Here is a 230,686-nt window from a genome sequence, read left to right on the forward strand (position 1 = left end):
TGGTGCAGCATGGCCCAGTGCGGAAACCGCATGAAGGTGGCGGCGTTCCGCTCGCGCAGGCAGCCGGACTGAACGCGATACCGGGCCCGCGATGGCTCAGAGCAGCAGCAATGCCCCGATCAGCGCCGGCGGCATCACCAGTACGCCGATGCGCAGGAAGTCGAGCCCGCTGACATGTTCGCCTTCGCGACGCAGGGCCACCAACCACAGCAGGGTCGCCAGCGAACCGGTCACCGACAGGTTCGGGCCGAGGTCCACACCGATCAGCAGTGCGGCGCGCGTCTGCGCCGGCAGGTCGGCCATCTGCCCCAGTGAGCCTGCGGCCAGACCCACCGGCAGATTGTTGGCGAGGTTGCTGAGCAGAGCTGCGGCCGAACCGGCCAGCCACCCGGCCTGCTGCGGTGAGGTGCGGGCAAGGGACTCCAGCGCACTGGCCGCCAGCTGTATCACGCCGGTCTGTGCCACGCCTTCGACCAGCACGAACAGACCTGCCACCAACGGCAGCACGCCCCAGGACACGTTGCGCAGCAGCGGCAGCGGACTCTGGCGCTGGCGAAGGGCGACGGCGACGACGCTCGCGCTGCCTGCGCAGAAGGTCACCAGACCCAGCGGGCCGTTCAACGCCGACGTCACCAGCAGCGCTGTGCCGGTGAACAGCACGCCGTAAGCCCCCAGGCGACCGCCGGCAGACAGCGGGCGATGTTCCGGCGCCGGGGCCAGTGGCTGCGCGATCTCGCGGCGGTGCACCCAGCGCAGGACCAGGTAGGTCGCACCGATCGCCGCCAGCGACGGCAAGGCGAACTGCGCCAGCCACTGCTGCAGCGGTGGCATGTGCCTGCCATACACCACCAGGTTGGCCGGATTGGAGATGGGCAGCACGAAGCTTGCCGCATTGGCGATGAACGCACAGACGAACAGGTAGGGCAGGGGATTGGCACGGGCCGCCCTGCAGGCGGCATAGACCGCAGGGGTCAGCACGACCGCGGTCGCGTCGTTGGAGAGGAATACCGTCACCAGCGTGCCGACCAGGAATACCAGGTCGAACAGCCGCCGCCCGGAGCCACCCGCATGCCGAACTGCGTACAGCGCCAGCCAGTCGAACAGGCCTTCCCGCCGCCCGAGTTCTGCCAGGACCATCATCCCCACCAGGAACAGATAGACATCACCGCCTTCGGCGACCGCGCCCAGTACCGTGCCGAGCTGCATCACACCGGTCAGCGGCAGCAGTGCCGCCGCCGCGACGGCCCAGACGTATTCGGGCAGGCGGAAAGGACGGAACAGCAGACCCACGGTGGCGAGCGCCACCGCCGTCCAGATGATGGCGGAAGAGTAGGAAGCGAGCATGGGGAGGGGGAGCAGGAAACGCGGCATCATACCGTGTGGCTGGCACCGCGGCCGCGTGTGCCATGCGCACAAGAGGACTGTCGCAGGAATGCTTTGCTGCGCTGCACGGTGACAAGCGGGAACCGGGGTGATTAGTCTGCGCGTCAACGCGATGGTAGCGCTACCAACAGATTCGGGGTTTTGGGTCCAGGGGCTGCCTTCTTTACCGCGTGTTCGTCCTGGCAGGCTTGAAAGCGAGTTTGAGTCGCGGTGCGTCCGGCGCCCGCGATGTTCGGTTTGGAATACGGGCCTCGCCCGTGCGTGCCCCTGGGAGGGGGCGGTACATCCATTCGATCGTATGTCATAGGGGACTTTCATGAGCGCTCGCAGTTTCCGTGCTACTCCAGACCCGAGGACCCGTCCATGAGCCGGACCTTGGCGAAGTTCCGCTCCAGGGCCATGTTCACGTTCGTCGGCGGCGTCCTGGTGATCAATCCCGCCTTCGCACAGGAGGCCTCCACGACCACCGCACAACCGCCGGCGGCGCAGACGCAGTCCACGCAGCCCACTCAGCTGGACGCGGTGCAGGTGACCGGCATCCGCAACAGCCTCAGCCAGGCCATGGACATCAAGCGTGATTCGGCCGGCGTGGTGGACGCGATCAGTGCCGAGGACATCGGCAAGTTCCCCGATACCAATCTGGCGGAGTCGCTGCAGCGCATCACCGGCATCTCCATCGAACGCCGTGACGGCGAAGGTGCACAGGTCACTGCACGCGGCTTCGGTCCGCAGTTCAACATGGTCACCCTCAACGGCCGACAAATGCCCGGTGCCGATGCATTCGGTGCGTCCGGGCAGGTTGCCATCGGTGGCGTCGACGGCGGTACCCGCGCCTTCAACTTCGCGCAGCTGGCGGCCGAGGCCATCAATGGCATCGAGGTCTACAAGACCAGCCAGGCGCAGGTACCCAGCGGCGGCATCGGCGCGACGATCAACATCCTGACGGCGCGGCCGCTGGATCACGAGGGCATCATCGCCAATGCCGGCGCGAAGCTCGTCTCGGACCGCAGCCAGCCGTTCGACAATGATCTGACGCCGGAGCTGTCGGGCATCTTCAGTTACAGCAACCCGGAAAAGACCTTCGGTGTCAGCCTCAGCGCGAGCCAGCAGAAGCGCAAGGGCGGCTCGGTGCAGGCCACGGAGAACTACTGGAACGTACAGCCGTGGACGGGTTCGATGCCTGGCAACCCGACGGTGGTCAACGCGCCGGAGATCGGCCAGCTCTATGCACGCCCGAACGACCTGCGCTATGCATTCTCCGAGTTCGAGCGGGAACGCGTGAATGGCCAGGCCGTGCTGCAGTTCGCGCCCACGGACAGCCTGACCTTGACCGTGGACTACACCTACTCGACCAACGAGATCACCGAGAATCGTGGCGAGCAGGGCATGTGGCTGCAGAACAGCAACTACACCAACGTCCAGTTCGATACCAGCGGTGCAGTAGCCACTCCCGTCTACATCCGTGAGATCGCCGGCACCAAGGATTTCGGGTTGGAGCAGCAGCGCAGCATGCAGGAGTACAAGCTGGGATCGCTTGGCTTCAATGCCGTGTGGAATGTCACCGACCGCTTCAAGCTGAGCTTCGATGCACACAATTCGAAGAACGAGAGCCGTCCGAATGATCCGCTCACCGGCGGCGGCTCGATCTTCATGAGCATTGCCGGCACCAACAACTGTACCCGTGGCCCCCATTGCGGTGGCTCCTGGGTGCAGGAACTGGAGTTCAACAATGGTCTGCCGGTCGGCACCCAGACCTGGTATCCCAGCACGGCAGATGCGATCGCCGGCACCAACGGCGTGGTCAACCCGGGCTTCCAGGAGGGCGAGATCGGCACCCAGGTGCTGCGTGTCAACGCACAGTCGCAGGTGAGCGAGATCAAGCAGGCCCGCGTGGACGGCGAATGGAACTTCGACCAGGGGCGGTTCCAGTTCGGTGTGGACACCAACAAGTCGACCACGCACCGCATCCAGGCAGCCGAGGCCTACTCGACCCTGGGCGACTGGGGCGTGGCCAACGTGAACCGCGATACCGATGCCGGGCTCATGGATCTGCTGCGTCCGGTCAACATCGTCGGCCTGTTCGACGACTACAGCGCCAGCAGCTGGCCCGCATGGCGCGGCAACGCCGGCCAGCTCGCACAGTGGGCGGCGGACGAATATGGCGTGGGACTGGGAGTCAGCCCGCAACGCGCGGCCGACAACTTCGTGGAAGAGAAGACCAAGGCGGCCTACTTCCAGGTGGAACTGGATGGCCAGCTGGGCAGCATGCGCACCAATACCCGGCTGGGCGTGCGCTACGAAACCACCGACGTGGTCTCGACCTCGGTCATCGCCGTTCCCGAGTCCATCGAGTGGCAGGCCAACAACGATTTCCGCATCGTGCTGTCCGACGAGCAGCAGCCCTTCACCGAGAAGGCAAGGTACAGCTACATCCTGCCCAATCTCGATTTCAGCATCGATTTCACCGATGAGCTGAAAGGCCGTGCCTCGTTCGGCAAGAGCATCGCCCGCGCGCCCTACGGCAATCTCTATGCGGGCCCGGGCGCACAGCAGCCGTTCGGATCGGTGCTCATCGATCCGTCGTCGCGCGCCAGCGGCAACGCGCAGAATCCCAGCCTGAAGCCGCTGGAATCGGACAACCTCGACCTCGGGCTGGAGTGGTATTTCGCCGACGCCAGCTATGTGTCGTTGACCTACTGGAACAAGTCGGTCGACAACTTCATCGGCAATACCGTTGTCCAGGAGAGCCTGTACGGGCTGACCGATCCCACGTCCGGCCCGGATGCGCGTGCGGCTCTGGACTTCCTCACCAGTGCAGCCTGCGTCTCCCAGGTCGGTGCCGCCAATGCGGCCGCCTGCTCGGCCAACGACACCTCGCTGTTCACCGCGCTGGCGTTGCTGCGCAACAACCCCGCCGGACTGGCGGCCTACAACGGAACCGACGCGCAGGTGCTGGCCACCGAAGCGGCCTACGATCTGTATGGCCAGGCGGACGATCCGCTGTACCAGTTCAATGTCAACCGCCCGATCAACCAGAACAAGTCCAAGCTGCACGGCTGGGAGCTCGGCGGGCAGTACTTCTTCGGCGACACCGGTTTCGGCGTGCTGGCCAACTACACGATCGTCAGCGGCGACGTCGGCTACAACAATGGCGGCGATCCGGGCATCGACCAGTTCTCGCTCACCGGTCTGAGTGATACCGCCAACGCCATGCTCATGTACGAGAAGTACGGCTGGTCGGTCCGCCTGGCGTGGAACTGGCGCGACCAGTACCTGATCCTGGCCAACCAGGGCGCCAGCCGCAATCCCTACTATGTGGAGGCTTACGAGCAGTGGGATCTGAGCGTGAACTACACGCTGGACGACCACTGGTCGTTCGGACTGGAAGCGATCAACCTGACTGGCGAGGACGTACGCTGGCGCTCGCGCACGTCGCAGATGATCGTGAAGCTGGCTGACCAGAGCCCACGCTACATGCTGGGTGTCCGCTACAAGTTCTGAGTCTGGCGACGGACCCGCCCGGCACGGTACCGTTGTCCCGGCAACGGTACCGCGCGGGCCTGTCCTGACGCAGCACCTGTCGCACGTGCCGGCGGTACCCTGCCGGCCACTGGCCCCGCACCGGACTGGACACCCTGATGGCCCGCTATGAAATGCTCAACAACATCGCCCATCGGGACCTGAGGGTCGCCACCGGCTTCGGCCCCGAGTTCGGCGACGCCGTGGGCATGGTGCCGGCCTATCCCAGCGAGTTCGCCGAACTGCAGCGGGAATATCCCATCTTTCTGCGCAAACAGGCCGGATCGGGCGAATGGCAGGCCGTCGCCCTGCTCGGGTTTGAACAGCACGAGAACCTGTTCCTGCAGGACGGCCGCTGGAACGCCTCCTATCTTCCTGGAGCCGCAGCGAAGGGGCCGTTCCTGATCGGATTCCAGGAGCATTACGTCGACGGTGTGCTCACCCGTGAGGCGGTGATGCATGTCGATCTGGACCATCCCCGGGTCAGCACCGAGGCCGGCGAGCCGTTGTTCCTGCCGCAGGGTGGCAACACCCCCTACCTGGACCACATCGCCGGCGTGCTGCGTGGCATCCATGATGGCAGCGCGTTCGGCGCCGCGATGTTTGCAATGCTCGAGGAAAGCGGATTGATCCAGCCGATCACGCTCGACGTGCAGATCACGCAGCATCACCGGGTGAGCGTGAACGGATTGCACGGCATCGACCGTGAGCGCCTGGCCCTGCTGGACGACGCGACGCTGGCCGCGCTGAATCGCGCTGGCTGCCTTGAGGGCGCCTACCTGATGCTGGCGTCGCTGCACAACATGCGCCGCCTGATCGCCGAGAAGCAGCGGCGCCTGCGCGCGCAAGAAGCAGCAGCGTCCACGGCCAGGAACTGAGGGCGGGCGATGGGGGCTGCGATGCGGATACTGGAGGGCATCGATCCTGCTGCGCTGCCTCTGGCCTCGCTGGTCGAGGCCGGAGAGCCGGTAGTGCTGCGAGGCATTGCGTCAAACTGGCCGCTGGTCGAGGCTGGACAGCGCTCCACGCTGGACGCGCTGGCCTACCTGGGCGGCGTCGACGCGGGCGTGCCCATCCAGTACTCGTTCGGCGGGCCGGACATCGACGGGCGCCCGTTCTACACCGCCGACTTCAGCCGGCTGAACTTCGAGGTCCGTCGGGCATCGCTCAGCGAGGTGCTGGACGGGATCGCCTCGACGCTGCATGAGCCAAGACCGCCCACCTACTACGTGGCGTCGCTGCCGGTGGAGCGGGCATTGCTGCCGGCATTCGCACAGGCCAACCAGGCAGGGTTGGCAGGGCAGGGCATCGACGCGTTGGCCAGCATCTGGATCGGCAACCGCGTCACCGCATCGTGCCATTTCGATACCCCCGACAACCTTGCGTGCTGCGCGGTGGGCCGACGCGAGTTCACGCTGTTCCCGCCCGAACAGATCGACAATCTCTACCCAGGCCCGCTGGATCCCACGCCAGGCGGCCAGGTGGTGAGCGTGGTGGACTTCGAACGTCCCGACTTCGACCGGTATCCCCGCTTCAGGGAGGCCCTGGCGAGTGCACGCAGCGCAGTGCTGGAGCCAGGGGATGCCATCTTCATTCCCAGCATGTGGTGGCACCATGTGCGCAGCCTGGCGCCGTTCAATGTGCTGGTGAACTACTGGTGGCGTAGCTCGCCGGCCTTCCTCGGCTCGCCCCTGCCGGCGCTGCACCATGCGATGTGGGCCCTGCGCGATCTGCCCGCGCGTGAAAAGAAGGCGTGGGAAGCGCTCTTCCAGTATTACGTATTCGGCCCCGGCGCGCGCGCGGGGCAGCACCTGCCCGACGATGCGCGGGGGGATCTTGCACCGTTCGACGAGCAGCGCGCGCGCCGCATGCGCGCGATGCTGCTGGGCAGACTCAACCGCTGAGGGGCACCGTGATCGATACCGCGAGCACAGCAGAAGGGCGCATCCGCAAGGTGGTCATTGCCGGCGGTGGCACCGCCGGTTGGCTGGCCGGATGTGCGCTGTCCCATCAATTCCGCGACCAGCTGGACATCACCCTGGTCGAGTCCGAGCAGATCGGTACGGTCGGTGTCGGCGAGTCCACCGTACCGCCCATCCGCACTTTCCATCACTTTCTGCAGATCGACGAGCAGGAGTTCCTGCGCGCGGTGGCCGGCACGTTCAAGCTGTCGATCTCGTTCGAGAACTGGCGCCTGCCGGGCGAGCGCTTCTTCCATCCGTTCGGCACCATCGGACATGGCACCTGGGCCACGCCGTTCCACCATTTCTGGCTGGACAGCCTCCGCCGCGGGATGCCATCGGATCTGGGCGATTTCTGCCTGGAGAGCGTCGCCTCGCGCGACGACCGCTTCTCGCTGCAGACCCAGCCGCAGCCCAGCTACGCCTATCACTTCGATGCCGGTCTCTACGCCCGGTTCCTGCGCCGCAGAGCCGAGGCGCACGGCCTGCGACGGGTGGAGGGCAGGATCGCCGAGGTCAGACAGCATGCGCATGATGGTTCGGTGCAGTCGCTGGTGCTGGACGACGGGCAGGTCATCGAGGGCGATCTGTTCATCGACTGCACCGGCTTCCGTGGCCTTCTGATCGAGCAGACATTGAAGACCGGCTATGAGGACTGGCACGAATGGCTGCCGTGCGATCGTGCCGTCGCGGTACAGACCGAATCAATCGCGCCGCCGGTGCCGTACACCCGGGCCATCGCCCATGAAGCCGGATGGCGTTGGCATATCGCGCTGCAGCACCGCGTCGGATGCGGGCTGGTCTATTCCAGCCGGCACATGTCCGATGATGAGGCGAGGGCGAAGCTGCTGCGCGACGTGGGCGCACCGCCGCTGCGCGAACCCTGGCAGGTGCCCTTCCGCAGTGGACGCCGTCTGCAGGCCTGGAACAGGAATGTGGTGGCGCTGGGGCTGGCCAGTGGCTTCATCGAACCGTTGGAATCCACCAGCATCCATCTGACGATCAGCGCCGTGGTGCGGCTGATCCAGTTGTTTCCGTTCGATGGGATCGCGGCCTCACTGGTGCAGCTCTACAACGAGGTCAGTCGCCAGGAGATGGAACACGTGCGCGATTTCATCATCCTGCATTACCACGCCACCCAGCGCGAAGAGCCTTTGTGGAAGGCGTGCCGCGAGATGGCGGTGCCCGAGTCGTTGCAGCAGCGGCTGCGCGCCTGGCGTGAGCGCGCGCACGCGTGGCAGGACCCCGGCGAGCTGTTCCGGGTCGAGTCGTGGACCAGTGTGCTGCTTGGCCAGGGCATCCAACCGGGCCGCCCGCACCCGCTTGCGCGGGCACTGAGTGACGCCGACCTGCGCACGCTGCTGAAACGCATCCAGCAGCCGGTGCGGCAGGCGGCCACGCAGATGCCATCGCAGGCGGAATTCATCGACCGCTATTGCCGGTCGGGCCCCGAGGTATGGCACGCGAACAGGGCGGCGTCGTAACAGGTCTGCCTGCAGATGCCGCGACGGCGAGCAGGGTTTTGCGTTGCAGCACGCTTTTTCCGCCGCGGCTGGTTACAGTGCGGCATCACGGCGGGCGGCACGCACGCCGTGCAAACGAGGAGGCAGTGCAACAAGGCCTCCTTTTTTGAATGTCAGACATGGTAGCGCTAACTTTTCGGTGTTCGGAGGCGGTTTCGATGGGTCTGGTTGCCGGTGTCGACGCAGGAACGCAGAGTTTGAAGGTGCTGGTCTACGACCCGGAGGCGCGTGCCGTTGTCGCCCGCACCAGCGCGGCGCTGGAGATGAGCAGCGCCGCCGATGGCAGCCGGGAACAGGTGCCGGCCGACTGGGTGGCAGCGCTGCGCACCTGCTTCGACGGGATTGATCCATCGCTCCGGTCACGCATTGCAGGTTTGGCCGTATCGGGCCAGCAGCACGGCTTCGTGCCGCTGGATGCGGCGGGCGACGTGCTGGCGCCGGCCAAGCTCTGGTGCGATACCAGCACGTCGGCCGAATGCACCCGGATCATGGATGCCGCCGGCGGAATCGACCGGACCATCGCGCTGGCCGGCAATCCGATCCTTGCCGGCTATACGGCCTCCAAGCTGCCGTGGACGAAGACGCATCGCCCGGCAGCCTATGCGCGGCTGGCGACCATCCTGCTGCCGCACGACTATCTCAATTTCGTGTTGACCGGGCAGCGGTTCTGCGAGCACGGAGATGCCTCCGGCACGGGCTGGCTCGATGTGCGCACGCGCACGTGGTCGCAGGCGCTGCTGCGCGCCACGGATCCGGACCGCGATCTTGCCGCCTGCCTTCCCCCCATCGCCCCACCTGATGCGTTGTTCGATATCGACCGCGCGGCTGCCAGCATGCTCGGACTGCCGGTGACGGTGAAGGTGGCGGTCGGCGGTGGCGACAACATGATGGCGGCCATCGGCACCGGCTGCGTCACGGAAGGCCGCCTGGCGATGAGCCTGGGAACGTCGGGCACGTTGTTTGCCTACTCCGATTCACCGGTGATCGATCCGGACGGGGCCTGGGCCGCCTTCTGCTCTTCCACCGGCGGCTGGCTGCCGCTGATCTGCACGATGAACTGCACCGTCGTGACCGAGCAGGTGGCGAGTACCTTCGGTTTCAGTACGCGTGACGGCGATGCCCACCTCGACGCGACGTCGCCCGGCGCTGGCGGATTGGTCATGCTGCCGTTCCTCAATGGCGAGCGCACCCCCGACCTGCCGCTGGGCAAGGGCGTGCTGGCCGGCCTGGACACCCACAACTTCACGCCGGCGCACATCTACCGCGCTGCCATGGAAGGGGCGACCTACAGCCTGAAGTTCGGCTACGACGCGTTCAGGCGCGCCGGCATGCAGTTCGACCGCATCGTGCTTACCGGGGGTGGCAGCAACAGTGCCGCGTGGCGGCAGCTGGTGGCCGATGTGTTCGGACTGCCGGTCGACGTGCCGGTGCAGGCCGAAGGCGCGGCATTCGGTGCGGCGCTGCAGGCCCTGTGGGCCATCGGGCGGTCGCAGGGTGATGCCGCGCCGATCAGCGAGGTCACCGCGCAGCATGTCAGCGTGGACCCGGCACTGTCCGCGCGTCCGGATTCCGGCCGCAGTGCGGCCTATGCCTCCGCCTATTCGCGTTTTCTCCGCCATCTCGAGGCCGTCACGCCGCTGCAGCGCGGCTGAGGTCCGCCTCCCTCCAACATCCCGCACAACGACAGGAGCACGTACCATGACCACGCAGCCCTTCATCGGCGCCAAAGAGTACTTCCCGGGCGTCGGCCGCATTCCGTTCGAGGGCAGGGACTCGGACAATCCGCTCGCCTTCAAGGTCTACGACGCGAACCGGGTCATCGGCGGCAAGACCATGCAGGAGCACCTGCGCTTCGCCGTGTGCTACTGGCACACCTTCTGCAACGCCGGCCACGATCCGTTCGGACCGGGAACCCGGCAGTTTCCGTGGGAGGCCGGCTCGCCGCTGGCCACTGCAGAGGCGAAGGTCGATGCAGCCTTCGAGTTCTTCACCAAGCTGGGCGTGCCGTACTGGTGCTTCCATGACATCGACCTGGCGCCGGATGCAGACGACATTGGCCAGTACCAGAAGAATCTCACGCACATGGTGCGCCTGGCCAAGGCCCGCCAGGACGCCACCGGGGTCAAGCTGCTGTGGGGTACGGCCAATCTGTTCTCGCACCCGCGCTACATGAACGGCGCATCGACCAATCCTGATTTCGCCGTGGTTGCCCGTGCCGCGGTGCAGGTGAAGGCCGCGCTGGATGCCACCGTCGAGCTGGGGGGCGAGCACTACGTGTTCTGGGGTGGGCGCGAAGGCTACGCGTCGCTGGCCAATACGCAGATGAAGCGCGAGATCGAGCATTTCGCGCGGTTCCTGACGATGGCCCGCGACTACGGCCGCAGCATCGGCCTGAAAGGCAACTTCCTCATCGAGCCCAAGCCGATGGAGCCGATGAAGCACCAGTACGATTTCGACAGCGCGACCGTGGTGGGCTTCCTGAAGGAGCACGGGCTGGACAAGGACTTCAAGCTCAACATCGAAGCGAACCACGCCACGCTCTCGGGGCACACCTTCGAGCATGACCTGCAGGTGGCCTCCGACCATGGCCTGCTTGGCAGCATCGATGCCAACCGTGGCAATGCGCAGAACGGGTGGGACACCGATCAGTTCCCGAGCGATCTGTACGACACCGTAGGCGCGATGCTGGTCGTGCTGCGGCAGGGTGGCCTGGAGGGCGGGCTGAATTTCGACGCCAAGGTGCGCCGGGAGTCGACTGACCTGGAAGACCTGTTCATTGCCCACATCGGCGGCATGGACGCGTTCGCACGAGGTCTGGAAGTGGCACACGCACTGCTCACCGAGTCGCCGTGGGAGCAGTGGCGCAGGGAGCGCTACGCCAGCTTCGACACGGGGGCCGGCAAGGATTTCGAGCGCGGCACGCTGAGCCTTGCCGACCTGGCCACGCTGGCCGCCGATATCGGCGAGCCGCGCCAGACCAGCGGCAAGCAGGAACGCTACGAGAACCTGCTCAACCAGTATCTGCTGCGCTGAGCACGGCAGCGTCAAGGCGGCAATGGAGCGATCGAGGGGATGTCGATGAACCAGGCAGCAGATGGCGGAGAGAACACACGGCTGATCGTTCTGATCAGCGTGGTGGCAACGATTGGCGGGTTCCTGTTCGGGTTTGACAGTGGCGTCATCAACGGCACCCAGGACGGCCTGCACCAGGCGTTCCGCTCCGGGGAATGGATGCAGGGCTTCGAGATCGCCTCGATGTTGCTGGGCTGCGCCGTGGGCGCCTTCAGCGCCGGCAGGTTGGCCGACCGGCTGGGGCGGCGCAACGTGCTGATCCTGTCGGCGGTGATGTTCCTGCTGTCGGCGCTGGGGGCCGGCGCTGCGGGTTCTTCCGCGTGGTTCATCGTCGCGCGGGTGATAGGGGGATTTGCAGTCGGCGCGGCGAGCGTGATTTCACCGGCCTACATCGCCGAGGTGGCACCCGCCCGTTACCGTGGCCGACTGGCTACGGTGCAGCAGATCGCGATCATCAGCGGGCTGACCGCAGCGTTCCTGTCCAACTACCTGCTGGCCGCCGCCGCCGGGGCATCGACGGAGCCTCTGTGGGCAGGGCAGGCCGCCTGGCGCTGGATGTTCTGGATGCAGGCGGTGCCCTCGCTGGTGTTCCTGCTGCTGTTGCTGACCATCCCCGAGAGCCCCCGCTACCTGGTGGTGAAGCGGCGCAAGGAGGACGCACTGCGGGTTCTCACCCGGCTGCTGGGCCGCGACAAGGCACAGCTCACGCTCGACGAGATCGAGGCCTCCCTGTCCACCGACCATCATCGTCCGCGGCTGTCCGACCTGAGGAGCAGGGCGACCGGGCGGATCCGTCCCATCGTCTGGGTGGGTGTCGGCCTGGCCTGTTTCCAGCAGCTGGTCGGCATCAACGTGGTCTTCTACTACGGCGCCGTGCTGTGGCAGGCGGTCGGGTTCTCGGAGAACGACGCGCTGCTGATCAATGTGCTGTCCGGCGCACTGAGCATCGGCGCATGCCTCGTCACCGTGCTGCTGATCGACCGTATCGGTCGCAAGCCGCTGCTGTGGATCGGCTCGGTGGGCATGTCCGTCTCCCTGGCGCTGGTGGTGGTGGCCTTCGCCAGCGGCTCGCTGGCCGACGGGCACCTGCAGCTGCCGGGCCGCATGGGCACCCTGGCGCTGGTCGCCGCCAATGCCTACGTCGTGTTCTTCAATCTGTCCTGGGGACCGGTGATGTGGGTGATGCTGGGCGAGATGTTCCCCAACCAGATCCGGGGCTCGGCACTGGCCGTCGCCGGTGCAGCGCAGTGGACGTCGAACTTCGCGGTCACGGTGACGTTTCCGATGCTGCTGGCCGCGGCCGGGCTGGCGGCAACCTACAGCATCTACCTGGTGGCCGCGGTGGTCTCGGTCGTGTTCGTGCTGCGCCATGTGCACGAGACCAAGGGCAAGGAACTGGAGCAGATGGAAGGATGAGCGCCATGACATCGCAGGATTCCATGCGCCGTGCCGGCGCGCTGATCGCCGGACTGATGCTGGCGCTGGTCGGTTGCAAGGGGGGAGACCGGCCAGCGCAGGCCACCGCTACCGAGGCTGATCCATGGCCACAGGTGGCCTGGCCCCTGGCCGAGGATGCCGCACTGGAGAAACGCATCACCGACCTGATGGCCGGCATGACCGTGGAGGAAAAGGTCGGCCAGCTGGTGCAGGGAGACATCGCCAGCATCACCCCCGACGACGTGCGCAGATACCGGCTCGGCTCGATCCTGGCCGGAGGCAACTCCGATCCTGGCGGTCGCTACGATGCATCGCCCGCCGAGTGGCTGGCGCTGGCGGACGCGTTCTACGACGCCTCCATGGACACCTCGCAGGGTGGAAAGGCAATTCCGCTGCTGTTCGGCATCGACGCGGTGCACGGGCAGAGCAACATCATCGGCGCCACGCTGTTCCCACACAACATCGGGCTCGGCGCTGCTCGCAATCCCGAGCTGCTGCGCAGGATCGGCGAGATCACCGCGCTGGAGACACGCGTCACCGGCATGGAATGGACGTTCGCGCCAACGGTCGCGGTTCCGCAGGATGACCGCTGGGGGCGCACCTACGAGGGCTATTCGGAGTCTCCCACCGTAGTGGCCAGTTATGCGGGTGCCATGGTGGAGGGCCTGCAGGGCAGGATAGGGTCGCCTGACTTTCTTGATGGCCGCCATGTGATCGCGTCGGTGAAGCACTTCCTGGGCGATGGTGGCACGACCGGCGGGAAGGACCAGGGCGACACCCGCATCAGCGAGGCCGAGCTCGTGCGCATCCATGCGGCCGGCTATCCGCCGGCGATCGCTGCCGGAGCACAGACCGCCATGGCGTCGTTCAACAGCGTCAACGGCGAGAAGATGCACGGCCACCGGCACTACCTCACCGACGTGCTGAAAGGGCGGATGAACTTCGGCGGCTTCGTGGTCGGCGACTGGAATGGCCATGGACAGATCAAGGGCTGCACGACCACCGACTGTCCCGCCACCATCAATGCGGGCCTGGACATGGCCATGGCGTCGGACAGCTGGAAGGGCTTCTACGAAACCACCCTGGCAGCCGTGAAGGACGGCAGGATCACTGCTGAGCGGCTGGATGATGCGGTGCGCAGGATCCTGCGGGTGAAGTTCCGCCTGGGCCTGTTCGAGGCGGGCAGGCCTTCCACCCGGGCGGTCGGCGGCCAGTTCGCGCTGATCGGCGCCCCTGAGCATCGCGCGGTGGCGCGGCAGGCGGTGCGCGAGTCGCTGGTGCTGCTGAAGAACCAGAACGGCATCCTGCCGCTGTCGCCAAGGCAGCGGATCCTCGTGGCCGGCGACGGTGCCGATGATGTCGGCAAGCAGGCCGGCGGCTGGACGCTGAACTGGCAGGGCACCGGCACCACCCGCAAGGACTTCCCCAATGCGGATACGATCTTCGAGGGCATTGCGCAGCAGGCCAGGGCCGCGGATGGCGAGGCCACGCTTGCCATCGATGGCAGATACACAGTGAAGCCGGATGTGGCGGTGGTGGTGTTCGGTGAAGATCCGTATGCCGAGTTCCAGGGCGACCTGCCCACGCTGGCCTACAAGCCCGGCGATGAAACGGACCTGGGATTGATTCGCCGGCTCAAGGAAGACGGCATTCCAGTGGTGGCGGTCTTCCTGAGCGGGCGACCTCTCTGGGTGAACCGGGAAATCAATGCCGCGGACGCCTTCGTGGCGGCGTGGCTGCCGGGATCGGAAGGCGGTGGCGTTGCCGACGTACTGCTGCGTGGTCCGGATGGCCGCATGCAGCACGACTTCAAGGGCAGACTCAGCTTCAGCTGGCCACGTACGGCCACGCAGTACGCCAACAACGTCGGCCAGAAGGACTACGCCCCGCTGTTCCCGTTCGGCTTCGGTCTGAGCTATGCCGACAAGGGCGATCTGGCGGCACTGCCGGAAGTTTCGGGCGTCACCGGCAACGAGGGGGCAACCGGTGTCTTCTTTGCCCGCGGCGATGCAGGTGCCGGCATGGCGCTGCGGCTGGAGGATGGTGCCGGGCAGGGCATGACCGTGATCAGCGTGCCGGATGCACTGGCAGATGACCGTCTGAAGATCACCGGTGTGGACCATCTGGCCCAGGAGGACGGCCGGCGTCTTGCCTGGTCGGGTCAGGGGGAAGCTGTGGCCGCACTGCAGTCGCACACGCCGCTGGACCTGCAGCGGGAAGCCAACGGTGATCTGATGCTGTTGACCACGCTGCGTGTCGACGTGGCACCACGTGGCGAGGCGTGGCTGGCGGTGGGCTGTGGTGCCGGGTGCTCGGCCCGCATCGCCATCGGGCCCACGCTGGCGGCGCTTCCGGTCGGCCAGTGGACGCGCGTGGGCATTCCCCTGAAATGCCTGGCTGCGGCCGGAGCGAAGGTGGGTGCGCTGGATCGGCCGTGGTCGGTGGGGACGGCTGATGCAATGACGATCTCCGTGTCCCGCGTGGCGCTGGGCGCGCTGAACGAAGCCGAGACCACCCTCGGATGCGGTGCGTGATGGCATCCTGCCTGAAGGCCAGCGCGCTGGACACAGGCACCGTGCGGGTGCCGGCATGACACGGGCCTGTGCGCTACCGGTGCGTGGGCGGGGCCGCCACCGAATCGCGTGCGATCAGGCGATGCGGCACGACATGATCCCGCAGTACGGGGGCGTTTCCGGCCGGGCGACGGATGGTGCGCAGCAGGATATCGATGGCAGCATTGGCCATCGAGGCGATCGGCTGATGGATCGTCGTCAGTTCCGGCCACACGGTGGTCGCGGCCGATGTGTCATCGAAGCCCACCACCGACAGGTCGCGGGGGACCTCCAGGCCGCGTCGGTGCGCCACGGAGATGGCGGCTGCCGCCATGTCATCGTTGCTGGCGAAGATGGCCGTCGGTGGCCGACGCTGGGACAGCAGCTTCTCGGCGGCGGCCAGTCCGGACCGGTAGGTGTAGTCGCCGTGCTGGACCAGGCCGGGTTCCACCGACAGTCCGGCTTCCTGCAACGCGGTGACGAAACCATCGTAGCGACGCGCACTCGCGCTCAGATCCCGGCGCCCGCGGATGAAGCCGATGCGGCTGTGGCCCTGCCGGATCAGGTGCTCGGTCATTTCCTTGCCTGCGTTGAAGTCGTCGATGCGGACGCAGGACAGGGCCTCGCTCAGGCGCCCCGATGCGATGGCCACCACCGGGATGCCGGCCTTCACCAGTTCACTCACGGCCGCCTGCGATTCGCACAGCGGCGGCGGCAGGATCACCCCGTCGACGCGGCTGGCCAGGGCACGCGCTGCCGTGCGCTCGGACTCATCGTCAAGGTTGTCCCAGTAGTCGATGACCAGTTGGATGGCAGAGCTGGACGCGACGCGCAGCAGCCCGACCAGCAGTTCGCGCAGGTAGGCACCGCTGGGATTGGTATAGATCAACGCAATGCGCGTGTGCTGCGCAGCGGCCAGCGAACTGGCCGCCAGATTGGGCGTATAGCCCAGCTCACGCACGGCACGCATCACCCGCTCGCGGGTGACGTCCCGCACCTTGCCCTGGTTGATCACCCGCGACACGGTCATCGGCGAAACGCCGGCAAGGGCCGCAACCTCGTCGATCGTCACGCCCGCGGTTCTGCGGCGAACCGATTTCTTCGGCTTGTCCAATGCACGATCCCTTTGTTCTTGGTGGCGTTGCCGCGCAGGTGCGAGGGCAGATGATGAACCGTTCCGGCGCCGGTCGTAGTCTACAAAGTCGAATGTTAACGCCGTTGTTCCGTGCTGTCGGCGGACGGCTGTGCGCCGCCCTTGCCTTGCTGGCATGCGCCGGTGGCGCACATGCGGAGGATGGCTACGCATTGTGGATGCGCTACGTGCCGGCGGCCGTGGAGGTCGCTGCCGGCTATCGGCTGCAGCTGGGCGAGGTGGTCGCCCCTGACCAGACGCCCACCCAGCGCGCCGCGCGTGATGAACTGGCGCGCGGCCTTCCCGGGGTACTGGGAACGGCACCGCCCATCCGCACGGACCTCGCCGGTGATCACGCCCTGGTGCTGGGCACGCCGCAGTCCTCGATGCTGGTCGCGCCGTTCCGCGAAGACATTGCCACCTTGGGCGAGGATGGCTACCTGATCAGGAAGGTCCGCAGCGGAGGACGCGATCTTCTGCTGGTGGCGGCACGGCAGGACATCGGTGTGCTGTACGGCGTGTTCCACCTGCTGCGGCTGCTGCAGCGTGGCGGATCGCTGGAGTCGCTGGACGTGCGGGAATCGCCCCGGGTTGCGCTGCGGGTGCTCGATCACTGGGACAACCTGGATCGCTACGTCGAACGCGGCTACGCGGGCAGCTCCCTGTGGGACTGGCAGACCCTGCCGCAGTGGCGTGACCCGCGCTATACCGACTACGCCCGCGCCAACGCGTCGCTGGGCATCAATGGCACCGTACTGAACAACGTCAATGCCAGCGCCCTGAGCCTGTCGCCGGCCTATCTCGCCAAGGCCGCCGCGCTGGCGGACCTGTTCCGCCCCTACGGCATCCGTGTGTACCTGAGCGCACGCTTCAGCGCGCCCATCGAGCTCGGCGGCCTGGCCACGGCCGATCCGCTGGATACGGAGGTGCAGCGCTGGTGGCGGAAAAAGGTCGAAGAGATCTACGCCCTCATCCCGGATTTCGGCGGCTTCCTGGTCAAGGCGAACTCGGAGGGCCAACCGGGCCCGCAGGATTACGGCCGCTCCCATGCCGACGGTGCCAACCTGCTGGGCGATGCCCTGGCGCCGCACAACGGCGTGGTGATGTGGCGTGCCTTCGTCTACTCGCACGAGGTGCCGGAAGATCGCGCCAAGCAGGCCTACGGTGAGTTCATCGGCCTGGACGGTGCCTTCCGCCGCAACGTGATCGTGCAGGTGAAGAACGGGCCGATCGATTTCCAGCCCCGCGAGCCGTTCCATCCGCTGTTCGGCGCGATGCCACGCACGCCGTTGATGATGGAGTTCCAGATCACCAAGGAGTATCTGGGATTTGCGACGCACCTGGTGTACCTGGGCACGCTTTACGAGGAAGTGCTGCGGGCCGACACCCGGGTACGCGGACCGGGCTCCACGGTCGCGCGCGTGGTCGACGGTTCGCTGCACGGCCACGGGCTGACCGGCATCGCCGGCGTCGCCAACATCGGCGTGGACCGGACCTGGAGCGGCTCGCACTTCGATCAGGCCAACTGGTATGCCTTCGGGCGGCTGGCCTGGAATCCGCAGCAGTCTGCCCGCGCCATCGCTGAAGACTGGGCCGCGCTGACGTTCTCGCCGGACCCGCAGGTGACCGGCCCGATCGTGCGGATGATGATGGCCTCGCGCGAAGCGGCGGTGGACTACATGACCCCGCTGGGCCTGCATCACCTCATGGCCCGTGGGCATCACTACGGCCCCGGTCCCTGGGTGGATGGAGGGCCACGCGCCGACTGGACGTCCGTGTACTACCACCGCGCGGACCGGCACGGCGTGGGCTTCGACCGCACATCGGCCGGAAGCAACGCGGTGTCCCAGTACGCCCCGGCGGTCGCCGCGGAGTACGGCGACCTAGCGCGGGTGCCGGAGTCGCTGCTGCTGTGGTTCCATCATGTGCCGTGGGATCACCCCATGCGTTCGGGGCAGGTGCTGTGGGACGAACTGGTGGGACGCTACTCGCGTGGCGTGCGCCAGGTGCAGTCCCTGCAGGCTGCCTGGGCAACCCTGCAGGGCCGGATCGATCCACAACGCTATCAGCACGTGGCCGCGTTCCTGCAGATCCAGCAGGAGGAGGCGCAATGGTGGCGCGATGCCAGCGTGGCGTACTTCCAGTCGCTCAGCGGCCGGCCGTTGCCGCCCGGCGAACCGCCACCGCCGCACCCGCTGTCGTATTACCAGGCATTGCAGTTTCCTTTCGCACCGGGGGATGGACGATGAGCATGATCGGACGGGCCGGGCGGGCGGCCTTGCTGCTGGCCCTGGCTGCAATGGCCGGGTCCGTCGCGGCACGGGAGCCGGCGGCGTTGCTGCATCCGCTGTTCCAGGATCATGCCGTCCTGCAGCGTGATCGGCCGATCGCGGTCTGGGGCCAGGCGCCTGCGGGACAGGAGGTTTCCGTGACCTTCGCCGGGCAGGCGGTGACCACGCAGGCGGATGCCACGGGCCGATGGCACGCCACGCTGCAGCCGACTCCGGCAGGCGGCCCCCACATGCTGCAGGCAACGTCCGGCAAGGACATCCAGATCGCCCGCGACATCCTGGTCGGCGATGTCTGGCTGTGCTCCGGACAGTCGAACATGGAGCTGCCCGTGTGGCGCGCGCTCAATGCAGGCAGCGAGATCGCCTCCGCCACGCTGCCGACGATCCGCCTGTTCACCGTGCCGCAGGCCGCGGCGGTGCAGGCGCAGACGACATTCCAGAGCGCGGTTGCCTGGACGCCGGCATCGCCCGCCACGGTGGGCGACTTCTCCGCGACCTGCCTCTACTTCGCACGCGAGCTGCAGCGCACGGTCGCCGTGCCGATGGGATTGATCCAGGCCGCCTGGGGCGGCTCGCGGATCGAGGCATGGACCAGCGTCGAGGCGCTGCGCGCGCAGCGGGGCATGGCAGAGCCCCTGGATATCCTCGCGCTGTATGCCGGTGACCCCCTGGCGGCACGCGCACGCTGGGGGCGGTACTGGCAGCAGTGGTGGGTGACGCGCGATGAGGCTGTGCCCGGCGCAGCGCCGTGGCGCGCGGAGGCCAGCGACAGCGGATGGCAACCGACGCCGGCAGCGCTGGGCGCATGGGAGCATTGGAACGTCCCGGCGCTTGCCGATTACAACGGCATGGTGTGGTATCGCACGCAGGTCACGCTGAGTGCGGAACAGGCGGCGCAGGGCGCGACGCTCGAACTGGCATCCGTTGACGAGACGGACATGACCTGGGTGAACGGTGTCGCCGTGGGCAGCCAGTATGGCGCCGGTGAGCGGCGCTATCCGCTGCCGAAGGGGCTGTTGAAGGCCGGGTCCAACAGTGTCGTGGTCAACGTGCTGGACACCTACGGTGAAGGTGGCCTGGCCGGCCCTGCCACCGCACATGCGGTGATCCTGGAGGACGGTCAGCGGGTGGTGCTGGATGCGTCCTGGCAGTACCGGATGGCACCTGGCGGACAAGCGCCCCCGTTCGCTCCCTGGCAGGCGGCGACGGGTCTGTCGACGTTGTACAACGGCATGATCGCGCCGCTGGGCGCGTTCGGACTGCGCGGCATGCTGTGGTACCAGGGGGAGTCGAACACCGGCGACGGCGCCGGATATGCGGCACTGCTGCGCTCGCTGCGGGACGACTGGCGACGCCAGTTCGGTACGGATACGCCGTTGCTGCTGGTGCAACTGGCTGGCTATGGCCAACCGCCCGTCGCCCCTGCGGACAGCGGATGGGCGCAGGTGCGCGACGCACAGCGCCGGGTCGCGGCCGAAGATCCCCGCAGTGGCCTCGCCGTGGCCATCGACATCGGCGATGCCTACGACATCCACCCACCGAACAAGCAGGAACTGGGTCGCCGTCTGGCCCGGGTCGCGCGCCACGTCATCTACGGCGAGCACGCAGTGGCCCCGTCAGGGCCGGATGCGGCCAGGGCCCTGCGCGTGCCGGCAGGCGTGGCCGTCGAATTCGAGGATGTCGACGGCGCCCTGGCAGCAACCGGTTCGAAGCACCCCATCGGCTTTGAACTGTGCGATGCCGTCGCCCCGCGCTGTGAGTACAGCGACGCCGACCTGGATGGACGCCGGGTGGTGTTGCGCAGCCTGCCTTCCCTGCGCCCGACGCATGTCCGCTACTGCTGGGCCGATGGCCCGGTGTGCACGCTGCGTGACAGCAGCGGGGCGCCGGCCGGTCCGTTCGAACTTCCCATTGCCGACGCCGAGGCCCGACGATGAAGATGTTGTCCCTGCAGCACCCTTCTGCCCGGCGCGCCCGGGTGTCACTGGCGCGCCGGATGCTGGCAGCGATGTTCGCGCTGTCGGCGGCGACCGCCCATGCCGCCTCGCCAGAGGCCGCGCCGCCGGTGTACTTCGACTGGTTCGAGTACCGCGGTCATGACACCGCGTTTGAGGCGCCGCTGCCGGCGGGCCACTACCGCAACCCGATCCTGGCCGGCTTCCACGCCGATCCGAGCATCGTGGGCGCGAACGGGAAGTTCTATCTGGTCAACTCCAGCTTCACCTACTACCCGGGCATTCCGGTGTTCGAGAGCGTCGACCTGGTCCACTGGAAGCAGATCGGCAACGTGATCGACCGTCCGACACAGCTGGATTTCGACGGTCTGAGCGTCTCCCGCGGCATCTTCGCGCCCACCATAGAGTTCCACGAGGGAACCTTCTACGTCGTCACCACCGCGACCGACAGTGGTGGCAATTTCATCGCCACCGCGCGGGATCCGGCGGGACCGTGGTCCGATCCGCACTGGTTGCCCAGCATCGATGGCATCGATCCGTCACTGTTCTTCGACGACGATGGCAAGGTCTATCTGATCAACAATGATGTGCCGCCTGGTCCGGCGCGCTACGACGGCCACCGCGCCATCTGGATGCAGCAGATCGATCTGTCGGCCTTCAAGCCGGTCGGCCCGCGCAGGGTGCTGGTCGATGGTGGCGTGGAGCCGTCGAAGAACCCCATCTGGATCGAAGGGCCGCACATCTACAAGCGTGAGGGCTGGTACTACCTGTCCGACGCCGAAGGCGGCACAGGGCCGCAGCATTCGCAGGTGGTGCTGCGCAGCCGTGATGTATGGGGGCCGTACATCCCCTATCCGGGCAATCCCATCCTGACCCAGCGCGAGCTGCCGGACGACCGGCCGCTGCCGATCACCAATGCAGGGCACGCCGATCTGATCGAGGGCCCGGACGGCTCGTGGTGGGCAGTGTTCCTTGCCAGCCGCAATTACCAGAAGCGGCACTACAACACCGGGCGCGAAACCTATCTGCTGCCGGTTCGCTGGCAGGATGGCTGGCCGCAGATCCTGCCGACCGACCAGGCCATTCCCTATATGGTCAAGGCACCGTCCTGGATGCAGGGGCAGGCGTCCCAGGCGCCGCTGACCGGCAACTTCGTCGACCGCGACACCTTTGATGGGCCGACGCTTGCCGCCCACTGGCTGCGCGTTCGGGTGCCCAAACAGGCCTGGGCCGACCTGGGTGACCGGCCGGGCATGCTGGCCGTGCACCCGCTTGCGGAGAATCTGGACACGCTGCGCAATCCGGCGTTCCTCGGTCGCCGCCAGCAGCATCTGCGCTTCGAGGCGAGTACCGAGATGTCCCGTCCGGCCATCGGCGTCGCGGCGGGCCTGGCTGCATTCCAGAGCGAGGCCTACTGGTACTTCCTTGGCGTCCGCAGCGTGCGCGGTGATCGTCTGTCGGTCTTCCTCGAGGGTCGCGACGGCAGCGGCAGCACGCGAACGCTGGCCAGCCGCGAGGTCCCCGCATCCGCGGTCCTGCGCCTGAAGATCGCCGGGGATGAGGCCGACTACGCGTTCTCGTTCGATACCGGTGACGGGCAGGGCTGGCAGACGCTGGCACGCGGTGTGGATGGCACGGTTCTGAGTACTGATCGCGCAGGCGGCTTCGTAGGCGCACTGCTGGGACCATTCGCGCGCGATGAGCGCGCCGGGAGGAGCAAATGATGATATCGACTTCGTCCAACGGCGCTGTCCACCGCGGCACGCGGCATGGCCGGCGGGTGCTTTACGCTGCGCTGCTGTGCGTGGCGACCGCCGCGTCGGCCGCTGCACCGCGGCCGTGGCTGGATGCTTCGGCCAGCTTCGAGCAGCGGGCCGCATCGCTGGTGGCCCAGATGACGCTGGAGGAGAAAGCCGCGCAGATGCAGAATGCCGCGCCGGCGATCGAGCGCCTCGGTGTGCCGGCCTACGACTGGTGGAACGAGGGGCTGCATGGCGTGGCGCGGGCAGGGCAGGCCACTGTCTTTCCACAGGCCATCGGCCTGGCGGCAACGTTCGACGTGCCGCTGATGGGCGAGGTGGCGACGACCATCAGCGACGAGGCCCGTGCCAAGCATCACCAGTTTCTCCGCGAGGGCTCACACGGGCGTTACCAGGGGCTCACGTTCTGGTCCCCGAACGTCAACATCTTCCGGGACCCGCGCTGGGGTCGTGGCCAGGAAACCTACGGCGAGGATCCCTACCTGACTGCCCGCATGGGCGTCGCCTTCGTACGTGGCCTGCAGGGCGATGACCCGGTGTACCGCAAGCTCGATGCCACGGCCAAGCATCTGGCCGTGCACAGCGGGCCGGAGGCCGACCGTCACCACTTCGACGCGCGGCCCAGCCGGCGCGACCTGTACGACACCTACCTGCCGGCGTTCGAGGCGCTGGTGAAGGAGGGCGATGTCGATGCGGTGATGGGCGCATACAACCGGGTGTACGGTGAGTCAGCCAGTGCCAGCCGGTTCCTGCTGCGCGACGTGCTGCGGCGTGACTGGGGCTTCAAGGGCTACGTCGTCTCGGACTGCTGGGCGATCGTCGATATCTGGAAACATCACCGGATCGTTGCCACCCGTGAAGCCGCCGCAGCGCTGGCGGTCAGGAATGGCACCGAGCTGGAGTGCGGACAGGAGTACGCCACGCTGCCCGCAGCCGTGCGCCAGGGCCTGATCACCGAAGCGGAGATCGACGACGCGGTGACACGCCTGTTCGCCGCACGGATGCGCCTGGGCATGTTCGATCCACCGGAGCGGGTGCGTTGGGCGCGGATTCCCGCCTCGGTCAACCAGGCGCCCGCGCACGACACCCTGGCGCTGAAGGCCGCCCAGGAATCGCTGGTCCTGCTGAAGAACGAGGGGGTACTGCCGTTGTCGCGTGACCTCAAGCGCATTGCCGTGGTCGGTCCCACGGCTGACGACACCATGGCGCTGCTCGGCAACTACTTCGGCACACCGGCCGCGCCGGTCACGATACTGCAAGGTATCCGCGATGCGGCGAAGGGTATCGACGTGCGCTACGCCCGTGGCGTGGACCTGGTCGAGGGGCGGGATGATCCCAGCGCGACGCCGCTGATCGAGCCGACCTTCCTGCGGCCGTCGGCGGCGTCGACCGAGCGTGGCCTGCGTGGCGAGTACTTCCGCACGGCCGACCTGTCGGGCACGCCGGCACTGGTCCGCACCGACGCGCAGATCGGCTTCCGCTGGGACCGCGGCTCGCCAACCGACAATCTGCTTGCCCGTGGCGAGGCGGCGCCGGGGCAGGGCATTCCGAGCGATGGTTTCAGCATCCGCTGGACCGGACAGCTGCTGCCGCCGGTATCCGGGCGCTATCGGCTGGAGGTGGCCGGCGACGACGGCTTCCGCCTGTATCTGGACGGCAAGCGCGTGCTGGACCACTGGGTGAACTCGGATCGTCTGCACGCCGAAGGTATCGACGTCGATCTGCAGGCGGGCCGCACCTACGAGCTGAAGCTGGAGTACTACGACGACGAGCGCGATGCGGGCGTGCGGCTGGGCTGGCGCATGCCGGGCGCCAAGGCACCCTTCGACGAAGCCCTTGATGCGGCCCGCGACGCCGATGTCGTGGTGTTTGTCGGCGGCCTGACCGGCGACGTCGAGGGCGAGGAGATGACCGTCAACTATCCGGGCTTCGCGGGCGGGGACCGGACCGATCTGCGGCTGCCGGCACCCCAGCGCACCCTGCTGGAGGCACTGCATGCCACCGGCAAGCCGGTGGTGATGGTGCTGACCGGCGGATCGGCAATGGCCGTTGACTGGGCCCAGGACCATCTGCCGGCGATCCTGATGAGCTGGTACCCGGGGCAGCGCGGCGGCACTGCCGTGGGCCAGGCGCTGTTCGGCGACGTCAACCCCGCAGGTCGTCTGCCGGTGACCTTCTACAAGGCCGGTGAAGCGCTGCCGGCGTTCGACGACTACAGCATGGAGGGCCGTACCTACCGCTACTTCCGCGGTACCCCCCTGTATCCGTTCGGCCACGGGCTCTCGTACACCCGCTTCGATTACGCAGCGCTGCGCGTTGATGCGGACAGGATCAATGCCGATGGCCGGCTGGGTGTGCACGTGGACGTGACCAACACCGGCACACGCAGCGGTGACGAGGTCGTGCAGCTCTATGTGCGACGCCAGCAGGCCGGCAGCGACGAGGCCGTGCAGGAACTGCGTGGCTTCCAGCGTGTCCATCTCGCCCCCGGCGAACGGCGCACCGTGACGTTCTCGCTTGAGGCACCGCGGGACCTGCGCCGTTATGACGAAGCGGGCGGTGCCTATGCGGTGCCACCCGGGGCCTACGAGGCGCGGGTCGGCGCCTCGAGTGCCGATATCCGCGCGCGGGCCGGGTTCTCGGTGGAGGCCGTGCATGGCAAGCACTGAACACACCCTCACGGTGCGCGAGAAGCTGGGCTACAGCCTGGGCGATCTCGCGGCGAACCTGATCTTCCAGACCCTGATCACCTATCTGGCGTTCTTCTACACCGATGTCTACCGGCTGCCGCCGGCAACGGCGGCTACGATCATCTTCGTGGTCGGCATGCTCGGCGCGTTCGTTTTCACCCCGCTGATCGGCATCGCCGCAGACCGCACCTCGACGCGGTGGGGGCGGTTCCGTCCGTGGATCCTGTGGACGGCGATCCCGTTCGGCGTGCTGTCGCTGCTGGCGTTCAGCACGCCAGAACTGGGCGAGCGCGGCAAGGTCATCTATGCGCTGGGCACCTACGCTCTGCTGGTCTTCGTCTATGCAGCGAACAATCTGCCGTACTCCGCACTGAGTGGTGTGCTGACCGGCAGCATGGCACAGCGCAACAGCCTGTCGGCCTATCGTTTCGTGGCCGTGATGATCGCGCAGTTCATCATCCAGGTCCTGCTGATGCCGCTGGTGCTGATCCTGGGTGACGGTGACCGCGTGCGTGGCTTCGAACAGGTGATGACCGTGTTCGCCATCGTCGGGACGGTGTTCTTCCTGATCACCTTCGCCACCACGCGCGAGCGCATCGTCCCCACCCGCGAGCAGACCGGAGGCGTGCTGCAGGACCTGTCGGACCTGCTGCACAACCGGCCGTGGCAGGTGATGCTGGCCCTGACCGTCCTGGTGTTCATCAACCTGGCGCTGAAGGGCGGCACGTACATCTACTACTTCCAGTACTACATGAGCGACGCTGCGCTGGTCGACTTTCTGGAAAACTCAGGATTCAACGGCCTGATCGGCGCGCTGAACGCAGGTCTGGGTAGTGCCGGATTCGCCGGCTTCAGCTGGCCCAAGGACGCGGCAACCTCGGCCTTCAGCCTGTTCAATGCCTGCGGAATCATCTGCATGATCCTGGGCATCGGCGTGTCGCGACGGCTGGCAGACCGCTTCGGCAAGCGTGACGTCTTCGGTGGCGCACTGTTCATCTCCACCCTGTTCCTGCTGGCCTTCTACCTGTTTCCGCCGACGGCGGTCGGCGTGGCCTTTGCTGCCTTCATGCTGCATGGATTCTGCTACGGCATCACCATCCCGCTGCTGTGGGCGATGATCGCCGACGTTGCCGACTACTCGGAATGGAAGAACCATCGCCGGGCCACCGCGATCATCTTCTCGGCGATGCTGTGCGGCCTGAAGATCGGCCTCAGCGTGGGAGGCGCCCTGGTCGCCGGCATTCTTGCCCACTACGGCTACCAGGCGGGTATGGCGACACAGCCCGAGGGCGTGGTCGAGGGCATCCGCCTGACCGTAAGCGTCTACTGCTCCCTTCCTTTCCTGCTCGCCGTGGCGCTGCTGTTCGCGTACGAAATCGACAAGCGCGCGGAAGCCCGCATCGAACAGGACCTCCAACTGCGTCGCCACTCGGCCGACGCATCCGCGTAACCCAACGATGACGACCATGATCGACCTCTCTCCAGGCGACGACGGCCGGGCCGACGACGCCCGCCTCGCGCAGCTCACCCGGCACGCCATCTCGCAGCCGCTGGTGACCCATATCTACACCGCCGATCCGTCGGCCCATGTCTTCGAGGGACGGCTCTACATCTATCCCTCGCACGACATCGACGGCGGCCAGCCGTTCGACGACGAGGGTGGGCACTTCGGCATGCAGGACTACCACGTACTGCGGATGGACACGCCCGACGGCGACGCCATCGATTGCGGCCAGGCGCTGCACCTTGACGACGTGCCGTGGGCGCACAAGCAGATGTGGGCGCCCGACGCCGCCTGCCGCGACGGGCGCTACTACTTCTATTTCCCGGCCAAGGATGCGCAGGGCCTGTTCCGCATCGGCGTGGCGGTCGGCGAACGGCCGGAGGGACCATTCATTCCCCGGCCCGAACCGATGCAGGGCGCGTACTCGATCGACCCGGCCGTATTCGAGGACGGGGACGGCAGCCACTATCTGTACTTCGGTGGGATCTGGGGCGGACAGCTGCAGCACTATCGTGACAATCGGTACGACACCGCGCACGAGGAGCCGACAGGCAGTGCGCCGGCGCTGGGGCCGAGGGTGGGCCGGCTCGATGCCGGCATGACCGAACTGGCCGAGCCCACGCGCGAGGTGCAGATCCTGGACGAGCACGGCCAGCCGCTGCGCGCGGACGATCATGCGCGCCGCTTCTTTGAAGGGCCGTGGGTGCACAAGTATCAGGGCCGGTACTACCTGTCCTATTCCACGGGCAACACGCATCTGCTGTGTTATGCGATCGGCGACAGCCCCTATGGCCCGTTCACCTATGCCGGCGTACTGCTGACGCCCGTGGTGGGCTGGACCACGCACCACTCCATCTGCAGCTTCAAGGGACAGTGGTATCTGTTCTACCACGATGCGCTGATGTCCGGCGGCGTCACACATCTGCGCTCGGCCAAGTGCACGCCGCTGCACATGGAGGCCGATGGCCGCATCCGGACCATCGACCCCTATGGTGCCTGAGCGCAGGCTGCCGGTGGACGACGCGCTCGCCCCGCTGCCGGCCGGTGAGCTGCACTGGCTGCGGGCGGGCGATCTCGAAGTGGCGCTGGCGGCCGGGGCAGGGGGGCGCCTGGCACAGATGCGCTACCAGGGCGTGGACTGGCTGGTGGATGCAGCGGAGGGTGGAGCGGCGACGATCGCCTGGGGCTGCTATCCGATGGTGCCGTGGGCTGGGCGCATCCGTCGTGGACAGTTCAGCTTCGATGGTGCACCCCATGCATTGCCGGTCAACTTCGGCGGGCACGCCATTCACGGGGTCGGCTTCTCCAGGCCCTGGCAGATCGACAGCCTCGATGCGACGAGTGCTACGCTGACGCTTGATCTGCCGCGTGACAGGTACTGGCCCTTCGGTGGTGTTGCCCGACAGGTCATACGCCTGCAGGCACGCTGCCTGCAACTGCAGCTCTCGGTACAGGCTGTGCAGCAGGCCATGCCGGCAGTGCTGGGCTGGCACCCGTGGTTCCGCAAACCGGACCGGCTGCTGTTCAACCCTCGCGCGATGTACCCGCGTGACGGGGAGGGTATTGCCGTTCTGCCGTGCGTGCCGCCCACGCCGGGTCCATGGGATGACTGTTTCATCACCGACCGTGATCGTGACATGGCGCTAGTGCGCGGCGCGCAGCGCCTGCGGCTGCGATCAGACGGCGACCACTGGGTTGTCTACGACGGTGCCCCGCACGCCACCTGCGTCGAACCGCAGAGCGGGCCACCTGATGGCTTCACGCTTGCGCCGCGCCGGCTGCAGCCCGGTCAGCAGCTGGCGCAGACGTTCGAGCTGGCCTGGGAGCAGGACGTCCCCTGAACTGCGGCGCGGTTCAGCGCAGGGCGGGAACTGCGACGGAACGGGCCATCACAGGCTCCAATCGATGCGCAGGCCTGCAATCAGCGCATCCGGCAGGTCACGCTGGCGCGCAGGTTCGTTGAACTGGTCAGGATGCACGATGTAGTGCAGGTTCGGCGCAATCCGCAGCTGTGGGGTGAGCTGGATGCCGTAGCCCACCTCCATCATCACCTGGCTCCCATGCGGGGTGCCGCTGCCACCGGCTGCGGCACGCGCCAGGCGCAGGTTCTCCAGGGCGATGCCGCTGTACTTCTGCTGGGTCACGACGAAGGCGATGCTGTCCTGTGGGCGGCTGGCGAAGGTGCCTTTCTGCACCAGGCCGGCCTGCAGAAAGTGATCCTCGATCAACTGGCCGGAGGTGCCCTTGAGCACGGCGCCGAAGACCGTCAGGCCGCGATCGCTGCCATCACCGGTCACCTGCTGCTCGAAACGGGCAAATGCACCGGAGCGACCGTGGCGGTTCGCGTAGTCCTGGCCACTGAGCACGGCGGGCATTCCGTTGATGTCGCGCAACGGATCACGATAGGTCGAGTTGTCCTGCCAGCCACCCAGTTCATACCGGGCCCGCAATCGCGCCGAAGCCGGGCTGCGCCAGCCGATCGTGTACGGCACGATCCAGCCGGTGGCCTGGTGCGTGCTCCATTTCAAGCCATGCTGGCCGTCTTCGGCCTGACTCGGATCGACCTGGTAGGCGCCAACGCGCAGATAGACATCCGGCGTCAACCAGGTGGTGGCATCGGCCATCCAGCTCGACACCGGCCACCAGGTGAAGTTGCTGGTGCGGAACACGTAGGTCGGGTTGCCGCAGGCCGAATTGCCCTGGAAGTACTGGCACAGTTCGGAGCCGAGGAAGTGGATGTTGGCGACGCTGCGTCCGGCTTCGAGCACCAGGCGGTCGTCGAGCAGTTTCTGTTCGAGGGTCAGATTGGCCAGACGCGTCCCCTGGCCGCCGTAGATTTCCTGCACCGAGGTGCTGTTGCCGGTGCTGCTGGCAGCCAGGTTGGTGCCATGGCGGTTGATGCCGTAGGCCTTGATCGTTGCCCCCTGCCACCCGAACGCGGCCTCCAGGTTCACGTCCGCGCCGAACATCAGCTGGCCGGCGTAGGCGGTGCCGCTGTTCTTGCCGCCGTCGAGCGTGGCCGCGGCTTCGCCGGTGTAGGAAAGCTTGGGTGAAACGACCTCGCCCCGGTCGGCGGCCGCGGCCAGCGAGGGCAGCGTCAGCAGGAGTGCGGCCAGCAGCAGGCGGCGGGAGGAGCGGGGCATGGGCGGAAGTCCTGTAGATGGGCAACGACGCCGCCCCGGAAAGCCGGGACAGCCGAGTGATCGAGGCAGGGAGAACGGTCAGGCCGCGGCGGTGACCGGCTTCTTGAGGAGACGCAGCGCGAGCGCCGTCACGGTGACGCCGGCCAGCAGCGCCAGCAGGTAGACGCCCAGATGGGTGACCGCGTTCGGGATCGGCAGCACGAACACGCCGCCATGGGGGACCTTCAGTTCGACGCCCGCGGCCATCGAGATCGCGCCGGCCACGGCCGAGCCTAGGATCAGCGCCGGAATGGTGCGCAGCGGATCGCGCGCGGCGTAGGGGATCGCACCTTCAGTGACGAAACTGAGACCGAGCACGCCGGCGGCTCCGGCAGTGCCGCGTTCCTCGGCCGTGAAGCGGTTGCTGAACAACCACGTCGCCAATGCGATGCCCAATGGCGGCGTCATGCCGCCGATCATCGTCGCTGCCATCGGCGTGTAGACCTGGCTGGAGATCAATGCAGTGGAGAACGCATAGGAAGCCTTGTTGACCGGGCCGCCCATGTCCACCGCCATCATTCCGCCCAGCAGCAGACCGAGCAGGATCGCGCTGCTGCCCTGCATGCCCCGCAGCCATTCGGTCAGCCAGGCCAGCAGCCCTGCGACCGGCGTGCCGATCACGTACATCATCAACAGGCCCACCAGCAGGGTGCCCAGCACTGGCAGGATCAATACCGGCTTGAGGCCCTCCAGGCTGCGCGGCAGGCGCAGCGCTCGGTTGATCCAGTGCACGCCATAGCCGGCAATGAAGCCGGCCAGGATGCCGCCGATAAAGCCCGCGTCCATGTTGACCGCGACCAGCCCGCCGATCATGCCGGGCGCGATGCCGGGGCGGTCGGCGATGGAATAGGCGATGTAGCCGGCAAGTGCCGGCACCATCAGAGTGAAGCCGGCCTTGGCGCCGATCTGGAACAGGGACCAGGCCAGCGTGCCCTTGTGTGCATCGTCGAAGGCGTAGATGCCGCCGAGGGCAAATGCCAGCGCGATCAGCAGGCCACCTGCGGTCACGAACGGCAGCATGAACGATACGCCGGTCATCAGGTGCTTGTAGGGGCCGGTGCCCTTGCTCTTCTCGGGTGCGCGGCCCGGGGCAGACGCGCCGGCGTGGACATTGGCCTCGGCCAGCGCCTTGCGGAGCAGGTTCTGGCCATCGTTGATCGCGGGCTTGGTGCCACTCTTGAACAGGCGCTTGCCGGCGAAGCGTGACAGATCCACTTCACGGTCTGCGGCGATCAGCACCAGGTCGGCGGCAGCGATTTCCTCGTCGCTCAACGCATCCTGCGCACCGACCGAGCCCTGCGTTTCGACCCGGATTGCGTGACCAAGCGCCTTGCCGGCCTGCTGCAGGCCTTCGGCCGCCATGAACGTGTGGGCGATGCCGGTCGGGCAGGAGGTGACAGCGACGATGCGCTTGCGAGCGGCCGCCGCATCGGCCTTGGGCACAGCAGTTTCCAGTGATGCCAATGCAGCGAGTGGATCGTCCAGCACTTCGCCGAGGCCGGCACGCACCACCGTCGCAGTGTCGAAGCGGGTCAGATCGGCCTCGCCGTCGCCCACCAGCAGGAGCGTCGTCGCGGTGGCGTGTGCGGCATCAAGTGCGCCGGTCACGCCCTGTTCGCTGCGGATCTCGATCACCAGTTCGAGGCCACGCTGGCGGGCGGCGCGGCGCAGCGCTTCGGCAGCGAGAACGGCCTCGATGCTGCGCGCGCCAGCGGCGATGATGACGGGGAAAGGGTGCATGGGAACTCCTGGAATTCTTCGGGTTCTGTTCTGCGTGAGGCGCTGGGGCGGGCCGTGGGGCCTGCAGCGCCGCCTGCAGGGTTTCAATCCAATCGTTCGATCAGTACATCGTCCGTCCACCCGCGGACCTGCGCCGGATCCAGCCGTCGCGCGTCGCCGCTGTGCAGGCGACTCATCGAAAAGGCCGTTGCCAGGCGCGCGCAGCTGGCCAGGTCGAAGGCCGGCTCAAGCAGTGCGGCGGCGATACCGGCCACCATGGCGTCGCCCGCACCGACCGTGCTGCCCTGCGACAGACGCGGGGGACGCGCGATCAGGGCGCCGTTGCGATCCATGAACAGCGCGCCGTCGACGCCCATCGAAATCACCACCAGTGCAACCCCGCGTTCAAGCAGGCGCAGGCCGGCAGCGCGCAGGGCGCTCCGATCCGGCAGCGGCGTTCCGGCCCACGACTCCAGTTCGTGGCGGTTGGGCTTGACCGCATAGGGCACTGACGCGTGCGCGCTGCTCAGGGCGGCGGCGAGCGCATCGCCGCTGGTGTCGAGCAGTACCCGCGCGCCCGCGCCGCCCGCCTGCGCCTGCAGCCGCGTCCATGAATCGGCCGGCAGGCCGGAGGGCAGGCTGCCGGACAACACCACCGGCAGCTGTGGCTGGAGCACGGCGGCGAGTCGTCGGCACACCGCATCCAGATCGGCGCCGTTCAAGGGCAGGCCGGGCAGGTTGATATCAGTGGTCTCGCCGTGGGTCTCATCCACAAGCTTGATGTTGGTGCGGGTCCGGCCCGGCGCGCGCAGGCAGCCGTCGGTGATGCCGCGCGCCGAGAACAGCGCACTGAACACGCCCGGGTTGTCCTCGCCGATCACACCCAGTGCGGCTGTCGGCACGCCCCAGTCGGCCAGGCAGGCGGCAACATTGATGCCCTTGCCCCCCGCGTCGTCGCGGCTGCTGAAGGCACCATGCACATGCCCCGGCTGCAGGCCCGCCAGGCGCACGGTCTGGTCGATCGCCGGGTTCAGGGTGACGGTGACGGCGCGGGGGTTCATGCGCGCGCTCCCTCAAGGGCACGCACCTGTTCGGTGGTTTCGCAGTCCAGTGCCTTGCCGGCCAGCGCCTGCAGATCGGCCAACCGGGTACTGCGCAGGCGGGCCTTCACCGCCGGAATATCGTTCGGGGTCATCGACAGCTCGTCCACGCCGAGACCGGCCAGCAGCATGGCGCCGAACGGGTCGCCAGCCAGGCCACCGCAGACGCCGACCCAGCGCCCATGCGTGCGTGCGCCGTCGACCGTGGCGCGGATCGCGCGCAGCACGGCGGGATGCAGGCTGTCGGCCTCGACGGCGAGTTCCGGATTCTGGCGATCGATCGCCAGCACGTACTGGGTCAGGTCATTGGTGCCGATCGAGAAGAAATCGGCATGGCGCGCCAGCACATCGCTCTGGGCTGCGGCTGCGGGCACTTCGATCATGATGCCGATCGGCACTTCGGGCGCCTCCAGCTCGATGCGCAACCGTTCGCAGATGGCACGCAGCGCGATCAGTTCCGGTACGGACGTGATCATCGGGAACATGATCGACAGGCGCGCACCGTCCCTCGCCGCGCGATACAGCGCCCGCAGCTGCGGCTCCAGAAGATCGGGACGGCGCAGCAGCAGGCGCGCGCCGCGCACGCCGAGGAACGGGTTGTCCTCATGCGGCAGCTCCAGGTGCGCAACCTGCTTGTCGCCGCCGATGTCAAGCGCGCGCACGATCAGCGGGCGGCCATCCAGGGCGCTGGCCATCGCCCGATACGTGGCGTACTGCTCATCCTCGCTGGGCGTGCTGCCGCGCTCGAGGAACAGGAACTCGGTCCGCATCAGGCCAACGCCTTCGGCGCCCTGTTCCAGTGCCAACGGCACCTGTTCGGGCAGGTTGACGTTGGCACCGATGTCGATGCGGTGGCCGTCGGTCGTCTGCGCTGGCTGCGCGCGTTGCGCGGCCTCGCGTTCGCGGATGTGCTGCTGCTCGGCGATCCAGGCGCGGGCCGAAGCGAGATCGGCATCGGACGGAGAAAGATAGAGCCGCCCGCTGCTGCCGTCGATGATGGCCTCCACACCCGCTTCAATCGTCAGCAGATCCGCGCCACCGGCAACCAGCGCCGGCAACCCGAGCGTGCGCGAGAGGATCGCGGTATGTGAGGTGGGCCCGCCCTGTGCGGTGGCCAGACCGAGCACGCGACGGGTGTCGAGGTTGGCGGTGTCTGACGGTGACAGGTCGGCCGCGAGCAGGATGCAGGGGTAGGCGGGCAGGTCGGCGAGACCACCGCCGGCCGCAGACGGATCAAGCTGTGCCAGCACACGCCGACCCACGTCACGCAGGTCGGCTGCGCGCCCGGCGAGCACCGGATTGCCCAGCGCCGCCAGCCCGGAGGCAATCTGTTCGATGGCCTGGTGCCATGACCACGCGACGCCATGACCTTCCACCATCAGCTGACAGGTACGGGTGATCAGGTCTGTGTCGTCGAGCAGCGCGGCCTGGGCCCCGAAGATCGCCGCGTCGGATGCGCCGAGCCGGCGCTGGGTGTCGTCCTGCAGCGCCGCCAGCTGCTGGCGGGTGCGGCCGAGCGCGTCCTGCAGGCGTGCACCGCCTTCCCCGAGCGGGGCGGGGTGGTCGGCGACGTTGGTCTGCCTGCTGGCGAGCACATGGATCCGGCCGATCGCCAACCCGGGGCTGGCACCAATGCCGACGATCGCTGCCTGTGCCTCCGGTGGATTCCAGCCCGCGACCGGCGCCGCCTTGCGCTGTGCTGCACGTTCGGCATCGGCCTTTTCCTGAGCCACCAACCCCTCCATGACCCTGCGCAGTGCGGCCAGTAGTGCGGGCGCATCCGCGCCTTCGGCAGACACACTCACCGGGTCGCCATGACGCAGACCCAGCTGCAGCAGCGCGACCAGGCTCTTGGCATCGGCCGCCTGGTCGCCTGCGCGCACCTGGGCACGGGCGCTGAAACTGCGGGCCGTCTCGGCCCAGCGCGTGGCAGGCCGCGCATGCAGGCCATTGGGGTAGGCGATGGTCCAGCCGAAATGCTCGGCCAGATCCTGCGCTGGAACATCGTTGGCCAAGGTGGTGACGTCGCCGGCCAGCGCCGTCACGATCTCGCTCGTCTCGGCGGTCGTGAACAGACGCTGCAGCGTGGCGTCATCCTGGATGAGCCGGGTGAGCCGGCGCAGCAGGGTGATGTGGGTATCGGACTGGGCGGCGATGCCGACCACCAGCCGCGTCACCTGGCCCGGATTCCATTCGACACCGTCCGGCAACTGCAGCACGGCAATGCCATCGCGGCGCACCAGATGGCGGTCCTTGCCGAGCCCATGCGGGATCGCCACACCGTGGCCGAGGAAGGTGTTCGCCAGCTGCTCACGGCGGCCCATGCTGGTTTCGTAGCCCGGCGCAACGCAGCCGGCGGCCAGCAGCATCTGTGCGGCCTGGGCGATGGCGTCTGCCTTGTCACGGGCCCGTGCGCCGAGGCGGATCAGTTCGTGGCTGACGGGAGCAGGGGCGGGGAGGGAAGACAAGGCGGGCTCCGGGAAGGGTGTGCTGGTGTATTGGGAACGTTCCCAGTCCGCATTTCAATGTGCACTGCACAAAAATCCAATAGTACTTTGGCGTTAGCATTGTCCTGAACGGCCGTCGAGCTGCGGCCAGCACAGTTGACCGGGAACGTTTCCAATCCAATGAGCATCAGCATCAACGACGTGGCGCGCGTGGCGGGCGTCTCCAAATCCACGGTGTCGCGCGTGCTGGGTGGCGGCCCGGTCAGTGGAGAGGTGCGCAGCCGGGTCGAGGCCGCCATCCGCCAGACCGGCTATCGTCCGAACCTGCAGGCCAGGCGCCTGCGCTCCCGGCATACCGGCATCATCGGGCTGGTCGTGGCGGATATCCGCAACCCCTTCTTTACCGCGCTGATCCGCGCGGTGGAGGAGGTCGCCTATCGCGAGGGCCTGCGCGTCACCCTGTGCAACACCGACGAGGACCCCGAGCGCGAGGCACTGTACCTGCAGTTGATGCACGAGGAGCGGATCAGCGGGCTGATCTTCGCGCCGACCCGGACCACGGTGGGGCGGCTGGAACGGCTCGCGCTGGACTATCCGACGGTACTGGTCGACCGCGCCGCGCCGGGCGGGGCGATCGACAGCGTGGTGCTGGACAATCCGGCGGCCATGGCCGGCCTGGTCGAGCATCTGGTTGAACGCGGCTACCGACGCATCGGCGGCCTGTTCGGCAGCACCAGCACCACTGCGGCCGAACGTCGTGATGGCTATCTCGCGGCCATGCGCAGGCATGGGCTGAAACCGGACTACCGGGAAGTCGAACCCACGGCCGAGGCCGCCATCAGCACCGCCGGACAGTGGCTGGCTGGGCCCTCGAGGCCCGAGGCGCTGGTTACCAGCAACAGCCTGCTGCTGATGGGAGCACTGAAAGCGGCACGCAGCGCAGGACTGGCGATTCCAGGCGCGCTGGCGCTGGCGGGGTTCGACAACGAGCGCTGGACCGAGCTGGTTGAACCGGGCATCACCGTCGTCGAGCAACCGGTGGAAGAGATGGGGCGGGCCGCGATGTCGCTGCTGCTGGAGCGCCTGCGTGCACCGGAGATGCCAGTGCGCAGGCTGGTGATGACCGGCCGCTGCGTGGTACGGGGATCAACCGCTTCGCGATAGTTTCCGGACGCCCGGGGCCTGCGGAACTGCCTTGCAGATCGTGGAGAGCAGATGATCTGGGCCGATTCGTACCGATTAACGTGACGCGTCACGGCCAGTGTGTAATGAGATGCCTTGCTGAGCGACCGGGAGCAGCTGCGCAACGCCAAGGGCGAATGGCTGCACTGCCGTGAGTAGCAGAACAGGCATCAGTCGCGAGGCTGCTGGTCACTCTAGCGAGCTGCGGGCCCGGCGACGGATTACGTCGGCCAGATCAATGATGCCGGCCCGACCAAACGGACGTTTCTGGCCACCTTGTGCGGTCTCCATCAAGCGGCGCCATTCATGGGCCTGGACGGCCAGAAGGGAAAGCCATGCCAAGTCCTCAGGCAGCAGTTCACGACCCTCAGGCGTGACCAGTCGGCCGCCCTTGAACGAGAAGCCGGCCCAAGCACCGGTAAATTTCCGATCACGCATCATTGTGGCTCGATGTCAGCCGGGACGCGGCAAGAGGCGTGCCGGGATGCCCTTGCTGGGCCAGGGCGAACATAATATGCATTATGCGAAAAAGTGGTAGTTATTGAGGTGTTGCGTTGAGAAGGCCTTCTAGGCCTACTTGACCGCAACAGTGACGTGATAAATGGTACAAATCATGTTGCTCTCTCCAAGAGTTCCTTGTGCTTAGACTGCTGAATGATCCTCAAGTCCCGAGCTCACTCCGAGGCGCATTGATTGTCGATGATCGCTACAGGCTGCCGCGCTACTGGGCCAGCGTCTGGACATCGATGTCGAGTTCTGAGCTTGCCGCATCCACTCAGGTCAAGCGGCTACGCTATGTGGAGAACCTCTACGCCCACGCAGACAGCCTATTTGGAACCAGTTCTCTAGACGATGCATTGGGCGACCTGGATGACGTACGGCTTGCCGAGATTCTTGAGTCTTGGTTCATATCCATCCGAAACCAAGCCTACGTAGGGTCCGCCGACGAGACACGTTGGAGAACCGGGTTGTCCTTCGTCACGGCCGTAGTCACTTGGCTGTCGAAGACAACCCTGCCAACGGATCGATTACGGCATATCGAGGGTCGGCTGCATCGCCTGTCCAATCTCTATGGGCAGCTACATGTGCGAAAGAGCAAGCACGCGAGCCAGATCCGTTCACTGCCGGCCAGCGTGGTTGAAGTGTTATACGAAATGTTGGACCCAGCATCTGCGACCAACCCATTCCCCAGAACGCATACCAGGTGGCTAACCTTCGTGGCCTTCTTGTTGATGCTTCACCAGGGCCTCCGGCGCGGTGAGCTGATGCTCCTCACGGCGGATGTTGTCAAAAGCGGATTCGATGATCGTCAACAACGACCCCGGCACTGGTTGAACGTGTCGGAAAGCAAGTATTCCGATGACGAGGTTGATCCACGGTATTCGCGACCCAGCATTAAATCTGCGGATTCCGTTCGTCAACTGCCAGTGAGCAACACGATTGCTGCGTTGGTGCAAACCTACGTCGAGAACTATCGAGGAAAGCCAAGTCACGCCTTCCTGTTGAACACGCAGCAGAACACGCCGTTGTCAACGGAGTCTTTGACGAAGATGTTCGCAAAGATCTCCGTGAGCCTCCCACGCGCTGCCCTTAAAGAGCTAACGGACAGAAATCAGAAGACGACCATAACACCCCACGATCTGCGTCATACATGCGCCGTGGTAAGACTGAATCAGCTGCTGCAGCAGGGTGATCCAATGGAAGAAGCGCTCCAGAAGCTCAGGGCGTTTTTTGGTTGGTCCAGAGAGTCACAGATGCCAGTTCGCTATGCCCGGGCAGTGTTTGAAGATCGTCTCTCGTCAGTCTGGAACGACGCGTTAGACGAGAGAGTTTCCGTTCTAAGAGCGATCCCCTCCTAGGCCTCGCTTGGAGCGCGACATGGCTAGAAATGAAAATATTCAATGGCAGCTGGAAGCTGGGGCTTGCGAAATAGTTGCTCAACTACCGTCGTTGCCTCCGGTGATTCGGTACTACGACGATTTCGACGGAAAGCAACGATCAATTCGAGATCCAGCCAATGCCAGATGTTTTGCGGTTCATATCGATGGCCGGGTTGTGAAAGTTGGCTTTGATCATCTGTCCGAGCAACTCGCCTTGTTGATAAAACACGTCTTCTTGTACCTCCTGGGTGAAGGCCTGGCTCCATCGTCGGCAAGCAAGTACGCCCGTGGCAGCAAGGCAATCGGCGAGGCAGAAATCGTCAGGTTGTTGGGGGTAGCACCAACAGGAATAGGATCATTCTGGGCGACATTTTTTGCACGCGACCTGCCGGCGGAAGCGTACGCGTGCGCGAAATCTATCCTGCGACTGCTATGCAAATATCGACTCAACCAATGGGCTGACTCCTATCACGGTGTGATATCCGCCCTGCCCCTTCCCTTCAACGACAAGTACGCCGTCGTCCGGTCTGGCGAAGCGTTTCTCTCGGTGGATGATGAAGCGGCGGTAGTTCGTTTTTTGGACGAAGCGGCAATCCAGGCCAAAGCGTCGTCGCTGACCCTCGAAGATGTGCAAGACGCAGCGATGCTGCTGTGTGCGTACCAGTTCGGGATGCGACCGGTTCAGATCGCAATGCTCACGTTTCGTGACGTCAAAGTTCGTCACGAATCCGTCGACATGTTCGCTTCCGTCCACATCACATTCCGCATGGCGAAACAGCGGAGTTCTAGTGCCGCCAAGCCGCTGCTTAGACGAGTAAAACGCGAGTGGACACCTCTTTTCGTCGAGATCGAACGGCGCTTTCAGGTTGATGGCGATGACGCGGGCGCTAGGGTGTTCGGCGCCACATCCGCAAATGAAGCAAGTCGTCGCATCAGCTCCCTACTCCGCGATCTGCTCGAGCTTGGCGCGACTGCCGTCAATCTACGACATACAGCCGCTCAACGCCTCGTTGACGCCGGCGCAAGCCAAGAGGAACTGGCCGAGTTCCTTGGGCACTCGGATATGACGACTGCGCTCGTGTACTACGAAACATCGGCCAACCAGGCTGAGCGGGTGAACAAAGCCCTGGGAATCTCCGAGATCTATCAGCGCGTGGCTCGCATTGCCCACAATCGTTTTATCGGTCCAGAAGAACTCGCGCAATTGAAAGAGTCCCAGCAGATTGGCGGAGCGCCACATGGTGTTCCGATCGCGGGGATCGGTGGGTGCACCTCCGGGCAGGCTGCGTGTCCCTACAACCCGATCTTGTCCTGCTACGGCTGCAGGAAGTTCATGCCGATTCACGACGTTCAGATGCACTCGAGAGTTCTAGCCGACTTTCGGGATGTGGCGCGGTTTTTCCACGACTCGTCTCGTGGCGACGCGGTTTCGCCGGCCTATCTACAGCTTGAACGGACGATCGCAGAGGTTCAGGCAGTGGTGGTTGAGCTCGAAGGTACGCCGTCTTGAATCCCCACTTCGCCGCTTTCATCAAGCTCGGAATGGAACTGGCCGCGACGCATGGGGTTCCTTGGGGAATTCCTCTGGACCAGAGCGGCACGGCGATCAAAGGGTACGACTGGGACCTCACTGCGCTTGCAGGAGGCGTTGCACCTAAGCATCGCTTGCGCCACTTCAGTTCGGAACCTTCGGCACTTGATGCGCTCAACGCAGCCCACTCTTCGAACGGGCTACCGGTTCTGCATGCGCGCACTTTTTCGCCCGCATGGCAAGACCTCATCAAAGCTGCCGTCATGGAACAGCTGTTTGTTCGCCGCAACTCGTTCGGTCACATCGCCAACAATGTGGCACGCCCCTTGCGCGTGATCGCTACATGCGCGGGGGACGCTGAGCCGTGGAGTGTCACCGTCGACGAGATGGCTCTCGCGGTTCGCACCGGCAACAGCATCCAGGCGTCGGGCAAGCTTGGCGACTTGATCGCGGGTCTGACCAAGGTGGTGTTTGATGCCAACCATTTGGCCGATGTGGGGCCGCTCTACCCTGCCCTCGCCGCCGCACGTCTCCAGCCTAGAGCCACTCGGCGGTCCAAATTTCTCAATTCTCAAGCGGAGATTCGGCACAACCTGGAAGATCGCAAGCGCGCTGAGCGCCTACCAGAACGTCGCGCGTTCTGGGAGTTGGTCCGGATCGTTATGACCGAGCAGCCCCTGACCTTCATGGACGAACTGCGCTTTGCGGCCATTCGCATCATGATCTTGACGGGCTTCCGAATTGGTGAGGCCACGCTCCTCCCCGCTGAGTGGCGGACGGACCGGCACTATTACGACTCGAAGCAGCGGCCTGCAGGGGAGCTAGGTGGCTACTCCAAATCGCTCATGATTCGGCACTTCGCCGAAAAGCAGCAGGCAAAGAATGCAGATAGCAAGGTGCTAGTCGCCAAGACTCACTACGTTCCCCAGATGTTCGAGGAGATCGTGAGCGAGACCCTGACCCGTGCTGAGGCAATCACAAATCCGCTACGAAGCACGCTGAGGAAGCAAACTGAAACAGGGCGCGTTCTGCCAGACTTTGCGCTCGGTGAGCTGGTGCCGACCACGCAAATCTACTCTCGCCTTTCCGGAAACGCCTTCTGGCTAGACCTGGCCGAGGACAAGAAACAGTATTGGATGCAGAAGTGCCGTCAAAACTATTCCGCTGATTGCTTCGACGAGCTCCAGAAAGTTCAAGAGAGCTTGAATGCCAGTCTTCAAGGTGAAATGAGTGCGACCGCTCGCATGTACTTTCGCCGGATGGCGGGATTCGAGGGCAAAGATGGTGGCGCATTGGTGCTGAGAGACGTCGAAGGCAGGGCGGTCTCACCCAACGGCAAGCGCGACATGAGCAAGGTCTTCGTAAGAATCGGAGATCTTGAAAGTTACCTTCGTGTCGCGGCCAGCTCAAAGTTGCCGGACACCGAGCTTTTCAGTCTGACCGATCGCAGCTTTGCTTCCTGGGAATTCCTTTTCCTGCATCCGAAACGGTCCCTAGCCGAGGAGCGAAACAATGGGGTCTGCGATGTCACCCGATACATTTCCGTTGGTCGGCCCGATACAAGCTTGGTCAATCTTTCCCTCGGCGAGCAGAAGTCCCGCGACACGCTTTTCAAACGGTATGGGCAATCTGACGACGACAAGGACCTGGTACTCACCTCCCATACCCTGCGTCACCTACAGAACACCGAGCTTTTCCGTCTCGGCGTAGCCGACACCGTCATCTCCAAACGCTTCAATCGCCGCAGCGTGGCCCAAAGCTACGAGTACGATCATCGCAGCTTGGCGGAAGAGTTGGATCAACTCGAACTGCCTCCAGACGTGGAAATGGCACTCGGCGAGAAAGCCAGCACTGTCGCGAAGATGATCCAATCCGGCAAAGCCAGTGGTCCAATCGTGGATGCGTTCAAGAAGATCCAGAGCGCGGAGGGTGACACCGCAGCGTTCGAGTTTCTGAAGGTCGAAGCCGATGGCTTTCACGCGACTCCATACGGACATTGCTTGAACAGCTTCACTGTCGATCCGTGTCCAAAGCATCTGGAGTGCTTCTCCGGCTGCCGTCATCTGTCGGCAACCAACTTGCCGGAGAACCGCCGTCACCTGCGGACGCTCGAACTCAAGTTGGCCGCGGCTGTCGAGATCGCAGAAGCCAGGCCATCAAAGAGCATCGGCCGCACGAACCAGATTCAACATGCCAAGGTCAGACTTGACGGCGTGCGCACGCTCCTGGCGACCAAGGAAGGCGATAAGCCATTCCCTGATGGTCCCGACCTCTCTCTTCCTCGCCGCAGCGGAGTCATGGATGGATAACGACAGCTTGCAACAAGCCACACGCGATTGCGATCCGGAAATGCGCCGAGTGCTGGACGACCTGCTATCGCGCGACGAGGACATCACCGCGCGGGCGGTTGCACGCTTGCATCCGCAAATCAAAGCCGCATCATCGATCACCCGCAGCAAAGAACGCAGCCGCATGCTTGCGCAGTATCAGGAGCGGCAAGCCGAATTCCGTCGTTGGCGAGGCAGGCCTGGAAAGCTCTCTGGTGATGCCGCGGCCAGCGCCCTGGCAGATCGCGATGTGCGCATCGCCGAGCTTGAATCGCAGGTCGCTCTGCTCACGGCATCCCACGTCGCGATGATCCGCGCAGTAGGCGAACTGGGCGGCTTCAGCAAGTGGGCACAGTTCTATGAATCGTACAGCGGCTCAAGGGACCAGCTGGCGCAGCTGGGCGCGCTGCCAGAAGCAACGGTGGAGTCACTTCCGCAGCGCAGGCCAAAGTAATCGGCGATGCTTCGACCGCGGTGCGGAAGCGTGTGATTCACGCGAATCTATTGAGGAGTAACCACTGAGCGGGCGCCAATTCCTCAAGCGCGTAGACCGCGCCGTTGGGCAGCGGCAGGCCAGTCTGGAAACGCCGGAAGCGGCGCATGTCATCACTGGTGTCTGCGCCGAACCCCAACAGCTTCCACGCCACCATGCCGATCCAGATGCCGTGACCGAAGCAGACCGTTCCGTCGGGTAGCAGCGGGAGCCGGTCGGTCATGAACGCGGATACTCGGCTCGCGAACTGCCCGAAGCTTTCGGCCTGCTCGCCCATCTGCTTTGTGGGATCACCCTCTTTCCAGAACGCATCGGCGATCGGGCGCCGTTGGTCTTGGTCCATGCCGGCGATCAACACCGGGTCGATCATGTCGAATTCCTGCAGCAACGGCTCCTGCTCGATCTTGACCTGCCTTCGCTTGGCGTAAGGCTCGGAGGTGTCCAGCGCCCTGATAAAGGGCGAGGCAAGAATCCTGGGGGGCTGAGCTGGCAACCGAGCCGATAGCGCCTCTGCCTGCTTGCGCCCCGCTTCTGTTAGTGGAATCAAGGCATGGGGCATGGTGATGCCACCCGCATTGGAGACACTTTCTCCGTGGCGTACCAGATAGATGGAGCGATGCATCAAATTCGCAGCCCTGCCATTGTTAGTCCGCCTCCAGCACCTGCGGCACGTAGATGCGGCGCAACGGCAGCAGGCCCTTGTGGCGTGAATCGAACTGCTCGTAGTGGGCGAAGATCAGGTCCACCAGTTCATCTCCGTCGATCAGGCGCAGGTTGCCCTTGCCCTGTTCGAAATTGCGGCAGGACGGGCTGTAGCTGCCCAGGGTCACGAACAGCCCGTATTCGCCGTGGGACAGCTTGCCGTACAGCGCCGACACGTCCTTGTCGGTCACGGTGTTGGGGCTGCTCTTGACCTGCACCTTGATGATGGGCGGCTCGATGCCCAGGTGGTCCTTGTGGGCGATCACGTCCACGCTGGGCTCGTTCACACGGGTCTTGCGCGCGTGGTAGCCCATGCACTGCAGCAGGTGCACCACGAAATCCTCCAGCGGCAGGCCCTTCAATTCCTGCGCCAGGCGCTTGAGCACGAAGTCGCGGGTGGTGTCTTCCATGTCATCGGTGACCAGGCTCACCGAATGGTCCTGGTCCACCGGCAACGGAGGTGCGGACTTGCCGCCCACCGCCGCGCGGAATTCGTCGGCATAGCTCTTGACCTGGAACAGGCTGAGCGCCGAGCCGATTTCGTACAGCGCGCCCTGGGTGAACTGCAGGCGCGGCACGTGGCTCAGCCATTGCACGCTGCGGCGGTGCGGGTACCCGTGGGTGGCATCGGCCACATGCTGGTACGGGCCAGTGACGCGGCCAATGTGTACCTGCTTGTCCTGCTTGGAGGGGTACACCACCAGGTCACCGGCCTTCATCTCGTGCAGGAACCGGTAGGGAATGCCGGACACCGTGGCAATGCCGCCCTTCTTCGCATCCGGGTAGGCCTGCACATAGCACTGCCGGAAGGCGTCGCGGTCGGCTGATCCTTCTGCCCACACAGCGGGTAACCATAGCGGAGCCCTCGTTCCTGGCGCTGAGCGAGCTCTACGGTCAGCTCCGCACCATGCCGGCGCCAGGTCGAAAGTTGAAGTCCCGAGAGTTCTCCGTCGTGCGCCACTGGGGCACGTGCCCGATCTGCTCGGCCGAGGTGGATCTGGATTACGGACGGGCCGCGTTTCCTGACCGATTGGTTGGTCGCTGCCATGATGCGCCGCTGGAGCACGTGTTCTCGTTTGACCCGGTGCGCCTTGTCGGGCGGTCATTGCTTAACGCGCAAGATGCAGGCTGAAGGAGTGGGCTCAGCCGCCCTACCCCGATAAACGTCCCCTAATCGCGTATGGCTGCATCATGTGGCAGATGGCCTAATCGGTACATCGGCCACATACGGTGTCGATACTTGACAGCCGCCCAGTGTCCATCCGGTTGGCATCTTTCCGTATACCACCCCGATCCAACGGCCACCGTCTACCGGATGCAGATGAAGCTCGTTGGACCATTGGACAGGGAATCATTTGGATCCTGGCTGCCCATCTTCCATCCTCCCATTTCGCGGCGCGGGGCCGGGCCAAAGCCCTCGCTCGAACGCAGGATTCAAGAACTGGGACAAAGCTTCGATCTGCTCGCCAGACAATGAAGCCCGCACTTCCTTGGCTATGCGTGCGCGCTGCTGCTCCGGCAGTTCTTGTGGCGCACTAGCGTCGTCCGGATCGGGCTGACCGGTTCCGGCACGTTGCAGCGGCATCGCTGCGCGAGCCAAGTCGTTTAGCAGGAAATGTAACACCTCGTCCTCTACTCGGCATTCCGCAAGGACACGCTCGCGGATGTAGTCAGCGAGTGATCGGCCTTCTATGCGGGCGGACTCGACAAGCTTGCGCTTCTCCTCGGAGGTAAAAGCGACCCTCACGGATTCGTTCCGAACGTCAGGCATTCACGTCTCCCGACTCATCGTCCGACTGGAAGGCGCGCACTGCCGGTTCGGCCGTCACTTGCTTGTGGCAGTTGACTGCTCGACCTGCTTCACCAGATCGCGCTTCTGCGTCTTGCTGAGATCATTCCAGCGTAGGAGCAGCTTGGCCAACATTTCGTCCTCGGTGTACAAGAACGCAGCAGGGACATTCAAGGCTTCCGCAAGCTTCTTCGCCATCTCGGCGCGAGGCTCATGCACGCCGCGTTCGTACTGGTTGACGCGAGGGCTCGCCACTTCAGGCTCCATACCGGCCAAAACGCCAAGCTGAGCCTGGGAAAAACCCGCGCGCTTGCGGGCTTCGGCCAGTCTCCGGGCAAAGATCGGACGCGAGGTGTCGGACACTGGGCCCCCTACGGTTGGAACCATAGGATGGCGCAAGCGTCCACGCTTTCACACTAAGATATACTTAGTATCCGGTCAAGTCTTCAAGGATCCAACTGCTTCATGGGCCTCTATCTGGTCGCACCTGAGCACGGCATAGCCCTCGAGGTCCCGATCTCGGAGTCGGACGAGCGCGCCCTCGTTCGTCAATGGGCCCGGTTGCGAGAGGCGACCGCGCGTGAGCGATTCAACATTAGGCTTGGCAAGCACTTGACCAGCGCACTGTCTGAAGCCTTGGACTGGGACATAAAAGCACCAACTGATGCCCAGATGGCTCTGGCATCGGTGCTTGCCCAAAAACTAGCTACGGATGTGCCGCCCGGGGCATTGTCCTCCCGGTTGGAGATGTCACTCTTCATCGACAAGGCGTCTGCTCGCCTCCGCGACGGCTGACCGTGCGCTCGGAGGCACTTCTAGAACGGTGCCGAGCCTAAGCGCATCAGATTCTCAGCAAGTTGCTGCTCTGCTTCCGCGGGCTGCACTGCCCACACAGCACTCAATCCGAGTACGGCGAACGACGCCTCCCACGGAAGAATAGAGCGGCCATCAAATTGCGCAAACGGACCATCGGATTCGGTGAGCACCCTCTCCCTTGGCATGCGATCCACCAGAGCGCGTCCCTTTGAACTGCCTAGCATCGCTGGGCCCACACTGAACCAGCATCCCTGCTCCACCGCCTTGTCGACCTCTTTCGCCGGCCAGCTCGATGGAAGAGCACGATCGTCTGGTCGCTCTGCTGCGTGGATTACCCCAGCCTGCCAGGATCGCCATGGAACCCACTGGAGACTGCCATCGAACGCTGGCTTTCCGGCTTCTCACGGAAGGCTTCGACGTTTGCCTTGTCTCATCAGTCGCTGGCGCCCGCTACCGCGAAGCAATGTTCAACTCATGGGACAAGAACGACCCGAAAGATGCCCGCGTGATTCTCGCACTGCTCAAGCAGGGCATGACGCTGCGCTACATTGATCCCTTGCTGGCCGGGCACCACGGATTGCAGGAGCTGTCCAAGACTCACTATCAGATCAGCCTGGCAAGGACGCGACTGCAGCACAGCTTGATGACGCACTATCTGCCGCTGTACTTTCCCGAAATCGAGCGCTACTTCGACAGCGCACATGCGGACTGGTTCGCCCGCTTCATGCTCCGCTTTCCTACTGCGGCATCAATCCAACAGCGTGACTACGAGACGTTCCGCAAGGAGGCGTGGGACCTGGTGGGGCGCAAGGTCAACAAGGCGGCATGGCTACGCGAACTATATGAAATCGCCCTGCGAAGCATTGGCTTGCCTGTCGCCGATGACTCGCTCGAGGTTCAGAGCTTCCGCCTGCAATTGCAGCGCTTCCAGGAGCTGGTCCAGCAGCGCGACCGGCTCGCGGAACAGGCGCACCAGACCCTTTCGGGGCGCCCAGACTATGAGTCGCTGCGTTCGATTCCGGGTATTGGACCTGTGCTTGCACTGACCATTCTGGCCGACGCTGGCGACCTGCGTCGCTTCGCCCACCATCGCCAGTTCCTGAAGTACTGCGGCCTCGATCTGGCCAAGTGCCAATCAGGCCAATACAAGGGCCAGGAGCGGCTGTCCAAGCGCGGCAATGCGCGCCTTCGCTTCGCCTTCTGGTTTGCCGCCACAGTGGCCATCCGGATGCGGGAGAACAGCTTCCGGGAGAAGTACGAGCGCTACATCCGGAACGATCCATCCAACGCCGACCGCAAAAGAAAAGCACTGACTGCCGTGGCCGCGAAGATGGCGCGTGTCGCCTATGGCCTGGTCAAGCAACAAACCCAATACCGCTGCTACTTCGAAAATGCTTTACCCCGTGGATCGACCCCTCTCCGTAGGGCCGTCGGGACCTCTTAGGATCCTGTAGATAATGCTCGGGCCTTCCACGGGACTCCATGCTGTTTTAGGCACGTTCGAGGCCGTTCTGGACCTCGTGTTCACTATGGTCAGACCAGGAGACCCTGAAGACGTGGAAGCCCACGGGACTTGGTGCAAATAGCGGTGCGACTTGCCTGACCGGACGTCAGCGACGTCCGCGGATCCGTTCGCTCCCAATTTGTTGTTGACTCCAGAGTTAGCACGTTGTCCGTGCGTACGGCCCGCGGGTAGCCCCGGAAGCAGGCGGCCTGGTCGAGGATCCGGACGACGTAGGCGCCACCCATGCCATGGTCAACCGTGATGTCCACGCACTCGTGGGTGAAGTCGTCGGCCACGGTCAGGCACTTGAGCCGCCGGGCGTTGGCCAGGGCGTCGCTGACGAAGTCCATGCTCCAGACCTGGTTGGGCGCCGTAGCGATCGCCAGAGGCTGTCGCTCAAGCGGGGGGCGCTTGGCCTTCTTGCGTCGGCGCACGGCGAGGCTGGCCTCGCTGTAGAGCCGATAGACCTTCTTGTGGTTCACGTCTGGGAACTCCGGGCGCAGCAGGTCGTGCAGGCGGCGATAGCCGAACCTGCGGCGGATCTGGGCCAGTTCGATGATCCGTGCCGACAGTGCCTGGGTGGCAGGCGTCGGCACGGGCGGGTGGCGGAAGGCATCGCGGGACAGCCCCGCAAGGCGGCAAGCCCGGCGCTCGCTCAACACCGTCTGGTCGAGCATGCGTCGGACTGCCTCGCGCTTGCGTTGCGGGGCTAGCGTTTTACCCCGAAGCCGATCTTCAGCACCTCGGTGTCCAAATGGGCGTCGGCCAGCAACCGCTTGAGCCGGTTGTTCTCGGCTTCCAGCTCCTTCAGGCGCTTGGCGTCCTCGGCCTCCATGCCGCCGTACTTGGCCCGCCAGGCGTAGAAGCTGGCGGGGCTGAAGCCGTGCTGGCGGCCCAGTTCCGCGACTGCCATGCCGGCCTCGGCCTGCTTGATGAATCCGATGATCTGTTCGGTGGTGAAGCGACTCTTGCGCATGTCCGTCCTCTCGGGTTGACGGACTTTACAGCTTCACGTGGTACGGCTCAGTGGGGGCAGGTCAAGAGGTCTCGGCGGCGCGGTCGCCGCGCTCGCGCGGCAGCCAGTAGGTCGCACCCAGAGCCAGCGTGGCGCCTGCCAGCGCGGCTATCTTTGCGGGGCTCGCCTCGGGGTCAAGGATCACGAACTTGCGCGCCAGCGCGATCAGACCGATGAGGATCACGGTCTTGACCTGGATGATGCTGTCCCGACGCAGCGCCACGCGCACAATGGAATGCTTGAACTCCATCGCGATCAAGAGCGTCATGATCATGCCGAACACACTCTGGAATACCTTGTGATCCAGGGGATTGAAGGCATCGAGGACCAGCAGCGTGAAGACGATGGCGATGAGCTGGAACAGCGACACCACGATGATGACGGCAATTACCGCCGACAGAACGAGGGCGACGACCTGCTCGAAGCGATCGTATAAACTCATGATGGCCCATTGGTCACGGAAGACCTGAAATGGATTGCGGCCTGTTGACTTCATGCAGATGGACTCCCTGCGACATTGCCGCTGTCGAGACGGCGGCGCATCGCACTGATGTTTCGTTCGACGAGCTCGGCCGACATGCCAAGCGACGACATCACCTGTTCCGCCAGCCCAAGGGCCGCGGCAAAGGATTGCTGGTGTACATGCACGTTGGGCATGGCGCGAAGTGCATCGGCCGCGGTCGTACTTCTGCATGACACCCACAAGGTCAGCGCCGGACGGCGCTCGGCAATCGCCTGGGCGATGCGCAGCACTTGCTGGGCATGGTCGAACGTGAGCACCACCAGACGCGCTTGCGCCAACCCGGCAGCCAGCAAGGTATCGGGGCGACTGGCATCGCCATGGAACACCGGCGCGCCGGCGGCACGTGCGGCCTCGACCTTCTGCTCGTCTGCTTCCAGCAGCAGATGCGCCACGCCCGCGTGTCGAAGAATTTCGCTGACTGTCAGGCCAAGCTCGCCTGCGCCGCAGATGATGACGTGGTCTCGAAATCGCGCTGTCTGCGCGGTGATCTCAACTTCTTCAGCCTGGGGTGGCTGAATGACGCCGCCGGTGCGGCTCAAGAACCGGGCAAGTACATCGTGATGGCGGATCAGCAGCGGTGCCAAGGCCATGCTGAGCACCAGCGCGACCAGCATGGGTTGTACGACGGTCGCGGGAATCAGATGCTGCTGCAAGACCATGCCCAACAACAGCAGGGCGAACTCGCCGCCATGCCCCAACGCTATGCCCGTGCGCCAGGCATCGAAGGCGGACAGGCGCGTCGCCCGCAAGGCCAGGGTGTTGAGCCCGATCTTGACCGGTACCAGCACTGCCAGCCACGCGAACACCGCCAGTGGTGCCGAAAGAATCTGCGCTCCGTCCAACTGCAGGCCGATGGTCACGAAGAACACCCCCGACAACACATCGCGAAACGGTTTGAGGTGGCTTTCCATGTGGTGACGGAAGTCGCTCTCGCCCAGCACCATGCCGGCCAAAAACGCACCCAGGGCGGCGGATACGCCGACCGCGTGTGCAGCAGCGGCGGCAGCCACCACCACGCACAAGGAAACCAGCACGAAGGATTCTTCGTGGCCCTGCCGCGCCACCCAGCCCAGCAGGCCATGCAACAGACGACGGGAGGCGAGGGCCGCTGCCGCGAACAACATCAGCACGCCCAACACTTCGAGCAGCACGCTCTCGATCTTCGGCGACTCGCCGCGCGCCCAGATCGCCAGCAGGGCCAGCAGGGGCACGCTGGCCAGGTCCTGAAAGACCAGCACGGCGATGGCGCTGCGGCCGTGGCGGGTGGTGAGCTCGCCTTGGTCGGCCAGCTGTCGGCTGACCAGCGCCGTGGACGACATGGCCGCCGCAGTGCTGAGCAACGCAGCGCACTGAACTGGCTGTCCCAGCCACATCAACATCAAGGTCAGTGGCGTGGCGACAGCGATCATCTGCAAGCTGCCGGCCGCCAATACGGTTTTACGGGAAAGCCAGAAGTGCCCGAGGGAGAACTCCAGCCCAACCATGAACAGCAGCAGGGCCACGCCCAGCTCGGACAGAAAATCAAGCGCTTCTCCCGGCGCGACTACACCGCTGACCGACGGGCCCAGCAAGGCGCCGACGGCGAGGTAACCCAGCAAGGCGGGTACTCTGAACGCCGCCGTCGCCACCGCCGCGAGACTGCATGCCGCCAGCAGGATCAGGGTGGCGCCGAGCAAGTCCTGCATCGGTCAGCGCCCCACCTGTGCAGATGCCCAGCGCACGATGTCCTGCGCGCCCATGGCGCCCGCCTGACGCCCGATCTCCCGCCCACCTTGGAACAGGGCGAGCGTCGGAATGCTGCGGATGCCGAACTGCGCGGCCAGGTGGGGTTCTGCCTCGGTATTGACCTTGGCCAGCATGACCCTGGGTTCGAGCTGACGCGCCGCTTGCTGGAACTGCGGGGCCATCATCTTGCACGGCCCGCACCAAGGTGCCCAGAAATCTACCAACAGTGGCAGGTCGCTGCGCTCCACGTGGCGCGAGAACGTCGCCGTGGTCAACTCGATGGGTTCGCCCGTGAACAAGGGCTGCTGGCAGCGGCCGCAGTTGGGATGTTCCGATAGCTTCGCAGTCGGTACGCGGTTGATGGACTGGCAATGCGGACAGACGAGGTGAAGATCATTCTTCATGGTTCGCCTCCTTGGACCACAGTGAGGCTGCCGCGCTTCGGGTCACAGACAATGCCGACCAATCAACGCCTTGGAGCCAATCGTTCCCGTCTTTGCTTACTCCGGCCTCTTCCAAATGAGCAGCGATGAACGCTTCGGCCTGCATGAGCCACCTTTGGACAGTATCTTCCTTACTAGGAATCAGCAGGATTTCAGAGACGCTGCTGGCATCCAGCCCGTCCACACGGATAAGCAGAAAAATGCGCCGCCACAAACGCGGCATGTCCTTCAGCAGGTCGAATGCAAAAGCGAACTCGCTCGACCGATCAACTAGCTCCTGCTGTTCCGCGATCGTTGCGGCATCGGGATGCTGACTGTCAGCGATGATATCGGCCAGCCTGAGTGTGTCATCGGGCTGATAAAATTCGAAGACTTCCTCTTCCACCATGGCCTCGGCGACGTCCTGGGCATCCGCTTCGACCGGCGCGTCCAGAGAAACGAATTCGCCAAATTGCCGGCTGTTTGCCACTTCGTGATCCAGCACGGCGAACAGATGCTTCAGAAGACCGAAGTAAGCCGCTTTTTCTTCCGGCACGGATTGCCATTCCACCTCAGCTTGGACAATCGCTTCACCCACCACGTCGCGCAGCGTCGGATAATCGCGCGGTAAATCGCCGACGGCACGCAGATAAGCCAGCTCACGCCTTGCGACAGCCTCAAGTTTCGACAGTAGAGGCATTCGGGTCACTTTGGCCTCATGGGCGGCTGACGCGGGTTTTGCGGCAATTCGCACCTTGAGCTCGCGCAAGCGCTCGCGTCGTGCTTTGCGCTTGATCTGGTCCTGAGCATGCAGCCGGTCAAAATGCTTCTTGGCCTGACGGCACAACGACTGTGCGAGCATCTGCGCGAGGGGCGTCAGCTCGTCATGTGATGCAGTAACGCTGACAATCTTTCTGCCGGGCAGGTGCATATAGCCACTGGCCAGAAATTGCCGCTTGGTCTTGTCGCGATCAAGGACGATTCGAAGTCGCACTGAATCTTTAGTGTGTTTGTCGAGCAATGGCTTGAGGGCGTGCTCGACCGCATTTCCCAAAGCTCTCTGCCATGGTTCATGAAACTCTTTGTCGACAGCTCGATAGCTATATTGCGTCTGCATGTATGACTCCTTTGATGTCATTTCTATGGAGGCACGAACCGAAAATGCTCATATCCATAGAATTTAGTTTGACCCGCTCTTATCCCTGGCGCGTTCTGCGAAGACGCCAACTCAAGAACAAAAGCGTGACACCATAGACTGCCGCATAGAAGCCCAGCAGCCAGCCTGCGGCCAGGAATGACTCGGCCGGACGGGAGAAAAATATCCACAAGACGATAGCGCCAAGGACTATCGAGAGCAGTCCACTGAAGGCAAGCCAGATTTCACCCTTGATTTCTTGACGCAGCCGAACCGCGGCGGATATCTCCAGCACACCGGTGAAAATCGCCCAGACCCCCACGCTAGCCCATAAAAAAGAAGCCATGACCATCGTGGCGACCAAAGGAGCAACCAGGACGACAACGCCGGTAAGCATGCCGACAATGCCGCTGAACAGCAGCCAGCCCCAGCGCTCTTTTTTCTGGATATGGCGCACCGCTGCAACCAAGTTGAAAGCGCCATTGACCAAGGAGAATGCGCCGAACACTAAGGTCGTGGCCAACAGAGCCGATTGTGGCATCCAGAACGCAAGGGCTGCGAACATCAATGCCAAGACACCGCGCAGCGCAAAAAGCCACCAATTTTGGCTCAGCGAACACAGTGCTTTGGTGGGGTCATCCGCATTGGAATTGGCGATGGTGTCTGTGTTCATGCAATATCTCCTAAAGACCTATACGAGATGAAAAATCAAACACTCATGGGACAAGAGAGGGGGCGCTATGCGCCCCCTCTCCAGCGGTTTCAGAACAACCTGGACAGTTTTGCCTTGACTTCATCGAGCCAGCCTTTTCCGCCGCCTCCCCCTCCCGTCTTCTGCTTGATTTTCTTGAGTTCATCGTACATGGACTCAAAGTCCTTCCTTTTTCCATAGCCCAGCAGTTCTGCCATTTCCAACTGCTGCCGGGCTTCGTTCAACAATGTCTCCAGGCGCTCATTGGATGCTTCGCTGCGCTGACCATCTTCTACCAGGGGCTCGGCGCGCTTCAGGAGCAGCCTGGCGCGCAGGGCGGGCAGCGGATGCACGCTGCGCGTCTCGACCAGCGTGCTGAGCGCTGCCTGCAGCGCGGCTTTGGCTTCTTCGATCTTGCCCTGATCGATCAGCGGCACGACTGACTTCACGGCTGCGGGATAGGACGCCAGAGGGATGTTGGTGACCGCGATCACGATCTCACTGGCCAGCAAAGCCAGCACGTGACGTGCCTGTTGCACCTCGCCATGTTTGAGGGCATCCAGCGCCTCGTCGGTCATCGCCTCAATGGTGTCCGTGTTGGCGAACAGGTCGTGCACGATGGTGCGCACATCAACGGGGGCCAGGGCGAGCGTGGGTTCGCGCGCAACGATCAGCTCCAGCTTTCCCGTCACTTCGGCCAGCGTTGCCAATGCGCGTGCAGCGTCCTTGCCGTCAAGTGCGGCCAGCGCTGATTTGGTCAGCGCCAAGGCCGAGACGGCCTCATCGAGGACTTGTTTACGTTTGTCTGCCGCCTGCGAGTCCGTTTCCTTCTGAACCTCAGGCTGTACCTCCGTGACGACTTCAGGCTTGGCCTCTGGACTGACAGGAAGGCTGCTTACCGCGGCCTGTTCGTTTATTTCTTTGTTCGTCGCATTGGGATTCGATGTTTGCTCATTCATGGTGATATGTCTCGTATGAGTTAGTGAAAATAGGCGAATCTATTGGGCTGACTGCGCCCATCGCGAGACTAGCCGATGGTGCAGTCAGCTCCTTCACCACATCAAGACAGCCTTTGGATGCGCATCTTCAACTCGTCGAACCACCCCTTGCCGCTTTTTCCTCCGGCGGATTTCTGCTCGATAGCCTTCACCTGATCGAAGATGGGCTTGAAGTCCGCCTTCTTGCCATAACCCAGGATCTGCGCCAGCTCGATTTCCGTGCGCACGTAGGCCAGCAGGGCGCTGAGCTCCTCGCTCTGTTTGGCATTGCGCTTGCCGGTCTCGGCCAGCTTTTCCGCTTTTGCCATCGCGGCTTCGGCCCGTAGCACGGGCAGAGGAAAGGCGACCGAGGTCATCACCATCGTGTTCAGCGCTCGGGCGAGCACCGCCTTGGCATCGTCAATCTTGCCGCTGTCGATGAGCCGTGCGGCCGACTTGATCGCTGCCGGGTACGTTGCCATCGGCAGGTTGTCGGTTTCGATCACGATTTCGCTGGCAAGATTGGCGACGATGGGCCGTGCCTTTTGCACCTCGCCATCATCCAACAACTCCCGAGACAACTTGACCGCTTTCTTGACCGATTCCACGTCGGCGTGGATGTCATGGGTGATGACGCGTACATCGACGGGCGCCAAAGCAAGTTTTGGGTCACGCGCCAATACCAGTTCCAGCTTTCCGCTGGCCAGTTCCAGCGCAGCGAGCGCCTCCTTGGTCTTCCTTGCATCAAGGAGGATCAATGCCTCATGGGTCTTGGCCAGCGCAGTGATTGCATCTTGGGCGAGTTTGGCGCGCTTTCCCGCGGCTTCCCGGGCGACCTTGTCATCTACCTGTGGCTGTGCCGCCTTGGATGCGGCAGAGGGTGCTGCAGCACCTGGGCTAGAACCTGCCGCCGATTGGGCCAGAGCCGGTCCGCTCAGTCCGACGACGACCGCCAGGGCAAGTGCGGAGAAGATGTATTGTGGCTGTTTGATATTCATGATCTTGGGCTCCTGATTGAAGTTAGTTGACTGAGATTTCAATCTGTTTCGGTTTGGCTTGCTCGGCCTTGACAAGCCGCACTTCCAGCACGCCGTCTTTCATCGAAGCCGTCACCTTGGTCGGATCAACGTTGTCAGGCAAGACAAAGCTGCGCACAAAGCGGCCATACGCACGTTCGATGCGGTGGAACTTCTTGCCCTGCTCCTCTTTTTCCAGTTTGCGCTCGCCGCTGATGGTGAGCACGCCGTTTTCCGCGCTGACGCGCACGGCATCCTTGGGGACCTCCGGCAGATCCAGCTTGAGGATGAATGCGTTCTCATCCTCGCTGACGTCCACCATTGGTGCCCAGTCCGCCGTGGTCATGGCTTCGTTGCCGGTACGGGCGCCCTGTCGCTGGGGTGTCCGTCCCAACATCGTCGCCAGGCGGTTTTGCAATTCATCCAGCTCCCGGAAGGGGTCCCACGGAGTCAATGCAGACATATCGGTTCTCCTTGAACAATGCCGGCGAATTGGATGACGCACTGAACAGAGCCGTCGGCTTACTCTGAATGGCACCTACTACTGTTTTCAGTTCCGAGCAAGTCCTTGAGTCAATTGACGGATATCGCTTTCGTCGAGCGTTTCCCGCGCCAGCAGCTCGCGCGCGCAGCGCTCCAGCACTTCTCGGTTGATTTCGAGAATTCGGTATGCACGATCAAACACACCCATCACGATGTCACGGATGGCTTGGTCGATGCGTGTCTGAGTCGATTCGGCTACCCGGCAGCCACCCTGAACCAGTTCAGGCGCATCAAGAAAACGCGGCCTCTGTGCCTCAAAAGCAACGTACCCCAAGCCCTCATCCATGCCGAAGCGTGTAATCATGTCGCGGGCGATGTCGGTGGCCCGCGCGAGATCGTCTGCGGCACCGGTCGACAGTTCGCCAAACACCAACTTCTCTGCGGCGCGCCCGCCCAACAGCACGGCGATCTTGTACTCCAGATCGGCGCGCGTCATCAGGAAGCGGTCTTCGGTGGGGCGTTGCAGGGTGTAGCCCAGCGCGCCGATGCCGCGCGGGATGATCGAGATCTTGTGCACGGGGTCGGTGCCGGGCAGCGCCAGCGCCACCGGCGCATGGCCCATCTCGTGATAGGCCACGGTTTCCCGCTCCTTGGGATTGAGCACGCGGTTCTTCTTCTCCAGGCCCGCCACGATGCGCTCGATGGCGGCGGTGAAGTTTTGCAGTTCCACAGCCTGCGCCTTGCGCCGCGTCGCGTTCAGCGCTGCTTCGTTCACGAGATTGGCCAGATCAGCGCCGGAAAAGCCGGTGGTCAGCGCCGCCACCTGTTCCAGATCTACACCGTGGGCCAGGGTGATCTTCTTGACATGGACCTTCAGGATATCCAGGCGACCTTTCTTGTCGGGCCGGTCCACCAGCACCTGACGGTCGAAGCGACCGGCGCGCAGCAGCGCCTGGTCGAGGATTTCGGGCCGGTTGGTGGCAGCCAGGATGATGAGCCCCACCGAACTGTCGAAGCCATCCATCTCGGTAAGCAACTGGTTCAAGGTCTGCTCGCGCTCGTCGTGGCCGCCGATGGGGCCGCCGACACCGCGCGCGCGGCCCAGTGCGTCGAGTTCGTCGATGAAGATGATGCCGGGCGCCTGCCCGCGCGCCTGCTCGAACAGGTCGCGCACGCGCGCCGCACCCACGCCGACGAACATCTCGACAAACTCTGATCCGGAGATGGAGAAGAAGGGCACCGCCGCCTCGCCGGCAACAGCCTTGGCCAGCAATGTCTTGCCGGTGCCCGGTGGGCCCACCAGCAACACGCCCTTGGGAATGCGCGCCCCGAGCCGTCCATACTCCTGCGGATTCTTGAGGAAATCGACGATCTCAACCAACTCCGCCTTGGCTTCATCGACGCCAGCGACATCGGCAAAGGTCACGCCAGTGTTCTTCTCCATGAATACCTTGGCGCGGCTCTTGCCGATGCTCAGGAAACCGCCCATGCCCTGCTTCTCGGCAAAGCGGCGGAACAGGAAGAACCAGACGCCGAAGAAGGCCACCGCCGGCAGAATCCAGGAGAGCACATCACGCAGCCAGGTGCTTTCCACCACCCGCGCGTAAGGCACGTCGTACTTGGACAGCCGCTCGGCCAGGTCGGGTTCGACACGGGTGGCCACGATGGTGGTCTTGCCCCGGCTGTCCGGTGATTTCAGGCGCCCGGTCACCGTGCGGTCCGACACCAGTACTTCGGCGACGCGCCCCTCGGCCAGCGCTTTCTCGAACTCACTATAGGGAACGGGTTCAACCGTCTTCGCCGCCTGCCAGTAGTTCTGCAGCGTCAGCAGCAACAGGCCGGCGACGATCCAGTAGCCGATGTTCCATTGATCTTTCTTTTCCATCGGCAATGTTCCTCGCAAGTCGTGTCGCTAGAGAATGGGGGTGAACAGACGGGCCACCCCGTCGCGCAAGCGGATGGCCAGCGGGCGGGCGCGCAACGCCATGGCCGATATCTCGTTCGATGCATCACGGGCGGCATCAAAAAGGGATTCCAGCCGCGTAGACAGCGCGGTGTCGTACACCTCCACATTGAACTCGAAGTTGAGGCGCAGGCTGCGCGCATCCCAGTTGGCCGAACCCAGGCAGCACCACTGGCCGTCTATCAGCATCAGCTTGCTGTGGTCGAACGGGCCAGGACGTTCGAAGATGCGCACACCGTGCTCCAGCACCTGCCAGTAGTGGGCGCGCGCGGCCCATTGCACCGTGGGATGGTCACCGTTTGCGGGCGTCAGCACGTCGATACGCACCCCGCGCAACGCAGCCGTGCTAAGCGCCGCGATCATCGGCTGATCGGGGACGAAATAAGGTGTCCAGATGCGCACCGAATGCTTCGCCGCGCTCAAAGCGCCCATGAAGGTCCAGCGCATCCTGTCCAGGGCCTCGTCGGGACCGGCCTCGATGCCGCGCGCCCAAGAGGTCCCTTGCTCATCAGCCATTGCGGGCGATTCGCGCCAGAAACCCTCGCCGAGCTGCTCGCCCGTGGCATCGCACCAATCATCGGTGAAGCACTGCATCAGATGCGCAACCACCGGCCCGCGCAGACGAAAGTGCAAATCGTGACAGGCCTGGCCCGGCGCATCGGGCCGCCAATACGGGCTGCAGATATTCATGCCACCGGTGAAACCTGCCTCGCCATCGATCACCAGCAGCTTGCGGTGATTGCGCAGATGCGCGGCATGCAGGCGCGCGGGAATCAACGTCGGGTTGAACGTCGCCGCCGGAACGCCGGCGCGTTGCAAGGCGCGGTAGGCGCTGCGGGGCGTCCAGCGGGCATACACGTCGTCGATCAGCACCCGCACTTGCACGCCGCGCTCATGAGCCCGGCGCAGCGCATCGACGAACTGCGCCCCGATGCCTTGGCTGTCGAAGATGTACGAGGCCAAGGCGACGCTGTTCCGCGCCGATTCGATGGCGGCGAGCATGGCCGGGTAGGCCCGCTCGCCATCGACAAGCGGCTCGATGCGGTTGCCGCCGGTCAGCGACTGGCCGGTGGCGCGTCCTACCAGGTGCGCCAGGCCGGCAAGCGGCGGCGATACGGGCTCGGGCACCGTGGGCGAGAGATCCTGTCGAACAGCAAGATCCGTCCCCGGAAACAGCCGCCGTGCCCGCCGCTGGTAACGGTTGATGCCGAACAGCCCATACAGCAGCGAACCGCCCAGCGGCAACAAGGCGATCAGCAGTATCCACAGCGTGGCCGATCGAGGGTCACGCTTGTAGATGACCGCGTGCCCCGCCGTGGGGACAGCGACCGCCAGCGACACGAGGGTGGCTGCCCATGTCAGCCCGTTGGGGTCGGACACGATAGCCTCCTCATGACTCAAGATTCGCCGCCCGCCGGCTTCTTCTTGCGCTTAGGCTTGCTCTCGCCGTTCGGCGGTGCCTCGGCCACGTTCGCGGCATCGGACTTATCAGGCTCGGCCGGCTGCGCGGGTGGCTCCTTGCGCTCGAAGACGACGCGTTCGGCCTTGTCGTCCCAGCGGGCGCTGGCGTGATCGCCCTTGCCGATACCGCCACCCAGCATCTCGCGCGCCAATGCGGTCTCCAGTTCGCTGCGGATCAGCCGCTTGAGCTCACGCGCGCCGAACTCGGGCTTGTAGCCTTCCTCCGCGAAGTGATCGATCAAGGTCTGATCGAAGGTCAGCGTCACGCCCTGGCTGGCGGCGTTGCGGGCCACACGATCGAGCTGCAGGCCGACGATATGGCGGATCTCCTCCTTGCCCAGCGCATGGAAGACGATGATCTCGTCGATGCGGTTGAGGAACTCGGGGCGGAAGTGTCCGCGCAGCACGTCCATCACCTCGGACTTGGTCCTCTCGTATTCCTCGCCGGCGGCACCACGGGCCTTCAGCCGACGCTGGATGATGTCCGAGCCCAGATTCGAGGTGGCGATGATGATGGTGTTGGTGAAATCCACCACCCGGCCCTTGCCGTCGGTGAGGCGACCGTCGTCGAACACCTGTAGCAGGATGTTGTAGACGTCGGGGTGCGCTTTTTCGATCTCGTCCAGCAGCAACACGCTGTAGGGCTTGCGACGCACCTTCTCGGTGAGCTGGCCGCCCTCGTCATAGCCCACATAACCCGGAGGCGCGCCCACCAGGCGTGCCACGGTATGGCGTTCCCCGTACTCGGACATGTCGATGCGCAGCAGCGCACCTTCATCGCCATAGATGGACTCGGCCAGCGCCTTGGCGAGCTCGGTCTTGCCCACGCCGGTCGGCCCGAGGAACAGAAAAGTCGCCACCGGCTTGCTGCCTTCGCGCAGGCCCGCGCGCGCCAGACGCACGGCATCGGCCACCGCGCGCACCGCTTCGTCCTGGCCCACCACGCGCTCGTGCAGCCGCTGCTCCAGATGCAGCAGCTTCTCGCGCTCTTCCACCGTCAGCTCGCTGACCGGGATGCCGGTCAGCCGCGAGACGATCTGCGCGACATGCTCGGCTTTGACCTCGGCGCTGCCCGAGGCGCGCTCGCGTTCCCATTCCTCGACGAGCTTCTTGAGTTCGGCCTCCTTGGCCTCGATGCGCTTGCCCAGCTCGGCGGCCTTGTCGTACTGCTTGCGCGAGGCCATGTAGTCCTGCTCACGCCGCAGCTGGTGCAGTTCGGCCTCCAGCTCCTGCACGGCAACCGGGCGGGCCGTGGCTGACAGCTTCACGCGTGCGGCTGCCTGGTCGAGCAGGTCGATGGCCTTGTCGGGCAGAAAGCGGGCGGTGATGTAACGGTCGGACAACTCGGCGGCGGCGATGATCGCGTCCTCTGTGATACTGACCTTGTGGTGCGCTTCGAACGTGTCGCGCAGGCCGCGCAGGATCATAATGGTCTGCGCTACCGTCGGCTCGGGCACCATCACCGGCTGGAAGCGACGCTCCAGCGCGGCATCCTTTTCGATGTACTTCTGATACTCGTTGAGCGTGGTGGCGCCGATCAGGTTCAGCTCGCCGCGCGCCATCATCGGCTTGAACACGTTGGCCACGTCCAGCCCGCCTTCGCCGCCACCCTGGCCGGCACCGACGATGGTGTGCACCTCGTCGATGAAGAGAATCAGCTCGCCCTGGTGCTCGGTCACTTCCTTGAGCACCTTCTGCACACGCTCCTCGAACTCGCCGCGGTACTTGGCGCCGGCCACCATGGCGTTGATGTTGAGTTCCACCAGGCGCTTGTCGCGCAGCGTCTCGGGCACCTCGCCTGCGACCATGCGCTGCGCCAGCCCTTCGACGATGGCGGTCTTGCCCACGCCAGGCTCGCCGATCAGCACCGGGTTGTTCTTCTTGCGCCGGGCCAGCACTTCGATGGTCGTCTCGATCTCCTGCGCGCGGCCGATGACCGGATCGAGCTTGCCCTCGCGCGCCATCTTGGTGAGGTCGCGCGAATACTTGTCGAGTTCCGGCGTATTGGTCGGCGTCTCGGCACGGCCGTCCTCGGCCCCCTTGCCGACCACCTTGCTCACCTGCTGGCGCAGCGCCTGCGGCGTGAGCCCGTAGCGGCGCAGCAGGTTGGCTGCCAAGCCTTCGCCTTCTTCGGCCAGGCCGATCAGAAAGTGCTCTGGCCCCACATAGGAATGACTCAACTCGTTGGAGGCCACGAAGGCACGGCTGAGCGCATCCTTGACACGTGGCGACACGCCGATCTCGCCTTCGAACGGCTTGTCGCCACGCTTGGCTTCGGATTCGATCTGCCGCTTGAGGTCATCGACCTTGATCTTGAACTGCCCCAGGATGGTCTTGACCACGTCGCTGTCGGTCAGCGCCAGCAGCAGGTGTTCGGTATCGACTTCGGGCCGGCCGAACTCGGCAGCATGTTTGGCGGCTTCCTGCAACAGGGCCTCAGACTGTTCGCTGATACGGCTGGCCAGCCCACTGCCGCGGCGGCGCGCCGTGCCCGCCGTTGCGGGAGCGGATTCGCCGAACGAGGCATCGACGACCTCGTCGGTATCGGCCGCCACGGACGGTGCATCGTCACCGATGCGGAAGAAGTCGCTGCCGAGGAAGTCTTCGAACAAACCGCTGCGCGAGCCAAACAGAGCCTCCAGCGGCGAGACGGTGCGCTTTTGCTGGCGCGCCAGTTGGCGATAGTGATCGTCACACAACAGCATGGTGCTGTGGCGACCATTGAGATTGGCTTCCACCCGCACCGTGGCGGGCTGGCCGCAGACTTGGCACTGCTTTCTGGCCATGCTGATGCTCCTTAAAGGGACTGATTTGACGAGGCACCGAAGGTCACGGCGCCTCGCCATTCACTTGGTTGTTTTTCGGAGGACGAGCCGATCGGCGTCAGCCGTTGATCGGGATCGAGCGCCCCTGCCTGGGGGCACTGGCCTCGCGCTTGTCCATCGTGATCGTGAGCACGCCGTTCTTGAAAGCGGCCTTGATCGTTTCCTGGTTGGCATCGGCCGGCAGATTCAGGGCGCGCTGAAAGCTGCCGTAGGAACGCTCCACGCGGTGGAAACCACCATCCTTCGTTTCCTGTTCCCGATGCTTCTCACCGCGCACCAGCAACACATCGTTATCGAGCGTGATCTGGATGTCCTTTTCCTCGACCCCGGGCACTTCCAGGGCGATCTTGTACTGCTTGTCGGTCTCCTGGATGTCCAGGGCCGGCTTCAGCAGGCCCGGCCACTCCGACGGCCAGCGTGGCATGGCCAGCGTCGGGAAACCGAAGCCTCGAAACGCGTCGTCGAACAGGCGATCGATCTCGCGATGCAATTGCAGGATGGGACTGACCGACCCACCCGCCACCGGCAGGTCATTGCGCTGCACCGGCAGCGAGGCAGTGCTCTGTTGTTCTTCCTGCTCCTTCTTGAACCAGTTCCAGGGAGCCAATTTCTTGAGATCAATGTCCATGTCACACCTCCAGAAGAAAAATTGAAGACTCTCGCTCACTCCGTTTGCCTGCGGCGACGGACAGCGCGCCCTGGCGACACGGGTTGTTCCGCTGACTTTGGCTGCTCATCCGTGCGTATCACCTCCTTCTTTCTGCCTGCTTGGGTCTGATCATTGATCCATCGATCGATTTCACTTTGACGAAACCGCCACGTCCCGCCGACCTTGAAGGCCGGAATGTCCCCGTGCGCGGCGAGCCGGTAAAGCGTCCGCTTGCCGACTTTCAAGTAGGCAGCCAACTCGTCGAGTGTGAAGATCGCCTGCTGGCGCGCTGTCATACCACCCCCACAAGTTCCGTCGTCACGCGGCCTCGCCTGAGGAAGTTCTTGCAAGACTTTGCAAGATATTGCGCTTACCATGCCGAAAGTCAAGCGTCAACATCCAGCGATCTGCTGGCTGAACCGCCCCGGAAATCCCGGAGGCTCGTTGGTGTGAGTCACGCCGCCATGGCGAGCTCACGGGTCTGCTGATAGTAGGCTGCTTCAGCTTCGGCTGGGGGGATGTTGCTGATCGGCTCCAGCAGGCGTCGAAGATTGAACCAGTTCACCCATTCCAGCGTGGCCAGCTCGACGGCCTCGAGGCTTTGCCAGGAGCGACGGTGGATCACCTCGGCCTTGTACAGTCCGTTGGCAATACCCTCAATCAGCAGATGTCCGCTTCGGGTCGCATCACGCCTTGATTCTTGACGTGGGAGAACCCTGACCACCCCCTTCATCAGGAGTAGGTCATGGCAATTCTTCACACATCTCAGCCCCACGAGCCTTGGAACAAGGGAAAGCTGATCGGACAGAAGGCTCCGCTCAAGCTGAAAGATATCTGGGCCATCCGGATCAGACTTCAGCTTTGACCTGCCCCCACTGGCCATACCAGTGATTACTGATAAAGCCCGGGGTTGAAGGTTACTGCGTTGTCGGCTTGTTGTGCTCGGTGGTTGGCAGCGAACTGGGCAGGCGGGATTCGACCGCAGCTGCTGTGTGGTCGCACCTGGTTGTAGTCGCGTCGCCAGTCGGCGATGACCTGGCGGGCTTGGGCGAGCTCATTCATCTCTCGCCGGCCACTTTGGATGTGTTTGCCCGCTACGTGCAAGACGGCGATCAAGCTCCCGAGTCAGGCGGGCTACTTCTTGGGACAGTTCATGGCGAGCATCTGATCATTGAACAGGCCACAGCCCCAACTATCTGGGACCTCAGGCTGCGCACCTTTTTTCACCGCTCCCCATTCGGTCATGCCAAGCTTGCCCTTGATCGCTGGCGCGCCTCACGTGGCACGGTACGATATCTGGGCGAATGGCACACCCACCCGGAGGACTACCCGACCCCGTCCGGATTGGACCGCTCGGAATGGCGCCGACTGGCTACGGGGAGAAAAGACAAGCGACCGCAGCTTTCGATCATTGTCGGGAGGCAAGGTCTCCACGTCGAGCTGGTTCATGGAGACGGTAATGGCGACCTCTTTCAGCCCCACCGATAAAAAAATGCGTTGACCCATGAAGCCGCAAGCTTTGAAGCTCAAAGAGGGGACAAGCGGCGAGGGGGACTGGCCACTAGTCAGAAGCCTTGCAGCGACTGTTCTGGGTGTTGCGGACCACGAGTTGGCCTGTTGCGCTTAGGAGCCTGAGTCGCGCAACACAAGGCTCGATGCAAAAGGCGCAACAGATTAATGTGCTATATCGGCAAAAACGCTTTTAAATTTAGTCCGTTACTGATGCAACACTAAACATACCTACCAAGATTGCGAAATGTCGTATCCGTCGAATCTGGGCCTTTGTTGGCTCCGCATGGCAATGGCTGGGCCTCTTGACTGCCACAACGGAAACGCCCCAGATCCCACAGCTGTCCGCCCGTATTTCCCCACAAGGACGCCCGCGATTTCCAGATCTCCCCCAAAGATGCCCTTGATTCCTGGATCCGCACCTAAGACGCCCTCGATTTCTGGCTCCACATCCAGCTCGCCCTTGAGTTCCCAACTGCGCACCTGATCGGTCAGAGCTTGTCGCCTGCACTTCCCAGTTCCGCCAGTCGCGACATTGGTCGCAAGAACAATTAGACGAGATCTCGGGCCTGAACGTGCGAACAGTTCAGCGGGTTGAGCAGGACTACAACACCGCGACTTCCCTGGGTGACGCGCCACGCCCCGCTCCACCTGCTCAAGCGCGTCGCTCGCCCCCCTGACCAAGCTTTGACCTTAACTGGGCGTCGGTGACTCCCTCCCGTTCTGGTCGGCATCTGGGCCTTGTAGCGGCTCAAGCGCTGAGCTATAACGCCTTAGCCAGTCGCTATAAAGCGCCGGTGTTGTGCCCGCATAGCCAATAGGCTCCGGGTGCCCGAGGTCCACCCAATGGGGGCACGGGAATCCTTCGATTCCGGAGCCATCCATGACCGCCAAACGCCGCAGATCCCTTCGCACTTCTGCCTTCTACGCCCAATCGGGCCGTTGCTTCTATTGCGGCCTGCCGATGTGGCTCACTGCACCCTCAGAGCTCGGGCTGAAGGCCAGTAAGGCCCGAGCCTTTCAATGCACCGCCGAGCACCTGGTGGCCCAACAGGACGGGGGCAGAGACGTGTCCGGGAACGTGGTGGCCGCGCATAGCCGGTGCAACCAGGGCAGGCACCAGCGGAAGGGACCAGCCCCTTCCGCTGAAGCGTTCCGGGCGCTGGTTCAGACGCGGCTGGCAATGGGGAGATGGTGGTCCCGACTGCCATCAGGGATTGCACGTGCTTCCGTATGGCCAATTGAATTGAATCTTTGCAAGGAATCGGCAGCTGCTTGCCTGATTCGCTAGTCCACACTAGTGGCGCCCGGTTGCGGTGCTAGAACGGCGAGTCTGCTGCGAAATGGTCGCGCATTGGGCCTAACAAGGTCTGCGACCCTGTCAACACGTCCGAGAATTCCACCTGTCGCCACCTTCTCGTTCCAATATCGTTCCATCCACTCGGCTTTATCCAGGATCTTACCCGGAGCGCCTAGCAGCCTCTTGGCGATGAAATGCCGGATGAGAGCGGCCTGGCTATCGAGAATCACGACGCCCGCCCTTGGATTAGAGTCATAAGCGCTGTACGAGATCAGATAGTGGACATAGTGGCGGTCTGGCTCTTCGTCATCCCACGTCAACAGGTTGCTTAACCCCGCAGCGCGAGCATCCGATCGCACCTCTTCGCTCACGAGCACCATGGGATTGCGTGCTTCCTTACATTCCATGCGATAGGCGTCCAGCATCGCCGGTCCGAAGATCATCTGAGAATCATGATGAATGCTTCCAACTGTGAGCCCTCCACGTATCAATATATCAACCACTAGCAGGTTCTCGGCCAACATTCTGATGCAGCTCAGGATGTCGGCAAGGCCAGCAGGAGAGCGGCTGCTTGATATGACGATGCAGTCGCTGAAGTAAGTGAACAAAAGTCCTGTTGCTGGGTTGCAGCACGCTGTGTTCTTTAGTCTGTCGATGGCCTCTGCTATTTCATCAAGCTTGCTCATGTCGGCTGCCGACTCTTGGACAAGTGCGGAGAACCCGAGCATGTCGATGAAGGCGACGTACTTATCTTGGTAGAGCATGAAGAACTCCTTAGATGGTCGTGCCCATGGTGCCGAGGGCGGTTCCATTTGACCAGCGGGTGCGGGGCACGTCATAGGCCATGGAGCAATGTCAGCGACCTGGCTCGCGCACTAGTCTCGCAGAGGCTTGTTACGGCGCATCTTCGCATCGGATAGAAGCGAGCGAACGAGAGAGTTGAAGTCCATCCTGGCCCTAAAAGTTTCCTTCACCCTTGGTTAAACGAATGTCCGCTTTCGGTCAGAAGCGGACCAAAGTAGCCGGTGCTCTTCGCAGCCCGTACGCGACTTGGAGTCATATCATCAATCTGTATCAGGGCTCAGACCTAAGTGCCTGATGGTCCAATTCAGCGACACTATCCAGCTTCGGCGTCATCGCACACTTCGGGATACAGCCAGCGCGATCCGCTTATGGAACCAAACCGCACTGTGCCTTACTCTTAAGGAACATTGCCAACGGCAACCTTCGGCAATTGAATTTAGAGAATCCGGGCGGTTCATCCCGCGCGGCCCGTTAATGTCTACAGCTGTGGAGTTGTGAATGGCAGAAGATCAAGGTGGTGAAGAGGTGATTAGGGAGATAGGGAAGGCGCTAGCCCTTGCGTCTGAGCTTGATCCACAAATTGTTAGATCGCTTCGCTCCGCGATTGTTCAGGCGATGTCTGATTACGAGGACGACACGAATGCACAAGCTGCAGCCGCACTTGCGGCGGTTCTCGATTTTAGACCTGTGACGACCCAAGACGCCCTCTCGCAAACCTTGGGTGAGATCGGGAAGCTGGTCGAAGGTCTCACCGGACTGGAGGACGTTCATTACACTGTTGAGACACCAGAAGGTCGCCGAGTTCGCTCAATCCGGTCACATCTACCAACTGTATCACCCCAGCGTTTGACGGATCACGAGCAGGCAGATCTTGAGGCCTATATCGCTCGATATCTGCCACCGGACGACCCTCGCGAGGAACACGCGCCACGAGGACCGCGATTGTGACGATCAGTAAGTTAGCAATCCTCAACGCTGTGAAAGCAGCCATTTCGCGTGCTAAGGCGAGCGGGTCTCCCTACGCGCAAGGAAAGGCTTACGAACTTCGGGTGCTGCTTAGGCTTCTGCGAATCATCGATAGTGCGGGCTACAAGCTCACGTGTACCCCCAAGATGGCAGGCGTCCTGACGTTTGGAGGATCTCCATGCAAAGCAAACCATCCGGATCACGATTACATCAGTGGATCTACGTCTACTGAGAAGCTCGAGATTAGGATTTCAGTGCAGGTCACCACACTAAGCCATAGCTGGAAAGGCACGACGGTGGTCAAAGCGGCTGACCGTCACGAGATTGACGTCGGTGTATATCGTCCGATTAAGACCCGTCGCTATCCCGCATTTACGGAGTTACTTCTTGGGGTCTCGTGCAAGACTGGCGGCTGGAACAAGGCGTACGTCCGCGAGGCGCTAGGTATGCGTAGGGAGCTAGGATTCCTCACATCACCTAGGACGAGCTTGACGAGCTCAGCTCCGTGGTTCATCGCAACAGTTCCCTGCGATCCTCCGGTTCCCTTTGCCTTGTACGCGACCAACGCTGGGTCCGCCGTGTATGCGTCGTTGGCAGCTTTGGGGCTCTACGTCGAGCACTACAAGGGGTAGCGGAAACAGGCTTTGGAGTACGGATCAACTCAGGTGTGTCGAGAACGATGCCCGCTTTGGGTCGAAGGCGGATGCCATCACCGGGCCGGTCGCCGCCCAATGTCCGCTTCCGGCCAGAAGCGGACATCCACCCTGCCCTCGATAAACATCCCAAATCCACGGACGACCTTGGTCTGCTTTGGCCTTCTGCCTTAGGGCCAGACCTGAACTTCGATTTCAGCCCCTAGCGTATTTGACTCCCGCGACCTAGATCTCTCCTAGATCCTTGAGCAGGGCTTGCCCCTTCTGCAGAAACCCAACTAGCAGTCGACCTCCTGCTACTTTCCGGCCCAATTGCCCATTGAGGTAGCTGACCTGGAGACGCGCATGGGCCAGCAGATCCACCTGGGCCATGCTAGGGGTCGCGGCCTGGAGCGGTTCGCCCGGCGACGCCATCTGCCCCCCGATCGGCTGGACAACGCAAGGGCGCCGGCTGTCACTCTTCGCATACGCCGTGGCCATCATCCGGCCGTTCTTCAACGACCATCCACCAAGCACCAACTCGGTCCCGAGTTGCTCGATCGGCAATCCCGCTTCGCTAACCGCTTTCTCAAAGTTCGGCCAGAGTTGGTCCACCACCAGCCCTAGCTCGGCAGATAGCTGTTCTATTGTGAAATCTGCGCGGAAGCTGGCCTGCAGTGCAAGCTCGTAGATGCGGAGGAAGAATTGCGTAGACCCGCGCGCAGCAAGCACTACGTTGTGCTGAGGGATCAGCAGCAGCTTTGCCCCCGCGGAATACGCCCCTGTGAGAGCATCCTCTGCCAGGGTATCCGCTGCGACGACGAGGTGGTCACGAGTGAGGAGAACGTTGAGGATGCTCATTGCGGGATCGTCTAGACGTTTGCAGACTATCGCCTTCCCCTCCCCTCCTGTCCAGACTGCTATGGCCTCCGCGATCACACAAATTCTTGGTCGCCCCAATGCTTGCGAGAACGCACTTGAGATACGCCGCGGCTACCTCAAGGCGATGGAAGATGCGCTGCGGGTTTCGCTTCTGATCCACCAAGATCCAAGGCTTCTGTTCGACACGTGGGCCAGACTGCTCCCCTTGATCGCTCAAAGCCACGAGAGTGACGGCAGCCAGCCATTTGCGACCGGGATCGTCCGCTCGCGCGATCATGGATCCCGGCGGTTGGCTGGCTGAGCGTATGGTTGCAATATAGGAAGCAATCGCGCGCGGACCAGAACGCTGTTCATCGCAGACATTCTTAGGGTGCCATTGCAGAGATTTCAGCTTTTGAGGAATAAAATTTCAGTGCAAGACGGTCCATTGCAGAAAAACTTGACTTGCGACTGACGCAACGCAGAAATTGCTGATGCACGGATGATGCAATGCAGAGATTACCGGCTAACAGATGCTGCAGCCCAGCCGGCCAACTGAGGGCTTTGCCCGATGGACGAGCCGTTACTCTTGCCTGCAGATCACGATTCTAGGATGACTTGTGCCTCAATCGGCTGACCAGGATCGGGCGTCTGTGCTGGAGGGCTCCTTAGAGCTCTTGGGTGAAATTCGAGCCGCTTGGATGGAGATAGAGCATGGACGTGACCGAAGATCGACGGCGGTGGCGGCACTTTGCCAGATGTCCCTTGATCACGCCGTGGCAGTACAGTCCCTGATCGCTACTCTGCCCCAGTCAGCAATCTCGCTGGTCCGGTCCCAGTATGAGGCCCTCGTGCGTGCAACCTGGGCATGTTATGCAGCTACCGACGCCGACATCGAGAAGCTTCTTGCGCCCCTGACTCTGGAGAGTCAGCAAGCGGCAAAGAGGCTCCCTGGCGTTCAGGACATGCTCGTAAAGCTTGAGTCCTCTGGGCCCCGAGGAGCATCACAGTTGTTGGGCAGAGCCAGACAATGCCTTTATGTCGGCTTGAACTCCTATCTCCATGCCGGGATTCACCCCTTGGCAAGGCAGTTAAATGGCTACCCGGGCGCGCTTCTGGCGGGGGTGGCCATGAACAGCAATGCGCTTGCCATGCTAACCCTTCTGAATCTGGCGCACCTGTGGCCAGGCGAACCAGTTCTGGCATGGATGAATGCACTGCATCATCAATTTGGGGGTGTTTTGCCAGAGTTGGAGCCATTGACCCCCCATCAGCCCTCGCCATAGAGCTGTCCCGGATCGCCTGCGCGTCTAGGGTGGGGTCTGTGGTGAGTGACTAGGCAGTTGGGCCTCGCCCCCCTCTGGGGGCACGGGGAGAACATCACGGGCGCATAAGCAGTTGCCCCGGATTTCTCGTTGGGGCAAGTCCTGGCAGTTGATCTGTGTCGGGGGCCTGTCGGGCGACTGTCATGTTTCCAAGTTCGGCACCCTCCTAATCTGGGCTCCCTACCCCTCCGGAGTTATCTTCTATGACCACCAAGACCCCGCCTCGCCTGCTTACCGCTGCTGAGGTTGGCGCCTGCATTCGCCAGTTCCGCCAGTTGCGTCATTGGTCGCAAGAACAATTGGCCGAGATCTCGGGCCTGAACGTGCGAACAGTTCAGCGGGTTGAGCAGGGTGACTCGGCCAGTTTCGACACCCGTCGCGCACTGGCGCGCGCCTTCGATTTCAATGACATCGATGCACTCAACAAGCCTTTCTCGCTGCCGACAGACGAGGAACTGCAGGCGGCGCAAGCGCAGTTTGAGCGCGACTACATCACCCTGGCGGTGTCCCCGCTTGCTGCTGGGCGCGAGCTGGCCAGCCTGATCGTTTCGTGCGACATGGATCTGTCCGAACCGGCTTTCGAGCTGTCGCGCGAGGCGGCGAGCGAGTTTGCTGCACTGGTCGACTACTACCGTGAGTATCGCGACTGCCAAGACCTGTATTCAGAAGTCGACAAGCTAGACATCTACGACGGGCTGCAGCAGCGCATTGAGGTCCTGCGGGAACTGGGAGTATCACTGTCGCACGGTCAGCGTAAGGTCGTCATTCGGATGGGCTCAGGTATGCCGATGGATGCCACGGTCCTGTACGTCGTGGCGTTTCGCCTCGGCCACGAGTGCAGTCAGATCGTAACTCCTAAGGCAGCACGCATCGGCTGAGTCAGCATTCATTAGATCGATAGTGGTGGCGATACATCTGACAGATGTCTATTGATCGCGCCGTCGCAGTACAGTCCCTGGAGGTTGCCCTGCCTTAGTCAGCGATAGCGCTGGTCCGGCCCCAGCACAAGACCCTGATTCGTGCGACAGCAAGGTTCTTAGCTTTCGAGGCAGCGAATTTTTGATGTGCCCTGAACCCTCGCGAAGATCCACTATGGAGACGCCGTCGATTTCTGGATCCAGACCTAAGAAGCCCTCGAGTTCTGGATCCACAGGCAACTCGTCCTTGAGTTCCTGACTGCGCACCTGAGTGGTCAAGCTCCGCCCGGGTGAAGGCTCTGCGCCCAGTACTCTAGGAACTCCTCTTGAGCAATCGTTTCGATTGCGCCTGGCCTGGCATGCCGCACCATGTGGATGGCATCCGATGCCCGCTTGGCCTCGCCAGACTGCAGCAAAAGCATGGCAGCGACCGTTCCCGCGCGTCCCAACCCCCCCTTGCAGTGGACCACGATCCTTTGACCGCTCAGCATGTCAGCGACGAGCTCAGCACTTAGCTGTAGCCAATCTTTGAGGAGTCTGTCGTCTGGTGCGGCTCCATCAGTGATTGGCAGTCCATGCCAAGAGATGCCCTTCCCCGCCACTATCGCCGGTAAGCTCTCGATTCGAAGGTCCTTGAGCTCCCAAGGCTCAAGCAAGGTGACTAGGTGAGTGGCACCCCAGTCCTGAATAGCCGAGACGTCCACATCTAGGTCTCTCGCCCATGCTCCAGTCATGGCGACTTCCTGGTACTTGCCTGGCGCAAATGTCACCCCTATGCCGCCTCCATGGGCTCCAACAGGCAACTCTGCAATCAGTAACGGGTGGCTAGCGCTGGTGCGCATCATTTCGGCTCTCCCAACATGCGGTAACGTTCTGCGTCGTGCGCCGGGGCGCTCCCCGCTCATTCGCTGCACGGCTAGGATATCGGATGTTCAGATATCGTTGAACTGGAGAGAACACCTAAGGGTCAATATCGGAAAGTCAGATAGACAGTCTGTGGGCAGGTTGATATCCTGACAACTGGTATCGCGATTTGAGGGCTGTGTGGCCTATGTCGTTAGCCAACCGACCCTCATCGCGCCCTGGCCAGAACTGGACAATTTCGTTCGTTCAATAGGTCCCTTTCTTGCGTGCGCGTGGTGCGCGCTAGAGCGCTCAAGAACGGCTAGTTCGCCGGTAGCTGCTGAGGGGTTGGCCTCGCAGGCACTTGACACGCTTGCGACGCTGCGCGTCCTCCATCGCGAACCAGTCGAATGTTCTCGGCTTGCCGCAAGATCTCTGTATGAGCCCCTGGCTTGGTCCTACAAATCTCCGTGGTCTCGCAGTGACTTGAACCTTGAGTCGGCATTGACCCGGTCGCTCACCCAGTGGGCGGCTGAGTGCACGCCCAGTGCGAGGCGGAATCTCGGAATTTCACTGGCATCCACCGAAGCTCGAGCGTACTTGGCAAACCTTCTGCGGAAGCATCGGTTGGACCCGAAGCTAGGCGACGGGCTTCAGTCGATTGGATCGCCTGAATGGAATGCGCTCAGCTTGGGGCGTAAGCGCTACGTGCTGTGGGCGAGCATGCGAAATTCTGCCTCGGAGTTCATACAAAGCGGTTTGGATGAGCATGCCGCGAGGCGAGCACTTGATCGCGAGATAAAACGCAGATGCATCTGGTTAGCTGGACGCGAGCAAGCTGGAACCCTCGCCCGGAAGGATTTTTGCTTCTTGCCTGGTCAGGGTTGGCGTCAGCCGTTGATCCTGGACGTTGCAATGGAGACTTTCCTGCCGCTGGGCATGGCGTACTGGCTGGAACCTAGCGGCAGTTGGCAGCTTTAGCTTCTAGTCTGAGTAGACCGACCAGCTGCCACGGGTCCATGAGATGGTTTGAGGGGGCTCAGGACTCTATCGCGGTAAACGCCCCCCCAGGTCTATATCGACGGTTCTCCAACGAAGCGCTGGACCTTGGTTGACCGGCGAGCCTGTGGCCCATTGGACGCTGGCCAAGAGATGGCCCTCTAGTACTCGTTCAGTCGCTTACGGATTGCCTCGATGGCATCGTCCAGTCCCGCGTCGTCCTCGGGGTAAGGAGAACAAAACAGTTGAACCGGGACCCAGCAATGTTCCTGTCCCGGTTGTACATAGGGGGCGTAATCATCTAGTAGCCATGCAGAGCCGATGGGCTGGGAAACGTTGGCAAGATCCTTCGTCGGCCCAGTCCAGTCTATGTATGGCAAGCGGGCAAACCAACCCGGGGCCGCTCCTTCGCAAGCCAATAGGTCGGCAATCTCGCGAAATCTAGGCTCCGGAACTGTGGTGAAGATGACTAGACCCTCAAAGAGCGACTTTGCCGACTCCAGAAATTCGTAGAGGCCCGGGCGCGGGATCTGGCTTACAGCGTTGGAAATCAGCGTTCCTTCTAAGTCCAAGGCGAGGATGGACGGGCGCATTGTGTAATGGTCCTCTTTGGCGGGGGTGAACGTCGGTACCGCTACCAAGCCCCGCCGGAGGGTGATCCGCCGGCGGGGCTTGGTAGCATCAGACATCTTCGAACTCGCTCGCTTGCTTGAGTTGGTTCTCAAGGAAATCAATGCGCTTCTGAAGATCGGCACTTAGATAGGCTTTGTCCGTAAAGTCCATTGCTGTCTCAGGGATCATCTCCAGCTCGACGCGTGTGGATGTAGCTTGACGAATCGCCAAGGTGGTCCAGGCCTTATCGCCCTTGACGAATCCGACAGTGAATCGAGCCGTAACATGGTGTTCGGGCTTGAGGCCTTCGATGGAACGGAAATCGCTGCGCACCTTCGACGTGGCTACAGGCTGTACATCGCCATTGATGTACAGCGCCGCATTCCAGCTCGCTTCGCTCAATGGCAGTGTTGAGCGGTTGATGATGCGGGCGGTGATGACTGGCTTGGGCCCAAAGAAGCTGTTTTCCATCCGGAACTCTGGATCAACCGCACTGACCCTCTTTAGCTCGGCGATAGTAGGAAGTTGATCGTTGGCCTCCTGTCGTAGCGCTTCTATCTCCTTGGGATTGCTATCCCTGATGTGCTTAACCTGCCCTCTCACCACCTGCCTTACGGAAGCGTTTGGGTAGGTCTGGTTCAGTTTTTCAAGAAGGTCGGCAGGGATTCGTGAGAAAAACAGCCGAATCGTCTCTAACACCATGATTCAACGAGGAAACACCCCTCGACGTCAGGCAGTTCGTGGATTACAGACCTAGGCTTGATTGAACCAGAAGCCGCGTGACACAGGCATTCCTGGAGTACTGCTCAGGCACGCGTGCCCTTCTTGAATATTGGATTCAAGAGTTTCCACGCTCCTGACCCAACGGAAACCTTCAAGAAGGCTCTGACCGTCGCCTGATCCATTGCAGTAGTTCCTCGTGCGGGATCGTACGTCCAGCGTCGACGTCGGCCATACCCTCGCGGGTCCGCCGTTCCTTCTCTTCCTCGGTCAATCCCGGAAGGAGTGCTAGTAGCTTATCTTCAGGGCTCATAGGCCGATGAGCTGTGCTCAAGTTGGCTTGATTCTCGTGAAAAAATATGGGCAGGATCTGGGGATCATCCAAGCCCGCCGGCAAAGGCAGCGATACGTCGTGGACCGCCAAGTCGATGATGACGTCCAAATCTGAGCATAAGGGCTGTATGGCGGTGGTCACCAGACGAGCCGCCCGCTCGGCGAAAGCCAGGTCCACCACCAGCCAGATCAACAGACCGGGAGGCTGTTCGACGCCCCCTGACGAGTGAGTTTCCAGGAGATAGGCCGACGAGACGAAGTCGGCGTGCTCAAGGCTGCCGCTGATGGCCGGAGCGAGCCAAGCCGGCGCGGCCTGGGCAGGTCTCACCGCGAACTCCGCCGGCGCCAGACGTTCCACCCTGGCCAGAAAGCCCGTATCCAACAATGTCGCAACCTCTTCCGGGTACAGGACAACGCCGCCGTAGTTGGGATTGAGCATCAACGTCGCGCCGCGAGTACCGGTTAGCAGCTCACGGCCTGAAACTCCCAGAATTCTGACAGCAGACGAGCTGGCCGCCTGCGCCTTGTCGAGCGAGGTAAAGAAAGGGATCGCATCGAAACCGTCAGGATGGCGGAACTGGACCAGCCGCAGTGTCTGCGCGTCGTCCGAGATGGGCGCATGCACGTACACGATCGCATCCATCAGTCGCTTGAAGAATGCGCGTTCCTCGGCCGCACTGTCGCGGGCCCGTTCAAAGGAAGCCTCCAGCGCTGTCTCCGCAGACGTAGTCCCTCTTCCACGCGGCCTGCTCGGTTGCTTCATGGTCAGATGCGATGAGGGCCAAGCGGGTACCCGGAGAACCAATCCGCCTCGATCTCGCTGCTCAGGTAGGGTCGTACGAAGGCCGACTGGGTCAGCGCTCGCAGCCGCTCTTCGTGCTCAGCAATCGCCTCGATGTCGCTGACGGTTGGATAGTGCCGCAGCAGTCGATATGCCTCTTGCCGCACCTCTTTAGGCACGGCTTGGCTGGCCGCTAGCTGCCTGAGGAACGCGCCCGCCTGCAGCACATTGCGGGTGCGCTCAGATGGCATCGTCATGACATCAAGAATGACTAGCACTAAGGAATGCTTAGCTTATCGCGTTTGTGGCCGGCCAGGGCACGGTGCAACTACAGACCTTGCGATTCCTGTATTAATGTAATATAATCAATAACGTAATTCGCATAAGTGCGCGTTATGTCCATGGAGTGAGGGCCAATAGGAACGAGCAGGTAGCCTGAGCCTTCCCATGATGGGAAGGTCAACAACGCGGGACGGATTACCACTCAACTTGCCTGTCGTTTGACCTTCCCACCGTGGGAAGGCTCATCGTCACGCCGTCGGCAAACCGCCGATGCTTTTGGAGGGTTGTCCATGAATCTCGTTGTTGAAGGTATGACCTGTGGTCACTGTGTCCGAACGGTCACCCAAGCCATTCAGGCCCTTGACCCCCACGCCCAGGTGGACGTCGATCTGGGCAGTGGCGTGGTCAAGATCGAGGGCCTGCTTGCCGTAGAACAGGCGGTTGAGGCTATCCAGCGGCAAGGCTATGTGATCGCTGCGGTGCTCCCTTCTGAGGCTGGTACGCCGGCCGCCCCGGCCGTCGCATCCTCCTGCTGCGGCGGATGCCACCGCTGAGTCCGCGCGAGGGCTTGATCCTGATCAATGACAGTCGGCCCCAAGAGGGCTAGACTGGCCATCATGAGAGCTCGCACGTCCCCTGCCCTGATCTGCCCAGCGTCCGCAGGCGCTGCTTCGGGCGTGCGGGAGCTGTCATGGTGAGGCTGCTGAGGCGATGGCGGCGACCCCGTTCTCGTGCCCGACTGGCATGGCTGGGACTGTGGGCGCTGCTGCTGCAGCAACTCGCGCTGGTGGCTTACGCCTGTCCGCTGGAATCGGTGGAAGCTGGACAAGCGACCCTGATGGTCGGTTGCGAAGAGATGTCCACGCCGGATCCCGATGCTCCGGCGTTGTGCGACCAGCATTGCCAGCGCGATCACATCGCCACGGCCGATGCGAAGGCCCCTCAAGTGCCTTACCAGCCCGCGCTGGCCGCCTTCGCGCTGGTGCAGGCTCTGTTGCCACCGGTACACGCGCAGTTGTATCGGGATGTTCCGGTGTGCGTGTCCGATCCGCCTCCCCTGCAGCGCTTCTGTAGCCTGCTGATTTAAGCCCCCTCCTGGATTGACCCGTGCTCGTGCTGCATGCGTTGCAGCGCGCTCGTTGTCGTTTCCCGGAGGTCTTATGGAGATGTCTTTCTTCTTGCGTGCAAGGCGCAAGATGGCGTGTGGGTTCGTGTTTGCCCTGGCGCTCAGTGGTCCTGTGCTGGCGGCATCGCCCGCTATCCCGATCAGCTACACAGAAGCCCTACAACGGGCGCTTGCTAACGCCCCAACCCTGCAGGTGCGCCGATCGCAGATCGATGCCAGTACCGAAGAAGCCGCGCGTGCTGGCGCGCTTCCCGACCCACGTTTGATCGTGGGGCTGGCGAACTGGCCCGTCAGCGGACCCGATGCCTTCAGCTTGCGGGCCGATGAGATGACCACCCAGCAAATCGGTCTGATGCAGGAGTTTCCTGCGCGTGCGAAACGACGTGCCGAGCACGCGTTGGCGCAAGCGACGCTGGCGCAAGCGCGCTCACTGTCGATGGCCGAACAGCAGATGGTGGCCCAAGCGGCCGCGCTGGCCTGGATCGAGCTGTGGAGTACGCAGCAAGCCGTAGATGCGTTGGAAGGTCTGCGCGAGCCGGCCCGTATAGCCGAGCGTGCGGCGCGTGCTCGCTTGGCAGGCGGCACGGACGGGGCCAGTGATGTGCTTGCCGCCCAGGCCGCCCTACTGCAGTTGGACAATCGCCTGGAGCAGGTACATGCGGAGCACGCCGCCGCGCAGGCCGGCCTGGCGCGGTGGTTGCGTATTGCACCAGAGGCGATCTTGGCCAGTGGTGCGGCACCGGATTTTTCGCAGTTGCCATTGGAGCCCACCCAACTGCTGGCCAAACTGGACCAACACACGCCACTACTGGGCTGGGAGGCACGCGAGAGCTTAGCCCAGGCCCAGGTGGATGCGGCCGTGGCCGAAACCCGCCCGGATTGGAGTGTGGAGCTCACCTACGGACGTCGCGAGCGCGCACCCGACGGCATGGCGCGCAGCGACATGCTCATGGTGGAAGTGGGTGTGGGCCTGCCGCTGTTCCAGAAGAACCGCCAAGCACGAGGCATCGCGGCACGGCGGGCCGAGCTGGAGGCGGTGTCCGCAGAGCGCGATGAGGCCCGGCGCATCCAAGCCGAGTCGGTGCAACGCGCGATAGCGCGATGGCGCGGGTTAACCGGCCAGTTGGAGCGCCAGAACACGCAGAGCCTGCCTTTGGCGCGCGATCGTGCACGCACGGCGTTGGCCGCCTACGGCGCCGGTGCCGACCTGCAGCCGTGGCTGGAAGCGCGGCGCGATGAGATCGAATTGCACCTGGAGAACGCCCGTCTGCTGGGCGAACAGGGCCGTGCCTGGGCGGCACTGGCCTATCTGCTACCCCATGAGGAGAACACGCCATGAGCCCGACCAAGACGCGTCTCACACAGCTCGCCGTGGCCCTCGGGTTGCTGGCGCTCGGCTTTGCCGGCGGCTACGCCTGGATGACTCGAACCTCTGATACCACCCCGCCCCCCGGCACGAGCGTCGCAGATCAAGCACGCAAGGTGCTGTACTGGTACGACCCCATGGCGCCGGAGCAGCGATTCGACAAGCCGGGCAAATCTCCGTTCATGGATATGGAGTTGCTGCCCAAATACGCAGATGAGGCCATAGGGGGCGGAACGCAGATCGATCCGCGCCTGCAGCAGAACGTGGGCATACGCACTCAGGAAGTGACGGTAGAGTTACTAGGGACTGCCGTACGCGTGCCGGGCACACTGACGTGGGATCTGACCCAGGAAAGCGTGATCAGTGCGCGCATGGAAGGCTTGATCACCCACGTGCAGGTAAAGGCGCCGTTTACCGAGGTTCGTCGTGGTCAAACGCTGGCCACCGTGCAGGCCCCGGCATGGAACGCGGCCATCGCCGAAGCACATGCCCTGAGCCAAGCTCAGTCCGCGGGCGCGCGTGAGCTGCAGGGTGCGGCGCAACAACGGTTGCGTTCGTTGGGTGTTCCTTCTGGCGCCTCGGCCAGAAGTGGCGTCGTGCTTAGCGCAGACCACAGTGGTGTCGTGACCGAGATCCTGGCACGCGAGGGACAGACGGTGATGCCCGGTACGCCACTGTTCAAGATCAATGGGCTGGACACGTTGTGGCTGGAGGCCTCGGTACCCCAGGCAGCGCTGGGCACCTTGCGGCCGGGGACCTCAGTGCAGGCCACGGTCAGTGCCTGGCCGGCAGAGCGCTTTGCCGGACAGATCCAGGCGTTGCTTCCCCAGGTCGACATGGCTAGTCGCACGCAGCGGGCGCGAATTGTGCTGCGCAACCCGCAGCGTCGGCTGGTGCCGGGCATGTTCGCCGAGGTTCTGGTGCAGCCCGACGCCGAGCAGGCCCTGCCAGTCGTTCCCACGGAGGCGCTGATCGCCACCGGGCGGGACAGCCGGGTCATCGTGCAGGATCCGGACGGGAGCTTCCGGCCAGTGCGGGTGAGTGTGGGACGTAGCGTGCAAGGGCGCACGCAGATCGTGGCAGGCTTGGCCGGTGGTGAACGCGTGGTCGTCTCGGGTCAGTTCTTGCTCGACTCCGAAGCCAGTCTCTCCGGTGCGTTGGAGCGCCTGGGTGCTGCACAACCGACACGCCCTGCCAGCGCATCAGGTGTGCACGAGGGCCATGACGCCGGGCACGAACCACGCACTGTCGTGCCGTCACCATCCAGACAGCCGGCGCCTGTCGCGCCAGACACCTCCACCTCTACGCCGCCGCGCTGCCCGGTGCAGTACTGGTATGACCCGATGGTGCCGGAGAAGCATTTCGACAAGCCGGGCAAGTCACCGTTCATGGATATGCAGTTGGTACCCAAGTTCGGCCCCGCCGCAGCCGCTGATTGCCAGGCAAGCGAGGTCATGTCCGAAGCGATGGAGGGCACACCATGATCGCGCGCCTGATCCATGCTTGCATCGCCAATCGCGTGCTGGTGCTGGTTGCCGCCGCGCTGCTGGCGGTGGTCGGTATCTGGTCGGTAAAGAACACGCCGCTGGATGCGCTGCCGGACCTGTCCGATACCCAGGTCATCATCCGCACGCAATGGGCGGGGCAAACCCCGCGCATCATCGAAGACCAGGTCACCTACCCGTTGGCCACCACGATGTTGTCCGTGCCGGGCGTGAAGGCGGTACGCGGCTTCTCCTTCTTCGGTGATTCATTCGTCTACATCCTGTTTGACGATGCCACTGATCTTTACTGGGCGCGCTCTCGAGTGCTCGAGTACTTGAGCCAGGTACGCGATCGACTTCCGCCGAATGTGAATCCGGCGCTGGGTCCTGATGCGACAGGACTGGGCTGGATCTACCAGTACGCCTTGGTGGATCGGACAGGTCAACGTGATGTGGGGCAGCTGCGTGCGTTGCAGGACTGGTTTCTTCGTTATGAGCTAAAAACCGTGCCGGACGTGGCTGAAGTAGCCAGTGTGGGCGGTGCGGTGCGCGCCTGGCAGATCCAGCCCGATCCGCAGGCGTTGGCGGCCCGTGGACTGACGGTGGCCGAGCTCATCGAGGCGGTGGATGCGGCCAACGGCGCTACCGGGGGCTCGGTGATCGAACAAGGCGAAGCCGAACTGATGGTGCGCAGCGAAGGCTACCTGCGCACACAGGAGGCGTTCGAACAGGTGCCGGTAACCGGCAACGACGGCATCCCCGTCCTGCTCGGCGAGGTGGCCACGATCAGTCGCGGGCCGGTCTTCCGTCGTGGTATCGCAGAGTTGGATGGTCAAGGTGAGGTGGCCGGCGGCGTGATCGTCCTGCGGACCGGCAAGGATGCCTTGGGGGCCATTCGGAACGTCAAAGCGCGACTGCAGGCGTTGCAATCCAGCTTGCCCGAGGGCGTGGAAGTGGTGCCGGTGTACGACCGCTCCGAGCTGATCCAGGATGCGGTACGCAACCTCACCCACAAGCTTGGCGAAGAGTTTCTGGTCGTAGCGCTGGTATGCCTGCTGTTCCTGTGGCACCTACGCTCGGCGTTGGTGGCCGTCATCACCCTGCCTTTGGGTATCCTGGCGGCCTTCATCGTGATGCACGCCCAGGGGATCTCCGCCAACTTGCTGTCATTAGGCGGCATCGCCATCGCCATTGGTGCGATGGTCGATGCAGCGGTGGTGATGATCGAAAATGCACACAAGCATCTGGAGCACTGGCGGGAGGCGCACGGCCGGGAACCTCAGGGTGAGGAGCGCTGGCAGCTGATGGCCCGCTCGGCGGCCGAGGTCGGACCGGCCCTGTTCGCCAGCTTGCTGGTCATCACCCTGTCTTTCGTGCCGGTTTTTGCCCTGCAGGCGCAGGAAGGGCGATTGTTCTCGCCTCTGGCCTACACCAAGACCTACGCGATGGCCGCCGCAGCAGGGTTGTCGGTGACCTTGATCCCCGTCTTGATGGGCTACCTGATCCGCGGCCGCATCCGCCCGGAACAGCAGAACCCCATCAATCGCATCCTGATCGCTGGCTATCGGCCCATCCTGCTGTGGGTCCTCAAACATCCCGGTGTCACCTTGCTGCTCAGCGGCCTGCTGCTAGTGCTCACCTTGATCCCCTTTAGCCGGTTGGGCAGTGAGTTCATGCCGCCCTTGGAAGAAGGCAGCCTGTTGTACATGCCCACGGCCCTGCCCGGCCTGTCCGCCGACAAGGCCCGTCAGTTGCTCCAGCTCTCGGGCCGGATGATCAAGACCGTACCGGAGGTTGAGCACGTGTTCGGCAAGGCGGGCCGTGCCGAAAGTGCGACCGATCCGGCACCGATCGAAATGTTTGAGACCACCGTGACCTTCAAGCCGCGGGATCAATGGCGCCCGGGCATGACCCCCCAGAAGCTACGCCAGGAGTTGGACGCAGCGGTCAAGATTCCTGGTCTGACCAACCTATGGGTCCCGCCCATTCGCAATCGCATCGATATGTTGGCCACCGGCATCAAGAGCCCGATTGGGATCAAGGTCTCCGGACCCGATGTGGAGCAGATCGAGCGCCTGAGCCAGCAGATCGAGCAGGTGGCCAAGACTGTGCCCGGCGTGAGTTCGGCACTGGCCGAACGCGTCACGGGTGGGCGCTATGTCGATGTACAGGTGCGCCCGGAAATCGCTGCACGTTACGGATTCACTCAAGGCCAACTCCAGCAACTGATTGCCACGGTCGTTGGCGGTGATCCAATCGGGGAAACGATCGAGGGGCGCGAACGCTATCCCATCGTCTTGCGCTACCCCCGTGGCCAGCGTGACTCGTTGCAGGCCTTGCAGGATCTGCCGCTGATCGCGCCAGGCGGTGTGCAACTGACCTTGAGCCAGGTGGCGGAGCTGTCAATCAGCCCAGGCCCGCCGATGCTCAAGAGCGATAACGGCCGGTTGGTGGGCTACATCTACGTGGATGTGGCCGATCGCGACTTGGGATCGGTGGTCCAGGACCTGCAAGCCGCGGTGCAGACCCAGGTGAGTTTGCCTGCCGGCTATGGTCTGGCGTGGTCGGGGCAGTACGAGTATCTGCAACGGGCTTTGGCACGCCTGCAATGGGTGGTGCCCGCGGCGTTGGCGATCATCTTCCTGGTCATCTGGATGGTGTTTCGCCGGCTTAGCGATGTATCCATCATCCTGCTCAGCTTGCCCTTGGCGTTGGTGGGCGGTTTCTGGTTGATCTGGGGGCTGGGCCATGCGATTTCGGTGGCCAGCATGATCGGATTCATCGCCCTGGGCGGCGTTGCGGCTGAGTTCGGCGTCATCATGCTGCTGTACCTGCGTCATGCCTGGGAGCAGCGCTTGGCCAGCGGTGCGCCGGAAGATGTGTCTACCCTGCAGGAGGCTATCTACGAAGGCGCCGTGCAACGGGTGCGCCCGAAGGCGATGACGGTAGCCGTCATCCTGGCCGGGTTGTTTCCGCTTTTCGTCGGTGCCGGTGCCGGCTCGGAGGTCATGCAACGTATCGCCGCGCCGATGCTGGGTGGCATGCTCACCGCACCGGTGCTCTCTATGGTGGTGATTCCCGCAGCGTTCTATCTAGTGCGGCGACGTGGATTGCGCGCGGCGCGGGGCGACCAATGAGAGACAGACTGAGCACTTGAGGTAAGTCCCCACAAAAAGACGCCAGTCATGGAAGAAGTCATGACTGGCGTCAAAGGGGAGAGTACCGCCTACATGCTTACTTATCAGTGCCCGGCGTGCGGGGAAATCTCAAAGCTCAGCGACGCCCGATCCGACACAAAATCCAAACCCTTTTGTGTAGAGGGCACCATGTGATTGGTGTGGATGTACCAGGTCTTGGCGGTGGTCACCTGGAAACTGGCTTGGCCTTGGGCATCGGTGCGCAGGAGCGTAGCGCTACCGTGCCCACCCTTGACCGGTGCGTCAGCACGATGACCGACGTACACGCGTAGGTTGGGCACTGGCGTGCCCTGCTGCAGCACCTGGAACGACAGCTGTTCGCCGACCTTCACGCTTCCAGGATTGCGGGCCAAGCGGATCTCCAGCGGATAGCCCAGCGAGGCAGCGAAATCGTCGGTCAGTTTTGTGCCCACCTGTCCAATGGTACGAGCATGCTTGGTATAGCTATAGGTGACCCCTTTGGGAAACTTGCTCGCATCATAGGTGGCCAGGGTATCGGGCAAGTCTTCCAACTCCAGGTACTTGCCGAACTCGCTGGCCGTACGCGTGCTGGTGGAGGCCATCGTCGAGACCCCCAGCAGATAGGTGCCCTCGCCCGCCGGATGCACGGTGAGCTGGCTCTGCTTGCCGACCTCTTTCCAACTGGCCAAGTCCGGTGCAGCCTTAGCGCCGCCCTGACTCAGCGAAACGTCCTGTAGACGCGCTCGGGTGACTGCACCTGCACTTTCATCGAAGGTGCCATTGTTCACCAACGCTGTGTTCGCCTCGCCCGCTGCGGTGCCAGGCTTGGAGAAAGCGACAAACAGGTCGTGCGCACCGGCACTGCCGGCCACAGCGAACAGCAGTAGTGTGGCGGATAGTTGCGTGTTTCTCATGATGTGTAGCTCCTCGTGATCGTGGCTTACCAGTGGTAACCAAAGCGGACATTCCAGCGACGACCCAGCAAGTCGTACGTCATGGTGTCGGTGTCGGTGTTGGGGTTGTTCTTCACGAACGGCGCCTTCTTATCGAGCACTTTTTCAACGCCGGCGGAGATATCCCACTTCTTCTTGATGCCGTAGCTCAGTTGCAGGCTGTGGTACACCACGCTGGACACATGCGAGCCGATCGTGTCGGGCACGGCGATGATGTCGTCCGCGCTGCCGATGTACTGCGCCGAATAGACGCCGGTCCAACGGTTCTTGCCCATACGCAGTGAGCCCAAGCCACGCCACTGGGTGTAGCTACCCAAGCCGCTGGTGATCTTGCCGGCGTACTCAATGGTGGTGGCCCCGGGCGTGAGCGCCCCCAACCCACGCGGGGTGAGTCTGGAGGTCCTGGAAGCCCTGCTGGATCTGGTCATGGCCTCGGGCAAGGTACGTGTGGTCGACGTGGCGGAACTGTGTCCGCCCCTGGATCCGGATCAAGCCACCGCACGTGTGGCCGCGCGTTTGATCCACCGAATGGTCAGTGCGCAGGCTCAGTGAAGTGATATCGGCTGGCAAAAGGCAGTGAGCTAATGGGAACGCTCAGCCAGCAACTGCTTCATTTGCGCGATCTCCTGTGTCTGCGAGGTAATAATGTCCTGGCAGAGCTTCACCAACTCAGGATCCTTCAGACGATTCTCCTCACACATCAGGATGGCGCCAGCGTGGTGGGGAATCATCGAACGGATGAACTGTTTGTCAGTGACCGCTGCTTGAGTGCGAATGCCCCACCAGCAGAACAGCATGAACGCCACCGTCAGACCAGCCAGAATCAGATTGCGTCGGCGATCGGGGTACATGCTGGACATTAGCCACAGCTCGATCAGCAGCATGGGAGCGGCCATCAGGCCCGCCATGTAGAACTGGTTCACGTTGTTATAGACGTTAGCCCACTGATCGACCATTGCGTACATCAATGCGTACATGGCCACGAAAGACAGGCCCATCATCAACAACAGGCGGCCGTAATGGCCTTGATGCCCTTGTTGTGCCTGGTGGGCAGGTTGGTGTGAGGCGTGCGGTTTTGCGTGCTGGGACTGCGGGTCTTGCGCGTTTTCGTGCGTACCGTGCGAAGAGGACATAACAATCTCCGTGGGAATGGCAGAACGGCGGAAGAACCCGCGAACTGTTGGAACAGCTCCCGGGCTGAGAACACTTACATACCCTTGCCGGCAGCGAATTCCTGCGGGCTCAGCTTGCCATCTTTGTTGCTATCGAGCATGCCAAAGTGCGGCGCCAGCTTGTGCTTGGCCAGTTCTTCCTTGGACAGCGAGCCGTCCTTGTTGGCATCGAGCTTGGTGAAATCGGCATCGGCCGCCGCCGGCTTGTGCTGACCGTGGTCGGTGGTGGGCGTGGTGGTCTGGCCGCCGGCGAAGGCCGCGCCCGCCATCAGGAACAAGGCCATCATCGAGAGGGAGGCATAACGCTTCATTGCAGTACTCCTTGTGGGATATGAGCCATCAGTGACAGGAATGGCCGCGCGCAGGCTCATCGGCGCGGTCAGGGTGGGGGGTGGCAACAACGGTGGAGCCGGACAAACGCAGGGCATTGGTGACCACCGAAACCGAGCTCAGGCTCATGGCCAGGGCCGCCATCATCGGACTGAGCAAAAGGCCGAAGCTGGGATACAGCAAGCCGGCGGCGATAGGCACGCCGATGGCGTTGTAGACGAAGGCGAAGCCCAGGTTCTGCTTCATATTGGCCACCGTCAAAGACGAGATGGCACGGGCTTGCACGATGCGCCTCAAATCACCCTTGACCAGGGTGAGCTGGGCGCTGGACATGGCCACATCCGTGCCCGTCCCCATCGCGATGCCCACATCGGCTGCCGCCAGGGCCGGCGCATCGTTGATGCCATCGCCAGCCATGGCCACGCGACGACCTTGGGCTTTGAGTTGCTGGACCAGGTCGGCCTTGTCCTGCGGCTTGACGCCACCACGCACATCCTCGATGCCCAGCGTGCGCCCCACGGCCTCGGCCGTCGCCTGTGCGTCACCGGAGGCCATCACCACGTGCAGGCCATCGGCACGTAGCAGGTTCAAGGCAGGCAAGGTCGTGGCTTTGATGGGATCAGCCACCGCAATGGCGCCGGCCAACCGACCATTGACCGCCAGGAACATCACGCTAGCGCCTTCTTTCCGAAGACGCTCGGCGCTGCTTTGCAAAGGTGCTACATCGGCGCCAACCGACGCCATCAGGCTTTGGTTGCCGAGCACGACATCCTGATCGGACACGCGCCCGCGGACGCCTTGGCCGGTGAGCGAATCAAAATCTTGGGCGGCCACCAGGTTCAAGCCACGTCGCTGGGCTTCAGCCACGATGGCCTCGGCCAAGGGGTGCTCACTGCCCTGCTCCAAGCTGCCGGCCAAACAAAGGATCTGATCGGCGTCGAAGCCGGCGTTGGAGAGCGTGTCGCGAAAGGCTGGACGCCCCTCGGTCAACGTACCGGTCTTGTCCACGATCAACGTGTCGATCAGACGTAGCTGCTCGATCGCCTGAGCATCGCGGAACAGGACCCCGACCTGCGCAGCGCGGCCAGTGGCGACCATGATCGACATGGGGGTAGCCAAACCCAAGGCACACGGGCAAGCAATGATCAGAACCGATACGGCATTGAGGACGGCAAAGGTCCAGGACGGTTCGGGTCCAAACAGACCCCATCCGAAGAACGTGAGCACCGCCGTGGCCAGCACGGCCAGGACAAACCAGTACGCCACCTTGTCCGCCATACGCTGCATCGGCGCGCGGGAGCGCTGGGCTTGGGCTACCAACTGCACAATCTGCGCCAGTACCGTCCCGGATCCGACTTTGTCCGCCCGGATGACTAAGGCGCCCGTCCCGTTGAGCGTGGCGCCTATAACGTGATCACCGACAGCCTTCTCCACCGGAATGGGTTCACCGGTCAGCATCGACTCATCGACACTGGCGCGGCCTTCGATGACTTCCCCATCGACCGGCACCTTCTCGCCCGGTCGTACGCGAAGCAGATCACCCACGTGCACGTGATCCAGCGCAACGTCCTCTTCGCCCCCATCGGGTTTGACGCGGCGAGCCGTCTTGGGCGCCAATCCCAGCAGGGACTTGATGGCCGCCGAGGTTTTGGAACGCGCCCGCAGTTCCAGCAGCTGTCCGAGCAGGGTGAGCGAGACGATGACCGCTGCCGCCTCGAAGTAGACCCCTACCCGTCCATGCTCGCGGAAAGAGTCCGGAAACAGGTCCGGTGCCACGGTGGCCACCACGCTGTAGCCAAACGCGGCGGCCACGCCGATGCCGATCAGCGTCCACATGTTGGGGCTGCGATTGCCGATGGACTGTAGGCAGCGCTCAAAGAAAGGCCACCCCGCCCAGAGCACCACCGGGGCGCTCAGCACGAGCTCAATCCAGGTGCGCGCCTGCGTGGACAAGCCGGGCAGACGGTGTCCCAGCATGGCCAAGACCAGGACGATCAACGTCAAAGGCAACGTCCACCAGAACCTTCGGGTGAAATCGCGTAACTCTGGATTGTCGTCCTCCTCCAGCGAGGGCATCTCCGGCTCCAGCGCCATGCCGCAGATCGGACAGGTGCCGGGACCTGGCTGACGAATCTGCGGATGCATCGGGCAGGTGTAGACCGTGGCGTGGGTACCGCTGGGTTGGGCCACCGCTGCTGGGGCGGTCACTTCAACTTGCTGGGGAGCATCGTCCGTATAGCGGACGGGATTGGTGATGACCCGTCCATCCGCAGCCTCGACAGGGGCTGCGCCTGCAGAATGGTGATGGTCATGGGACGACGGTGAGTTCATGCCGATGCTCGCTTTAGTGGGGATGGACTGCCAAGGCAGTGTGCCATTGCGGGTTACACAGCTATTCGGGGCTGAGCGTCCCGAGCACTGAAACAACAATCAGGATCAAGATGGCCAGCGCGGCCTCAGCCGTAACACTCTGCCGCAAAGCCCGCACCTCCTGCGCGGGATCTCCGCTGGTCAGCGCTCGTTCCAAGCGCGGCACCAGCGTCCATCGGTGCAGCGCTCCCAAACCCAGCATTCCAGCGAACAGGGCCAGTTTGAAAAGCAGCAACTTCCCGTAGGTGCTCTGGAACAGGGCCGAAAACGACCACGCGGTGAGATCCCCGTAGTGCGCGATGCCGGACACGATGAGCGCACCAACGAAGATCGTTCCCAGCGTCGAAAAACCATGCAGAAAGTCATGCGTTGATCGCAGACGCCCGCTGCCGTTCGTCTCTTTGCCGCGCAGCAGCATGGCAAGGAACATCAGGACCGCTGCGATCCAGCCGCCTGCCGCGAGAAGATGGACGATGCCTGCAGCAAGCCGGACCGCGCCTGCCAAGCCCTCGCCAGCGGCGGCGTGGCCGTTCCATGCCAGCGAAGCGAGTGCGCCGCCCGCCAGCATCGCCCCCAGCGGGAAGGCGGTCTCCACCTTCCCGCGGCGACGATGCCATCCGAGCACGAACATCAGGGCGACCAGCAGCGCGCCTCTCGCCATGGCTGCCCGGCCCGCGGACGTCTCGAGCAGATACCAGCCAAGCGATGCGCGATCAACCTCGGCAAGCGGCATTCCCATGATGCCCGCGGTCTTGAAGACGACATCGAGCCCGGTGAGCACGAGACCGGCTACGGCACCCGCCAATAGAACGCCCATGAGTGACCACCCGGCCAAGGCGTCGGCGAGTGCCGATCGACGCGACCCGTACCAACCGAAGAGTGGAACCCCGAAAAGAACCATGATGACAAGGTATTCCAAGAATCTCAGTGCATAAGCCGACAGGTCGAACATTCGCGACTCCTCAGCGCACCGTGAAGCTGAAGCTGCCCGGCATGGGGTGGTTGTCACCACCGACGGCGCGGTATTCCACGGTATAGACGCCCGGAGCCAGCGGTCCAGGCAACTTGGCACGCAGGGTCTTGCCGTTGTTGACGATCTCGGTCGTGAAATTCTCGATCGGCATGGTGGAACTGCCGTGCTTCATGAGCAACTTGAGACGCGACGCCCGCGGAATCAATGTCTCGTTGAACACGAGATCGATCTGGCCTGGCGAGGCCACCACCGCATTTGCCGCCGGTGTGGACTGCTGCAGCGCGGCGTGGGCGTGCGCGACCTGCAGCGAAAACTGCCCGGCCGCGATTGCGAGGACGAGCGCGAAGGAGCGAATGACGTTGGACGACTTCATATGGATAAATCCTCATTGGAATGTGATGCAAAGCCCGTTCGGGAGGGGCCGCGCTGTGTTCGATGCGACAAGCGTTAGATGTCGGACTGTCACTGAAACCACGATTTGTCGGATTTTCTTGATACTTCCGCTTTCGCGAGACGAGGATCCCACCGGCTCAGGCGGGATCCTCGACGCATTACGCTGCCATGGCGCTGCAGCTTTCCGCGCAGCGGCGACAAACTTCGGCGCAGCGCGTCATCTCAGGGTCGTTCATGGCGTCGCATGCATCGGCGCACTGGCGGCAGATCTCCGCGCAGGCACCGCAAACCACGTCGTGAACGCTGGCACCGCGCAGCATCGCGTCGGCACTGGTTGCGCAGGTATCGGCACACGTCGCCAACAGGGCGATGTGCTCCGGGGCCGCGTGAACACCTCCTTTGGTCAGGCAGTAGTTGATGGTCTCCAGGCAGATCGCATGGCATTGCGTGCAGTTGTCGATGCACTCGTTCATGGCCTGGGGCCGGTGTGCTGCGGAATGGTGAGTCATGTAGTTCTCCTTCTTCCTCGCGGGCGAGAATCGGCGCGCCCGCAACACCGTCCCCTGTTGCTGCGACGGATCAGTGCTGTGCGAACGGTTCAGTGGTTCCGTCGCGATGTATCAGCTCGACCGTGAACGGCTGCTGGCGTCCCTCCGGGACCTCCATGCCCGGAGAACCAAGCGGCATCCCTGGGAGGACCAGGCCGCGTGCGTTCGGCTTTTCTTCGAGGAGACGCTTGATGTCCGCGGCCGGAACGTGGCCTTCGATGACGTATCCGCCGATCTCGGCCGTGTGGCAGGAGCCCTTTGCATAGGGGACACCCAACCGCTCCTTGACCAGACCCAGGTCATCCATGTCGTGCACATCCACGGTGAATCCCGCCTTCTGCACGTGGTCGATCCAGACACCGCAGCACCCGCAGGTCGGGGTCTTGTGGACGGTCATGCGTGGCAGGGCTGCTGGAGTCGCGTCGGCTGATTGGACGACAACCTGTGCGGAGGGCGAGGTTGTGGGTTGCGCGGATGAAGCATCCTGGGTGCAAGCACCCAGACCAGCCACGGCAAGGACCACAAAAGTCAGACGGTGCAATGTGAGCGTAGTCATTTCAATCTCTCGACTCAGCGCTTGGTCCGCGAGGACCAGTGGATGTGGACGATCCGCCAGCCGTCCGCGGTCTCCTTCAGCACCATCGTCTCGTCGCTCTGGACGGTCAGTGGCTGGCCATCCTTCTGGGCATGCAACTCGCTTTCGGTTCCGACCCACGCGAACTCGCCAGCGGCTCGTGCGCGCTGACGGAGCAGCTGGCGATGGGCGCCCTTGAGGAACGCCGCATCGCTGACTGCGTGATGGCCCATGTATTCCTCGCGGCTGCGTTCGGCGCCCCCGGACTCGAGGATGAGAACGTCGGCAGCGAGCAGGGCTTCGACCGTGGCCAGATCGCCGCTAGACAGGGCCCTGTTGAAACGCTCCGCTACGGCGACCGCGGCCTCTGCAGTGACTGGGACGTCGACGTCCGCAGATGCCGCGGCAGCGGGGTGATGTGCGTGCGGCTGTGTCGCCTGCGCCATTGCGGGGGACACGACGGCCAGTGCCAGTGCGAGGGTGAACGAGATTGCTGTTGCGTTCATTGCGTGGGCTCCAAGAAGATCAATGGGGGTGCGCATGGCCGTCATCGGCCACGGGCGTGTGTGGTGCAGGGTGCGACTCCACCTTGCCGTCGGGATGGCCGTGGCTCACCAACCCGACTTCCGTGTCGCTGGGTGTCGGGCCGTGGTGATCGTCGTCCACGCCCGGCGGGTGCGCATGCGGCATGGAGTTGTTGCCCGGCTCGAATAAGGCAGGGTGATCCTCGGCCTTTTCGTCGTCATGGTGGCCTTGCGTCTCGCCGCCGCCATGCGAATGGCCCTCGCTGCTGTCGACAAGTTCCTTGTACGCAGTCGCGTCCAGCGTGGGCAACTTCTGCAGGAAGGCCGACATGTTCCATATGAACTCATCGTCCATGCTGCCGCCCCAAGCGGGCATGCCGCTGGCCTTGATGCCGTGCTTGATCACCCAGAACGCCTCAGCTGGAGCGACCGGCTGTTTGCTTAGGTTCGGTGGCGCGGGGTACAGGCCCTTGCTCATCTCGGTGGCCGCCGCGTCTGGTGAAAGATGGCAGGTCACGCACATGGCGTTGTAGTTGCCCGCACCCTGGCGGATACGCTCAGGATCATCAAGGTTCGTGGGTAGCTGAAGCTTGGCGGCGCGCACCTCAATGGAACGCTCGCGCGCCGTTTCAAGTAGCGCATACACCGGGCGACTATGCGGATCGTCGGCGGCCACGTTGTACACGCCCAGAGAGAGCGTGGCGGTTGCGACCACCGCAACCAATGCCACGCCGGCACCGAGCCATACCCACATCTTTTTGTTGGATTTCATTGTCAGTTCCCCTTAGAACCAGGTACGAAGGCCGATGACCAAGCGCGTGTCTTCAAAGGACTCGCCATGCTCGCGTCGCATGTCTGCGGTATTGCCAAACGCGCGCTCGTACACCACGCCGATGTAGGGAGCGAACTTTCGGGTGAACTCATAGCGAAGTCGTAGCCCCGCCTCAGCGGCACTCAGACCCGAACCTATCCCGCGCAATGGATCGTTCTTGCCATAGGCGGTGACTTCCACCAGCGGCTGCAAGATCAGCCGGTTGGTTAGCAGCAATTCGTACTCGGCCTCGACATTGGCGGCAGTCTGGCCCCCTTCGCCGAGATAGGCTGTGGCGGACACTTCGAACTTCATCGGCGCCAAGCCCTGTACACCGATAGCGGCGAAGTTCTGCGATGCCCCAGGCTTGAAGTCATGACGCACACCGGCCACCACATCCCACCACGTGGAGATACTGCGGCCGTAAAGCACTTCCAGATCAGCCGACTCGGTCTGACCATCCGTGCGTTCGCCTTCACTGCGGAGCCAGACGCGATTGAGGTCCGTACCGATCCAGCCCTGGCCCTCCCAGCCCAGCCCGGTGCCCGGATCGGCATCCCAGGTTTCCAGGCGATTGAGCAGCACGTAGCTCTTGATCGAGTTGTCATGCACCGGATGCGCGTGTTCCGGCGCGATGGCCGCCTTGCGATCCGCGTCCGTCACCGCGGGTATCGGGGTGCGCGGCTGCGTTGGCGCTGCAGGCCCGTGTCCCATCTGACTGTGGTCCATGCCCTCCATTGATTGCATTCCCGCTTCTGGTGTAGCGGGCGCGGGCGAATCATGGCCCATCTGCGAATGGTCCATCCCCCGCATCGCAGGCGTGGCCGTGCCGGAGGTGTCGGCCGCCGCGGGCTGTGCCATCTGACTGTGATCCATGCCCTGCATCGACTGCGCCTGTGCTGTGGGCGCCGCAGGTGTGCTCGCGGGCGAGACGTGCCCCATTTGCGAATGGTCCATGCCCTGCATGGCAGGCTCGGCTGTTTTAGCCTGCGGCGCGGCGTGGTCCATCGCCGCATGATCGATCGTCGCTTCGCTCGTCTTGGCCGGTGTTGCAGGCTTTTGGGCTGGCGCAGGTTTTGATGTCGGCGCCTGATGTGCAGAGTGATCCTGAGTTTGGGTCTGCGCGCCCTGCTCCATCGGCATGGAGCCGTGCTGCATAGATTGGGCGCTGGCCGCATTGGCCAGGGCCAGCGAGATAGCCAGCGTCAGCGCAGTCAGGGTGGTATCGCGTCTATTGATGTTCATTCGTCGACCCTCACCGTGCGCATCATTCCGGCTTCCATGTGATAAAGCAGGTGGCAATGGAACGCCCAGCTGCCCAACGCATCGGCACGCACGCGATACGTGCGTCGGCTACCCGGCGGCATATCCACCGTGTGCTTGCGCACCATGAAGTTGCCGTTGTCGTCCTCCACGTCACTCCACATGCCGTGCAAATGGATGGGATGGGTCATCATCGTGTCGTTAACCAATACGATGCGCATACGCTCGCCGTAGTTCAGCCGCAGCGGCTCGACATCGGAGAACTTCTGACCGTTGAAGCCCCAGGAGAATTTCTCCATATGTCCGGTCAGATGCAGCTCGATCTCGCGACCGGGGTCGCGTCCGTCAGGGTCTTCAAAGGTGCTCTTGAGCATGGAATACGTCAGTACATGACGGCCGTTATCGCGCAGGCCATTACCAGGATCATCCAAGCGCGAACTCACGCTCATGGCCTGGTTGTCCAACAGGGGATTGTTGGTCTCGCTGGCAGGGTGTGATTGCATGCCCCCGTGCTGCATGCCTGCCATGGCACCATCGCCGGCGGCGGGCATCGCATGGCCTGCATGGGCCGAGGTCGCGTTACCGCTGGCAGGTGGGGTCATGCCAGGCATACCCATGGCCGCACCACAGCCGCCTTCCATGCCCTTGCTGCCGCCAGACATATCCATCGATCCATGATCCATGCCCATGTCTGCCATCGTCAGCAGCGGCCGGGGATCCACAGACGGAACGGGCGCGCGTAATCCTTCGCGCACGGCGAGCGTGCCGCTGACGTAGCCGGTGCGACCGGAGTCTTGGGCAAAGATGGTGAATGCGTCCTGCCCGGAGGGCTCCACGATCACATCGAAGGTTTCTGCTACCGCGATGCGGAACTCGTCGACGGAAACCGGATGGACATACAAGCCATCTGCTGCCACCACGGTCATCTTTAGCCCCGGAATACGCACATCGAAGTACGTCATGGCAGAGCCATTGATGAAACGCAGGCGCACCTTCTCGCCACTGCGGAACAAACCGGTCCAGTTGCCCAGCGAGGTCGTGCCGTTCATCAGGTAGGTGTAGGTGTTGGCGTTGACGTCGGACAGATCCGTGGGCGTCATCCGCATCACGCCCCACATCTTGCGATCTTCCAACGTGGCCGACAGGCCGTTGCGCTTCACATCGCGCGCAAAATCGCCGACCGTGCGCTTGTAGTAATTGTCATGGCCCGGCATCTTCTTCAAACGATCGAACAGGGCCGTCGGGTCCAGGTCTGTCCAATCGCTCAGCATCACGACGTAGTCGCGATCGAAGCTGAAGGGCTCCGGCTCCAATGGGTCGATGACGATCGGGCCATAGAGCCCGGCTTGTTCCTGGAACCCTGAGTGGCTGTGGTACCAGTAGGTGCCGCCCTGATGCAGGGTGAACCGGTAGTGGTAGGTCTCACCACGTCCGATACCGTCAAAGCTCAGGCCCGGCACGCCGTCCATGTTGGCCGGCAAAATGATGCCGTGCCAATGGATGGAGGTGTCCGCGCCATGGATGGAGTTAGCGGGCAATGCATTGGAGACACGCAGGTTGACCGTGGTGCCTTCCCGCCAACGCAGCAACGGCGCCGGAACGGACCCGTTGACCGTGATCGCGGTGCGGGTCTTGCCGGTGAAGTTCATCGGCGTCTCGCCAATGGTCAGGTCAAACTCGGTGCCCGATAGTACGTTGGGTTGTCCCGGGCCCTTGAGCGCCCAGCTGGCTTTGGGCCAGAAACCTAATCCTGCGACTGCGCCTCCCAAGGCCAAGCCCTGGACAAATCGCCGCCGCGAAGGCAGCAGCGGTCCACCGTGTGGACCACGAAAATCATCATGCGACATGAAAATGCTCCAAGCGTTGTGTTGCCACCGGCGGGCGGTGGTACAGAGCGGGCGGCTGGCCTAAACAGGCATGCAAGCCACACCAACGGCGCCATTGCGGCGCCTAGGGACGCTTAGCCGATCGGTGGTCGGATCAGATGAGGCAAGGCAGGTGCCGCATGCCCTAGGGGCAGCGGCATGACATCCAGGCCCAAGGCCAGTTGCACCGAAACATGCAGGCGCGCAGGAAGTGCGCTCGCGCAAGCGTGTACGCAGGCGCACCGGCACGCAGAAGACTTGCAACAGTCGGGACCGGCATGGTCGCCATGCCCAGTGCCAGCCTTTTCAATCGATGTGGCATCGGGATGATGCTCAGCACTGTGATGGGCGAAGCAGTCTTCGTCGACTTGCACCGCGGCAGCCACTTCGCTGGCCTGCTCTTCCATGACCGGGTTCATACTGACGGACGCAAACGCCGACCACGCGCCGTTAAGCACGAGCATGGCGATCAGGAACAGTCGCAGTAGAAGTGAGGAGGCTGACACGGGCGACAAGGTATATCACTTTAGACAAGGCGCGTGTGTATCGGTCGTGAACAAAATCTCAAGTAAGCCTGAGATGTCGCGACTTGTCAGTCGCACTAGCCGCGGACACTGCAGCTCCCTCCAGAAGCGCCCAAAGGACGGGTTGAGGCGAAGAGTTGCCCATAGGGCGAGCGCTTGTTCGGTTTACTTCTCGGGCGTGGCCTCGATCAGCTTCACCAACTCGCGCTTCTGCTGCTTGCTTAGCGAGCCCCAGCGCAGGAGCAACTTGGCCAGCAGATCATCGTCGGTGTAAAGGAAGGCGGCGGGGATCCCCAACGCTTGGGCCAACCGCTCAGCAATCTCCAGCATGGGCTCGTGCTTGCCACGCTCGTACTGGTTGATTCGGGGGCTGGCCACGTGAGGATCCAGACCGGCCCGGATGCCCAACTCCTTCTGCGACAAACCCGTGTGCAGGCGGGCTTGTTTGAGGCGTCGAGCGAAGGTCGGTGTTGAGTCGACGGACAAAGTCACGTCGCGCACCCCATGGAGACCCCATAAGGATGGCGGATGTACCCTGCCTTGCATACTAAGATATTCTTAGCTTTGAGGCAACCGGCGACACCGGTAGCGCCGCCCCCCCCCCCCTCAGGAGCCACGCCGCTCCCTCATCCCCGGAAACCGCATGCCCGGAACCTCGTCAATGACGCCATCTGGGGTCGCCAGCATCGAGGAGTTGGGCCTTCGTGGCACCCTTTTCCTAGCCGCACTGTTAGCCGCGCAGCTACGACGCCTACCGGTGGCGCCCACACGCCGCTCCACCTTGCTGGTGCTGGACACGCTGCGAGACTTGGCCTTGATCCAAGTTCCCTGGCCAGCGGATCGATGGCAGATCCGCCCCGATGCCGAGGTCACGCCCATCGAAGATCTGCAATGGGCTTTCGCCTGGTATACCCACGAGCGCAGGCACCTGCTCCCGGTGCTGGAAGACCAACTCGGCGATATGGCACACGATGTAGACTTGGCGGACGCGAAACTGGAGCTGTGGGATGAACTTGCACTCCGGGAGACCGAGCAGTTTCTGGAGCAGCAATTGCTCAAACATCACTTCGACCCAGGCTGGGCACGTGATGTGGGGTTCGCCTTTCAATCCGGACCGCGGGGCTTGCCGATCGCGCGGTGGCGTTACTGCTGCTGGGCGGCGGTACGCCAAGGTGCCTCGGTGGCGATGCGTCTTGGCGTGCACGACAGCGCCCATGTGCGGGAAGCCATCTTTCAGGAGGTCCAGAAGCGCCTGCGCTACCTGATGACCAGTTCGCCCGAGCAAGGCATGTTCAAGCCCTATCATTTGGCACCGGAGTCCTCAGTAGCCAAACTGTTTGTAGATTGGGTCGTCCCTATGGAATGGGCGTACTGGACAGGTGAGCGCCACCCCAGCCGCTAGCAGACAAACGAGCAGCCTCGTCAGTCGGCTCCCCCATCTTGCGCATGGCCGCGCCGAGTTTTCTTCACCGCATTTTGTGCTGGCGTCAGTTGACTCAGTAGAGGCTCTAGCGCTTCAAGACGTGCATTGGCACGCAACGCATCGGCTTCAGCGCTCTCGCGGCGCTCACGCTCCCGCGCAAGGGTGTCTTGAACTTGAGCTAGCTCGTTGCGCATGGTATCCAAGGTCTTGGCGTCAGTCTTCCAGCGCTCCTGCAGTGCCAAATAGTCCGTCGCGGTCTGGCGCAACGCCACGACCTCGCTGTGTTGGCCTTCGTGGGCCTGTCGTAGCTGGGCAAGCTCACGCTCAATCCGCCCGTGGCGCTCCAGCCATTGACCATTGTCGCGGTTCAGCACCAACAGCTCCTGATTCTTCGCGCCCAAGGCTTCATTGGCCTGACGTAAGGCTACTTGCAGCTCTTGGACCTGATGCTCGTGACGGCGAAGCTCTTGCTCACGCTGCTCTTTGGTTGAAGTGCGGTAGTGCTCAAGCGCTTCCCGGGCATGGGCATGCTTGTCCTCCAGAGAACGCGTATGCGCCTCATGATCAGCCAGCCGCACCGTCATGCCAGCGATGCGCTCGTTCAACTGGGCGATTTCCGCGATCCTGTCACCTAGATTCTGTTGAAGGAGGGCGTGAGCAGCCTGCTCTTGGTGCAGGCTTGATTCGGTGCGCTGCAGCCGACTGCTCAAGGCGGCAGCCTCCTCTTGGGCACCGGAAAGCGCCTGTTGCCGACTGTGGAGCTCAGCCTGATGGCGCTCACGCTCCTGGGTGAGGATGGCCTCTGCTTCCTCCTGGAGCCGCGAGGCCAAGCGCGCAACCAAGTCCTGCAAAGCATCACTAACGGCTACCGTCCTCGCCGGACCGCCGCCTTCCTCTCCTTCCAGTTCACGCAAGTAGCGGTGGATCGTGGTCTTGGAGCCCGTGTTGCCCAAGGCCACTCGCACCGCGTCGACTGACGGCTTCTTGCCTTGGGCCAGCAGCGCGTCGCGCGCCTTCTGGACGTCACTCTTATAGAGTCCTGCGCGCGCCATCGTGCCACCCCACTCTATTTCGTAATGTATTACATACCATGTAATTACATACTATTAAAGCAGGTAGACGACCGCTCGTCGGCGAAAATAGTTATACGGGATAATATTGAATTATCCCGCGTAAGGCGGATTCTGACCCTTCCCCGCGTCCCAAGCAGTACGAAACCGCCCAGGGCCGGCGATCGCTGGGTAGTATGGCCCAGAGCGGAAAGGAGGCCAGCCAGGGTGCAGGCAGGCTCCGCCACCGAGCCCGTTGGCCATCAAAGGACTGTGCATGCCGATCGAACGTATCGTCATCGACAACTTCAAGTCGTTTCGCCATCTGGACCTGCCCCTCAATGCCCACATGAACCTGGTGGTGGGCGACAACGAGGTCGGTAAATCCACCCTGCTGGAGGCCATCCACGCGGTGGTCACCGGCCAGCTGCATGGGCGCAATCTTGCCTACGAGCTCACGCCCTACCTGTTCCACCAGCCCATGGTGCAGGAGTACTTGGGAGCGCTTGCCACGGGCACGCCGGCCTCGCCGCCACGGATCTCCATCGAAGCCTATTTGGGCGCCGACGCCGCGCTGGCGTCGTTACGCGGCACCAACAACTCCCTGCGTCTGGATACCGCCGGCATCCGGCTGCTGGTCGAGCTCAACGACGACTACCGCGAGGAGTTCAACGCCTACCTGCAGCAGCACCAGGGCGCGGTCAGCCTGCCGGTGGAGTACTACACGGTGCGCTGGTACTCCTTCGCCAACAATGGCGTCACCGCCCGTAGTATTCCGTTCGACTCGACCATCATCGACACGCACGGCATCAAGACCTTGTCCGGTGCCGATCGCTATATCGCCGGCATCATCGAGCAGGCACTGACGCCTGCGCAGCGCGTCTCGCTGTCGCTGAGCTTCCGCCGCATGCGGCAGAGCTTTTCCGAAGAAGCGGATGTGGCAGCGATCAATGCCTACTTGACCGAGCACACCGGGGACATCAGCCACAGGGCATTGACGGTAGGCGTGGACACATCGCCGCGCTCAACGTGGGAAACCAGCCTGTCACCCTACCTGGATGAGCTCCCGTTCACCCAGGCCGGCAAGGGCGAGCAAAGCGCGGTGAAGATGAAGCTGGCGATGCACGCGGCCGGCGCGGCTCACGTGCTGCTGATCGAGGAGCCGGAGAACCATCTGTCCTATTCCAGCATGACCCAGCTGATCGACAAGATTGCGGCCCTCTCCACCGCCCAGCAGGTGATCATCGCCACCCACAACAGCTTCGTGTTGAACAAGCTGGGCGTGGACAACGTGATCCTGTTCAGCGCGCAAGGCCAGATGAAGCTGGACCAGCTGCCCAGCGATACCCACGACTATTTCATGAAGCTGCCGGGCCACGACACGCTGCGGTTGATCCTGGCCAAGCAGGCGATCCTGGTGGAAGGCCCTTCCGACGAACTGATCGTGCAGCGTGCCTACAGTGACCATCACGGCGTGGCGCCGATGGCTCACGGCGTAGACATCATTTCGGTCAAGTCGTTGGCATTCAAACGCTTCTTGCAGATTGCCGATCGACTGAGGATTCAGGCCAAGGTGATCACCGACAACGACGGTGATATCGCAGTTGTGCAAGAGCGCTATGCCGAGCACATCAACGCGATCTATTACGATTCCGACGAGAGCGCCCCTTCGCTGGAAGAGCAGCTGATCAAAGCCAACTCGCTGGCCGAACTCAATACCGTGCTGGGCAAGGCCTTTGCCGATGAGGTGGCGCTGCTCAAGTACATGAAGGGCCATAAGACCGATACGGCCTTGGCGATTTTCAATAGCCCGCACTCGATCAGGTTCCCGGACTATGTCCAGCGTGCCATCACCTAACCGGGTCCTGCTCTCGGCAGCCGGCTCGGGCAAGACCACGTTGCTGGTCCGGCAGGCCTTGGAGCGACCTGGGCGCCGCATCGCGATTGTCACCTACACGCTGGAAAACCTGGAAGAGATCCGGCGCTCGTTTGAGGCCCACGCAGGCGCGGTCCCCGCGCATGTCACCTTGCACAGCTGGTATGGCTTTCTGCTGCGCCAGTGCATTCGCCCGTACCAAGCTGCGCTTTGCCCTGAGCCTCGCATCGAGACCATCCTGTTCGTAGAAGGTGTCACCAACAACCGCGCCCCACGCACCCAGGTGGCGCGCCACTACCTGGCGGGCAACCGGATGTATTCGGACCGAGCGGCCGATTTCGCTGTGCGCTGCGATGAGCTGACCCAAGGCCAGGTCGTGGCGCGATTGGCGGCGATGTACGACGAGCTCTACATCGACGAAGTCCAGGATCTGGCCGGCTTTGATCTGGATCTGGTCGAACGGCTGTTGAAGAGCGAGATTGCCATCACGTTGGTAGGCGATACGCGCCAAGCCACGTATGCCACCAACTATGCGCAAAGGTACAGCCAATACCGTGGTCCGAATCTGGCAGCGCTGTTTCAGATTTGGGAGGCCGACGGCTTATGCCGGCTGGATCACCGCCTCACCAGTCTGCGCTGCGTCCAGGCCCTGTGCGATATGGCTGACACGCTCTATCCGCAGATGCCGCGGACCCAATCAGGCAATGGCGAGGTCACCGGACACGATGGCATCTACCTCGTCGCTCCAGGGGATGTGGCCGCGTACATGCAGGAGTTCGCCCCCACCGTGCTCCGGCATGACCGGCGGCAGGCGTGCGACGGACTGCCGGCGGTGAACTTTGGGCAGTGCAAGGGCCGCACCTACAGTCGGGTCCTCATCTTTCCGAACGGGCCGTTGACGCAGTACCTGCGCACGGCCGATGCAGCGCGTATCACCGCGCCGCCGAAATACTACGTGGCCTTCACCCGGGCGCGGCAAAGCGTGGCCTTTGTGTATGCCGGCGCGTGCGCGTTGCCGGGTCATCAGCTCTATGCGCCTGCCAGCGCAGACGCATAGAGCCAGGGGCTGCGATCACATCTTCTTTAACGGCGCCGCGGTGGGCGGCGGCGGTACCGGGCCCGGGTCGTTGAAACACAGCATGATCTGATCGATGCCGAATTGATCGGCCAGGACCTGGGCAATCACAGCATGCACCAGGTCCAGGTCGACCGAGGGCGCCGCGACCGTGATGGTGGCCGCGATCGCACGGCCATGCTCACCGGCGACCAGGCGCAGGTCGTCCACCGCTTTCACGCCCGGGTCGGTAAACATCGCCGCACGGACCTGTTCCAGGTTGAGCTCGTTCATGGGGACTCCAAAGCAGTGCTACCGGCGCGGGGAGCTCGGTCGCGATGCAGCCAACGATAGAGCACCGGCAGCACCAACAAGGTCAATGCGGTGGATGAGACGATGCCGCCGATGACGACAGTGGCCAGCGGCCGCTGCACTTCCGAGCCAGCACCGACATTCAAGGCCATGGGTAGGAAGCCCAGCGAGGCTACCAGGGCGGTCATCAACACCGGTCGCAGGCGTCCAAGGGCGCCGTCGCGCACAGCGTCGTCTAGCGGATCGCCCTGTTCGCGCAGACGGCGGATGAAGGCGATCATGACCAGCCCGTTGAGTACGGCCACGCCCGACAGCGCGATGAAGCCCACACCGGCAGAGATCGACAACGGAATCCCGCGCAGAGCCAGTGCCAGCACACCGCCGGTCAGCGCCAGCGGCACGCCACTGAACACAATGGCCGCATCCTTGGCCGAGCCGAAGGCCATGAATAGCAGAGCGAAGATCAACGCCAGTGTCACCGGAACGACCACGCCCAGGCGTTGGGTGGCCGAGATCAGCTGCTCGAAGGTGCCGCCGTAATCGATCCAGTAGCCCTCTGGAAGCGCGGCATCCTGGCCGATGCGTGTGCGCAACTCGCCGACGAACCCGCCCAGATCGCGCTCGCGCACGTTGGCGGTGATCACCACGCGGCGCTTGCCGTTCTCGCGGTTGATCTGATTGGGCCCGCGCTCTACCTGGATCTTCGCCACTTCCCGCAGCGGCACCGTGCGAGGCCCCCCATTGGCGCCGGCGGCCAGACGGCTGGACTCATCGACACTGGTGCTTGCCGGCAGCGGAATGGGCAGATCTGCCAGCACAGCGGGGTCTTGGCGCTGCGCTTCGGGCAGGCGCACGACCAGGTCGAAGCGGCGGTCGCCCTCGATCAACTGGCCGGCAACACTGCCCCCAATGGCGGTGGCCACCGTTTCCTGCACATCGCCCGGGTTCAGGCCATACCGTGCCAATGCCGCCGGATCTGGCGTGATGGTCAGCAGCGGCAGGCCGGAGACCTGCTCGGCCTTGACGTCTTCGGCGCCGGGGACGCTACGCATGACCCGCTCGACCCGGCTGGCCAGGCGCGTCAACTGGTCAAGGTTGTCGCCGTAGACCTTGACCGCCACGTCCGAACGGACGCCGGAGATCAACTCGTTGGTGCGCATCTGGATGGGCTGGGTGAACTCGTAGTTGCTGCCCGGGATTTCCTTGGCCGCCGCCTCCAGCTCTTCCACCAGCTCGGCCTTGGGCTTGCGCGGGTCGGGCCACTGGTCGCGGGGCTTGAGCATCAGGAAGGTGTCGGCCATCGACGGCGGCATAGGATCGGTGGCCACCTCGGCGGTGCCGATCTTTGAGAAGATGTTGGCCACCTCCGGGAACTGGGCCAGGCGCTTCTCCAGCGTTTCCTGCATGGCCACCGACTGCTCCAAGCTGGTGCCGGGAATACGCATGGGCTGCAAGGTGATGTCGCCCTCATCCAGGCTCGGCACGAACTCCGAACCCAAGCGGGTGGCCAGCACGCCACAGCCCACCACCAGCACGGCCGCGCCGGCCAGCACCACCACGCGCCGACGCAGGGCCCAATCCAGCAGCGGCGTATAACGGGCACGCGACCAGCGCATCAGGCGGTTGTCGTGCTCAGCCACACGGCCGCGCAGGAAGCTGGCGATCGCCGCCGGCACGAAGGTCAGCGACAACACCATGGCGCCGGTCAGGGCCAGCACCACCGTGATCGCCATCGGGTGGAACATTTTTCCTTCTACCCCGGACAGCGCGAAGATCGGCAGGTAGACCGCGGCGATGATGCCCAGGCCAAACAAGCTGGGACGGATCACCTCGGCGGTGGCCGAGGCGGTCAGGTCATAGCGCTCTTCATCGTTGAGCTGGCGGCCCAGCGCGTGCTGCGCCTCGCCGAACCGGCGCAGACAGTTCTCGATGATGATCACCGCCCCGTCCACGATCAGGCCGAAGTCCAGCGCGCCCAGGCTCATCAGGTTGCCCGACACGCCGCCACGCACCATGCCGATGATGGTGAACAGCATCGCCAACGGGATCACCGCCGCGGTGATCAACGAGGCGCGCACATTGCCCAGCAGCAGGAACAGCACCACCACCACCAGCAGCGCGCCCTCGATCAGGTTCTTGGACACCGTGCCGATGGTGCGATCCACCAGTGCGGTGCGGTCATAGACGGCCTTGGCATGGACGCCGGCAGGCAGGCTGGCGTTGGCGGCATCCAGCTTGGCCGCGGCCGCCTGGGAGACTTCCCGGCTGTTGGCGCCGAACAACATGAAGGCGGTACCGACCACGACCTCGTGGCCATTCTGGGTGGCCGCGCCCGTGCGCAGCTCCTTGCCTTCGCCCACGCTAGCGACGTCGCGCACCCGAATGGGCACGCCATCGCGCCGGTCCAGCACGATGTTGCCGATTGCCTCCAGATTGGCTAGCTGGCCCGGCACGCGCACCAGGAACTGCTGTCCGTTGCGCTCGATGTAGCCGGCGCCGATGTTCTGGTTGTTGCGCATGACCGCGGCGACCACGTCGTTCAACGTGAAGCCCAGCGCCACCAACTGAGCTGGATCGGGAGTGATGTGGATCTGCCGCTCGAAGCCGCCGATGGTGTTGACCTCGGTGACGCCGGGCGTGGTGCGCAGCTGCGGCCGGATCACCCAGTCCTGCAGGGTGCGCAGGTCCGTGGCCGTGTACGGGGTGCCGTCGGGCTTGCGAGCGTTGGGCTCGGCCTCCACGGTGTACATGAAGATCTCGCCCAACCCGGTGGAGATCGGCCCCATTTCCGGGTCCAACCCTTCGGGAAGCTGGGAGGCGATCTGCTGCAGGCGCTCGGCGACCTGCTGGCGGGCAAAGTACAGGTCGGTGCCGTCCTTGAAGACGACGGTGACCTGCGAAAGCCCGTAGCGCGACAGCGAGCGGCTGTAGTCCAGCTTGGGCAGACCGGCCATGGCCGTTTCGATGGCAAAGGTGACCCGTTGTTCGGCCTCCAGCGGCGAGTAACCCGGGGCCTGGGTGTTGATCTGGACCTGGACGTTGGTGATGTCGGGTGTGGCGTCAATGGAAAGGTGACGGTAGCTCCACACGCCCAGCGCAACCAGCGCAGCGGTGAGCACTAGCGTCAGCCAGCGATGGCGGATGGACAGCCCAATGAGGCGTTCGAGCATGGCGGGCCTCATTCTTCTTCCACGGTGGACTTTTCGATGTCGGCCTTGATCAGGAAGCTTTGGGCCACCACCACCTGTTCACCGGCCTTGAGGCCTTCCAGCACTTCGGCGCGTTCGGCGTCGCGGCGCCCCAGCTTCACCGGCCGGGTGTGGTAGGTTTCGCCCTGCTGCACGTAGACCACGTCCTGGTCTTCTGCGGTCTGCAGCGCCGTGATCGGCACCACCAACGCTGCCGATTGGCGATCCACGGTGACCCGCGCCTTGACCGCCGACCCCGGCCGCCACAGGCCATCGGTGTTGGCCACCGTGCCGCGCGCAATGGTGCTTTGGCTGGCGGTGGCGGTGCCGGGCAGGACGCGCTCCAAGGTGGTCTGTGCGGTGACGCCATCGCTCAAGCGGGTAACCGTCACCGGCACGCCAGCACCGATGTGCTGGGCGTCGGCGCCGAAGATGTGCAGGTCCACCCACAGCGTGGACAGGTCGGCGACCTCAAACAGCGGCGCGCCCTCAGCGGCGGCCATGCCTACGGCGGCCGTGCGCGCCATGACCACGCCACTGATCGGCGCGGTGACGGTATAGGTGGTCAGGCTCAGGTTGCTCTCTACCGTGGCCAGTGCCTGGCCGGCCCGTACCTGATCACCCACGCCCGCACGCACGGAGCGGACCGGTCCGGGGAAGCGTGCCGTGACCTGCGCGATGCGACCGTCAATCGGGGTCAACAGCCCTTGCACCTCATGCTCGTCAGCAATCTCACCGGGGCCTGCCGGTGCGACCTGGATACCCGCTGCCTGCGCAGCTTTGGCGGCAATCTTGGTTTCCAGCGGCGCTTCCTCGTGCTCGCCGTGCTCTTCGCCCTCAGCGGCGGCGCCGCCTTCGGACGCTTCGTTGGGGGCCGACGCGTTGCAGGCGGCCAGCATCATCAGGGCCATGCCCAGTGCGGTCCAGGAAAAGCGATTCATGGGGTCTCTCCGGTGGAAGCAGCCGCCGGCGGCGCGACAAGCGCCTGGCCGGTCAGGCGTTGAATTTCGATCAGGGCGCGCTGCGCATCGAGCGCCACGTCCAGCTGCTGCTGGGCCATGGCCGTGCGTTCGGACTGCAGCTGTGCCCATTCCAGGTAGCTGATCGCGCCGGCGCGATAGGCGCGCTCGGCGGCCTGCTCAGCCCGGGCCAACTTCGGCAGCACCTCGCCTTGCAGCCGTGCCACCTCGGCCTGCGCCACGGTGTAGCGACCATGGGCTTCGACCAGCGTGGAATACAGCGACAGGCCCTTGGCCTCGCGCTCGATCGTCAGAACCTCCAGCTCCGCTTCGCCGGCGCGGATCTCCGGCTGCGCGCGGCTGCGGCTGCCCAGTGGCATGGACAGGCTGGCCACCAGCGCGGTGTCGTCAGTCTCCTGCAGGCGGCGCACGCCCAGCTGCCACGACAAGTCCGGCGAGGCCGCCGAACGCGCCAGCTGCAGTCGTGCCTGCGCGATCCGGCGGGCATCGGCAAACTGCGCCAACTCGGGAGTGCGCTCCAATTCCTCGGCCAGCGACTGCATGGACGCGATCGCCGGCAGGGTCATGGGATCCGCCGCGGCCACCTCGAAGCTCGGAGCACGTTCGCCCCAGAGGGCAGCAAGGTGCTGCCGGGCGGCAATGCGCTGCTGCTCGGCCCGATCACGGGTCAATTCTGCTCTCGCCAGTGCTGCTTGTGCGGTGAGCATCACCGATTCGGGAGACGCGCCAGCCTGCAGGCGCTGCCGGGCAGCGGCGACGGTCCGCTGGCGCTGGCCGACATCCATGTTCGCCAGGCTGCGTTGCCGGTCGGCACCGACAACGGCCAAATAGCGCTGCGCCGTCTCGGCGAGCAGGTCCAGCCGCCCGGTCTCGCGCTGCACGGCCAGTGCATCAATCCGGCTTTGGGCCAAGGTGCGGCGGGCGTCGAGCTTGCCGCCGCGCTCCAGGACCGAGCTCAGGCTCAAGGTCAACTCCGCGCTGTCCAGGCCACGGGCCGCGCCCGTGCCCAGCGCATTTTCAACCTCCGCCCCCAACGTCCACGGTGGCCGCTGCACGGCCTGGTCGCGCTCGGCAGCGAGCACCGTGGCTCGCGCATCGACCAGGCGCAGCTCGGGGTGGGTTTGGGCCACGCGTGCAAACGCGTCGTCCAAGGTCATCAGCTCTTCTGCTGTCGCCGGCGTTGCCGCCGCGCTCAACAGTAGCCACGCGGCCAGGGCCGCCAATCGCACATGCATGAAGTACTCCAGAATTTTCGATAGCCAACAGGGATCCGGCGCACGCCGGCGCGCATCACCCTGCGATCGGCGGCCGGAACGGCGCGAGCAGGTGCTCATGCCGATATCTGTCCGCATGGGCTGTCGCCGACGGCCAATGCCGGCCGATATGAGCAATGGCCAACACTATTTCTGGAGCCGGCGCGGCCTGGCTACAGCACAGCACCAGCTGCTGTAGCCGGTGCAGCGCGGCGTCTACGCCACGCTCGGAAGCTGGTGATGCCACTGCCGGGTCATGGTCGGCCGCGGCCAGATGGGTTTGAGCATGGAGCTCGCCAACCACTGCCAGCACCGGCTGCGTCACAAGGCCCACGGCCAAGTGCGCCAGCAGCAGCCAGCGCAGGCCACAGCTCAGCCGGCCAAGCGCTGTCATGCAGGCGTTTTGCGCGCGTCGGCACGCGCCCGGCGAGCATCACCCAAGATCTCGAAAGCCTCCTTGATCACATACAGGCCGATCAGGGCGCCGATCACGAAATCCGGGTAGGGGCTGGCCAGCCACCACACCAACAGGCCGGCCAGAATCACCCCAACGTTGGCCACCACATCGGCGCGGGTAAACAGCCAGGTCGCTCGCAGATGCACTTCGCCAGACTTCAAGGGGGCGAGCATACGGAGCACCTTCAGGTTCACGGCCAGCGAGACCAGAGCGGTACCGATCATCCAACCGCTGACCGGCTCGGCGCCGTACATCACCCGGCGGCCGACTTCGACCAGCACGCCTACGCCCAGCACCAGCAGCACGCTGCCACTGACCCACGCGGCGTTGGCCTTGAAGCGCGCCGTGCGCCCGATAGCGACCAGGCCAATGGCATAGGCGGTGGCGTCAGACAGCATGTCCAGCGCGTCAGCCAGCAGCCCGGTGGAATGGGCAATCCAGCCGGCAATGCCGCCGATCACGGCCATCGCTGCATTCAGGACCAAGGCGATCCAGAGGATGCGTCGCTCCTCCTTGTTCTTGGCTTCGTGGTGGCACCCGCAATCACTCATGTCTTGGTCCTCTGCTGTGTTGTTTCATTGCTTGTTTGCGCCTGGCTGTCTACGCACACCGGAACGGGCATTGGCGAGGAACCCCACGATGGCGGCGGTGCCTACCAATACCTGCGCCAGCAGCGACTGCCAGGTGGGATACAGGCCGATCCACTCGATGCGCGGCAACGCGAGCGGTGTTTGAGAAATCCAGCCCGCTTCCTGCAACGCGGCCACGCCTTTACCGATCAGGATGACCGCCATCACCGCGATGAGAATCGAGCTGATCGAAAAGAACCGGCCAATCGGCAGCCGCCTGCTCATGCGCAGCATCCAGTACGCCACCGCAGCCAACACCGCGATTCCCGCCACCAGGCCTGCGAGGATGGCGGTGGACGCCTGATCGCTCCACATCGCGATGTAGAACAAGATCGTCTCAAACACCTCGCGGTACACCGCGACAAAGGCCAGCATGAACAGGAAAACAGCCGAGCGCCGTGTCAGCGCAGTCGTCAGCTTGGCGTGCAGGTACTCCTGCCACCGCCCTGCAAGGCTCTTTTGGTGCATCCAGATGCCTACGCTGAGCAGGACAGCGGCAGCGAACAAGGCCGAGACGCCCTCAGTGACTTCCCGGTTCGCACCGCTGATATCAACAAAGTAAGTGGCCACTGCCCAGGTAGCTGCGCCTGCCAACAACGCGCAGATCCAACCCGCATGCACATACGGCAACACATCAGACCGCTCGGCTTTACGCAAGAACGCCACGATACCAATCACGATCAGCAGCGCTTCCAGTCCTTCGCGTACCAAGATGGTAAAGCTGCCTAGAAACGCGGTGCTGGCGCCTATTCGGGTGTCCTGCAGCGCCACGTCCGCGCGATCAAACAGCTGGGCAATTTGCGCTGCCTGCCCGGCAACGTCAGCCGCGGGCGCATGCTGATCCAGCTGCGCGCGGTAGCCTGCCATGGCCGTCTCGATCTCTCGCAGCAATGACGGATTGCGCGTGGCCAGCGTGGGTTCAAGCGGCTCTACACCATCCAGATAGGACGAGAGCGCAAGCTTTTTGGCTTGAGCCAGGTCCTCATCAGCGTAAGCGCGCTGGCTGGCGGCCAGTCGCTGCCGCGCCACCGCAAAGCGATCGGCTCCTGGTACCGCTTCGTTTACTGCCTGTGGCTGCGAACGCAGGTAGGCGATGATCGCGTTTGCCTGATCGGCGGGCATCGTGGTGGCAAGATCGGCCTCTCGCGTGCGTGTCAGCGCTTCGAGCGAGGGAATGTGCGTATGGGCCTCGGCACTGGTGCGCCATAACGCCTCACCTTGAGCCTTGGCTTGCGAGGAGTACCCCAAGCTGCCCACATAGAATGCCAACGCCCAGCGATCACTTTCTGACAGCCCAGAGAAGCTGACCATGCCGGTACCCGGCACACCCTGGGAAATGACCTCGTACAACGACAGCGGCGTTCGCTGCGCGGCGCGAGTGGCATCGGTGAACGCGATCGGCGGCGGACTTAACGCTTGCGCGGCGGGGCCATCACCGTGACCTGTGGGGCCGTGACAGGCCGCGCACTGCTGGCTGTAGATGGACGCGGCCTGGGAGGTCTTCGGCGCGCTCGCCGGAACAGCGCCGATCGGGTAGCGGGCCAACAGCGTCGTGCCGAGCCCGCGCGCCAACGTTGCCACTTGCGCCGGGTCGGCCTTCTCTGCCACCGCCTGGACCAGGCGGTCGGCCTGGGCCGTCAGCTCCTGCTGGTTCTGGCCACCGGGCAATGCTGCCAGCTGACTGCGCACGGCGCCGGCAAACTCGCTCATTTCGGCGTATTCGTTGGGGGCAATTACGCGACCGGCCTGGACCGCGCCGGGGTAGTCGACCGCGATGTAATCGAGCATCTGCCAGGTTTGGCGCAGGTCTGCTGCGGCAGGCTCCGCCTGAGCAGAAGCGGGCAGAACCCAGCCGATCAGCAAGGCAATCAGGCAGTAGCGAATCAAGGCGATGGGCAGTGGCATGGTCGTCACATGCAGCGCCGCGGCCGGAGTGGCGGCGGATACGGGTTCAGCGTAAAGTCCGTAGCTACTACGGAGTCAAGCGTACTACGAATGAAAATCAGTGAGGCTGCCGACGCCAGCGGATGCCACTTGGAGACGATTCGCTATTACGAGCGGATCGGGTTGCTGCCGCGCCCGGGGCGCACGGGCAACGGCTACCGGGTCTATGGCCCGGCCGACATCGAGCGGCTGCGCTTCATTGCGCGTGGCCGGGACCTGGGCTTCAGCCTGGAGGAGGTCCGCAGCCTGCTGCAGCTGGCCGGCGATGAGGAGCTTTCGTGCGGGGACGTGGACCGGTTGGCCCGCAGCCATCTGGCCGACGTGCGCGCCCGCATGGCCGACCTGCAGCGCATGGCCAGCGAGCTGGAACGGGTGATTGCCAGTTGCCATGGCGGGCAGCGGGCGGAATGCACCATCCTGTCGACGCTGCGCCAGACGACCTCGGTGGAGGCCACGCGCCAGTGACCGAACTGGACCGCTACCTCGATGCGGCCACGCGCCAGAACACGGTGCGCAGCTATGCGTCGGCGCTGCGGCACTTCGAGGTTGAATGGCAAGGCCACCTCCCAGCGACACCTGACAGCGTGGCCCGGTACCTGGCCGCTTATGCGCAGACCTTGGCGACCAGCACCCTCCGCCAACGTCTGGCGGCCATCGCCTCTTGGCACCGCGACCACGGCTTTGTCGACCCGACCCGATCGCCGCTGGTGCGCAAGGTGCTCAAAGGCATCCAGACCCTGCACCCGGGCCAGGTCAAGCAAGCCGCGCCGCTCCAGATTCGGCGGCTGGTCGAGCTCGATGACTGGCTGGCCGCGGCGATCGCTGCGGCACATGCCCGGGGCGATGGGCCGGCGGCGCTGCGCCATCAACGAGACCGAGCGCTGGTGCTGCTCGGGTTCTGGCGGGGATTCCGTGGCGATGAACTGCTGCGTCTGGACGTGGCCCATCTCACGCTGGTGCCGGGACAGGGGATGACCTGCTTCTTGCCACGCAGCAAGGGTGATCGCCAGGCAGCCGGCGTCACCTACAAGGTGCCGGCGCTGTCGCGGTTATGTCCGGTGGAGGCGACCCAGGCGTGGCTGCAGGCGGCCGACCTGCAAGAAGGGCCGGTGTTTCGGGCAGTCAACCAATGGGGCCAGGTGAGCGCCGAAGGCCTGCATCCCAACAGCTTGGTGCGCCTGCTGCGCGAGTTGCTGACCAGTGCCGGCTTTGCCGATGCGGGGCTCCACAGCAGCCATTCGTTGCGCCGCGGCTTTGCCAGCTGGGCCAACGACCAAGGCTGGGACATGAAGGCCTTGATGGAGTACGTGGGCTGGCGCGATGTGCAGTCGGCCATGCGTTACCTGGACGGGCGTGACCCGTTTGCCCGGGACCGCATTGAAGCAAGCCTGCCCAGTCCAACCGTGCCGGTACCGGCGATGGCACTGCCGGCGCCGGAGGGCAAATCGGCCCTGCAGCTGCGCCTGCGCATGGTGCTGACCCCGTTTGCTCGCACGGGCCGCGGCGCGGCCAAGGCCCGAGGCCGAATTGAAGAGATCTGCTTGGCCCCGTTCCAGGCTGTGCGCCTGAACACCGCCAGCAGCGAGTACCAGTTGACTGCTCCCACCGATCCCGAAAGGGATCTGGATGAAATCCTGGCCACGTTGCTCGATGACATGCACCGCATGGCCGATACGCACCAGTGCTTCCTGGAAGCGTCGCTCAGTACAGACGACGGCCGGCACTGGGACTGATCCCCCTCACACCCTCCGGATCCAATGGCTACCCTTCACGAGACCGCCTACCCGCGACTGAAGCCTGATCCCACCGCCAAGGAACTGGAGGAGATCTATACCCCGACCGCCGCTGAGATTGCATTCGCCAAGCAGCTGACCACCCAGCCGGGTCCGCAGCTGGCGGTACTGATTCATCTCAAGCTCTTCCAACGCTTGGGCTACTTCACGCTGTTGGCCGACGTACCCGAGCGGATCCGGAAGCACATCGCCAAGGCCGCCCGACTCGGGCGCGTATTGGACACCGACCAGCTCGAACGCTACGACGCTTCCGGCAGCCAGCGCCGGCATATGCCGCAGCTTCGGCAATTCATCGGGGTACGTCCCCTGGATAAATCGGGCTTGGCTTGGCTGGACACAGTGGCCACCGGAGCAGCCCAGACCAAGCACACCATCCCGGACATCGTGAACGTCCTGCTCGAAGAGCTGGTGCACCATCGCTACGAACTGCCCGGTTTCCGCACTCTGGAGCTGGCCGCCATCGGCGCCCGTGAGCGGGTCAATCTGGGCTACTACCGCAGCATCAGCCACGCGCTGACGCCTGCCACGCGCACGCTCATCGACGAACTGCTGCGCGCACCGGAAGGGTCCAGGTTCACCGGCTGGCAATCACTCAAGCGCGAGCCCGGCCGGCCCACCAACAAGGAAGTTCGGTTCTACCTGCAGCACATCCGCATGCTGCAGCAGTTGGCCGACCAGCTGCCTCCCATCGATGTGCCGGTGCCCAAGCTCAAGCAGTTCCGTGCAATGGCTCGGGCCTATGACGCCAGCGAGCTGGCCGAACTGGCTCCGGACAAGCGCTATGCGCTGGCCACCATCTTCATTCGCGCCCAGCATGCCAAGACACTGGATGATGCAGCCGAGTTGTTCATCAAGCAGGTGCGCGGGCTGGAGAACACGGCCCAGCAGAAATTGCTGGCCTACCAGCTCGAACATGCCAAACGGGCCGACTTCCTCATCGGCCAGCTCAAGGAAATCCTGCAGGCCTATCAGCTAGACGGCAGCGATAGTCAGCGCGTGGATGCCATCGACAACAGCCTGGAAGCGGAAGTGTCGACCTTGCTGGCCGAATGCGAAGAACATATGGCCTACGCCGGGAAGAACTACCTGCCTTTCATGCTGCAGCCCTATGGCGCGGTCAGGCCGCTGCTGTTCAATGGGCTGGAGCTGATGAAACTTCGGGCGACCAGCCACGACGCCGGCATGGAGCCGCTGATCGCAGCGGTGCTCTCGCTGCGCAACCAGCGCCGTGAGCTGATCGAGGTCGCCTCCCTCGGTTTGGACCCGGAAAAGGACTTTGACTGGATGTCCAAGCTCTGGTGTCAGCACGTGTTCGGCAAGCGGGCCAGTGCAGCCGGCGCCGGCTGGATGCACCGTAAGTACTTCGAGCTGGCCGTGCTGGTGCAGGTCAAGGACGAACTGAAGTCCGGAGATCTCTTCATTCCCAGCAGCGAACGGTTTGATGACTACCGTGAGCAGCTGGTCGATGAAGCCACCTTGGCCCAGGAACTGGAAGCCTACGGCCAGGTGTCAGGCCTGCCCACCGACGCCGAGTCTTTCGTGGCGGGATTACGTGCACAACTGACCTCCCTGGCCGATGAGGTCGACGCGCGTTTCCCGGAGAACGTACATGCGGACATCCTGGATGGGCGCCTGGTGCTGCGGAAGGGGCAACGCGCCGAAGTCTCCAGCGCGATTACCACGGTGGATCGCCTCATCGCCGAACGGCTTCCAGAATCCAGCATCGTCGATGTCCTGATCGATGCCAGCCAATGGCTGGATCTGCACCGTTTCTTCCGCCCGATCGCCGGCACCGAGAGCCAGGTCGAAGATCTGCCCCGACGTGTGATCACCACGCTATTCTGCTATGGCTGCAACCTGGGGCCGACGCAGACGGCGCGGTCGATCAAGGGCTTCAGCCGGCGCCAAGTCGCTTGGCTCAACCTGAAATACGTGACCGAGGATGTGCTTGAGAAGGCCATCGTGGAGGTCATCAATACCTACAACAAATTCGACCTGCCTGGCTATTGGGGCAGCGGCAAGAGCGCATCAGCTGATGGCACGAAGTGGAGCGTCGACGAGGACAACCTGCTGTCGGAGTATCACATCCGCTACGGCGGCTACGGTGGCATCGGCTACTACCACGTGTCCGACAAATACGTAGCGCCGTTCAGCCACGTCATTCCCTGTGGCGTGCACGAGGGCATCTACATCCTCGACGGTCTGTTGGCCAACACTTCCGACATCCAGCCTGAGATCGTCCATGGCGACACGCAGGCCCAAAGCTATCCGGTCTTCGGCCTGGCCCACATGCTGGGCATCCAGCTGATGCCCCGGATCCGGAACATCAAGGACCTGACATTCTTTCGGCCCGAACCGGGTAGGGCTTATAAGAACATCCAGGCACTGTTCGGGGACAGCATCGACTGGCAACTGATCGCCACCCATCTCCACGACATGCTGCGGGTGGTGATCTCAATCCGATTGGGCAAGATCACCGCGTCCTCGATCCTGCGCCGGCTGGGCACCTACAGCCGGAAGAACAAGCTGTACTTCGCCTTCCGGGAACTTGGCAAGGCCGTTCGAACGCTGTTCTTGCTGCGCTACATTGATGACAATGAGATCCGCAAAACGATCCATGCTGCCACCAACAAGAGCGAGGAATACAACGGCTTCGTGAAATGGGTGTTCTTTGGCAGCCAGGGGATCATTGCTGAGAACGTCCAACACGAGCAGCGCAAGATCATCAAGTACAGCCAGCTGGTGGCCAACATGATCATCCTCCACAACGTGGAAGGCATGAGCCGGACCTTGGCCGAGATGAGGAAGGAGGGGATTGAACTGACGCCCGAGATCCTGGCCGGCCTGTCGCCTTATCGGACCAGCCACATCAATCGCTTCGGCGACTACCACCTGGATCTTGAAAGGGAAGTGGCGCCGCTGAGCTACACAGCCAAGGTGCTTGAACAGACCCCATAGATGGGGAGAACCTGATCGAGAGACGAGCAATCAACTTTGAAATTCAGTCGCTTAGGCAGCTTTTGGCCCTGTACGTAATGATTCCCTGCCGACCCTCTTCAAGGTTCATCCCAGCGACTGCCCAGTTGAAGGCCGCTCTTTCGTGGGCATTGAGTTCCGGGTCGATAGCGTCAATTGACTGCCGGTATTGCTGCCGGGTTCCATTCGTAACCATCTTCTTGTCTGTCGGACCGCTGCAGGCAGCTAGCAGTGCTGATGCTGCCAGGATCAGTGTTGCTCTGCTTCTGGCCGCGGTGATGAAGCGGTATGGCTGTTCGCTCATGCGTCCCCCTGTCAATGAAGAAGACAGAATATCGGGTTTTTAGATATCGGAGAACTGGATATAGCTTTCTAGGCCGCTCAGCCAAGGCGCGGTCGTGTCGAAGTCCATCCATCGAAAAGAGTACGCTGCCCTCATTGAGGCTGTTCGCGAGGCGCGGCTAGCTGCCGGTCTGACCCAGGCCCAGGTGTCCAGCATGCTGGGCCGCAGCCAGTCATTCATCAGCGACGTCGAAACAGGCAAGAGAAGGGTTGATGTGGTGGAGCTGAGAGATATCGCCCGCCTGACAGGCCTTTCGCTGGGCAAGTTGATCACAAACTTTGAGAAGCGAATCAAAGACTAAAGCCCCTTAGGGTGTAGCGGTAGGTTCGCGCTTCTTGCCGGCCGGTCGGGACCAGGCGCACACGCCAGTGACAGACGGCCAACCGGATGGAAGGGGCACGCCCTGCCGGAAATCCGTGACGTAGATCGGCCTCGGCGTGCCGGGTCGAAACTTTAGGCTGTTTTGTGGAACCGTGGGGTCTGAACCCTCGTGTAGATCCGGGTGAAGCGACGTCTTTACAGTTGTTGATGTGAAGACATTTCTCCGGCCCACTCCACAGCAGCTCCACAGGTCGCTAAAGCGAACCCCTAAATGCCTCCGATGGGCTTGTCGCGGGGCCTATACCCTTTCGGCGCGACTGTCTGACGTGGAGGATTGCGCCCTACACAAGCTTCGAGACGCAAAGGCTATCGCTTGGCGGCGGCAGCGCAAGATGCGCAGCTGGGCCGCGAAGCATCCCCGGTTCCTACTGTTAGCCTTTCCGCTTTGGGGTGATCCCCGGTCATTCGCTGAGTTACCGGAACAGAAGCTTTGGCCGCGCATTCTTGGCGTTTTCGCGCTTGTTAGCCCCCATCATCGATGCGCTACAAGCCGATCCAGGAAGTGGCCAGTCACTAGTTCAATGGGCAGAAGTTGCTGGCGTATCCTCTCGGACTCCTGCAAGACGCTGGGTTGCCGCTACTGGCCTGGGATGTTGTGAGTGGCGCCAGAGGCTGAAGCTTGCTGCGTCCCTCCCTCTCCTCCAGAGCGACTGCAAAGTTGGTGATGTTGCCAAGCGGCTGGGCTATAGCGGCCCCTCCCCTTTTATTGCAATGTTTCGCCGACTAACCGGCATGTGCCCAACTCAGCTGAAGAGCGCTGTCTAGATGCAACTTCACCTTGAGGAGAGGGCCCTTTGAACCTGGCTAGCCGAAGAAGCGTTCCCCGAACAAGGAGAACGGGCCTCAAGCGGCCCGTTTTCATTTGAACTGCAGCTATGCAATTGTCTTTCAGCGCTTGGTCGAGGTGTCATCCACGACCATGACCTCGTCAGGCTTCTTGCGAGCTGCGTACTCCGCCAGTACCACACCAAATACTGCCATCAAACCGCCACCCACGACCCAGGTGCTCAGAGACTCTTTGAGGACCACCACCGCAAGCAATGCAGTGACGATCGGGACGAGATTGAAGAACCCGGCCACGCGAGCAGAGCCCAGCCGATGCAGGCCGGTCATCCATGCCAACGGTGCCATGATCGAAGCGCCGATTGCTGCGAATGCAATGCAGCCGATGGCTGCGCCACCCTGGACGCCAGTGCCTGCGACAAGGAAAAGAGGTAGCAGCAGGATCGTTGCAGACATGGCTTGAAGAAACAGGGATTCGATCAGCGTTACGGGAATGCGCCACTTGTGCATCAGCAAATTGTAGGTGGCAAAAGCCAAAGCGCCCAGCAGCATCAGGGCGTCACCTTTGTTGATTCCATGGGAAACCAAGGCTTCAAAGTCACCATGGGACACTACCGCTATCACCCCAACCAAGGAGATGATCGAACCAATCACTGCGCCACCGCGGACTGCGTGACCCATGAAGATGCGCGACAAGGCAAGAGCGATCAACGGGATGAGTGCCTGGATAACGCCCATGTTGGTCGCAGAAGTGAAATGTGCGGCGTAGTACGCCAGGCATTGGAACATGACACCGCCCAAAGCACCGAGCACGAGGAAGCGTGCCCAATTGGCTTTCAGGACCGCTAGGTTCGACTTCAGGCGCGGCAGGGCGAATGGGAGCAAGATGATGGCCGCAGCAAGCCATCGCCAGAAGCTAATATCGACCGGGCCGACGGTCCCTGCAGCGAGCTTTGTAACGATGGTGTTGGCGCCCCAGAGAAGGCAGGCCAGGAGGGGGAGCAGGTAGTACATGGCATCCTCAGATACTGGATATCAACAGCCAGTAGCGTAGACTTGGCGGAATTTCGTTACATCCATAATTTGCGCCAATCTTCATCTTGAATGCGACATGGCAATGGACCCCGTCCCCTCGTTCAGCTCCATCCCTGGAGACATCTACGTTCGGCAAGGGACTTTGCCTCCCTCCGACTGGGATGCTCGTGTGCATCCGTGGGGGCAGTTCAACTATGTTGCGCAGGGTGTCATGGAGTTACAGGTAGGCGAGGACTGGATGGTGTCCCCTACCCACTATGCGATATGGATTCCGCCTGGTGTTCACCACTCATCCCGAAACCGTGGTGCGGTTGCTTATCGATCCGCATACCTTTCGGTCGGCGCGTCGGCGCAGATGCCCAGCATTCCGACTGCGTTAGCGGTTAGCTCGTTGCTTAGGGAGATCTTGGACGAACTGGCCCGTCGTGACATCGGCGAGGCCGTTAAGCCAGAAGACCGGCGACTCTCCGCGGTCGCCCTTGACCTGATTCTGGCCGCGCCGGTGATGTCGAGCTTCCTGCCGCTGGCCAGCGGTGACGTGCTAAAGCGGATTCTGAGCTATGCCGAGACCTCCCTTCAGGACTCTCCGTCGGCACTTGAGGTCGCAGAGCGCCACCACATTAGTGTTCGATCACTTGAGCGCTTGGCAAAGCGCGAGCTAGGGATGGGGTTCGGAGAGTGGCGCAGTCGGCTTCGTTTTCTGAGGGCAATTGATGCCTTGGGTTCAGACCGATCAATTACGCAGATTGCAGACGATCTGGGCTATGCAAACTCAACGTCTTTCAGTGAGATGTTCAAGCGACACTCTGGCCGGACCCCAGACCAGTATAGAAGGGGCCTCAGTCCGCTCCAGCGAGAGGTGGAGCCCTCCTCCCGCTGAATCGAGGCAGGCCTCGAAGCTGTTGGGTCAACCATTTAGCTGGCCCAGACAGTGGCCATTCGGATCGATGGATCATCCAGAGGGTGTCAACCACCGGAGATCCACAGTCAACCACCTCAATTGCGTCTTACCGAGCGAAGGATTCACGGGCGTGTCGCGGAATGACAGTGAATCCCAGCCCGAGCGATACCGGCTCAAGGATGAGCGCAACCTGATTGGTGAAGCCGTGTATAGGAAGCGCGCGTACGCCTGGATTTCCTGGGAACTTGCGGGCGAGAAGGCGGGTGGCCATAGCCTGGCCATCTGGATGATCAACGAAACCCAACTTTTGAAGATCCGCCCAGCTGTCCGCGCAGGCACCTCTCGGAACTACCAGCTCAAGCGCCTCCTCGGTGAAGGGCTCAGCCCGCAGCCGAGGGTCATCCGGCCGAAGTGCAAGTAGACCCACCTCGTACTTCTTCTCCAGTACCGCCGATAGGATTTCTGGGTCCGGCGAGAAGCGATGACGAATGATCAAGCCGGGATGGGTGCGCTGGAAGTCCAGCAACACCGGGTAAAGAGCAAGGCCAACACTCCCGGGGGTTATCAGCGCAAACTCCCCCTGATCGCTGTCCGCGCTCGCGAGCTTGGCTTGAAGCCGGCGATCGGCCGAATCCATCTCTTGGCAGTACTGCAATAGAGCCATTCCCGCCGGCGTCAGCTCAATAAATCGTGGTCTGCGCAGAAACAGGGCACCCAGCTGTTGCTCAAGATGACGTACATGCTGACTGACCGCAGCCTGGGTGAGCTGCAGCTGGCCTGCGGCCCTGGTAAAGCTCCCGACCTCTGCGATAGCCCGAAAGGATCGGAGCCAATGCTCATTCAGCATAAGAATATTTTATCAATCTGATAAAAATGGATCAGATCATGGTTGAGTTGCAGGGTCTAATCTTGCGGCTACCCCTCTCTTCAGTGGTGTGCCGTGCCTGCCCTACCCCCTCCCTACCCTCGCGCCTTCTCCCACATCGGCCTGTCTGTTACCGATCTCGATGCCGCGGTTTCCTTCTATACAGAAGTCTTGGGCTGGTACCTCGTCATGCCGCCGACCAGGATTGCTGAAGACGAAAGCGCAATTGGCGTGATGTGCACGGATGTGTTTGGGCCTGGATGGGGCAGCTTCCGCATTGCACATCTATCCACTGGTGACCGGGTTGGAGTCGAAATCTTCCAGTTCAATAACGCCGAGCGTCCCGCGAACAACTTCGAGTACTGGAAGTCGGGCGTCTTCCACTTCTGTATTCAGGATCCGGACGTTGAAGGCCTGGCCGCTCGGATTGTGGCAGCTGGTGGAAAGCAGCGAATGCCGGTTCGAGAGTACTTCCCAGGGGAGAAGCCCTATCGGATGGTTTACATGGAGGATCCGCTGGGCAACATCCTGGAGATCTACAGCCACAGCTACGAGCTTACGTATTCAGCTGGCGCGTACGTCTAGCTCCACGCACACCCTCAGCCAGCTTTCGACTGCCAGGCAGTCCTCGCCAAACTGAGACACGACGGTACGGAGCAAGTGTCTCGGCTGTAGAAGTCAGAGGTCTGCAAGTTAGAAGCTGGCGAACGTAATTTTAACGATTCATCGGCGAGCCGCGCCGCTAGCCCTAAGGAGCATATGATGAAAATGAACGGCATTCGTTGGCCGGAAGGCTACCTTCCTGGTTACACCGAAAACTTTGTCTCGAATGAGCTGATCGTCCTCGGCCTTGCCGCAGCTGATGTTTGGCCGTTGCTTGAAGAGCCACGTCTGTGGCCGACCTACTACGGAAATTCAGCCAATGTGCGCTTCCACGATGGCGCCGGCCCTCTGTTGCGAAACGGGGATCGATTCTACTTTGAAACCTTTGGCTTCCCGTGGAGGCTCAATGCGTCGAGCATGAGGCTCCTACCTCCGAGGGTCCGGGCCGGATCGCTTGGCATGGCTGGGCCGGTGAGCCCGGGTCTGCCGATCGACTTGACGTTCATCATGCGTGGATTGTCGAAGACCTTGATGGTGGCCGAGTGCGGATCCTCACGCAGGAGACGCAGAAGGGACAGCCTGCAGAAGCCCTGCGTCTGGCCAAGCCGAATCCAATGATCAATGGTCACCAGGATTGGCTGGACGGCCTGGTGGAAGCAGCTCGAGCCGCCAAGTCAACGTCCTAAGCCGGAGTAAATCCCCGTGCTTGCTCCTCTTGCTCTCCCCAAAGCCCCGTTTATGTCTGCCCTGTTTAGCCCATTCGAGCTCAAAGGTGTCACTCTTAAGAATCGTATCGCGGTGCCGCCCATGTGCCAGTACAGTGCGGAGGACGGCCGTATCAACGATTGGCATCTCAGCCACTATGCCGCGCTTGCGCGCGGAGGCGCTGGGCTCGTGATTGTCGAGGCTACCGCCGTGTCTCCGGAAGGACGCATCACCCCGGGATGTGCTGGCCTGTGGGGTGATGAGCAAATTCCAGGAATGGCAGCCATCGCTTCTGCCATCAAGCAAGGCGGTGCCGTAGCTGGCATCCAGATCGGCCACGCAGGGCGCAAGGCTAGTGCAAATCGGCCATGGCAAGGCGATGACCACATCGCAGCCGATGATCCCGCAGGATGGGCGATCCTTGGTCCCTCGCCGATCGCCTTTGGCGGCTCGCTCGATAGAGTTCCCAACGAGATGACGGTTGAGGACATTCATCGCGTTCAAGCGGATTTCGTCGCTGCAGCCAAGCGTGCGCTTGCTGCAGGATTTGAATGGCTGGAGCTTCACTTCGCTCATGGCTATCTGGCGCAGAGCTTCTTCAGCCCCGACAGCAACAAGCGGGAGGATCGCTACGGTGGCAGTGCGGAGAACAGAGCACGCTTCCTGCTGGAGACATTGGCGGCCGTCCGTAAGGTTTGGCCCGAGCATCTGCCGCTGACCGCGCGCTTTGGAGTTGTGGAGTACAACTCGCGCGATGGCCAAGCACTGGTCGACTCCATTGAGATTGGCAAAGAAATGCGAGAGTTGGGGCTTGATCTGCTCAACGTGAGCATTGGCTTCAGTGCTCTTGGTGGCCGCGTCCCATGGGGTACACAGGCGTTCCTGGCACCCCTTGCTGAGCGATTTGCTAATGAAACTGGGCTTCCGGTGGCCACAGGTTGGTGCATCGATGATCCACAGACTGCCGAGCGCGTTGTAGCGGACTGTCAGGTTGACCTAGTGATGATCGGGCGGGCCCACCTATCCAATCCGCACTATCCGTACCAAATGGCCATTGCGCTTGGCCAGGAGCTCCCAGCCAGCGTGCTACCCACGCCTTACAGCTATTGGCTGAGCAGATACAAAGGCCCGGGCAAGGCGTCGGCTCAATAGGAGCGAGCCAGCCCCCTCCTCCATCGAGCAATAGGGGCAAATGATCTGGCTCCCATCGAGAATCCCTAACGCCATTGCAAGCTGCTACCCCGCCTCAACACAGGCGGGGACAGGCACCATTAAAGTTGCTCCGCCTTGTCCGCCAGGGGTCACCGAAGCGGCTGCGTGAGCGAGACGGGATGGGAGGTCTGACTAGGCGCCGAAGAAGACTCGAGCTAGCGAGAGGCACTTGGCCGACGCTGCCTTGCCGGCATGCTCAAGCGCGAGCGCTCCGCCGCCGACAAGATGACCATCAGCACAAAGGGGTTGGCTACCTGAATCATGACTACGGACGTCTCTGAGATTGCACCTTGCAGCAGGAGAATCATCGGAATAGTGAGTAGGGCATGGAACAACACTCCCGCACCAACCAAAAGGGCTAGTGCTCGATAGCTCATACGACCCGCGCCAAAGGATGTGTAGATCATCCAAGCGCAGAGGGGGATGAAGATGATGATCGCAGTTAGCGTTCCCGCGCCGTAGCCGACCCCGAGAATCAGCGGGATCACGTGGAAGACAACGTTGATCATGATGATGCTGTAGATCGCATAGCCCCTTGAGCCAGGGCAAGGCTGGAAAGATTGAAGGCGGCGATCGCCTGCCCTGGGTGAAGACGCGTGGTGAGGACAACTACGCGATCTCAGAGCAAATCGGCTGGCAGGTCCATGTCTATGGACGAGCCAGTACTGAACTAAAGGGCTGGTGCGACAGCCGCGGCATGGCTCTTCGCGAGTTTACCTGGCACGAAGAACATGGCCGCGCTGGACGTCAGCAGGACGCTGTCTACGTTCTGCGGCCTGACACTTGGGTGGGATTGGCACAGCCAACGCAGTCCCTAGACGAGCTGCAGCGCTATTGGGATTCCCGCATGGGCAAGAGATTGAGCACGTGAGCGAGATGCAACCTAAGTGGAGTCGTCGCAAGGAGGCGCGGCCGCTCGAGATTGTAGACGCTGCGGTAGATGTTTTCCTTGAGAACGGCTTTGCTGCCGCAAAGCTCTCTGATATCGCGAAGCGCGCACGAGTCGCGAAGGGCACGATCTACCTCTACTTTGAAACCAAGGAAGAGCTGTTTCGAGCCGCAGCGCGCCAGTTGATCTCCACAAATCTGGAAGGCCTTGAGACGGCACAGGCGACCTTCGACGGGTCGATTGAGGAGCTAATCCCGACGCTCCTCCAGCGAGCGGTCTCATCAGGTGGCGATGCCCGCTTGTCTGCAGCATTGCGAATGGTGCTATCGGAGAGCCGAATGTTTCCTGAGCTTGCGAGGATCTGGCATGACGAAGTTGCATCTCGCATGATCCGGCTGGTGGCAAGCGCTGTCGAGCGGGCGCAGGCCAAGGGGACCGTCCGCGCCGGCGACTCAAATCTCATGGCCTTTTCAATCATGGCTCCGATCGTAATGGGTGTGCTGTTCCACGAGCTGTTCGGGACCTCGAGTCCGCATGCACCTGCGCTGGACAAACTTGCGTCCCAGCATGCTTCAATGATCCTTCATGGCATCACTGTGGATGCGATGTAAGCCGCCCTCACGGAGTTGTTAAGGGTTAGGCCACATCTATCCCTCCATGATTGAGATCAGTTGTCCTAGCCCTGCGACTTCGAGGGTGATCGTCTGCCGGCCAGAAGCAGATTCAGCGCGGCACAATCCTAGCCAGCGCATGCGCCCAAGGCATTGCTACTTGAAGGATGGGCAGCCATTGGCAAGCCACCAGCAGGCTACCGTCCTTCGTCGCCCCATGCGCACCGTCACGCAGTTCGAGCAGGGCATCCGGCCCGGGTTAGTCGTCCATCCCGCTGCAGACGATCAGGTCGAAACGACCCGTCGGCCACTCCTGCAGTTTCTGGGCGCAGGCCGCCGGAAGCGATAGAACGTTGAGTGTCGGTCCGAGGGCTGGCGCACCTCGTAGCCGCTGCCTCGATATCCCCCCGAGAACCGCTGGCCGAACGCAAGCGTCAGCGCCTCCACGCTCAGCACCACGTTCCAGATCCTTCGTGGCCCCACTTGCCGCTTCGCTTCCTGCGTTACGACGGCCAGCGCAACGGCCCCGATGACCGCGGACTGGTACCGGAGTTCAGGCACCACTCGCCGAGCTCCCGCGCGCCTGCGATCAGACGAAGACCTCATCGAGCAGGTCCCGCAGCGCGCCGTTCAGCCTCGGGTCGCCCTGTCCCTGCAAGGACAGGTACAGCGACAACGGGTCCACGACGGTGCCCGCGCCACCCAGGCGGGTGGAGTACGCCCAATGCTGCACGTCTGCATAGCCCTCGCCGGCCACGGGAAACCATTCCGGCTCCGGATGCCGACGGAAGCAGTCTCGTCCGATCGCAGCGATCGGACGCGATGGCGCCGCCAGTTCGGTGAGAACGGACAGGCCGGTTTCTCCCGCAGCACGACAATGATCGGCCAGCAGCATGTCCAAGCCACTTTTGCCGATGCAAGTGGTGCGCAGCACCGGCGAGCGCAGCCGCGGCAGCGCGACCGCCCACAAGGAGCGGCGCGCTTTCAAGAACCGTAGCTTCGTCTCCCGCCCCTCGCGCTGGGCGCTGACGAGGTTAGCCGCCACCAGTTCACGGGCGACCCGCGAGGCAGTCATGCGTGAGTAGCCTGCCTCGCGCGCCAGGTCGAGCGGCACCCACGGGACGCTGCCAGGGATGCCGCGCTCCTCCAAGTCGGGCCGCAACAGGGCCGCGATCAGAACCGCTTGTGCCGGATGGCTCAACCGCTCCCCAGCGGATGTGAGCACCCTTGGAGACGAATCGCGCTCGCGTAAGCTCATCAGGAAGCTCGGAGCGAACAGTTGGCTACCAGGCACAACGAAATCCACCCGAGACTCGATGAGCTTGGAGCGAATGTAGGGCGAAACGCCGGAGAGCACGAGAATGACCCTCAAGCCGGCCTTTTCCGCCAATCGATGCACCTGCGCGATCAGCCGCAAAGGTGGCAACGGTTCCGTCTGCGCCGGGACGGTGGCCAGCAGCACCCTGTGGCCGAGCAGGTCAAGCTCGGCCAGGCCGAATAGGGTGGCGAGGAAGTGGGGTAAGCCGCGCGTCTTGGAGCTGGGCCAGGGCTCGAGCTCACCGACCATGTCGGGTAGTAGACCCTGAAGATAGCGGGCTGCGGCGTCGAGGTCGTTCATAGCAGCGAATGTAACGGAGGTTCTTTACCGTAACAAGGCGCGGTGACAGTGAAACTGCTCTGTTACAGTCCAGTGCACCAGGCCCCTGCTACATCGCCAGGCGAGTTCCCCCGTTCAGACGCCAGCTACTCCCTCCGACTCCGCACGATTTGCCGGATAGCCCTCGGCAGTGGATTACTAGAGAGAGGTTTGTGACTATTACCGCGTAGTTGTAACGAACAGCATTTGCATGGGCTATTCATTAGGCAGCACGATTGTGTCGTAGTTGAAGTCTCGAGGCCGCTGACCGGTTGCCTTGATTGCTTCTTCGACGGCTCTATCGAGCATGAGCAGGTACTTTTTAACGATCTCGCTCCCCCGCCCCTTTTTCATCTCTTCTTTTCTCAGAAAGAGTTCCTGGATCTCCTTAAGTGCACTCACAGCCGTTGCTGATTGCTGCAGCGCAATCGCCAAGGATCGGTTCGGCACGTCAACATAGTTGACTGAATCGAAAGCCTTATGAAGCTGGGTCAGATGCGCCAAGATCAGCCGGGGGCCGCCGAATCCTCCCTCGAACTGCGCCAGCATCAGTGTCGCTGGAAATCGCGCATAGGAAATCAGCTCTATGAGGGACTGTGTGACCTCCCGTCTCCTGACTCTGGCGTGCCAAAGGGGGATCAGTCCCGCGGCGATGATGGCTGCGATGCTGCCGATCGCTTGCACCCACGCCGGCCAGTCAAGCGCTAACGTGGCGGATTTGGGACTCGGCTTGCTCATGAGTGCCCAAGTCAAGACGGCTCCTGCGGCAAAGGTCATCACAGCGACCACCGCCCAATCTCTGTCAGTTCTTCCCTGCTTCATGGCGTTCCTCCTCCGGCGTGCTGGTTTCTACCGTTCGTACGGGGCCTGTCGCGCCGTGCTCTCGGGCGCGGTCGAGGATGAACTTTGGGGGGGGGGGCGTGTACGTCCTCCAAGTCTTTCGGGGAAAGAAGCCTTGATCGAATGGATGGCCTCAAGTCTTAGATTTCCTGCTATTGGGTTCTTGTGTCGGCTCGCCCACTCTTCTGGGCGCGGTGCGGCGTGGCTTGCTTTGCCTGCTTGGCGTTGCCGTGTTCGCTCTCCCTTGTCGGAGTGCCTCGGTAACTTGCCGAGTGGTTTCCTTCAGTGACGTCAGCTGCGCCTCCAAGCCATCAGCCCGCGCGTTCACGCCTTCCAGTCGGCGCAATGCCTGTTGCTCGCGGTTGGCAGCAGCAATGGCTTGTTGCTCGCTCTCTCGCAATGAGGTGGCCAAGGCCATGCGCTCCCGCCCCCACTCCTGCTCGGCTGACCGCAACGCCTGGCGATGCCGGTCAACCTCCGTATGGGCACGATCCTCCACTGCCCTGACGTGCGCCTGGAGCGCCCTCCTCTCTTCTTCGTGAGCGGCCGCGGCCTCGCCCAGACTGCGGCGTACGGCATCCAGTTCCTGCTCGAGTCGCTCCGCCCGTCCATAGGCTCCATCGCGTTGGCGCAGCAGGTCTTGTACTTGTGCCGTCATCTGGGAGACCTGTGCCGCCAACTGCTCCGCGGTGGTGGCGGCGGCCTGAGTCTGGACCTGAGCCTCCCTTTCGCGCTTCTGGCTGGCCTCAATCGCCAGCGTCAGGGCCACCCGGTCCTCCTCCAGCAGGCGCTCGCGTTCCTCCAGTGCGTGCCTGGTCGACTCCAGCTGGATCTGAGCGAGCTCGCCGGCATCCTGCAGCGCGGCCTGCCACAAACGCTGGCTCAGGTGAGCTACCCGCTCTGGGATGCCTGGAACCGCCGCCTCAATGGCGCGCTGGCGCAGGCGAAAGCCTACGGTCTGCCACCAGGTCTCCAGCCAACGCGTGACGGTGTTGGGCGAGCCGGTGCCCAAGTGGGCTCGGATTCGCTCGACGGTGGGACGTTCGCCGGCGGCGATGATGTCGTCCGCTGCCTGGTGCACATCCAGTTCGCTGATGCCCTTGGCCATTGGGTGTCCTTCTGCGGAACGGTGAGAATTGGCAGGCCATGTCTGATAAGGCATATTTATCAGATGTAGCTCAACCTAATCATAGTGCACAATACATAGTACATATGAATAATATCACTGCTGCGTCAGGGGAACTCGTTTCGGGGCTGGTTCCGGAGCGGCTGGCCACTTCCGCCGCAGAAGCGGTGCGAGACATCCTGCAGGAGGCCGAAGCGCCTAACACCATTCGCAGCTACGCCGGCGCCCTGCGCTATTGGGCGGGCTGGTTCGAAGGGCGCTATGGCAGGCCCATCGCCCTACCCGTCCCCCCGGCGGCAGTGGTTCAGTTCATCGTGGATCACATGGGGCGCTCAGGCGATTTGGGGCTTCGTTGGGATCTGCCTGCAGACTTGGATAGTGCCTTGGTGCATGCGGGCCTGAAGAAGAAGCCTGGGCCGCTGGCGTTCTCCAGCCTGGTCCACCGGGTGGCGGTCTTGTCGGCGGCCCACAAGCAGGCCCGCCAAGACAACCCTTGCGAGGATCGCGCCGTGAGGACCCTACTGTCCAAGGGGCGCAGGGCTTCTCACAAACGAGGCGAGCGCCCGGCCAAGAAGACCGCGCTGTCAGCCGCAGATCTGCGCGCAATGGCGGCCACCTGCGACACCTCGCTCAAGGGGAAGCGCGATCGCGCCCTGCTCTACTTTGCCTTTGCTAGCGGCGGGCGCCGCCGCAGCGAAGTCGCCGAGGCGACGGTGAATCACCTCACCCGACTGCCCGAAGGCGGCTACACCTATCGCTTGGATCACGGAAAAACCTTGCAGTCCGGGCCAGTGGTTGGCAGCAGCCCCGACAAGCCCATCCTGGGAGAGGCAGCCACCGCACTGCAGGACTGGCTGGACGTGGCCGAGATTACCGACGGCCCCCTGTTCCGGCGCGTCTGGCCACGGTCATTGGGCGGCGCGCTCAGCGGCAAGGCGGTCGCCGCCATCGTTAAGGACCGGGCGCGGTTGGCCGGTCTGGACGGGGACTTTGCCGGCCACAGCCTGCGCTCGGGCTTTGTTACCGAAGGTGCGCGGCGTGGGGTGGCCCTGCCGGCGCTGATGGCGATGACCGATCACCGCTCCGTGGCCAGCGTGATCGGATATTTCCAGCAGGGCGGCGTCGGCAGCAACCCCGCCGCGCGCCTGATGGATGAGGACTGAGCCTCCGGCCCGAGCGGCCAGCAGTGCGCGTTGAATGTGCCCCGCTCGGGCCCTATCCTGCACAAGACGCGCACCATCCACGGCAGGAATCAGGGGGCAGCATGAAGCTAGTCAAGGCACGGATCCGAAACTTCCGTTCTGCAGAGGATTCCGGAACGTTCGATGTCGGAGAGCTGACCTGCTTGGTCGGTAAGAACGAGGCGGGCAAGACTGCAATTCTGACGGCGTTGTTTGGTACCCGTCCCATCGCCGACCAGTTTGCTTACGACACGGTGCGCGATTACCCCCGCCGCTTCCTCACGCGGTATGAGGAACGCCACGACGACGAACCCGCACCGGTTGCCACCCTGACCTGGGAGCTCAGCCACGAAGACCAAAAGGCGGTCGCCGACGTCCTGGGTGCCGGCGCGTTAAGTAGTACGACCGTTGACGTAACGACAGATTACAGTGGCCACAGCACTTGGAGCATTCACGTCGATCCCAACGTGGTGCGCGCGTTTCTGCTCGACCAGCACGGTGTGGCAGGCGAAGAGCGGGAGAAGTTTTCCAAGATATTGCTGGATCGACTCGTGGTCGAGATAGATGCGCACCCCGAGCCGTCTGACCAATTGCAGGCGGTCAAGCGGTCCATCAGCGGCTTCCGCAAGGGGAAACCAGTGCTGGCGGCCATCGATATCCTGCAGAAAAGGATGCCGGCGTTCTTCTATACCTCTCACTTTGATCGCATGTCCGGGGAGATATCGCTGGACAAGCTGTCTCGTGACACCCAAAGCGGCGCGACGATCTCCCCGGGTGACCAGATTTTCCTCGACTTCCTCGAGTACGCCGGGACGTCGGTCAGCGAATTGCAGTCCAGCACACGCCTGGAAGAGCTCAACGCACGTTGCCAAGCCGCCTCCAATGAAATTACCGATGAGATCTTCGAGTTTTGGAGTCAGAACGACGCGCTCAGTGTAGAGATAGCGCTTGCCCAAGGCCTCTCCGAGGATCCCGCCCCCTTCAATAGCGGGACTGTTGCCAAAATCCGCATTCGGAATGACAACCACAAGGTTTCGGTGCCCCTGTCTGAGCGCAGCGCCGGATTCGTCTGGTTCTTCTCCTTCCTGTCGCAGTTCAAGCAGATGCGAAAGAGGAACCCCGGTGCGATCATCCTTCTGGATGAGCCTGGATTGACGCTACATGGAAAGGCGCAAGCTGATCTGCTCCGCTACATCATTGAGCGTCTACTCCCCGACCACCAGGTCATCTACAGCACCCACTCGCCCTTTATGGTGCCGGCCGATCGTCTTGCGGACGTTCGCGTCGTCGAGGACGTTGTCACCTACGACCAGCGTCGCCGCCCCACCGTTAAGGGCACACAGGTCTCCGCGGACGTCCTGAGCGTCGATCAGGACACGCTGTTCCCCCTTCAGGCCCATCTCGGTTACGAGGTTACCCAAAGCCTGTTTGTGGGAGCGCATACCCTGTTGGTCGAAGGACCTTCGGATGTGCTCTATCTTCAGGCGGCATCGCACGCGCTCAAGCAACGCAAGCGCCAAGGCTTGGACAGCCGGTGGGTGATCTGCCCCACAGGCGGCATAGACAAAGTGCAATCGTTCGCCTCGCTCTTCTCTGGCAAGGGCATCCACATGGTCGCCTTGTGTGACTACGGCAATGGCGATAAAGGCAAGGTGCAGCGGCTGAGGGAGTCTCAGATCATGAAGACTTCCGGCGTCTTGGTAGCCACGGATTTCACCGGAAAGGCGGAGAGCGACATTGAGGACTTCTTCGCACCCGCCGTCTTCGCCGACATCCTCAACGGTGCCTACGGTCTGAAGGGAAAAGGGCAAATTTCCGCCCGGCAGTTCAGCCAAGACGGTGCCCTGACGCGCCAGGTCAAACAGGCCGAAGCACTGTTTAATGTCATGGGGGCTTCCGTTCCGCCCCTGGATCATTTCACTCCCGCCAACTGGCTCATCCAGAATCAGCACGTGCTGGCCGCGGAAACTACGGCCATCAATGAAACGCTGGAGCGCTTTGAGAAGGCCTTCGCTGAGATCAATGCGGCGCTAGGGGCCGGTGCGTAGATGAACCTCTGCCAGAGCTCCGCAATGGCAGCGGGTTCCTCTCCCGGCGCGCACTCATCGGAGGGCAGGACTCGGCTGCCTGACTCCCGCGCCATGAAATCGGCCTCTAACAGTGCGCCCTTTCCCTGCCATGCTGGCCCTGCGAATGCCGGGTCCGCAGAGGGCGCTTTAGACGCGCCAAGCCCAGTCTGATCCGTGAATGCGGCGACCACCCTGCCGGTTCCAGCGGAACGCCTCCCACATCAGAGTCGGCGGCGTTCCACCGTACTTCAACTCATCAGCCAACCGGATGAACACCTCATCGGTAATCCAGGTTGACGGGGCAAGGTCCAGGTCCGTGAGCTTGGCCGCATGATTGGCCGCGCGTCCAACCCAGACGATGTCGTTGCCGCCTCGAATACCCGTGCGAGCAGCTCGGATTGGGCTGCTGTCGATTCCGACGACATGCCTCACGGTACCTGTCCAGTCGGGGTACTGCTGTTTCAACGCTGGCATGACGATCATCTTGACCGCATAGTTGATTTTCAACCCGGCCTTAGCCGCCGGCGTGGCTTGCCGGTCACCCACCCAGATGCCCATGACACGATCTCCGTCGTAGGAGGTGATCTTGCCGCCCTCTTTCCTGATGATCGTCGCTGCACAGTGCAGGAACGCTTTGTAGATCTCTGCACTCAACTGCCAGGCTTCGGTGTCGACCATACTCGTTGAGCCGTTCAGGTCCGCGTACAAAACAGTGGCACGATCAAACTCCACTGCGTCATTGCCCAATCGCAGATCTTCTGGATCGGGTACAACTTGACCTCTCCGTGTAGACCATCGGGTTTGTGCTATCGCCTGCACGGCGGCCGTCATCTCTTCCAGCAGTGCCACCGTCAGTCCCTCGGCCCAGCTTCGAGAATGCGGGAGCGAATTTGTTCGCATGCCGGTGCAATCAAAGCCCGGGCGTCCGGGCCAGGGGTGTATCGGTAGGGGACGGTCGTGAGCCCCGTGAGATCACTGGGAAGCTTCAGCTTGTCTTCGCGCGGCTCCATCAAGAAGGCGCGCCGACGCCCCAGGAATCCAATGAACATACCCAGTTCAAAGACGACGTTGTCGCGCATGACAGGCCACTCGTCACCGCGGCTGATGACCATGTCATCCGCGTGGGCCACGGCAATGGCAAAGTCTGCCTGTTCCAGCTGGCGCTCGAGCTCGTCAAGTGTGTAGTTGGCGGCGCGGAACACCCCGTGGTCCCATACCACCGTCAGGAACGGGTCGTGCTCGAAGTGCTGTACCAGCAACCGCGTGACAGGGAGCGCCTCCACCGACGACATCACAAAGACCCGGACCTGTCCGCGAGGTTGGGTAATCATGTGATTGCGCTCTTTTAGACGGCGCGAAAGGGTCGCGGCCAGCCGCCGCCAGATGACGGGGTGTGAATCCGCAATCCTGCTGAAATCGATTTCCGGCACCTTTAGCACTACGGTCGGCTCGCGTGCAGTAACAGTTGCCGCCCGCAGTTGCGCCGGTTCGATGGCTGCCATTTCGCCGACGTGGTCCCCAGCCCTTCGGGTATTAACCACTTTGCCGTTGACCAGCACGTCCACGGAGCCGGAGACAATGAAGAAAACGTCGGTCTCTGGGGCGCCCTGAGTGATAAAGGCCTGCCCTGTCCCCACGTCGAGCAATTCCCCGGCCTGTGCCAGCTGGGCTGCGGCCGCGTCCAAGCCGGCCAGCAGGCGGAACTCAGCCAAGGCGGCGATCAGTCGCCTGCCATCATCCGCCGCGAGGCGCTCGACGATCCCAGTCCCCATACTGCCCCCTTGAAAGTGTGAACTGGGTCCCAATATACGCCCAAAGGAGCTGGAATGAATCCGGCTGCCAGCCACGCCGTAGGCGACGCGACCCGCCCGGCCTGGCCTCCTCTTGGGCGCAGGGAGTAGCACGATGGGACACAGCTGGAAAAAAGATCGCACCAAGAAGCGCATTGCCACCCGTTACGCCGAAGTCCGCGACGTGGACATCCGCGATTACAAGCGGGAAACCTCGCTGGTGGATATTCCAGTCAATCGCGCCTATCGCGTCCAAGGGGCGCATGTCTACATCGACATCGTCAATCTGGCGGACATGCTTAGCTGCACTGACATCGAAGGCGAAACCTGCCACAAGCGGGCCCTTCGATTCCTGAATCAGCACTACCGCGCCGTCCATCGCATCCTCGTTGAAAGTGATGCCATCCGTGTGGACTTTCACAACCAGCGGCTGCATGCGGTTGTGACCAAGCCGTACGGCGATGCCAACGAACGCGCCCGGATCGAGCGCGCGGTTGCGATCGCCCAGCTCGCCATCGATGTGCTGGCTGAAACGGGCGACTCGGACGCGCACATCCCCAATGCCCAGGTTCGTGTCGGCATTGACAGCGGGATGGCGTTGGCCGTCAACAATGGTCGTCGCGCCAGCCGAGAACCTCTTTTCTTAGGCTCCCCAGCCAATCAGGCGGCCAAGTGTGCCGGGCATGGAGGGGCTGAAGGCATCTACCTGACGCACGGCGCACGTGCCGTGCTTGAACTGCCTACCTTGACCGGCAACAAGGACCGCACCACTTCGCTGACCGATGCTCAGATTTCCGCATGCGTCGAGGCCGCTGCACTCGGCATTTCCAAGTCGCGCATCATCGAACTCTGGAAAGATGAACAGGCCGAGCTCCCTATCGGCGAATTCAAGTTCAGTCGACCGACGCCTCCGCTTTCTGATCTGGACTTCTCCCTGCTCAGCGCGGCGAACTCAAGGCGATTTGATGGCGTTTCGATCTATGCCGACATTGACGGATTCACCGACTTCGTGGACAAGCACTTAGAGGAGGATCCCGAACATCTGGTTCGAACACTGCACGTATTGCGCTCTGAGCTGGATGCGGTCGTACACGAGGATTTTGGAGGGCGTCGTGTCCGTTTTATTGGCGACTGCCTTCATGGGGTGCTGCTGGAGGGCACGTCACAGACGACAGATGCGCAGGACACGGTCAGCACCGCTGCCCAGTGCGCGGGTGCATTGCGCAGCAGTTTCTCCACTGCCCTAGAGCAACTGAGCGCCGAAGGCGCGGAAGTGGCAGAGCTGGGATTGGCCATTGGCTTCGAACTTGGCCCCCTTGCCATTTCCCGCCTGGGCATGAAGGGGAGCCTTCTGCGGTGTGCCACGGGGCGAGCGGTGTTGGAATCTGAAGCCCAACAACGACTCTGCGACGGTGTGGAGACGGCCATTGGTGAAAATGCCTACAAGGCCGCCAGCGCCGCGATACGGACCGTCTTTACCGACAAGCGAAAGGCGGCGAACCTAGACTATGCCGCAGCGGTGGAGGAACTCGCCGCATCCGGGGACCGCGTGGCGAAGGCAACACTGGAGGCACACTACGCTGAAGTGGCACCCGCAGTGGCTCCTGCGCTCGCGCAGCCGATCCGTCCTCATGTGGCCGCGACGTGACGCCAAGGCCTTTGGAGCTGCTGCAGCGCGTGGCACCGGACTACGGTGCCACGTTGATCGTAGACCCTGTCGGGGGGCTGGTTGGGATCACAGTGGTTCGGGCCGGCGGAGCCGAGTACGCATTTAGATTGCTCGTCTCCGTTGCAGGCGAGCACGTCTCAGTGCGCGAGATCGCCGACCCCGGCATGCTGCCGGGGTTCTGTCCCGATCGGCATATCAACGGTGACCGTAGCTTCTGCCTCGGCTGGGGAGAAGACAATCCGAGCCGGATCCAAGACGAAGCAGCAGCGAGGCATTGGTGGGCCACGGTCTACCAGTACCTGACCTACCAGATCGGCGCGAACGCCCGCCGGGTCTTTCCTGGAGCGGAGAACGGCCGCGCGCACGGTCGTGCTGCGCAGCATCAGGCCAATGCTGAGCAGGCAGCCGAACGACTGGGTCCGGCATTCAAGGCAGATGTGCTCGCGGGGCAGTTCATGGTCCGCAAGGATTCGCGCCCTCAGAAGCGGAGGCTCGAGCTCTGGCACGGCAAACTACTCCTTGCTCGGGTGTCGACGCGCACTGAAACCTTGGTCGGGAGACCCCCAGTCTGCCCATGTGGCCGCGATCCTGACGGTGCGATCACTGCATGTGGCGACCACGCTGCGGCCCTGGTCACTTTCATCTTGGAACAGCACCGATGTGCGCTGGCCGACACAGCTTTCCTTGAGGATTGTGCGGCTGCAGGAGCGCGCTGCTGCGGAACGCTGGACATCTGCGGTCTTCGATCTGCCATCAAACGAACACAAACCGTATCCCTCAAGACAGAGAACTCACCCCGTGCAAGAACCTCAAAATTCTGGCGGCCACCCGCCAAATCAAAGCGACCGCGTTAGTGCCGCTTGGCAGCAGCTGAATTTGGTCTTGGGCTTCTTCTCCCGTGTAGACACAAAACTCTCGGTCGGCCTGGGTATCAACCTGGGCATGCTTGCCATGATCGCGACGCGGCTGCCGAAACTTGATGAACTAACGGCCCTGATCTCGGTTGTGGGCGTTTTGTTCCTTACACCGCTTACTGTTAGCTTCTGGCACCTGTGGTACGGATATTTTCCGGAACTGCGAGGCGGGTCAAATTCGCTCATCTTCTTTGAACGGGTGTCGAGCATGGCCGAGCACGAGTTCTTGCAGAAGTGCGCGGAGCGTACGCTGATGGAGTTCGAGGAAGACCTCCTGGGTCAATGTTGGCGCAATTCCAAGATTCTCTCGTCAAAATTCAGCTGTTTGAAGTACGCGTACATTGCCACTGTTCTGGCAATCGCCCCATGGATGGCACTCATCGTTGTGCTGCCTCCGCCGGCAAAGTGACACACAAGTGGCTTCTGCTCATCCAGTTGTTGAGCCGGAGCCCCGGGCAGCGCTGACAGGGCCGGGCCTTCCGGCCCAAGTCGGCCCAAGGTGAGAAACGGTGCTGGCCATTGCCGGAGTTTGGCCATCGGCTATCACACGCACGTCGCAGTTAGCTCCCTTTCGGAAGGGGATGCCAGCCTAGACGTGCAGCAAACTCACGACGATAGACGGTGTCAATCTGGGGCGGGGCTCGCCGGACGTACTCTTCTGCGAGCGTCGCAGTTTGCCCTGAGAGGCTTGCGAGGTAGGCAACTGCTTCTTCCACTGATGGGACGCGTTGATTTTCCCCGTTGAACTTCGGTGGCAGCGCCGTCCATAGCACAGTGGTAATCCCGCGAGCAGCGGCCCAGTCAGCGAGCCCAGGAATACTCGCCGGTGCTGGACAGCCATGTGTCCAGACCCCCAAGTGTCGCTCCATGTTCTTTGAGGGAATGGCTTCCCGCTCACGCAAGGCTCGCTTGGCGTCGCCCTCGTCGTCGGTACCAGCCTCAACCCAGAAGGAGGTGACAGCAGACGCGGCCGCATGCATGACCAACGTAAGCCGTCCATTGCCGGATTGCCTTAAAAACTCTACGCAAACCGTTGGCCCGTCTGCCAGCCACTGTCCACGAACCGGTAGACCGTCGGGTTGCCATACCAGCGACCCCCAACCAAGATAGGCAATCATCTTGAGCCTCTACTCGACTGCGACAGCCGTGCCGCCCACCACAAGCGGCTCATTTCGTAATCGGTCGAGCCTTTAGTCTCTGCGCTCACCATCCTGGGTGCCTCCTCGTCTCAACAAGACTCTGTATTGATAGCGCTACCGCGCCATCTGCCGCGATGTTGCGCTGCAGGGTCCGACGCCGGGCGAGAAGAAGCGCGAAGACGGAGCATGCTGCTGATTGCGGACTACCCGCAAGAGCGGGTGACGCATGCCTGGGAGATAGTCGAACCCGCTGTCTTCAAGCTCAAGTACGAGGCGGGAGAGAACCTCATGCTGCAGGAGCAAGCGGCGTCGCGACGATGCAATCCGAACACCCCGGCACCCTGTGAAAGGAAGCACGAAATGGCTGAAGTACCAGAACAGCTCTTCGGCAATAAGCTGGATGGGACTATCCTGCCCCACCAGTAGCAGGCAATCGTGCAGTGCACGCCCCAAGGCAAAGCAGTCATGCCGTCTGCCCTGCTCATGGGCGACCCTCAACATCACCACTAGTGCCGCCAGGCTATCCAGAGTGCCCAGCCCGCACAAGCCCTCGGTGATCTCTCGTAACCGACGGTCTCGGCGGACAAACATGCCGGCTCGCAAGCTCGCTCCGCTGAACACTTCCAGTTGCACAGGTGCACTGAGCGACATGAGTATTGATTCTCCACAACCGCCAAGTGCCTCGTGGACATTCAGAGCGGCCCAGACCGGTGAACATAGAACCATGCGGGAGCCGGGATAGCGCGCCTCGGCTGCTGCCTGCGTCGCCTGGGACGGGACGTGTTCCGCATGGGCATATTTCACCCACACATTGGAGTGGCAGCCGGGACGCTCCGGGGATATCGACTGTCCGAGCGCGTATGCGCTGGATAGGCCCATTCGGCTTCGCAAGCATTCAAACCACAATCCGACACTGAGTGATCGCAGGCAGTACGGCACGGCTCGGTTGGCGGGAAGTATGCTCGTGCTTGCACGCATGCGGGCAAGTCGCGCCTCGCCGTAAAAGGGTATCTCTTTGAGCGCCATGGCCGTGCCCCTCCCCATTCACCTTTGATGGGTAACGAAACGCGAGTTTGTTACTCCTTCCACCATCCGTATTAGAGGGGCAGAATCAGGAGGACACAAGCGACGGGGTGTGACCACGCCATGACGGAGCGGACCAACGAATCAATCCTGGCCCCGGAACGCCGTGAGATCGAAAGAGAATTGACCTTTCATTTCGGGCCTCTCATCGGCTATGAAAACTTGCCGCGAGCTCTTGGCTATCGCTCCAGCCACGCGCTCCGCCAAGCAGAGGCACGCGGAACCTTGCCCGTGAAGATATTCAAAGTGCCCGGCCGCCGCGGCAAATTTGCCTTTGCGATGGACATCGCCGACTGGATGGTTGGGCTGAGGGCCGCGATCAGTCCGCCGGCAGTATCTGGCACCCCGCAAGATGAAGCGGCTGCTCTGAAGCCCAACCAGGAATGACGCCCCACAACCCAAACTCAAGGGGCCGGGCTTGTAGCGTTTCAAGAACAGACTCAAGACGTCCCCGAAGATGCGCTCGCCGAGCGCCGAGGAGAGTACCAAGAGCCGGAAACTAACATCTCCGAACCCTGGAAATGACTTGCCCCCGTTGGCGCGGGGGCAAGTGACATCTGTTGGAGCAGATGGTGGTGAAACTCAGCCTGTACCCTGAGGCTCACCCTTTTCCTTGACAAAGTCAAGCGACTTCCCGTTCGCGCGGAGGGGTGCGCCCATTTCCTCCCCATCTCATATGGCGGAGGCGAACCTGAATGGGCACCTTGTTCCAATCTCGAGACCGGGCAGACGTTCGCAAGCCGACGGCTGAGGAGCAGGATGATGACCGCAGGAAAAAGCGCGACCGCCAAACCGACGGACGAAGACCGCCGTGAGGGGCATCTGCCCCATTCCCCTCTCGAGCTAGCACGCGGCAAGCGCGACCGCCGCGAAATCTTTGTATTTCAGTCCCCGAAGAATGGGCGGACCGTAACGGTGGCCGACCTGGTCAACTTTTGCCAGGCGCTGATGCTCGAATTTGACCCCCAGGTGGAGATGTATGTTGAGAGGCCGCGTCGAATCACGGTAGGCGAGAAGCGCAACCTTGAGTTGAGCTTCTGGGTCGGGCGGAGGGATGGCACCCAGCACTACCAGTTTGTAATCCCTACAAAACGGGTGGCTTCACTGAGCGTTGGCTTAGTCAAGCTTCCCGCAGATGACGAGCTCATCCACATGGCCTTGAATCAAGGGCTCGTATTGCGACTTGTCCACGAAAACTCTCTGGCATCTCGCGCCAGCGAGGTCGCTGTTGCCTACGAACTACTTCCGCTTGTCTGGGCCAATGCAAAGATCGCGGGGGCCAGGCAGTTGGAAGTGAGGATTGAGGACATGCTCCAGAACGTTGAGCGCCTCACCATGAGCGCATTACAACTGCAGACGGGCCAGGCCCGGTTCGCAGTGGCTTGCGCAGTGGCAAGCCTCGTCTACACCGGCCGCGTACAACTCGTGGACTATCGCCCAGGGGATCCGGATGCCCTCGTGGAGGTGCGTCATGGCTAGGTACGAAATCTATGATCAGGCGACACTCGACGAGTGGTACTCCCCACATCCGGTTGATATTGCACCAGATCATCTCTCCAAGTTCCGCGTGGCCAAGGAAGCACTCACCGCCTTGCTTCTGGGCCGTTCCACCATCACCGCTATATCCCGGAGATATGGAATCTGCCACAAACGCCTGAAGCGCATGGCAATGAAAGCGCCCACGATAGCCCACGATGGCATGCCGCACGGATTTCGCGTATGCATTCCATGGGGCAGTTACTCGACTGAGCTTTCCTTCGAACCCGCGGAATTGCCGCTGGTTCCAGGAAGATTTGCGTGGCACAAAGTCTCCGAAGCTGTGCCAAGTGTTAAAGCCTTGATCGATGGCTTTGCAACCCATCCGCCGCCGGGCCGCCCTCCAAGCGCGTTCGTAAAATTGCACCAACGAGTCCTTGCGGAGCTGAAGCAGCACAACCTGGAGGACAAATTCCCCCTGAACGATCCTGGCAAGGGGAAGCGCTCGCTGCTTGCTTTGCTCAAGCGGCGGCAGTCGGCAGTAGCCGACGTGGACCTTTATGAACCTCAATCGGCATCGAACGCTCCTGTCGCTTTGGAGCAAGCAGTACGGATGGGCCTGTTCGCCAGAACGGAGTTTGACGCGCACCAAATCGATGTTGAATGCAAGATCTCCATCGATATGCCCAATGGCGCGCGTGTTACGCGCAAAGTGTCACGGCTATGGCTTCTCATCGAAATAGAGACTGAATCCAGGGCGGTAACGGGATGGCTTCTCTGTGTCGGCCAGAGCTATGACAATCTTGCTACATCACCCTGCGCCGCCTGATGCGTACGCGCGATGTCACCGCCCTGCGCAGCCAGCTGTGGGTGCATGGCCCAGTGCTGTTTGCGCGTTCGCTGGCGCTGGGCTCGCCACGCGTGGTGGCCGACGTCCTTTCGTTGCTGCCGATCAGCGAGCGCATCAGCGTCCTGCGCCATCTGCCCTACCCCCTCCGCGACGCGATGAAGCCGCTGTGCATCGGCGGCAGCCAGCGCCTTCGCATGCAGCCCTGGTCGCCTGACGTACTGGCCCTGCGCTCCGCCTGAACGGCGACGCGACGCCCTGCCCCCTGCGTGCCGGTCCTGCGCCGGCCCCATCAAGGAGTTCCCCATGAGCCTGCTCAATGCCTGGTTCAACGCTTTCCTGCGCAGCCGGCGCGCCGGCAACCTGTTCCGGCGCCGGGCGATGCCCGAAGCCGGCTTCGGTCCCGGCAACAGCGGGAGCGTACCGTTCAACCTCACCGCCGGACTGGTCACCTTGGCGCAGCTCGATGAAGCGCACCTGCTGAGCAGGCTGGACTCGCACGCCGATGGCCTGGGCCAGCACGAGGCGGACGAACGGCTGGCCGCCCTCGGCCCGAACGAAGTCGATCACGAAAAGCCGCTGCCGTGGTGGCGCCACCTGTGGCAGTGCTACCGCAATCCGTTCAACCTGCTGTTGACCGTGCTGGCAGCGGTCTCCTGGCTGACGGAGGATGCGAAGGCCACGGTGGTGATCGGCGCGATGGTGCTGTTGTCCACCCTGATCCGCTTCGTCCAGGAAGGGCGTTCCAACCGCGCCGCTGAACGGCTGAAGGCACTGGTGGGGAACACGGCGCGTGTACTGCGGCGCACCCCTGGAACGGAAGCGGCAGACCTGGCCGATCAGTACTTCGGTGCGCACCTGCACAGCCGGCGGCCCTCACGGCTGCTGGACCTGCCGATCCGCGAGCTGGTACCCGGCGATCACCTCGTGCTCTCGGCCGGCGACATGATTCCGGCCGACTGCCGGGTGCTGTCGGCCAAGGATCTGTTCGTGGCCCAGGCGGCCATGACCGGGGAATCACTGCCGGTGGAGAAGTTCGCCCATCCGGGCGATGCGCAGGCCGGCCTGCTCGATCAGCACAACCTGCTGTTCATGGGTACCAACGTGGTCTCCGGCACGGCCACCGCAGTGGTACTGGCTACCGGCAACCGCACCTATTTCGGCACTCTGGCCGAGCGCAGCATCGCCAGCGACCGTGCGCCCACGGCCTTCCAGGCCGGGGTCAACAGTGTCAGCTGGCTGCTGATCCGCTTCGCCCTGGTGATGGTGCCGTTCGTGCTGCTGGTCAATGGCTGGACCAAGGGTGACTGGACCGAAGCCTTCCTGTTCGCCCTGTCGGTGGCGGTCGGCCTGACCCCGGAAATGCTGCCGATGATCGTCACCTCCACCCTGGCCAAGGGGGCGGTGCTGCTGTCGCGCCGCAAGGTGATCGTCAAGCGCCTGGACGCCATCCAGAACTTCGGTGCCATGGACGTGCTGTGCACCGACAAGACCGGCACGCTCACCCAGGACCGGATCGCCCTGGAACGGCATACCGACGTGTTCGGCCGTGACTCGGAAGACGTGCTGAAGTTCGCCTATCTCAACAGCCACTTCCAGACCGGCCTGATCAATCTGCTGGACCGCGCCGTGCTGGAGCACGTGGAACTGCAGAGCTCGCTGCGCCTGAGCCAGGACTACCGGAAGGTGGACGAGATACCGTTCGACTTCGAGCGCCGCCGCATGTCGGTCGTGGTATCCGAATGCGGGAATCACCATGAGCTGATCTGCAAGGGCGCGGTCGAGGAGATGCTCGCGGTGTGCTCCACCGTGCGCGAGAACGGCCACGACATGCCACTGGACGAACGGCGGCTGGCGCGGGTCCGGCAGACCACCGAGGAACTGAACGAACAGGGCCTGCGGGTTGTGGCGGTGGCGATGAAGGAAACCAGCGCGCAGCAGGCGACCTACACCCAGTCCGACGAATGTGGACTGACCCTGATCGGCTACGTGGCCTTTCTTGATCCGCCCAAGGAATCGGCTGCACAGGCACTGCAGGCACTGGCGATGCATGGCGTCGAGGTCAAGGTGTTCACCGGCGACAACGAACTGGTCACCGCCCGTGTCTGTGCCCAGGTCGGACTCGACGCGGACACGATCCTGACCGGCCCGCAGATCGAACGCATGGGCGATGAAGCGCTGGCACACGCCCTGCAGCACCACCGCGTGTTTGCCCGCCTGACGCCGCTGCACAAGGAACGACTGGTACGCCAGCTGCGCGCGCAGGGCAAGGTGGTCGGCTTTCTCGGCGACGGCATCAATGATGCGCCCGCGCTGCGCGCCGCCGACATCGGCATCAGCGTCGACAGCGCCGTGGACATCGCCAAGGAAGCGGCCGACATCATCCTGCTGGAAAAGAACCTGATGGTGCTGGAGGAAGGCGTGATCCAGGGCCGGCGCACCTTCTGCAACATGCTCAAGTACATCCGCATGACCGCCAGCTCCAACTTCGGCAACGTGTTCTCGGTGCTGGTGGCGTCCGCCTTCCTGCCGTTCCTGCCGATGCTGCCGCTGCAGCTGCTGGTGCAGAACCTGCTGTACGACGTTTCGCAGATTGCCATTCCGTTCGACAACGTGGACGAGGAACTGGTGCGGCAGCCGCTGAAATGGAACCCGACGGACATCGGCCGCTTCATGGTGTTCTTCGGACCGATCAGCTCGGTCTTCGACCTCAGCTGCTTCGCCCTGATGTGGTATGTGTTCGACGCTCGCACACCCGCCGACCAGGGCCTGTTCCAGTCAGGCTGGTTCGTCGTCGGCCTGCTGACCCAGACCCTGATCGTGCACATGATCCGCACGCCGAAGCTGCCGTTCCTGCAGAGCATCGCCGCGCCACCGCTGCTGCTGATGACGGGACTGATCATGGCCCTGGGCGTGATCCTGCCGATGAGCCCGCTGGCCGCCTACTTCAGGCTGCAGGCACTGCCGGCAGGGTACTGGCCGTTCCTGGTGGCGATCCTGTTCGGCTATGCCGCACTGACCACTGCACTGAAGAAGCTCTACATCCGTCGCTACGGCTGGCAGTAGGCGTTGCCGGCCGTGCCTGGGGAGATCCTGATGTCCGCCATCAACCTGAACCTGCCCGCGTTCAACGCCGGCGCCACGCTCGGCTCGCTGCTGAGCCTGTCCACCGCCTTCGTCCTCGGTGCCGCCATCGGCCTGGAGCGCCAGCTGCGCCAACGTACCGCAGGGCTGCGCACCAACACGCTGGTAGCCGTCGGCGCGGCGGTGTTCGTCGACCTGGCTGTCCGTTTCCACGACCTGTACGGCGGGCCGCCGTCGCCGCTGCACGTGGTCGCCTACGTGATCTCCGGTGTCGGCTTCCTGGGCGCGGGCGCGATCATGAAGGAGGGCGCGCAGGTCTCGGGCCTGAACACCGCCGCCACCTTGTGGGGCTCGGCGGCAGTGGGTGCCTGTGCCGGCATCAAGCTGTTGCCGGAGGCGGTGATGGCCACGCTGTTCGTGCTCGCCGCCAACACGCTGCTGCGGCCGGTGGTCAACCGCATCCAGCGGCAGCCCTTGCCGGAGACGTTCAGCGAAGCCGTCTATGCCATCAATGTCGTCTGCCAGCGCGAACAGCAGGCCGAGGTACTGGATCGCCTGCTGCTGTTGCTGGAACAGGCCCAGTACCCCGTGCGCGCGGTGGACCACCATCCGTTCGGCGAGCGCGATGTGGAGATCGAAGCGGTGCTGTATGCCACCACCGCCGATGGCGACGAGCTGGATGCGGTCCTGGCGGCGTTGTCCACCACGCCCGGCGTCCTGCAGGGGTTCTGGAATGCCAGCCTGGAGGAGTGACGCGAGATCATCGCGCGCACGTGCAGCGCGGCAGCCGCTGCCGTCCAGGTGCACACGCAGAGCCACGGGAGGCAGAGCCGGCTTTGCTATCCTTTCCATCCCGCCAGGGAGCTGTCCCGATGCCTTCGCTGTCGTCCCGCCGTCCACTGGTGCTGCTGGCCCTGATCGCCTCCGTAGTGGCGATCTTCCTGCTCGACACGTTGACCGACTACGCGGTGGCGGCCGCCTGCTTCTATGCGGCGGTGATCCTGGCAGCCTCGCGGGTGCTTTCGCCGCGCGGATTGCTGGCCCTGGCCGTGGCCTGTGTCGCCCTGACCGGCCTGAGCTTCGTACTGACGCGTTTCGGCACCTACCGCATCGGTCTGGTCAATTCGGTGATCGGCATGCTGGTGATCGCCATCACCACCTGGCTGGCGCTGAAAATGGAAGCCGCCAAGGCCGCCGTGCAGGAGGCGCAGGCACGCCTGCTGCGGGTCGCCCGCGCGTCCACCGTCGGTGAGCTGACCACGTCCATCGCGCACGAGGTGAACCAGCCGCTGGCGGCCATTGCCAGCAGCGCCGACGCCTGCCAGCGCTGGCTGGGGCAGGAACCGCCGAATGTTGACAAGGCACGGCAGGCGCTGTCACGCATCCTCGCCGACGCGCATCGTGCCGGCGATGTGATCGCCCGCATCCGCGGACTGACCCGGGGTGCGGCACCCCAGCGCGACACCTTCGACCTGAATCAGGCCGTGGAGGAAATGCTTGCGCTCTCGCGCAGCGAACTCGACCAGCATGGGGTGACCGTGGCCCTGCTGCTGGAGCCGGACCTGCCGCCGGTGCAGGCCGACCGCGTGCAGGTGCAGCAGGTGATCGGCAACCTGATTCTCAATGCCGTCGATGCCATGGAAGGCGTAGCGGTGGCCGAACGCCGGCTGTCACTGCTGAGCCGGCGCGACGGGCAACGGATCACCCTGAGCGTGCGCGACCGTGGCATCGGCCTGCCGGCGGAACAGCCGGAGCGCGTGTTCGAGGCGTTCTGGACCACGAAGTCGAGCGGACTGGGCCTGGGCCTGAGCTTGAGCCGCTCCATGATCGAGGCCAATGACGGCCACATCCGCGCGGAACGCGTTGCCGGCGGTGGCGCCTGCTTCGTGTTCGACCTGCCTGTTGCCATCGGGGACCGCCATGCGTAGACCCGCTGCACCGGCCGTCGAGCCGGCGCCCATCGTGTACGTGATCGACGATGATCCCTCGGTGCGCGCGGCGCTGGAGGATCTGCTGGCCTCGATGGGCCTGCAGGTACGGGGCTTCGCGTCCACCCAGGCGTTCCTCGAACAACCGCTGCTGGATGCGCCCGCTTGCCTGGTGCTGGATGTGCGCATGCCAGGCCAGAGCGGCCTGGAATTCCACCGCGGCATGCGCCAGCGTGGCCTGCACCTGCCGGTGGTGTTCATCACCGGCCACGGTGACATCGCGATGGGTGTCAACGCGATCAAGGACGGTGCGATCGAGTTCCTGACCAAGCCCTTCCGCGACCAGGAACTGCTGGATGCGATCCACAAGGGCATCGGCATCGATCGCCAGCGCCGCCGCGAAGGCGACGAACTGGGCGCCCTGCAGCAGCGCTGGGAGTCGCTGTCGGCCGGCGAGCGCGACGTGGTGGATGGCGTGGTCCGGGGCCGGCTCAACAAGCAGATCGCTGCGGACCTGGGCGTCAGCGAGATCACGGTGAAGGTGCGCCGCGCCCAGGTGATGCGCAAGATGGGCGCGCGCACGCTGGTCGACCTGGTCCGCCTGTACGACCGGCTGCGGGCCGGGCTGGACTAGCCTTATGGGAGCCATGAAATCTATGCGGAACGCGGCCGACGAGGCCCATGCTAGTTTCTGCGCCTCCTCCCAGCGAACCTTCACGATGCGCTCTTTCCTGCCTGCCCTCGTCCTTGCCGTGGCGGTCCCGCCGCTACATGCAGCAGAGCCGCCCCTGCCCCAGCTGCGGGCCTACACGGTGGATGCTTCATGGCTGCAGCCGATGAGGCCGCTGCAGATCGCCGACCATACCTGGCAGATCGGCACCGAAAACCTGACCGCACTGCTGGTACAGACCGACGACGGCGCGGTGCTGATCGATGGCGGCATGCCGCAGATGGCCGATCACCTGCTGGCCAACCTGCAGCAGCGCGGCGTCGCACCGCAGCAGCTGCGCTGGATCCTGCTGAGCCATGCCCATGCCGACCACGCCGGTGCGGTGGCCGAACTCAAGCGCCGCACCGGCGCGCAGATCGCCAGCAACGCCGAAACGGCCGTCCTGCTGGCGCGCGGGGGCAGCAACGATCTGCACTTCGGCGATGACATCACCTTCCCTCCGGCCAATGCCGACCGCATCCTGATGGACGGCGAGGTCGTGTCGCTGGGCGGAATGCACTTCACCGCGCATTTCATGCCGGGTCACACACCGGGCAGCACCGCCTGGACCTGGAACGACACCCGCGATGGCAGGCCGGTACGCATCGCCTATGCGGACAGCCTCAGTGCGCCGGGCTACCGGTTGCAGGGCAATCCCCGCTATCCGCACCTGATCGAGGACTATCGCCGCAGCTTCGCGACCGTGCGCCGCCTGCCCTGCGACGTGCTGTTGACCCCGCATCCTGGCGCCAGCGGCTGGGACTATGCCGCAGGCGCCAAGGCCAGTGCTGCAGCGATGCGCTGCAGCGCCTACGCGGATTCAGCCGAGCGCAGTTTCGAGGCACAGCTGGCCAGGGAACGCGACAACGCGCACTGAAGCCGTGGCGGCCTGTGAGCCGCCACAGCAGCAGCGACCCTCAGCCGCCGTGGCCGTGGTGGGCGAACGGCTCGGTGCTGCCGTCACCGCGCACCAGTTCCACCGTGTACGGCTGCACATAACCGTCGGGCATCTCCATGCCGGGCGAACCGGCCGGCATGCCCGGCAGCACCAGTCCACGCGCCGCAGGACGCTCCTTCAGCAGCCGCTTGATGTCCTCGGCCGGAACGTGCCCCTCCACCACATAGCCGTCGATCTCGGCGGTATGGCAGGACCCCTTGCCGACCGGCACACCCAGGCGCTGCTTGATCGGGTTCATGTCATCGGTATCCCGTACGTCCACCGCGAAGCCCGCGGCCTGCAGGTGTTCGATCCAGACGCCACAGCAACCGCAGCTGGCGGTCTTGTGGACGATGGCGGTCGGCAGCTGCGCATCGGGGACGGAGGCGGCATCGGCCGCTGCGTGGGCATGGCCCGGCGCCGCGGCCACCTCTTCGGCTGCACGGGCGCAGCCGGCGCCGGACAGAATGCTGGCCAGCAGCAGGCCGAGAGAGAGAGAACGGTTCATCGTGTTGGTTCCTTTGTGCATGCGGGCGGAACGCCCGCGACCCACGCATCGAAGGCGCGGGAAAATCGGGAATGGGACAGGCAGGACAACAGGCGGCTGGCGCCTGCAGGCCATCACACGATGGGAGGTCGCAACGCGTCGGTCAGGGGCGGCGGCACAGGCCGTCGTGCAAGGGCAGCGCGTGGCGCCTCGCGCCAGGGTGTGATCGCCACGGCGGAAGAGGTCGCAGGCACGCCGGTACACGCGGGAGGGCACGGGCACTCACTGGATGCGCAGTCGCCCGATGATCGATCGCCGCAGCATCCGGCCCGATCCACGGCCGTCTCATGCGACGCGGCGCAGTACTCCGTGTCGCCCTGTCCACCGTCGCCCGATGCAGCCCGCGCCAGTCCCGGTGCGGTCAGCACCAGGGCAACGAGCAACAGCCAGCGCAGCAGGAGAGCAGCAGCATTCATCGCAGGCATCATAGCCCATGGGCGTGGCAAGCTGGGCCGCCGCCCGACCCTATGCGGTGTCCGCGCTGCCTGTGTCTGCCCGCATGCGTACCGGAATCGACTTCGCCGCAGGCGTGCCGCTGAGGCGATCGTAGTAGTCCAGCGGCAGCAGCGCATTCAACTCAGGGTAGTAGCCCGCCAGCGCGCCCCGTGGCATGGGGTAGTCGAGCACGGTCAGCCCGTCGATGCGACGCCGCACGCCATCTGCGCTGAGCGTCTCCAGGCTGACCCGCGCCTCCTTCTCCAGACCGCGTGCCAGCCGGTCTTCGATGTTCATGAACACCACCCTGCGATCGTTGTACACGCCGCGATAGCGGTCGTTGTAGCTGTAGATGGTGGTGTTGAACTGGTCATGCGAACGCACCGTGGCCAGTCGCAGCATGTCCGGATCGTGCACCGGGTCGTCCACATCCAGGCCCGGCATCACAAGGATGTTGGCCTTGCCGTTGGCGGTGGGCCACACCCGGCGACGCGGTGCAATGTCCAGATGGAAGCCGTGCGGCTGCCGGATGCGCTCATTGAAGCCTGCATAGATCTGCGGGTACACGGCAGCGATCAGGTCACGGATCCGCGCATAGTCATGCCTGCAACCTGCCCAGTCGACCCTGCTGTCCGGCAGCGTCGCCATCGCCATGCGACAGACGATCTCGACCTCCGGCAGCAGCTGGTCGCTGGCCGGCTCAAGAACACCGCGCGATGCGGTCACGTTCGACATCGCATCCTCGATCGTCACGAACTGCTCGCCTGCGGGCGTGACGATACGTTCCGAGCGCGCCACTACCGGCAGGATCAGCGCATCGCGGCCATGCACCAGGTGCCCGCGGTTGAGCTTGGTGGCGATACCCACCGTCAGCTGCAGGCTGCGCATGGCTTCGTAGGCCCGGGGCGTGTCCGGCACGGCATGGATGAAATTGCCGCCCAGCCCGATGAACACCCTGGCGCTGCCGTCGAGCATCGCCTCGATCGACTCGACCACATGATGCCCGTGCTCCCGCGGCGGATTGAAACCGAACACCTCCTGCAGGCGATCCAGATACGCTGCCGCCGGCTTCTCGTCGATGCCGACGGTACGATCGCCCTGCACGTTGGAATGACCCCGGATCGGGCCGATCCCCGCCCCCGGCTTGCCGAAGTTGCCGCGCAGCATCAGCAGATTGGCGACCTGCTGCAGCAGCCGCGAGCCATACTGGTGCTGGGTCAGGCCCATGCCATAGCAGATCACCGTGGCATTGGAGCAGATGTAGATCTCGGCGCAGCGCCGGATCTGCGCCTCCGAGATGCCGGAGACCCTGACGATGTCGTCCCAGTCCTGCGCCATCACGTCCGCGCGCAAGGCCTCCAGGCCGACCGTATGTTCATCCAGGAACCGATGGTCGAGCACGCGCTGGCCCTGTGCCTCGCGCTCGAACATCACCTTCATCATGCCTTTGATCAGCGCCAGGTCACCGCCGATGCGGATATGCACGAATTCGCTGCTGATCTCGGTGGAGCCGAAGGTCGCCATCTGCACCACATCCTGCGGCTCGGCAAACCGGATCAGGGCGCGCTCGGGCATCGGGTTGACCGCCACGATCGGCACGCCGCGCCTGCGCGCCTCGACCAGGTTGCCCATCATCCGCGGCGAATTGGTGCCGGTGTTCTGGCCGATCACGAAGATCGCCTCGGCGTGTTCGAAATCCTCCAGGACGATGGTGCCCTTGCCCACACCGATGGAAGGTGGCAGGCCACGGCTGGTCGGCTCATGGCACATGTTCGAACAATCGGGGAAGTTGTTGGTGCCGAACTCGCGTACGAAGATCGAATACAGGAACGCCGCCTCGTTCGGCGTGCGGCCCGACGTGTAGAACTCGGCCTGATGCGGGCTGTCCAGTGACCGCAGGTGACGGCCGATGAGTGCGAACGCCTCGTCCCAGCTGCATGGCACATAGTGGTCGGTGGCTGCGTCGTAACGCATCGGCTCGGTCAGCCGCCCCTGCATTTCCAGCCAGTAGTCGGTCCGCTCCATCAGCTCGCTGACGGTATAACGCGCGAACAGCTCGCGATCCGCCCGGAACCGGGTCGCCTCCCAGGCCAGTGCCTTGGCCCCGTTCTCGCAGAACTCCAGTTTCCTGCGCTCGTCGGCGTCGGGGAAGGCGCAGCTGGGACATTTGAAGCCAGCGGGCTGGTTCATCGCCAGCAGTGCCCTGGAGCCGTTGCCGATCACGCTCTGCTGCAGCAGAACCCGGGCGGTGGCGCCGGCCGCACCCCAGCCGCCTGCGGGCTGGTTGTAGGGCTTGTAACGGGGTGGTTTCTGCTCGGACATGTTCGAAGACCTGGCGCCAGGAGACGAGACTGCGAAGGGCACGACAGACAGAGTCAAGCACGCCCGGGACCACTTCGCCAGAGCCGCCCCGCATCTCCCAGCGCGCCCTCTTCGGCGCGCCGGTGGCTGCTGCATCGCCACGGACGCACTGCGCTATCCTCCGGGGGGTGGGCGAACGGCCCATGACACGCTCACTCTGTCCGGACACTCTGCATGGCTGACTCGCCCCCGCCGCCCTCTCCGCCTGCCGGCACCGCGCAGCGCACGTTGCAGCGCTGGCGTGAGGGCGGGCTGCAGGTGCAGGCGCAGGCCGACGTGGTCGCCGAAGAGGTGCCGGTAGCGCTGCACTACAACGGCACCGTGTTCGCGGTGATGATGGCCACGCCCTGTGACCTGGAGGACTTTGCGCTCGGTTTCTCGCTCAGCGAGGGCTTGATCACCACGCCGACGCAGCTGCTCTCGATCGATGTGGCGCCGCAGCTGGAAGGCATCGAACTGCGGATGACGGTTGCCGCCGAGGCACCGGGCGCCGGTCTGGATCCGGCCGATGGCCGCCTGCTGCCCGGCCGTGGCGGCTGCGGCCTGTGCGGAACACGGCAGCTCGAGGATGTGCTGCGGCCCCTGCCCCCGGTACGCGAACGACGGACCTACGCGCCGGCGGCCCTGCAGCGGGCACTGGCCACGCTGTCGCAGCACCAGCCGATGAATGCGGCCAGCGGCTCCACCCACGCGGCCGCCTGGGCCGACGCCAACGGGCGCATCGGCTGGGTGCGCGAGGACGTGGGCCGCCACAATGCACTGGACAAGCTGATCGGCGCCCTGCATCACAACGAGCACGCCATCGACGGTGGACTGCTGCTGATTTCCAGCCGGGCCAGCTACGAGATGGTCAGCAAAGCAGTGCGCGCCGGTGCCAGCGTACTGGCCGCCGTGTCCGCGCCAACGGCGTTGGCGATCGATCTGGCGCGCAGCGCAGGGCTGTGCCTGGTCGGCTTCGCCCGCGGCAGTGGATTCAATGTGTACACCCATCCAGAGCGGTTGCGGTCGGAAGACATGCCAACGGCATGAACGCGGCCATGGCGGGACCCGCCATCGTCAGTGGGCAACCCCCATCATCGGCCGGGTGACAACAGGCCCGCGACGCGCTCGGCCACCTGGGCGCGCACCGCGTCGTCCAGCTGTCCTTCGTACATGGCCTCGTAGATCCACAGCCCATCGGCCGCCAACCGTGCCACGAAATTGTCCAGCGCCGCAGGATCAACCACGCCGGCCGGCGGCGGCGATGGCGCCCAGCGCTGCACGGCCGGGCTCCATGGCCGCTCACCGGCCTCCGGGTCCACCGATTCGAGCATGAACATCAGCTCGGCGCGCGTCGCGCTCTGCGCCGACACGCGGACGAAGGTCTGATAGCGCTCGAGCGCCGTGGCCTCGCTGGCACGCTTGCCGAGCAGCGCTTCCATCGACGCCTCCCAGTTGTGCACCAGGTGCTCGTCGATGCCGCGCAGCAGTGCCTCGCGCGACGGGAAGTGATACAGCAGGCCGCCGCGCGTGAGGCCGGCTTCTGCCGCCACCGACTCGAAGGTCACCGCGCGCACGCCGTCTCGATTGATCACGTTGACGGCGGCATCGAGGATGCGCTGGCGCTTGCTGGTTCTCATCGCACTACTTTACGCGATCGGCCGCTCCCTCGCGGCTCCCCGCCCGCCCGCGCAGCAGGCGCGCGATCAGCGCTGCACCCACGGCCAGCACCGCGGTGATGACCAGCAGCACGATCTGGTAGCTGCGGTCATAGGCGGCGGTGGCGCCGGCGAACCACTCGCCCGGGCCGGCTTCGCGGGCGACCTGCTGCGCCTGGGCGAATCCTTCCCGCGCCAGTGCCGGAACATCCGCCGATACCGGCAGGAAGGCGCCGTACATCGCTGCGCCCAGGCTGCCCAGCATCGCCACCGCCAGCAGGCCGCCGAATTCGTAGGAGACCTCCTCCACGGAGGACGCCATGCCCGCACGGTGCGCAGGCACGTTGTTGAGGATGGCGGTGGATGCGACCGAGATTGCCGAGCCCATGCCGAACCCGGTGATCGCCATGCCGGCGACGACCCAGCCCAGTCCGTGCGGAAAACCGAACGCGACCACGCCCACTCCCAGTGCCCCCGCGGCCAGTCCGCCGCAGATCAGCGGACGCAGGCCGACGCGGTGCAGGATGCTGCCGCCGAGCAGCGCGCTGGGCAGGCTGCCCAGCGCCGCCACCGATACCAGCAGGCCCGCCTGCAATGGCGTGAATCCGGCGACCAGCTGGAAACGCTGGGTGGTCAGCAGTTGCAGGCCCGCCATCGCAAACAGGGTGAACACCGCAGACAGCGTACCGGCCAGGAATGCCGGATTGCGGAAGATCGCGAAGTCCAGCAGTGGATGCGGCAGGCGCTGCTGGCGGCGGGCAAACGCGGCGCCCGCCGCCAGCGCCAGCACCGATGCCGCCGCGCCGAGGCCATAGGAAGGCGGCGTGGCGATCAGCGATTTGATCGCCAGCACCAGCCCCGACAGCGCCGCCAGCGCCAGCAGCGAGGACAGCAGATCCCACGGCCGGGACGTGTCGCGCTGCCCCTCCGGCGCCAGCAGCAGCGTCGCGACGAAGGCCACGATCACCACCGGCACGTTGACCAGGAACACCGATCCCCACCAGAAATGCTGCAGCAGCCAGCCACCGATGATCGGTCCGAGTGCGGCGCCGACGATCGCCACCGAGCCCCAGATCGCGATGGCGATGTTGCGCTCACGCTCTTCATGGAAGCTGAGGCCGATCAGCGCGAGCGTGGCCGGCATCATCGCCGCGGCGCCCACGGCGAGCAGCGCACGGGCAGCGATCAACTGCGCTGCGGTGGCAGAGAACGCTGCCGCCAGCGAAGCCACGCCGAAGACCACCAGGCCGATCAGGAACATGCGACGGTGACCGATGCGGTCGCCCAGCGTGCCCGCACCGAGCAGCAGGCCAGCCATCACCAGTGGATAGGCATTGATGATCCACAGCGCCTGACCCACGCTGGCGGAAAGTTCTGCCGTCAGCGTGGGCAGCGCCGTGTACAGCACCGAGTTGTCCAGCGTCACCAGCAGCAGGCCGGCGGCCACCGTGAACAACAGCGACCAGCGCCGGGCACGGGACAGGGCCGGAGCATCGGCCAAGGACTGGGACAAGGCCATGGGGAACAAACCTGGGCAAGAAGGTTCCATTAACTATACCGGATATCCTGTATAGTTATAGCCCTGCAGCGACACGTTCAGGTTTCGATCCAGGCGCTGTTCAGCCCCGGCAGGCGCCGCTGGTGCTACCTGCAGTCCACCGGCAACGCCGCCACCGCCGCGACCACCTGTTCCTGCATGCCCTGCCCCACGGCCATGTCGAGTTCGCCCGCGATGTCACCGTGCTGGCGCCGCAGCTCGTCCTCGCACAGGCTGCGCACCCGGGCCCGCGCGTTCGCCCGCAGCGACGCACAGCGCCAGTCCGCGTCGCCGAGCGGCAGTACCGAATAAACCACGCTGTTGCATGCGTTGGAGGCCCGCTCGCGCAGCGTATGCCCACCGAAATCCCGCGGCGCCCTGCTGCGCGTGGGATCGAAGTAGCTGTCCGGGAAGGTGCGTGCATACTGCTCGATATCGACGTGCAGCACGCGGCCACCGGCCGCTGCGAGGGGCAGCGGATCCGTGCAGCGGGCACTGTCGGCGCGGTGCTGGATGTAACGGTAGATGGGACGGTCAAGGCCTGGATCCTCCGCAGTCACCGCACTCACCGCGGCCAGTACCGGCAGCGCGGCACGGTTGGCCATGCGCGCGAGCAGCCCTGCCTCTGCCGGCCGGCAGCGGTCGCGCAGGGTTGCCACCAGCAGGAATGCCACGTCGTTGCGGAAGGCCGCATCGTCCCCCATCCGCCGCTCGATCCGCTGCCGCATCTCGTCGGTGGGCGCCACGGAAGTGGCCTGCGGCGGCTGCGGCTGCGCTGTCCGCAGGTACAGCCACCCGACCGCCGTGGCTGTCACCGCCAGCAGCGCCATCGCCAGTAGCGGACGCGCGCGCATCAGCTGTGGATCGGCGTCAGTGTGGCGGCCGCCACATCGTAGGAAGCGCTGGCGATGTCGGCGTCGAAGCGCTTGACCTGCACCCGCCCGGCGAGTCGATAGGGGTCCCACAGCGCACCCAGCGTGATCGGCGTGGCCAACGTCACGTGGATCATCTGGTTCGGCGGTGGTGGGGGTACATGGATGCAGGCACCATAGAACGGGACGAACAGCACCTCGTCCACGCGTCCATCGTCGGTGGTGCCCAGGGGCACGACGTAACCGTCCAGGTCCACCGCACGTCCATCCACCGATGCCACCACGCGCGAAGAGCCGAACTGCCGGGCGCGCTCCGGACGGGAGTGGTCGATCGCCTGACCGGGCGGCGTGCCGGCGCCGCTGTCGTCAATCAAGCCACCGACGCCGGCCATGCCGTCGCGTGACAGGCCGATCTGCGGCGGCGGTCGCTGGAAACGGTCCTCGTCCGGCATCAGGGCGTCCCAGCGGTCGATCGGGCGTGCCGACGGAGACGGCGCCGCCGCCGGCAACGGTGCAGGGTGCTGTCCGGCACCGTCGGGCACGCGGGCGCATCCGGCCAGCAGCGCGCATCCGGCGAGCCATGCAAGGCAATCACGGCGCATAGGGTTTCAGCCGTGCATCGCGCATGCTGTAGGCAGAGCCTGCCAGCTCATCGTCCAGGCGCTCGGCGTGCAGGTTTCCGGCCAGGAAGAACGGAGCGTACATGTCAGGCATCTCGATTGCCCGGTCCAGTACCACGTGCACGATCTGGTTCGGCGGCGGTGGTGGCACATGGATGCAGGCGCCGTAATACGGGACGAACAGGAATTCACTGAGCCGTCCTTCCGCAGTGCTGGCCAGCGGCACCACGTAGCCCGGCAGGCGCACCGGCCGCTGCAGCACGGCGTCGACGGTGCGGAACGTGCCGAACTGCGGCATGCGTCGGCTGCCGTTGTGCTCCACCTCAGGGCCTTCGCCACGTTCCAGCGCCGCCAGCTCGTCGGCGGGCATCATCTGCAGCCAGTCCAGCTCCTGCTCTTCCACGGTCGCTGCGCCCTGATCCGCCACCGGTGGCGGCAGCGCCTGCACGCCGGTGTCGACCGGCCGCTCGCAGGCAACCAGCATCAGCAACACTGGCAAGCCACCCAGCCGGCGCATGCTCATCCCGGCGACGCCAGACCGTCGGCGAGCGTGCGCCGGTAGGCCAGCGCGGCCGGCAGCAGGCCCGCCACGGCGCTGACCAGCAGCAGGCCCGCCACCCAGCCCAGCTCGCGCGCATCCGGCCAGACGTGGGTGATCGACAGGCCATACTGCGCCAGCGCCCAGCTGCGTCCCACGGCACTGGCCAGCACCAGCGCCGCCAGTGCCAGCCCGCACGCCAGCGCGCTGGTCGCCACCGCCTCCACCACCAGTAGACCGGCGATGTAGCGCGGACGCGCGCCGACCGCGCGCAGCACCGCCATCTCGCGGCGCCGCTCCTGCAGGGTTGATACCAGCAGCGCCACCAGCGAGACCATTCCCAGCAGCACCACCATCGCGCTGATCAACCGCAGTGCCCGCTCGGCCGTGCCCAACGATTGCCACAACTGCTGCAGGGTGACGCCCGGCAGGATCGCCAGCATCGCCTCCTCCGGATAGTCATTGATCGTGCGCTGCACGGAGAACGTCGCGATGCGGGTATTCAGGCCAAGCATGAAGGCGGTGATGCTGGTCGGGGTCAGATCAAGCCGCCGCGCCTGCTCCGCGCTGACATGCTGGCCGGGCAGCTGCACGCCGGAACGCCAGTCGATGTGGATGGCTTCGATCGCCGGCAGCGATACCAGTACCGACGCATCCACCGGTGTTCCGGTGCGCTGCAGGATCCCCACCACGCGGAACGGCTTGTCGGCATGCGTGGCCAGGGGCACCGCCCCGGTGCCATGCGCCAGCACGATCGGGTCGCCCGGCGTGATGTTCTGCGCCTGCGCCACCTCCGCGCCGATCACCGCATCGTACAGGTCCGAGAAGGGCCCGCCCTGTGCGAAGACCAGTTCATGACCGGCACCGTAGCGGTAATGCTCGAAGTAGCCGCCGGTGGTGCCGACCACGCGGTAGCCCCGCCAGGAATCGCCCAGCGAGAGCGGCACCGACCACTTCACCTGCGGCAGCGCCGACAGCGCCTGATAGGACTGCCAGGAGACATTGTTGGTCGGATCACCGATATGGAACACCGAATAGAGCAGCAGGTTCACCGGTCCGGAGCGCGCACCCACGATCAGATCGGTTCCGGACACTGTGCTGGCAAAACCTTCATGCGCCTGCGTGCGGACCCGCTCCACGCCCAGCAGCAGAACCACGCTGAGGGCGATCACCAGCACCGTGAGGGCAACACTGAGCGCGCGGCTGCGCAGGCTGGCCCAGGCAAGTTCAAGCATGGGCAGCTCCGGCATGATTGATCTCGGCCAGGACGATGACCCGGTCGAACAGAGGCTGCAGGCTTTCATCGTGGCTGACCACCAGCGCGGTGGTGCCGCAGGCCTGGCATTGCCGGGTCATCAGGCGCACGAACGCGTCCGCCGCGTGCCGGTCCAGTGCCGAGGTGGGCTCGTCGGCAAGCAGCACCTGCGGCCGCCCGATCAGTGCGCGTGCCGCTGCCACGCGCTGCTGCTGGCCGACACTGAGCCTGCCCGCCGGACGGTCCATCAGCACCGGGTCGATCTGCAGGGACTGCAGCAGCCGTGCGATCTCCTCGTCCAGCGCTGCGCCGATGCGCTGCCTGCGCAGCCGCGAGAAGCGCAGACCCAGCGCGATGTTCTCGCGCACGCTGAGGAACGGCAGCAGGTTGAACTGCTGGAAGATCACGCCCAGCTGGTCGGCCCGGAAGCGATCGCGGGCCGGACCGTTCATCGCGTGCAGGGAGTGCCCGGCGACGTCGACCCGGCCCTGGCGAGCGCGCAGCACGCCAGCCAGCACACCCAGCAGGGTGCTTTTGCCACCGCCACTGGCACCGCGCAGCAGCACGCTGCTGCCCGCATCGACGCGCAATGCCGGAATCTCCAGTACCGGGCGCTCGGCGTAGGCGAAGCGCAGGTCCTGCACATCGATGACCGCTGCACTCACGGCGCAAGCACCACGCGCAGAGTGTCGGCGGTCAGCACGTGCCGTGCCTGTCCGGCGGGCGTGGTGCTGTTGACGATGACCTCATGCAGGCCGGGGAACAGCACCGGCAGGCGGACCACCAGCACCCGCAGCGCGGACGGATGCGCGCACTGGAAACGCAGTCCGGCACTGAAGCCGGCATGGCCGTGGTGCCCGGCGTCGTGCATCGGGTCTGCAGCGAATCCGTCGGCGGCGACGCTGCTGGCGGCAAGGCGGCACTGGGCCGCAGTCGGCAGGGTGACCCATGCGCCTTCCTTCAGCAGTGCCTTCGCACGTGCGAGCGCGGCGCGCTCCTGCGGGGTGGCGGGCGGTCGCTCGAAATCGAGCAGGCCGATACCGGGGGCCTGCATTGCCAGGTCCAGTGTTCCCCGTTCGAGCGCCACATCGACCGTGGCCTGGCCATGCACATGCGCGCCCTGCTGGCGCACCTCATGGGCGTGGGCGGACGCCGCAGAAAGCAGCAGCAGAAACGTGGCGGGAAGCTTCATGAGGGTATCGTTAGTGTTACTATGTAACATTATGGACCACATCCCCACCGTTCCTGCAAGGGGTCTGCCACAGCCGCCAGCATCGGCACGCTGGCATTCCCGTTTCGATCTGGCCGGCGCAGGGCTGTCATTGGCCTGCGCAGCGCACTGCATCGCGCTGCCGCTGCTGCTGGCCTTCGTCCCGGCGGCCATGATGGCGTTGCGCTCGTTCCAGCACCCCGGCCATGCCCTGATGACCACCCTGCTGCTGATGTCACGCTGGGAGTGGGCGTTCGCGTTGCTCGCCTCGCTGCTGGCGCTGGCCAGCACCGCTGCGGGCCTGCGTCGGCACCGCCACTGGCTGCCGATGCGACTGGCCCTGGCTGGGGCTGGCCTGCTGTTGTCCGCATCGCTGTATCCACCGCTGAAGGAATCGCTGCTCTGGCACGGCATGGCCACCGCCTGCGGCGGTGGGCTGCTGGCGATGGCCCACCTGTGCAACCGCCGCGCCCTGCGTGCCTGCGCACGCGCGCGCCGATGATGGGAAGGGCGGGTCGGCCCGGCACCGGCCAACCTGACAGATCGGTAATGTCCGGGTCAGGGCCACGAAAGGTGCCCGCCGTCAGCCTGAGCGCCCCATTCCTGCAGGCACGCACCATGTCGTCTTCGCTCCGCCGCTCCGCCGCTCTGCTCCTGCTGCTGCCGGGCGTCGCCGCCGCTCCGCTGGCCCTTGCACACCCCAGCCTGGTGAAGGCAACGCCCGCCGCCGATGCCAGCGTCGCGCCTGCCAACCGCATCGAGCTGACCTTCAGCGAGCGGGTGATGCCGCGCGCCACCCGCATCGAACTGAGCATGGCCCATGGCCGCACCCTGATGGCGATGCCTGCCCTTTCCCAGCAGGTGTCGGACGATGGTCACCGGCTGGTCGTGAGTTTCGCCAAGCCGCTGCCTGCCGGAGACTATCGCCTGCAGTGGCGCGCCGTCGGCCAGGACAGCCACCCCGTCACCGGCGACTATCGTTTCAGCGTGAAGTAAGCTGCGGTGGTGATCGAACTGTCTCCCTATGCCCTGCGGCTGGCGTTGTACCTGGCCTTGATGCTGCTGTTCGGCAGGATGCTGTTCATCCGCCCTGCGCCTGCGCGTCGCATGTTCCTGCCACTGGCCGTGATCGCGCTGGCAGTCGTGCTGCTGGACGCGGCGGTGCGGGTGACAGGCGTGCTGGGGCTTCCGCTTGCCGCGGTCGATCAAGCGACCGTCGCATGGTTCACCACCGCCACACCGGTCGGCGAAGCGGCACTGGTGCGTGCGCTGGCGCTGCTGGCAATGCTGCCGCTGCTTGCCGCAAGCGCGAAAGTGGCCGGGGCACGCCGTGTCATCCTGCTGCCGCTCTCGGCGGTCGCCTTGGCAAGCCTGGCCTGGAACGGCCACGCCGCCGCCGGCGACGGCATCCGCGGTGCGCTGCGCCTGGCGGCCGGGACCGTCCACCTGCTCGCCGCAGGCGCATGGGTCGGCGCGATCGCCGCGGTGCTGCATCTGGCCCTGCGCACCCAGGGCCCTTCCCTGCGTGAACGCACCCATGAACTCTGGCAGGTGGCGCATGGTTTCGCCCTGCCCGGTACGGTAATCGTGGCCCTGCTGGCGATGACCGGCACCTATACCTACGTGGATCTGCAGGGCTCGCTGCAGACCCTGTTCAACACCGCGCACGGGCGCTGGCTGCTGTTCAAGCTGGCCCTGGTCGCGGGCATGCTCGGCCTGGCCGCGCTGCACCGCTGGCGGCTGGTGCCGGCACTCGCCACCGCCATCCGTGGCGGCTGGCAGTTCCGCCCGCTGCGCTCGCTGCGTCACAGCCTCACCTTCGAGGCCGCACTCGGGCTGCTGGTACTGGCCTGCGTGGCCGTGCTCGGCACGCTGGACCCGCTGGCATGAGGGCGGCGCTGCGCGGGCCGGCATGCACACGATGAAGCTGCTGATCGTCGAAGACGAGCCCAAGACCGGCAATTACCTGCGACAGGGCCTGATCGAAGCGGGCTACGTGGTCGATCTCGCCTGCGACGGCGTGGACGGCCTGCATCTGGCGGCAAGCGGCGAGTACCAGCTGGTCATCCTCGATGTGATGCTGCCCGGTCTCGATGGCTGGAACGTCCTGTCGCGCCTGCGCGATGCGGGGTGGCAGGTGCCGGTGCTGTTCCTGTCGGCGCGCAGCAGCATTGCCGACCGCGTGCAGGGGCTGGAACTGGGTGCCGATGATTACCTGGCCAAACCTTTCGCCTTCGCCGAGCTGCTGGCACGCGTGCGTACCCTGCTGCGACGCGGCCAGGGCCAGTCTCAGCCTGACCGCATCGTCGTCGCCGATCTGGTGGTGGATACGCTTCGCCGGCGCGTGGAGCGCGGTGGCCAGCGCATCACACTGAGCCCGAAGGAATACGCGCTGCTGGAGCTGCTGGCACGACGGCGCGGCGAGGTCCTGCCACGCTCGTTGATCGCCTCGCAGGTGTGGGACATGAATTTCGACAGCGACACCAATGTCATCGATGTGGCGATACGCCGCCTGCGCGCCAAGATCGACGATGGCTTCGCCGAAAAGCTGGTGGTCACTGTGCGCGGGATGGGCTACGTGCTGGAGGCACCCGAGGTCGAAGCAGCGCAACCGCAATGAGCCTGCGACGCTCCATTGCCGTCCGCCTCACCGTGCTGTTCGCCACGGTCGGTACGCTGGTGCTTGCTGCACTGGGCGTGGCGATCTATCTGAGCGCGCGCCATGATCTGGTCGCACAGGATTTCGCCGAACTGGAGAACAAGGCCGCGTTGATCGCCGACCTCGCCGGCAGCGGCACGTCCGATGAGCGCGCCCAGCGCCTGGGCGATGCGCTGCGCCACCATCCCGATATCGCCTTCCACATCGTCGATGAGCAGGGCGGCGTGCTCTTCTCCACCGCGCCGGAGGCCTTGCGCGCGCATGCGCGGACCCAACCCGCCGACACTGAACCGCGCCGCCATGACTGGACGCTGGCCGACGGAAGCCGCCTGCACGGCCTCAATCTGCGGCAGACGCTGGCCGATGGCAGCAGCCTGGCCACCCTGCTGGCGATCGACGATGCGCGCCATGCCGACTTCCTGCAGCGCTTCCGCCACCTGCTGGCCGTCGCTCTGGTCGCTGCTGCGGTGGCCAGCAGCCTGCTGGGGGGCTACGTCGTGCGGCAGACGCTGCGCCCACTGCGCACGCTGGCCGACGAGGCCCGCCATATCACCGCCGGACGACTGCAGCGCCGGCTCACGGCCGAGCACGTGCCCGTCGAACTGGAACAGCTGGCGCAGAGCCTGAACGGGATGCTGGCGCGGCTGCAACAGGACTTCGAGCGCCTCAGCGGGTTCTCCGGAGACCTCGCCCACGAACTGCGTACGCCGATCACCAACATGCTGACCCAGGTGCAGGTGGTGCTCGCGCACCCCCGCAGCAACGAGTCCTATCGCGAGACGCTGCTCTCCTGCGCGGAAGAGCTGCAACGGCTGGCACAGACCGTGGGCGATCTGCTCTATCTGGCCCAGGCCGAAGCACCCGGCGCCCTGCCCTCGCGCGAGGGGGTGGCGCTGGATGCGATGGTCGATGCGCTGCTGGAGTTCTACGATCTGCTGGCCGAGGAGCGCCAGCTCACGCTGCGGCGGGAAGGCAGCGCAGAAGCCAACGGCAACCGCCTGATGCTGCACCGGGCGGTCGCCAACCTGCTTTCCAACGCCCTGCAGCACGCCACGCCGGGTACGGAGATCGTGGTGCGGCTGGACGGCACCGGGCCCATGAGCCGGATTGCTGTCCACAACCTCGGTCCGTCGATTCCCATGCAGGCACTGCCCCGCTTGTTCGACCGGTTCTTCCGCGGCGAGCGCGGCCGGCACGAGGGCGCCGGGCTGGGATTGGCGATCACCCGCGCCATCGTGCAGGCCCATGGTGGATCGGTGAGCGTGGTCTCCGACGCATCGGGCACCGTGTTCGAGCTGGCCCTGCCGGGCGCTAGCGGTCCGGCGCAAACACGCCGGCAATCCAGTCGATGAATACCCGCAACCGCGGCGACGGCGTGCGGTTGCGCGGGTGAACCAGGCTCAACGGGCTGGGTGTGGGCGGCGATTCCGCCAGCAACTCCAGCAACTGACCACGTTCGATATAGGGATCCAGCCGGTAGCGCGGCGCCTGGATGATGCCGAGCCCCGCCAGTGCCGCCCCCAGGAAGGCATCTGCGCCGGATACCCGCACGGTTGCCGGCAGAGGCACATGGCGCACCTGCCCGGCCTGCTGGAACTCCAGAGGAATCAACTGTCCGCTGGCACCGGAACGGAAACCGACCATCCGATGACCGGACAGCAGCGCGTCGATGCTGTCCGGCAGCCCATGCGAACCCACGTAGGACGGTGAGGCAACGGTGACTTCGCGCAGCAGTGCCAGTCGCCGCGCGACCAGATCGCTGTCGGCCAGGGTGCCGACCCGAAGCGCGGCATCCACGCCTTCGCGCAGCAGATCCACGTAGCGATCCCCCTCGCTCACGTCCAGCTCGATGTCGGGATAGCGCTGCAGGAACTCGGGCAGGTGCGGAAACAACAAGTGCCGACCAAGCGTTCCGTGCACTTCGATGCGCAGCGTGCCGCGCGGCGGGACATCACGGAATGCGGCTTCGGCATCGTCCATGTCGGCGATCAGGCGCAGGCAGCGGCCATAGAAGGCTTCGCCCTCGAGGGTCGGCACCACCCGTCGCGTGGTCCTGTGCAACAGCCTCACCCCCAGCCGCCGCTCCAGCGCCTTGATCGCGTCGGTCACCGTGGCCCTCGGCAGCCCCAGGTCCTCTGCAGCGCGGGTGAAGCTGCGACGTTCGACGATACGGACAAAAGCGCGCAGGGCGGTGAATCGATCCATTGTTCGAACATCCGGATGATGTTGTCGGATTCTCCATGATTATCCGGACGGCAGGAACCAGCAAGATGATGGGGCGCCACGCGGGCGCGTCTTCGAAGGAAGCCTTCATGTCCAGCTCCTCTCCCCGTACCGTCGCCCTGGTCACCGGCGGCTCCCGCGGCATCGGCGCCGCGATCTCGCGTCGGCTGGCGGCCGACGGCCATGCGGTTGCGATCAACTATGCCGGCCGCCGCGAAGAGGCTGATGCCCTGGCCGCCGAGCTGGTCTCCGCCGGCGGCCAAGCCATTGCGCTGCAGGCCGACGTGGCCGATCCGCAGGCGGTGAGCCGCTTGTTCGATGCCGTCGAGGCTCGATTCGAGGGCATCGATGTGGTGGTCAACAGCGCCGGAGTGCTGCAGCTTGCGCCGCTGTCAGCCACCGACGACGCGTTGTTCGATCGGGTCACCGCCATCAATCTCAAGGGCGCCTTCAACGTGCTGCGCGAGAGCGCGCGACGCGTCCGCGACGGCGGCCGCATCGTCGCGCTGTCCACCAGCGTGGTCGGCCTCAAGCTGGAGAACTACGGTGTCTACGCCGCAGGCAAGGCGGCCGTGGAAACCCTGACGGCGATACTCAGCAAGGAGCTGCGTGGCCGTGGCATCACGGTCAATGCCGTGGCACCCGGCCCGACCGCGACCGACCTGTTCCTGGAGGGCAAGTCGCCGGAACTGATCGAGCGCCTGGCGCAGATGAATCCGCTGGAGCGGTTGGGCACGCCGGACGACATCGCCGGCGCGGTGGCTTTCCTGGCTGGCACCGACGGCGGCTGGATCAATGGCCAGGTGCTGCGAGCCAATGGCGGGATGGTGTGACGGCAAAGCCGCCGGGCATGGCCCGGCGCTACCGTTACGGCGTTGACATCGAGTACGGCGCCTGCGCGCCCTGCCCGGGCCAGTCCCTGTTCGGCTCGGCCTGCATGGTGAAGCGCAGCTCGCCCCCGGCCATGATCTCGTCGTGGCGCAGGAAGGTGCGCTGCAGCGGTTTGCCGTTCAGGGACACACTGCCCACATAGGTGTGCCTGTCATCCAGCCCCTCGGCCACGATGGTGAAGGTCCTGCCGTTGGGCAGGCGCATGGCGGTCCTTGGCAGGAACGGGCGGCCCAGGATGTACTCCCCCGAGCCGGGCGCCACCGGATAGAAGCCCAGCGCGGTGAACACGTACCACGCCGACATCTGGCCCACGTCATCGTTGCCGGCCAGGCCATCGGGACGGTCGGCGTACTGGGTGTCCATGATCTGCTTCAGGCGCGCCTGCGTGCGCCAGGGCTGACCAGCGTGGGCGTAGAGGTACGCAACGTGATGGCTGGGCTCGTTGCCATGCGCATACCAGCCGATCAGGCCGGTGATGTCTTCCATGTGCTCGAAGACCGCCGGATCGACCGTGGCGTTGAACACCTCGTCCAGCCTCGCCAGCAGCCGGTCGCTGCCGCCATGCGCGGCGGCCAGGCCCGCCACGTCCTGCGGGACGTACCACGAGTACTGCCAGGCATTGCCCTCGGTGTAGTCGGTGCCGTAGCCGCTGGCGCTGGGATCGAACGGGGTGCGGAAACTGCCGTCGCGCTTGCGGGCACGCATGAAGCCGGTGTCCTTGTCGAAGGCATTGCGCCAGTTCGCCGCACGCTTGTCGAATGTCGCCGCGATCTCGCTCCTGCCCATCGCCTGCGCCATGCGCGCGATGGTCCAGTCGTCGAACGCGTATTCCAGGGTCTTGCTGGCCGCTTCGCCCTCTTCATCGATGGGCACATACCCCAGCTCACGGTACTGCGCGATGCCGTCGTAGGGACCGTAATTGGCGGTCTCCACCATCGCGTCGAGCGCCTTTGCGGCGTCGAAGCCGCGGATGCCCTTCACATAGGCGTCGGCGATGACCGGCACCGCGTGGTAACCGATCATGCACCAGTCTTCCAGGCCGTGGAACGACCACACCGGGAGCATGCCGTACGGGCTCTGTTCGTGGTGAGCCAGCATCGAGTTGATGAAGTCGCTGTTGCGTTTTTCCGGCTGCACCAGAGTCAGCAGCGGATGCAGCGCCCGGTAGGTGTCCCACAACGAGAACGTGGAATAGTGGGCATACCCCTTGGCGACATGCACGGCGTTGTCGGGGCCGCGATACTGGCCATCCACATCCATGAACAGCGTCGGCCCCAGCATCGTGTGGTACAGGGCGGTGTAGGCGCTGCGCCGCGCATGCTCCGGCGCATCGATGTCCAGCACCGATAGTGCCTGCGTCCATTCCTGCCGGGCCTGCGCGCGCACGCGGTCGAAGTCGAAGTCGGCGACCTCGGCATCCAGGTTGGCGATCGCACCGGCCTCGCTCACCGGCGAGATCGCCACCTTCACCACCAGCGGAGCATCCAGCCTGCCGAAATCGAACGTGCCGACCAGCTGGCGGCCTTCGATCTGTGCGCGCTGTGCCGGATCTTTCTCACCCGGCGGCGGGAAGCCCTTGTACACGATGTCCTGCTCGGTGTTGTGCAGCGCATGGCCTGCCAACGGTTGCGAGAAGCGCATGGCGAAATACAGCTGGCGCCCCGGCGCCCAGCCGCGGGTCTCGCGGAAACCGGTGATGGTGCCGTCCGTACGCACCCGCACCCGCGACCACAGCACCTTGCCCGGGTAGTCGTACATGCTGGTCCGCATGTCCAGCAGTACCTTGGCATCGACGCCCTTGGGGAAGGCGTAGCGATGCACACCGACCCGGGCGCTGGTGGTCAGTTCGGCGCGCACCTTGTAATCGTCCAGGGTCACCGCGTAGTAGCCCGGTTCGGCCTTTTCGTCGTCATGGCGGAAGCGCGACGCATAGCCGCTGCGGGGCCGTTCGGGGTCGCCGCGTTCCAATCCCGGGTTTCCGGTGAACGGCATCACCAGGATGTCGCCGAGATCAGAATGCCCGGTTCCGGAGAAGTGGGTGTGCGAAAAGCCGACGATGCTGCTGTCGTCATAACGGTATCCGGCGGCCCAGCCGTAGGCCTTCTCACGCGGCTGGATGCGCGTGTCCGGGCTGAGCTGGACCATGCCGAAGGGTATCGTCGCGCCGGGGTAGGTATGCCCTTCACCACCGGTACCGATGAAGGGGTCCACCGAGGCATACGCCTTGTCGGCGGCGGACTTCGAAGGCGCTGCCCAGGCCGCGCCGGAGGCGAGCATCGCGGTGGCGGCGAAGGCGATCAGGAGACGACGGTCCAGCGTGGGCATCGGCATTTGGATCGATTCAGATGATGTACCGATGCTAGCACCAGTGCCCGTGCATCGCATGCTGCAGTGCGGCCGCAGTCCCCGGTGCAGCGTGCCCTCAGTCGGGCAGCGCGCCCTCCAGCGCGGCGAGATCGGCACGCACGCGCGGACGCACCACGCGTGCCACTTCCCGGCCGTCGTGCAGCAGGATCACCGTGGGCCACAGCTTCACCTGGAACGGGCGCCCGAGCGCCCGCCCTTTCCCATCCTCGATCTTCCAGTGCGCCAGATCATGTGCTTCCACGACCTCCTGCAGCGCCGGCTGTGCCGCCTGGCAATGGCCGCACCAGGGCGCACCGAATTCCAGCAGCTGCCAGCCGTCGCGTGCCTCCACTTCGGCGCGTGACGGCTCGCTGGACAGGTGCGTGCGCATGAAGGGCACCGAGGTTACCCCGCCAGGCTGCGCTGGATGTCTGCCAGCGGCGCGTTGGTCAGGTCCTTGGCGATGTCGCCCAGCAACCGTGCCTGCGTCTCCTTGTGCAGCAGCGGACGGATCCGTCCGAGCGTGGTGGGGTCGGCCACCAGCAGCAGGTGGGCATAGCGGTTGTTGAGCGCATCCTCGTTGAGCTGTTCGGCCACCTGCTTGGCGAAGGTGGCTTCGTTGAGCTGGGCGATGGACATGTCCTTGGGAACGGCACCGGCCGGGCCCTGCCCGGAGACGCCCGTCTCGCTGATGTCCTGCAGCCGCAGTTCGCCCTCCTGCTTCAGCGTGAGCTGCTGCGCGCTGCCGACATTGGTGAACACCCGGGCCGAACCACCATCGGCCACCACCACCAGCGTCCCCTCGGGAATCGTTCGTGCCATCGCTGTCTCCTCGTACGGGTTTCGAATGTTTCTGCAGCACCACCCTAGGTCGCCCGCCGTAACCGTGGCGCGCACACAATGTGATCCATTCGTTGGAATGGAAGATCGCGGCTCAACTTGCCCCGGCGCCGGCCGCTACCCACGGCATCACCGCGAGGAACCCCCCATGCATGCTGCCTCCCTGCTCCATGTCTGCTTCGCCGTTGGCCTGGCCGTCGCTGGATGCGCCGGCTGCATCCACCAGTTCCTGCAGGGCCAGCCGGTGCTCGCGCTCGGCATTGCCCTGGCTTCGCTGATGACCACGGGCACCGCGCTGGCGACGCGTCATCTGGCGGTACCGGTCGCGATGGCGCTCGCCTGCACCCTGATCGGCGCAGCCGCCACGCACTGACCCGGCCAGCCATTGAAGGAACGCAGGCGCTACCCGCGCGGCGGCGACAGGCTGGAGGTGGCATCGGTCTGCAGCAGGCTGTCGCGCTCGCGCAGCGGCAAGCGGATCCACGCATCCACGCCCTGGGGTGAGAACGCAAGTTCGCCGCTACCGCCAAGCTCGTAGGGAATGCGCTGTTCGACCAGCGCCCGACCCAGCCCGCGATGCGAAGGGACGATCCAGTCGTCGTTCACCGCGCGCCGCTCGCACCAGTGCAGGTCCAGCCAGGCTTCACCGTCGATGTCCTGCATCGACCAGGACACCTCGATCCGCGTATCGCTGTGCACCGATGCGCCGTGCGTGAGCGCGTTGCTGGCCAGTTCATGGACCGCCAGCGACAGCACCTCGGCCGCCTTGGGCGGCAGCAGCACGTCCTCCTCGCCCTGCAGAAGGAATCCGTCGGGCGCGTGTCCCTGCACCGCGATCTCCTGGTCCAGCATGCCACGCAGGCTCACCCCGGCATTGGCGCTGCGGGTGAGCAGGGTCTGCGTGCGAGAAAGCGACATGAGGCGTGCGCACAGGCGGTCAGCGTATTCGTCCACGCTGTCGACCGACTCGCGTGTGCGCCAGGCGATGGCGTGGATCGTGGCCATGATGTTGCGCACGCGGTGCTGCAACTCGGCCAGCAATACCGCCTGCCGCTCGGTGGCACGCTTGAGATCATCGATGTCCACCGCGATGGCGAACACGCCCGTCACCTCGCCGTCGACATCTCGCAGCGGCGCCGCCGCGACCCGCGTCCAGCGGACACACCCATCATCATGGGTGAACTGGAACTCCAGTCCGGGCACCACGGTTTCTCCGCGCAGGGCCCGTGCGATGGCGAAATCCTCGGGGGCGATCGGGCTGCCATCGGCATGCCAGCCCTGCCATCGGTGCTGGTTGACCGGATCGGCCGAGGGCACCTGGCTGCTGGGAAGATAGGCGCGCATCTGGTCGTTCGACAGCTGCATCCGCCCCTGCGCATCGACAATGCACAAGCCGACCGGCAGTACCTTGAACGCCAGCGCCAAGCGCCGGTCGCTCTCCTGCCGCCGCCGCTCCTCGCGCTCACGCGCGGCCTGTGCCACGTGCGCTGCCGTGGTCTCGAACATGGTGACCAGCACACCGCCCACCTGCCCTTCCTCGCCGCGGAGCGGACTGTAGGTGATGGTGAACCAGACGTCCTCCAGCCGGCCCTGCCGGGCCAGCGGGTACAACTTGTCCTCGAACGTGACGGTCTCACCCTGCCAGACCCGGTCGTAGATCGGCCCGTTGATGTGCCAGACCTCGGGCCAGCAGTCGCGGGTGGGCTGCCCCAGGCCAGCGGGATGCTTGTCGGCAAGGATCTCGGCATAGCCGTCGTTGTAGAGCTGGATGAGCTCCTGGCCCCACAGGATGATCATCGGAAACCCATGAGCCAGCATCATGTCCACGGTGGCGCGCAGATGCGCCGGCCACCGCCCAGTCGGGCCAAGCGGCGTCCCTGACCAGTCATGGCGCGCGATGCGCGCATCCATGCCGTCATGCAGTCCACCCAGACGATGCGCCGGAGGTGCTGTGCCGCGCACGGACGAGGGAGCAGCGGTATCCAATCGCCGGCCCATGCCGCGCAGTCAGACCTTGCCCGCAGCAGCCCGCGGTGCGGCGACCAGTCCGGCCAGCTGCCGGGCCAACGCGTCGATATGGTAGGGCTTGGGGCAGCGCGGCGCGCTGGCGAAGCGGCTCGGCAGGTTGTCGTCGTAACCGGAGGTCAGCAGGAACGGCGTCCCCGCCTCGGACAGGCGGTCGGCCAGCGGGTACACCTGCTCACCTCCCAGGTTGATGTCCAGCAGGGCGACGTCGATCGGGTGATCATCGACCAGACGCGCCAACTCGCGCAGGTCACCGGCCGGGCCCACGACGTGCGCGCCCTTCAGCTGCAGATAGTCGGCCAGGAACATCGCAATGGCGAATTCATCTTCGGCCACCAGCACCCGTAGCCCCTGCAGCCCCTCCCGTTCATCGCCCGACTCCAGCACGCTGTACTCCCTGACACGCGCGGCCCATCCGGCCGCAATGCCCGCAGGATGCGCGAGTTGCCCTACAAGAACGCGTGATGACGGATGAAGACAACAGCGAGATCGCATTCACCTCGGCCAAACACGCTGTGTGCCCGGCCCGCGGTCAGAACGCACGCTCCCATTTCAGGCTCAGCAGGCTGCGGTCATGGCTGTACAGCCAGTCCACATTGCTGTCGATGCGGGTGTAGCGCAGGCTCAGGCTGGGCACCAGGCCTGCCACCGCCAGCCGTTCGCTGCGTACCAGCGCGATGAGGTTCTGCTCGTCGTCGTGCCGGCGCGCTTCCAGCAGCGGACTCCAGGCATCGTAGCTGCGCTCGCGCAGCGAAAGGAACAGCGTGGCAGTCGTGCCGCTCCACTGCCGCGCCGCGCCGACGCGCAGGCCGCGCTGGCGATAGGCATTGGCCGCGTCGGCCGCCCCGCTGTCGGCCAGATCGATGCCGGCGAAGACGGTCCAGCGCGCAGTGAGCGCACGGAACCAGGTGGCGTACAGTGCTCCCATCGCGCCATCGTAGTTGTCGGCCAGCCCCGGTTGCCGATAGCGCTGGCGCTTCCAGTCCGCCTCCAGCTTCAGCAGGCTGCGCGGGTCCAGTGCGTATTGCCATTCCGCATGCGCGCCTGCGGCGCCCTGCAGGGTACGGTTACCCAGTGCCTGATAGTCGTAGCCGGGGGCCAGCAGCAGGGTGTGCCGCGCACTGCGCCAGCTGTAGCCCACCTGCACAGTGGCGTTGAGTTCGTTGTAGGCGCGGTTGTCTTTCCATGCCTGGCCGAAGGCCAACCCGCGCACATACAGGCCGTGGTGGCCGGCCAGTGCCCAGCGGCGTTCCAGGCTGCCGTCGTAGTCCACCCCCGGTGCGCGCTGGGCATCGGGCAACCTGCGCTCGATGATGCAGTCCTCGCCCACGCCGAACAGGCAGGTGCGGCTGGCCGAACTGCGGTTGATGTTGTCGCTCCATGCAGGTCCGGCGGACAGTGCGCCCTTCCAGCGCCGCCGCGCCTGTAGCGCCTGCAGATACCCCTGCACCCGGCCGCGCACGCCGGCGGTGGCAGGGTCGCGGTCATCGATGTCGGCGGCGATCGCGGTGAACAGCGACGTCGCCTCCCGGTCACGCTGGTCCTCGGCGTAGACCCGCGCCAGTTCAAGCCGCGCAGGCAGGAAATCCGGCTGCCGGGCCAGCAGGGCCTCGTACTCAAGGGCCGCGCGATGATGCTCGCCCGCAACCCGCGCCAGCGCGCCCTGCGCGTAGTGGCGCAGCAGCGGGTCATGGCCGGGAAGTTCAATGTACTCGTGCAGGAAGGCCTGCGCGGCGGGCCATTGCTGGTGCTGCAACGACAGGTACAGCGCCTGGCCCAGGTCGTCGACCGTGCGCTCCACGCGCAGGGTCCGGCCATCGAGGGTGACGGTCGGCCGATCCGGTTCGGCCTGTTGCAGCCGCTGCTGGTCTTGGCGTTGATGGCGCACGTCGTTGCCCTGCTCCAGCACGCGGCGCAGGTCGTCCTGCTGGGCGTGCGCCGTGGCGGTCAGCGCCAGCAGAAGGAGGCAGAAAAGAGGGAGGCGCATGGTCGATCCGGTGTGAAGCGATGCAGCGGGCCGAAGCAGGGACTGGCGGATCGCGGCTTGTCCCTGCCCTGCCCCGTCAGGGGCGTGGCGATCAGTTCTTGCTGCCGCCGAAGGCCGTGTCGTACTGGCTGTTGCCGGCGAAGGTGGCGATACCGGCCAGGGTGGCGGCATTGGCACCGAAGAACTGGCCCTGGGTGGTGCCACTGACCGAACCGTTGGCGGTGGCCGCGCCTGCGAACGAGGCGGTGGCGCTGTTGATGGTGGCGTTGATGTTGACCGACAGGCCACCGCCGCTGAGGCCGCCCAGCAGAGTGCCGGTGCCGAAGTTGGCGCGGAAGGTGCCGCTGAGCAGGTTGCTGCCGTTGAACTTGTTCAGGCCAGCCACGCTGTAGGTGGCCACGCCGGCCGGCAGGGTGGTGCCGGCACGGTCGCCGACGAAGTAGACCTGGCGGTTGTTGAAGCCACCTGCGGCGCCGTCCTTGGACCATTCACCGAACCAGACATCGCCACTGCCGACCTTGACGAAGTTGAAGTGGCCCATGCCCGCGTGGCTGCCCGGCGCACCGGTGATCGGCATGGCCAGCGTGCGCACGGTGGTCCCATTGACGGTGGTCGGCACCGAATAGCTGGCCAGGCCCTGGAAATCGACGCGACGGGCGTTGGACACGGTGCCGACGCCGATACCGGCCTTGCCGGCCGAGTGCGGGCCACCGTTGACCTGGGAATCACCGACGGCGACATACAGCTCGGCATCGGTCACCGGGCTGGCCGCACCGACGATGTCGGCTGCCTGCGCCGCGCCGGCCAGGGCGAAGGAGGCGGCGACCGCCAGGACGGAACGGGAGATCATTTTCATGGTGTTGCTCCTTGGGTTGAGGGAACTACGGGTACAACGCTTGAATGCAGGTGCTCAGAAGCGTGCGGTGATGCCCAGCTTGAGGGTGCGGCCCGGCGCCGGCAGCGTGGACCGCGTGGCCGGGTCGACGTAGTAGCGGTTGCCGAGATTGCTGCCGACCAGCTCCACGCTGGCGTGCTCGTTGAAGCGCCAGCGCGCATACGCATCCACCGTGGTGATGTTTCCCCAGGTGAAGGGCACGTTCTGCCAGAGCAGGCTGCTGCCACCGGCCAGCAACCGGTCGCGGTAGGCCTGCAGGTCCGGGTTTTCGTGGCGCCGGTAGTGGATGATGCGGCTGCCCAGCTCCAGTCGCTCGTCGAGCAGGCGCGTGCCCAGCGACGCGTTGACCGACAGCTTCGGAATCGCCTGGGTCAGCAGGTAGCCGCTGACGAACCCGTCCTGCACGCAGTTCGGGACCAGGCCACGGTTGGCATCCAGCAGCACGGCACTGCTCTCGTCGCAGACCTCGTTCTCCAGCGTGCGGGCGATGCCCAGATCGGTGAAGAAACGGCGGTTGTCGAAGCGTGCCTGCAGTTCGATGCCGCGGATGGTCTGCTTGTCGATGTTGTCGAACAGGAAGTAGGCATCGCGCTCGATCACGTTGCGGGTCTTGTGCACGTAATAGGCCAGCTTGACGTCGGCGTCGGCGGTGTTTCCGAACAGCGCCGACAGGTCGTGCACGTAACCCAGCTCGTAGTTGTAGGCATGCTCCGGCTTGAGGTCATACAGCGGGTTGAGGCTGCTGGAGAAGGCGATGGTGCTTTCGAACATGCTCGGGAAACGCACTGCTTCGCTGTAGCGCAGGTAGATGCGCGCGGCCGGCGACAGATGCGCCGTCGCCGAGAAAGTGGGCAGCCACGCGTAATCGCGCTGGCGCCGGTTGCTGCCATCCACCGGCCGCGCCTGCACGGTGTTGCCGATGCTGCAGACCAGGTCGCTGCCGGCGAACAACGGCAGCACGCCCGGGATCGCAGCCACCTCGCCGTTGAGGCACGGGTTGGTGGCACGGGCATAGTTGCCGTTGGCGTCGGGCAGCCACGCGATGTTGTGCTCCACTGCCTGCGGTGTTTCGTAATAGGCCAGCAGTCCCCGGATCGAATCATCGATCACCGAGCCCATGCCGATGCTCTCCCAGAACTCGCGTTCTGCTTCCAGCGCATCGATCTCTGCCTGCAGGCTGGCCGGTCGCTCGGGCAGCTCGTTGACCCGATAGGTAGCCTGCTTGCTGCCCACCCCCTTGGTCAGAAGCTCCGGGTGCGCGTCGAGGAAGTCGTCGAAGGCCCAGTAGCGGCTGTAGCGGACGCCGGCGTTGAGGGTGAGGACATCGAGCGGACGCCATTCCAGGTTGAGGTAGCCCTCGCCCTCCTGGCGGCGGCCGGCACGCGGAAACATGCGCCAGCCATCAGTGGTGCCGAAGTACGGATCGCGCGAACCCAGGCTCTCGTACTGCCAGTTGCCCCCTACGGTCAGGTCGAGGCTGGAGTGCAACGCGAAGCGGTTGCTGACCGTCAGGCCGGTGCGATCGTTGCGCGCGTTGGCCAGAGCGGTGTTGCGCAGGATCGGGCTGGCTTCAGGGTCCCATTGCGGATTGCCCGGCGCGAAGTTGGGGAAGCCGCCCGCGGTATAGGTATCGCTGTCGGTCTCGGTGCGCCACAGATTGGCATACAGATCCAGCCAGCGGCTGCCGGCCGGCTGCCAGCGATACTCCAGGTTCCAGGCATCCGAGTCGACGCGGCTCAACGGCCACTGGATGCGGCCGTAGTCCGGCGCCGACAGGATGCGCGAAGGCATGATCTCGCCGTAGTGCGAGAGCGTGTGCCGCCAGCTCGCCTTCAGCTGCTGGTCGTCATTGATCTGCCACGTCGCCTTGAGCAGCCACGACTCCTGTTCACTCGACGTATTGGGCACTTCATCACCCGGCTTGAAGTAGCGGGCCAGCGTGGTGATGTAGTCGATGCCCTGGTACTCGTACTGCTCGCGTGGGTCCTGGTCGTAGTAGTCGCTGCCCTGGCTGCCGGAGAAATAGTTGCCACGCCGGCGCCAGGCATAGGCCGCCATCACGTCCACCGTCTCGCCGCGCAGGCCCAGCGCCAGTCGCCACGCCTGGTCCTCGCCATCGAATGGATTGTTGCCGCTGCGCGACTGCACCGGCACCACCAGGGTACGGTCGTCATAGGGCGAGTTCGGCGACCCCTGCGGGAAACCCGGCACCGTCCGGTAGTCCTCGCCGCTGTGGAGGCGTGGCAGGCGTGGCGCCACCGCGTTGCTGCTGCCTTCTATCTTCAGCTCCCCGCCGAAGCGTTCGCCCGCCGGCACGACGTCATCGATGTCGATGGTCCTGATGACCAGCGCGCCGCCGATGCCGCTGTGCACGTCACGCACCAGGCCGGGCCCCTTGATGACCTGGATGCCACCGATCAGGTTGGGATCGATGTAGTTGCGGTTGCTGACGCCGTTGTAGCCCCGCCAGACCGTGAGGGCCTGTTCACCGCCGTCAATGCTCACCGGCACCCGCCCCGGCCCCTGGATGCCGCGGATGTTGATGTCCAGCGCGCCGCTGTTGCGCGCATCGCCGCTGAAAACGCCGACCAGATCCTTGACCACGTCGGCCGGGTTGGCGCCGCGGAAGCGCTCCACCCGGTCCCGCCCCGAATACACCGTGGTCAGGTCCAGCGCGAACACGTCGTCATAGCCACGGCGATCGCGCGCTTCGCCGCCTTCCGGCTGCAGGCGACCGGCGACGTCCAGCGTATCGGTCACCCGCACCCCTTCCCCCTCGGCCGATGCCTGCGCTGCGTCCGCCGCGGCGCGCAGGCTCCAGGTGCCATCCAGGCCTCGCTGGGCACGCACCCCACTGCCCTGCAGCAGCCGCTGCAGCGCCTGCATCTGGCTGTACTGGCCCTGCACTGCGCTGGAACGACGCCCTTCGACCAGGTCGCTGCGGAACACCACCTGTGCATCGGCCTGGCGCCCGAACGCGCGTACCGCGTCTGCCAGCGACTGCTCCGGGATGGCGTACTGGCGCAGCGCCGCCGCTGTGCTGGGTTGCGCCTGCGCGGCCGGCACCCGGGCCAGCGGCAGCAGTGCGGTGCAGATGGCCAGGGCCAGTGTGGTGGCGCGACGGTGACAGGCAGACGCCGTGGACGGCATGGACGGAACTCCTCAAGCGTGGGGAAACCACGGGCACAGCTGCTGCCGGTGGTGTGTCTGGCTTGAGGAAAAACGGTGTTTCGCTCTGGCTGTACCTCTATAGACAGCGCACGCTGCAGGCTGCCCACGCTTTTTTCAGGCTTTTTTCATCGCGATCTAAACCCTGCCGGCATCACCAGACCACCAGCGCGCCACCCGGCAGCCGCTGCACGCGCAGGCCCGCCTGGGCCGCCACTGCGGTGATGGCCGGGTCCGGCTGGCGCAGATGGAACAGGCCACTGACGCGGATCTGCTCCGCTTTTGTCCCCAGCACCCAGACCGGTGCGGCCCGATAGCGCGCCAACCGTTCGATGGCCTGTGCCGCGCTCAGATCGTCGATGGCAACCTCACCGCGCCGCCAGGGTGCCACCGCGTCGCTGGCGAGGCTGCTCACCGGCTGCAGCCAGCGTCCGTCACGGAACGCGCGTGCCTGCCCTGCATGCAGCCGTTGCAGGCTGCCATCACCGGGATGTACGTCCACTACCCCTTCGCTGACCTGGGCGGTCACCACCGCGTCCTGCAACGAAACGCTGAACGCGGTACCGATGTCGCGCACCAGGCCACCGCCGGCCTCGACCCGGAACGGCCGCGCTTCATGCGCGACCCGGAACCACGCCTGGCCGCGCAGCAGCCGCAGTTGCCGCTGATCCCCATCGAATGCGACGGCCAGCGCGGTGCGGGCATCCAGCACGATCGTGCTGCCATCCTCCAGTTGCACCACACGGGGTGCATCGCCGCTACGCAGATCGCTGCGCGCCCACAATGCGACCCCGGGGAGGGCTGGGACCGCCAGCACCACCGCGGCCACGCTGGCCCACCACCAGGACAGGCGCCTGCGCGGGGCGATCGGGCGCAGGCCCTGGCGATCGGAGGTCAGTGCCGGCAGTGCGGCCAGCACCTCCGGCCCAGCCTCGTCCAGGCCGTCCCAGAATGCCTGCTGGCGGCGCCAGGCCAAGGCATGGCGCGGATCGGCCTGCAGCCATCGCTGCAGGGCCCGCTGCTGCCGGTCCGGCAACGGGCCTGCACTGCACCGGATCACCCAGCGCAACGCATGCCTGGCCTGTCGCGGCGAGGGTTCGGACGTGGTCATGGTCGTAGCCTGTCGCACCACGAACTGGTGCGCGTGACTGTTGTGACAAGGGCGGGCGGCCTCTGCCCACGGTAATTGCGGGTCATCGGCGTGCGCCCTGCTGGTGCTGCTGGATCAGCATTGCCGCGCGCAGCACATGCTTGCCGACCAGGCTCTTGGAAATGCCCAGGCGGGCGGCGATCTCACGCTCGCTCAGGCCCAGGTAGCGGTTGAGCACGAAACACTCCCGCACCTGCGGCGGCAGCGCAAGGATGGTCCGGGTGATCTCGCGCAGCTGCGCCTGGTCCAGCGCCTGTTGCTCACCACCAACGGCATCGCCGACCTCGCACGCGTACTCGGCCATCGCCCGCCGTTCGCGTGCGTCGGCCTGGCTGCGGTTGAGGGCGTGATGGTACGCCATGCGGTACAGGTAACCGCGCGGTTCAAGGATCGGCGGATCGCCGGGCACGCTGCTGGCCTTCAGGTACAGGTTCTGCAGGGTGTCCTCGGTGCTGGCCGGGTCCAGGTAGCGCGCGATGAAGCGTGACAACGCACGGCGCTCGCGGATCAACAGCTCGACCAGCGCCAGGGCATTGGGAGACATAGGTGCCAGGCCGGACCGGGGAATGATGGGCGTGATGGCGACGGTCCGGGACGTGATTGTAGGGTGCGGCACCCCATCACGCCCAGCCCGCACCACGGCACCCGCCACTCCCGGGATCGTCAGTCCCATTGTCACGATAGCCCTGCCACCGGATCATCACCGGTGATGGCCGCGCGGCACCGCGCCTGATCCGGCCCCACATCCCCCGCACAGGAGAAGCCCATGGCCTACGCACGCATTGTCTCGATGGCTGACAACTACCTGCACCACATCAGCAACGGCACCTTCGATGTCAACGCCGACGAGCCGGCCTCGCTGGGCGGCCAGGGCAAGGGATTCGCCCCGTTCGATCTGTACCTGGCCTCACTGGCCGCCTGCACCGCCATCACCCTGCGCATGTACGCCCAGCGCAAGGGCTGGGAGCTGGGCGAGTTCCACGCCGAACTGCGTTCGGAGCGCGATCCTGATGGTCGTTTCCATGTGCACCGCATACTGCATGCCAGCGCCGCGCTGGACGATGCCCAGTGGCAGCGCCTGCTGGAGGTGGTCGAGAAGACCCCGGTCACCCTGGTTATGCGCGAAGGGGCGCGCATCACCAGCGAACGCGGCCAGAACGCCGCTCCCGGAAAGCGCTAACGGCGCGGGTGCAGCACGGTGCGCCGGCGCATCGCGTTGAACTCCCGCTCCACCTGCTGGATGTCCTCGGCCTGGAAACCCGCGGCATCCAGCATCTGGTTGGCCGCGGCGGCCGCCAGCGGATCGTCGTCACGCTGGCGCCAGCAGCGGGACGGCAGGAAATAGCCCACCTCGCTGCGCCCGCGCATGATCACCACCGGGCGGCCGGCGTACAGCAGGAACTCGGCCAGGTGCTGGCGCAGGCCCTCCACCGAGACATAGGCCGGACCGATGCCCAGCATCTGGCTGGACGTCCCGGGATTTTCGAACAGCTTGCGACGGCTCATCACACTCCTCCTTGTTGCCACGCGTGGTCTCCTTTCCCTAGACGGGCGCATCGCTGCACCCCCGCCACGTTTCGTGCCGGCCCGTCATCGCTGGCGGCTCAGAAGCCGGTGTTGAACTCCAGCTGGAACACATCGATCGCCAGCGGCGGGCCCGACACCGCCTTGGCAGCCATCCACTTGCCGCTGATCCAGCTGCGCGCGTCCAACGCATAGGCACCACCCACGTAATAGCCGCGCGCGTTGGTGCCACCCAGATGGAAGTTCGGATCGTTGTAGGCATCCGGCAGCGCATCGGCCTCGATCCGCTTGTAGCCCAGCAGTGCCTGCCACTGCCCCTTCTCCTTCAGGTCGGTGGCGCCGAACGTTGCCTGCAGCATCCACGCGGTGTCGCCGCTGCGGAACGTATCGATGCCGGGAGCGTCACCCGCACCGAAATTGTTGACGATGCCGTTGTTGGCGCGGCGGAACATCGCCTGCGTGTCGTACGCCAGGTTGCGGATGAAGTCGCCTTCCAGGCGCAGTCCGATGTCCTGCGCCAGCCGGGTATCCCAACGCAGGTTCAGCGTGGCCAGGCGGAAGGCGGACGCCAGGCCGACATACTGCGGCGTCGGCGTGCCGGCCGGATCCATCGGATTGAGCGCGATGTCGCGGATCAGCATCAGGGTGTTGCCCTTCTGCATGAACGCCGGGCGCGACCAGTCGGTGTCGCAGCCGACGGCGCCGGAGTACAGGGCACAGGGCGAGGACAGCCGACCGCTGATGTTCTTGAAGTCGTAGTAGCCCAGTGCGGCCCGCAGTGCGTTGTCGTCGTTGAAGCGCCAGTTCACGCCAGCCTGCGCGCCGGACAGCCATTTGTTCTCGTTCGGCGACTTCTCTCCGCTGCGGCTCTGCAGGCTGTCCGAGGTGTACTCCAGCGGCGCCACGGCAAGGGTGCCGAACAGGTCCAGATCGCCGTCGCCGAACCCGTACTTCAGGTTGGCGGCAAGTCCATCGAAATTCAGATCGTTGGAGAACAGGGTGTCGCTGCTCCAGAACGGATTGCCGAAACGGCCACCACGCACGGTCACCCAGTCAGCCGGACTGTAGGCCAGCCATGCCTGGTCGAGCCACACGTCCTTCTTGCTCAGGCCGCCCCCCAGCTGCTCGGTGGTGGACACCGGGCCATTGCTGCTGCCGCTGGCCAGGCGGATGCCAGCGGTGGTGTGATCGCCGATCATGGCCTCGACCCCCAGGCGGGCGCGGATGCGCCACAGGTTACGGCGGTCCTGTCGGGTGTTGAGCAAGGGCGGCAGCTGCAGGTTGGTATTGGTGTTGGTGTCGAATCCACTACCCGCATTGACCGCGGCCCAGTTGCTGACGATGCCGCTGTTGTCATCGCCATGGAAGCGCGACTCGCTGCGCACACGCACGTCCCCGGTCACCTTGATGCGCTGTGTCCATTCGGCGACCTCATTCGGCGCCGCCCAGCCCTCCGCCTTCGCCTGCGCCATTACGTCCTGGCGCACTTCGTCGCGGATGCCATCACGGACACTCTGCGGCACATAGGGCACACGCACATCGCCCGCCTCAAGCGCGATGCCTCCACTGCTGGCCGATGCAGCACCGGCAGCACCGCGCTGGGCTGCTGCTGCCTCGGCTTCGGCCTGCACCAGCAGCGCCTGGCCGTCCTCGGGCTTGAGCGCGCCAGTGGCCATCAGGCCTTTGATCAGCTTGATCATGGTGGTCTCAGCAGCCATTGCACCGGCCGGCGCCGCCAGGCTGAGCAGCACAGCGCAGCACAGCAGCGCCCGTCGGGCCGGCCGCGACGGGCGGGAGTCGGTTCGAGCGCGGACGTGGTTGTTCATCACGGTTCTCATCGGAAGAAGGGAAATCGGGGAAATCACGGTTCACGCCCCGGGCCTGCGGCCCTGCACAAGCACGCGCGCGGGGAAGTCCAGTGAAGGTGGCGGCGGCTGGTCCACCCGGCCGATCTGGCGCAGTGCGTCGAGCACGGCGGCGTCGGCCTCTTCATTGCCGCTGCCGCGCACCAGCTCGACTTTCTCCAGGCGCCCATCCGGCGCCAGCCACACGTTCACCTGCAACTGGAAGGCCAGGCGCTTGACCCGCGCATCGCGCGCAATCGCCTGCTGCATCAGGTAACCCAGATAGCGGCCATAGGTGGCATTGCCGGCACCACCGCGACCGGCACCGGACGCGCCGCCGCCACTGCCCGCCTGGATGCCGAAGTTGTCACCGCCCGCCTGCGCTTCGGCGTTCATGGTCACCGGGTCGGTATTGTCCGGCGTCGGCGTCGGCTCCTCGGCCGGGGTCGGCTGATCCAGCGGCTCCGGCTCGGGCAGGGTCTCCTCCGGCGGGGTCTCCGGTTCGGGGGGCTTCTCAGGCGGCGGCGGTGGGGGTGGCGGCGGGGGTGGCAACGCCAGCATCGGCGGCTGCACCACGGGGCGGCGGGTGCTGGCCGTGTCCTTGAACAGCAGCCACCACAGCACGGCGCCCACTACCAGCAGCACCGCCAGCACCAGCGCGACGGTCACCAGCAGCGGGCGGTCACGCATGCCGGGCTCCGGCCGTGGGGAATGAGGGCCGGTCATGCCTCAGCCCTGTGCCTTGCCGGTGACCAGGCCAACCTGGGCCAGTTCCAGCCGCCGCAGCAGATCCAGCACCTCGACCACGCGCGCGTACTGCACCTGGGCGTCGCCACGCACGATTACCGGGAAGTCCGGCGAGGTCGCGCGCTCTGTCCGCAGGCGGTCCTCCAGCTCGGCCATCGTCACCGGGTAGGCGTCAAGGAACACCTGGCCACTGGGATCGATGGTGATCGCCTTGGTCTTGGGCTTCTCCAGCGCCACACTGTTGCTGGCCTTCGGCAGGTTGACCTCGATGCCGGGAATGGAGGCGTTGCTGGTGAGGATGAAGATCACCAGCACCACCAGCAGCACATCGACGAAGGGCGTCACGTTGATGCCCTTCTCGCGCTTCTTGATGCCGAACTTCGCCTTCTGGGCCATGACGCGCTCCTCAGCCCTGCACCGGGGCCGGGCCGCGCCCGTCCTGCTCTTCAGCCAGGCGGGCGGCGAATTCGTCGATGAACACGGCCATGTCGGCACCGATGGCCTCGGCGCGTGCGCCCAGCCAGTTGTAGCCGAACAGTGCCGGGATGGCGACGCCGAGGCCGGCGGCCGTACACAGCAAGGCCGCCGCCATGCCCGGCGCGACCGAGTTGATGTCCACCGCACCGGCCATCGCCGCGACCACGAACACCAGCATGATGCCGATCACCGTACCGAACAGGCCCACATAGGGCGCGCCTTCGATGGTGGTGGACAGCCAGTTCATGCGACGCGACATCGCCTCCTGCTCGCGCACCATCACCGCATCCATCGATGCGCGGATCGCCGCGATGGTCGCCGCGCTCAGATAGCCGCCGTTGCCGTCGCGCTGGTGGCGTTGCTGCATCTCATCGATGGCCACCTGGTAGATGCGCCACAGCGAACCGTCGCGCATGGCCGCCGGTGCCTGGCCCTGCCGGTCCATGTCCGAGAGCGTGCGCAGCGGCACGCCGGCCAGCTTGCCGAAAGCATCAGTGAACACCGCATTGGCCTTGCCGGTGCGGCCGAAGTGACGGCTCTTGGCGATCATGATCGCCCACGACATCAGCATCATCAGGCCGAGGATGGCCACCACCACCCAGGCATCGAACGGCATCGCCTTCAGGATGAAGCCGAAGTGACTCTGGCCCGTGGACTGCTCATCGGTGCCATAGCTGATCAGGCGTGAGTCAGCGCCCTGCGCGGTGGCATCGGCCAGCAGCAGCGCCGCCGGGCGCGCGACCCGCGAAATCCGCAGTTCATCCAGCGCACCGTCGAAGCTGGCCAGCGGCTGCTCGGCACCCGGCGCATCAGCACCCACCACCGCTGCGGTGGACAGGGCGGGAAGTTCGCCGCTGAGCTGCGCCACCACGCGGCCATTGAGATACAGCTGCAGCGACCCCTTCTCTGCCGTCAGCGCCAGATGCGCCCACTGTCCCTCCGGAATCGGCTGCGCAGGCGTGCTGCGCTGGCCATTGAGCTGCACGAACGGCACCCGGTTGTCGATGCCCAGCAGCAGTTCCGCGCTGCCATCGCGACGGGCATAGATGGCCTGCGCCGCATTCTGTGCACCCGGCTTGATCCACGCGGACACGGTCAATGGCGCGCCGGCCTCCTGCGCCAGCGAAGCACTGGCTGGCAGCGGCAGCGCAGTGCCGGCGAACTGCACGCCGCGACCGATCACCGAACCTTCGGCGGCCGGCACCACTGCGCCCGCATTGTTGCCGTAGGCCGTGGTGTCACGTGCCGGGGCATTGGCGTCGGCGAAGTGGTAGACCAGCGTGTAGTCCGGATCGAATACCTGCTGTCCATTCCCACTGGCCGGCGCCTTGTCGTTGCCGTAGTACATCCAGATCGTCTGAGGTGCGGCGGCGCTGACGGCCGGCACATCCACCCACACCAGGGCCAGCCCCAGCGCCGGGTCGAACTGTTCGATCTGGTGCGCCAGCACGGTGCGCCCGTCCGCCGACACGAAACGCAGATCGCTGCCGGCATCCTGGGTGCCGTCGAAACCGAAGTTGCCCGTATGCAGGCGCAGCAGCAGCGGGGTTCGACCGGGATCGCCTGCCAGACCGGCACCCTGCGGGCCTGCGTCGATCGTGATCGGCTTGCGGTATTTCCATTCGGCCTGCCACCAGCTGGCATCGGCCGCAGCGGCGGGCAGCGCGATCAGCGCGGCCAGCAGCAGCAACATCCGGGAAAGCAAACGGTCCATGCGAGGGGTCTCCGGAGAACGCATGTTCAAGGGAAGGGTCAGTAACTGGTGCTGATGTTGAAATGCAGCCGCGGGTCGTCCTTGCGGGTCACCGGCCCATCGGCATAGGGCCACGCATAGTCCAGGCGCAACTGCAGGTGATCTCCCAGGCGCAGCTGCGCGCCGAGCCCGACCGAGGCCAGGTTGTACTGGTCGCGCTGTTCGGGCAGCGGCCGCCGCAGGCGCAGGTAGGCCGCGTCGGCAAAGCTGTACACGCGAAGCTGGCTGCCGCTCCACAGCGGCCATGCCGGGGTGCGCCATTCCAGGTTCGCCACACCGCCGTAGTCACCGATCGCCTCGGCCGACAGGTAGCCGCGCACGGTGTACATGCCACCGGCGGCGAACTGCTCGGCCGAGACCAGTGGCGCATCGGTCACCTGCAGGGCCCCACGTGCATACCATTGCCAATCGCTGCCGAAGGTATGCGTATTCGACACATCGGCCTTGAGTGCCACGAAGCTGGGATCGGCCCACGCCCGCTTCTGGCTGAAGTCGTACCCATTGCTGCCATAGCCGAACAGGCGGCGGGTTCCGGCCACCAGCTGCGTGCTGATGCTCAGCTGGTCCTGTTCGCCCTGGCGCACACCCACGAATGCCAGCGTGAGCGGTGCGTACTTCAGGGGAGTCTTCAGGTTGTCGCTGCCCATCCAGGTGTCCTCCTCGGTGTCCTTGAAGTCGACGCCGAGGCTGAGCTGCCGCCACCATGCAGTGCTGCCGGGCAGGCGGTAATTGAGCTTGAGGCCGATCGAATGACCATTGCCGATCACGTTGGTGCCGGTTCCCGCGCCCCCCTGGCCGCCGGCATTGAGCACGCGGCTGTCGGAGGTATAGCCCGATGCCTCCAGGCTCCAGGGGCTGCCTTCAAACGGCAGCGTGTACGACGCCGAGAACACCTTGGCCTGATCGGTATCTTGCGGAGCGAGGAACACGCCGAGACTGGCGCTGTGCCCGCGTCCCCACAGGTTGTCATGCGCCAGCGAGGCACTCAGGCGCAGTTTCTCGGTGTCGGCACTGCGGTCATTGTTGAGTGCGGCGCTCGCTCGCCAGGGCGACTTTTCTTCCACCTGCAGGTCCACGTCCATCGTGCCGGGCGTCTTTCCCTCACGGACCAGCGGCATCACCTGGCGGCGACCGCCTTCGTTGAGCGCGGTCAGTTCCTTCTGCGCCCGGTCGAAATCCGGCACCTGGCCCTCGGCCAGCGCCGGTACCCGTGCGCGGATCCGCGCCGACGCAGCAGGCGCCGCACCGACCACGCGCAGTTCGCCGATCGGCGTCTGCTGCACCTTCAGCAGCACCACGCCGGCACTGACCTGCTGCTCGGGCAGTTCCACGTACACCGACTGGTATCCCGCCTGCTGGTACAGCGCGCTGACTGCATCGCGCGCCTGCTCGACGTCGGCCAACGTCCTGCCCGGGCCGAGATAGGGCTCAACGGCGCGCTCGATCAGACGCGGATCAAGTACGGTGTTGCCGCGCACGATGTACTCGTTGATGTTCACCCTGGCCGCCGGCGTGGCATCCTGCGCGAGCAGCGGCATTGGCAGGGACGCCACGGCCAGCGCGAGTACCCGCGGACGCAGGCGCAGCGGGAGTCGGACAGCTCGGCACGGAACAGGCGTCATTGAAGGCATCGCGTCGTATCGAAGGAAGTGGCCAGGGAGCGGCGCGTGGGTCTACCCACAGGACGTGCAGGGCGCGTCAAAGCCGCCAACAGTTTTGTGACAGCACTGTCATCTGTTGACGGCGGCGGAATGCGCGCAGGCGGACACTGCGCCCGCCACCCGTCCATGAAGCAGCCGACATGGGGTGGCGGGAGATAGGAGATGAGCATGATCCTGACTGCATGGCGCTGGCCTGCCGTGGCGTTGCTCGCGTCCATCGCGATGCCGGTTGCGCACGCCGATGACCGCGCAACGCGCGCGGACACACCGCCCTGCATCGACGTGCAGGTCAACGGAGAGCGCATTCCGGCCTGGGAATGTCTGCAGCGCAGGCTCGCACCGGCACCGCCACGTGCACGATCACCGCGCCTGTCCGAGTCGGAGCGGCTGATGCGGCAGCCCGGCAACCAGCTCATGCAGTACAACCTGGAAGGCACCCGGCAACGGATGGGCGACGCCTTTGGTCGCGCGGTGACACCGCAGCGCCCCTCTCGCTGATCGCGCCTCAGTGCCGCCCCGCAGCGGCAGGCACGATGCCATCGGCAGGAACGGGCGGCAGCGCGGGCACCGGCAGGCTGCGCGACCGCCCCGCCTGCTGCAGTTCGATGGTCTCCGCGCCGATGCCGGCCAGTACCGTGGACGGTCCCAGGCGCTGCCCCGGCACATAGGCATCGACCGCGCCACCATCGACCGACAGCAGTGCCAGCGGTGCGTGCGCGCTGGCCATCACACCCAGCACCACTACCTCGGTGTGGATCGCACCCGGTGACAGCAGCCGCACCAGCGGAGCGCTGGCCGCAGCGTCGAACGGTGGCCGGGCCGGTGTCGACGGCCTTACCGCGCTGGCCGCCGCGGGTGGTCCTGCAGCGAACAGGGCAATGCCCCAGTAGGCCATCACGGCCAGCAGCAGCGTCGCCGCCAGCAGTGTCAGCAGGTGATTGCGATCCCAGCGCCTGCCGTCCATGTTCCGCACCTTCGTCGACATTGACGGCCACCACGCTAGCAGTCGCCGCTGACGCTTTTGTTTCATCATCCGCCGCTACCCTGTCCGCGATCGGCAGGCACAGGAGGCGATGTCGATGCGGCGCATCCCGCGCGGCTTCACCCTGCTGGAACTGATGGTGGTGCTGGTCATCATCGGTATCTGCACAACGGCCATCGGCCTGGGCCTGGGCACACTGCTGGATCCTGCGCGCCAGCTCCGTCAGGAAGGCGAGCGATTGGCGCAACGCCTGCAGGTGGCACGCGATGAGGCCCGCATCGATGGCCGCAGCCTCCGCTGGCAGGCGGATGCCGAGGGCTACCGCTTCAGCCGACGCGAGGGCGACCGCTGGACCGACGTGCAGCGCGACGACCTGCTGCGCCCCCAGCGGTGGCAGAGCCCGGGCATCGCCGTGCAGCCGGCGACGGCCATCGAACTGAGTCCGGAATGGATCGGCGTGCCGTGGGAGCTGGCGCTGTCGCTGCAGGGGCGACAGCTGCGCCTTCGCGACGACGGCAGTGGACAGCTGCAGGTCGTGCAGTGATGCGGCCGCGGCGGGGGTTCACCTTGATCGAGGTACTGATCGCACTGGCCATCGTGGCAGTCGCGCTGGCGGCGGTGATGCGCTCGGTGGCAGTGGCAACCGATGACCAGTCGCGGCTGCGCGACCGACGTCTGGCACTGCTGTGCGCACAGGACCGCTGGCAGGAACTGCGGCTGGCCGCGCAACCGCCCGCGGATGTGCAGCAGCGCTGCGTGCAGGGTCGCAGCCGCTTCCTGGTGCGGCAGCATCTGGGCAGCGGCAGCGACGGGCAGCCGCTGCTGGAGCTCATCGTGGTGGCGGAGGATGCACCAACGCAGTCGCTGGCACGCATGCTGCTGCCATGGACCGCTGCACCGTGAAACGGCGCGTGCAGGGCTTCACCCTGATCGAAGTGATGATCGCGATCACCCTCATGGGCGTGCTGGCCGTGATCTGCTGGCGTGCGCTGGACAGCGTGTCCAGCAGTGACCAGCGACTGCGCCACGCCGATGCAGGAACCAATGCCGCATTGCGGGTGCTGCAGCAGTTCCAGCGCGACATCGAGATGCGCGCGGACGATGCCCTGATGAATGGTGCGGTACGCCCCGCTGACCAGCCACAGCGCCTGCTGCCGCCGGCGCTGGTCAGCGAACGGCAGGCCGACGGCAGTTTCGCGCTGGAGATCACCCGCAGCGTCGGCAGCGACGGGCTGCGCTGGCAGCGGGTGCGCTGGTGGCGCCAGGGCAATACCCTGTGGCGGGCCAGCGGGCCGTCATCGGATCGCTATCCGTTGCCGCCACCAGAGCAGTCACGCGGGCTGGCCGTGGCGCACGATGTTCAGTTCTTCGATGTGCGCGCCTGGCAGCCGGGCGCCGGCTGGACGACGCTGCCCAGCCAGGGCCTGCTGCTGCCGGCCACCGGGCTGGAACTGAGGCTGCGGCTGCGTGATGGCCGCGGTCCGTTGAGCTACCGTCGCGTCCTTGAACTCTAGCCGCAGACGCACCCGCACGCCGTCGATCCACGTCATCCGGGGCGCAGCGTCCGCCATCCCGGCCACCGGGCGCTGTCCCGCGCCCGGTGGCGCCTGTCGGTGCTCCTCACCGCCGATGGCTGCTCCCTGCCCTCCGTGCCGTCCTGGCGGGGGCCGCCACCGCTCCGTGGCAGCGGGCCCGATTGCGGATCGCCACGCACCGCGTGGATCACCCCCGGCAACTATCGACGCTGTGTACCACCCTCTCCACGCGCCTGCGGTTCGCGGGCCTGCGGGAACTGGAAAGCACTGTCTACGTCGTAGCCGCTGGCCGCGGTCGTGCCGCGTGCCGGCGGGTTGATGCTGCTGCTGGCGTTGCCGAAGCCCAGGATCTGCACGCTGATCACCGAAGGCTGGTTGCGCCGGGCATCCTCCTGGCTCTTGCGGATCACATCCTGTGCCGCCTGGCTGGCACTGCTGGCGGCGGCGCTGGCCGAAGCCAGCGCGTTGACGTTCACCGACGCCAGCACCGGCAGGCCCCTGCTGTCTCCCTGCACCTGGATGTTGGCCGCGTTGAGTACCTGCAGCGCGGCCAGATTGATGTTCCCCGAGACACGGATGCCCGCCTCGCCCGCATCGATGGTGCCCAGCGGCGCGATCAGATCCACATCGCCCGGCGCGACTTCCGCGATCGGATTGAGGGTGGCAATGCCCGCACCACTGGCCGGCGCCTGGGGCGACAGGATCACATTGCCCCAGGTGTCATAGACGCGCCGTGGCGGTGTGTACAACAGCGTGGTGCGCGAGCCGCGACCGGCATTGATGTCGCCCTGTTCCGACCACGCCAGGATGTCGCCACCGAAGGTGGTCATCACCCGCGACAGGCCCAGCAGCACGCTGTCCTGGCTGAACAGGCGGATATCGCCCTGCCCCTGGGTGACGAGGCCGGCAGTGGCAGGCGGCACCACCCCCTGTACACCCACCACGATCTGGCCTCCCGGTGCCATCAGTTCGATGTTGCCGCCCGCCTCGGTGCGCACACCGGAGCCACCGTACATCACGATATCGCCGGTTCGGTCGATCGTCGCACCGGCCGCATTCCTGTCCGGCATCAGCGTGGCGATGGCCTCGCGCCCGCGCAGATAGGAGCCGAAGCGCGCCCCTTCCGCATCGGTATACTCGCGTCCGCCTTCGCGCAGCTCGGCGTAGTAGATCTGGCGCAGGAAGATGCGCTGCTGTTCCTGCGGCAACGCATCGAACGCTGCCAGCGCTGCCTCGCCATCGGCGGCCATGCCGAAGCGTTGCTGCAGCCACTGCTTCAGTTCCTGGTCGTAGACCTTGACTGCCCTGCCCGGCTGCGACGCAAGCGATTGCGCGGGATCGGCCAGGTTTGCGGGATCCAGATAGCGGGCACGCAGGGCGGCGAAATCGATCTGCTGGTTGCCGGCCGTCAGCGCGATGCTGGCACCCGGACGGGTGTCACCCTGCACGATGCCACCGAGGCTGACGATGCTGCCCGCCTCCTCCTGGCGCAGCTGGCGGCCGGCACTGATCTCGACGTTGCCGGGGCCGGCGATCGTCGCGTCCAGATGCACGATGTCACGTCCCGCCGCCGCCACCGTGATATCGGTAGGCGCGCTGTTCAACGCGGTCATCGACACGCCGAGGATGTCCCGCCCTGCCCGCAGCTGCACCGCGCCTGCTGCCTCGAACCAGTTCAGCTGCGTGCGCTGCCAGGCGGTGCCGTCGAGCGTGCGTTGGGCGCCTGTCGCCAGGCCGATGATGTCGCCCTGCACGGCGTAGAAGCGGCTTGGTGCCAGTGCCGAGGAGACCGTGGACAACGGCGTACCCGGGCCGAACGCGAACAGCGGAAGCGATGCCTCCGGCGAGGCGATGTTGCCATCGACCGACAGGTTGTGCCGCGGGCGCGTCACATTACCGCTGGCATCGCGTTGCTCGGCAACGAATGCGGGGTCGAACGGCCCCGGCAGGCGCGCATCCGCGCCCGAGCGCGTGATCTGGGTCGCGCCGCTGCGGGCGAAGATGCTGCCGCCGGCCAGGACGTCCAGCCGCCCGGTGGCCGAGGGCGCCAGCAGGATCACATCCTGCGTCCCCGTCACGGCACTGATCCGGTCCAGCTTGATGTCACCCTGGGCGGCAACGGCGCTGAAGCGCGAAGGATAGAGCCAGTAGTTCAGCAGCTCCTCCCGGCTGCCCGGTGCCAGCGCAACCTGCTCGGGCCACAGATTGCTGCCGGTCACGTTCTCCGGCCCGGCGAGGCCCGGCGCGAGGTCACCACCGGCACTGAACAGATCAACGGCTGTGTTGGCGGTCCACAGGGAGAACCAGGTGCTGCCCGCAGCGCGGCTGCCGTTGTCCTGCACCACCGTGCTGTAGTTGGCCAGTGGAACCCGGCCGGCATCGGCGACGCCGCCGAGCACGACATCGCCCCGCGCCTGCAGCTGTGCGACCGCATCGCCCAGCACCAGCACCGGCCCGCCCATCGGGCGGGCGGCGTCGGCGGCGAACAGATCGGCCGCACGCAGCTGGCCCAGCGTCGCGTAGCTGTCCAGGGTGACCCCCATCGCACCGATGCGGCCTGCATCGAGCAGCAGGCTGCCACGCAGGTTGCTGAACGTCCCGTTGAGGTCAAGATTCTGTGCGGCTCTCGATGGATTGAGGCTGGAGATCGTCGCCTGCAGATTCGGGTTCAGCGCGCCACCGATGCGCAGCTGCAGGTCGCCGCCGCCGGTCAGGTGCAGCTGGCCATCACTGACACGGCCGGTCGATCCCACGGCGGCGATGATTGCACTCGAATGCGGCGCCGTCAGCGAGCCCAGCGCGTCACCCATCGCATCGCGTACGCCGGCGTGGCGCCCGGCCTCCAACATTAGGTTGCCACCGCCCAATGTGCCGAAGCCAGTGAAGCCCACCATCCGCGGGGTACTGCCGGCGATGGCCGACACGTTGGTGTACGTACCGAAATTCACCCACCAACTGGTCGGCACCGGCGCCACGCCGGTGGTGCTGCCGGTTCCCTGCCGCCACAGCCAATTGCCGACCGCGGCACTGGAGTACTGCGCCTGATCGCGTTCACTGCTACCCGACTCCGCGCGTGCGGTCCAGACATCACCGACGATATCGCGCCCGGCTTCGACGCGCAGGTTGCCGCCATGATCGGGATACCAGGCCTGGTATCCCGCGATTGCGGCGTCATAGCTGCCCGGCACCAGGTTCTCACCCAGCAGCGCGGTGTTCCAGGGCGCCGCCGCGCGCGGTGAATCAAACGCGGCGTCACGGCCCTCGCCGAGTGAGCTGGGCGTACCGGCGGTATAGACGCCGAACCCGGACTTCATCGCAACGTCGCCCGCCGCGAGCAGTTCCAGGTCGCCCTTGCCGGTGCGCAGGACACTCCAGGCCGGTGTACCGGCGCGCTTGCCGTAGGTGGTGACCTCGGTCTGGGTGCCACCGCCGGCACAGTAGCCCGGTGCCATTCCGCAGAATTCGTCCTCGGTCATGCCCAACAGCTCGGCGAAGTCCTTTGCCGGCGTGCCGACATAGGATTCATCGCCCCAGAAATCCAGCGAACCCTGCGCGGCGACCTGTCGCGGCGCGGGGCCGCAATAGCCATCGGAAAGCGCGCAGAACTCATCCTCGCTGAAGCCGAACATGTCTGCCAGCTCGGAAATCGGACGGCCGGCATAGGAGGTGTCGCCCATCCAGTCCAGTGACGCCTGTTCGGTCAGGACCCGGTCGCCCACCCAGATGATCTCGGTCGTCACGGTGCCGACCGAGCCCTGATGGGTATCGGCAAGCACCACGCTGCCGTCGCTTCCCCAGCGTCGCGAACGCGGATCCGCGGCGTCGTTGTCAGCCCCCGCCACCAGTGTCATGTCCCACGATGTCGTACCTTCGGCCAGCATCGGGGCAAGCGCCCAGTTGCGTCCCTGGTTGCCGTTGGCGTCGGCGGGACGCAGGTTCACCGGTGCGTCGCCGGGCAGCTCCACCTTGGTCAACGATGGTATGTACGCACCCACCTTGAGCTCGACTTCCCGTGCCAGGCGCAGGGTCACCGGCAGCATCGCGCCGGCCGGCCAGTCCTGGGCGGCCATCTGCACATCGCTGCGCAGGCGGAAGCCGGCCCCCAGTCGCGCGCCCGCCGCCAGCACCAGCGGCGCCTGCAATACCGTGCCGGCAGCAAGCAGCTGCCCCGACTCGGTGGTCACCGCCGCACCCAGCACGGTCCCTGCGGGCAGGCGAAGGTCCTGTGCGATCACCATCGCAACGGGCAACACGGTCCCGAGCGGAAGCGTGGTGGACTCGACCGGCACGTCATAGTTCAGGCGGGTACCGGCTCGGAACTCCGTACCGGGCTGCAGCCTCACGCCCTCCACCGGCACCACCAGGTCGCCGCCGAACGGGGTGTGACCGGCGGTGCCGTTGCGGCTCTCATGCAACTGCCATCCTGCCTCGTCCGGATTGGCCGGTGGCGGCGCGAAGCCATCGTTGATGCTGCCGTGCACGTTGATGTTGCCCTCCGCGCGCAGCACCAGCGACGCCGACTCGCCGAAGCCGCGCCGCGCCGGATCATTGCGATCGGCCTCAGGCCCATAGCGGTAGCCGGACAGGTCGATGTCACCGGATACGGTCAGGTCACCTCCGGGATTGGCCTCGCTGCGGCGGGCGAGGACCTGCACGCCGGGGCGCAGGCGATGCGAGCCCAGCGCAGCCGTGCGTTGTTGGAGGTCCGCATTGGCCAGCGCGCCGTCCATCCACGCGCGGTTGTCCGGATCGACGATCTGGTCCAGCCACTGCTGGGTGACGCGCTGCGCGCGGTTGCCGTTGACGTCGACAGTGTCCGCCAAGGGCGCGTCCTCATAGCGTCGCACCGCATTGACCTGGATATCGGCCGCACCTTCGACGCGCAGACCGTTGGCGACCGCTATCGCCGCATCGTTGCCGCCGATGCGGGGCGCATCGATCTTCAGGGTGCCGCGGGCCACGCCGTCGTTCTGCCCGAGGCCGCCGCCCACCGCCACCGCCGTGCCCGCGCGCAGGTCGAGATGGGCGCCGGCGCCGATGTCGATCCCGCCGGCGGCGCTGCCCAGTTCGATCGTGGCCCGGTTCGGGCTGTCGATGATCTTGCCCTGGCTGTCCACGCGCAGGCCGGTGCCATGCGTATCCAGCGTTCCCTCCACCTGCAGACCGTCACGTGCGTACAGGCGGATCGCGCCGACCTGCTCGCCACTGGCGTCGATGCGCCCCGCCACGCGCAGGCTGCCTGCGTCGAGGCTGATGTCGACCCTGCGCGCCTTCACCTCATCACCGATCAGAAGATCACCCTCACCGATCCGGAACGTGCGCCCGCCGGTGACACCGCCTGCGTTCAAGCGCTGGTTCAGGCCTGCGAAGTCCTGCAACGTGCCAGCGCGAACCACGAGGTCTGCGCCGTCGTAAGGCACCACGGTGCCACCTGCGTCGTAACGGCCACTGGCAGCCCCCTCGATGCCGCCGGCCAGATCGGCACTCCCGGCCAGGGCATTCACCGTCAGCCGTCCGCCGCGGTTGTTGCGCGCCGAGAGATCGATGCGTGAGGCGGCGTCAGTGCTGACGTCACCCGCATCGCTGGACAGCAGCACGTCGCCGCCCCAGCTGTACCGGTCCACGTCGTACAGCGTAACCCTGCGCCCTGCCAGGTCCAGCGCCGCCTGGCTGCCGAGCGCGATGCCTTCGCGTGCGCTCGCTGACAGGCGGCCGGAGGCCAGTGCGATCGTGCTGTCCAGCGCGATCCGCTCGGCATCGATGCTCAGTTCACTGCCCAGTGCGTCGCCGCCGGCCCTGCCGCTGCCGCCCTGCAGGCGGAAGTCGCCGCCGGTCCGTACCTGCAGCTGCGCACCCGGATCGGCCGTCAGCAGCGGCGTGTCGATGCCGATACTGCCACCGCTGTACTGCCAGCCCTTGTCCGCGAGATAGTCGCCGCGCTGCTGGTACACGTCCAGCGTACCCTGCGCGGAAAACAGCAGCTGCCCGGACGCGCTGAGGTTGAGCGCGCTGAAGCCGAGCACCTGGCGGTTCGCGGGCACCTCGGAGCTGGGACGGCTGAACGGGGCGCGCGCCAGCTGCAGGTTGCGGGTGACGATGTCCAGCTGCCCCGCGCCAAGCCGGTCCACCATGGGATCGGCCGGCGGCACCGATGCATCGCTGCCCGCCGCCTGCGTCGCCGCCAGCGAACCGTCCCAGACCAGTGTGTCCACCAGGATGCGCGCACGGTCGCTCGCCGCACCATAGCCATGGATGGCCTGCGCGCCCAGTACCAGCGTCTGCAGGCCACCGCGGCCGGTGGCACTGTCGCGCGCATCCAGGTCGACGCTGCCGAACACGTTGACCGAATCGCGTGCGACCAGGCTCAGCGTATCCAGCGCCGGCGCGCCGGTGGCATCATTGCCGCGCAGCAGCTGCTGCAGCACGGACTGGTTCATGGTCATGCCATTTGGCAACGCCCCTGCGGCCGCCGCCTGCGCGATCGCCTCGGCGCTGCCGAGGTTGAGCGCCGCCATGCTCACGCCCAGCTGGCGCGTGCCATAACGGGCGGAATCGCGCATCTGCAGCACGCCATCGGTGGCCACCCCGATGCTGCCATCGGATACCAGCCGTGCCTCGCCTTCGCAGTCCGTCTGGCAGCCGCCGATGTCGATCGCGACCGGCCCGGCCGCCACGCCGGTCGTACCGGTGATCAGGTTCAGGCGCTGGTTCGAGACGGCCAGCAGGCCGCCATTGACCTGATAGGGCACGGTCGGCGCGGACGCGGTGTCGCGTGCGAAAGACAAGGTGTCGAGTGTCGCCCCGGCTTCGACCAGGATACCGCTGCCACCGGACGCCGCAGCCACCAGTATCTCCGGTGCCTGCAGGCTCGCACCGGAGCGGATCGCCACATCGCGCACCGCGCCGGACACCGCCACCAGCGAAGCCGACTCGTTGAACTGTCCGCCGATCACCATGCGTTCCGGCCGCAGCGCATTCAGTGCGTCGTCGGTGAAGGTCGCGCCACGATCGTGTGCCTGCGACGGACTGCCGGCAGCGGCGACCTCCAGAGAACCCACGGCCGGGCTGGCGAGCGTGGCCACCAGGGTGCCGCCGCGTCCCTTTTCATTGGCCGCGGAGAAGCGCGCCGTGCCGGCGAAGTCGATGGCCGCGGTTCCCTCGCGGCCAGCGCCTTCACCCAGTGCCAGGGTCAGCCCCAGCGCATCGAGGGTCTGCCAGCCGCGCGCCTCGCCACGACGGTCGGCCGTGGCCTGCACGAAACTGTTGTAGCTGGTTTCGTTGTAGCCGGAATGCCGGCGCACCACCGCCGCCGGCGTCAGCAGGATGTCGGTGAGCAGCGGCGACGCCACCCCGCCCAGTGCCGATCCCTGCTGCCCGGACACGCGCCAGGTCCCGGTTCCGGTCTGGATCGGTTGCGGTACGCCGGAGATCCCCGTCGCACCCAGTTCGACGCGGAATGCACCCGGCTGCAGCGCGAAGCTCGCCGGCAGCAACGTGTAGGTGCCCGCAGGCAGGCCGGGAACGCCGGCGGGTACGGTGATCTGCTGGCCCACCGCCGGCGCAGCGAACCCATCATCACTGCTGGGTGCGAAGCTGCCGGCACGTCCCGGCACGATCGCGTACACCGGGTTGCCGGACGCACTGAACGCATAGCGCGGGTTGGCATCGGCCAGCGCGGTGCGCAGCACGTCGACGGAACCACCGCGGCCTGAGACAAACGCCGCGCCGGTCAGTTCGCCGCCACCTGACACGTCCAGCAGCGCACCGGCATGCACATCCACATCGTTGGCGGTTACGGTCACGCCCTTGGACGCAATGCCACCCGGCGTCAGTGATTCCAGGCTGCTGCTGCCTCTTCTCCACGACACGCCGTCCACGGTACCGCCATAGGGCAGCGCCAGACCTGCGCCACTGGTGGAGGTGATGCTGCCCGGCAACAGCTCGACCCGGCTGGCACGTGTGCCGCCCAGGACCAGGCCGCCCAGTTGCAGCGCCCCCATCGGCGCCTGCACGTTGCCGCCCTGCTGCACGGTCGCTGCCACCAGCTGCAACGCGCCCAGCGCTGACTCCGGCGGAGTGGCCGCCGCCGTGCCCGTACCCCGGATGCGCAGCACCGCATCCGGATCTGACCAGTATCCGGGCGTCGCCACGGTCGCCGCAGACGCACCCGCGACGAGGTAGCCCGTCGCACCGGAGGTGGGGTACAGGCGGGCGGCACTCACGTCCATCGACCCGCTCGCCATCAACGCACTGATCGATCCGCCGTTGGACACCGCGTTGAGCAGCCGCACGTCGCTGCGGCTGTCCAGCACGACCTGGTTGAAGCCGGGCAGCCAGGTGACATCACGGATGTCGATCAGATCCGCCCTCGCCGACAGCACGTGGTCGCCTTCCGCAGCCGACGCTACGGTATCGGTGACCACCAGGTTCTCACCCGGCAGCGACTGCCAGTGCGACTGCGCCAGCAGCAGGTGCGGAGCACTCAGCGAAATGCCGCTGGACTGCGGTGCTGCCACGGCCATGCCGAGGCTTGACTGCCCCTGTCCGTAGATGCGCAGGCTCTGGCCCATGCGCAGGTCGACATCGCCCTCCGCGCGGACGTCACCGAACACGGACAGGGTGTCGAAGCCACCGGCCTGGATCTGCTCCACCGACAGCGCCGCGTGCCCGTACTCCAGCCGGTCCGGCAGCACCGCGTCGACCGGGCTGCGCTGGCTGAGCGTGATGCCACGCGCGCGCAGTACCTCCTCGCTCGCACCGCGCGCATGAACGCTGCCACCAAAGGCTACGCCCAAGGTGCCGCCACGCGCGCTACTGCCGCCGGCAGAGGCATCCATTGCGCCGTCCAGGTACAGAGCGTTGGCCGAACGCAGCACGATCTGCCCTCCGTCGCTGTCCACCCGGGTCCGTCCCTTCCCGTCGACATGCAGCGGCGCCGAGGCGCCCGCTGCCCGCAGCTGCGCGCCACGCTCGAGCACGACGAAGGCTTCAGGCGGACGGTTGTCCACCGACGCACAGCTCTCCCAGTCGAGCGCGCCGCCGATCTCGATGCGCCCGCCGGCCCGCACCTGTCCCTGCAGGCGGCCACCGGCATCGGCCAGTGACACCGCATCCGCGCTGGCATCCAGCAGCGCACCGTCGGCGAACCGCCAGGTCCGTTCGCTCCGCTGCCCGGCATACAGCGTGGTCGGCAGGCGCACATCGTCGATGCTGATGCGTCCCCCCTGCGCACGCAGCGTACCTTCCACGTCGATGTTGCCGGCGCCGAGCAGGGAGATCGCCTGCCCCGGGTCGACCTCGATCAGTGCGGCCTTGCCCACCCGCAGGTCGCCGCCGACGCTGTTGCGATCCGAGCGCAGGCTCACGCTGGCACCGCTGCGCTGGCGGACCAGCCCGCTCAGTGGATCGGCACTGTAGAGCGGTGCCAGCCAGCTCTCCAGTGCCTCTTTCCGATCCGTCGCGGTGCGCGCGTCCGCGGTCATCCGAAGGCCCGGCATGCGCGCTGCCAGCTGCGTGCCATCGGCAACCTCCAGCCCTTGATGGCCATTGATGTCGTATTGGGCAAAGCCACTGCCGAACAGGCCGGCATCCACCTGCAGCGCTGCTGCGTCCGCCGGATCCGCATCGCCCACCCGCACCCGGCCACCGGTGCCCAGCGAGAACGTGCCGCTGCCCTGGCCACGGCCGCTGAACCGGCTGCCCTCGCCCAGCTGCACCCGGCCGCTGCCGTCCGTTGCAACCGTGCTGCTGTTCGCCTGCAGACTGATGCTGCCCCCTTTGCCGACATGCCCCTTGCCGCGCAGGTCCAGCGCGGCGCCGGCCTCGACGTCGACCGTCGCCCCCGCGCCCACGCTCACGTCATGGCTGTTGCCCAAGCTCAGGCGGCCGCCATCCGTCCAGGCACCACCCGCATCCAGCGGCTCTCCCAACGCTGCGTTGCTCCATTCACCGGCAAGATCGATGCGGGTACCGTCGGCAATAACGGTGCGTGCGCGGCCATCGTTCAGCAGTGCCGTCGGCCTGCCCTGCACCTCCAGCAGGTTGCCCGCCGACAGCTGGCCGCCGGCAATGCCGATGTCGCCCGCCAGTTCCACCTCGCTGCCGGTCAGATTCAGCTGTCCGCCCGCCTGCAACCGAAGACGGCCGTCAATGCTGATGCGATCGGCGCTCGCCAGATCGATCCGCCCCCACTGCTGGGCACTCAATGCTGCGATGTCCAGCCACACCGTGTCGCGCCGCTCCTCCCCGACCGGTGCCAGCAGTGACCACGCCGCCGTCTTCGGCGCATTGTCATCCACGCGCACGTCCGAACCGAACACCCCGCTGCGGCCCTGGCCGTCATAACGCCCGAGGTAGAGCTGCGCATTGCGTGCTGCCGCCGTCTGCGCCTGTGCATAGCCGTCCAGTGCGGCATCAGGCCGGCGGTTCTGCTGCGCGCCCTGGAAGGTGGCGGTCTCCACACGGCCCTCCAGCACCGCCGTCGGGGCGGAGACGATCAGGCGTCCTGCATCGCGGCCGACCGTATACCCGTTGTCGACACGCTGCGCCGCGAACACGACCGGATCGCGGAACGTCTCGGTGACGCCCCAGCGCTCCTGTTTCACCTCATGGCCGTTGTACACCCCGTCGAACAGCATCTCCGCCGGTGCGTCATCAAGGCGGTACACCTGGCCATCCACGCCGCGCACCCAGCTCTGCCGGATCACGCCGCTCTGCACATCCAGGCTGCCACCCGCAAGGTTGATGCGTGACCCACCATGCGTGATCACTTCACTGCCACCCAGCAGGACGGTGCCTCCCTGCGCGGCCCATTCGCCGATCGAATGTCCCTGGTTGTCGAGGTAGCCGCCCACTTCCAGCAGGCCGCCTGCGGCATACCAGCGCTCACCATCGTAGCCCCCGGTTCCGGCTGGCACGTGGATGAGCCTGCGGCGGTCGACCCAGACCTCGCTGCTGGTCAGCTTGCCGCTGTCGCGGTTGTCCAGCGCATCGCGCAGTTCGTTGCCCTGCACCTTGATCTGGACATTGTTGCTTTCCATCGAGACCTGCACGCCCACGGCGCCCGACACGTCCACGCGTGCTGCATCGTCGACGTAGCTGCGGGCCGCCGCATCGGCGATGACCTGGCCGCCCGTGGCAACCGTGAGCGAATCGGGGCGGAAATGGATGGTGCCACCGGAAACGATCTCCACCCGCGACTGATCGCGTCGGTCGTTGTGCTGGGAGAGATTGTCGAAGGTTGCCGAGCGCGCACCCGCGCGGATCGCATCCTGCTCTGCCGATTCCCTGATGAGGCTGTCGCGCTGGGTGTCCAGTGCCGTGGCCTTGCCATCGTCCTCGATCAGCACCGCCGTGGTCGATCCATCGGCGAGCGTGACGGTGCTGCCGGTATCACTGGCCGAGGTCAGAAGATGCACGGTGCCGCGCTGTGCGAGCGTCGTGCTGGCCACGGCAACGCCGGCCTGCTCGACGTTGCGTCCGGCCAGGGTCACGTCACCCTCGCGGGCACGCAGCAGGCCGGTATTGCGCACGCTGCCCGCGGTACTGTCGGCGATGAAGCGCGGCGCGATTTCATTGCCACGCGTGGTGGAGCTGGTATTGGCTGCGGTGCCGACGCCGCGCCGGATCACGAAACTGTCGCCGGCAGCCAGCTGCACCTGGCCCTTTCGCGCCTCGATCTGGCCGGCGTTCTCCACGCTGTGTCCCGCCAGCAGCACGTAACCGCCGCCACGCGTGGCGCTGGTCGGCTCGTGGGTCGCGATACGTGCGCCCCGCTCCACCATCACCTTGCCAGCGGCATCGCTGAGGGCGGCCGTATTCGTATCCGCGCTGTACAACCCGGTGTCGCGGAACTGGCCATCGCTGATGCGCGCCGCCGCCGCGACCAGGTTGCGGACGTTGACCTGGCTGTTGTTGCCGAACACCACGCCGTTGCGGTTGGCCACGAACACGGTGCCGCCCGCGGTGAGCTGGCCGAGAATCTGGCTGGGCCGCGCATTCGGATCGTTCACCCGGTTGAGCACGGCCCAGTCCGGGTTCTGCAGGAAGTTCAGCGTGGTGTTGCCGCCGATATTGAAGGTCTCCCAGTTCAGGATCGCCTTGTCCGCGGTCTGCTCGATGCTGACCTGGACACGTCCGTCACTGCCCTGTGACTGGATCGCCTCGCGGGCGTTGATCCAGCCCCGGGTCAACGGATTCTCATCGACCTTCAACCCGTCCCTGCCCAATCCGTCGGCAACGATGAACCCGGCCTCCCGCCGCGATTGCCGCGCCTGATCCTGCAGGCGCTGCTGCAGGGCGATGGCCTGCGCGGCGGTGCCGAGATTGTCGATCGACTGCTGCAGCTTCTGCCGCGCAGCATCCTGCTGCTGGGCCGGCAACTGGAACTGGATGGGCACGCCGTTGGGCATGCGCCCGCTCTGGGTGGCCGCGCCCTGCGCTGCGCCGCGTTCGGCGAACCAGGCCGGGCTGAACGCCTGCTGGGCCTGGCTGGCCGGGGCGACCACGCTTCCCAGTGCGACCGCGATGGCCCAGGCCATCGGATGATTGCGGCGCATCGGCGCGGCCGGATGAACAGCGGACGGGAGCGGGTGCGACATCGTAACCTCATCAACCTGGTGGACCGCACTGGCGGCGGTGATCGCAGACACGCGCAACGCATGCCCTGCCACTGATAGACGGTTCGCATGACATGAAGCCGACAGCGTGCAGGGGGCGATGGCGCTGCACGCCGCACGGCGGAAATGGCGACGCCGGCCACAGGGGCCGGCGCCGGGTCAAACAGGGTTCACGCGGTGCTGCGGATTACAGCGGACGGCCGATGCCCGCACAGGTGCTGGGATTGTTCAGGCCGGCTGCGCTGCTGGCCAGCACGAAGCGGTTGCGGATCGCATCGCGCCAGGCCTTGGTCAGCGGGATGAAACCATGGCCGGTGATCGACGCCTCGTAGGCCGCCGGGTAGGTCGCCGGATAATGACGGGCCAGGAAGCCGCGCAGGCTGGTGGCAACCGCCGAATCCTTGTAGCACTGGCCGATCACCAGGTTGGTGTAGCCGGCAATCGGATAGCCGGCCGAGGGGTTGCCGAACACCGGCACCCAGTTGGCGGGATTCTCGGCGGCGGTGCCGGTCGGCGGAGCGACGGTATCCAGGGTGGCCTGCACGCTCACCTGGTCCGGCGAGAAGCCCTTGACCTTGGCAACCTTGGTCGCATCGGTCAGGCTCGGGATCACGTCCGGACCGACATAGCCGATGCGGCCGTCCGCCGCATAGACAGCGTTGTACAGCGAGGTGCCGCCCGTGGCCGGCGCGGCGACCAGGAACGCCGGCAGGTTGTTGTTGGCATCGCGCTTGTACAGGTCGGCGAAGGTCGACTTCACGGCGAACGTGCCGCCGACCAGGTTCGAGGTCGCAGCCGGCTCAGCGGCGCAGGCCGCAGCCAGGAAGCGGGTGAACATTTCGCTGGTGCCGCTGCTTTCGGTGCGGTAGACCACGCGGATCGGACCGCTGCGGTTGGCGTCGATGGTCGACCAGTCACTGATCGCGCCGGAGAACACGCCGCAGATCTGCGCCACGCTCAGGTTGACGGCCGAACCCGGCTTGTTGAACGGGATGGTCACCGAGGTGGCCACCGACGGCACCTGGATCAGGGCGCCGTAGCGGTTGGCATTGGTCGACTGGTTGTAGTTGGTGGTGTAGGTGCTCAGTTCAGTCGCGCTCAGCACCGAGTCGCTGCCAGCGAAATGCACGGTGCCGGTGGTCGAGAACAGCGCCGAATTGTTCTCCAGGAACGCCTTCTTGCCGGTGCCCGAACCGGTCACGGCGTAGCTGAAGTTGGCCGGCAGGATGCTGTCAGCCTGGCCCTTGTAGAGGTCGGCCGGCAGCGATGCACCACCGCCGGTAACGGTCTGCGCCGACGCGGCGCCGGCAGTGGCGAGCAGCGCGGTGGCAACCAGCGCGGCCAGAGTCTTGTACTTGTACATGATCTTCTCCTGAAGGGTTTGCTGCGAAGGGAAACGCCAAGGGAGGAACGGTCACTACACGCCTGCTGTCGCTGAGGGCCTCCCAGCCCGCTCCGCGACGACAGGCTCATGCTCGTCCGTGCCGATGACAGGCCGCTTAAGAAACCTGTGGAAGATCGAGAAAAGGTATGGAGGATTGTGTGGAGAAGCGTGGCCTGTGCGCCGCACGCCCGTCACTGCACGAGCTGGTTCATTTCCATGATCGGCATCAGCACCGCCAGCACGATGGTCAGCACCACTCCGCCCATCACCAGGATCATGGTCGGTTCGAGCAGTGCGGTCAGCGCCATGGCGCGCCGCTCGATCTCGCGCGAGAGGGTCTGCGCGGCGCGATCCAGCAGGGGCGCAAGTGTGCCGGTCTTTTCACCACTGGTCACCAGATGCACCAGGATCGGCGGATAGATCTTCTGCACCTTCAATGCAGCGCCCAGTGCCGCGCCTTCACGCACGCGCGCGGCAACATCCTCGGCACAGCGCGCCAGCAGCGTGTTTCCCAGTGTCTGCCGCGCTGCCTCCAGCGCACGCAGCAATGGCACGCCGGCATCGAGCAGGATGGCCAGCGTCGAGGCGAAGCGCGCACTGTTCACGCCAAGCACGAAGCGGCCCATCACCGGTACGCGCAGCAGCATCGCATCCCAGCGCAGGCGCAGATCGGTGCGGCGCAACGCCAGCCGCCATGCTGCAACCAGCAGGCCGATGCCCAGCGCTGTCCATGCACCCCAGCTGCGCACGAACGCGCTGGCGGCCAGCATCACCTGGGTCAGCATCGGCAGTGTCTGTCGTGCCTGCACGAACGCCGTCACCACCTGCGGCACCACATAGCTGAGCAGGAAGATCACGATCGCCACCGATACCAGACTGATCGCCGCTGGATAGATGAACGCCGTGAGCACCTTGGCCTGCAGCGCATTGCGCTCCTCGATGTAATCGGCCAGGCGTTCCATCACCCGCGCCAGGTCGCCCGAGTCCTCGCCGGCGCCGACCAGGGCGCGATAGATCGGCGGGAAGTCGCGCGGCCGGGCCGCCAGGGCCACGGTCAAGCGCTGACCCGCACGCACATCGGCGCGCACCGAGGTCAGCGCCTGAGCCACATGCGGTCGCTCTGCCTGCTCGATGACGGCGCTCAATGCGCCCTCCAGCGGCAGGCTGGCGGCGAGCAGGCTGGCCAGCTGGCGGGTGGCCCAGGCCAGTTCGCTCGCTGAAAGCCGGCGTGTTCCCCAGCCCCCGCCTGCGCCGCGCGCGGGGCTGACCTGCACGGGCGTCAGCCCACGCCCGCGCAGCAGCTGGCGCGCGCCACGCGGGCTGTCGGCATCCAGCTGGCCCTTTTCGATGCGTCCCTGCGCGTTGGCGGCCTGGTAGTCGAACAGCGCCATCGTCGCGTCAACCGTCGCCGCTGACGCGCAGGATTTCCTCCAGCGTGGTCAGGCCGCTGTCGACCCAGCGCTGGCCGTCCTCGCGCAGGCTGCGCATGCCGGCGGCCCGTGCCGCCTGGCGCAGCGCGGGCTCGCCCTGCCCTTCATGGATCAGCGCGCGCACCCGATCATCGACCACGAACAGCTCATGGATGCCGGTTCGCCCGCGGTAGCCGCTGTGTGCGCAGGCTGCGCAGCCCACTGCCCGCCACACCGTGCGACCGTCGGCATCGACCTCCGCGCGCCGGCACTGCATGCACAGGCGCCTTACCAGCCGCTGTGCCAGCACACCGCGCAGCGAAGACGCCAGCAGGAACGGCTCCACCCCCATGTCTGCCAGCCGGGTCACTGCCGAGATCGCATCGTTGGTATGCAGCGAGGCCAGCACGCCATGACCCGTCAGTGACGACTGCACGGCGATCTGCGCGGTTTCCAGGTCGCGGATCTCACCGATCATGATGGTGTCCGGATCCTGGCGCAGGATCGCGCGCAGGGCGGTGCCGAAGGTCATCCCGATACGCGCATTGACCTGGATCTGGCCGATGCCCGCGAAGTCGTACTCCACGGGATCTTCCACGGTGAGGATGTTGCTGGTGCTGCTGTCGAGCTGGCCGAGCGCTGCGTACAGCGAGGTGGTCTTGCCACTGCCGGTCGGGCCGGTGACCAGCACGATGCCGTGTGGCTGGCGGACCAGGCCGGTGAACGTGGCCAGGGTGTCGTCGGCCATGCCAAGGCGCTGCAGCTGCAGCCGGCCGGCATCCTTCTCCAGCAGGCGCAGCACCGCGCGCTCGCCGTGCCCGGTCGGCACGGTGGACACGCGGATGTCCAGCGGCCGGCCGCCTACGCGGAGGGCGATGCGCCCGTCCTGTGGCAGGCGCTTCTCGGCAATATCCAGGTGCGCCATGATCTTGATGCGCGACACCAGGGCGGCATGCAGGGCGCGCCGCGGCTGCACCATGTCGCGCAGCGTGCCATCGACACGGTAGCGGACCACCGAATGGGTCTCGAACGGCTCGATGTGCAGGTCGCTGGCGCCATCGCGCGCGGCCTGTGCCAGCAGCGCATTGATCATGCGGATCACCGGCGCGTCATCCTGTGCATCCAGCAGGTCGGTGATCTCCGGCATGTCCTGCATCAGCCGGTCAAGGTCGACTTCGCTCTCCGCCGCGCCGACGACCGCCGCGGCGTCGCCGCCGTCACGATACTGTTCGCCCAGCCGCTGCTGCCAGGCCGCACTGTCCAGTTGCTGGAACGGCAGGGGTCCATGCCGGCGGCGAAGCTCGGCGACAGCCCAGGCCGGCGTCTCGGCGGTACCCAGCAGGACCGGCCCATCATCCGTGTCGGCCAGCAGCACACCGTGGCTGCGCACCCAGGCATACGGCAGTGATCGCAGATCGTTGGCCACGGTCACGGCCCGATCACCAGCTCCGGGGTGTATCCCAAGCCCCGCAGCTGCTGCAGGGCCGGGTCCAGCTGTGCCGGATCGCGTGGCAGTCGCACCCGCAGGCGCTGACCCGCTGCGCCGGGTGTGGCTTCTGCGTACGCCTGCAGCCCCAATGCCCGCACCTGCGCCACCGCCTGCGCGGCGCGTGCGGGGTCCAGGCCCTGCGCGAACTGCACATGTTGCGCGGTGCCCTCGCCGGTCGGGTACAGGGCGGCCAGACTGGTGTTCTGCAATGGTCGCCCCTGGCCGTCGCGCGCGTTGCCCTGGCCGAGCGTACCCAGGTCCTGTGGCGGCAGCTGCGGCGCCGACAGCGCCGGCAATGCCCAGCTCTGCACAGGCTGTGCACCGGCCTGGGCGTTGCGCATGTAGTCGTAGCGATCGCGGGTCAGGCGCTGGCCGGCCGCCGGGTCACGCACCACGTGCGGTCGCAGGAACACCATCAGGTTGGTCTTGGCGCGCCTGCGCGTGTCGCTGCGGAACAACGCGCCCAGTACCGGAATCCGGCCCAGGCCCGGCACCGCGTCGCGACCGTGGCTGACGCTGTCCTCGAGCAGGCCGCCCAGCACCATGATCTGGCCGTCGTCGAGCAGCACGCTGGTGTCCAGTGCCCGCTTGTTGGTGATGATGCCCTCGCTGCTGGAGCTCTGCCCGTCGATGCTGCTCACTTCCTGATAGATGTCCAGCTTCACCGTCCCGCCTTCGGAGATCTGCGGGCGTACCCGCAGCTTCAGGCCGATGTCCTCGCGCTCGATGGTCTGGAACGGATTGTTGCTGCCACCTCCGCCGTCGGTGACATAGCGGCCGCTGACGAATGGAACGGTCTGGCCGACCATGATGCTGGCGGCCTCGTTATCCAGCGTCATCAGGTTCGGCGTGGACAGGATGTTGGCACCGCCCTTGCTCTGCAGCGCGTTGGCCAGTGCCTTCATGTTGAGGATCTGGCCCACGCCCGGCAGCGTGATGGTGCCATCGATCACGCCCACGTTGAGTCCATCGCGCGGCAGCACGTCCAGCGTGGTGCGCGCGGTGCCATTGAGGCCGCTGCCGCCGGTCGCACCACCGAAGTGGGTGCCTGCGAACGTACGGCCATTGCCCAGCATCCACTGCACGCCCAGTTCAGCGGCATCGGTCTGGTTGACTTCCACGATCAGGCTTTCCACCAGCACCTGCGCGCGCCGCTGGTCGAGCTGGTCGATCACCCGACGCAGGTTGCGGTACACCGGCTCCGGCGCCGAGATCAGCAGCGTATTGGTGGCGACATCGGCCTGTACGGAGATGCCGTTCTGGCTGAAGCCACTGCTGCCGGCATCAGCGGGGTCGCGCCGGTCCGGATCGAGCCGCTGCGACGGCAGCGCATTGCCCGTGGCCCCGGCCTGCTGCGGCTGCGGCTGCGGCTGCGCGCTGCGAGCGGCCCCGCCAGGCAGCGGCGTGATGCCCTCGCTGCTGCCCATCGCCTGCGCGTCGCTCTGCCCGGCCACCACGCCACGCAGCACACCCGCCAGCTGGGTGGCCTGTGCATTGCGCAGATAGACCACATGCAGGTTGCCGGACTCGTCCTGTGCCCGGTCCAGCTTCTCCACCAGCTGGCGTGCCAACCGCGTGCGCCCCGGGCTGCTGGAGCGCAGCAGCACGCTGTTGCTGCGCGGATCGGCCATCACCATCACCTTCTGGCCCGGCTCGGCGCCCTGCGCATCCAGCAACGGTGCGACCATCGCGGCCACATCCACGGCGATCCCCTGCTGCAGCTTGACCACGTCGGTGTCCATGCCAGCCGGGGTGTCCACACTGGCGATCACCCGCGCGATGCGTTCCAGATTGTCGGCATAGTCGGTGATGACCAGCGTATTGTTGCCCGCGTTGGCGGTGATCGGGTTGTCCGGACTGATCATCGGCCGCAGCACCGCGACCAGTGCGGCCGCATTCTCGTAACGCAGCGCGAAGGTCCGTGTGGCAACCTCTCCACCTGCCGCTCCGCCACCTACCCGGCCGCCCAGCAGCTTGGCATCGGCCTGTGGCACGACCCGGCTGATGCCACCGTTCTCGACCACGGCGAAGCCACGCATGCGCAGTGCGCCGAGCAGAAGCTGATAGGCCTGCGCGCGACTGACAGGACCATCCGATACCACCGTCATCTTGCCGGTCACGCGTGGATCGATCAGGAACTGGCGGCCGGTGAAACGCGCTGCCATCCGCAGCACGCCACCGATATCGGTATCCACCAGATTCAACTGAACCGGCTCGTCGCTGGCATCCTGCGCCCATGCCGGCGCGGGCAGGTGGAGCATCCCCACGACCAGAGCCAGCACCGCGCCACAGGCAAGACCGTGCATCGACCTCATCGAAGCTCACCCGCAACGGCCTTCATCACGATACTTCCTGAAATGCGTGCCGCCGGCATATCCGCGTCCCCTGTGCGTTGCAGTTGCAGTCGTTGCAGTTCGATGGTCGGGTCGGCCAGTAGCGGCAGGAGCCAGTTCCAGAGCACATCGGCGGGCACCGACTGCACCTGCACGTGCCAGCGTCCCTCGCGCGCGTCGACCCGCACGGCATCGGCAAGGCCGGCGGCGGCGATCCGCGAACGCAGGCTGGTCAGTGTCGGCCGCTGCTCCCGGGCCAGGCGCTGGCGCTCGCGCGCGTCCAGCAAGGGCGCCAGTGCCCGCATCTGTGCCTGCAGGCGCGGCAGCTCAACCTGCCAGTAGCTGCGCTGCTTCAGCAGGGGCTCCAGCCAGAATGCCCACAGCGCAGCGGCCAGCAGTGCACCCACCATCGTCGTCAGCATGACGCGTTCGCGTAGCTGCAGGCGCCGCCAGCACTGCGACAGCGCCGCGATGCCGCCTTCCATCCACGCAGTCCGTACCCTCATCGGCTGCCCCCGGTGCTCAGCCGCAGGCGGCCACCGCCCTGGCGGACCAGCTGCAGGCCCTGCGCCTGCGCCGCCTGCTGCCATCGTTCCAGATGCTGCGCATCATCGGCCAGCGCCTGCGCATCGGCGTCCAGTTCCAGTTCAAGCGCGCCGGGCGTGTAGTCCATGCCGCGAACGCGGCCGGCCAGCTCCGGAACCGCCTGCAATGCCAGCGCGACCTGTTGCTGTATCCGCGGCAGTGGAGCCGTCTGCACCGGTGCGGCCAACGCACGCCGTGCCTGCAGGACCGGATCCAGTACCTCGGTGATTTCCGGATACTGCGCGCTGAACTGCCGCGTCATTTCCCGCTGCAACGCCTCACCTTCGCCGCGCCAGCGCGAGACCTGCAACTGCAGGCCCGTCGCGGCGAGCACCCCGGCCGCCAGTGCCAGCCCGATCGCCACTCGTGGCAGGCGTCGTCCGCCGCGCTGCAGCGGTAGTGCCCATGCCGGCAGCGGGCCGCTGGCCTCGCTGCCCGCGGCCACTGTGCTGGTCTGCAGGTGTCCGGGCCAACCCGAGGGCACCGCATGCACCCATTGCACGGCCTGCACGCCGGCCTGCTGCAGGCGCAGGGAGGTTGCCTGCAGCACGCCTGCCACGTCGCGCCCGCCACTCCACTGCACGAAGCCGCGGTCGCGCCCGCTGCGTACCAGCAGGTGCTCGCCCTTCGCCTCCAGCGTGGCCCGCCCCTCCGTCCACGGCAGCAGCAGCGGCGTCGGGTACAGCCCCTGCAGGCTCAGGCCGCACGACGCCAGCAGCTGCTGCGCCTGGGCCACGGCCTGCTGGCCCAGCCATGCCACCGGCACGGTCCCGTCTGCCGCCTGCGGCCCATTGGCCAGCGCAACATCCTGCAGGTCGTCCAGCAGCATCGCCTCCACCTCGCCCTGCAGCGCGGCCTGCAGCCGGCGACCTGACAGCGGCGGCAGCTGCAGTTCCAGCAGGATCAGGTCATGCGGATCGAGGCAGGCGTGCACCTGTGCCTGCGGATGGCGCTGTCCCAACGCCGATAGCGCCTCGCAGCCATGCGCCGCCACGTCACCGCGTTGCAGTTGCGCCCACTCCACCCGGCTGTCGGCCTGCAGTCGATCCAGCGCCGGCAGGCGCACCCGCAGCTGCACGCTCATGCGCCGATCCTCGTCCATACACGCTGCACGCGCACGCTGTCATCGCGGTACTCACGCCAGATCAACGCGCGGAAATCGACGTCGCGGTCGTCTGCCTGGACCTGTCCGACCGCCAGGAACCATTCGCTGTGGATGCCCAGCGGCATCACCGACATCTGCTCGCTGCTCACCTGCAGGCGGTTGGCGATATCACCGCGGTTGAGCAGCCAGCGGCCGCCGTCGCGCTCGTCCACCAGCGCCCGCAGCCGGCCCGGATCAGCGCCGGGTGCAACCGCCTGCAGCACGGCCAGGTCAGTCGTATTGGCGTTGACCAGCGTCTGCGCCGGCAACACCACCGTGCGCCGGGACAACGCCCGGACGGCGCGTGGCTCGGCACCGGCCAGCGCCTGCCCGATCAGGGCTTCGCGCGGCAGGGGCGCCTGCGCGGCGCGATCACCGTCGCGCAGCCGTGCCTGGATGTGGTCCGCGGCACCGCTGCATGTAGCCGCAGACACCCCCTGCTCCACGCACAGCGCCACGAAGGCCTGCCGCGCCTGCGCATCCGGTTGGCCCTGCGACAACAGGTTGCGCAGGTTGAACAGCGACTGCGCGTCCACCATCTGCAGGCGCACCGGCAGCGGCGCATCCAGCTGCACCGGCCGTGCCCAGCGACCGTCGCGCACGGTGGTCAGCTGCTCGCGCGCGTCGTCACGAAGCTGCTGCCCCGCGCGCTCCAGCGCGGCATCCACGGCCATGCGTACCTGCGCCCGCAGCTGGTCGCCACGCAGCGCACGCAGCTGCGCGGCCTGGCGGGTCAGCAGCGCGGTCGCGATCACCGCCACCAGCGCGACCACCAGCATCGCGACGATCACCGCCATGCCCTGCTGGCGACGACACGGAAAGGCTGCCATCGGAGGCGACATCGGTGGACCTCACAGCTGCCAGGAGCCGATGTCCGCATTGCCGGCATCACCTCCGGCCTTGCTGTCCGCGCCAAGGGAGAACACGTCGATGTCGCCGTGCGCGCCCGGGTTCTGGTACTGGTACGGATGCCCCCACGGGTCGTTCGGCAGGCGGTCCAGATAGGGGGTTGTCGGCATCGCGCCGCTGCTTTGGGGCGGCGCCACCAACGCCTGCAATCCCTGCTCGGTGCTGGGGTAGCGGCCATTGTCCAGGCGATAGAGCTTCAGCGCCTGCATCAGTGCGGCGATGTCCTGGCGTGCCGCCACCACCCGCGCCTGATCGGGACGATCCATCAGGCGCGGCACGATCAGTGCGGCAAGAATGCCGATGATCACCACCACCACCATGATCTCGATCAGGCTGAAACCGTGCTGCCGGGCCCTGCCACCACGAAGCTGTCTTGCCATTGTTCCGCCCTCGTCATCCTGGAAGGGACCGCTGCACCATGGTCAGCGGCGCATGTGTCAGTACGATAAACATCCACCTGCAATTCGCTGCTGCTCCACCCTGTCTGCGCTGGCGCCCGCCGGCGGCACGGCAGCCGACTGCAGCAGCGTTGCAGGTACCGCCGCCAACGCGCCTTCCACGCAGCGACGCAGCAGCGGGTGGCGACTGGCCTGCAGGATCCGCACGCATTGCGTCGGCGACCAGGCGCTGCCACGGCCGAAGCCGACGAAGCGGCGGTACACCTGGTGATGGCGCAGGTCATCGTGTACCCGTTGCGCGCTGTCCAGTGCCTGCACCCACAGCAGCAGAACGGCACGCTGCAGCATGCGGACATCGTCCATGTCCAGGGGCAGCGTCGCGATGGCTGCCTCCGGCCACGCCGGCAGTTGCGCATCGGTTGCGCGGCGCAGCGCCAGCAGCGGATGCGCCTCGACGTCCAGCGCCGCCCATCGCGCGGCGTCGGCCCAGGCGTCGCTGGAAAGCACCCAGACCCACGGATGCCCGTAGCGCTGTACGCACAGCGGCGCGTGCCGGGCCTGTTCCAGCGACCGGCTCAGGTGGCGATCCAGCTCGAGCATGCTGATCCTGCGACGTTCCGCCATCGACGCTGCCTGCGCTCCACGACGCGGATGCGCCGTACTCTGGAGAAGACGTCAGCAGGGCCGATGAAGCGACAGCGCGTTGCGCGTGATGTGCCGTGCGTTGCGGTTCAGCCGCTCTGTCACAGCGACGTCATGCGCCTGCAGGCATCGGCATCCAGCAGCGGAGCGATGCCGCCGCATTGTCGTGCCAGCACCATCACGTCGGGACGTCGGGCAAATGCGGACAGCAACCCGGCCGCGTCCGCGTCGGCCAGCAACGCGGCCGTGGCCTGGCGCAGTGCCGGCAACTGCCATCCGTCCATCGCAATCACCGCACCGGCCACGAACCAGTGCCACAAGCGGTGATGGATCACCTGGTCGTGCAACTGTGGCAGGCCCTGTATGCCATGCATCGCCATCAGCAGCAGACCGCGGGCCGCCATTGCCGGTGATACGCTGCCCTTCTCCGGCAGCGACAGCGCCTGCTGCAGCCTCAGCAGGGCAGCCAGCGGATGGCCCTGCGGGTCGAAATCCAGCAGCACGGACTGTTCCTGCCAATGCGGATCGGACACCACGCAGACCCAGGGCGATCCATAGCGATGCACCGTCAATGGACGCCGCTGCGTGGTCTCCAGCAATGCGGACAGGTTGCGTCGCAGGTCGAGCACACCGATGGTCTCGTTGCGCATTCCTTGGCTTCTCCTTGCATGCGGCAGCCACGCGACGCGCGTGGCCGGGGACTCTACCCCAGGACGGCGATACCGCCCGGGAAGCGACGCAGCTCCAACGACAGCGTCAACCGCAGCTGTTCCAGCGCCGCGTCCGGGTCATCGATGCGGAAGCGACCGCTGACCGGCGCACGCGCCTGTGCGCCGTCACCGAGCAGGACCCTGCCGCGGCGATAGCGATTGATCTCGTCCACCACCTCGCGCAACGGCGCGCGGCGGAACACCAGCATGCCTTCGGTCCAGGCGCTGACCTCGCCGGCCACGGCCTCGGCCACCACGCCGCTCAGGCGTTCGTCGTAGCGGGTCTGCTGTCCGGCCTGCAGCCGCAGCCGGCCCTGCGGGTGCTCGATGCGGGCGCTGCCGCGCAGGCACGTCACCCGGACGTGTCCCCCGGTATTGCGCACGTCCAGCCGGGCTGCGCCCTCATCGGCGATCACACAGCCCGGCCCCGCGTACAGTGCGAGGCGTGAACCCGCAGCGGTCTCGAATGCCGCCTGCCCCTGCTCCAGCTCGTAACCCTCGCCTCCCGCACCCATCCGGCGCCGCAGACTGCTCTGCGTATCCAGCGCCAGCGTCAACTGCGGCGTCAGCGCAAGCTGGAGGCGCTCGCCGGTGCCGGTATGGAAGTCGGCCGCCATCGCACTCACCGACGGCCACAGCCCCAACGGTGGACGGATCGCTGCCACCACGGCGAGGCTGGCGGGGGCGGCGATGGCCGCCCCCAGGAATGCACGCCGGCTCCATCGCCGTGCCAGGCCCGGTGCCTGCGGCTGGCGCGCCGCAGCCGGGACCTGCTCACCGGCCACGCGCACCTGCTCCCATTGCCGCCGCGCACGGGCAAACGCTTCGCGGTGACGCGAATCGGTCGCGCACCATTGGCGGAACCTGCGTCCGTCGGCTGCCGTGGCCTCGCCCGACGTCAGACGCACCACCCAGGCGTGGGCCTGGCGCTCCACGGCGTCGAGCGTGCGGTGCGGGCGATCATCAGGGTCCATGCGCAGTCCAGCCATGCCCGCACGCTGCGGGGTTCTGCTCGGCGTCAAAGTGTAGACGGACGCCGCCGGTCAGAACCGCACCTGCCGGTCCTGCCCGCTGCGCTCGGCCAGATAGTCCTGGGCCGCTTTCAGTTCGCGCTGCACCAGCCGCAGCGACACGCCCAGCTGCTCGGCCACGTCCCGCTGCTGCAGGCCGTCCACGCGGATCGCCAGCAGGATCCGGCGGCGGCGTTCGGGCATGCGGTGCAGCAGGCCGACCATGTCTCCGAGGGCACGATCAAGCTCCGCAGCCTGAGCCGGACCGGGGCCCGGATCGGCCATCTCCATCAGCGCGTCCACTTCTTCCAGGCTGAGCAGGCGATGGTCGGCGCGCTGCCGATCGATCACGGTGTTCATCGCCATCCGCAACAGATAGGCCGCCGGATTCTGCACCGGGTCCAGCCGGTCGCGGCGTGCGCTCAGGCGCATCCAGGTGTCCTGCAGCGCATCGCCTGCCAGCTCTTCCGAGCCCAGCTTGCGCACCAGCCGGCGCTTGAGTTCATCGTAGGCCCCCAGCAGGTGATCCATCAGGTCCACCGCCCCGGCCGTTCCGTTGCTCATGTTCGAATCCTTGAAATCATGGAAGGGGCTGCCGCCGGCCACAGTCGTGGTCGGCACGGGAGGGCTGGATCTGCAGCGTCACCGGCTGCGGCAACGCGGCGGCGTCGATGGACGGCGCCAGCCTGCCGATGGCCAGCAACAGGCGCCGATCGCGCCGGGCGTCGCCGCTGCCGACGAGCAGTTCGGCATCGTCGACATGGCCCTCGGCGGTGATGCGGAAACGCAGCGTCGCCGCGTAGCGGCCCGGCGCGAGCAGGGGGTCGTCACAGAACGCGTCGCGCAGCCGCTGCTGCAGCCCGCCAAAACGACGGCTGCGCTCGGATTCCGGCAGCAGGCCGACGGTACCGGCTGCGCGTTCGGGTTGCGCGCCCAGCCGAAGCACCACGCGCTGCGCGCCGATCACCTCGGCTTCGACGCCGGTCTCCTGCAGCAGGGTCTGCAGCGCCTGCAGCGGCGGCAGGCTGGCGTGCAGCGGGTAACTGCGCCGACCGGCAGCGAGTTCGCCGGCGTACATCACCGACCACCCGCTGCTGACGCTGAAGCGCTCCACTGCCTGCTCCAGCGGCTGCGCCGGAATGTCGTAGGCACGGACGTCGTCCTCGGCCGTGGCGACGAAGGCCAGCAGCAGCCACGCAGCGATGGCCACTCTCCATGTTCTGACCGCGTGGCGTCCATCCAGCCCCCTGACGTTGAACACATGACCCTCGGCAGCGACAGCAGCTGTGACGGAGGCAGGCGGCACGACCGGGAGGTCGCCCGCGCGCGACCGGCAAGCGGGGTCAGACCCTACCGGGGGCAGATGTCATTGCGATGACCGCCGCACCGGGGGCCGGCGCGGCGCGGCCTCAAAGCGGCAGCCGGGTGGTCTGCTTGATCCGCTGCATCGGGATCTCGGTCTTGGTGTTCTGCACCCCGGCGATCCTGTTCAGATGCCGGATCTGGAACTGGCGATACGCGTCCAGGTCGGCCACGGCCACCCGCAGCAGAAAATCGCAGTCGCCCGCCATCAGATGACATTCAAGCACTTCCGGCAGGGACTTGACGCTGTTTATGAAGTGGTTGGTGGTGTCCTCGTCCTGTCCACGCAGCCAGACCCGCACGAACACGGTGAAGCCCCGTCCAACCTTGGTCTCGTTCAGCAGCGCCACGTAGCGGTCGATGTAGCCGCCCTCCTCCAGCAGGCGGACCCGGCGCAGGCAGGCCGACGGCGAAAGACCGACCTGCCTGGCCAGCTCCAGGTTCTGCAGACGACCATCGACCTGCAGCGCCTCGAGAATCCGGCGATCAAGGTTATCGAATTGAGATTGCATTGGATTTCACCCTCATGGCCATCTGCCGCATCAGATGCGCAACATTCTCAATTGAGTGGCATCAACGCAACCCGATTTCGTGCCGTCGCCGCTAGGATGAAGCACCCCTCACTCGCTTCCGCTACATGGACGCCCAACCCTCCCTCCTTCCGCCTGATGCCCCCTGCCACGTCACGCCCCGCGCCGAGTTCCTGCGCGGCCTGCGCGCTGCCGTGCCGGTGATGATCGGCTTCGTTCCCTTCGCCCTGGTGCTCGGTGCACAGGCTGCGCAGAAGGGCCTGTCGGCGCTTGAAGTACCGCTCATGACCGGGCTCAACTTCGCCGGTGGCTCGGAGTTCGCCGCCGTCGAGCTGTGGACGTCACCTCCGCACATCGCGCTCATCGTAGCGATCACCGCGCTGGTCAACAGTCGCCATCTGTTGATGGGGGCCAGCCTGGCACCGCTGCTGCAGCACCTGCCACGCCGTCGCACGCTGCCGGCGTTGTTCTTCATGTGTGACGAAAGCTGGGCCCTGGGTGTCGCCGACGCGCGGCGGCGCATGCACGGTTTCAGCCTCGCCTACTACTTGGGCACCTCGGCCGGCCTGTATGGGGTCTGGGTGACCTGCACGACGCTGGGCGCGATCGCCGGCTCGCTGCTGGGCGACATCCATGCCTATGGATTCGACATGGCCTTCCCCGCAGTGTTCCTGGTGCTGCTGCGTGGCATGTGGCAGGGCCTGCGCGCAGCGCGGCCCTGGCTGGTCAGCCTGCTGGTGGCTGCAGGCACCTATCTGCTGGTTCCCGGCGCCTGGTACGTCGCCAGTGGTGCGCTGGCCGGGCTGGTGGCCGCCTGGCTGCTGGCGGAGGACGCGGCATGATCCAGTGGAGCTCGCTGCTCACCATCGTGCTGATGGCAGCCGTTACCTACCTCACCCGCATCATCGGCTTCCTGGCTCTGCGCAACCGCACCCTCGGCAAGCGTGCGGTGACGGTCATGGAGGCCGCGCCGGGCTGCGTGCTGATCTCGGTGATCGCCCCGGATTTCGTCGCCGACAAGCCCGCCGATCTGGCTGCGCTGGCCATCACCCTGCTGGCCGCCACCCGGCTGTCGATGCTGCCGACCGTGCTGATCGGCGTGGTCTCGGCCGGGTTGCTGCGCCATCTGCTGGGCTGATTCACGGCAGGCCGGGCGGGACCCGGCGCTGCCGATCGGTCTTCGCGCCGAGCGGGCGCGCTGCAATCAGGCGCTGCTGGCCGCGAGCAGGCACAGGCTGCGCGGCGGCAGGGTCCAGTCGCCGGTGCCGTCCTGCTCCAGCGGCGCCTCGTCGGTCTGCAGCAGTACGCGCCGGAACGACAGCGCCTGATCCGATACGCGGAACCGCTGCGGCTGGTCTCCGGCATTCAACAGCAGGGCGAGGCTGACATGCCGCCCGGGCTCACGCAGGCCGCTGTCGGGGCTTCGACCGTCCAGCACAATCAGCAGCGCGCGCAGTTCGGGGTCGTGCCAGTCCGCCTCCTCCATGCTGCGGCCGTCCGGATGCCGCCAGTCGATATCGCGCAGGCCCAGCGCTTCATCGTATTCACCGCGCAGGAACCGGTTCCTGCGCAGCAGGCCATAGCGCCGGCGCAGCGATAGTGCACGCCGCACGAATGCCACCTGCGCCTGCGCCGCCGGCTGCGAGGCACGCTCCCAGTCGATCCAGCTCAGCGGGTTGTCCTGGCAGTACGCGTTGTTGTTGCCCTGCTGCGAATGGCCGAACTCGTCGCCGGCCAGCAGCATGGGCGTGCCCTGCGACAGCAGCAGCGTGGCCAGCAGGTTGCGCATCTGCCGTGCACGCAACGAGAGGATCGCCGGATCATCGGTGTCGCCCTCCACACCGTGGTTGCTGGAAAGATTGTGCGAATGGCCATCGCGGTTGTCCTCGCCGTTGGCCTCGTTGTGGCGGTCGTTGTAGCTCACCAGATCGTGCAGAGTGAACCCGTCGTGTGCCGTTACCAGGTTGATGCTGGCCGACGGCCGCCTGCCGTGGTGTTCGAACAGGTCGGCCGAGCCGGTGAAACGGGTGGCGAACTCCGGCAGCTGCCCGCCATCGCCACGCCACAGCGCGCGCACTGTATCGCGGAAGCGGTCGTTCCATTCCGCCCAACCCGGCGGGAACTGGCCCAGCTGGTAGCCGCCCGGGCCGATGTCCCAGGGCTCGGCGATCAGCTTCACCTGGCTCAGGATCGGGTCCTGGCGTACGGCATCGAGGAAGCTGCCCGAGGCGTCGAAGCCATGGCGCTCACGGCCAAGAATGGTCGCCAGGTCGAAGCGGAAACCGTCTACCCGCATCTCGGTCACCCAGTAGCGCAGCGAGTCCATCACCATGCGCAGCGCGCCGGCATTGGTCAGGTCGAACGTGTTGCCGGTGCCGGTGTCGTTGATGTAATAGCGGCGATCATCGGCCAATCGGTAGTAGCTGGCATTGTCGATGCCCTTGAACGACAGCGTGGGGCCCAGCTCGTTGCCCTCGGCGGTGTGGTTGTAGACCACGTCCAGGATCACTTCGATGCCGGCATTGTGCAGCCGCGCGACCATCTGCTTGAACTCGGCCACGGTGCCCATCGACAGGTAACGCGGCTGCGGGGCGAAGAAGCCGATGGTGTTGTACCCCCAGTAGTTGCGCAGCCCACGCTCGAGCAGCTGCTGGTCGTCCACGTAGGCGTGCACGGGCAGCAGCTCGATGGCGGTCACACCCAGATGGCTCAGGTGGTCCACCACCGCATCATGCCGCAGTGCAGAGAAGGTGCCCCGCTCGGCCTGCGGGACATCAGGATGCTGCATGGTCAAGCCGCGCACGTGCGCTTCGTAGATCACGGTCCTGTCCCAGGCCGTTTCGGGTGCACGCTCGACACCCCAGCTGAACGCCGGATCGATCACGGCGCAGCGTGGCATGTAGCTGGCGCTGTCGCGGCGGTCGAAACTGAGATCGCCATCGCGATGGCCCAGGGTGTAGCCGAACAGGTGGGGCGCCCACTTCAGCTCGCCGACGATCTGCTTGGCGTAAGGGTCCAGCAACAGCTTGTTGGGATTGAAGCGATGCCCTTCCTCCGGCGCATACGGACCGTGCACCCGGTAGCCGTAGCGCTGCCCGGGCCTTACATCGGGCAGATAGCCGTGCCAGACCTCATTGGTGTACTCGGGCAGCGCGATGCGTTCGACCTCGCGGTTGCGCGCGTCGAACAGGCAGAGTTCGACCCGGGTGGCATGCCGCGAGTACAGCGCGAAGTTCACGCCCAGCCCGTCCCAGGTCGCACCCAGCGGGAACGGCCGGCCTTCGCGCACGCGCGAGGTCTGTGCCCACTTACGGCTCGCCATCGCTGCCCTCCTCGCCGCGCGCCGCGGCAATCTCGGCCTCCACCAGCCGCTCGGCCATGTGCCAGTGCCGCTGCTGCTGGTCGTCCGGGCGCCCTTCCGCTTCCCATATCTGGTGGGCCAAAGCCTCAATCCGCTGCCGTCGTTCCCTGCTGTCCATCCTTACCCGTCTCCTCGTTGATCCATACCGCCAGCGGGCTGCCAGCCAGAAGCCGTGCTGCATCCGCGGTTTCATTGAAATGTTCGATGCGTCCGTCCAGGAGGTTGCGCATGCGTCCTGCCGGAAGCCCGCGCAGCGTTGGGCCGGTGGCGACGTCACGCGCAACGTTCAGGCCGGGCCCGGGCATGGCGATGGGCGAGCCGCGCTGCACGATCACCAGCAGTACCTGCGTCTGGTGCCTGCGCACGAACGCCAGCCAGGGCGAGCGCGCAGGCGCGGACAGCGGCTGCAGCTCGCCGTACAGGAAAAGGTGCGGGTGCCTGCGGCGGCAATCCAGCAGCTGCCGCAGCAGGAGGGCCTTGATGCCGCCGTCCCGCCAGTCCTGCAGCAGCACGGGCCAGGAGCGCGTGTCCCGCAGCCATGCCTGCCGCGCCGGATAGTCCACGGCCCGGCGGTTGTCCGGGTCCACTAGGCTCAGGTCCCAGCCTTCGCCGCCTTGATAGAGGTCAGGCACACCGGGCAGGCAGTGCTGCAGGCACAGCTGTGCCAATCCATTGCAGGCGCCCGCCGGCGCGATGCGGGCCACGAAGGTCGCCAGCGCCTCGCGCACCGGCAGCAAGGGTGCTCCCTCCAGCAGCGCGTGCAGCCACTGCACGGCGGCGTCCTCCACTGCCACATCGGGATCGGACCAGTTGCTGATCCGTTTGCCCTCGCGCAGGGCCTTGGTCAGCCAGTCCGCCATCCTCGATGCGAAGTCGGCACCGGGGGCGCCCTGCATCGGCCACGCCGCCACCAGCGCCTGCCACAGCGCATACGCCTCGGCGCCCGGCAACGGCAGCGGCATGCCGGCCTTGGCGGCCATCCGGCTCCAGCGCCGTACAGCATCCCGCCACTCCGCCGTGCAGGTGCTGAGCACCGCCAGCCGCGCCCGGCTGTCGCTGCCCCGCTTGTGATCGTGGGTCGCCAGCGCAAGCAGTGCCTCGGGATGGCGTCGCAGGCGCCGCGCTGCATGCTGCAGCAGCTCGCGCCCCTGCATGCCCAGCCGCTGCGGATCACTGCCCACTTCGTTGCGCGAGAGCAGCCTGAAGTAGCGATAGAAGCCGGTATCCTCCACCGACTTGGCGTTCAACGGCGCGGCCAGCTGCCCGAAGCGCACGCGCAGCTCGCTTTCAGCCGGCGCCTGGCCGGGAAGTGCCTGCAGCAGCAGGTCCAGTGCCGCCCGTCCGGCACCGTCCAGCGCGGCTCGCGCGGCGGCAGCAGCGGCGACCAATGCCTTCCGCTCACCCGCGTCACGCAGCGAATACGGGCGATAGGTGCGGTAGTGCCGCAGCAGCGCGGCCAGCGCGCGCGCCAGGGCGGCCGTACCGATGTCGGCCTCGGCCAGCCGGGGCTGCAGAACCTGCTGCGCACTGCGCAGCAGGCGCTGGAAGTCGGTGTGAAGCGACTGGCGCAGCAGCATCCCGCGCGCGTCCTGCTGTATCTGGTCAAAGTCGCGCGTGTCGCCGCTCGCCGCCTGCCAGGCGCGTGAGAGCGCGGGCGCCGCTGCCGGATCGTGCAGCCACGCGCCAGCCTGGTCCATGAAGTCATAGCCGGTGGTCCCGTCGCAGGCCCACCCCTCGGGCAGCTGCTCGCCCTCGGCCAGTATCTTCTCGACGTGCAGGGTCACCGCCTCCGGATCACGGCTCCCGGCTGCGCAGGCAGCGTTGATCGCTTCGCGCAGGCGCTGCAGATAGGTGCCGGGCGACGACAGGCCATCCACATGGTCGATGCGCAGGCCATCCACCCAGCCCTCACGCACCAGCCGCAACGGCAGCGCATGCACCGCTTCGAACACGTCCTCGCGCTCCACCCGCAGCGCGGCCAGTTCGTTGATATCGAAGAAGCGCCGGTAGTTCACCTGATCGCCTGCCGTGCGCCACCACGCCAGCCGGTAGTGCTGCCGCTGCAGCAGTGCCTGCAACCGCTCGACGCTGCGGTTGCAGCGTTCGGCCCACGCCGGCCACTGCGCGGCGTCCAGGGGATGACTGCGCGGCGACAACGGCAGGACCAGCCCATGATGGCGCAACCCTGGCCGCTCATCGTCCACCCCCACCCGCAGTACGCCGTCGCGCACGGCGTCGTGCAGTGGCCGGTCCAGCACCGGCAACCATAGCCGGCCTTCGCAGCCCGGCGCCTCCCAGTCGATGTCGAACCAGCCTGCGTGGCGGCTTCGACGCCCGTGCATCAGCACATCGCTCCACCAGTGGCTGTGCGGGGATGCCGCCAGATGGTTGGGCACGATGTCCAGGATCAGACCCAGGCCGTGTGAGCGCGCCGCGGTGGCCAGCTGGCGGAAGGCCGCTTCGCCGCCCAGCTGCGGATTGATGCTGGCCGGGTCGATGCCATCGTAGCCATGTGTGGACCCCGGCACCGCAGTCGCGATCGGCGACAGGTAAAGGTGACTGACGCCCAGTGCGGCGTAATACGGCACCTGCGCTGCGGCCGCCTCAAGGTCGAAGCCTGCATGCACCTGCAGGCGCGCGGTGGCACGCAACCTCGTCATCGCCCTGCCCTGCGGCGCGTGCTGCTCAGGCGCGCCAGCCGCGCATCGGCGGCGGCACCGTCCCACGCCAGCGGCAACCGCCGGCGCCAGTTCGGATGTCCGCTGACGGTGCCTGGCAGGTTCACCTGTGCACGGCTGCCCAGCACATCTTCCAGTGGCAGCAGCGCCAGCCGCGACGCTGCATGGGCAACCAGTGACAGCGCTCCGTCCTCCACGGTCGCGCCGCCACCACCGCAGACTGCGGCCAGCGCCTGCACGTCCCGCGCGCGCGCGCGCAGTGCCGCCGGCAGGTCCTCCAGCTCACCCAGGCGGGCACGCCAGCGCAGGTCGCGCCCGCGCAGCCAGCCGGCCAGTGGTGGCAGGTCGTGGGTGGACGGCATGGCCACCGCATCGCGGCGCCACCGCGGCGCCGGCAGGAAGCGCTCGCCGTTGCGGGCGAACGGCAGCACCTCGATGCCCAGGATGCCCCGGGCTGCCAGCCGCTGGCGGATGCCCGGCGGCACCACCCCCAGGTCTTCACCGATCAGCACGCAGCGATGCCGCCACGATTCCAGCACCAGCAGATTGATCAGGTCATCGAATGGATAGCGCAGGTACACGCCCTGCCCGGCGCCAGCGCCGTGAGGCAACACCCACAGCCGCTGCAGGCCGAGGATGTGGTCGATGCGCAGGCCACCGCGGCCGGCCATCACGGCGCGCAGTACGCGGATGAACGGTGCAAAGCCCTCGCGGTGCAACGCCAACGGTGACCAGCTGGTGATGCCCCAGGCCTGGCCGAGCGGATTGAACGCATCCGGCGGCGCACCCAGTTCAAGCCCCTGCAGCAGATCGGCGCCACCGGTGCGTGCCTCGACGCCCTGCGGTGCACAGCCCACGGCCAGATCGGCAATCAATCCGATCGACGCGCCATCACTGCGCAGCGCCGCGTGCACCTGCACCCAGCCCTGCTGCGCCAGCCACTGCGCAAATGCATGGTCGTCGGCGCTCCCGGTGATCCCGTCGGCGGCATGCTGGCAATAGCGCAGCAGCGGTTCGCCCTGCGCATCGCACCAGGTCTCGATCTGCTCGCACTGTGCCGGTGCCTGCTGCCGCAGCCAGTGGCGCACCTGTCGCAGCCAGCGCCACTTCAATGCCGCCGAGTGCGGCCAGTCGATGCGGCGTGCAGCGGTGGCGGCATCAATTGCCATCGCCAGTGCCTCGTCCTGGCGCAGCACGCTGTCGGCAGCCTCCGGCAGCACCTGCGGAAGAGATACCTGCAGCGGATCGAGCCAGCGCCGGTCACTGGGCGAATAGGGGCTGTAGCCCGGGCCGGGTGGCAAGCCGGCGTGCAGCGGACTCAATGCCAGTGCATCGCCTCCATGCCGCTGCAGCAGCTCACGCCACCGTGTGCAGCCGGCGCTGTCACCGATGCCTGCATCGCCACGGGCGCGCAGACTGTAGACCTGCGCCGACAGACCCCAACCGCGCAGCATGCGCGGTGGCCACCAGGCTCGCGGCGGCGCCACCGCGACCGCCTGTTGCCGCCCGCCCTGGCGCCACTGCCAATAGCCCGGTTGATCCGGAACTCGCCAGCGCCCCTGCGCATCAGGCCGTGCTGGCAGCTCGCGCCCCTGTTCATCCACCCAGCACGCCGCCCCCGTCGCCTCCGGCATCACCAGTACCTGGCCATAGCAGGCGGTGAGCAAGCGGGCGCGCACCGGCGCACCATCGCAGTGCAGCCCTTCCAGCACCGCGCGAAGCACGTCCGGCGCGACTTCGCGCTCGACGCCGGCCACGTCGGTCCAGCGCTCCAGGAGACCTGCCCGGCGTGCGGCGTCCCGAACCGATATATCCGTCCTCATGCCGCCACCCAGCACGCAACAACACTGCCGCCTGCCGGCAGCACACCGGCAACGTCGGGACCCACAACGCGCTCGCCGGCCGGCACCGCATGCGCCACGGGCCGTGGGCCCACATTGATCGCGATCCACCATTGGCCCGATGGCAGCTGCCAACCCGCCTGCACCGCCCCCTCGCCAAGCACCCGCGCACCCAGCGACCGGGCCTGCAGCAGGCCGGGCTGCAGATAGCGTCTGCGCAGGGCCAAAAACCCGCCTGTGCAACGCAGCCATTGCTGCGACCAGGGATCATCGCCGGGCGGCGGCGTGTACGAGACCTGCAGGGTGGCCGGATCGTTCGGGTCCGGAATACGCGCACGCGAGGCGGCATCGGCGAAGGCACTGAAGCCGGAAAACTCGCGGCGACGTCCCTCGCGCACCGCCTCGTCCAGCGGCGGCGCATAGTCGGTGAAGAACAGGAACGGCGACCGCGCCTGCCACGGTTCACCCATGAACAGCAGCGGGATCATCGGCGTCAGCAGGGTCAGCGCCAGTGCCGCGCGCAGCCGCGCCGGATCCACCAGCATCGACAGGCGCTCGCCGAAGGCACGGTTGCCCACCTGGTCGTGGTTCTGCGCGAATACAACGAAACGCGCGGGCGACAGGTCGCTGCTGGGTTCGCCGCGGGGATGGCCGCCCAGATCAGGTTCACCTTGCCAGGCGAATCCTTCTGCCAGGCACCGGGCCAGCAGCGCGTCGGCGCGACCGGCGTAGGCCGCGTAATAGCCTTCCTGCTCGCCGGTCAGCATCACGTGCAGCGCGTTGTGGAAGTCGTCGTTCCATTGCCCCTGATAGGCACCGCGCAGCCACCGCGCCTGGTTGCGTTCGTTCTCCAGCACCAGGTGCGCGTGCGGCACCTCCGCGCGCACCTCATCGGCCAGCTGCTGCAGGAAGCGGTCATCGTCGATGGCGTGCACCGCGTCCAGGCGCAGCCCATCGAAGCCATAGTCGCGCAACCACATCAGCGCATTGTCGATGAAGAAGCGCCGCACCCAGGGCTGGCGGAAGTCGATCGCCTCACCCCAGGGGGTGCTGCGATCGTCACGGAAGAACGCCCGCGCGTAGTCACGCAGAGGGTTGCCCTGCGGTCCGAAGTGGTTGTAGACCACATCCAGCAGCACCGACAGTCCGGCATCATGCGCCGCGTCGATGAAGGCCTTCAGCGCTGCCGGCCCGCCGTAGACATGGGCCGGTGCGTAAGGGAACACACCGTCGTAGCCCCAGTTGCGCCGGCCGGGAAACTGCGCAACCGGCATCAGCTCGATGGCGGTGATGCCCGTTGCGGCCAGCATCGGCAGCTGCGCGGTCAGTGCATCAAGGCCGCCGCCTGCCTCGATGTGCACTTCATAGATGACCAGGTCCTGCCAGGCGGGCCCTTGCCACGTGGCCTGCGCCCTGCCCGTGTCCAGCACCACGGCGCTGTCGCCATCGACGCCGTCCCGCTGCCAGCGCGAGGCCGGATCTGGCACGTCCTGGCCTGAAGGGAGGCGGAACCGGTACCGGTCGCCATGCGATGCCTGTGTCCGCAGCCAGTGGCAACCGTCCGGCTCGCGTTGCATCGGCCGCAGCGCACCCTGCAGGCACAGCGTCATCGTGTCTGCGTCCGGCGCCCACACACGGAACTCCACCCCCTCACCGGCCGCACGCCAAGCGCCCAGACGCGGGGACGCTGTGGTCATGCATCAACCTGCAGGTACAGCGTGGACAGCGGCGGCAGGGTCAGCCGCAGCGACTGGGCGTGGCCATGCATCGGCCTTGGCTCGGTCTGCACCGCTCCGAGGTTGCCCGCATTGCCGCCGTTGTAATGCGCGCTGTCGGTGTTGAGGCGTTCCGTCCAGCGCCCCGGTTGCGGCACGCCAACCCGGTAACCCTCGCGCAGCACCGGGGTAAAGTTGCTCACCACCAGCAGGGTGCGGCCGCTGCCGGCAGGATCCCGGCGGATGAAGGCATACACGCTGTTGCGGCTGTCATCGGCCACGCTCCAGTCGAAACCGCGTTCATCGCGCTCGTCACGATGCAGCGCGGGTTCGGAGCGGAGCACGGCATTGAGGTCGCCCACCAGACGCGACAGGCCCCGGCCCTCACTGCTGGTCGCCTGTTCCCAGTCCAGTGCTGCATCGTGCGACCACTCATGTCCCTGGCCGAACTCGCCGCCCATGAACAGCAGTTTGCTGCCCGGGTGCGCCCACATGAAGCCGTAATATGCACGAAGCTGGGCCAGCCGCTGCGCCGGTTCGCCTGCCATCTTGGCCAGCAGCGCGCCCTTGCCATGCACCACCTCGTCATGCGACAGCGGAAGCACGAAGCGTTCGGAGAAGGCGTAGACCAGGCCGAAGCTGATCTCGCTGTGGTGATGCTGGCGATGGACAGGATCGCGCCCCAGGTACTGCAGGGTGTCGTGCATCCAGCCCATGTTCCATTTGTGGGTGAAGCCAAGCCCGCCCTCCTCCACCGGCGCGGTCACCCCCGGCCACGCGGTGGATTCCTCGGCAATCACCAACACGTCCGGGAAGCGCTCACGCAGGGTCTGGTTCATCCGCCTCAGGAAGGCGACCGCCTGCAGGTTCTCTCGCCCGCCCTGCTCGTTGGGTATCCACTCACCGTCAGCACGGCTGTAATCCCGGTACAGCATGGACGCCACTGCGTCCACGCGCAGTCCGTCGATGTGGAACCGCTCCACCCACTCCAAGGCACTACCGATCAGGTAAGCGGCCACTTCGTTGCGGCCATAGTTGTAGATCAGCGTGTCCCAGTCGGCGTGCACCCCTTCGCGCGGGTCGGCATGCTCGTACAACGCGGTTCCGTCGAAACCGGCCAGGCCATGCGCGTCGTTGGGGAAGTGTGCGCTCACCCAGTCCACGATCACCCCCACTCCGGCCTGGTGACAGCGATCCACGAAGCGCGCGAAGGCGTGCGGCGTCCCATGGCGTGCCGTCGGTGCGTAGATCCCCAGCGGCTGATAGCCCCAGGAACCGCCGAAGGGATGCTCGCTGACCGGCAGCAGTTCGATGTGGGTGAAGCCGAGTCCGGCCACGTACGGAATCAGCCGGTCGGCCAGCGCATCCCAGTCCAGCGGTGCGCCATCATCGCCGCGCTGCCAGGAGCCCGCATGTACCTCGTAGATGGACAGCGGCGCGCCGGCGCCCGTCTGGCGCCGGGCCGCCCTCCAACCCTCGTCATGCCACTGCATCGGCGCCGCCGAAGGCACGCGTGAGGCGGTGGCCGGTGGCAGTTCGGCCCAGCGCGCCATCGGGTCGAACTTGTCGGGCATCACCTGGCCATCAGCCCCGACAATGCGGAACTTGTAGCGGGCACCGGCCTGCACGCCGGGCAGGAACAGTTCCCACACGCCAGCCGCATGGCGCAGCCGCATCGGATGGCGTCGGCCATCCCATCCGTTGAAATCGCCGACCACGGCGACCCGCCGCGCATTGGGCGCCCACACCGCGAACCTCACGCCGGCGATCCCCTGCACCTGCATCGGGACCGCGCCCAGCTGGCGCGCCGCATCGGCATCACCGGCATGGAAGCGTTGCAGCAGCGCTTCGTCCAGCAGCGGGCCGAAGGCATAGGCATCGTGCACCTGCTCCACACCCTGCTCGAAATGCAGGGCAAGCAGCGGCACCGCCGCTTCACCGGCGGCGCCCTCGAACAGGCCGGGCAAGGGGCCCGGGTGCAGATCCCAGCGTCGCCCGTCTTCTCCGATCACCTCGACGCGCTGCGCGTGCGGCACCAGCACGCGCAACCGCCGTTCACCCTCGCGCTGGCGGTGCGGGCCCAGCCAGGCAAATGCATCTGCCGGGCGGGCATGGACGAGGTCCTCCAGCGCCGGCGCGATGCGGTGATCCAGTGCTGTGTCAGCGGTAGTGTCGTCCTCGAGGGCGGCCAGATGCGTGCTGTCGTGGCTCATGCGGCCACCTGGCAGGTCTGCTGGTACAGCGCCAGATAGGCTCGCCCGGCCGCATCCCAGCCGCCCGGCCGCAGCATGGCGGCGCGGCGCATGGCCTGCAGCAGGCCTGGCAGACGGAAGGTGCGCATCGCCCGCTCCACGCAACGGCGCAGGCCATCGGCATTGGCACCGTGGAACAGGAAACCGGTCACGCCATCCTCGACGGTGTCCACCAGCCCGCCCGTCGCATGCGCGACCGGCAGGCAGCCGAAGCGCTGCGCGTACATCTGGCTGAGCCCGCAGGGTTCAAAACGCGAAGGCATCAGCAGGAAGTCGGCGCCGGCGAACATCTGGCGCGCCAGCGCTTCCTCGAACCCGATGAATGCGCCCACCCGCCCCGGGTAGCGCCGGGCCAGCGCCTGCACCTGTGCTTCCACCTGCGGCTCGCCGCCGCCGATGACGACCAGCTGCCCCCCGGCCGCGACGATCTGTGGCGCCACGTCACAGGTGATGTCCAGCCCCTTCTGGTGCACCAGGCGGGAAACCACCGCGAACAGCGGGCCGGTCGAGGGCGCCAGGCCGAACGCCCTGCGCACCGCATGTGCGTTGGTCGCGCGTCCGGTCCATTCGCCGATGCCGAAGTGCGCCTTGAGGTGGATGTCGCGTCGCGGATCCCAGCTGGCGTCGATGCCGTTGACGATGCCGCTCAGGTGACCGCCGGCGGCGCGCCGGGCCAGCAGGTCATGCAGTCCGCATCCATCATCCGGGGCGGTGATCTGCTGTGCATAGCGCAGGCTGACTGTGTTCAGCCGCGTGGCATTGGTGATGCCGCCCTGCAGGAATGACATCTGTCCGTGGAAGTGCAGTTCATCCAGGTGCGCGGCCGGTACGCCCAGCACCGGCGCAAGCGCATACGGGAACAGGCCCTGGTAGGCCAGGTTGTGGATCGTCAGCAGCGTCGGTACGGCCGTCCGGTCCCAACGCACGTAGGCGGCGGCCATGGCCACCGGCCAGTCATTCAGGTGCAGCAGCTGCGGTGACCAGTCCAGCCCGGCACGCCCGGCCGCAATCTCCGCAGCCGCGTGTGACAGCGTGGCGAAGCGAACCGCGTTGTCCTTCCACTCCTGTCCCTGCCCATCCACGTAGGGCGAGCCTTCCCGCTCATACAGCTCAGGCGAGAGCAGCACGTAGATCGGCAGGCCGTCGGCCTGCACCGCCATGCCGATGGTGCACGCAGGCAGGCCGGCTCTTTGGCTGACCTGCCCCACCGCCCGCAGCTGCGGCAGGCGCTGCAGCACCTCCGGGTAGCCGGGAAGCAGCACGCGCGAATCACACGCGCCGCGCACCGCGCGTGGCAGGGCCGCGGCCACATCGCCCAGGCCTCCCGCCTTGACGAAGTCGGCCATTTCGGTCGCGACAAACAGCACGCGCTGTACCAGTTCCGGCAACTTCAACGGCTGTGAGTGGCCCCGGCGGGTCCCGATGGGTACAGGTGCACCGGGAGGCGTCGCAACGGGTGAAGCGGACTGGACGACGCGGGCCATGGCGATGATCTCGGAAGTGTTCAGGCAGACGGACGCCAACGGCGCCCGGACGGGCGCTGAAGCGGAGAGGGAAGTCGACGCAGAACGTGGGGGACGTCAGCGAGAGGCTCAGGAGGACAATAGCCCCGCATGCGATCAATCGGCCGTGAAGCCCTGGCGATTTCTTTGTGACAACGCGTCATGAGCTGAGTACGCATGCCGCGTTCATCACGCCCATCGATGCCTCCCGGACGGGACATCCACCTGGATGCCGTGCGCGCGCTGCCCGTGGCCTGGGTGGTGGCGGTCGGCTGGGTGCCATATGCGACATCCCGTCGCAGGCGGTCCCTGCCTCCCCCTTGACCAATGTCAAACCGACCGCCGGCACGCGGGGGTATCTCTATGCAGGACCCGAACATGCCGGCGTCTCCGGCAGCCACAAGGACCCTGCAATGCACGACACCCCCGACAACAGCCAGCTCCTGAACGCCCTGCAGAAGGTCATGGTGATCTCCACCACTGACCTGCAGGGCAACATCACCTACGCCAATGATCTGTTCTGCACGCTCACCGGCTTCGCACGTGAAGAACTGATCGGCCAGCCGCACAGCATCGTGCGCCATCCGGATGTGCCCAAGGCCGTCTACAAGGACATGTGGGACACGATCAGGGCCGGCGGCATCTGGACCGGCATCGTGCCGAACCTGGGCAAGGGTGGCGTGCTCTATGTGGTCGACACCACCGTGCAGCCGCTGTTCGACGCCGAAGGCAACATCACCGCGTACATCAGCATCCGCCGTGTGGTGAACGACCTGATGCAGGACTTCGAGCAGGTCGAGTTCAGCAAGGAGAAATTCGACGACTTCTACGAGGCCGCGTGAACACCATCGCTGCCACACCGGTTCGCCGCCTGCTGGTGGGTTTCGCCTCCGAATCGGGCAATGCCCGCGCCCTGGCCCAGCGCCTGGGCGCGGACCCTGGCCTGCAAGCGCTCGCGCCGCAGGTGCTGCCGTTCAACGACATTGACGTTGCCAGCCTGGGCCAGGGGGATGTGCTGCTGGCGATCTCCAGTTCGTTCGGCGACGGCGAGCCGCCCGCCAACGGCGAACGCTTCTTCCAGAGCGTGTGCCAGACCGGGTCGCTGCCCGGCCTGCGCTACGCGGTGTTCGGCCTGGGCGACACCGGCTACCCTCGATTCTGCGGCTTCACCCGAGCGCTGGACGCGGCGCTGAGCGAACGCCAAGCGCAGCCGCTGCTGCGGCGGGTCGACGCCGACCTCGGCTATGAACGGTTCTTCCAGCAGTGGCAGCCGGTGCTCCGCCAGGTGCTCGAGGGCGATGCCGCCGCCGGCCAGGACCTGCACCTGCAGGTTACCGCCTACGGTGACGACAATGCCTTCGCCGCGCCCATCGTCGAGCGCCACCGCGTCAACAGCAGTGATCCGGCCGCGTGGCACCTGCAGCTGGATATTGCCGGCAGTGGCATGGTCTACCGCGCCGGCGACACGGTGCACGTGCTGCCGGACCACGACCCTGCACTGCTGCAGGCCCTTGCCACCTGGTACGGCGACAATGCGGCCATCGCCATGCTGCAGGACCGCGAACTGCGGCTGCTGGGTAGGGGCGTGCTGCGCGAGCTGGCCAGGCTGGGCGACAGCGAGCGGTTGAAGTCGCTGCTGAAGGTCAGCCAGAAGCGCGAGCTGGATGCCTACCTGCACGGTCTGGACGTGCTGGATATCCTGCAGGACCACGCCAGCCCGGACCGCGTGCCGCTGGCCAGGCTGCGCGACATCCTGTCAGCGCGCCTGCCACGGGCCTACTCGATCGCCTCGCATCCCGGCAACGGCCAGCTGAGCCTGTGCATACGCGAAGTGCGCTACACCCTGCGCGGCCGCGAGCGTTCCGGTACCGCCACCGGCAGCCTGCTGCGGGGGGGCAGCCACGCCCGCGTGTACTGCCGCTCCAATCCAGGCTTCCATCTGGCCGACACCGGCAGCGCGCCCCTGCTGCTGATCGGCACCGGCACCGGCATCGCGCCGCTGATCGGCCTGGTGCAGCAGGTGCAGGCCAATGGCTGCGGACGCGAACTGCATCTTGTGTTCGGCGAGAAGCATTGCGAACACGATTACCTCTATCGCGAGCAGCTGCAGGACTGGCATGCGCGCGGCGTGCTCGCCGGCCTGCATCCTGCCTTCTCGCGTGACGGAACCGAAAAGGTGTATGTGCAGCATGTGCTGCGGCAGCGCGCCCGCGAAGTAAGGCAGGTGTTGTCCCGCGGCGGGCACCTGTACCTGTGCGGCAACAAGCGCCACCTGGAAGACGCGGTGCGCGAGGCCATCGACGCCATTGGCGGCCAGGGGCATTGGGACCTGCTGCGCGGGGAGGGCCGCATTCACTGCGAGCTGTACTGACCCTGCATCGATTCGGCCGGCCGTGGCCCGGCACGAGCGCATGCATCAATCGCCGACGACCCGGCCGTCCGCCATGTGCGCGACCTGCTGGCCGAAGACAACGGCATCCTGAGGATCGTGGCTGATCAGCAGCAGCGGAATGCCGGTACTGTCCAGCACCGCCGCCAGCTCCTCGCGCAGGTGCTGGCGCAGGTCGTGGTCCAGTGCAGCGAACGGCTCGTCCAGCAGCAATGCCTGCGGTTGGGTCACCATGACCCGCGCCAGGGCCGTACGCTGACGCTGGCCGCCGGAGATCTGCGACGGCAGCAGATCCCCCACGTGGTCGATACGGAACGCCTGCAGCCACTGCTCGACGACGTCGAAGCGCTGGCCACGGCGTGGATTGAACCACCCCCGCTGCAGCCCGAACGCCACGTTCTGGCGCACGCTCAGGTGGGGAAACAGCGCGTAGTCCTGGAACACGTACCCCAGGCGACGCCGCTGCGGTGGCAGGTCGACCCGCGCGTGGGAATCGAACAGCACCTGCCCCTGCAGCGTCACATGGCCCTGTCCGGGACGCAGCAGTCCGGCCACGGCCTTGAGCGTCAGGCTTTTGCCTGCCCCGGACGGGCCGAACACCACCACCTGGCGCTGCGTGCACTGCAGCGTGACGTCCAGTTCGAAGACCTGGCCCGCTGCCTGCATCCGGCGCCGCACCTTCAGGTCAAGCCACATCGCGCAGCTCCCTGCGATGCCCGCCCACCAAGCGTGCCGCCAGCAGCAGGATGACGATGCACACTACCGACGTCAGGATCACCAGCGCATTGGCCCTGCCGTCCTGCCCTGCCTGCACCGCCTCGTAGATGGCGATCGACAGCGTCTGCGTACGACCCGGGATGCTGCCGGCCACCATCAGCGTCGCGCCGAACTCACCCATCGCCCGGGCAAACGCCAGCAGGAGGCCGGCGAGAATGCCGCGCCAAGCCAGCGGCAGCGTGATGCGGAAGAACACCGCCGCCTCCGACACGCCGAGCGTGCGCGCGGCCTGCTCCAGCTGCCCGTCCACATCCTCGAACGCCGCGCGTGCCGGCTTGAACACCAGCGGCAGCGAAGCCACTGCCGCGGCGACCACCGCCGCCTGCCAGGTAAAGATCAGGTTGATGCCGAACCACGACTGCAACCACGCGCCAATGGGGCCGTTGCGCCCTATCAGCACCAGCAGGTAATAACCGAGCACCGTCGGCGGCAGCACCATCGGCAGGGTCAGCAGCGAATCCAGCAGTTCGCGGCCGGGGAAGCGCCGACGCGCCAGCAACGCCCCCAATCCAACGCCCAGCACCAGATTGATCGCCGTGGCCCAGCCGGCGACCTTCAGCGACAACCCCAGCGCGCTCCAGTCCAGGTCCATCCGTCAGGGCTTGCCGAACCCGTGCCTGGCCAGGATCGCCTGACCTTGTGCCGACCGCACGAAGGTGGCGAAGCGCCTGGCTTCGGCTGGCTGCGTGCTCGCCCGGGTCACCGCCAGCGGATAGGCGATGCGTCCGGACACCGGCACTGCGAAGGCACGACGCACGCGGCCGGCCATGGCCTGTGCGTCGGTGGCGTAGACGAAACCGGCGTCCACCTCCCCCCGTGCCACGTAATCCAACGACTGGCGTACGTTCTGCGTGGTGACGATCCTGCCCTGCACCGACGGCCACAGGCCCGCCGCTTCCAGCGCACCCTTGGCATAGCGGCCGACCGGCACGCTGTCCGGGTTGCCCAGCGCGAGGCGCCGCACGTCGGCACCCGCGAGATCCTTCAGGCTACGCGGCCCGCCCCGGGTCTGCGGCGGCACCACCACCCACAGCGCGTTCACCGCGAACACCTCGCGGGTACCGGCAGCCAGCAGGCCCTGCTGCTGTGCCTGATCCATGGTGACTTCGTCGGCCGAAGCAAACACATCGACCGGTGCGCCCCGGCTGATCTGCTGCAGCAGCACGCCGGAGGCGGCGAAGTTGAAATCGACCCGGGCGCCGGGATGGGCCTTCTCATAGGCGGCACCGAGTTCACGGAAGCTCTCGGTCAGGCTCGACGCCGCCGATACCGTCAGCTCGGCCGCGTACGCCGGCAGCGACGCCAGCACCCCCAGCACTACCAGTCCCGCTCGCGTCATCGTCGGCTCCCGGCCAGATTCAGTTCGGATCGGATTCATCGGCCGATGCCAGCAATGCCAGGCGCTCGGGCTGCAACAACAGGATTTCCCGCTGCCTGACCGCGATGATCCCATCATCGCTCAGCCGGCGCAGCACGCGGCTGGCGGTTTCCGGTGCCATCCGCAGGTAATTGGCGATCTCGGTGCGTGCCATCGTCAGGTTGAACCGGGTGGCGGAGAACCCGCGGCGTGCGTAGCGCTCGGACATGTCCAGCAGGAACGCGGCCATCCGCTCTTCGGTGCGATGGTTGGCCGCCAGCAGGGCAACCTTGCCGATCTCCGCACTGAGCAGGCTGAACAGCCGCGCCTGCAGGCCCGGCATGCGGGTGGCCAGCAGGCTCAGCCTGGGGAATGAGATCCGGCACAGGTACACGGTATCCAGCGCCACGGCATTGCAGGGAAAGCGTGCCTCGTGGATCGCGTTCAGGCCGATCACCTCACCGGGCAGACTGAAACCGAGCACCTGCTCGTTGCCCTGGCTGTCATCGACAAACGTCTTGACCATGCCGGCACGCACCGCCGCGATCGAATCGAACGGCTCGCCGGCGCGGAAGATGTAGTCGCCCGCGTGGAACGGGCCGACATGGTCGACCAGCACATGCAGTTCGCCCAGCGCGGCCTTGTCATACCCCTGCGACATGCAGGCATCGGAGAATGCACAGGTACTGCAGAAGTGCAGCGCGTCGCCGTCATCGGCAGCGGCGGGGTTCGGCGTCGCCGCGCCCTGGCGAACCTGTGGGGACGGAGTGGAGAACATCACGAAATGCCTGGATGAAGGCCTTCATCATACGGCAGGCGTGCCACGGCCGGTCTCACGGCGGCGGACGCTGCCCCCGCCGCTGATGGCCGCGCTGGCGCATGCTGTCGCGCACATCCACGTCGAACTGAAGCTGCAACGAACTGTCATCATCCAGCGCGATGGAAAATTCCAGACCCTCACGCGACGGCAGTCGTGCTGCCAGCCCCTGCACTGCATCGCGCGGCAGCACCAGCCGGCAGACCGTGCCACCGTCCAGCAGCACCGCCTGGTCGCCCCCATGCAGCGACAACGCGGTTCCCCACCCGCCCGTGCCACCAAACCGGGTCAGGTTCTCCAGCGAGTCACCGGCCAGCAGTGCTGCCAGTTCCTCTTCATCGACACGCAGGCGCATGGATTGCCGCTGCAGCTGGACTTTCATGTTGCGATGGACTCCCAGTCGGCCCCGGTATTGCAGTTGAACAGCAAGGCACGCTCATTCTCAGGCAGCGGCAACGCCGTCGCCGCCAGCCGCTCCTGCAGGGCACGCAGCGAACGCCGCGCCTGTGGATCTTCGATCAAGGTCCGCAGGGCCCGCCGGCAATGATCATTGATCTGCAGACACATCGGCAATGGCTCGCCGGAGAACACGCTGCAGGCGGAAGGCACCCCGTGCAGCCGATGCAGCAGGGCGCCGGTCAAGCTGGGCATGTCCACCGGCACCACCCACGCAACGGTATCGGGCATGGCCAGGGACACGCTGTAAAGCCCGCCCAGCGGGCCGCAGCGCGCGACCTGGTCGGGAATGCCATCGAAGGCCGGATAGTCACCGCTCACCCACACCCGCTGCGCACCGGCCGCGATCAACACGTCACGCATGTGCTCAAGCAGGGTGCGCCCGCGCCAGGGCAGCAGCGCCTTATCGCGGCCCATGCGGCTGGACAGGCCTCCAGCCAGCACGATGCCGTCAATGGCCGTGCTCGTGGTCATGGCCATGTGCGGGCGTGCTGTCCGCATGGCACAGGCTGCAGCCCTCGCTCCAGGCGCTGTCGCCATCCTCGTAGTGTTCCTGCTTCCAGATCGGGCACTGGTGCTTCACTGCCTCGATCAGCTGCCGGCACGCGCGGAATGCTTCGTCCCGGTGCGGGCTGCCGGCGGCCACCACCACGGCCACATCGCCGATGCCCAGCCGCCCCTTGGCATGCGCCACATACAGCTTCAGGCGCGGCCCGAACGCCGCCTCCACCTCGGCCGCCAGGCGCTGGATTTCGTTCAGCACCAGCGGCTCGAACAGATCGTAGGTGATGCCCGTGACCACCCGACCGACGTTCACGTCACGTACCTTGCCGATGAACACGTCGATACCGCCGAAACCCGGGTCGGACACCGCGGCGATCCCTTCTGCCGGGTCGATCGCCCCGTGCGCCCGGTCCACCACCTTCGCAATCGGCTTCGCGTCCATCGCTCAGCCC

At 65.2% G+C, this 230,686-nt stretch carries 200 protein-coding genes and 4 pseudogenes (2 of these 204 only partly in view); 79 read left to right on the top strand and 125 right to left on the bottom strand.

The genetic code is table 11. The annotated features are described in order from the left end of the window. A protein-coding gene (locus tag N5J29_RS01035) for a CGNR zinc finger domain-containing protein (RefSeq protein ID WP_164152092.1) crosses the window boundary here: on the top strand, positions 1–72 show its 3' portion. The gene continues 498 nt to the left of window position 1, outside the view; only the last 72 of its 570 coding nucleotides appear in the window; the start codon falls outside the window, past its left edge; it ends in the stop codon at positions 70–72. 24 nt (positions 73–96) lie between these two features. On the opposite strand, the gene N5J29_RS01040 is transcribed toward N5J29_RS01035, so the two are convergent. Continuing rightward, positions 97–1,344: an arsenic transporter gene (locus N5J29_RS01040; protein ID WP_164152090.1), complete on the bottom strand. Its 1,248-nt coding sequence runs from the start codon at positions 1,342–1,344 to the stop codon at positions 97–99. A gap of 402 nt (positions 1,345–1,746) precedes the next feature. Between N5J29_RS01040 and N5J29_RS01045 the strand changes: the two genes are divergently transcribed. The 8 genes from N5J29_RS01045 (at position 1,747) to N5J29_RS01080 (ending at position 15,429) form a co-directional block, all read left to right on the top strand. Next, complete coding sequence (locus N5J29_RS01045; RefSeq protein WP_164152089.1) at positions 1,747–4,884, top strand: TonB-dependent receptor; 3,138 nt, start codon at positions 1,747–1,749, stop codon at positions 4,882–4,884. A 137-nt stretch (positions 4,885–5,021) separates the two neighbouring features. Beyond that, on the top strand, positions 5,022–5,780 hold the full coding sequence (locus N5J29_RS01050) for a SapC family protein (protein ID WP_164152087.1): 759 nt from the start codon (positions 5,022–5,024) through the stop codon (positions 5,778–5,780). A gap of 9 nt (positions 5,781–5,789) precedes the next feature. Then, positions 5,790–6,806, top strand: coding sequence for a cupin-like domain-containing protein (locus tag N5J29_RS01055; RefSeq protein WP_053518513.1), 1,017 nt, complete (start codon positions 5,790–5,792; stop codon positions 6,804–6,806). A gap of 8 nt (positions 6,807–6,814) precedes the next feature. Further along, a complete protein-coding gene (locus tag N5J29_RS01060; RefSeq protein WP_164152085.1) occupies positions 6,815–8,347 on the top strand; it encodes a tryptophan halogenase family protein in 1,533 nt (510 codons plus the stop codon). Positions 8,348–8,544: 197 nt separating this feature from the next. Next, positions 8,545–10,038, top strand: a complete 1,494-nt coding sequence (gene xylB / locus N5J29_RS01065; RefSeq protein WP_164152083.1) for a xylulokinase — start codon at positions 8,545–8,547, stop codon at positions 10,036–10,038. Positions 10,039–10,084: 46 nt separating this feature from the next. Then, entirely contained in the window at positions 10,085–11,419 is a 1,335-nt protein-coding gene (gene xylA, locus N5J29_RS01070; RefSeq protein WP_053518508.1) for a xylose isomerase, read from the top strand. Between the two features lie 30 nt (positions 11,420–11,449). Next, entirely contained in the window at positions 11,450–12,874 is a 1,425-nt protein-coding gene (locus N5J29_RS01075; protein WP_180875208.1) for a sugar porter family MFS transporter, read from the top strand. A gap of 5 nt (positions 12,875–12,879) precedes the next feature. Continuing rightward, entirely contained in the window at positions 12,880–15,429 is a 2,550-nt protein-coding gene (locus N5J29_RS01080; protein WP_164152079.1) for an exo 1,3/1,4-beta-D-glucan glucohydrolase, read from the top strand. Between the two features lie 73 nt (positions 15,430–15,502). On the opposite strand, the gene N5J29_RS01085 is transcribed toward N5J29_RS01080, so the two are convergent. Next, positions 15,503–16,561: a LacI family DNA-binding transcriptional regulator gene (locus N5J29_RS01085; protein ID WP_053516379.1), complete on the bottom strand. Its 1,059-nt coding sequence runs from the start codon at positions 16,559–16,561 to the stop codon at positions 15,503–15,505. Positions 16,562–16,653: 92 nt separating this feature from the next. Between N5J29_RS01085 and N5J29_RS01090 the strand changes: the two genes are divergently transcribed. The 7 genes from N5J29_RS01090 to N5J29_RS01120 are packed head-to-tail and all read left to right on the top strand — an operon-like array spanning position 16,654 to position 28,620. Continuing rightward, positions 16,654–18,828: an alpha-glucuronidase family glycosyl hydrolase gene (locus N5J29_RS01090; RefSeq protein WP_164152077.1), complete on the top strand. Its 2,175-nt coding sequence runs from the start codon at positions 16,654–16,656 to the stop codon at positions 18,826–18,828. Next, positions 18,825–20,807, top strand: a complete 1,983-nt coding sequence (locus tag N5J29_RS01095) for a sialate O-acetylesterase (protein WP_164152075.1) — start codon at positions 18,825–18,827, stop codon at positions 20,805–20,807. The genes N5J29_RS01090 and N5J29_RS01095 overlap by 4 nt, the downstream gene beginning before the upstream one ends. A 59-nt stretch (positions 20,808–20,866) precedes the next feature. Continuing rightward, the gene (locus N5J29_RS01100; RefSeq protein WP_164152125.1) at positions 20,867–22,549 is read left to right on the top strand and encodes a glycoside hydrolase family 43 protein; all 1,683 of its coding nucleotides are present in this window, start codon (positions 20,867–20,869) and stop codon (positions 22,547–22,549) included. Further along, positions 22,546–25,254 carry a glycoside hydrolase family 3 protein gene (locus N5J29_RS01105; RefSeq protein ID WP_239519790.1) on the top strand — a complete coding sequence of 903 codons (2,709 nt, stop codon included), beginning with the start codon at positions 22,546–22,548 and terminating at the stop codon, positions 25,252–25,254. The genes N5J29_RS01100 and N5J29_RS01105 overlap by 4 nt, the downstream gene beginning before the upstream one ends. Beyond that, complete coding sequence (locus N5J29_RS01110; protein WP_164152073.1) at positions 25,241–26,725, top strand: MFS transporter; 1,485 nt, start codon at positions 25,241–25,243, stop codon at positions 26,723–26,725. The genes N5J29_RS01105 and N5J29_RS01110 overlap by 14 nt, the downstream gene beginning before the upstream one ends. A gap of 16 nt (positions 26,726–26,741) precedes the next feature. After that, positions 26,742–27,779 carry a glycoside hydrolase family 43 protein gene (locus N5J29_RS01115; RefSeq protein WP_197623169.1) on the top strand — a complete coding sequence of 346 codons (1,038 nt, stop codon included), beginning with the start codon at positions 26,742–26,744 and terminating at the stop codon, positions 27,777–27,779. Then, positions 27,769–28,620: an aldose epimerase gene (locus tag N5J29_RS01120; protein WP_164152071.1), complete on the top strand. Its 852-nt coding sequence runs from the start codon at positions 27,769–27,771 to the stop codon at positions 28,618–28,620. The genes N5J29_RS01115 and N5J29_RS01120 overlap by 11 nt, the downstream gene beginning before the upstream one ends. Positions 28,621–28,668: 48 nt before the next feature. Here N5J29_RS01120 and N5J29_RS01125 read toward each other — a convergent pair whose 3' ends face one another. From N5J29_RS01125 to ptsP, 4 genes are all read right to left on the bottom strand, one after another. Beyond that, the gene (locus tag N5J29_RS01125; RefSeq protein WP_164152069.1) at positions 28,669–29,922 is read right to left on the bottom strand and encodes a carbohydrate porin; all 1,254 of its coding nucleotides are present in this window, start codon (positions 29,920–29,922) and stop codon (positions 28,669–28,671) included. A gap of 78 nt (positions 29,923–30,000) precedes the next feature. Further along, on the bottom strand, positions 30,001–31,701 hold the full coding sequence (locus tag N5J29_RS01130; protein WP_164152067.1) for a fructose-specific PTS transporter subunit EIIC: 1,701 nt from the start codon (positions 31,699–31,701) through the stop codon (positions 30,001–30,003). An 83-nt stretch (positions 31,702–31,784) separates the two neighbouring features. Beyond that, entirely contained in the window at positions 31,785–32,741 is a 957-nt protein-coding gene (locus tag N5J29_RS01135) for a 1-phosphofructokinase family hexose kinase (protein ID WP_164152066.1), read from the bottom strand. After that, positions 32,738–35,248, bottom strand: coding sequence for a phosphoenolpyruvate--protein phosphotransferase (gene ptsP, locus N5J29_RS01140; RefSeq protein WP_164152064.1), 2,511 nt, complete (start codon positions 35,246–35,248; stop codon positions 32,738–32,740). Before ptsP ends, N5J29_RS01135 begins: the two co-directional genes overlap by 4 nt. A gap of 159 nt (positions 35,249–35,407) precedes the next feature. Between ptsP and N5J29_RS01145 the strand changes: the two genes are divergently transcribed. Continuing rightward, entirely contained in the window at positions 35,408–36,391 is a 984-nt protein-coding gene (locus N5J29_RS01145) for a LacI family DNA-binding transcriptional regulator (RefSeq protein WP_164152062.1), read from the top strand. A gap of 207 nt (positions 36,392–36,598) precedes the next feature. Here N5J29_RS01145 and N5J29_RS01150 read toward each other — a convergent pair whose 3' ends face one another. Then, on the bottom strand, positions 36,599–36,847 hold the full coding sequence (locus N5J29_RS01150) for a DUF3653 domain-containing protein (protein ID WP_164152119.1): 249 nt from the start codon (positions 36,845–36,847) through the stop codon (positions 36,599–36,601). A gap of 200 nt (positions 36,848–37,047) precedes the next feature. Between N5J29_RS01150 and N5J29_RS01155 the strand changes: the two genes are divergently transcribed. Genes N5J29_RS01155 through N5J29_RS01170 form a run of 4 tightly spaced genes read left to right on the top strand, consistent with a single transcriptional unit; the run spans position 37,048 to position 42,601 of the window. Then, positions 37,048–38,268, top strand: coding sequence for a site-specific integrase (locus tag N5J29_RS01155; protein ID WP_032960048.1), 1,221 nt, complete (start codon positions 37,048–37,050; stop codon positions 38,266–38,268). A 19-nt stretch (positions 38,269–38,287) separates the two neighbouring features. Further along, the gene (locus N5J29_RS01160; RefSeq protein ID WP_049449467.1) at positions 38,288–39,799 is read left to right on the top strand and encodes a site-specific integrase; all 1,512 of its coding nucleotides are present in this window, start codon (positions 38,288–38,290) and stop codon (positions 39,797–39,799) included. After that, entirely contained in the window at positions 39,796–42,129 is a 2,334-nt protein-coding gene (locus tag N5J29_RS01165; RefSeq protein ID WP_032960046.1) for a hypothetical protein, read from the top strand. The genes N5J29_RS01160 and N5J29_RS01165 overlap by 4 nt, the downstream gene beginning before the upstream one ends. Then, positions 42,122–42,601, top strand: a complete 480-nt coding sequence (locus N5J29_RS01170) for a hypothetical protein (protein ID WP_005409644.1) — start codon at positions 42,122–42,124, stop codon at positions 42,599–42,601. Before N5J29_RS01165 ends, N5J29_RS01170 begins: the two co-directional genes overlap by 8 nt. A 37-nt stretch (positions 42,602–42,638) precedes the next feature. Here the strand turns inward: N5J29_RS01170 and N5J29_RS01175 are convergent, their stop codons facing one another. The 4 genes from N5J29_RS01175 to N5J29_RS01190 all read right to left on the bottom strand — a co-directional run bounded on the left by N5J29_RS01175 (position 42,639) and on the right by N5J29_RS01190 (position 45,494). Beyond that, the gene (locus N5J29_RS01175) at positions 42,639–43,262 is read right to left on the bottom strand and encodes a histidine phosphatase family protein (RefSeq protein ID WP_279924081.1); all 624 of its coding nucleotides are present in this window, start codon (positions 43,260–43,262) and stop codon (positions 42,639–42,641) included. A gap of 22 nt (positions 43,263–43,284) precedes the next feature. After that, positions 43,285–44,184: a restriction endonuclease gene (locus N5J29_RS01180; protein ID WP_239519789.1), complete on the bottom strand. Its 900-nt coding sequence runs from the start codon at positions 44,182–44,184 to the stop codon at positions 43,285–43,287. Between the two features lie 509 nt (positions 44,185–44,693). Beyond that, positions 44,694–45,113, bottom strand: a complete 420-nt coding sequence (locus tag N5J29_RS01185) for a hypothetical protein (RefSeq protein WP_005409650.1) — start codon at positions 45,111–45,113, stop codon at positions 44,694–44,696. A 54-nt stretch (positions 45,114–45,167) separates the two neighbouring features. Next, positions 45,168–45,494: a helix-turn-helix transcriptional regulator gene (locus tag N5J29_RS01190; RefSeq protein ID WP_005409651.1), complete on the bottom strand. Its 327-nt coding sequence runs from the start codon at positions 45,492–45,494 to the stop codon at positions 45,168–45,170. Positions 45,495–45,596: 102 nt separating this feature from the next. Here N5J29_RS01190 and N5J29_RS01195 point away from each other — a divergent pair, with 102 nt between their 5' ends. After that, positions 45,597–45,926 (top strand): hypothetical protein, encoded by a 330-nt coding sequence (locus N5J29_RS01195; RefSeq protein WP_005409652.1) that lies wholly within the window; start codon positions 45,597–45,599, stop codon positions 45,924–45,926. Positions 45,927–45,946: 20 nt separating this feature from the next. Here the strand turns inward: N5J29_RS01195 and N5J29_RS01200 are convergent, their stop codons facing one another. Beyond that, the gene (locus N5J29_RS01200) at positions 45,947–46,171 is read right to left on the bottom strand and encodes a TatD family hydrolase (protein ID WP_279924082.1); all 225 of its coding nucleotides are present in this window, start codon (positions 46,169–46,171) and stop codon (positions 45,947–45,949) included. Positions 46,172–46,239: 68 nt separating this feature from the next. Between N5J29_RS01200 and N5J29_RS01205 the strand changes: the two genes are divergently transcribed. Next, positions 46,240–47,391: an IS110 family transposase gene (locus N5J29_RS01205; protein WP_164152060.1), complete on the top strand. Its 1,152-nt coding sequence runs from the start codon at positions 46,240–46,242 to the stop codon at positions 47,389–47,391. A 224-nt stretch (positions 47,392–47,615) separates the two neighbouring features. Here the strand turns inward: N5J29_RS01205 and N5J29_RS01210 are convergent. From N5J29_RS01210 to N5J29_RS01285, 16 genes and pseudogenes are all read right to left on the bottom strand, one after another. Next, a pseudogene (locus tag N5J29_RS01210) lies at positions 47,616–48,427 on the bottom strand (IS3 family transposase); the annotation flags it as partial. Between the two features lie 61 nt (positions 48,428–48,488). Continuing rightward, positions 48,489–48,962 (bottom strand): heat resistance protein PsiE-GI, encoded by a 474-nt coding sequence (psiE-GI, locus tag N5J29_RS01215; RefSeq protein WP_164152058.1) that lies wholly within the window; start codon positions 48,960–48,962, stop codon positions 48,489–48,491. Further along, positions 48,959–50,674: a heat resistance system K+/H+ antiporter KefB-GI gene (kefB-GI, locus tag N5J29_RS01220; protein ID WP_005409659.1), complete on the bottom strand. Its 1,716-nt coding sequence runs from the start codon at positions 50,672–50,674 to the stop codon at positions 48,959–48,961. Before kefB-GI ends, psiE-GI begins: the two co-directional genes overlap by 4 nt. Positions 50,675–50,677: 3 nt before the next feature. Then, positions 50,678–51,118: a heat resistance system thioredoxin Trx-GI gene (gene trx-GI / locus N5J29_RS01225; protein WP_164152056.1), complete on the bottom strand. Its 441-nt coding sequence runs from the start codon at positions 51,116–51,118 to the stop codon at positions 50,678–50,680. Next, on the bottom strand, positions 51,108–52,253 hold the full coding sequence (locus tag N5J29_RS01230; RefSeq protein WP_164152054.1) for a hypothetical protein: 1,146 nt from the start codon (positions 52,251–52,253) through the stop codon (positions 51,108–51,110). The genes trx-GI and N5J29_RS01230 overlap by 11 nt, the downstream gene beginning before the upstream one ends. Positions 52,254–52,332: 79 nt before the next feature. Then, positions 52,333–52,944, bottom strand: coding sequence for an HdeD family acid-resistance protein (locus N5J29_RS01235; RefSeq protein ID WP_032961710.1), 612 nt, complete (start codon positions 52,942–52,944; stop codon positions 52,333–52,335). An 89-nt stretch (positions 52,945–53,033) separates the two neighbouring features. Continuing rightward, positions 53,034–53,921 (bottom strand): heat resistance protein YfdX2, encoded by an 888-nt coding sequence (yfdX2, locus tag N5J29_RS01240; protein ID WP_005409663.1) that lies wholly within the window; start codon positions 53,919–53,921, stop codon positions 53,034–53,036. 101 nt (positions 53,922–54,022) lie between these two features. After that, positions 54,023–54,937, bottom strand: coding sequence for a heat resistance protein YfdX1 (yfdX1, locus tag N5J29_RS01245; protein WP_005409664.1), 915 nt, complete (start codon positions 54,935–54,937; stop codon positions 54,023–54,025). 22 nt (positions 54,938–54,959) lie between these two features. After that, positions 54,960–55,418: a small heat shock protein sHSP20-GI gene (gene hsp20-GI, locus N5J29_RS01250; RefSeq protein WP_005409665.1), complete on the bottom strand. Its 459-nt coding sequence runs from the start codon at positions 55,416–55,418 to the stop codon at positions 54,960–54,962. An 87-nt stretch (positions 55,419–55,505) separates the two neighbouring features. Next, the gene (gene ftsH, locus N5J29_RS01255; RefSeq protein ID WP_032961708.1) at positions 55,506–57,323 is read right to left on the bottom strand and encodes an ATP-dependent zinc metalloprotease FtsH; all 1,818 of its coding nucleotides are present in this window, start codon (positions 57,321–57,323) and stop codon (positions 55,506–55,508) included. 27 nt (positions 57,324–57,350) lie between these two features. Then, on the bottom strand, positions 57,351–58,781 hold the full coding sequence (gene cls / locus N5J29_RS01260; protein ID WP_005409667.1) for a cardiolipin synthase: 1,431 nt from the start codon (positions 58,779–58,781) through the stop codon (positions 57,351–57,353). Positions 58,782–58,798: 17 nt separating this feature from the next. After that, the gene (gene clpK / locus N5J29_RS01265; protein WP_005409668.1) at positions 58,799–61,648 is read right to left on the bottom strand and encodes a heat shock survival AAA family ATPase ClpK; all 2,850 of its coding nucleotides are present in this window, start codon (positions 61,646–61,648) and stop codon (positions 58,799–58,801) included. A gap of 97 nt (positions 61,649–61,745) precedes the next feature. Further along, positions 61,746–62,315, bottom strand: a complete 570-nt coding sequence (locus tag N5J29_RS01270; protein WP_005409669.1) for an Hsp20/alpha crystallin family protein — start codon at positions 62,313–62,315, stop codon at positions 61,746–61,748. Positions 62,316–62,350: 35 nt separating this feature from the next. After that, the gene (locus tag N5J29_RS01275) at positions 62,351–62,632 is read right to left on the bottom strand and encodes a helix-turn-helix domain-containing protein (RefSeq protein ID WP_032961707.1); all 282 of its coding nucleotides are present in this window, start codon (positions 62,630–62,632) and stop codon (positions 62,351–62,353) included. A gap of 158 nt (positions 62,633–62,790) precedes the next feature. Next, positions 62,791–63,006, bottom strand: a pseudogene (locus N5J29_RS01280) (IS3 family transposase); the annotation flags it as partial. A 221-nt stretch (positions 63,007–63,227) separates the two neighbouring features. Next, positions 63,228–63,383: pseudogene (locus tag N5J29_RS01285) on the bottom strand (integrase core domain-containing protein); the annotation flags it as partial. Between the two features lie 51 nt (positions 63,384–63,434). On the opposite strand from N5J29_RS01285, the gene N5J29_RS01290 reads away from it, so the two are divergent. The 3 genes and pseudogenes from N5J29_RS01290 to N5J29_RS19260 all read left to right on the top strand — a co-directional run bounded on the left by N5J29_RS01290 (position 63,435) and on the right by N5J29_RS19260 (position 65,136). Continuing rightward, positions 63,435–63,824: a Mov34/MPN/PAD-1 family protein gene (locus tag N5J29_RS01290; protein ID WP_229298564.1), complete on the top strand. Its 390-nt coding sequence runs from the start codon at positions 63,435–63,437 to the stop codon at positions 63,822–63,824. A 548-nt stretch (positions 63,825–64,372) separates the two neighbouring features. Then, positions 64,373–64,525, top strand: a pseudogene (locus N5J29_RS19255) (hypothetical protein); the annotation flags it as partial. A 284-nt stretch (positions 64,526–64,809) separates the two neighbouring features. After that, a complete protein-coding gene (locus tag N5J29_RS19260; RefSeq protein ID WP_323162603.1) occupies positions 64,810–65,136 on the top strand; it encodes an HNH endonuclease in 327 nt (108 codons plus the stop codon). Here the strand turns inward: N5J29_RS19260 and N5J29_RS01295 are convergent. Further along, the gene (locus N5J29_RS01295) at positions 65,133–65,909 is read right to left on the bottom strand and encodes a hypothetical protein (protein WP_032966761.1); all 777 of its coding nucleotides are present in this window, start codon (positions 65,907–65,909) and stop codon (positions 65,133–65,135) included. The two genes, N5J29_RS19260 and N5J29_RS01295, sit on opposite strands and share 4 nt — an antisense overlap. A gap of 538 nt (positions 65,910–66,447) precedes the next feature. On the opposite strand from N5J29_RS01295, the gene N5J29_RS01300 reads away from it, so the two are divergent. Further along, positions 66,448–66,897: a hypothetical protein gene (locus N5J29_RS01300; protein ID WP_141653545.1), complete on the top strand. Its 450-nt coding sequence runs from the start codon at positions 66,448–66,450 to the stop codon at positions 66,895–66,897. 896 nt (positions 66,898–67,793) lie between these two features. Here N5J29_RS01300 and N5J29_RS01305 read toward each other — a convergent pair. After that, entirely contained in the window at positions 67,794–68,408 is a 615-nt protein-coding gene (locus tag N5J29_RS01305) for a hypothetical protein (RefSeq protein WP_033835133.1), read from the bottom strand. Between the two features lie 61 nt (positions 68,409–68,469). Between N5J29_RS01305 and N5J29_RS01310 the strand changes: the two genes are divergently transcribed. After that, complete coding sequence (locus tag N5J29_RS01310; protein ID WP_049401600.1) at positions 68,470–68,730, top strand: hypothetical protein; 261 nt, start codon at positions 68,470–68,472, stop codon at positions 68,728–68,730. Between the two features lie 1,206 nt (positions 68,731–69,936). Next, the gene (locus N5J29_RS01315) at positions 69,937–70,611 is read left to right on the top strand and encodes a helix-turn-helix transcriptional regulator (protein ID WP_005413401.1); all 675 of its coding nucleotides are present in this window, start codon (positions 69,937–69,939) and stop codon (positions 70,609–70,611) included. Between the two features lie 314 nt (positions 70,612–70,925). On the opposite strand, the gene N5J29_RS01320 is transcribed toward N5J29_RS01315, so the two are convergent. The 5 genes from N5J29_RS01320 to N5J29_RS01340 all read right to left on the bottom strand — a co-directional run bounded on the left by N5J29_RS01320 (position 70,926) and on the right by N5J29_RS01340 (position 75,216). Beyond that, positions 70,926–71,555 carry a cyclin-dependent kinase inhibitor 3 family protein gene (locus N5J29_RS01320; protein WP_306341171.1) on the bottom strand — a complete coding sequence of 210 codons (630 nt, stop codon included), beginning with the start codon at positions 71,553–71,555 and terminating at the stop codon, positions 70,926–70,928. 1,098 nt (positions 71,556–72,653) lie between these two features. After that, positions 72,654–73,181, bottom strand: a complete 528-nt coding sequence (locus N5J29_RS01325) for an NIF family HAD-type phosphatase (protein ID WP_021201831.1) — start codon at positions 73,179–73,181, stop codon at positions 72,654–72,656. Next, positions 73,174–73,806, bottom strand: coding sequence for a hypothetical protein (locus tag N5J29_RS01330; RefSeq protein ID WP_021201832.1), 633 nt, complete (start codon positions 73,804–73,806; stop codon positions 73,174–73,176). Before N5J29_RS01330 ends, N5J29_RS01325 begins: the two co-directional genes overlap by 8 nt. A 172-nt stretch (positions 73,807–73,978) precedes the next feature. Further along, on the bottom strand, positions 73,979–74,920 hold the full coding sequence (locus N5J29_RS01335) for an SseB family protein (protein WP_049401588.1): 942 nt from the start codon (positions 74,918–74,920) through the stop codon (positions 73,979–73,981). A 2-nt stretch (positions 74,921–74,922) separates the two neighbouring features. Further along, complete coding sequence (locus N5J29_RS01340; protein ID WP_223224794.1) at positions 74,923–75,216, bottom strand: BPSL0761 family protein; 294 nt, start codon at positions 75,214–75,216, stop codon at positions 74,923–74,925. A 315-nt stretch (positions 75,217–75,531) separates the two neighbouring features. On the opposite strand from N5J29_RS01340, the gene N5J29_RS01345 reads away from it, so the two are divergent. The 5 genes from N5J29_RS01345 to N5J29_RS01365 all read left to right on the top strand — a co-directional run bounded on the left by N5J29_RS01345 (position 75,532) and on the right by N5J29_RS01365 (position 82,333). After that, positions 75,532–75,774: a cation transporter gene (locus N5J29_RS01345; RefSeq protein WP_224482004.1), complete on the top strand. Its 243-nt coding sequence runs from the start codon at positions 75,532–75,534 to the stop codon at positions 75,772–75,774. 137 nt (positions 75,775–75,911) lie between these two features. Continuing rightward, positions 75,912–76,307: a hypothetical protein gene (locus N5J29_RS01350; RefSeq protein WP_005413404.1), complete on the top strand. Its 396-nt coding sequence runs from the start codon at positions 75,912–75,914 to the stop codon at positions 76,305–76,307. Between the two features lie 73 nt (positions 76,308–76,380). Next, positions 76,381–77,685: a TolC family protein gene (locus N5J29_RS01355; protein ID WP_197622654.1), complete on the top strand. Its 1,305-nt coding sequence runs from the start codon at positions 76,381–76,383 to the stop codon at positions 77,683–77,685. Continuing rightward, positions 77,682–79,196, top strand: coding sequence for an efflux RND transporter periplasmic adaptor subunit (locus N5J29_RS01360; RefSeq protein ID WP_164152052.1), 1,515 nt, complete (start codon positions 77,682–77,684; stop codon positions 79,194–79,196). The genes N5J29_RS01355 and N5J29_RS01360 overlap by 4 nt, the downstream gene beginning before the upstream one ends. Next, the gene (locus N5J29_RS01365; RefSeq protein WP_005413407.1) at positions 79,193–82,333 is read left to right on the top strand and encodes a CusA/CzcA family heavy metal efflux RND transporter; all 3,141 of its coding nucleotides are present in this window, start codon (positions 79,193–79,195) and stop codon (positions 82,331–82,333) included. Before N5J29_RS01360 ends, N5J29_RS01365 begins: the two co-directional genes overlap by 4 nt. 104 nt (positions 82,334–82,437) lie before the next feature. On the opposite strand, the gene N5J29_RS01370 is transcribed toward N5J29_RS01365, so the two are convergent. Then, positions 82,438–83,268 carry a DUF4198 domain-containing protein gene (locus N5J29_RS01370; protein WP_049452571.1) on the bottom strand — a complete coding sequence of 277 codons (831 nt, stop codon included), beginning with the start codon at positions 83,266–83,268 and terminating at the stop codon, positions 82,438–82,440. A 26-nt stretch (positions 83,269–83,294) separates the two neighbouring features. Next, the gene (locus N5J29_RS01375) at positions 83,295–83,624 is read right to left on the bottom strand and encodes a TonB-dependent receptor (RefSeq protein WP_223025135.1); all 330 of its coding nucleotides are present in this window, start codon (positions 83,622–83,624) and stop codon (positions 83,295–83,297) included. A gap of 46 nt (positions 83,625–83,670) precedes the next feature. On the opposite strand from N5J29_RS01375, the gene N5J29_RS01380 reads away from it, so the two are divergent. Further along, positions 83,671–83,859, top strand: a complete 189-nt coding sequence (locus tag N5J29_RS01380; protein WP_187756563.1) for an arginase family protein — start codon at positions 83,671–83,673, stop codon at positions 83,857–83,859. A 29-nt stretch (positions 83,860–83,888) separates the two neighbouring features. Here the strand turns inward: N5J29_RS01380 and N5J29_RS01385 are convergent, their stop codons facing one another. From N5J29_RS01385 to N5J29_RS01445, 13 genes are all read right to left on the bottom strand, one after another. Further along, positions 83,889–84,440: a DUF305 domain-containing protein gene (locus tag N5J29_RS01385; protein ID WP_031269107.1), complete on the bottom strand. Its 552-nt coding sequence runs from the start codon at positions 84,438–84,440 to the stop codon at positions 83,889–83,891. Between the two features lie 74 nt (positions 84,441–84,514). Further along, entirely contained in the window at positions 84,515–84,790 is a 276-nt protein-coding gene (locus N5J29_RS01390) for a hypothetical protein (protein ID WP_005413412.1), read from the bottom strand. 28 nt (positions 84,791–84,818) lie between these two features. Beyond that, positions 84,819–87,140 (bottom strand): copper-translocating P-type ATPase, encoded by a 2,322-nt coding sequence (locus N5J29_RS01395; protein ID WP_219625521.1) that lies wholly within the window; start codon positions 87,138–87,140, stop codon positions 84,819–84,821. Between the two features lie 61 nt (positions 87,141–87,201). Next, positions 87,202–88,131, bottom strand: coding sequence for a copper homeostasis membrane protein CopD (gene copD, locus N5J29_RS01400; RefSeq protein ID WP_017354978.1), 930 nt, complete (start codon positions 88,129–88,131; stop codon positions 87,202–87,204). A 10-nt stretch (positions 88,132–88,141) separates the two neighbouring features. Further along, positions 88,142–88,525, bottom strand: a complete 384-nt coding sequence (gene copC / locus N5J29_RS01405) for a copper homeostasis periplasmic binding protein CopC (RefSeq protein ID WP_005413416.1) — start codon at positions 88,523–88,525, stop codon at positions 88,142–88,144. A gap of 178 nt (positions 88,526–88,703) precedes the next feature. Next, complete coding sequence (locus N5J29_RS01410; RefSeq protein WP_012480213.1) at positions 88,704–89,054, bottom strand: four-helix bundle copper-binding protein; 351 nt, start codon at positions 89,052–89,054, stop codon at positions 88,704–88,706. A 70-nt stretch (positions 89,055–89,124) separates the two neighbouring features. Further along, complete coding sequence (locus N5J29_RS01415; RefSeq protein WP_019184727.1) at positions 89,125–89,490, bottom strand: DUF411 domain-containing protein; 366 nt, start codon at positions 89,488–89,490, stop codon at positions 89,125–89,127. Positions 89,491–89,663: 173 nt separating this feature from the next. Continuing rightward, on the bottom strand, positions 89,664–90,209 hold the full coding sequence (locus tag N5J29_RS01420; RefSeq protein WP_223224792.1) for a nuclear transport factor 2 family protein: 546 nt from the start codon (positions 90,207–90,209) through the stop codon (positions 89,664–89,666). Then, a complete protein-coding gene (locus N5J29_RS01425) occupies positions 90,193–90,963 on the bottom strand; it encodes a cytochrome c (protein ID WP_005413420.1) in 771 nt (256 codons plus the stop codon). The genes N5J29_RS01420 and N5J29_RS01425 overlap by 17 nt, the downstream gene beginning before the upstream one ends. Positions 90,964–90,975: 12 nt before the next feature. Continuing rightward, a complete protein-coding gene (locus N5J29_RS01430) occupies positions 90,976–92,247 on the bottom strand; it encodes a copper resistance protein B (protein ID WP_164152049.1) in 1,272 nt (423 codons plus the stop codon). Continuing rightward, positions 92,244–94,112, bottom strand: coding sequence for a copper resistance system multicopper oxidase (locus tag N5J29_RS01435; RefSeq protein ID WP_046935492.1), 1,869 nt, complete (start codon positions 94,110–94,112; stop codon positions 92,244–92,246). The genes N5J29_RS01430 and N5J29_RS01435 overlap by 4 nt, the downstream gene beginning before the upstream one ends. A 113-nt stretch (positions 94,113–94,225) precedes the next feature. After that, positions 94,226–94,645, bottom strand: a complete 420-nt coding sequence (gene copL, locus N5J29_RS01440) for a transcriptional regulator CopL (protein WP_012480218.1) — start codon at positions 94,643–94,645, stop codon at positions 94,226–94,228. A 174-nt stretch (positions 94,646–94,819) separates the two neighbouring features. Next, positions 94,820–95,146 carry a helix-turn-helix transcriptional regulator gene (locus tag N5J29_RS01445; RefSeq protein WP_012480219.1) on the bottom strand — a complete coding sequence of 109 codons (327 nt, stop codon included), beginning with the start codon at positions 95,144–95,146 and terminating at the stop codon, positions 94,820–94,822. 151 nt (positions 95,147–95,297) lie between these two features. On the opposite strand from N5J29_RS01445, the gene N5J29_RS01450 reads away from it, so the two are divergent. Beyond that, on the top strand, positions 95,298–96,056 hold the full coding sequence (locus N5J29_RS01450; protein WP_279924085.1) for a hypothetical protein: 759 nt from the start codon (positions 95,298–95,300) through the stop codon (positions 96,054–96,056). A 20-nt stretch (positions 96,057–96,076) separates the two neighbouring features. Here the strand turns inward: N5J29_RS01450 and N5J29_RS01455 are convergent, their stop codons facing one another. Continuing rightward, a complete protein-coding gene (locus N5J29_RS01455; RefSeq protein ID WP_164152740.1) occupies positions 96,077–97,129 on the bottom strand; it encodes a DNA-binding protein in 1,053 nt (350 codons plus the stop codon). Between the two features lie 274 nt (positions 97,130–97,403). Between N5J29_RS01455 and N5J29_RS01460 the strand changes: the two genes are divergently transcribed. Together N5J29_RS01460 and N5J29_RS01465 are read left to right on the top strand one after the other, a co-directional pair. Then, positions 97,404–98,984, top strand: a complete 1,581-nt coding sequence (locus N5J29_RS01460; RefSeq protein WP_154350813.1) for an AAA family ATPase — start codon at positions 97,404–97,406, stop codon at positions 98,982–98,984. After that, positions 98,962–100,059, top strand: a complete 1,098-nt coding sequence (locus N5J29_RS01465) for a UvrD-helicase domain-containing protein (RefSeq protein WP_012480224.1) — start codon at positions 98,962–98,964, stop codon at positions 100,057–100,059. Before N5J29_RS01460 ends, N5J29_RS01465 begins: the two co-directional genes overlap by 23 nt. A 15-nt stretch (positions 100,060–100,074) precedes the next feature. Here the strand turns inward: N5J29_RS01465 and N5J29_RS01470 are convergent, their stop codons facing one another. From N5J29_RS01470 to N5J29_RS01500, 7 genes are read right to left on the bottom strand one after another with little or no spacing between them, the layout of a single operon-like run. Next, entirely contained in the window at positions 100,075–100,350 is a 276-nt protein-coding gene (locus N5J29_RS01470) for a hypothetical protein (protein ID WP_019184735.1), read from the bottom strand. After that, on the bottom strand, positions 100,347–103,538 hold the full coding sequence (locus tag N5J29_RS01475; protein WP_021201905.1) for a CusA/CzcA family heavy metal efflux RND transporter: 3,192 nt from the start codon (positions 103,536–103,538) through the stop codon (positions 100,347–100,349). The genes N5J29_RS01470 and N5J29_RS01475 overlap by 4 nt, the downstream gene beginning before the upstream one ends. 8 nt (positions 103,539–103,546) lie before the next feature. Next, a complete protein-coding gene (locus N5J29_RS01480) occupies positions 103,547–104,497 on the bottom strand; it encodes an efflux RND transporter periplasmic adaptor subunit (RefSeq protein WP_021201906.1) in 951 nt (316 codons plus the stop codon). Continuing rightward, the gene (locus tag N5J29_RS01485) at positions 104,494–105,771 is read right to left on the bottom strand and encodes a TolC family protein (RefSeq protein ID WP_012480227.1); all 1,278 of its coding nucleotides are present in this window, start codon (positions 105,769–105,771) and stop codon (positions 104,494–104,496) included. The genes N5J29_RS01480 and N5J29_RS01485 overlap by 4 nt, the downstream gene beginning before the upstream one ends. Positions 105,772–105,826: 55 nt before the next feature. Continuing rightward, positions 105,827–106,183 carry a hypothetical protein gene (locus N5J29_RS01490; RefSeq protein ID WP_012480228.1) on the bottom strand — a complete coding sequence of 119 codons (357 nt, stop codon included), beginning with the start codon at positions 106,181–106,183 and terminating at the stop codon, positions 105,827–105,829. Then, on the bottom strand, positions 106,180–106,797 hold the full coding sequence (locus N5J29_RS01495; protein ID WP_005413376.1) for a cation transporter: 618 nt from the start codon (positions 106,795–106,797) through the stop codon (positions 106,180–106,182). The genes N5J29_RS01490 and N5J29_RS01495 overlap by 4 nt, the downstream gene beginning before the upstream one ends. 24 nt (positions 106,798–106,821) lie before the next feature. Then, complete coding sequence (locus N5J29_RS01500) at positions 106,822–108,780, bottom strand: FTR1 family protein (RefSeq protein ID WP_021201907.1); 1,959 nt, start codon at positions 108,778–108,780, stop codon at positions 106,822–106,824. A gap of 90 nt (positions 108,781–108,870) precedes the next feature. On the opposite strand from N5J29_RS01500, the gene N5J29_RS01505 reads away from it, so the two are divergent. Genes N5J29_RS01505 through N5J29_RS01515 form a run of 3 tightly spaced genes read left to right on the top strand, consistent with a single transcriptional unit; the run spans position 108,871 to position 113,570 of the window. Continuing rightward, positions 108,871–109,284, top strand: a complete 414-nt coding sequence (locus tag N5J29_RS01505) for a helix-turn-helix domain-containing protein (RefSeq protein ID WP_012480230.1) — start codon at positions 108,871–108,873, stop codon at positions 109,282–109,284. Then, positions 109,281–110,552 (top strand): site-specific integrase, encoded by a 1,272-nt coding sequence (locus N5J29_RS01510; RefSeq protein ID WP_005413373.1) that lies wholly within the window; start codon positions 109,281–109,283, stop codon positions 110,550–110,552. The genes N5J29_RS01505 and N5J29_RS01510 overlap by 4 nt, the downstream gene beginning before the upstream one ends. 24 nt (positions 110,553–110,576) lie before the next feature. Beyond that, positions 110,577–113,570 carry a Tn3 family transposase gene (locus N5J29_RS01515; RefSeq protein WP_164152742.1) on the top strand — a complete coding sequence of 998 codons (2,994 nt, stop codon included), beginning with the start codon at positions 110,577–110,579 and terminating at the stop codon, positions 113,568–113,570. A gap of 43 nt (positions 113,571–113,613) precedes the next feature. Here N5J29_RS01515 and N5J29_RS01520 read toward each other — a convergent pair whose 3' ends face one another. Further along, positions 113,614–113,892, bottom strand: coding sequence for a hypothetical protein (locus tag N5J29_RS01520; RefSeq protein ID WP_164152744.1), 279 nt, complete (start codon positions 113,890–113,892; stop codon positions 113,614–113,616). 94 nt (positions 113,893–113,986) lie between these two features. Between N5J29_RS01520 and N5J29_RS01525 the strand changes: the two genes are divergently transcribed. Next, positions 113,987–114,232: a helix-turn-helix transcriptional regulator gene (locus tag N5J29_RS01525; protein ID WP_043033505.1), complete on the top strand. Its 246-nt coding sequence runs from the start codon at positions 113,987–113,989 to the stop codon at positions 114,230–114,232. A 968-nt stretch (positions 114,233–115,200) separates the two neighbouring features. Here N5J29_RS01525 and N5J29_RS01530 read toward each other — a convergent pair. Further along, complete coding sequence (locus N5J29_RS01530; RefSeq protein ID WP_043033504.1) at positions 115,201–116,109, bottom strand: DMT family transporter; 909 nt, start codon at positions 116,107–116,109, stop codon at positions 115,201–115,203. Between the two features lie 97 nt (positions 116,110–116,206). Between N5J29_RS01530 and N5J29_RS01535 the strand changes: the two genes are divergently transcribed. Continuing rightward, entirely contained in the window at positions 116,207–117,010 is an 804-nt protein-coding gene (locus N5J29_RS01535) for a helix-turn-helix transcriptional regulator (protein WP_043033503.1), read from the top strand. 127 nt (positions 117,011–117,137) lie between these two features. Here the strand turns inward: N5J29_RS01535 and N5J29_RS01540 are convergent, their stop codons facing one another. Continuing rightward, on the bottom strand, positions 117,138–117,878 hold the full coding sequence (locus N5J29_RS01540; protein ID WP_197622648.1) for a LysR family transcriptional regulator: 741 nt from the start codon (positions 117,876–117,878) through the stop codon (positions 117,138–117,140). Positions 117,879–117,971: 93 nt separating this feature from the next. On the opposite strand from N5J29_RS01540, the gene N5J29_RS01545 reads away from it, so the two are divergent. The 3 genes from N5J29_RS01545 to N5J29_RS01555 all read left to right on the top strand — a co-directional run bounded on the left by N5J29_RS01545 (position 117,972) and on the right by N5J29_RS01555 (position 120,356). Then, positions 117,972–118,481, top strand: a complete 510-nt coding sequence (locus tag N5J29_RS01545; RefSeq protein ID WP_033836000.1) for a lactoylglutathione lyase family protein — start codon at positions 117,972–117,974, stop codon at positions 118,479–118,481. Between the two features lie 177 nt (positions 118,482–118,658). Further along, entirely contained in the window at positions 118,659–119,117 is a 459-nt protein-coding gene (locus N5J29_RS01550; protein ID WP_229298441.1) for a hypothetical protein, read from the top strand. A gap of 120 nt (positions 119,118–119,237) precedes the next feature. Next, positions 119,238–120,356: an NADH:flavin oxidoreductase/NADH oxidase gene (locus tag N5J29_RS01555; RefSeq protein WP_049402762.1), complete on the top strand. Its 1,119-nt coding sequence runs from the start codon at positions 119,238–119,240 to the stop codon at positions 120,354–120,356. A 215-nt stretch (positions 120,357–120,571) separates the two neighbouring features. Here N5J29_RS01555 and N5J29_RS01560 read toward each other — a convergent pair whose 3' ends face one another. Continuing rightward, positions 120,572–120,925, bottom strand: coding sequence for a hypothetical protein (locus tag N5J29_RS01560; RefSeq protein WP_043033501.1), 354 nt, complete (start codon positions 120,923–120,925; stop codon positions 120,572–120,574). A gap of 26 nt (positions 120,926–120,951) precedes the next feature. Between N5J29_RS01560 and N5J29_RS01565 the strand changes: the two genes are divergently transcribed. Continuing rightward, entirely contained in the window at positions 120,952–121,287 is a 336-nt protein-coding gene (locus N5J29_RS01565) for a hypothetical protein (protein WP_043033500.1), read from the top strand. Positions 121,288–121,292: 5 nt separating this feature from the next. Beyond that, positions 121,293–121,916 carry a TetR/AcrR family transcriptional regulator gene (locus N5J29_RS01570; protein ID WP_043033616.1) on the top strand — a complete coding sequence of 208 codons (624 nt, stop codon included), beginning with the start codon at positions 121,293–121,295 and terminating at the stop codon, positions 121,914–121,916. Positions 121,917–122,505: 589 nt separating this feature from the next. On the opposite strand, the gene N5J29_RS01575 is transcribed toward N5J29_RS01570, so the two are convergent. From N5J29_RS01575 to N5J29_RS01585, 3 genes are all read right to left on the bottom strand, one after another. Next, positions 122,506–123,534, bottom strand: coding sequence for a hypothetical protein (locus N5J29_RS01575; protein ID WP_049402763.1), 1,029 nt, complete (start codon positions 123,532–123,534; stop codon positions 122,506–122,508). A 234-nt stretch (positions 123,535–123,768) separates the two neighbouring features. Further along, on the bottom strand, positions 123,769–124,374 hold the full coding sequence (locus tag N5J29_RS01580) for a hypothetical protein (RefSeq protein ID WP_033836002.1): 606 nt from the start codon (positions 124,372–124,374) through the stop codon (positions 123,769–123,771). Between the two features lie 151 nt (positions 124,375–124,525). Further along, positions 124,526–125,500, bottom strand: a complete 975-nt coding sequence (locus tag N5J29_RS01585; protein ID WP_164152745.1) for a DNA-binding protein — start codon at positions 125,498–125,500, stop codon at positions 124,526–124,528. A gap of 104 nt (positions 125,501–125,604) precedes the next feature. Between N5J29_RS01585 and N5J29_RS01590 the strand changes: the two genes are divergently transcribed. After that, the gene (locus N5J29_RS01590) at positions 125,605–126,681 is read left to right on the top strand and encodes a site-specific integrase (protein WP_049453654.1); all 1,077 of its coding nucleotides are present in this window, start codon (positions 125,605–125,607) and stop codon (positions 126,679–126,681) included. Positions 126,682–126,782: 101 nt separating this feature from the next. After that, positions 126,783–128,747, top strand: a complete 1,965-nt coding sequence (locus N5J29_RS01595) for an AAA family ATPase (protein WP_024956865.1) — start codon at positions 126,783–126,785, stop codon at positions 128,745–128,747. Between the two features lie 168 nt (positions 128,748–128,915). On the opposite strand, the gene N5J29_RS01600 is transcribed toward N5J29_RS01595, so the two are convergent. Both N5J29_RS01600 and N5J29_RS01605 read right to left on the bottom strand, forming a co-directional pair. Then, a complete protein-coding gene (locus N5J29_RS01600) occupies positions 128,916–129,617 on the bottom strand; it encodes an adenylate/guanylate cyclase domain-containing protein (RefSeq protein ID WP_197623417.1) in 702 nt (233 codons plus the stop codon). A 2-nt stretch (positions 129,618–129,619) separates the two neighbouring features. Next, complete coding sequence (locus N5J29_RS01605; protein ID WP_088428977.1) at positions 129,620–130,540, bottom strand: TIR domain-containing protein; 921 nt, start codon at positions 130,538–130,540, stop codon at positions 129,620–129,622. A gap of 133 nt (positions 130,541–130,673) precedes the next feature. On the opposite strand from N5J29_RS01605, the gene N5J29_RS01610 reads away from it, so the two are divergent. From N5J29_RS01610 to blaL1, 12 genes are all read left to right on the top strand, one after another. Continuing rightward, positions 130,674–132,206, top strand: a complete 1,533-nt coding sequence (locus N5J29_RS01610) for an adenylate/guanylate cyclase domain-containing protein (RefSeq protein ID WP_043033494.1) — start codon at positions 130,674–130,676, stop codon at positions 132,204–132,206. Between the two features lie 597 nt (positions 132,207–132,803). Next, positions 132,804–133,550 carry a Pycsar system effector family protein gene (locus tag N5J29_RS01615; RefSeq protein ID WP_128990601.1) on the top strand — a complete coding sequence of 249 codons (747 nt, stop codon included), beginning with the start codon at positions 132,804–132,806 and terminating at the stop codon, positions 133,548–133,550. A gap of 916 nt (positions 133,551–134,466) precedes the next feature. Next, entirely contained in the window at positions 134,467–134,706 is a 240-nt protein-coding gene (locus N5J29_RS01620; protein ID WP_126412177.1) for a hypothetical protein, read from the top strand. A gap of 720 nt (positions 134,707–135,426) precedes the next feature. Continuing rightward, the gene (locus tag N5J29_RS01625; RefSeq protein ID WP_024956858.1) at positions 135,427–135,750 is read left to right on the top strand and encodes a hypothetical protein; all 324 of its coding nucleotides are present in this window, start codon (positions 135,427–135,429) and stop codon (positions 135,748–135,750) included. 375 nt (positions 135,751–136,125) lie between these two features. After that, positions 136,126–136,842 (top strand): hypothetical protein, encoded by a 717-nt coding sequence (locus N5J29_RS01630; RefSeq protein WP_141653547.1) that lies wholly within the window; start codon positions 136,126–136,128, stop codon positions 136,840–136,842. Beyond that, entirely contained in the window at positions 136,835–137,668 is an 834-nt protein-coding gene (locus tag N5J29_RS01635) for a hypothetical protein (RefSeq protein ID WP_164152751.1), read from the top strand. Before N5J29_RS01630 ends, N5J29_RS01635 begins: the two co-directional genes overlap by 8 nt. Further along, on the top strand, positions 137,668–137,928 hold the full coding sequence (locus N5J29_RS01640) for a hypothetical protein (RefSeq protein WP_164152753.1): 261 nt from the start codon (positions 137,668–137,670) through the stop codon (positions 137,926–137,928). Before N5J29_RS01635 ends, N5J29_RS01640 begins: the two co-directional genes overlap by 1 nt. Before the next feature lie 64 nt (positions 137,929–137,992). Further along, a complete protein-coding gene (gene mgtA, locus N5J29_RS01645; protein ID WP_197623402.1) occupies positions 137,993–140,752 on the top strand; it encodes a magnesium-translocating P-type ATPase in 2,760 nt (919 codons plus the stop codon). A 30-nt stretch (positions 140,753–140,782) separates the two neighbouring features. Then, on the top strand, positions 140,783–141,523 hold the full coding sequence (locus N5J29_RS01650; protein WP_065176105.1) for an MgtC/SapB family protein: 741 nt from the start codon (positions 140,783–140,785) through the stop codon (positions 141,521–141,523). Between the two features lie 119 nt (positions 141,524–141,642). Beyond that, on the top strand, positions 141,643–142,698 hold the full coding sequence (locus N5J29_RS01655) for an ATP-binding protein (protein ID WP_164152757.1): 1,056 nt from the start codon (positions 141,643–141,645) through the stop codon (positions 142,696–142,698). Next, the gene (locus N5J29_RS01660; protein ID WP_065182324.1) at positions 142,691–143,332 is read left to right on the top strand and encodes a response regulator transcription factor; all 642 of its coding nucleotides are present in this window, start codon (positions 142,691–142,693) and stop codon (positions 143,330–143,332) included. Before N5J29_RS01655 ends, N5J29_RS01660 begins: the two co-directional genes overlap by 8 nt. 85 nt (positions 143,333–143,417) lie before the next feature. Next, positions 143,418–144,284: a L1 family subclass B3 metallo-beta-lactamase gene (gene blaL1 / locus N5J29_RS01665; protein ID WP_065182325.1), complete on the top strand. Its 867-nt coding sequence runs from the start codon at positions 143,418–143,420 to the stop codon at positions 144,282–144,284. Between the two features lie 40 nt (positions 144,285–144,324). Here the strand turns inward: blaL1 and N5J29_RS01670 are convergent, their stop codons facing one another. Both N5J29_RS01670 and N5J29_RS01675 read right to left on the bottom strand, forming a co-directional pair. Then, positions 144,325–144,852, bottom strand: coding sequence for a DUF411 domain-containing protein (locus tag N5J29_RS01670; RefSeq protein WP_164152759.1), 528 nt, complete (start codon positions 144,850–144,852; stop codon positions 144,325–144,327). Positions 144,853–145,356: 504 nt separating this feature from the next. Further along, positions 145,357–147,648: an FdhF/YdeP family oxidoreductase gene (locus tag N5J29_RS01675; RefSeq protein WP_065182326.1), complete on the bottom strand. Its 2,292-nt coding sequence runs from the start codon at positions 147,646–147,648 to the stop codon at positions 145,357–145,359. A 213-nt stretch (positions 147,649–147,861) separates the two neighbouring features. Between N5J29_RS01675 and fdhD the strand changes: the two genes are divergently transcribed. After that, positions 147,862–148,716, top strand: coding sequence for a formate dehydrogenase accessory sulfurtransferase FdhD (gene fdhD, locus N5J29_RS01680; RefSeq protein ID WP_164152761.1), 855 nt, complete (start codon positions 147,862–147,864; stop codon positions 148,714–148,716). Between the two features lie 44 nt (positions 148,717–148,760). On the opposite strand, the gene N5J29_RS01685 is transcribed toward fdhD, so the two are convergent. The 8 genes from N5J29_RS01685 to N5J29_RS01720 all read right to left on the bottom strand — a co-directional run bounded on the left by N5J29_RS01685 (position 148,761) and on the right by N5J29_RS01720 (position 155,338). Beyond that, positions 148,761–149,306 carry a TetR/AcrR family transcriptional regulator gene (locus N5J29_RS01685; protein ID WP_197623396.1) on the bottom strand — a complete coding sequence of 182 codons (546 nt, stop codon included), beginning with the start codon at positions 149,304–149,306 and terminating at the stop codon, positions 148,761–148,763. A gap of 4 nt (positions 149,307–149,310) precedes the next feature. Then, positions 149,311–150,843, bottom strand: a complete 1,533-nt coding sequence (locus N5J29_RS01690) for an MFS transporter (protein WP_164152766.1) — start codon at positions 150,841–150,843, stop codon at positions 149,311–149,313. Between the two features lie 125 nt (positions 150,844–150,968). Continuing rightward, on the bottom strand, positions 150,969–151,715 hold the full coding sequence (locus tag N5J29_RS01695) for a hypothetical protein (protein ID WP_164152767.1): 747 nt from the start codon (positions 151,713–151,715) through the stop codon (positions 150,969–150,971). Then, positions 151,715–152,335 carry a DUF3299 domain-containing protein gene (locus N5J29_RS01700; protein ID WP_164152769.1) on the bottom strand — a complete coding sequence of 207 codons (621 nt, stop codon included), beginning with the start codon at positions 152,333–152,335 and terminating at the stop codon, positions 151,715–151,717. The genes N5J29_RS01695 and N5J29_RS01700 overlap by 1 nt, the downstream gene beginning before the upstream one ends. After that, complete coding sequence (locus N5J29_RS01705; RefSeq protein ID WP_164152801.1) at positions 152,325–152,870, bottom strand: DUF3299 domain-containing protein; 546 nt, start codon at positions 152,868–152,870, stop codon at positions 152,325–152,327. The genes N5J29_RS01700 and N5J29_RS01705 overlap by 11 nt, the downstream gene beginning before the upstream one ends. Before the next feature lie 2 nt (positions 152,871–152,872). Beyond that, positions 152,873–154,126: an ABC transporter permease gene (locus N5J29_RS01710; protein ID WP_081284414.1), complete on the bottom strand. Its 1,254-nt coding sequence runs from the start codon at positions 154,124–154,126 to the stop codon at positions 152,873–152,875. Continuing rightward, positions 154,119–154,811: an ATP-binding cassette domain-containing protein gene (locus tag N5J29_RS01715; protein ID WP_164152771.1), complete on the bottom strand. Its 693-nt coding sequence runs from the start codon at positions 154,809–154,811 to the stop codon at positions 154,119–154,121. Before N5J29_RS01715 ends, N5J29_RS01710 begins: the two co-directional genes overlap by 8 nt. Continuing rightward, a complete protein-coding gene (locus N5J29_RS01720; RefSeq protein WP_164152774.1) occupies positions 154,808–155,338 on the bottom strand; it encodes a DUF2796 domain-containing protein in 531 nt (176 codons plus the stop codon). Before N5J29_RS01720 ends, N5J29_RS01715 begins: the two co-directional genes overlap by 4 nt. Before the next feature lie 31 nt (positions 155,339–155,369). Between N5J29_RS01720 and N5J29_RS01725 the strand changes: the two genes are divergently transcribed. From N5J29_RS01725 to N5J29_RS01745, 5 genes are all read left to right on the top strand, one after another. Next, a complete protein-coding gene (locus tag N5J29_RS01725) occupies positions 155,370–155,858 on the top strand; it encodes a MerC family mercury resistance protein (RefSeq protein WP_164152776.1) in 489 nt (162 codons plus the stop codon). A gap of 116 nt (positions 155,859–155,974) precedes the next feature. Next, positions 155,975–156,352, top strand: a complete 378-nt coding sequence (gene copC, locus N5J29_RS01730) for a copper homeostasis periplasmic binding protein CopC (RefSeq protein WP_053516266.1) — start codon at positions 155,975–155,977, stop codon at positions 156,350–156,352. Between the two features lie 9 nt (positions 156,353–156,361). After that, on the top strand, positions 156,362–157,246 hold the full coding sequence (gene copD, locus N5J29_RS01735; RefSeq protein ID WP_053516365.1) for a copper homeostasis membrane protein CopD: 885 nt from the start codon (positions 156,362–156,364) through the stop codon (positions 157,244–157,246). Positions 157,247–157,277: 31 nt separating this feature from the next. Beyond that, entirely contained in the window at positions 157,278–157,976 is a 699-nt protein-coding gene (locus N5J29_RS01740) for a heavy metal response regulator transcription factor (RefSeq protein WP_053516367.1), read from the top strand. Then, entirely contained in the window at positions 157,973–159,367 is a 1,395-nt protein-coding gene (locus tag N5J29_RS01745; protein WP_164152778.1) for a heavy metal sensor histidine kinase, read from the top strand. Before N5J29_RS01740 ends, N5J29_RS01745 begins: the two co-directional genes overlap by 4 nt. On the opposite strand, the gene N5J29_RS01750 is transcribed toward N5J29_RS01745, so the two are convergent. After that, complete coding sequence (locus tag N5J29_RS01750; protein WP_065176182.1) at positions 159,327–160,220, bottom strand: LysR family transcriptional regulator; 894 nt, start codon at positions 160,218–160,220, stop codon at positions 159,327–159,329. The two genes, N5J29_RS01745 and N5J29_RS01750, sit on opposite strands and share 41 nt — an antisense overlap. Before the next feature lie 107 nt (positions 160,221–160,327). Here N5J29_RS01750 and N5J29_RS01755 point away from each other — a divergent pair, with 107 nt between their 5' ends. Beyond that, complete coding sequence (locus N5J29_RS01755) at positions 160,328–161,071, top strand: SDR family oxidoreductase (RefSeq protein ID WP_065176201.1); 744 nt, start codon at positions 160,328–160,330, stop codon at positions 161,069–161,071. A 34-nt stretch (positions 161,072–161,105) separates the two neighbouring features. Here the strand turns inward: N5J29_RS01755 and N5J29_RS01760 are convergent, their stop codons facing one another. The 3 genes from N5J29_RS01760 to N5J29_RS01770 all read right to left on the bottom strand — a co-directional run bounded on the left by N5J29_RS01760 (position 161,106) and on the right by N5J29_RS01770 (position 164,297). Beyond that, complete coding sequence (locus N5J29_RS01760; protein ID WP_164152780.1) at positions 161,106–163,460, bottom strand: GH92 family glycosyl hydrolase; 2,355 nt, start codon at positions 163,458–163,460, stop codon at positions 161,106–161,108. Positions 163,461–163,551: 91 nt separating this feature from the next. After that, positions 163,552–163,875 carry a thioredoxin family protein gene (locus tag N5J29_RS01765; RefSeq protein ID WP_164152782.1) on the bottom strand — a complete coding sequence of 108 codons (324 nt, stop codon included), beginning with the start codon at positions 163,873–163,875 and terminating at the stop codon, positions 163,552–163,554. 5 nt (positions 163,876–163,880) lie between these two features. Next, a complete protein-coding gene (locus N5J29_RS01770) occupies positions 163,881–164,297 on the bottom strand; it encodes a host attachment family protein (RefSeq protein WP_053516277.1) in 417 nt (138 codons plus the stop codon). 166 nt (positions 164,298–164,463) lie between these two features. Here N5J29_RS01770 and N5J29_RS01775 point away from each other — a divergent pair, with 166 nt between their 5' ends. Further along, positions 164,464–164,688: a hypothetical protein gene (locus tag N5J29_RS01775; protein ID WP_053516280.1), complete on the top strand. Its 225-nt coding sequence runs from the start codon at positions 164,464–164,466 to the stop codon at positions 164,686–164,688. Between the two features lie 29 nt (positions 164,689–164,717). Here N5J29_RS01775 and N5J29_RS01780 read toward each other — a convergent pair whose 3' ends face one another. The 7 genes from N5J29_RS01780 to N5J29_RS01810 form a co-directional block, all read right to left on the bottom strand. Further along, positions 164,718–166,313 (bottom strand): PAS domain-containing protein, encoded by a 1,596-nt coding sequence (locus N5J29_RS01780; RefSeq protein ID WP_111186896.1) that lies wholly within the window; start codon positions 166,311–166,313, stop codon positions 164,718–164,720. A gap of 9 nt (positions 166,314–166,322) precedes the next feature. Beyond that, positions 166,323–166,727 (bottom strand): response regulator, encoded by a 405-nt coding sequence (locus N5J29_RS01785; protein ID WP_065176179.1) that lies wholly within the window; start codon positions 166,725–166,727, stop codon positions 166,323–166,325. A 145-nt stretch (positions 166,728–166,872) separates the two neighbouring features. Then, entirely contained in the window at positions 166,873–168,327 is a 1,455-nt protein-coding gene (locus N5J29_RS01790; RefSeq protein WP_164152784.1) for a surface lipoprotein assembly modifier, read from the bottom strand. 91 nt (positions 168,328–168,418) lie between these two features. Next, positions 168,419–169,183, bottom strand: coding sequence for a Slam-dependent surface lipoprotein (locus N5J29_RS01795; RefSeq protein ID WP_164152786.1), 765 nt, complete (start codon positions 169,181–169,183; stop codon positions 168,419–168,421). 54 nt (positions 169,184–169,237) lie between these two features. Next, positions 169,238–172,372, bottom strand: coding sequence for a TonB-dependent receptor (locus N5J29_RS01800; protein ID WP_164152788.1), 3,135 nt, complete (start codon positions 172,370–172,372; stop codon positions 169,238–169,240). A 172-nt stretch (positions 172,373–172,544) separates the two neighbouring features. Next, positions 172,545–173,501, bottom strand: a complete 957-nt coding sequence (locus N5J29_RS01805) for a FecR domain-containing protein (protein WP_164152790.1) — start codon at positions 173,499–173,501, stop codon at positions 172,545–172,547. Between the two features lie 82 nt (positions 173,502–173,583). After that, complete coding sequence (locus N5J29_RS01810; protein ID WP_053516292.1) at positions 173,584–174,084, bottom strand: sigma-70 family RNA polymerase sigma factor; 501 nt, start codon at positions 174,082–174,084, stop codon at positions 173,584–173,586. Positions 174,085–174,306: 222 nt separating this feature from the next. Here N5J29_RS01810 and N5J29_RS01815 point away from each other — a divergent pair, with 222 nt between their 5' ends. After that, the gene (locus tag N5J29_RS01815) at positions 174,307–174,720 is read left to right on the top strand and encodes an OsmC family protein (protein WP_164152792.1); all 414 of its coding nucleotides are present in this window, start codon (positions 174,307–174,309) and stop codon (positions 174,718–174,720) included. Here N5J29_RS01815 and N5J29_RS01820 read toward each other — a convergent pair. The 6 genes from N5J29_RS01820 to N5J29_RS01845 all read right to left on the bottom strand — a co-directional run bounded on the left by N5J29_RS01820 (position 174,717) and on the right by N5J29_RS01845 (position 181,507). Then, positions 174,717–175,046 (bottom strand): hypothetical protein, encoded by a 330-nt coding sequence (locus N5J29_RS01820; RefSeq protein ID WP_065182343.1) that lies wholly within the window; start codon positions 175,044–175,046, stop codon positions 174,717–174,719. The genes N5J29_RS01815 and N5J29_RS01820 overlap by 4 nt on opposite strands. Before the next feature lie 98 nt (positions 175,047–175,144). Further along, positions 175,145–176,890: a putative porin gene (locus N5J29_RS01825; protein ID WP_164152794.1), complete on the bottom strand. Its 1,746-nt coding sequence runs from the start codon at positions 176,888–176,890 to the stop codon at positions 175,145–175,147. 42 nt (positions 176,891–176,932) lie between these two features. Beyond that, entirely contained in the window at positions 176,933–177,598 is a 666-nt protein-coding gene (locus N5J29_RS01830; RefSeq protein ID WP_279924086.1) for a cell envelope integrity protein TolA, read from the bottom strand. A 39-nt stretch (positions 177,599–177,637) separates the two neighbouring features. Beyond that, positions 177,638–178,051 (bottom strand): biopolymer transporter ExbD, encoded by a 414-nt coding sequence (locus N5J29_RS01835; RefSeq protein WP_053516303.1) that lies wholly within the window; start codon positions 178,049–178,051, stop codon positions 177,638–177,640. A gap of 10 nt (positions 178,052–178,061) precedes the next feature. Then, positions 178,062–179,846: a MotA/TolQ/ExbB proton channel family protein gene (locus N5J29_RS01840; protein WP_164152846.1), complete on the bottom strand. Its 1,785-nt coding sequence runs from the start codon at positions 179,844–179,846 to the stop codon at positions 178,062–178,064. A 38-nt stretch (positions 179,847–179,884) separates the two neighbouring features. After that, entirely contained in the window at positions 179,885–181,507 is a 1,623-nt protein-coding gene (locus tag N5J29_RS01845) for a ShlB/FhaC/HecB family hemolysin secretion/activation protein (RefSeq protein ID WP_164152848.1), read from the bottom strand. A gap of 261 nt (positions 181,508–181,768) precedes the next feature. On the opposite strand from N5J29_RS01845, the gene N5J29_RS01850 reads away from it, so the two are divergent. Further along, positions 181,769–182,044, top strand: coding sequence for a hypothetical protein (locus N5J29_RS01850; RefSeq protein ID WP_239519822.1), 276 nt, complete (start codon positions 181,769–181,771; stop codon positions 182,042–182,044). A gap of 7 nt (positions 182,045–182,051) precedes the next feature. Here the strand turns inward: N5J29_RS01850 and N5J29_RS01855 are convergent, their stop codons facing one another. Continuing rightward, positions 182,052–182,510 (bottom strand): general secretion pathway protein, encoded by a 459-nt coding sequence (locus tag N5J29_RS01855; RefSeq protein WP_053516310.1) that lies wholly within the window; start codon positions 182,508–182,510, stop codon positions 182,052–182,054. 115 nt (positions 182,511–182,625) lie between these two features. On the opposite strand from N5J29_RS01855, the gene gspH reads away from it, so the two are divergent. Genes gspH through N5J29_RS01870 form a run of 3 tightly spaced genes read left to right on the top strand, consistent with a single transcriptional unit; the run spans position 182,626 to position 184,042 of the window. Continuing rightward, on the top strand, positions 182,626–183,072 hold the full coding sequence (gene gspH / locus N5J29_RS01860; protein ID WP_164152850.1) for a type II secretion system minor pseudopilin GspH: 447 nt from the start codon (positions 182,626–182,628) through the stop codon (positions 183,070–183,072). Continuing rightward, on the top strand, positions 183,069–183,431 hold the full coding sequence (gene gspI / locus N5J29_RS01865; RefSeq protein ID WP_065176109.1) for a type II secretion system minor pseudopilin GspI: 363 nt from the start codon (positions 183,069–183,071) through the stop codon (positions 183,429–183,431). Before gspH ends, gspI begins: the two co-directional genes overlap by 4 nt. Then, entirely contained in the window at positions 183,428–184,042 is a 615-nt protein-coding gene (locus N5J29_RS01870) for a prepilin-type N-terminal cleavage/methylation domain-containing protein (RefSeq protein WP_164152883.1), read from the top strand. The genes gspI and N5J29_RS01870 overlap by 4 nt, the downstream gene beginning before the upstream one ends. Before the next feature lie 221 nt (positions 184,043–184,263). On the opposite strand, the gene N5J29_RS01875 is transcribed toward N5J29_RS01870, so the two are convergent. The 15 genes from N5J29_RS01875 to N5J29_RS01945 form a co-directional block, all read right to left on the bottom strand. Then, entirely contained in the window at positions 184,264–196,662 is a 12,399-nt protein-coding gene (locus N5J29_RS01875) for a filamentous haemagglutinin family protein (protein WP_279924087.1), read from the bottom strand. 205 nt (positions 196,663–196,867) lie between these two features. Next, positions 196,868–198,043, bottom strand: coding sequence for a substrate-binding domain-containing protein (locus N5J29_RS01880; RefSeq protein ID WP_053516316.1), 1,176 nt, complete (start codon positions 198,041–198,043; stop codon positions 196,868–196,870). A 212-nt stretch (positions 198,044–198,255) separates the two neighbouring features. Further along, a complete protein-coding gene (gene gspF / locus N5J29_RS01885) occupies positions 198,256–199,455 on the bottom strand; it encodes a type II secretion system inner membrane protein GspF (protein WP_164152852.1) in 1,200 nt (399 codons plus the stop codon). Between the two features lie 7 nt (positions 199,456–199,462). Next, a complete protein-coding gene (gene gspE / locus N5J29_RS01890; protein ID WP_275576339.1) occupies positions 199,463–200,899 on the bottom strand; it encodes a type II secretion system ATPase GspE in 1,437 nt (478 codons plus the stop codon). Between the two features lie 2 nt (positions 200,900–200,901). Continuing rightward, positions 200,902–203,277, bottom strand: coding sequence for a type II secretion system secretin GspD (gene gspD, locus N5J29_RS01895; RefSeq protein ID WP_164152854.1), 2,376 nt, complete (start codon positions 203,275–203,277; stop codon positions 200,902–200,904). Next, positions 203,274–203,801 carry a type II secretion system protein GspM gene (gene gspM / locus N5J29_RS01900; RefSeq protein WP_065176113.1) on the bottom strand — a complete coding sequence of 176 codons (528 nt, stop codon included), beginning with the start codon at positions 203,799–203,801 and terminating at the stop codon, positions 203,274–203,276. Before gspM ends, gspD begins: the two co-directional genes overlap by 4 nt. After that, a complete protein-coding gene (gene gspL, locus N5J29_RS01905) occupies positions 203,798–204,964 on the bottom strand; it encodes a type II secretion system protein GspL (protein ID WP_164152856.1) in 1,167 nt (388 codons plus the stop codon). Before gspL ends, gspM begins: the two co-directional genes overlap by 4 nt. Next, complete coding sequence (gene gspK / locus N5J29_RS01910) at positions 204,961–205,821, bottom strand: type II secretion system minor pseudopilin GspK (RefSeq protein ID WP_154582314.1); 861 nt, start codon at positions 205,819–205,821, stop codon at positions 204,961–204,963. The genes gspL and gspK overlap by 4 nt, the downstream gene beginning before the upstream one ends. Before the next feature lie 54 nt (positions 205,822–205,875). After that, entirely contained in the window at positions 205,876–206,313 is a 438-nt protein-coding gene (gene gspG / locus N5J29_RS01915; RefSeq protein ID WP_065176116.1) for a type II secretion system major pseudopilin GspG, read from the bottom strand. A 57-nt stretch (positions 206,314–206,370) separates the two neighbouring features. Next, complete coding sequence (locus N5J29_RS01920) at positions 206,371–206,931, bottom strand: hypothetical protein (protein WP_231107809.1); 561 nt, start codon at positions 206,929–206,931, stop codon at positions 206,371–206,373. 143 nt (positions 206,932–207,074) lie between these two features. After that, positions 207,075–207,623 (bottom strand): hypothetical protein, encoded by a 549-nt coding sequence (locus tag N5J29_RS01925; RefSeq protein WP_164152858.1) that lies wholly within the window; start codon positions 207,621–207,623, stop codon positions 207,075–207,077. Positions 207,624–207,676: 53 nt separating this feature from the next. Next, a complete protein-coding gene (locus N5J29_RS01930; protein WP_343238170.1) occupies positions 207,677–208,657 on the bottom strand; it encodes a DUF4880 domain-containing protein in 981 nt (326 codons plus the stop codon). Positions 208,658–208,726: 69 nt separating this feature from the next. Then, entirely contained in the window at positions 208,727–209,257 is a 531-nt protein-coding gene (locus N5J29_RS01935) for a sigma-70 family RNA polymerase sigma factor (RefSeq protein WP_164152861.1), read from the bottom strand. A gap of 16 nt (positions 209,258–209,273) precedes the next feature. Beyond that, entirely contained in the window at positions 209,274–209,954 is a 681-nt protein-coding gene (locus N5J29_RS01940; RefSeq protein ID WP_053516350.1) for a TonB-dependent receptor, read from the bottom strand. A 148-nt stretch (positions 209,955–210,102) separates the two neighbouring features. Next, on the bottom strand, positions 210,103–210,567 hold the full coding sequence (locus N5J29_RS01945) for an Lrp/AsnC family transcriptional regulator (protein ID WP_164152863.1): 465 nt from the start codon (positions 210,565–210,567) through the stop codon (positions 210,103–210,105). A gap of 125 nt (positions 210,568–210,692) precedes the next feature. Here N5J29_RS01945 and N5J29_RS01950 point away from each other — a divergent pair, with 125 nt between their 5' ends. Continuing rightward, entirely contained in the window at positions 210,693–211,427 is a 735-nt protein-coding gene (locus tag N5J29_RS01950) for an AzlC family ABC transporter permease (protein ID WP_164152865.1), read from the top strand. Continuing rightward, positions 211,424–211,723 (top strand): AzlD family protein, encoded by a 300-nt coding sequence (locus N5J29_RS01955; RefSeq protein WP_053516356.1) that lies wholly within the window; start codon positions 211,424–211,426, stop codon positions 211,721–211,723. The genes N5J29_RS01950 and N5J29_RS01955 overlap by 4 nt, the downstream gene beginning before the upstream one ends. Positions 211,724–211,789: 66 nt before the next feature. On the opposite strand, the gene glgX is transcribed toward N5J29_RS01955, so the two are convergent. From glgX to glgA, 7 genes are read right to left on the bottom strand one after another with little or no spacing between them, the layout of a single operon-like run. Beyond that, positions 211,790–213,907, bottom strand: coding sequence for a glycogen debranching protein GlgX (gene glgX, locus N5J29_RS01960; protein ID WP_164152867.1), 2,118 nt, complete (start codon positions 213,905–213,907; stop codon positions 211,790–211,792). Next, positions 213,894–214,064, bottom strand: coding sequence for a DUF2934 domain-containing protein (locus N5J29_RS01965; RefSeq protein ID WP_080375226.1), 171 nt, complete (start codon positions 214,062–214,064; stop codon positions 213,894–213,896). Before N5J29_RS01965 ends, glgX begins: the two co-directional genes overlap by 14 nt. Next, the gene (gene treY / locus N5J29_RS01970) at positions 214,033–216,606 is read right to left on the bottom strand and encodes a malto-oligosyltrehalose synthase (RefSeq protein ID WP_164152868.1); all 2,574 of its coding nucleotides are present in this window, start codon (positions 216,604–216,606) and stop codon (positions 214,033–214,035) included. The genes N5J29_RS01965 and treY overlap by 32 nt, the downstream gene beginning before the upstream one ends. Continuing rightward, entirely contained in the window at positions 216,603–218,447 is a 1,845-nt protein-coding gene (locus N5J29_RS01975; protein WP_164152869.1) for a 4-alpha-glucanotransferase, read from the bottom strand. The genes treY and N5J29_RS01975 overlap by 4 nt, the downstream gene beginning before the upstream one ends. After that, positions 218,444–220,162 (bottom strand): malto-oligosyltrehalose trehalohydrolase, encoded by a 1,719-nt coding sequence (gene treZ / locus N5J29_RS01980; protein ID WP_164152870.1) that lies wholly within the window; start codon positions 220,160–220,162, stop codon positions 218,444–218,446. Before treZ ends, N5J29_RS01975 begins: the two co-directional genes overlap by 4 nt. Next, positions 220,159–222,393 carry a 1,4-alpha-glucan branching enzyme gene (locus tag N5J29_RS01985; protein WP_164152871.1) on the bottom strand — a complete coding sequence of 745 codons (2,235 nt, stop codon included), beginning with the start codon at positions 222,391–222,393 and terminating at the stop codon, positions 220,159–220,161. Before N5J29_RS01985 ends, treZ begins: the two co-directional genes overlap by 4 nt. Beyond that, positions 222,390–223,916 (bottom strand): glycogen synthase GlgA, encoded by a 1,527-nt coding sequence (gene glgA / locus N5J29_RS01990; protein ID WP_164152872.1) that lies wholly within the window; start codon positions 223,914–223,916, stop codon positions 222,390–222,392. Before glgA ends, N5J29_RS01985 begins: the two co-directional genes overlap by 4 nt. A gap of 431 nt (positions 223,917–224,347) precedes the next feature. Here glgA and N5J29_RS01995 point away from each other — a divergent pair, with 431 nt between their 5' ends. After that, a complete protein-coding gene (locus tag N5J29_RS01995) occupies positions 224,348–224,776 on the top strand; it encodes a PAS sensor domain-containing protein (protein ID WP_053519756.1) in 429 nt (142 codons plus the stop codon). Continuing rightward, complete coding sequence (locus tag N5J29_RS02000) at positions 224,773–226,305, top strand: sulfite reductase flavoprotein subunit alpha (RefSeq protein ID WP_164152873.1); 1,533 nt, start codon at positions 224,773–224,775, stop codon at positions 226,303–226,305. The genes N5J29_RS01995 and N5J29_RS02000 overlap by 4 nt, the downstream gene beginning before the upstream one ends. 45 nt (positions 226,306–226,350) lie before the next feature. On the opposite strand, the gene N5J29_RS02005 is transcribed toward N5J29_RS02000, so the two are convergent. The 8 genes in view from N5J29_RS02005 to N5J29_RS02040 are tightly spaced (at most 55 nt apart) and all read right to left on the bottom strand, a layout consistent with a single transcriptional unit that may run on beyond the window. Beyond that, positions 226,351–227,019 (bottom strand): ATP-binding cassette domain-containing protein, encoded by a 669-nt coding sequence (locus tag N5J29_RS02005; protein WP_164152874.1) that lies wholly within the window; start codon positions 227,017–227,019, stop codon positions 226,351–226,353. After that, a complete protein-coding gene (modB, locus tag N5J29_RS02010; RefSeq protein WP_065176130.1) occupies positions 227,009–227,692 on the bottom strand; it encodes a molybdate ABC transporter permease subunit in 684 nt (227 codons plus the stop codon). Before modB ends, N5J29_RS02005 begins: the two co-directional genes overlap by 11 nt. A 3-nt stretch (positions 227,693–227,695) precedes the next feature. Next, positions 227,696–228,439, bottom strand: coding sequence for a molybdate ABC transporter substrate-binding protein (modA, locus tag N5J29_RS02015; protein ID WP_164152875.1), 744 nt, complete (start codon positions 228,437–228,439; stop codon positions 227,696–227,698). A gap of 19 nt (positions 228,440–228,458) precedes the next feature. Further along, entirely contained in the window at positions 228,459–229,235 is a 777-nt protein-coding gene (locus N5J29_RS02020; protein WP_111186845.1) for a helix-turn-helix domain-containing protein, read from the bottom strand. Positions 229,236–229,290: 55 nt separating this feature from the next. After that, a complete protein-coding gene (locus tag N5J29_RS02025; RefSeq protein WP_111186844.1) occupies positions 229,291–229,656 on the bottom strand; it encodes a hypothetical protein in 366 nt (121 codons plus the stop codon). Continuing rightward, positions 229,653–230,204: a molybdenum cofactor guanylyltransferase gene (locus N5J29_RS02030; RefSeq protein ID WP_229765869.1), complete on the bottom strand. Its 552-nt coding sequence runs from the start codon at positions 230,202–230,204 to the stop codon at positions 229,653–229,655. Before N5J29_RS02030 ends, N5J29_RS02025 begins: the two co-directional genes overlap by 4 nt. Beyond that, on the bottom strand, positions 230,182–230,676 hold the full coding sequence (locus tag N5J29_RS02035; RefSeq protein ID WP_164152876.1) for a molybdenum cofactor biosynthesis protein MoaE: 495 nt from the start codon (positions 230,674–230,676) through the stop codon (positions 230,182–230,184). The genes N5J29_RS02030 and N5J29_RS02035 overlap by 23 nt, the downstream gene beginning before the upstream one ends. A gap of 3 nt (positions 230,677–230,679) precedes the next feature. After that, positions 230,680–230,686 carry the final stretch of a MoaD/ThiS family protein gene (locus N5J29_RS02040; RefSeq protein ID WP_164152877.1) on the bottom strand. It continues 254 nt past the right edge of the window, so 7 of the gene's 261 nt are visible here — the last part of the coding sequence; the start codon falls outside the window, past its right edge — the gene reads right to left on this strand; it ends in the stop codon at positions 230,680–230,682.

It is taken from the genome of Stenotrophomonas sp. GD03680, from assembly GCF_029844625.1.
Taxonomy (GTDB): domain Bacteria; phylum Pseudomonadota; class Gammaproteobacteria; order Xanthomonadales; family Xanthomonadaceae; genus Stenotrophomonas; species Stenotrophomonas maltophilia_P.

Bases quoted from the DNA above. Each gene is read 5' to 3' on its own strand.
- N5J29_RS01040 (WP_164152090.1), bottom strand. From the start codon at position 1,344: ATGCTCGCTTCCTACTCTTCCGCCATCATCTGGACGGCGGTGGCGCTC.
- N5J29_RS01045 (WP_164152089.1), top strand. From the start codon at position 1,747: ATGAGCCGGACCTTGGCGAAGTTCCGCTCCAGGGCCATGTTCACGTTC.
- N5J29_RS01050 (WP_164152087.1), top strand. From the start codon at position 5,022: ATGGCCCGCTATGAAATGCTCAACAACATCGCCCATCGGGACCTGAGG.
- N5J29_RS01055 (WP_053518513.1), top strand. From the start codon at position 5,790: ATGGGGGCTGCGATGCGGATACTGGAGGGCATCGATCCTGCTGCGCTG.
- xylB (WP_164152083.1), top strand. From the start codon at position 8,545: ATGGGTCTGGTTGCCGGTGTCGACGCAGGAACGCAGAGTTTGAAGGTG.
- xylA (WP_053518508.1), top strand. From the start codon at position 10,085: ATGACCACGCAGCCCTTCATCGGCGCCAAAGAGTACTTCCCGGGCGTC.
- N5J29_RS01080 (WP_164152079.1), top strand. From the start codon at position 12,880: ATGACATCGCAGGATTCCATGCGCCGTGCCGGCGCGCTGATCGCCGGA.
- N5J29_RS01090 (WP_164152077.1), top strand. From the start codon at position 16,654: ATGTTAACGCCGTTGTTCCGTGCTGTCGGCGGACGGCTGTGCGCCGCC.
- N5J29_RS01095 (WP_164152075.1), top strand. From the start codon at position 18,825: ATGAGCATGATCGGACGGGCCGGGCGGGCGGCCTTGCTGCTGGCCCTG.
- N5J29_RS01100 (WP_164152125.1), top strand. From the start codon at position 20,867: ATGCTGGCAGCGATGTTCGCGCTGTCGGCGGCGACCGCCCATGCCGCC.
- N5J29_RS01105 (WP_239519790.1), top strand. From the start codon at position 22,546: ATGATGATATCGACTTCGTCCAACGGCGCTGTCCACCGCGGCACGCGG.
- N5J29_RS01110 (WP_164152073.1), top strand. From the start codon at position 25,241: ATGGCAAGCACTGAACACACCCTCACGGTGCGCGAGAAGCTGGGCTAC.
- N5J29_RS01115 (WP_197623169.1), top strand. From the start codon at position 26,742: ATGATCGACCTCTCTCCAGGCGACGACGGCCGGGCCGACGACGCCCGC.
- N5J29_RS01120 (WP_164152071.1), top strand. From the start codon at position 27,769: ATGGTGCCTGAGCGCAGGCTGCCGGTGGACGACGCGCTCGCCCCGCTG.
- N5J29_RS01125 (WP_164152069.1), bottom strand. From the start codon at position 29,922: ATGCCCCGCTCCTCCCGCCGCCTGCTGCTGGCCGCACTCCTGCTGACG.
- N5J29_RS01130 (WP_164152067.1), bottom strand. From the start codon at position 31,701: ATGCACCCTTTCCCCGTCATCATCGCCGCTGGCGCGCGCAGCATCGAG.
- N5J29_RS01135 (WP_164152066.1), bottom strand. From the start codon at position 32,741: ATGAACCCCCGCGCCGTCACCGTCACCCTGAACCCGGCGATCGACCAG.
- N5J29_RS01145 (WP_164152062.1), top strand. From the start codon at position 35,408: ATGAGCATCAGCATCAACGACGTGGCGCGCGTGGCGGGCGTCTCCAAA.
- N5J29_RS01150 (WP_164152119.1), bottom strand. From the start codon at position 36,847: ATGCGTGATCGGAAATTTACCGGTGCTTGGGCCGGCTTCTCGTTCAAG.
- N5J29_RS01160 (WP_049449467.1), top strand. From the start codon at position 38,288: ATGGCTAGAAATGAAAATATTCAATGGCAGCTGGAAGCTGGGGCTTGC.
- N5J29_RS01170 (WP_005409644.1), top strand. From the start codon at position 42,122: ATGGATAACGACAGCTTGCAACAAGCCACACGCGATTGCGATCCGGAA.
- N5J29_RS01175 (WP_279924081.1), bottom strand. From the start codon at position 43,262: ATGCATCGCTCCATCTATCTGGTACGCCACGGAGAAAGTGTCTCCAAT.
- N5J29_RS01185 (WP_005409650.1), bottom strand. From the start codon at position 45,113: ATGCCTGACGTTCGGAACGAATCCGTGAGGGTCGCTTTTACCTCCGAG.
- N5J29_RS01195 (WP_005409652.1), top strand. From the start codon at position 45,597: ATGGGCCTCTATCTGGTCGCACCTGAGCACGGCATAGCCCTCGAGGTC.
- N5J29_RS01200 (WP_279924082.1), bottom strand. From the start codon at position 46,171: ATGCTAGGCAGTTCAAAGGGACGCGCTCTGGTGGATCGCATGCCAAGG.
- N5J29_RS01205 (WP_164152060.1), top strand. From the start codon at position 46,240: ATGGAAGAGCACGATCGTCTGGTCGCTCTGCTGCGTGGATTACCCCAG.
- psiE-GI (WP_164152058.1), bottom strand. From the start codon at position 48,962: ATGAAGTCAACAGGCCGCAATCCATTTCAGGTCTTCCGTGACCAATGG.
- kefB-GI (WP_005409659.1), bottom strand. From the start codon at position 50,674: ATGCAGGACTTGCTCGGCGCCACCCTGATCCTGCTGGCGGCATGCAGT.
- trx-GI (WP_164152056.1), bottom strand. From the start codon at position 51,118: ATGAAGAATGATCTTCACCTCGTCTGTCCGCATTGCCAGTCCATCAAC.
- N5J29_RS01230 (WP_164152054.1), bottom strand. From the start codon at position 52,253: ATGCAGACGCAATATAGCTATCGAGCTGTCGACAAAGAGTTTCATGAA.
- N5J29_RS01235 (WP_032961710.1), bottom strand. From the start codon at position 52,944: ATGAACACAGACACCATCGCCAATTCCAATGCGGATGACCCCACCAAA.
- yfdX2 (WP_005409663.1), bottom strand. From the start codon at position 53,921: ATGAATGAGCAAACATCGAATCCCAATGCGACGAACAAAGAAATAAAC.
- yfdX1 (WP_005409664.1), bottom strand. From the start codon at position 54,937: ATGAATATCAAACAGCCACAATACATCTTCTCCGCACTTGCCCTGGCG.
- hsp20-GI (WP_005409665.1), bottom strand. From the start codon at position 55,418: ATGTCTGCATTGACTCCGTGGGACCCCTTCCGGGAGCTGGATGAATTG.
- ftsH (WP_032961708.1), bottom strand. From the start codon at position 57,323: ATGGAAAAGAAAGATCAATGGAACATCGGCTACTGGATCGTCGCCGGC.
- clpK (WP_005409668.1), bottom strand. From the start codon at position 61,648: ATGGCCAGAAAGCAGTGCCAAGTCTGCGGCCAGCCCGCCACGGTGCGG.
- N5J29_RS01270 (WP_005409669.1), bottom strand. From the start codon at position 62,315: ATGGACATTGATCTCAAGAAATTGGCTCCCTGGAACTGGTTCAAGAAG.
- N5J29_RS01275 (WP_032961707.1), bottom strand. From the start codon at position 62,632: ATGACAGCGCGCCAGCAGGCGATCTTCACACTCGACGAGTTGGCTGCC.
- N5J29_RS19260 (WP_323162603.1), top strand. From the start codon at position 64,810: ATGTGGCTCACTGCACCCTCAGAGCTCGGGCTGAAGGCCAGTAAGGCC.
- N5J29_RS01295 (WP_032966761.1), bottom strand. From the start codon at position 65,909: ATGCTCTACCAAGATAAGTACGTCGCCTTCATCGACATGCTCGGGTTC.
- N5J29_RS01300 (WP_141653545.1), top strand. From the start codon at position 66,448: ATGGCAGAAGATCAAGGTGGTGAAGAGGTGATTAGGGAGATAGGGAAG.
- N5J29_RS01305 (WP_033835133.1), bottom strand. From the start codon at position 68,408: ATGAGCATCCTCAACGTTCTCCTCACTCGTGACCACCTCGTCGTCGCA.
- N5J29_RS01310 (WP_049401600.1), top strand. From the start codon at position 68,470: ATGGCCTCCGCGATCACACAAATTCTTGGTCGCCCCAATGCTTGCGAG.
- N5J29_RS01315 (WP_005413401.1), top strand. From the start codon at position 69,937: ATGACCACCAAGACCCCGCCTCGCCTGCTTACCGCTGCTGAGGTTGGC.
- N5J29_RS01320 (WP_306341171.1), bottom strand. From the start codon at position 71,555: ATGAGCGGGGAGCGCCCCGGCGCACGACGCAGAACGTTACCGCATGTT.
- N5J29_RS01325 (WP_021201831.1), bottom strand. From the start codon at position 73,181: ATGTCTGATGCTACCAAGCCCCGCCGGCGGATCACCCTCCGGCGGGGC.
- N5J29_RS01330 (WP_021201832.1), bottom strand. From the start codon at position 73,806: ATGGTGTTAGAGACGATTCGGCTGTTTTTCTCACGAATCCCTGCCGAC.
- N5J29_RS01335 (WP_049401588.1), bottom strand. From the start codon at position 74,920: ATGAAGCAACCGAGCAGGCCGCGTGGAAGAGGGACTACGTCTGCGGAG.
- N5J29_RS01345 (WP_224482004.1), top strand. From the start codon at position 75,532: ATGACCTGTGGTCACTGTGTCCGAACGGTCACCCAAGCCATTCAGGCC.
- N5J29_RS01350 (WP_005413404.1), top strand. From the start codon at position 75,912: ATGGTGAGGCTGCTGAGGCGATGGCGGCGACCCCGTTCTCGTGCCCGA.
- N5J29_RS01355 (WP_197622654.1), top strand. From the start codon at position 76,381: ATGGAGATGTCTTTCTTCTTGCGTGCAAGGCGCAAGATGGCGTGTGGG.
- N5J29_RS01360 (WP_164152052.1), top strand. From the start codon at position 77,682: ATGAGCCCGACCAAGACGCGTCTCACACAGCTCGCCGTGGCCCTCGGG.
- N5J29_RS01365 (WP_005413407.1), top strand. From the start codon at position 79,193: ATGATCGCGCGCCTGATCCATGCTTGCATCGCCAATCGCGTGCTGGTG.
- N5J29_RS01370 (WP_049452571.1), bottom strand. From the start codon at position 83,268: ATGAGAAACACGCAACTATCCGCCACACTACTGCTGTTCGCTGTGGCC.
- N5J29_RS01385 (WP_031269107.1), bottom strand. From the start codon at position 84,440: ATGTCCTCTTCGCACGGTACGCACGAAAACGCGCAAGACCCGCAGTCC.
- N5J29_RS01390 (WP_005413412.1), bottom strand. From the start codon at position 84,790: ATGAAGCGTTATGCCTCCCTCTCGATGATGGCCTTGTTCCTGATGGCG.
- N5J29_RS01395 (WP_219625521.1), bottom strand. From the start codon at position 87,140: ATGAACTCACCGTCGTCCCATGACCATCACCATTCTGCAGGCGCAGCC.
- copD (WP_017354978.1), bottom strand. From the start codon at position 88,131: ATGTTCGACCTGTCGGCTTATGCACTGAGATTCTTGGAATACCTTGTC.
- copC (WP_005413416.1), bottom strand. From the start codon at position 88,525: ATGAAGTCGTCCAACGTCATTCGCTCCTTCGCGCTCGTCCTCGCAATC.
- N5J29_RS01410 (WP_012480213.1), bottom strand. From the start codon at position 89,054: ATGACTCACCATTCCGCAGCACACCGGCCCCAGGCCATGAACGAGTGC.
- N5J29_RS01415 (WP_019184727.1), bottom strand. From the start codon at position 89,490: ATGACCGTCCACAAGACCCCGACCTGCGGGTGCTGCGGTGTCTGGATC.
- N5J29_RS01420 (WP_223224792.1), bottom strand. From the start codon at position 90,209: ATGCGCACCCCCATTGATCTTCTTGGAGCCCACGCAATGAACGCAACA.
- N5J29_RS01425 (WP_005413420.1), bottom strand. From the start codon at position 90,963: ATGAAATCCAACAAAAAGATGTGGGTATGGCTCGGTGCCGGCGTGGCA.
- N5J29_RS01430 (WP_164152049.1), bottom strand. From the start codon at position 92,247: ATGAACATCAATAGACGCGATACCACCCTGACTGCGCTGACGCTGGCT.
- N5J29_RS01435 (WP_046935492.1), bottom strand. From the start codon at position 94,112: ATGTCGCATGATGATTTTCGTGGTCCACACGGTGGACCGCTGCTGCCT.
- N5J29_RS01450 (WP_279924085.1), top strand. From the start codon at position 95,298: ATGCCCGGAACCTCGTCAATGACGCCATCTGGGGTCGCCAGCATCGAG.
- N5J29_RS01455 (WP_164152740.1), bottom strand. From the start codon at position 97,129: ATGGCGCGCGCAGGACTCTATAAGAGTGACGTCCAGAAGGCGCGCGAC.
- N5J29_RS01460 (WP_154350813.1), top strand. From the start codon at position 97,404: ATGCCGATCGAACGTATCGTCATCGACAACTTCAAGTCGTTTCGCCAT.
- N5J29_RS01465 (WP_012480224.1), top strand. From the start codon at position 98,962: ATGTCCAGCGTGCCATCACCTAACCGGGTCCTGCTCTCGGCAGCCGGC.
- N5J29_RS01470 (WP_019184735.1), bottom strand. From the start codon at position 100,350: ATGAACGAGCTCAACCTGGAACAGGTCCGTGCGGCGATGTTTACCGAC.
- N5J29_RS01475 (WP_021201905.1), bottom strand. From the start codon at position 103,538: ATGCTCGAACGCCTCATTGGGCTGTCCATCCGCCATCGCTGGCTGACG.
- N5J29_RS01480 (WP_021201906.1), bottom strand. From the start codon at position 104,497: ATGAATCGCTTTTCCTGGACCGCACTGGGCATGGCCCTGATGATGCTG.
- N5J29_RS01485 (WP_012480227.1), bottom strand. From the start codon at position 105,771: ATGCATGTGCGATTGGCGGCCCTGGCCGCGTGGCTACTGTTGAGCGCG.
- N5J29_RS01490 (WP_012480228.1), bottom strand. From the start codon at position 106,183: ATGACAGCGCTTGGCCGGCTGAGCTGTGGCCTGCGCTGGCTGCTGCTG.
- N5J29_RS01495 (WP_005413376.1), bottom strand. From the start codon at position 106,797: ATGAGTGATTGCGGGTGCCACCACGAAGCCAAGAACAAGGAGGAGCGA.
- N5J29_RS01500 (WP_021201907.1), bottom strand. From the start codon at position 108,780: ATGCCACTGCCCATCGCCTTGATTCGCTACTGCCTGATTGCCTTGCTG.
- N5J29_RS01505 (WP_012480230.1), top strand. From the start codon at position 108,871: ATGAAAATCAGTGAGGCTGCCGACGCCAGCGGATGCCACTTGGAGACG.
- N5J29_RS01515 (WP_164152742.1), top strand. From the start codon at position 110,577: ATGGCTACCCTTCACGAGACCGCCTACCCGCGACTGAAGCCTGATCCC.
- N5J29_RS01520 (WP_164152744.1), bottom strand. From the start codon at position 113,892: ATGAGCGAACAGCCATACCGCTTCATCACCGCGGCCAGAAGCAGAGCA.
- N5J29_RS01530 (WP_043033504.1), bottom strand. From the start codon at position 116,109: ATGTACTACCTGCTCCCCCTCCTGGCCTGCCTTCTCTGGGGCGCCAAC.
- N5J29_RS01535 (WP_043033503.1), top strand. From the start codon at position 116,207: ATGGCAATGGACCCCGTCCCCTCGTTCAGCTCCATCCCTGGAGACATC.
- N5J29_RS01540 (WP_197622648.1), bottom strand. From the start codon at position 117,878: ATGCTGAATGAGCATTGGCTCCGATCCTTTCGGGCTATCGCAGAGGTC.
- N5J29_RS01550 (WP_229298441.1), top strand. From the start codon at position 118,659: ATGAAAATGAACGGCATTCGTTGGCCGGAAGGCTACCTTCCTGGTTAC.
- N5J29_RS01555 (WP_049402762.1), top strand. From the start codon at position 119,238: ATGTCTGCCCTGTTTAGCCCATTCGAGCTCAAAGGTGTCACTCTTAAG.
- N5J29_RS01560 (WP_043033501.1), bottom strand. From the start codon at position 120,925: ATGATCAACGTTGTCTTCCACGTGATCCCGCTGATTCTCGGGGTCGGC.
- N5J29_RS01570 (WP_043033616.1), top strand. From the start codon at position 121,293: ATGCAACCTAAGTGGAGTCGTCGCAAGGAGGCGCGGCCGCTCGAGATT.
- N5J29_RS01575 (WP_049402763.1), bottom strand. From the start codon at position 123,534: ATGAACGACCTCGACGCCGCAGCCCGCTATCTTCAGGGTCTACTACCC.
- N5J29_RS01580 (WP_033836002.1), bottom strand. From the start codon at position 124,374: ATGAAGCAGGGAAGAACTGACAGAGATTGGGCGGTGGTCGCTGTGATG.
- N5J29_RS01585 (WP_164152745.1), bottom strand. From the start codon at position 125,500: ATGGCCAAGGGCATCAGCGAACTGGATGTGCACCAGGCAGCGGACGAC.
- N5J29_RS01590 (WP_049453654.1), top strand. From the start codon at position 125,605: ATGAATAATATCACTGCTGCGTCAGGGGAACTCGTTTCGGGGCTGGTT.
- N5J29_RS01595 (WP_024956865.1), top strand. From the start codon at position 126,783: ATGAAGCTAGTCAAGGCACGGATCCGAAACTTCCGTTCTGCAGAGGAT.
- N5J29_RS01605 (WP_088428977.1), bottom strand. From the start codon at position 130,540: ATGGGGACTGGGATCGTCGAGCGCCTCGCGGCGGATGATGGCAGGCGA.
- N5J29_RS01610 (WP_043033494.1), top strand. From the start codon at position 130,674: ATGGGACACAGCTGGAAAAAAGATCGCACCAAGAAGCGCATTGCCACC.
- N5J29_RS01620 (WP_126412177.1), top strand. From the start codon at position 134,467: ATGCTGCTGATTGCGGACTACCCGCAAGAGCGGGTGACGCATGCCTGG.
- N5J29_RS01625 (WP_024956858.1), top strand. From the start codon at position 135,427: ATGACGGAGCGGACCAACGAATCAATCCTGGCCCCGGAACGCCGTGAG.
- N5J29_RS01630 (WP_141653547.1), top strand. From the start codon at position 136,126: ATGACCGCAGGAAAAAGCGCGACCGCCAAACCGACGGACGAAGACCGC.
- N5J29_RS01635 (WP_164152751.1), top strand. From the start codon at position 136,835: ATGGCTAGGTACGAAATCTATGATCAGGCGACACTCGACGAGTGGTAC.
- N5J29_RS01640 (WP_164152753.1), top strand. From the start codon at position 137,668: ATGCGTACGCGCGATGTCACCGCCCTGCGCAGCCAGCTGTGGGTGCAT.
- mgtA (WP_197623402.1), top strand. From the start codon at position 137,993: ATGAGCCTGCTCAATGCCTGGTTCAACGCTTTCCTGCGCAGCCGGCGC.
- N5J29_RS01650 (WP_065176105.1), top strand. From the start codon at position 140,783: ATGTCCGCCATCAACCTGAACCTGCCCGCGTTCAACGCCGGCGCCACG.
- N5J29_RS01655 (WP_164152757.1), top strand. From the start codon at position 141,643: ATGCCTTCGCTGTCGTCCCGCCGTCCACTGGTGCTGCTGGCCCTGATC.
- N5J29_RS01660 (WP_065182324.1), top strand. From the start codon at position 142,691: ATGCGTAGACCCGCTGCACCGGCCGTCGAGCCGGCGCCCATCGTGTAC.
- blaL1 (WP_065182325.1), top strand. From the start codon at position 143,418: ATGCGCTCTTTCCTGCCTGCCCTCGTCCTTGCCGTGGCGGTCCCGCCG.
- N5J29_RS01670 (WP_164152759.1), bottom strand. From the start codon at position 144,852: ATGAACCGTTCTCTCTCTCTCGGCCTGCTGCTGGCCAGCATTCTGTCC.
- N5J29_RS01675 (WP_065182326.1), bottom strand. From the start codon at position 147,648: ATGTCCGAGCAGAAACCACCCCGTTACAAGCCCTACAACCAGCCCGCA.
- fdhD (WP_164152761.1), top strand. From the start codon at position 147,862: ATGGCTGACTCGCCCCCGCCGCCCTCTCCGCCTGCCGGCACCGCGCAG.
- N5J29_RS01685 (WP_197623396.1), bottom strand. From the start codon at position 149,306: ATGAGAACCAGCAAGCGCCAGCGCATCCTCGATGCCGCCGTCAACGTG.
- N5J29_RS01690 (WP_164152766.1), bottom strand. From the start codon at position 150,843: ATGGCCTTGTCCCAGTCCTTGGCCGATGCTCCGGCCCTGTCCCGTGCC.
- N5J29_RS01695 (WP_164152767.1), bottom strand. From the start codon at position 151,715: ATGCGCGCGCGTCCGCTACTGGCGATGGCGCTGCTGGCGGTGACAGCC.
- N5J29_RS01700 (WP_164152769.1), bottom strand. From the start codon at position 152,335: ATGCGCCGTGATTGCCTTGCATGGCTCGCCGGATGCGCGCTGCTGGCC.
- N5J29_RS01705 (WP_164152801.1), bottom strand. From the start codon at position 152,870: ATGCGCCGGCTGGGTGGCTTGCCAGTGTTGCTGATGCTGGTTGCCTGC.
- N5J29_RS01710 (WP_081284414.1), bottom strand. From the start codon at position 154,126: ATGCTTGAACTTGCCTGGGCCAGCCTGCGCAGCCGCGCGCTCAGTGTT.
- N5J29_RS01720 (WP_164152774.1), bottom strand. From the start codon at position 155,338: ATGAAGCTTCCCGCCACGTTTCTGCTGCTGCTTTCTGCGGCGTCCGCC.
- N5J29_RS01725 (WP_164152776.1), top strand. From the start codon at position 155,370: ATGGACCACATCCCCACCGTTCCTGCAAGGGGTCTGCCACAGCCGCCA.
- copC (WP_053516266.1), top strand. From the start codon at position 155,975: ATGTCGTCTTCGCTCCGCCGCTCCGCCGCTCTGCTCCTGCTGCTGCCG.
- N5J29_RS01740 (WP_053516367.1), top strand. From the start codon at position 157,278: ATGAAGCTGCTGATCGTCGAAGACGAGCCCAAGACCGGCAATTACCTG.
- N5J29_RS01745 (WP_164152778.1), top strand. From the start codon at position 157,973: ATGAGCCTGCGACGCTCCATTGCCGTCCGCCTCACCGTGCTGTTCGCC.
- N5J29_RS01750 (WP_065176182.1), bottom strand. From the start codon at position 160,220: ATGGATCGATTCACCGCCCTGCGCGCTTTTGTCCGTATCGTCGAACGT.
- N5J29_RS01755 (WP_065176201.1), top strand. From the start codon at position 160,328: ATGTCCAGCTCCTCTCCCCGTACCGTCGCCCTGGTCACCGGCGGCTCC.
- N5J29_RS01760 (WP_164152780.1), bottom strand. From the start codon at position 163,460: ATGCCGATGCCCACGCTGGACCGTCGTCTCCTGATCGCCTTCGCCGCC.
- N5J29_RS01770 (WP_053516277.1), bottom strand. From the start codon at position 164,297: ATGGCACGAACGATTCCCGAGGGGACGCTGGTGGTGGTGGCCGATGGT.
- N5J29_RS01775 (WP_053516280.1), top strand. From the start codon at position 164,464: ATGCATGCTGCCTCCCTGCTCCATGTCTGCTTCGCCGTTGGCCTGGCC.
- N5J29_RS01780 (WP_111186896.1), bottom strand. From the start codon at position 166,313: ATGGGCCGGCGATTGGATACCGCTGCTCCCTCGTCCGTGCGCGGCACA.
- N5J29_RS01790 (WP_164152784.1), bottom strand. From the start codon at position 168,327: ATGCGCCTCCCTCTTTTCTGCCTCCTTCTGCTGGCGCTGACCGCCACG.
- N5J29_RS01795 (WP_164152786.1), bottom strand. From the start codon at position 169,183: ATGAAAATGATCTCCCGTTCCGTCCTGGCGGTCGCCGCCTCCTTCGCC.
- N5J29_RS01800 (WP_164152788.1), bottom strand. From the start codon at position 172,372: ATGCCGTCCACGGCGTCTGCCTGTCACCGTCGCGCCACCACACTGGCC.
- N5J29_RS01805 (WP_164152790.1), bottom strand. From the start codon at position 173,501: ATGACCACGTCCGAACCCTCGCCGCGACAGGCCAGGCATGCGTTGCGC.
- N5J29_RS01810 (WP_053516292.1), bottom strand. From the start codon at position 174,084: ATGTCTCCCAATGCCCTGGCGCTGGTCGAGCTGTTGATCCGCGAGCGC.
- N5J29_RS01815 (WP_164152792.1), top strand. From the start codon at position 174,307: ATGGCCTACGCACGCATTGTCTCGATGGCTGACAACTACCTGCACCAC.
- N5J29_RS01820 (WP_065182343.1), bottom strand. From the start codon at position 175,046: ATGAGCCGTCGCAAGCTGTTCGAAAATCCCGGGACGTCCAGCCAGATG.
- N5J29_RS01825 (WP_164152794.1), bottom strand. From the start codon at position 176,890: ATGAACAACCACGTCCGCGCTCGAACCGACTCCCGCCCGTCGCGGCCG.
- N5J29_RS01830 (WP_279924086.1), bottom strand. From the start codon at position 177,598: ATGCGTGACCGCCCGCTGCTGGTGACCGTCGCGCTGGTGCTGGCGGTG.
- N5J29_RS01835 (WP_053516303.1), bottom strand. From the start codon at position 178,051: ATGGCCCAGAAGGCGAAGTTCGGCATCAAGAAGCGCGAGAAGGGCATC.
- N5J29_RS01840 (WP_164152846.1), bottom strand. From the start codon at position 179,846: ATGGACCGTTTGCTTTCCCGGATGTTGCTGCTGCTGGCCGCGCTGATC.
- N5J29_RS01845 (WP_164152848.1), bottom strand. From the start codon at position 181,507: ATGACGCCTGTTCCGTGCCGAGCTGTCCGACTCCCGCTGCGCCTGCGT.
- N5J29_RS01850 (WP_239519822.1), top strand. From the start codon at position 181,769: ATGCCGGTTGCGCACGCCGATGACCGCGCAACGCGCGCGGACACACCG.
- N5J29_RS01855 (WP_053516310.1), bottom strand. From the start codon at position 182,510: ATGGACGGCAGGCGCTGGGATCGCAATCACCTGCTGACACTGCTGGCG.
- gspH (WP_164152850.1), top strand. From the start codon at position 182,626: ATGCGGCGCATCCCGCGCGGCTTCACCCTGCTGGAACTGATGGTGGTG.
- N5J29_RS01875 (WP_279924087.1), bottom strand. From the start codon at position 196,662: ATGTCGCACCCGCTCCCGTCCGCTGTTCATCCGGCCGCGCCGATGCGC.
- N5J29_RS01880 (WP_053516316.1), bottom strand. From the start codon at position 198,043: ATGTACAAGTACAAGACTCTGGCCGCGCTGGTTGCCACCGCGCTGCTC.
- gspF (WP_164152852.1), bottom strand. From the start codon at position 199,455: ATGGCGCTGTTCGACTACCAGGCCGCCAACGCGCAGGGACGCATCGAA.
- gspD (WP_164152854.1), bottom strand. From the start codon at position 203,277: ATGAGGTCGATGCACGGTCTTGCCTGTGGCGCGGTGCTGGCTCTGGTC.
- gspM (WP_065176113.1), bottom strand. From the start codon at position 203,801: ATGAGGGTACGGACTGCGTGGATGGAAGGCGGCATCGCGGCGCTGTCG.
- gspL (WP_164152856.1), bottom strand. From the start codon at position 204,964: ATGAGCGTGCAGCTGCGGGTGCGCCTGCCGGCGCTGGATCGACTGCAG.
- gspK (WP_154582314.1), bottom strand. From the start codon at position 205,821: ATGGCGGTGATCGTCGCGATGCTGGTGGTCGCGCTGGTGGCGGTGATC.
- gspG (WP_065176116.1), bottom strand. From the start codon at position 206,313: ATGGCAAGACAGCTTCGTGGTGGCAGGGCCCGGCAGCACGGTTTCAGC.
- N5J29_RS01920 (WP_231107809.1), bottom strand. From the start codon at position 206,931: ATGCTCGAGCTGGATCGCCACCTGAGCCGGTCGCTGGAACAGGCCCGG.
- N5J29_RS01925 (WP_164152858.1), bottom strand. From the start codon at position 207,623: ATGCGCAACGAGACCATCGGTGTGCTCGACCTGCGACGCAACCTGTCC.
- N5J29_RS01930 (WP_343238170.1), bottom strand. From the start codon at position 208,657: ATGGACCCTGATGATCGCCCGCACCGCACGCTCGACGCCGTGGAGCGC.
- N5J29_RS01935 (WP_164152861.1), bottom strand. From the start codon at position 209,257: ATGAGCAACGGAACGGCCGGGGCGGTGGACCTGATGGATCACCTGCTG.
- N5J29_RS01945 (WP_164152863.1), bottom strand. From the start codon at position 210,567: ATGCAATCTCAATTCGATAACCTTGATCGCCGGATTCTCGAGGCGCTG.
- N5J29_RS01950 (WP_164152865.1), top strand. From the start codon at position 210,693: ATGGACGCCCAACCCTCCCTCCTTCCGCCTGATGCCCCCTGCCACGTC.
- N5J29_RS01955 (WP_053516356.1), top strand. From the start codon at position 211,424: ATGATCCAGTGGAGCTCGCTGCTCACCATCGTGCTGATGGCAGCCGTT.
- glgX (WP_164152867.1), bottom strand. From the start codon at position 213,907: ATGGCGAGCCGTAAGTGGGCACAGACCTCGCGCGTGCGCGAAGGCCGG.
- N5J29_RS01965 (WP_080375226.1), bottom strand. From the start codon at position 214,064: ATGGACAGCAGGGAACGACGGCAGCGGATTGAGGCTTTGGCCCACCAG.
- treY (WP_164152868.1), bottom strand. From the start codon at position 216,606: ATGACGAGGTTGCGTGCCACCGCGCGCCTGCAGGTGCATGCAGGCTTC.
- N5J29_RS01975 (WP_164152869.1), bottom strand. From the start codon at position 218,447: ATGAGGACGGATATATCGGTTCGGGACGCCGCACGCCGGGCAGGTCTC.
- treZ (WP_164152870.1), bottom strand. From the start codon at position 220,162: ATGACCACAGCGTCCCCGCGTCTGGGCGCTTGGCGTGCGGCCGGTGAG.
- N5J29_RS01985 (WP_164152871.1), bottom strand. From the start codon at position 222,393: ATGAGCCACGACAGCACGCATCTGGCCGCCCTCGAGGACGACACTACC.
- glgA (WP_164152872.1), bottom strand. From the start codon at position 223,916: ATGGCCCGCGTCGTCCAGTCCGCTTCACCCGTTGCGACGCCTCCCGGT.
- N5J29_RS01995 (WP_053519756.1), top strand. From the start codon at position 224,348: ATGCACGACACCCCCGACAACAGCCAGCTCCTGAACGCCCTGCAGAAG.
- N5J29_RS02005 (WP_164152874.1), bottom strand. From the start codon at position 227,019: ATGTGGCTTGACCTGAAGGTGCGGCGCCGGATGCAGGCAGCGGGCCAG.
- modB (WP_065176130.1), bottom strand. From the start codon at position 227,692: ATGGACCTGGACTGGAGCGCGCTGGGGTTGTCGCTGAAGGTCGCCGGC.
- modA (WP_164152875.1), bottom strand. From the start codon at position 228,439: ATGACGCGAGCGGGACTGGTAGTGCTGGGGGTGCTGGCGTCGCTGCCG.
- N5J29_RS02020 (WP_111186845.1), bottom strand. From the start codon at position 229,235: ATGTTCTCCACTCCGTCCCCACAGGTTCGCCAGGGCGCGGCGACGCCG.
- N5J29_RS02025 (WP_111186844.1), bottom strand. From the start codon at position 229,656: ATGAAAGTCCAGCTGCAGCGGCAATCCATGCGCCTGCGTGTCGATGAA.
- N5J29_RS02030 (WP_229765869.1), bottom strand. From the start codon at position 230,204: ATGACCACGAGCACGGCCATTGACGGCATCGTGCTGGCTGGAGGCCTG.
- N5J29_RS02035 (WP_164152876.1), bottom strand. From the start codon at position 230,676: ATGGACGCGAAGCCGATTGCGAAGGTGGTGGACCGGGCGCACGGGGCG.